This window comes from Pseudoalteromonas sp. CF6-2 (assembly GCF_021729425.1).
Taxonomy (GTDB): Bacteria; Pseudomonadota; Gammaproteobacteria; order Enterobacterales; family Alteromonadaceae; genus Pseudoalteromonas; species Pseudoalteromonas arabiensis.
In genome coordinates, this window is record NZ_CP091443.1 from 576,713 (window position 1) to 807,398 (window position 230,686).

At 40.7% G+C, this 230,686-nt stretch carries 195 protein-coding genes and 2 pseudogenes (1 of these 197 only partly in view); 92 read left to right on the top strand and 105 right to left on the bottom strand.

Annotation, left to right across the window (positions count from 1 at the left end):
- Positions 1 to 29, bottom strand: partial view of a TonB-dependent receptor gene (locus tag L3Q70_RS19265; RefSeq protein ID WP_237115370.1) — the beginning only. The gene continues 2,023 nt to the left of window position 1, outside the view; the window shows 29 of its 2,052 coding nt (coding positions 1-29); it begins with the start codon at positions 27 to 29; the stop codon falls past the left edge of the window.
- A gap of 403 nt (positions 30 to 432) precedes the next feature.
- Between L3Q70_RS19265 and L3Q70_RS19270 the strand changes: the two genes are divergently transcribed.
- The 7 genes from L3Q70_RS19270 to L3Q70_RS19300 all read left to right on the top strand — a co-directional run bounded on the left by L3Q70_RS19270 (position 433) and on the right by L3Q70_RS19300 (position 7,970).
- The gene (locus L3Q70_RS19270) at positions 433 to 723 is read left to right on the top strand and encodes a hypothetical protein (RefSeq protein ID WP_237115371.1); all 291 of its coding nucleotides are present in this window, start codon (positions 433 to 435) and stop codon (positions 721 to 723) included.
- Positions 720 to 2,291: a PepSY-associated TM helix domain-containing protein gene (locus tag L3Q70_RS19275; RefSeq protein ID WP_237115372.1), complete on the top strand. Its 1,572-nt coding sequence runs from the start codon at positions 720 to 722 to the stop codon at positions 2,289 to 2,291. The genes L3Q70_RS19270 and L3Q70_RS19275 overlap by 4 nt, the downstream gene beginning before the upstream one ends.
- A 148-nt stretch (positions 2,292 to 2,439) precedes the next feature.
- Positions 2,440 to 3,303, top strand: a complete 864-nt coding sequence (locus L3Q70_RS19280; RefSeq protein ID WP_237115373.1) for a DMT family transporter — start codon at positions 2,440 to 2,442, stop codon at positions 3,301 to 3,303.
- Between the two features lie 170 nt (positions 3,304 to 3,473).
- Positions 3,474 to 5,813 (top strand): TonB-dependent receptor, encoded by a 2,340-nt coding sequence (locus L3Q70_RS19285; protein ID WP_237115374.1) that lies wholly within the window; start codon positions 3,474 to 3,476, stop codon positions 5,811 to 5,813.
- 44 nt (positions 5,814 to 5,857) lie between these two features.
- Positions 5,858 to 6,145 carry a hypothetical protein gene (locus L3Q70_RS19290; RefSeq protein ID WP_237115375.1) on the top strand — a complete coding sequence of 96 codons (288 nt, stop codon included), beginning with the start codon at positions 5,858 to 5,860 and terminating at the stop codon, positions 6,143 to 6,145.
- Positions 6,142 to 7,749 carry a PepSY-associated TM helix domain-containing protein gene (locus L3Q70_RS19295; protein WP_237115376.1) on the top strand — a complete coding sequence of 536 codons (1,608 nt, stop codon included), beginning with the start codon at positions 6,142 to 6,144 and terminating at the stop codon, positions 7,747 to 7,749. The genes L3Q70_RS19290 and L3Q70_RS19295 overlap by 4 nt, the downstream gene beginning before the upstream one ends.
- Positions 7,746 to 7,970, top strand: coding sequence for a hypothetical protein (locus tag L3Q70_RS19300; RefSeq protein WP_237115377.1), 225 nt, complete (start codon positions 7,746 to 7,748; stop codon positions 7,968 to 7,970). Before L3Q70_RS19295 ends, L3Q70_RS19300 begins: the two co-directional genes overlap by 4 nt.
- Positions 7,971 to 8,084: 114 nt before the next feature.
- Here the strand turns inward: L3Q70_RS19300 and L3Q70_RS19305 are convergent, their stop codons facing one another.
- The gene (locus L3Q70_RS19305) at positions 8,085 to 10,061 is read right to left on the bottom strand and encodes a ligand-gated channel protein (RefSeq protein ID WP_062567585.1); all 1,977 of its coding nucleotides are present in this window, start codon (positions 10,059 to 10,061) and stop codon (positions 8,085 to 8,087) included.
- A 119-nt stretch (positions 10,062 to 10,180) separates the two neighbouring features.
- Here L3Q70_RS19305 and L3Q70_RS19310 point away from each other — a divergent pair, with 119 nt between their 5' ends.
- Positions 10,181 to 11,086 (top strand): LysR family transcriptional regulator, encoded by a 906-nt coding sequence (locus L3Q70_RS19310; RefSeq protein ID WP_062567586.1) that lies wholly within the window; start codon positions 10,181 to 10,183, stop codon positions 11,084 to 11,086.
- Positions 11,087 to 11,102: 16 nt separating this feature from the next.
- Here L3Q70_RS19310 and L3Q70_RS19315 read toward each other — a convergent pair whose 3' ends face one another.
- Both L3Q70_RS19315 and L3Q70_RS19320 read right to left on the bottom strand, forming a co-directional pair.
- Positions 11,103 to 11,720, bottom strand: a complete 618-nt coding sequence (locus L3Q70_RS19315) for a LysE family translocator (RefSeq protein ID WP_237115712.1) — start codon at positions 11,718 to 11,720, stop codon at positions 11,103 to 11,105.
- Between the two features lie 105 nt (positions 11,721 to 11,825).
- Entirely contained in the window at positions 11,826 to 12,584 is a 759-nt protein-coding gene (locus tag L3Q70_RS19320; RefSeq protein WP_237115378.1) for an SDR family oxidoreductase, read from the bottom strand.
- 110 nt (positions 12,585 to 12,694) lie between these two features.
- On the opposite strand from L3Q70_RS19320, the gene L3Q70_RS19325 reads away from it, so the two are divergent.
- Positions 12,695 to 13,603: a LysR family transcriptional regulator gene (locus L3Q70_RS19325; RefSeq protein ID WP_237115379.1), complete on the top strand. Its 909-nt coding sequence runs from the start codon at positions 12,695 to 12,697 to the stop codon at positions 13,601 to 13,603.
- On the opposite strand, the gene L3Q70_RS19330 is transcribed toward L3Q70_RS19325, so the two are convergent.
- The 3 genes from L3Q70_RS19330 to L3Q70_RS19340 form a co-directional block, all read right to left on the bottom strand.
- Complete coding sequence (locus L3Q70_RS19330) at positions 13,577 to 13,873, bottom strand: hypothetical protein (RefSeq protein WP_237115380.1); 297 nt, start codon at positions 13,871 to 13,873, stop codon at positions 13,577 to 13,579. The two genes, L3Q70_RS19325 and L3Q70_RS19330, sit on opposite strands and share 27 nt — an antisense overlap.
- Positions 13,874 to 14,001: 128 nt before the next feature.
- Entirely contained in the window at positions 14,002 to 14,463 is a 462-nt protein-coding gene (locus L3Q70_RS19335; RefSeq protein ID WP_237115381.1) for a nuclear transport factor 2 family protein, read from the bottom strand.
- A 274-nt stretch (positions 14,464 to 14,737) separates the two neighbouring features.
- Positions 14,738 to 17,191 carry a prolyl oligopeptidase family serine peptidase gene (locus tag L3Q70_RS19340; RefSeq protein WP_237115382.1) on the bottom strand — a complete coding sequence of 818 codons (2,454 nt, stop codon included), beginning with the start codon at positions 17,189 to 17,191 and terminating at the stop codon, positions 14,738 to 14,740.
- 152 nt (positions 17,192 to 17,343) lie between these two features.
- Between L3Q70_RS19340 and L3Q70_RS19345 the strand changes: the two genes are divergently transcribed.
- From L3Q70_RS19345 to L3Q70_RS19375, 7 genes are all read left to right on the top strand, one after another.
- Positions 17,344 to 18,351: a LacI family DNA-binding transcriptional regulator gene (locus L3Q70_RS19345; RefSeq protein WP_237115383.1), complete on the top strand. Its 1,008-nt coding sequence runs from the start codon at positions 17,344 to 17,346 to the stop codon at positions 18,349 to 18,351.
- Positions 18,348 to 19,568: a glycosyltransferase gene (locus L3Q70_RS19350; protein WP_237115384.1), complete on the top strand. Its 1,221-nt coding sequence runs from the start codon at positions 18,348 to 18,350 to the stop codon at positions 19,566 to 19,568. The genes L3Q70_RS19345 and L3Q70_RS19350 overlap by 4 nt, the downstream gene beginning before the upstream one ends.
- Positions 19,569 to 19,717: 149 nt before the next feature.
- Positions 19,718 to 20,944, top strand: a complete 1,227-nt coding sequence (locus tag L3Q70_RS19355; protein ID WP_083515266.1) for a threonine/serine exporter family protein — start codon at positions 19,718 to 19,720, stop codon at positions 20,942 to 20,944.
- A gap of 221 nt (positions 20,945 to 21,165) precedes the next feature.
- Positions 21,166 to 21,789: a LysE family translocator gene (locus tag L3Q70_RS19360; protein ID WP_237115385.1), complete on the top strand. Its 624-nt coding sequence runs from the start codon at positions 21,166 to 21,168 to the stop codon at positions 21,787 to 21,789.
- 24 nt (positions 21,790 to 21,813) lie between these two features.
- Positions 21,814 to 22,206, top strand: a complete 393-nt coding sequence (locus tag L3Q70_RS19365; protein WP_062567594.1) for a hypothetical protein — start codon at positions 21,814 to 21,816, stop codon at positions 22,204 to 22,206.
- Between the two features lie 208 nt (positions 22,207 to 22,414).
- Positions 22,415 to 23,833, top strand: a complete 1,419-nt coding sequence (locus L3Q70_RS19370; protein ID WP_237115386.1) for a serine hydrolase domain-containing protein — start codon at positions 22,415 to 22,417, stop codon at positions 23,831 to 23,833.
- A gap of 353 nt (positions 23,834 to 24,186) precedes the next feature.
- Positions 24,187 to 24,486, top strand: coding sequence for a hypothetical protein (locus L3Q70_RS19375; RefSeq protein WP_062567596.1), 300 nt, complete (start codon positions 24,187 to 24,189; stop codon positions 24,484 to 24,486).
- Between the two features lie 138 nt (positions 24,487 to 24,624).
- Here L3Q70_RS19375 and L3Q70_RS19380 read toward each other — a convergent pair.
- A pseudogene (locus tag L3Q70_RS19380) lies at positions 24,625 to 24,823 on the bottom strand (IS256 family transposase); the annotation flags it as partial.
- Between the two features lie 74 nt (positions 24,824 to 24,897).
- Here L3Q70_RS19380 and L3Q70_RS19385 point away from each other — a divergent pair.
- The 4 genes from L3Q70_RS19385 (at position 24,898) to L3Q70_RS19400 (ending at position 31,755) form a co-directional block, all read left to right on the top strand.
- Positions 24,898 to 25,701 (top strand): helix-turn-helix transcriptional regulator, encoded by an 804-nt coding sequence (locus L3Q70_RS19385; RefSeq protein ID WP_237115387.1) that lies wholly within the window; start codon positions 24,898 to 24,900, stop codon positions 25,699 to 25,701.
- 87 nt (positions 25,702 to 25,788) lie between these two features.
- Positions 25,789 to 27,048 (top strand): tyrosine--tRNA ligase, encoded by a 1,260-nt coding sequence (gene tyrS, locus L3Q70_RS19390; protein WP_237115388.1) that lies wholly within the window; start codon positions 25,789 to 25,791, stop codon positions 27,046 to 27,048.
- Between the two features lie 535 nt (positions 27,049 to 27,583).
- The gene (locus L3Q70_RS19395) at positions 27,584 to 30,145 is read left to right on the top strand and encodes a TonB-dependent receptor (protein ID WP_237115389.1); all 2,562 of its coding nucleotides are present in this window, start codon (positions 27,584 to 27,586) and stop codon (positions 30,143 to 30,145) included.
- A 194-nt stretch (positions 30,146 to 30,339) separates the two neighbouring features.
- Positions 30,340 to 31,755: a TonB family protein gene (locus L3Q70_RS19400; protein WP_237115390.1), complete on the top strand. Its 1,416-nt coding sequence runs from the start codon at positions 30,340 to 30,342 to the stop codon at positions 31,753 to 31,755.
- Here the strand turns inward: L3Q70_RS19400 and L3Q70_RS19405 are convergent.
- Positions 31,748 to 33,865 (bottom strand): winged helix-turn-helix domain-containing protein, encoded by a 2,118-nt coding sequence (locus L3Q70_RS19405; RefSeq protein WP_237115391.1) that lies wholly within the window; start codon positions 33,863 to 33,865, stop codon positions 31,748 to 31,750. The two genes, L3Q70_RS19400 and L3Q70_RS19405, sit on opposite strands and share 8 nt — an antisense overlap.
- Before the next feature lie 155 nt (positions 33,866 to 34,020).
- On the opposite strand from L3Q70_RS19405, the gene L3Q70_RS19410 reads away from it, so the two are divergent.
- From L3Q70_RS19410 to L3Q70_RS19430, 5 genes are all read left to right on the top strand, one after another.
- The gene (locus L3Q70_RS19410) at positions 34,021 to 36,642 is read left to right on the top strand and encodes a TonB-dependent receptor (RefSeq protein WP_237115392.1); all 2,622 of its coding nucleotides are present in this window, start codon (positions 34,021 to 34,023) and stop codon (positions 36,640 to 36,642) included.
- A 71-nt stretch (positions 36,643 to 36,713) separates the two neighbouring features.
- The gene (locus tag L3Q70_RS19415; protein WP_237115393.1) at positions 36,714 to 38,762 is read left to right on the top strand and encodes a S9 family peptidase; all 2,049 of its coding nucleotides are present in this window, start codon (positions 36,714 to 36,716) and stop codon (positions 38,760 to 38,762) included.
- Positions 38,763 to 38,878: 116 nt separating this feature from the next.
- A complete protein-coding gene (locus L3Q70_RS19420) occupies positions 38,879 to 39,112 on the top strand; it encodes a multiheme c-type cytochrome (protein WP_062567602.1) in 234 nt (77 codons plus the stop codon).
- A gap of 254 nt (positions 39,113 to 39,366) precedes the next feature.
- Positions 39,367 to 39,825, top strand: coding sequence for a hypothetical protein (locus tag L3Q70_RS19425; RefSeq protein ID WP_237115394.1), 459 nt, complete (start codon positions 39,367 to 39,369; stop codon positions 39,823 to 39,825).
- A 422-nt stretch (positions 39,826 to 40,247) separates the two neighbouring features.
- A complete protein-coding gene (locus tag L3Q70_RS19430; protein WP_062567604.1) occupies positions 40,248 to 40,721 on the top strand; it encodes a hypothetical protein in 474 nt (157 codons plus the stop codon).
- A 408-nt stretch (positions 40,722 to 41,129) separates the two neighbouring features.
- Here the strand turns inward: L3Q70_RS19430 and L3Q70_RS19435 are convergent, their stop codons facing one another.
- Positions 41,130 to 41,540, bottom strand: coding sequence for a hypothetical protein (locus L3Q70_RS19435; RefSeq protein ID WP_062567605.1), 411 nt, complete (start codon positions 41,538 to 41,540; stop codon positions 41,130 to 41,132).
- A 175-nt stretch (positions 41,541 to 41,715) separates the two neighbouring features.
- Between L3Q70_RS19435 and L3Q70_RS19440 the strand changes: the two genes are divergently transcribed.
- Genes L3Q70_RS19440 through L3Q70_RS19475 form a run of 8 tightly spaced genes read left to right on the top strand, consistent with a single transcriptional unit; the run spans position 41,716 to position 52,005 of the window.
- Positions 41,716 to 44,025, top strand: coding sequence for a TonB-dependent receptor (locus L3Q70_RS19440; protein ID WP_237115713.1), 2,310 nt, complete (start codon positions 41,716 to 41,718; stop codon positions 44,023 to 44,025).
- Between the two features lie 12 nt (positions 44,026 to 44,037).
- Positions 44,038 to 46,191 carry a bifunctional TVP38/TMEM64 family protein/FAD-dependent oxidoreductase gene (locus L3Q70_RS19445; protein ID WP_237115395.1) on the top strand — a complete coding sequence of 718 codons (2,154 nt, stop codon included), beginning with the start codon at positions 44,038 to 44,040 and terminating at the stop codon, positions 46,189 to 46,191.
- A 46-nt stretch (positions 46,192 to 46,237) separates the two neighbouring features.
- Positions 46,238 to 47,017 (top strand): DUF547 domain-containing protein, encoded by a 780-nt coding sequence (locus L3Q70_RS19450; RefSeq protein ID WP_237115714.1) that lies wholly within the window; start codon positions 46,238 to 46,240, stop codon positions 47,015 to 47,017.
- The gene (locus tag L3Q70_RS19455) at positions 47,004 to 48,248 is read left to right on the top strand and encodes an ABC transporter substrate-binding protein (protein WP_237115396.1); all 1,245 of its coding nucleotides are present in this window, start codon (positions 47,004 to 47,006) and stop codon (positions 48,246 to 48,248) included. Before L3Q70_RS19450 ends, L3Q70_RS19455 begins: the two co-directional genes overlap by 14 nt.
- On the top strand, positions 48,241 to 49,953 hold the full coding sequence (locus tag L3Q70_RS19460) for an ABC transporter permease subunit (RefSeq protein WP_237115397.1): 1,713 nt from the start codon (positions 48,241 to 48,243) through the stop codon (positions 49,951 to 49,953). The genes L3Q70_RS19455 and L3Q70_RS19460 overlap by 8 nt, the downstream gene beginning before the upstream one ends.
- Position 49,954: 1 nt before the next feature.
- The gene (locus tag L3Q70_RS19465; RefSeq protein WP_062567610.1) at positions 49,955 to 50,605 is read left to right on the top strand and encodes an ATP-binding cassette domain-containing protein; all 651 of its coding nucleotides are present in this window, start codon (positions 49,955 to 49,957) and stop codon (positions 50,603 to 50,605) included.
- A complete protein-coding gene (locus L3Q70_RS19470; protein ID WP_237115398.1) occupies positions 50,598 to 51,230 on the top strand; it encodes a CDP-alcohol phosphatidyltransferase family protein in 633 nt (210 codons plus the stop codon). Before L3Q70_RS19465 ends, L3Q70_RS19470 begins: the two co-directional genes overlap by 8 nt.
- Complete coding sequence (locus tag L3Q70_RS19475; RefSeq protein ID WP_237115399.1) at positions 51,220 to 52,005, top strand: sterol desaturase family protein; 786 nt, start codon at positions 51,220 to 51,222, stop codon at positions 52,003 to 52,005. Before L3Q70_RS19470 ends, L3Q70_RS19475 begins: the two co-directional genes overlap by 11 nt.
- 62 nt (positions 52,006 to 52,067) lie before the next feature.
- On the opposite strand, the gene L3Q70_RS19480 is transcribed toward L3Q70_RS19475, so the two are convergent.
- Positions 52,068 to 53,588: an aldehyde dehydrogenase family protein gene (locus L3Q70_RS19480; protein ID WP_062567613.1), complete on the bottom strand. Its 1,521-nt coding sequence runs from the start codon at positions 53,586 to 53,588 to the stop codon at positions 52,068 to 52,070.
- A 172-nt stretch (positions 53,589 to 53,760) separates the two neighbouring features.
- On the opposite strand from L3Q70_RS19480, the gene L3Q70_RS19485 reads away from it, so the two are divergent.
- Positions 53,761 to 54,657, top strand: coding sequence for an AraC family transcriptional regulator (locus tag L3Q70_RS19485; protein ID WP_157066171.1), 897 nt, complete (start codon positions 53,761 to 53,763; stop codon positions 54,655 to 54,657).
- Here the strand turns inward: L3Q70_RS19485 and L3Q70_RS19490 are convergent.
- Entirely contained in the window at positions 54,654 to 55,316 is a 663-nt protein-coding gene (locus L3Q70_RS19490) for a YoaK family protein (protein WP_062567615.1), read from the bottom strand. The genes L3Q70_RS19485 and L3Q70_RS19490 overlap by 4 nt on opposite strands.
- 129 nt (positions 55,317 to 55,445) lie before the next feature.
- On the opposite strand from L3Q70_RS19490, the gene L3Q70_RS19495 reads away from it, so the two are divergent.
- A complete protein-coding gene (locus tag L3Q70_RS19495) occupies positions 55,446 to 56,477 on the top strand; it encodes a LacI family DNA-binding transcriptional regulator (RefSeq protein WP_237115400.1) in 1,032 nt (343 codons plus the stop codon).
- On the opposite strand, the gene gtfA is transcribed toward L3Q70_RS19495, so the two are convergent.
- Positions 56,474 to 57,946, bottom strand: a complete 1,473-nt coding sequence (gene gtfA / locus L3Q70_RS19500) for a sucrose phosphorylase (protein WP_237115401.1) — start codon at positions 57,944 to 57,946, stop codon at positions 56,474 to 56,476. The genes L3Q70_RS19495 and gtfA overlap by 4 nt on opposite strands.
- 138 nt (positions 57,947 to 58,084) lie before the next feature.
- Between gtfA and L3Q70_RS19505 the strand changes: the two genes are divergently transcribed.
- The 3 genes from L3Q70_RS19505 to L3Q70_RS19515 all read left to right on the top strand — a co-directional run bounded on the left by L3Q70_RS19505 (position 58,085) and on the right by L3Q70_RS19515 (position 63,128).
- Positions 58,085 to 59,305 (top strand): MFS transporter, encoded by a 1,221-nt coding sequence (locus tag L3Q70_RS19505; protein ID WP_062567618.1) that lies wholly within the window; start codon positions 58,085 to 58,087, stop codon positions 59,303 to 59,305.
- 152 nt (positions 59,306 to 59,457) lie between these two features.
- Positions 59,458 to 61,857 carry a TonB-dependent receptor gene (locus L3Q70_RS19510; RefSeq protein ID WP_237115402.1) on the top strand — a complete coding sequence of 800 codons (2,400 nt, stop codon included), beginning with the start codon at positions 59,458 to 59,460 and terminating at the stop codon, positions 61,855 to 61,857.
- Between the two features lie 185 nt (positions 61,858 to 62,042).
- Positions 62,043 to 63,128 carry a methyl-accepting chemotaxis protein gene (locus L3Q70_RS19515; protein WP_062567620.1) on the top strand — a complete coding sequence of 362 codons (1,086 nt, stop codon included), beginning with the start codon at positions 62,043 to 62,045 and terminating at the stop codon, positions 63,126 to 63,128.
- A 96-nt stretch (positions 63,129 to 63,224) separates the two neighbouring features.
- On the opposite strand, the gene L3Q70_RS19520 is transcribed toward L3Q70_RS19515, so the two are convergent.
- The gene (locus L3Q70_RS19520; RefSeq protein WP_237115403.1) at positions 63,225 to 64,436 is read right to left on the bottom strand and encodes a sugar efflux transporter; all 1,212 of its coding nucleotides are present in this window, start codon (positions 64,434 to 64,436) and stop codon (positions 63,225 to 63,227) included.
- A 136-nt stretch (positions 64,437 to 64,572) separates the two neighbouring features.
- Positions 64,573 to 67,071: a S8 family serine peptidase gene (locus L3Q70_RS19525; RefSeq protein WP_237115404.1), complete on the bottom strand. Its 2,499-nt coding sequence runs from the start codon at positions 67,069 to 67,071 to the stop codon at positions 64,573 to 64,575.
- Between the two features lie 544 nt (positions 67,072 to 67,615).
- Between L3Q70_RS19525 and L3Q70_RS19530 the strand changes: the two genes are divergently transcribed.
- From L3Q70_RS19530 to L3Q70_RS19545, 4 genes are read left to right on the top strand one after another with little or no spacing between them, the layout of a single operon-like run.
- Positions 67,616 to 69,130, top strand: coding sequence for a curlin (locus L3Q70_RS19530; RefSeq protein WP_237115405.1), 1,515 nt, complete (start codon positions 67,616 to 67,618; stop codon positions 69,128 to 69,130).
- 35 nt (positions 69,131 to 69,165) lie between these two features.
- Positions 69,166 to 69,558, top strand: a complete 393-nt coding sequence (locus L3Q70_RS19535; RefSeq protein ID WP_062567623.1) for a curli production assembly/transport protein CsgE — start codon at positions 69,166 to 69,168, stop codon at positions 69,556 to 69,558.
- Between the two features lies 1 nt (position 69,559).
- Positions 69,560 to 69,973, top strand: a complete 414-nt coding sequence (locus L3Q70_RS19540; protein WP_237115406.1) for a curli assembly protein CsgF — start codon at positions 69,560 to 69,562, stop codon at positions 69,971 to 69,973.
- Positions 69,973 to 70,746 (top strand): CsgG/HfaB family protein, encoded by a 774-nt coding sequence (locus tag L3Q70_RS19545; protein ID WP_062567625.1) that lies wholly within the window; start codon positions 69,973 to 69,975, stop codon positions 70,744 to 70,746. Before L3Q70_RS19540 ends, L3Q70_RS19545 begins: the two co-directional genes overlap by 1 nt.
- Positions 70,747 to 70,816: 70 nt before the next feature.
- On the opposite strand, the gene L3Q70_RS19550 is transcribed toward L3Q70_RS19545, so the two are convergent.
- The 4 genes from L3Q70_RS19550 to L3Q70_RS19565 all read right to left on the bottom strand — a co-directional run bounded on the left by L3Q70_RS19550 (position 70,817) and on the right by L3Q70_RS19565 (position 76,188).
- Positions 70,817 to 71,509, bottom strand: coding sequence for a response regulator transcription factor (locus tag L3Q70_RS19550; protein WP_062567626.1), 693 nt, complete (start codon positions 71,507 to 71,509; stop codon positions 70,817 to 70,819).
- A 198-nt stretch (positions 71,510 to 71,707) separates the two neighbouring features.
- Entirely contained in the window at positions 71,708 to 74,848 is a 3,141-nt protein-coding gene (locus L3Q70_RS19555; RefSeq protein WP_237115407.1) for a M1 family aminopeptidase, read from the bottom strand.
- Entirely contained in the window at positions 74,835 to 75,710 is an 876-nt protein-coding gene (locus L3Q70_RS19560) for an ABC transporter ATP-binding protein (RefSeq protein WP_237115408.1), read from the bottom strand. The genes L3Q70_RS19555 and L3Q70_RS19560 overlap by 14 nt, the downstream gene beginning before the upstream one ends.
- Before the next feature lie 283 nt (positions 75,711 to 75,993).
- Positions 75,994 to 76,188 carry a hypothetical protein gene (locus tag L3Q70_RS19565; protein WP_237115409.1) on the bottom strand — a complete coding sequence of 65 codons (195 nt, stop codon included), beginning with the start codon at positions 76,186 to 76,188 and terminating at the stop codon, positions 75,994 to 75,996.
- Between the two features lie 248 nt (positions 76,189 to 76,436).
- Here L3Q70_RS19565 and L3Q70_RS19570 point away from each other — a divergent pair, with 248 nt between their 5' ends.
- Together L3Q70_RS19570 and L3Q70_RS19575 are read left to right on the top strand one after the other, a co-directional pair.
- On the top strand, positions 76,437 to 77,495 hold the full coding sequence (locus L3Q70_RS19570; RefSeq protein WP_237115410.1) for a histidine kinase: 1,059 nt from the start codon (positions 76,437 to 76,439) through the stop codon (positions 77,493 to 77,495).
- Positions 77,492 to 78,166, top strand: coding sequence for a response regulator transcription factor (locus tag L3Q70_RS19575; protein ID WP_237115411.1), 675 nt, complete (start codon positions 77,492 to 77,494; stop codon positions 78,164 to 78,166). The genes L3Q70_RS19570 and L3Q70_RS19575 overlap by 4 nt, the downstream gene beginning before the upstream one ends.
- Here the strand turns inward: L3Q70_RS19575 and L3Q70_RS19580 are convergent.
- The 3 genes from L3Q70_RS19580 to L3Q70_RS19590 are packed head-to-tail and all read right to left on the bottom strand — an operon-like array spanning position 78,163 to position 79,799.
- The gene (locus tag L3Q70_RS19580; RefSeq protein WP_237115412.1) at positions 78,163 to 78,762 is read right to left on the bottom strand and encodes a GDSL-type esterase/lipase family protein; all 600 of its coding nucleotides are present in this window, start codon (positions 78,760 to 78,762) and stop codon (positions 78,163 to 78,165) included. The genes L3Q70_RS19575 and L3Q70_RS19580 overlap by 4 nt on opposite strands.
- Positions 78,762 to 79,286, bottom strand: coding sequence for a DsrE family protein (locus L3Q70_RS19585; protein ID WP_237115413.1), 525 nt, complete (start codon positions 79,284 to 79,286; stop codon positions 78,762 to 78,764). Before L3Q70_RS19585 ends, L3Q70_RS19580 begins: the two co-directional genes overlap by 1 nt.
- 48 nt (positions 79,287 to 79,334) lie before the next feature.
- Positions 79,335 to 79,799, bottom strand: a complete 465-nt coding sequence (locus L3Q70_RS19590; RefSeq protein WP_237115414.1) for an NAD(P)H-dependent oxidoreductase — start codon at positions 79,797 to 79,799, stop codon at positions 79,335 to 79,337.
- A gap of 77 nt (positions 79,800 to 79,876) precedes the next feature.
- Between L3Q70_RS19590 and soxR the strand changes: the two genes are divergently transcribed.
- Complete coding sequence (gene soxR / locus L3Q70_RS19595; protein WP_237115415.1) at positions 79,877 to 80,338, top strand: redox-sensitive transcriptional activator SoxR; 462 nt, start codon at positions 79,877 to 79,879, stop codon at positions 80,336 to 80,338.
- A gap of 73 nt (positions 80,339 to 80,411) precedes the next feature.
- A complete protein-coding gene (locus tag L3Q70_RS19600) occupies positions 80,412 to 81,017 on the top strand; it encodes a hypothetical protein (RefSeq protein ID WP_062567635.1) in 606 nt (201 codons plus the stop codon).
- Positions 81,018 to 81,052: 35 nt separating this feature from the next.
- On the opposite strand, the gene L3Q70_RS19605 is transcribed toward L3Q70_RS19600, so the two are convergent.
- The 37 genes and pseudogenes from L3Q70_RS19605 to tagH form a co-directional block, all read right to left on the bottom strand.
- Positions 81,053 to 82,219, bottom strand: coding sequence for a lipase family protein (locus L3Q70_RS19605; protein ID WP_062567636.1), 1,167 nt, complete (start codon positions 82,217 to 82,219; stop codon positions 81,053 to 81,055).
- 27 nt (positions 82,220 to 82,246) lie between these two features.
- Positions 82,247 to 82,765 (bottom strand): DUF6795 domain-containing protein, encoded by a 519-nt coding sequence (locus tag L3Q70_RS19610; protein ID WP_062567637.1) that lies wholly within the window; start codon positions 82,763 to 82,765, stop codon positions 82,247 to 82,249.
- Positions 82,766 to 82,781: 16 nt separating this feature from the next.
- Complete coding sequence (locus L3Q70_RS19615) at positions 82,782 to 83,294, bottom strand: DUF6795 domain-containing protein (protein WP_237115416.1); 513 nt, start codon at positions 83,292 to 83,294, stop codon at positions 82,782 to 82,784.
- Positions 83,295 to 83,503: 209 nt separating this feature from the next.
- Complete coding sequence (locus L3Q70_RS19620) at positions 83,504 to 84,295, bottom strand: hypothetical protein (protein ID WP_237115417.1); 792 nt, start codon at positions 84,293 to 84,295, stop codon at positions 83,504 to 83,506.
- A gap of 52 nt (positions 84,296 to 84,347) precedes the next feature.
- A complete protein-coding gene (locus tag L3Q70_RS19625) occupies positions 84,348 to 84,614 on the bottom strand; it encodes a hypothetical protein (protein WP_062567639.1) in 267 nt (88 codons plus the stop codon).
- A 25-nt stretch (positions 84,615 to 84,639) separates the two neighbouring features.
- Complete coding sequence (locus L3Q70_RS19630; RefSeq protein ID WP_237115418.1) at positions 84,640 to 85,215, bottom strand: hypothetical protein; 576 nt, start codon at positions 85,213 to 85,215, stop codon at positions 84,640 to 84,642.
- Between the two features lies 1 nt (position 85,216).
- Positions 85,217 to 85,975, bottom strand: coding sequence for a hypothetical protein (locus tag L3Q70_RS19635; protein ID WP_237115419.1), 759 nt, complete (start codon positions 85,973 to 85,975; stop codon positions 85,217 to 85,219).
- Positions 85,976 to 86,022: 47 nt separating this feature from the next.
- Positions 86,023 to 86,466 (bottom strand): hypothetical protein, encoded by a 444-nt coding sequence (locus L3Q70_RS19640; RefSeq protein ID WP_237115420.1) that lies wholly within the window; start codon positions 86,464 to 86,466, stop codon positions 86,023 to 86,025.
- A complete protein-coding gene (locus tag L3Q70_RS19645) occupies positions 86,466 to 87,284 on the bottom strand; it encodes a TIGR02594 family protein (RefSeq protein ID WP_237115421.1) in 819 nt (272 codons plus the stop codon). Before L3Q70_RS19645 ends, L3Q70_RS19640 begins: the two co-directional genes overlap by 1 nt.
- A 124-nt stretch (positions 87,285 to 87,408) precedes the next feature.
- On the bottom strand, positions 87,409 to 88,092 hold the full coding sequence (locus tag L3Q70_RS19650; protein WP_237115422.1) for a GAD-like domain-containing protein: 684 nt from the start codon (positions 88,090 to 88,092) through the stop codon (positions 87,409 to 87,411).
- The gene (locus L3Q70_RS20390) at positions 88,093 to 89,274 is read right to left on the bottom strand and encodes a polymorphic toxin type 15 domain-containing protein (RefSeq protein ID WP_276574959.1); all 1,182 of its coding nucleotides are present in this window, start codon (positions 89,272 to 89,274) and stop codon (positions 88,093 to 88,095) included.
- A gap of 132 nt (positions 89,275 to 89,406) precedes the next feature.
- Positions 89,407 to 89,538, bottom strand: a pseudogene (locus L3Q70_RS20395) (hypothetical protein); the annotation flags it as partial.
- 214 nt (positions 89,539 to 89,752) lie between these two features.
- Entirely contained in the window at positions 89,753 to 90,253 is a 501-nt protein-coding gene (locus tag L3Q70_RS19665) for a hypothetical protein (protein WP_062567644.1), read from the bottom strand.
- A 113-nt stretch (positions 90,254 to 90,366) separates the two neighbouring features.
- Positions 90,367 to 90,759, bottom strand: coding sequence for a hypothetical protein (locus tag L3Q70_RS19670; RefSeq protein WP_062567645.1), 393 nt, complete (start codon positions 90,757 to 90,759; stop codon positions 90,367 to 90,369).
- Positions 90,756 to 95,456 carry an RHS repeat-associated core domain-containing protein gene (locus tag L3Q70_RS19675; protein WP_237115423.1) on the bottom strand — a complete coding sequence of 1,567 codons (4,701 nt, stop codon included), beginning with the start codon at positions 95,454 to 95,456 and terminating at the stop codon, positions 90,756 to 90,758. Before L3Q70_RS19675 ends, L3Q70_RS19670 begins: the two co-directional genes overlap by 4 nt.
- Positions 95,456 to 96,301, bottom strand: a complete 846-nt coding sequence (locus tag L3Q70_RS19680; protein WP_237115424.1) for a hypothetical protein — start codon at positions 96,299 to 96,301, stop codon at positions 95,456 to 95,458. Before L3Q70_RS19680 ends, L3Q70_RS19675 begins: the two co-directional genes overlap by 1 nt.
- Positions 96,298 to 97,314, bottom strand: coding sequence for a hypothetical protein (locus L3Q70_RS19685; protein WP_237115425.1), 1,017 nt, complete (start codon positions 97,312 to 97,314; stop codon positions 96,298 to 96,300). Before L3Q70_RS19685 ends, L3Q70_RS19680 begins: the two co-directional genes overlap by 4 nt.
- A gap of 2 nt (positions 97,315 to 97,316) precedes the next feature.
- Positions 97,317 to 97,607 (bottom strand): PAAR domain-containing protein, encoded by a 291-nt coding sequence (locus L3Q70_RS19690; RefSeq protein ID WP_062567648.1) that lies wholly within the window; start codon positions 97,605 to 97,607, stop codon positions 97,317 to 97,319.
- Between the two features lie 25 nt (positions 97,608 to 97,632).
- Positions 97,633 to 97,989, bottom strand: a complete 357-nt coding sequence (locus L3Q70_RS19695; protein ID WP_062567649.1) for a hypothetical protein — start codon at positions 97,987 to 97,989, stop codon at positions 97,633 to 97,635.
- A 3-nt stretch (positions 97,990 to 97,992) separates the two neighbouring features.
- Complete coding sequence (gene tssI / locus L3Q70_RS19700) at positions 97,993 to 99,846, bottom strand: type VI secretion system tip protein TssI/VgrG (RefSeq protein WP_130151803.1); 1,854 nt, start codon at positions 99,844 to 99,846, stop codon at positions 97,993 to 97,995.
- A gap of 71 nt (positions 99,847 to 99,917) precedes the next feature.
- A complete protein-coding gene (locus L3Q70_RS19705; RefSeq protein ID WP_062567651.1) occupies positions 99,918 to 100,397 on the bottom strand; it encodes a type VI secretion system tube protein Hcp in 480 nt (159 codons plus the stop codon).
- Positions 100,398 to 100,623: 226 nt separating this feature from the next.
- A complete protein-coding gene (tssH, locus tag L3Q70_RS19710) occupies positions 100,624 to 103,227 on the bottom strand; it encodes a type VI secretion system ATPase TssH (RefSeq protein WP_062567652.1) in 2,604 nt (867 codons plus the stop codon).
- Positions 103,228 to 103,246: 19 nt separating this feature from the next.
- Positions 103,247 to 104,227: a type VI secretion system baseplate subunit TssG gene (gene tssG, locus L3Q70_RS19715; protein WP_062567653.1), complete on the bottom strand. Its 981-nt coding sequence runs from the start codon at positions 104,225 to 104,227 to the stop codon at positions 103,247 to 103,249.
- Positions 104,224 to 106,050, bottom strand: a complete 1,827-nt coding sequence (gene tssF / locus L3Q70_RS19720) for a type VI secretion system baseplate subunit TssF (RefSeq protein WP_237115426.1) — start codon at positions 106,048 to 106,050, stop codon at positions 104,224 to 104,226. Before tssF ends, tssG begins: the two co-directional genes overlap by 4 nt.
- Positions 106,047 to 106,532, bottom strand: a complete 486-nt coding sequence (gene tssE / locus L3Q70_RS19725) for a type VI secretion system baseplate subunit TssE (RefSeq protein WP_062567655.1) — start codon at positions 106,530 to 106,532, stop codon at positions 106,047 to 106,049. Before tssE ends, tssF begins: the two co-directional genes overlap by 4 nt.
- A 17-nt stretch (positions 106,533 to 106,549) precedes the next feature.
- The gene (locus L3Q70_RS19730; RefSeq protein WP_062567656.1) at positions 106,550 to 107,317 is read right to left on the bottom strand and encodes a type VI secretion system accessory protein TagJ; all 768 of its coding nucleotides are present in this window, start codon (positions 107,315 to 107,317) and stop codon (positions 106,550 to 106,552) included.
- Positions 107,318 to 107,319: 2 nt separating this feature from the next.
- The gene (tssC, locus tag L3Q70_RS19735) at positions 107,320 to 108,846 is read right to left on the bottom strand and encodes a type VI secretion system contractile sheath large subunit (RefSeq protein WP_062567657.1); all 1,527 of its coding nucleotides are present in this window, start codon (positions 108,844 to 108,846) and stop codon (positions 107,320 to 107,322) included.
- A gap of 28 nt (positions 108,847 to 108,874) precedes the next feature.
- The gene (gene tssC, locus L3Q70_RS19740; RefSeq protein WP_062567658.1) at positions 108,875 to 110,368 is read right to left on the bottom strand and encodes a type VI secretion system contractile sheath large subunit; all 1,494 of its coding nucleotides are present in this window, start codon (positions 110,366 to 110,368) and stop codon (positions 108,875 to 108,877) included.
- A complete protein-coding gene (gene tssB / locus L3Q70_RS19745; protein WP_062567659.1) occupies positions 110,365 to 110,868 on the bottom strand; it encodes a type VI secretion system contractile sheath small subunit in 504 nt (167 codons plus the stop codon). Before tssB ends, tssC (L3Q70_RS19740) begins: the two co-directional genes overlap by 4 nt.
- 12 nt (positions 110,869 to 110,880) lie before the next feature.
- The gene (tssA, locus tag L3Q70_RS19750) at positions 110,881 to 112,017 is read right to left on the bottom strand and encodes a type VI secretion system protein TssA (RefSeq protein ID WP_237115427.1); all 1,137 of its coding nucleotides are present in this window, start codon (positions 112,015 to 112,017) and stop codon (positions 110,881 to 110,883) included.
- Between the two features lie 152 nt (positions 112,018 to 112,169).
- On the bottom strand, positions 112,170 to 112,961 hold the full coding sequence (locus L3Q70_RS19755; RefSeq protein WP_237115428.1) for a Stp1/IreP family PP2C-type Ser/Thr phosphatase: 792 nt from the start codon (positions 112,959 to 112,961) through the stop codon (positions 112,170 to 112,172).
- Positions 112,954 to 113,682, bottom strand: coding sequence for a type VI secretion system-associated protein TagF (gene tagF / locus L3Q70_RS19760; protein WP_237115429.1), 729 nt, complete (start codon positions 113,680 to 113,682; stop codon positions 112,954 to 112,956). Before tagF ends, L3Q70_RS19755 begins: the two co-directional genes overlap by 8 nt.
- Entirely contained in the window at positions 113,664 to 117,164 is a 3,501-nt protein-coding gene (tssM, locus tag L3Q70_RS19765; RefSeq protein ID WP_062567662.1) for a type VI secretion system membrane subunit TssM, read from the bottom strand. Before tssM ends, tagF begins: the two co-directional genes overlap by 19 nt.
- Positions 117,165 to 117,174: 10 nt before the next feature.
- Entirely contained in the window at positions 117,175 to 118,455 is a 1,281-nt protein-coding gene (gene tssL / locus L3Q70_RS19770) for a type VI secretion system protein TssL, long form (protein WP_062567663.1), read from the bottom strand.
- Between the two features lie 15 nt (positions 118,456 to 118,470).
- Positions 118,471 to 119,799, bottom strand: a complete 1,329-nt coding sequence (tssK, locus tag L3Q70_RS19775) for a type VI secretion system baseplate subunit TssK (protein WP_062567664.1) — start codon at positions 119,797 to 119,799, stop codon at positions 118,471 to 118,473.
- A gap of 15 nt (positions 119,800 to 119,814) precedes the next feature.
- Complete coding sequence (gene tssJ, locus L3Q70_RS19780; RefSeq protein WP_062567665.1) at positions 119,815 to 120,270, bottom strand: type VI secretion system lipoprotein TssJ; 456 nt, start codon at positions 120,268 to 120,270, stop codon at positions 119,815 to 119,817.
- Positions 120,271 to 120,287: 17 nt separating this feature from the next.
- Positions 120,288 to 121,577: a type VI secretion system-associated FHA domain protein TagH gene (tagH, locus tag L3Q70_RS19785; protein ID WP_237115430.1), complete on the bottom strand. Its 1,290-nt coding sequence runs from the start codon at positions 121,575 to 121,577 to the stop codon at positions 120,288 to 120,290.
- Positions 121,578 to 121,844: 267 nt separating this feature from the next.
- On the opposite strand from tagH, the gene L3Q70_RS19790 reads away from it, so the two are divergent.
- A complete protein-coding gene (locus L3Q70_RS19790; protein WP_062567667.1) occupies positions 121,845 to 123,806 on the top strand; it encodes a serine/threonine-protein kinase in 1,962 nt (653 codons plus the stop codon).
- 129 nt (positions 123,807 to 123,935) lie between these two features.
- On the top strand, positions 123,936 to 124,286 hold the full coding sequence (locus L3Q70_RS19795) for a PEGA domain-containing protein (RefSeq protein ID WP_237115431.1): 351 nt from the start codon (positions 123,936 to 123,938) through the stop codon (positions 124,284 to 124,286).
- Positions 124,287 to 124,345: 59 nt separating this feature from the next.
- Here the strand turns inward: L3Q70_RS19795 and L3Q70_RS19800 are convergent, their stop codons facing one another.
- Positions 124,346 to 124,705 carry a DUF1294 domain-containing protein gene (locus tag L3Q70_RS19800; RefSeq protein ID WP_237115432.1) on the bottom strand — a complete coding sequence of 120 codons (360 nt, stop codon included), beginning with the start codon at positions 124,703 to 124,705 and terminating at the stop codon, positions 124,346 to 124,348.
- Between the two features lie 49 nt (positions 124,706 to 124,754).
- On the opposite strand from L3Q70_RS19800, the gene L3Q70_RS19805 reads away from it, so the two are divergent.
- Entirely contained in the window at positions 124,755 to 125,279 is a 525-nt protein-coding gene (locus L3Q70_RS19805; RefSeq protein ID WP_062567669.1) for a hypothetical protein, read from the top strand.
- 55 nt (positions 125,280 to 125,334) lie between these two features.
- On the opposite strand, the gene L3Q70_RS19810 is transcribed toward L3Q70_RS19805, so the two are convergent.
- Positions 125,335 to 125,877, bottom strand: coding sequence for a carboxymuconolactone decarboxylase family protein (locus tag L3Q70_RS19810; protein ID WP_237115433.1), 543 nt, complete (start codon positions 125,875 to 125,877; stop codon positions 125,335 to 125,337).
- Positions 125,878 to 125,978: 101 nt separating this feature from the next.
- On the opposite strand from L3Q70_RS19810, the gene L3Q70_RS19815 reads away from it, so the two are divergent.
- A complete protein-coding gene (locus L3Q70_RS19815; RefSeq protein WP_237115434.1) occupies positions 125,979 to 126,560 on the top strand; it encodes a TetR/AcrR family transcriptional regulator in 582 nt (193 codons plus the stop codon).
- 41 nt (positions 126,561 to 126,601) lie between these two features.
- Here L3Q70_RS19815 and L3Q70_RS19820 read toward each other — a convergent pair whose 3' ends face one another.
- The 3 genes from L3Q70_RS19820 to L3Q70_RS20400 all read right to left on the bottom strand — a co-directional run bounded on the left by L3Q70_RS19820 (position 126,602) and on the right by L3Q70_RS20400 (position 130,686).
- Positions 126,602 to 128,101 (bottom strand): DUF3360 family protein, encoded by a 1,500-nt coding sequence (locus tag L3Q70_RS19820; protein WP_130151820.1) that lies wholly within the window; start codon positions 128,099 to 128,101, stop codon positions 126,602 to 126,604.
- 251 nt (positions 128,102 to 128,352) lie between these two features.
- A complete protein-coding gene (locus L3Q70_RS19825; RefSeq protein WP_237115435.1) occupies positions 128,353 to 128,535 on the bottom strand; it encodes a hypothetical protein in 183 nt (60 codons plus the stop codon).
- A 27-nt stretch (positions 128,536 to 128,562) separates the two neighbouring features.
- On the bottom strand, positions 128,563 to 130,686 hold the full coding sequence (locus L3Q70_RS20400; protein ID WP_062567673.1) for a methyl-accepting chemotaxis protein: 2,124 nt from the start codon (positions 130,684 to 130,686) through the stop codon (positions 128,563 to 128,565).
- Positions 130,687 to 130,960: 274 nt separating this feature from the next.
- Between L3Q70_RS20400 and L3Q70_RS19840 the strand changes: the two genes are divergently transcribed.
- Positions 130,961 to 132,694 (top strand): GMC family oxidoreductase, encoded by a 1,734-nt coding sequence (locus tag L3Q70_RS19840; protein ID WP_237115436.1) that lies wholly within the window; start codon positions 130,961 to 130,963, stop codon positions 132,692 to 132,694.
- Between the two features lie 27 nt (positions 132,695 to 132,721).
- Here the strand turns inward: L3Q70_RS19840 and L3Q70_RS19845 are convergent, their stop codons facing one another.
- Complete coding sequence (locus L3Q70_RS19845; RefSeq protein WP_237115437.1) at positions 132,722 to 133,150, bottom strand: organic hydroperoxide resistance protein; 429 nt, start codon at positions 133,148 to 133,150, stop codon at positions 132,722 to 132,724.
- 123 nt (positions 133,151 to 133,273) lie between these two features.
- On the opposite strand from L3Q70_RS19845, the gene L3Q70_RS19850 reads away from it, so the two are divergent.
- The 7 genes from L3Q70_RS19850 to L3Q70_RS19880 all read left to right on the top strand — a co-directional run bounded on the left by L3Q70_RS19850 (position 133,274) and on the right by L3Q70_RS19880 (position 140,390).
- A complete protein-coding gene (locus tag L3Q70_RS19850; protein WP_237115438.1) occupies positions 133,274 to 133,705 on the top strand; it encodes a MarR family transcriptional regulator in 432 nt (143 codons plus the stop codon).
- Positions 133,706 to 133,798: 93 nt separating this feature from the next.
- Positions 133,799 to 134,812 carry a zinc-binding alcohol dehydrogenase family protein gene (locus L3Q70_RS19855; protein WP_237115439.1) on the top strand — a complete coding sequence of 338 codons (1,014 nt, stop codon included), beginning with the start codon at positions 133,799 to 133,801 and terminating at the stop codon, positions 134,810 to 134,812.
- 552 nt (positions 134,813 to 135,364) lie between these two features.
- Positions 135,365 to 135,595: a helix-turn-helix domain-containing protein gene (locus tag L3Q70_RS19860; RefSeq protein ID WP_062567678.1), complete on the top strand. Its 231-nt coding sequence runs from the start codon at positions 135,365 to 135,367 to the stop codon at positions 135,593 to 135,595.
- 48 nt (positions 135,596 to 135,643) lie between these two features.
- A complete protein-coding gene (astB, locus tag L3Q70_RS19865) occupies positions 135,644 to 136,987 on the top strand; it encodes an N-succinylarginine dihydrolase (protein ID WP_237115440.1) in 1,344 nt (447 codons plus the stop codon).
- 3 nt (positions 136,988 to 136,990) lie between these two features.
- Positions 136,991 to 137,500 (top strand): GNAT family N-acetyltransferase, encoded by a 510-nt coding sequence (locus L3Q70_RS19870; protein WP_062567680.1) that lies wholly within the window; start codon positions 136,991 to 136,993, stop codon positions 137,498 to 137,500.
- A gap of 94 nt (positions 137,501 to 137,594) precedes the next feature.
- Positions 137,595 to 139,283 (top strand): methyl-accepting chemotaxis protein, encoded by a 1,689-nt coding sequence (locus L3Q70_RS19875; protein ID WP_062567681.1) that lies wholly within the window; start codon positions 137,595 to 137,597, stop codon positions 139,281 to 139,283.
- A 108-nt stretch (positions 139,284 to 139,391) separates the two neighbouring features.
- Positions 139,392 to 140,390, top strand: a complete 999-nt coding sequence (locus L3Q70_RS19880) for a DUF4382 domain-containing protein (RefSeq protein WP_062567682.1) — start codon at positions 139,392 to 139,394, stop codon at positions 140,388 to 140,390.
- 35 nt (positions 140,391 to 140,425) lie between these two features.
- Here L3Q70_RS19880 and L3Q70_RS19885 read toward each other — a convergent pair whose 3' ends face one another.
- From L3Q70_RS19885 to L3Q70_RS19920, 8 genes are all read right to left on the bottom strand, one after another.
- Positions 140,426 to 141,037: a MarC family protein gene (locus tag L3Q70_RS19885; protein ID WP_062567683.1), complete on the bottom strand. Its 612-nt coding sequence runs from the start codon at positions 141,035 to 141,037 to the stop codon at positions 140,426 to 140,428.
- 60 nt (positions 141,038 to 141,097) lie between these two features.
- Positions 141,098 to 143,416 carry a family 20 glycosylhydrolase gene (locus tag L3Q70_RS19890; protein ID WP_237115441.1) on the bottom strand — a complete coding sequence of 773 codons (2,319 nt, stop codon included), beginning with the start codon at positions 143,414 to 143,416 and terminating at the stop codon, positions 141,098 to 141,100.
- A 3-nt stretch (positions 143,417 to 143,419) separates the two neighbouring features.
- Positions 143,420 to 144,340, bottom strand: a complete 921-nt coding sequence (locus tag L3Q70_RS19895) for a sugar kinase (protein ID WP_062567685.1) — start codon at positions 144,338 to 144,340, stop codon at positions 143,420 to 143,422.
- Entirely contained in the window at positions 144,333 to 145,781 is a 1,449-nt protein-coding gene (locus tag L3Q70_RS19900) for a sodium:solute symporter family protein (RefSeq protein ID WP_237115442.1), read from the bottom strand. Before L3Q70_RS19900 ends, L3Q70_RS19895 begins: the two co-directional genes overlap by 8 nt.
- 122 nt (positions 145,782 to 145,903) lie before the next feature.
- Complete coding sequence (locus L3Q70_RS19905) at positions 145,904 to 146,287, bottom strand: RidA family protein (RefSeq protein ID WP_062567687.1); 384 nt, start codon at positions 146,285 to 146,287, stop codon at positions 145,904 to 145,906.
- Position 146,288: 1 nt separating this feature from the next.
- Positions 146,289 to 147,749: a D-aminoacylase gene (locus L3Q70_RS19910; protein ID WP_209438165.1), complete on the bottom strand. Its 1,461-nt coding sequence runs from the start codon at positions 147,747 to 147,749 to the stop codon at positions 146,289 to 146,291.
- Entirely contained in the window at positions 147,749 to 148,600 is an 852-nt protein-coding gene (locus L3Q70_RS19915; RefSeq protein WP_062567688.1) for a MurR/RpiR family transcriptional regulator, read from the bottom strand. Before L3Q70_RS19915 ends, L3Q70_RS19910 begins: the two co-directional genes overlap by 1 nt.
- Positions 148,601 to 148,611: 11 nt before the next feature.
- The gene (locus L3Q70_RS19920) at positions 148,612 to 149,859 is read right to left on the bottom strand and encodes an amino acid deaminase (RefSeq protein ID WP_237115443.1); all 1,248 of its coding nucleotides are present in this window, start codon (positions 149,857 to 149,859) and stop codon (positions 148,612 to 148,614) included.
- 200 nt (positions 149,860 to 150,059) lie between these two features.
- Here L3Q70_RS19920 and L3Q70_RS19925 point away from each other — a divergent pair, with 200 nt between their 5' ends.
- On the top strand, positions 150,060 to 152,999 hold the full coding sequence (locus L3Q70_RS19925) for a TonB-dependent receptor (protein WP_237115444.1): 2,940 nt from the start codon (positions 150,060 to 150,062) through the stop codon (positions 152,997 to 152,999).
- Positions 153,000 to 153,195: 196 nt separating this feature from the next.
- Positions 153,196 to 154,791: a carboxylesterase family protein gene (locus tag L3Q70_RS19930; RefSeq protein ID WP_237115445.1), complete on the top strand. Its 1,596-nt coding sequence runs from the start codon at positions 153,196 to 153,198 to the stop codon at positions 154,789 to 154,791.
- A 40-nt stretch (positions 154,792 to 154,831) separates the two neighbouring features.
- Here L3Q70_RS19930 and L3Q70_RS19935 read toward each other — a convergent pair whose 3' ends face one another.
- From L3Q70_RS19935 to L3Q70_RS19945, 3 genes are all read right to left on the bottom strand, one after another.
- Positions 154,832 to 155,551, bottom strand: coding sequence for a Sir2 family NAD-dependent protein deacetylase (locus L3Q70_RS19935; RefSeq protein ID WP_062567692.1), 720 nt, complete (start codon positions 155,549 to 155,551; stop codon positions 154,832 to 154,834).
- Positions 155,548 to 156,570: a kelch repeat-containing protein gene (locus L3Q70_RS19940; protein ID WP_237115446.1), complete on the bottom strand. Its 1,023-nt coding sequence runs from the start codon at positions 156,568 to 156,570 to the stop codon at positions 155,548 to 155,550. Before L3Q70_RS19940 ends, L3Q70_RS19935 begins: the two co-directional genes overlap by 4 nt.
- Positions 156,571 to 156,638: 68 nt before the next feature.
- Positions 156,639 to 157,268 (bottom strand): NAD(P)-dependent oxidoreductase, encoded by a 630-nt coding sequence (locus L3Q70_RS19945; RefSeq protein WP_237115447.1) that lies wholly within the window; start codon positions 157,266 to 157,268, stop codon positions 156,639 to 156,641.
- Between the two features lie 102 nt (positions 157,269 to 157,370).
- Between L3Q70_RS19945 and L3Q70_RS19950 the strand changes: the two genes are divergently transcribed.
- The gene (locus L3Q70_RS19950) at positions 157,371 to 158,255 is read left to right on the top strand and encodes a LysR family transcriptional regulator (RefSeq protein ID WP_237115448.1); all 885 of its coding nucleotides are present in this window, start codon (positions 157,371 to 157,373) and stop codon (positions 158,253 to 158,255) included.
- Positions 158,256 to 158,300: 45 nt separating this feature from the next.
- On the top strand, positions 158,301 to 158,552 hold the full coding sequence (locus L3Q70_RS19955) for a TIGR03643 family protein (RefSeq protein ID WP_062567696.1): 252 nt from the start codon (positions 158,301 to 158,303) through the stop codon (positions 158,550 to 158,552).
- Between the two features lie 2 nt (positions 158,553 to 158,554).
- Here L3Q70_RS19955 and L3Q70_RS19960 read toward each other — a convergent pair whose 3' ends face one another.
- The 3 genes from L3Q70_RS19960 to L3Q70_RS19970 form a co-directional block, all read right to left on the bottom strand.
- Entirely contained in the window at positions 158,555 to 159,871 is a 1,317-nt protein-coding gene (locus L3Q70_RS19960; RefSeq protein ID WP_062567697.1) for a PAS domain-containing methyl-accepting chemotaxis protein, read from the bottom strand.
- 197 nt (positions 159,872 to 160,068) lie between these two features.
- On the bottom strand, positions 160,069 to 161,388 hold the full coding sequence (locus tag L3Q70_RS19965; protein ID WP_237115449.1) for a methyl-accepting chemotaxis protein: 1,320 nt from the start codon (positions 161,386 to 161,388) through the stop codon (positions 160,069 to 160,071).
- A 100-nt stretch (positions 161,389 to 161,488) separates the two neighbouring features.
- Positions 161,489 to 161,743 carry a YfhL family 4Fe-4S dicluster ferredoxin gene (locus tag L3Q70_RS19970; RefSeq protein WP_062567699.1) on the bottom strand — a complete coding sequence of 85 codons (255 nt, stop codon included), beginning with the start codon at positions 161,741 to 161,743 and terminating at the stop codon, positions 161,489 to 161,491.
- Positions 161,744 to 162,335: 592 nt separating this feature from the next.
- On the opposite strand from L3Q70_RS19970, the gene L3Q70_RS19975 reads away from it, so the two are divergent.
- Positions 162,336 to 162,872: a hypothetical protein gene (locus tag L3Q70_RS19975; protein ID WP_062567700.1), complete on the top strand. Its 537-nt coding sequence runs from the start codon at positions 162,336 to 162,338 to the stop codon at positions 162,870 to 162,872.
- Positions 162,873 to 163,176: 304 nt separating this feature from the next.
- Here the strand turns inward: L3Q70_RS19975 and L3Q70_RS20360 are convergent, their stop codons facing one another.
- The 4 genes from L3Q70_RS20360 to yegQ all read right to left on the bottom strand — a co-directional run bounded on the left by L3Q70_RS20360 (position 163,177) and on the right by yegQ (position 168,747).
- The gene (locus L3Q70_RS20360; protein WP_062567701.1) at positions 163,177 to 163,419 is read right to left on the bottom strand and encodes a S41 family peptidase; all 243 of its coding nucleotides are present in this window, start codon (positions 163,417 to 163,419) and stop codon (positions 163,177 to 163,179) included.
- Entirely contained in the window at positions 163,419 to 163,640 is a 222-nt protein-coding gene (locus L3Q70_RS20365; RefSeq protein WP_062567702.1) for a S41 family peptidase, read from the bottom strand. Before L3Q70_RS20365 ends, L3Q70_RS20360 begins: the two co-directional genes overlap by 1 nt.
- Before the next feature lie 288 nt (positions 163,641 to 163,928).
- The gene (locus tag L3Q70_RS19985) at positions 163,929 to 167,240 is read right to left on the bottom strand and encodes an EAL domain-containing protein (RefSeq protein ID WP_237115450.1); all 3,312 of its coding nucleotides are present in this window, start codon (positions 167,238 to 167,240) and stop codon (positions 163,929 to 163,931) included.
- A gap of 121 nt (positions 167,241 to 167,361) precedes the next feature.
- Positions 167,362 to 168,747 (bottom strand): tRNA 5-hydroxyuridine modification protein YegQ, encoded by a 1,386-nt coding sequence (gene yegQ, locus L3Q70_RS19990; RefSeq protein WP_062567704.1) that lies wholly within the window; start codon positions 168,745 to 168,747, stop codon positions 167,362 to 167,364.
- Between the two features lie 475 nt (positions 168,748 to 169,222).
- Here yegQ and ndk point away from each other — a divergent pair, with 475 nt between their 5' ends.
- The 10 genes from ndk to L3Q70_RS20040 all read left to right on the top strand — a co-directional run bounded on the left by ndk (position 169,223) and on the right by L3Q70_RS20040 (position 180,017).
- On the top strand, positions 169,223 to 169,654 hold the full coding sequence (gene ndk, locus L3Q70_RS19995; protein WP_036972405.1) for a nucleoside-diphosphate kinase: 432 nt from the start codon (positions 169,223 to 169,225) through the stop codon (positions 169,652 to 169,654).
- 175 nt (positions 169,655 to 169,829) lie between these two features.
- Positions 169,830 to 170,960, top strand: coding sequence for a bifunctional tRNA (adenosine(37)-C2)-methyltransferase TrmG/ribosomal RNA large subunit methyltransferase RlmN (locus L3Q70_RS20000; protein WP_062567705.1), 1,131 nt, complete (start codon positions 169,830 to 169,832; stop codon positions 170,958 to 170,960).
- Positions 170,961 to 171,074: 114 nt separating this feature from the next.
- Positions 171,075 to 172,733, top strand: a complete 1,659-nt coding sequence (gene pilW / locus L3Q70_RS20005) for a type IV pilus biogenesis/stability protein PilW (protein WP_062567706.1) — start codon at positions 171,075 to 171,077, stop codon at positions 172,731 to 172,733.
- Complete coding sequence (locus L3Q70_RS20010; protein WP_062567707.1) at positions 172,730 to 173,608, top strand: RodZ domain-containing protein; 879 nt, start codon at positions 172,730 to 172,732, stop codon at positions 173,606 to 173,608. Before pilW ends, L3Q70_RS20010 begins: the two co-directional genes overlap by 4 nt.
- Before the next feature lie 5 nt (positions 173,609 to 173,613).
- Complete coding sequence (ispG, locus tag L3Q70_RS20015) at positions 173,614 to 174,732, top strand: flavodoxin-dependent (E)-4-hydroxy-3-methylbut-2-enyl-diphosphate synthase (RefSeq protein WP_062567708.1); 1,119 nt, start codon at positions 173,614 to 173,616, stop codon at positions 174,730 to 174,732.
- 133 nt (positions 174,733 to 174,865) lie between these two features.
- Complete coding sequence (hisS, locus tag L3Q70_RS20020; RefSeq protein ID WP_062567709.1) at positions 174,866 to 176,140, top strand: histidine--tRNA ligase; 1,275 nt, start codon at positions 174,866 to 174,868, stop codon at positions 176,138 to 176,140.
- A gap of 24 nt (positions 176,141 to 176,164) precedes the next feature.
- Complete coding sequence (locus tag L3Q70_RS20025; RefSeq protein ID WP_062567710.1) at positions 176,165 to 176,785, top strand: tetratricopeptide repeat protein; 621 nt, start codon at positions 176,165 to 176,167, stop codon at positions 176,783 to 176,785.
- A gap of 9 nt (positions 176,786 to 176,794) precedes the next feature.
- Positions 176,795 to 177,973 (top strand): outer membrane protein assembly factor BamB, encoded by a 1,179-nt coding sequence (gene bamB / locus L3Q70_RS20030; protein ID WP_062567711.1) that lies wholly within the window; start codon positions 176,795 to 176,797, stop codon positions 177,971 to 177,973.
- A 75-nt stretch (positions 177,974 to 178,048) separates the two neighbouring features.
- The gene (gene der, locus L3Q70_RS20035) at positions 178,049 to 179,518 is read left to right on the top strand and encodes a ribosome biogenesis GTPase Der (protein ID WP_062567712.1); all 1,470 of its coding nucleotides are present in this window, start codon (positions 178,049 to 178,051) and stop codon (positions 179,516 to 179,518) included.
- 118 nt (positions 179,519 to 179,636) lie between these two features.
- Positions 179,637 to 180,017, top strand: a complete 381-nt coding sequence (locus L3Q70_RS20040) for a glyoxalase (protein WP_237115451.1) — start codon at positions 179,637 to 179,639, stop codon at positions 180,015 to 180,017.
- A 93-nt stretch (positions 180,018 to 180,110) separates the two neighbouring features.
- On the opposite strand, the gene L3Q70_RS20045 is transcribed toward L3Q70_RS20040, so the two are convergent.
- Together L3Q70_RS20045 and L3Q70_RS20050 are read right to left on the bottom strand one after the other, a co-directional pair.
- The gene (locus L3Q70_RS20045) at positions 180,111 to 180,626 is read right to left on the bottom strand and encodes a zf-TFIIB domain-containing protein (RefSeq protein ID WP_062567714.1); all 516 of its coding nucleotides are present in this window, start codon (positions 180,624 to 180,626) and stop codon (positions 180,111 to 180,113) included.
- A gap of 20 nt (positions 180,627 to 180,646) precedes the next feature.
- Complete coding sequence (locus L3Q70_RS20050) at positions 180,647 to 181,234, bottom strand: DUF4202 domain-containing protein (RefSeq protein ID WP_062567715.1); 588 nt, start codon at positions 181,232 to 181,234, stop codon at positions 180,647 to 180,649.
- A gap of 278 nt (positions 181,235 to 181,512) precedes the next feature.
- Here L3Q70_RS20050 and L3Q70_RS20055 point away from each other — a divergent pair, with 278 nt between their 5' ends.
- Positions 181,513 to 183,921, top strand: coding sequence for a bifunctional diguanylate cyclase/phosphodiesterase (locus L3Q70_RS20055; RefSeq protein ID WP_062567716.1), 2,409 nt, complete (start codon positions 181,513 to 181,515; stop codon positions 183,919 to 183,921).
- Here the strand turns inward: L3Q70_RS20055 and L3Q70_RS20060 are convergent.
- Positions 183,896 to 184,360: a thioredoxin domain-containing protein gene (locus tag L3Q70_RS20060; RefSeq protein ID WP_062567717.1), complete on the bottom strand. Its 465-nt coding sequence runs from the start codon at positions 184,358 to 184,360 to the stop codon at positions 183,896 to 183,898. The two genes, L3Q70_RS20055 and L3Q70_RS20060, sit on opposite strands and share 26 nt — an antisense overlap.
- Positions 184,361 to 184,512: 152 nt before the next feature.
- Here L3Q70_RS20060 and L3Q70_RS20065 point away from each other — a divergent pair, with 152 nt between their 5' ends.
- On the top strand, positions 184,513 to 184,848 hold the full coding sequence (locus L3Q70_RS20065) for a zinc ribbon domain-containing protein YjdM (RefSeq protein ID WP_062567718.1): 336 nt from the start codon (positions 184,513 to 184,515) through the stop codon (positions 184,846 to 184,848).
- Between the two features lie 410 nt (positions 184,849 to 185,258).
- Here the strand turns inward: L3Q70_RS20065 and arsJ are convergent, their stop codons facing one another.
- From arsJ to L3Q70_RS20080, 3 genes are all read right to left on the bottom strand, one after another.
- Positions 185,259 to 186,467 carry an organoarsenical effux MFS transporter ArsJ gene (arsJ, locus tag L3Q70_RS20070; protein WP_062567719.1) on the bottom strand — a complete coding sequence of 403 codons (1,209 nt, stop codon included), beginning with the start codon at positions 186,465 to 186,467 and terminating at the stop codon, positions 185,259 to 185,261.
- A gap of 5 nt (positions 186,468 to 186,472) precedes the next feature.
- A complete protein-coding gene (locus tag L3Q70_RS20075; protein ID WP_062567720.1) occupies positions 186,473 to 187,483 on the bottom strand; it encodes an ArsJ-associated glyceraldehyde-3-phosphate dehydrogenase in 1,011 nt (336 codons plus the stop codon).
- Between the two features lie 76 nt (positions 187,484 to 187,559).
- The gene (locus L3Q70_RS20080) at positions 187,560 to 188,324 is read right to left on the bottom strand and encodes a metalloregulator ArsR/SmtB family transcription factor (protein ID WP_062567721.1); all 765 of its coding nucleotides are present in this window, start codon (positions 188,322 to 188,324) and stop codon (positions 187,560 to 187,562) included.
- A gap of 175 nt (positions 188,325 to 188,499) precedes the next feature.
- Here L3Q70_RS20080 and L3Q70_RS20085 point away from each other — a divergent pair, with 175 nt between their 5' ends.
- A complete protein-coding gene (locus tag L3Q70_RS20085) occupies positions 188,500 to 189,642 on the top strand; it encodes a PepSY-associated TM helix domain-containing protein (RefSeq protein ID WP_237115452.1) in 1,143 nt (380 codons plus the stop codon).
- A 25-nt stretch (positions 189,643 to 189,667) separates the two neighbouring features.
- Here the strand turns inward: L3Q70_RS20085 and L3Q70_RS20090 are convergent, their stop codons facing one another.
- A complete protein-coding gene (locus L3Q70_RS20090) occupies positions 189,668 to 190,477 on the bottom strand; it encodes a sulfite exporter TauE/SafE family protein (RefSeq protein ID WP_062567723.1) in 810 nt (269 codons plus the stop codon).
- Between the two features lie 372 nt (positions 190,478 to 190,849).
- Here L3Q70_RS20090 and L3Q70_RS20095 point away from each other — a divergent pair, with 372 nt between their 5' ends.
- The 4 genes from L3Q70_RS20095 to L3Q70_RS20110 all read left to right on the top strand — a co-directional run bounded on the left by L3Q70_RS20095 (position 190,850) and on the right by L3Q70_RS20110 (position 194,143).
- Complete coding sequence (locus tag L3Q70_RS20095; protein ID WP_237115453.1) at positions 190,850 to 191,827, top strand: DUF1852 domain-containing protein; 978 nt, start codon at positions 190,850 to 190,852, stop codon at positions 191,825 to 191,827.
- An 11-nt stretch (positions 191,828 to 191,838) separates the two neighbouring features.
- Complete coding sequence (locus L3Q70_RS20100) at positions 191,839 to 192,867, top strand: methionine synthase (protein WP_062568154.1); 1,029 nt, start codon at positions 191,839 to 191,841, stop codon at positions 192,865 to 192,867.
- 280 nt (positions 192,868 to 193,147) lie between these two features.
- On the top strand, positions 193,148 to 193,657 hold the full coding sequence (locus tag L3Q70_RS20105; protein WP_237115454.1) for a M23 family metallopeptidase: 510 nt from the start codon (positions 193,148 to 193,150) through the stop codon (positions 193,655 to 193,657).
- A 150-nt stretch (positions 193,658 to 193,807) separates the two neighbouring features.
- Positions 193,808 to 194,143: a hypothetical protein gene (locus tag L3Q70_RS20110; RefSeq protein WP_237115455.1), complete on the top strand. Its 336-nt coding sequence runs from the start codon at positions 193,808 to 193,810 to the stop codon at positions 194,141 to 194,143.
- A 324-nt stretch (positions 194,144 to 194,467) separates the two neighbouring features.
- Here L3Q70_RS20110 and L3Q70_RS20115 read toward each other — a convergent pair whose 3' ends face one another.
- The gene (locus L3Q70_RS20115; protein WP_237115456.1) at positions 194,468 to 197,422 is read right to left on the bottom strand and encodes a beta-propeller fold lactonase family protein; all 2,955 of its coding nucleotides are present in this window, start codon (positions 197,420 to 197,422) and stop codon (positions 194,468 to 194,470) included.
- 562 nt (positions 197,423 to 197,984) lie between these two features.
- Here L3Q70_RS20115 and L3Q70_RS20120 point away from each other — a divergent pair.
- Positions 197,985 to 198,464 carry a hypothetical protein gene (locus L3Q70_RS20120; protein WP_237115457.1) on the top strand — a complete coding sequence of 160 codons (480 nt, stop codon included), beginning with the start codon at positions 197,985 to 197,987 and terminating at the stop codon, positions 198,462 to 198,464.
- Here the strand turns inward: L3Q70_RS20120 and L3Q70_RS20125 are convergent.
- A complete protein-coding gene (locus L3Q70_RS20125; protein WP_237115458.1) occupies positions 198,461 to 199,666 on the bottom strand; it encodes an anhydro-N-acetylmuramic acid kinase in 1,206 nt (401 codons plus the stop codon). The two genes, L3Q70_RS20120 and L3Q70_RS20125, sit on opposite strands and share 4 nt — an antisense overlap.
- Before the next feature lie 260 nt (positions 199,667 to 199,926).
- Here L3Q70_RS20125 and L3Q70_RS20130 point away from each other — a divergent pair, with 260 nt between their 5' ends.
- The 3 genes from L3Q70_RS20130 to L3Q70_RS20140 all read left to right on the top strand — a co-directional run bounded on the left by L3Q70_RS20130 (position 199,927) and on the right by L3Q70_RS20140 (position 204,047).
- Entirely contained in the window at positions 199,927 to 202,662 is a 2,736-nt protein-coding gene (locus L3Q70_RS20130) for a TonB-dependent receptor (protein WP_237115459.1), read from the top strand.
- A 166-nt stretch (positions 202,663 to 202,828) separates the two neighbouring features.
- Positions 202,829 to 203,824 (top strand): hypothetical protein, encoded by a 996-nt coding sequence (locus tag L3Q70_RS20135; protein WP_237115460.1) that lies wholly within the window; start codon positions 202,829 to 202,831, stop codon positions 203,822 to 203,824.
- Entirely contained in the window at positions 203,814 to 204,047 is a 234-nt protein-coding gene (locus L3Q70_RS20140; RefSeq protein WP_237115461.1) for a helix-hairpin-helix domain-containing protein, read from the top strand. The genes L3Q70_RS20135 and L3Q70_RS20140 overlap by 11 nt, the downstream gene beginning before the upstream one ends.
- Here the strand turns inward: L3Q70_RS20140 and L3Q70_RS20145 are convergent.
- Positions 204,044 to 204,886: an SMP-30/gluconolactonase/LRE family protein gene (locus L3Q70_RS20145; protein ID WP_237115462.1), complete on the bottom strand. Its 843-nt coding sequence runs from the start codon at positions 204,884 to 204,886 to the stop codon at positions 204,044 to 204,046. The two genes, L3Q70_RS20140 and L3Q70_RS20145, sit on opposite strands and share 4 nt — an antisense overlap.
- 10 nt (positions 204,887 to 204,896) lie before the next feature.
- Positions 204,897 to 205,316: a hypothetical protein gene (locus L3Q70_RS20150; RefSeq protein ID WP_062567735.1), complete on the bottom strand. Its 420-nt coding sequence runs from the start codon at positions 205,314 to 205,316 to the stop codon at positions 204,897 to 204,899.
- Between the two features lie 186 nt (positions 205,317 to 205,502).
- Between L3Q70_RS20150 and L3Q70_RS20155 the strand changes: the two genes are divergently transcribed.
- Both L3Q70_RS20155 and L3Q70_RS20160 read left to right on the top strand, forming a co-directional pair.
- Positions 205,503 to 206,534 carry an NADP-dependent oxidoreductase gene (locus L3Q70_RS20155; protein ID WP_237115463.1) on the top strand — a complete coding sequence of 344 codons (1,032 nt, stop codon included), beginning with the start codon at positions 205,503 to 205,505 and terminating at the stop codon, positions 206,532 to 206,534.
- A gap of 58 nt (positions 206,535 to 206,592) precedes the next feature.
- Positions 206,593 to 207,210, top strand: a complete 618-nt coding sequence (locus L3Q70_RS20160; RefSeq protein ID WP_237115464.1) for a glutathione S-transferase — start codon at positions 206,593 to 206,595, stop codon at positions 207,208 to 207,210.
- Between the two features lie 73 nt (positions 207,211 to 207,283).
- On the opposite strand, the gene L3Q70_RS20165 is transcribed toward L3Q70_RS20160, so the two are convergent.
- The 3 genes from L3Q70_RS20165 to L3Q70_RS20175 all read right to left on the bottom strand — a co-directional run bounded on the left by L3Q70_RS20165 (position 207,284) and on the right by L3Q70_RS20175 (position 210,244).
- Positions 207,284 to 208,186, bottom strand: coding sequence for a diguanylate cyclase (locus tag L3Q70_RS20165; RefSeq protein ID WP_237115718.1), 903 nt, complete (start codon positions 208,184 to 208,186; stop codon positions 207,284 to 207,286).
- Between the two features lie 95 nt (positions 208,187 to 208,281).
- Positions 208,282 to 208,950 (bottom strand): response regulator transcription factor, encoded by a 669-nt coding sequence (locus tag L3Q70_RS20170; RefSeq protein WP_237115465.1) that lies wholly within the window; start codon positions 208,948 to 208,950, stop codon positions 208,282 to 208,284.
- Positions 208,943 to 210,244, bottom strand: coding sequence for a DUF4118 domain-containing protein (locus L3Q70_RS20175; RefSeq protein ID WP_237115466.1), 1,302 nt, complete (start codon positions 210,242 to 210,244; stop codon positions 208,943 to 208,945). Before L3Q70_RS20175 ends, L3Q70_RS20170 begins: the two co-directional genes overlap by 8 nt.
- Before the next feature lie 180 nt (positions 210,245 to 210,424).
- Here L3Q70_RS20175 and L3Q70_RS20180 point away from each other — a divergent pair, with 180 nt between their 5' ends.
- Both L3Q70_RS20180 and L3Q70_RS20185 read left to right on the top strand, forming a co-directional pair.
- On the top strand, positions 210,425 to 211,084 hold the full coding sequence (locus tag L3Q70_RS20180) for a TrkA family potassium uptake protein (protein WP_054553462.1): 660 nt from the start codon (positions 210,425 to 210,427) through the stop codon (positions 211,082 to 211,084).
- The gene (locus tag L3Q70_RS20185; RefSeq protein WP_062567740.1) at positions 211,081 to 212,448 is read left to right on the top strand and encodes a TrkH family potassium uptake protein; all 1,368 of its coding nucleotides are present in this window, start codon (positions 211,081 to 211,083) and stop codon (positions 212,446 to 212,448) included. The genes L3Q70_RS20180 and L3Q70_RS20185 overlap by 4 nt, the downstream gene beginning before the upstream one ends.
- Positions 212,449 to 212,499: 51 nt before the next feature.
- On the opposite strand, the gene L3Q70_RS20190 is transcribed toward L3Q70_RS20185, so the two are convergent.
- Positions 212,500 to 214,434, bottom strand: coding sequence for a RecQ family ATP-dependent DNA helicase (locus L3Q70_RS20190; RefSeq protein ID WP_237115467.1), 1,935 nt, complete (start codon positions 214,432 to 214,434; stop codon positions 212,500 to 212,502).
- Positions 214,435 to 214,693: 259 nt separating this feature from the next.
- Between L3Q70_RS20190 and L3Q70_RS20195 the strand changes: the two genes are divergently transcribed.
- The 3 genes from L3Q70_RS20195 to L3Q70_RS20205 all read left to right on the top strand — a co-directional run bounded on the left by L3Q70_RS20195 (position 214,694) and on the right by L3Q70_RS20205 (position 218,331).
- A complete protein-coding gene (locus L3Q70_RS20195; RefSeq protein ID WP_237115468.1) occupies positions 214,694 to 215,998 on the top strand; it encodes an NAD(P)/FAD-dependent oxidoreductase in 1,305 nt (434 codons plus the stop codon).
- Between the two features lie 88 nt (positions 215,999 to 216,086).
- The gene (locus L3Q70_RS20200) at positions 216,087 to 216,653 is read left to right on the top strand and encodes a manganese efflux pump MntP family protein (RefSeq protein WP_237115469.1); all 567 of its coding nucleotides are present in this window, start codon (positions 216,087 to 216,089) and stop codon (positions 216,651 to 216,653) included.
- Between the two features lie 172 nt (positions 216,654 to 216,825).
- Positions 216,826 to 218,331, top strand: a complete 1,506-nt coding sequence (locus L3Q70_RS20205) for a DUF2235 domain-containing protein (protein ID WP_237115470.1) — start codon at positions 216,826 to 216,828, stop codon at positions 218,329 to 218,331.
- On the opposite strand, the gene L3Q70_RS20210 is transcribed toward L3Q70_RS20205, so the two are convergent.
- The 5 genes from L3Q70_RS20210 to L3Q70_RS20230 all read right to left on the bottom strand — a co-directional run bounded on the left by L3Q70_RS20210 (position 218,315) and on the right by L3Q70_RS20230 (position 227,433).
- Positions 218,315 to 219,082 (bottom strand): transporter substrate-binding domain-containing protein, encoded by a 768-nt coding sequence (locus tag L3Q70_RS20210; protein ID WP_237115471.1) that lies wholly within the window; start codon positions 219,080 to 219,082, stop codon positions 218,315 to 218,317. The two genes, L3Q70_RS20205 and L3Q70_RS20210, sit on opposite strands and share 17 nt — an antisense overlap.
- Before the next feature lie 161 nt (positions 219,083 to 219,243).
- Positions 219,244 to 221,874 carry a glycosyl hydrolase family 18 protein gene (locus L3Q70_RS20215; protein ID WP_062567744.1) on the bottom strand — a complete coding sequence of 877 codons (2,631 nt, stop codon included), beginning with the start codon at positions 221,872 to 221,874 and terminating at the stop codon, positions 219,244 to 219,246.
- A gap of 64 nt (positions 221,875 to 221,938) precedes the next feature.
- Positions 221,939 to 223,537 (bottom strand): lytic polysaccharide monooxygenase, encoded by a 1,599-nt coding sequence (locus L3Q70_RS20220; RefSeq protein WP_237115472.1) that lies wholly within the window; start codon positions 223,535 to 223,537, stop codon positions 221,939 to 221,941.
- A 54-nt stretch (positions 223,538 to 223,591) separates the two neighbouring features.
- Positions 223,592 to 226,759: a glycosyl hydrolase family 18 protein gene (locus L3Q70_RS20225; protein ID WP_237115473.1), complete on the bottom strand. Its 3,168-nt coding sequence runs from the start codon at positions 226,757 to 226,759 to the stop codon at positions 223,592 to 223,594.
- A gap of 485 nt (positions 226,760 to 227,244) precedes the next feature.
- Positions 227,245 to 227,433, bottom strand: a complete 189-nt coding sequence (locus tag L3Q70_RS20230; protein ID WP_062567747.1) for a ribosome alternative rescue factor ArfA — start codon at positions 227,431 to 227,433, stop codon at positions 227,245 to 227,247.
- Between the two features lie 225 nt (positions 227,434 to 227,658).
- On the opposite strand from L3Q70_RS20230, the gene L3Q70_RS20235 reads away from it, so the two are divergent.
- Positions 227,659 to 229,527 carry a cation:proton antiporter gene (locus L3Q70_RS20235; protein WP_237115474.1) on the top strand — a complete coding sequence of 623 codons (1,869 nt, stop codon included), beginning with the start codon at positions 227,659 to 227,661 and terminating at the stop codon, positions 229,525 to 229,527.
- Between the two features lie 25 nt (positions 229,528 to 229,552).
- Here L3Q70_RS20235 and L3Q70_RS20240 read toward each other — a convergent pair whose 3' ends face one another.
- Both L3Q70_RS20240 and L3Q70_RS20245 read right to left on the bottom strand, forming a co-directional pair.
- Positions 229,553 to 230,026 carry an RES family NAD+ phosphorylase gene (locus L3Q70_RS20240; RefSeq protein WP_062567749.1) on the bottom strand — a complete coding sequence of 158 codons (474 nt, stop codon included), beginning with the start codon at positions 230,024 to 230,026 and terminating at the stop codon, positions 229,553 to 229,555.
- The gene (locus L3Q70_RS20245; RefSeq protein ID WP_062567750.1) at positions 230,026 to 230,460 is read right to left on the bottom strand and encodes an antitoxin Xre/MbcA/ParS toxin-binding domain-containing protein; all 435 of its coding nucleotides are present in this window, start codon (positions 230,458 to 230,460) and stop codon (positions 230,026 to 230,028) included. The genes L3Q70_RS20240 and L3Q70_RS20245 overlap by 1 nt, the downstream gene beginning before the upstream one ends.
- Positions 230,461 to 230,686: the final 226 nt, after the last annotated feature.

Sequence of the window (230,686 nt, forward strand, 5' to 3'; positions counted from 1 at the left end):
AGTGAGTTTAATTTAAATGCAGTGGCCAATTTTCTTTCCCCAAAAAGAGATTATTAGTATTTATGAATGTTTGAGCTAATAGAAAAGCGCGAAAAATCTAGCACAACAATAACGCTATTGCAATTGAGTTTGATTATCATTTAGAATTAGCAAAAATAACTACAACTAACTATCTATGTTTTTTACTTTATCAACCTTACTGCTTTCGCTCGCGGTGGGGATATTTTATTGCTCTCGAAAGCAGCAACGCTTGTTAGTAAAACCTTTGAATAAACGTGTTCGAGGGGTCGCTGTGAGCTTAGTAATCACCGCTACTATTTTAACCTCTCAACAGTTTTCAAACACCGCAACTGTGTTTCTAGTCATTTTTACACTGATGATGATGTTAATGCTGATCCCACTTCTAAGCTTGTTCTATAAAAAGGATAATTCATGACTCGCCCTCAAAAATATCAGCCAACATGGTTAGGTAAGACCTTCGCAGGCGCACTACTAGGATTAGCGCTTGCTTTTATACTTATCGCTTTTTTTGTGTGGTATGGTCCAGGCGGAATTGATGCACGCGATAAAGTACAGTTCAACATGTGGATGATTCCCCCCTTGTGGTTATCTATTTTTAGTTTCACTTACTTATTTAATTCTGCAAAACAGGCATGGCTACTTTTAGGTGGGTTAACTGTACTGCTTTACACAGGCTTTTTTATGCTTAGAGGTGGGCTATGAAAGTAAGGTCTGATATTTTACGTACCTATCAAGGCGTACATACTTGGACAGGGATCATCGCCGGTTTAGTGCTATTTATTGGCTTTTATGCAGGCAGCTTAACCATGTTCAAGCATGAAATCCAACAATGGGCAGCACCTCTTCAAGCTTCTAAAGTTACGGTTGAGAACTATGATTACCAACCTTTAGTTGATGCTGCAATAGCTGAAAAGCCAGTGCAGCTGGCAAAAGGATTTAGCCTCGATTTACATACTGAGAATGCGCCTCTTTCTTGGTATGTAAAAGGTGGCCCACGGGGTATGCACCTAGATAATGAGTTACAAACAGCTTATTTAAGCGCAAAGGGACAACTCACAATAGAACAACAAACAGAAAACAAACTCGCTGATTTAGTGGACTATTTACATCGCACTGCAGGCATTGCAGGCGAAATTGGTCATGAACAGTCAGGAGTTTATGTGTTAGGTATCGCTTCTGTCTTGTACTTTTTGGCGCTTGTCTCTGGTGTAATTATTTTACTGCCTACCTTAGTGAAAACATTTTTTGCCCTTCGTAAAGAAAAAGGCCCTAGCCGCTTTTGGCTCGATAGTCATAATCTAATCGGCATTGCCAGCTTACCTTTTCATTTAGTGATTGCATTTACTGTTGTAGTGTTTGCTTTTCACGACTTTATTTATGGTGGTCTTGCTCAATTTTATGGCGATAAACCTTTATTTGAACGCACTCCCCCAGCAGCACAAAGCTATCATATTAAAGATTTACCACGTATAAATGAGCAAATTTTAGCTGCTAAAAACTATGCACCAGGCTATACACCGATTCATGTCCGCTACAGTAACCTAAATTCAGCCACTCCATCCGCTGTATTTATGATGAGTAATAAACAAGCCGTCGTGCGCGGCCCAGTAACTGATTACTTGTTTATGAATCCGTATACTTTGGAAGTGGTAAACTCAAGCTACCCGCAAGGTGATGAAAGTATTTGGGGCAATATGGTCGCCAGTATATTTTCTTTACACTTTGGCACCTACGGTGGTGAATGGGGGCGCTGGGGCTACTTTATTATGGGCCTACTGGGCGCATTTTTATTCTATTCTGGTAATTTACTATGGATTGATAAACGTTTTAAAAAAGACCCGACTAAACGCAGTACTTTATTCATGGCAAAGCTTACAATTGGTGTGTGTTTAGGCTCGATGCTTGCTGTGGTAAGTACCTTGATCACCGCCAAATGGCTACCCAGCATTGTTGCGAATACTAATTACGGCACATTAATATGTTATTACGCAGTATTTTTTGTATTTGTTGGATTCACCTTTGTAAAAGGCACAAGCAGAGCAAGTGCTATGGGCTTATATTTACTTGCAGCCTTATGCGCAATCATGGTTATTTCTAGTTTTGTGATATTGCTGACAACCCATAATGGTTTTGCTTTGTATTCAAGTTATTTAGTGGATGCTGTCGCCATGATATTCAGCGTTATTTTCTTTGCACTTGCTAAGCGAAACCAGCGCAAAGCAGAGCCTGACAGGATCATGCCTAGCTTCAATAAACTTAGTCAAGCTTAAGCTAGCACTTTGCTAGGGTAGTAAAGGAGTTTACTACCCTATTCACACTACTAATAACTGAATTCATTTAACGAAAAACATTTCTTAAAACTAAAAACATCAGTAGAATCGCGGCAAATTCAAGCTTAAAACTCTCATAAGGACAGTGATGCCGCGCACTATACCACCGTTTCTAATTGCTGTTATTTGCGTTCTTCTAGCCATGGTTACGATTCAATCAGGCGCTTCTGTTGCTAAGCAATTATTCCCTTTGATTGGCCCTGAAGGCACAACCGCTTTACGCCTTGGTTTTTCTGCCGCCATTTTATGTTTAATTTTTAAACCTTGGCGTGCCTTTCCTCCTGTTGGCCAAAGGATGCCTGTTATTGTTTACGGGCTGAGCTTAGGCGGTATGAATATTCTTTTTTATTACGCTATAGAGCGTATTCCTTTGGGTATTGGTGTCGCGCTGGAGTTTACCGGTCCACTAGCAGTTGCCCTACTCTCATCACGCAAAAAACGCGACCTTTTCTGGGTTGCCTGTGCGATTGCTGGCATTATTTTGTTACTACCCGATATGAAAGGCGAAGACAGTTTAGATCCTGTAGGTGTTATATTGGCATTAGCTGCCGGTGCTTGTTGGGCGTTTTATATTTTGTTTGGCAAAAAGACCGGTAACCAAGGCTCTGGCGGTATGACTGTAGCAATGGGTATGAGTGTTGCTGCTATTGTGTTAGTCCCCTATGGTGCAGCGTCACAAGGTATGGCCTTATTAAGCTGGGAAGTTCTGCCATTAGGTATTTTAGTTGCCGTTATGTCGAGCGCACTGCCCTATACCCTTGAGATGGTAGCACTAAGAAATATGCCAGCCCAAGGCTTTAGTATTATGATGAGTTTAGAACCTGCCATAGCGGCACTCGCCGGATTTATAATCTTAAGTGAATTTTTAAGTATATGGCAATGGCTTGCTATTTTACTTGTAATAACAGCATCAGTGGGCAGTTCAATGTCTCACAGTGACACTAAGAATTAACTTTACTCATAAGTAAATTATTGAAAAAAGACGCTCAAGAGCGTCTTTTTTGTTCATATTAATCACTCCTTTTAAAATCTTTTAGTTTTTACTCTATTTAACAATTGTTAATAATAAGTCTCATTGATACAATGATAACCATTCTTATTACAGTGTAAATGGAACCTACAATGCTTATTCTAAGAAAAACAAAGTTAGCTGCCGCTATAACAAGTTTTTTAAGTGTCTCACTTCTTTCCCATACCGCGCTTGCTGATGAAGCTGATATTGAAAAAATTGTCGTTAAAGGCCAAAAAATAGATCGTACATTACAAGAAACCCCAGCAAGTGTAGCCGTTATTACAAATCAAACTATAGAACGTGAAAACCTAAACGACTTTTACGACGTGCTTGCTCGCACACCAAATGCCTCAGGCATGGACGGTGCAGGTTTCAATATTCGTGGTATTGACGCATTTAATGTTACTGGCGGTGGGTCTGGTGGCTTAGCAAGTGTGTATGTTGATGGTGCTCCAGTACCTTATCGTATGATGCAACAAGGTGGGTTTTCGACTTGGGATATTAGCCAAGTCGAAATTTTGCGTGGCCCACAATCAACGCTTCAAGGACGTAATTCACTGGCAGGTGCGGTGGTAATGAAAACCCGTGATGCCATGCACGAATACGATTTTAAAGGACGTATTGGTGTTGGCGAATATGGCACACAAGAAGCCGCCGTTGCGTTTGGTGGGAGCCTTATCGAGGACGAACTAGCATTTCGTGTTAGTGGCGAAAAACGCGACTTTGATGGTTACAACACAAATGTAGCAACAGGTGAAGAGTCTGACTTTGATAACAACGAATTTTACCGTGCAAAACTACGCTATACCCCTTCAGCATTGCCCGAATTCGAAGCCCAATTAAGCTTTATGCACGGTGAAAATGAAAAAGGGATTGATTGGGTCATGGTCGAAAGTGGTCACGAGGACTTCCCTATTAACGATATTTATGACGACCGTTATGTATACCTCGACTCACCGACGTATGAATGGGTTGATACCGATTTATATATCTTAAATCTCGACTATGACATTAATGATCAATGGTCATTTTCATCAATCACCACTTATTCTGACGCCAAGTATGCTTATGAGTGGGATGGTGATGCCAGTATGAATCCGCCACAATCAACCCTAACAGATGTGCGAACAGATGAAACAAGCACACAAGAATTTCGACTAACCTACGACGGCGACAAACTTTCGGGATTAATCGGCTTTTATTACTCTGATCTTGATGTATTTGATAGTAGTGGTGGTGAGCGCGGTATTACATTCGCGGATTTAGGTGTGCGTTCGCTCTTAACAGCGCCCACTGAATTTGGAGGTCTAGGTCTACCAGATGCATTAGCGTCGCAAGTCTTACAGTTTTACGCTGGCGCAGATCCTGTCTTTATAGGTCAAAATTCTGATTACATTCAAAAAGTAAAAACAAAAGCTTTATTCGCCGATTTTACCTATGAAATTAACGAGCAATGGGATGTTTTTGCTGGTCTTCGCTACGATAAAGAAGAACAAGCCAACGGAACTATTGCTGATATTTACATCACAGAGCAAACCCAAAACGCTTTACCTAAGCCTGAAGATTTTGCGAGTAACCCAACGCTTGCGCAACTCATTGCAGGTATTAATCAGCAGCTTTTTGCAATGGCCGATGGCGCATCAGGGGATGAACCTGTAGAAGATGCTGATTTTGACTCATGGCTACCAAAACTGGGCGCAACATACCGCTTCAATCAAGATGTTTCTACGAGCTTCACAGTACAAAAAGGCTATCGCTCGGGCGGTGTTGGTACCAACGTAGCAAAAGCGACGCCATTCACTTTTAATCCTGAGTATACATGGAACTACGAATTAGCATTTCGCTCTGTTTGGCTTGATGAAAAGCTGGTAATCAACGCCAATGCGTTTTACTTAGATTGGACAGATCAACAAATTGCTGTGTTTTTATCTGGCAATCAATACGACAGAGAAACTCGCAATGTTGGTAAATCACATGTGCAAGGCTTTGAAACAGAAATTAGTTATGAGTTAACAAATAATCTTAACCTTTACGGCGGGTTAGGTTATTCAAAAACTAAAATTGATGAATTTATCACTGACGTGAATGGTTCAGACGAAGATTATCAAGGCCGTCCTTTTGCAGGGGCACCAGAGTGGACTGCACTTTTTGGTTTAGATTACTTTAATGAACAGGGTTTCGTTGCAAATATCAATGCAAGCTATACAGGAAGTTCACAACGTTTATCTATCCCAAAAGAAACAAGTGATGGCAGCGTTATCGATCCACGAAATGACGCTTATTGGTTAGTCAATACACGTGTTGGCTACCAATGGGATAACTACGGCATTTATGCACTTATAGAAAACTTACTTGATGAGAAGTCTGTGCTTTTAAAACCAGCAGGGCTTGGTAATCAAACTCTTACTTCACCTAGAACAGCGAGTCTTCGTTTCGAAGTAAGTTTTTAATTAAATGCGGCGGCTACGGCCGCCTTTTTCTTTGGGGCACAATAATGACAAAAAACCACACATTTACTGCAACCAAGTTCCGCCATTTTATGGCCTGCTTACTCGCACTACTCACAGCAATTGTAATGATCCCTGGGATGACAACCTACCTCCCTTTTGCACTTGAAGAGCAGATCCTTATTCCTATTATGCTGTTTCCGCTAATTTGGGCAGGGTTATTTATTTACGCTTATATGGCTATTAAAGCTTGGCACCCTTTTCTATTAATGCTGCTCATATTACTCAGCCATGGTGCTTTAAGCTATTTTGCTGTCTCAGGGGGGCAAGCATGAAATCGATCACGTTAAAAAAGCTATTTTTACTCCATAGTTGGGTAGGAATTATTACCGCTATTTTATTATTTATTGTTTGCTTTACTGGTGCGTTGGCTGTGTTAAGCCGCCCAGAATTAAAGATTTGGGCAAACCCTGAGCTGCATCAACTCAGTACACTTCCTAGCGAAAAAATTACAGAAATAATTAATACATACCATAAAACCGTACCAAAAGGGTTTGGTGAAAATATTCATGTGTATTTACCAACGGGGCACAATACACATTTACTGACCGTATTGTTTGAATCACACCATGGCGATGAAAACTACAGTGAAGCCGCTGCCTATGCTTATCAGTTTGATCCACGAAATTATCAACTAGTTAATGAATATTATGGAACGACGAGTTACTTTTATGAACACAGAAAAACTGATGCTCCATCATTTATCGGGCATTTTCACGCTGACCTGCACTTAGGTAGACCTATTGGCCTAATTTTAACCGGATTTCTAGGATTAACATTACTTGTTTCTACAGTGACTGGTTTATTTATACATAGACAATTCTTTAAAGAGCTATTCACGTTCAGACGCAAAAAGCCGCTTGATGTCATTATTAACGATGGCCATAAAATTATGGGGATTTGGGGCAGCTTATTTCATGTAATCATCGGTTTTACAGGTGCTTTTTTAGGTCTAGCAACTGTTATTTTGCTGCCCGCTGCGGCTTTTGTTAGTTTTGGTGGTGATCAAGATAAGTTAATAGAAAAGTTCACCGCCATACCAGAACCTGTCATAAGTGAGCAATTTCAAGCCACCGATATCAATACCATTTTGCACGATGCACAAACTCGTTATCCAAAAGCTAAAATCGTCGATTTAACAATCATGGCGCACAACGATGCAAATGCAGAAGTCTACATGCGACTAATTGGTGGTGAGCAAGTGGCTTCACAACTGTTGAAGTACCATGGTTCAGGCGAATTTGTGAAGTCGATGAGTCGTTTTGGCGATATACCAGGCACATCGATAAAGGTATTAGAGCTGCTATTCCCATTGCATTTTGGCAATTTTGCAGGGCTATTTGTAAAACTCATCTGGGTATTCTTGGGACTTACAACGGCACTTTTACCCTTGTCAGGCATGATGATGTGGTTATCTAAACGCAGTAGAGGTAATAACCCAACATTAAGCCAACAAGCCTACCAACGCTGGAACAGAATTATTATTGGTACTTGTGGTGGCCTTGTAACCGCTTGCGCAATCCTATTTCCTACTCAAGTAATACTGAATAACTTCGTTGACAGCGCATTACACAATAATTACTTTGCACCACTGTTCTTTTATAGCTGGGTAGCTTGGTGTTTAATTGCCTTTATACCACTAAACTACTATCGTTTTTTACAGCTGACACTACTCACTATAGGCCTAGCATGTTGTGCAATTTTGCCATTAAATTTATTGTTTTCGTCAAGCCATGCATTCACTGCAAATAACCTTTTAATTAGCGTTGTCGATATCAGCTTTTTTGTTATTGGCAGTGTAGTCATTTACTGTGCAATAAGTAAGTTATCGGCTCGACTAACCACTAAAAAAATGGCTAAACAGGGAGTTGTTGTATGAATGTTATTTATTTGCTGATTGCGATGATGCTACTTATCACTAGTAGCTTATTACTTAGAAATACAAAAAAGTCTCACAGTTACATTGCGCTTTGTCTGTTTGTGGGTGCAAATATCCCGCTCATAATACTTTATGGTGCTATTGGTGGTATTTTTATTTCTATTGCAAGTTTTCTCGTTATAGGCCTGTTTACCGCACTTATTATGGGGAAGGCACAATAGCTCAATTTATGCTTGTCTGATTAGGTAAGTTATTCAGCATCGACAATAAAAAGCCAACCATCAAAAAGCCTGGTGGTTGGCATCTTTATAACTTTAGTGCCTAGTTACTAACAATTAAAAACTAAACCCAAGTGATACCCAATAACGGCGACCATCTTCAACATAGCCGTATTCATCTTCAGTGATTTCTTTATCAAACAGATTATAAACACCAAAACCTAACTTAATGCTGCGGCTTAAATCATAGTTACCGCCAATATCAGCCAAGGTGTAATCTGGTGCTATTAGGCTGCTTTGTGATGGCCCTGTTGTTGGCTGGCTTTCTTCACCACGGTAATGAACGCGTAACCACGTGCCTAGCTTATCAACCGGACGCCAATTAACAGAGGTTTGGACAATATGCTTAGGTAATTGGTTAAGTGGACTGCCTTTATATTCACCGGTTTTTTGCTCTGAATCTGTGTAAGTGTAATTTGCACTTACATCAAGCTCACTGGTAATATCGTAAGATACAGATAACTCAAAACCTTGCGTAACGGCTTCATCCACATTGACATAGGTTGTTGGCATCGAACCAAACTGGTTTGGTCCATCGGTACACTGTGTTAATGGGCATGAAATACGGGTAATTTTGTCATCAAATTCGTTGTAGAAGATGGTGCTCGAAAGAGTTAAATCACGATTTGCATCATAATAAATACCCATTTCATAGTTTACTGACTTTTCAGGGTTCAAATCAGGGTTACCGTAAATGTTACCGCCACGGCTCACTTGCCCCCAAGCTGCGGTAGATTGACGAATATTCGGCGCTCTAAAGCCTGTTGAAATACCCCCTTTAAGTGTTATCGCTTTTGATGCAGTGTATACACCATATAATCGAGGGCTAAAGTGGCCTGCAAAATTACCATCATGATCGTAACGAAGCCCTGTTGTTAGCTTGAAACGCGTGGTCGCACTCCATTCATCTTCAGCAAACACCGACCATTGCTCATTCTCCACATGGGTTAAATCACTAATGCGGTTACTGGTGTAATCGTCCAGCTCTTCTTTCAAGTAAGAAGCACCCAATGCGGCGTTATGATTGGTAAAAGGTAAAGTCCAGCTTGTTTGTGCATCCGTATTTTCAACGTACATTTCGCGAGACGTATTATCGAATTTATCGTACTTTAGGTAACTGCGTGATGAGCCAAAATCATAAAAGCCATTATGACTCAATGAATAGGTCTCTTGCTCATATTCAGTTGTTGATGATTCAGGGCAACCATTGCGCCCACAACTTTCGCCCTCAGCCAACGGCGCAACCGTTTTACCCAATGTTTCATCAAGCTTTTGTCGTGCGCCGCCTATCTCAAGCATCACTTCGTGACTATCTGATGGGGTTAAAATGAACTTCGCTTTTAAGTTACTTTGCTCTTTACCACGAAAACCGGCTTCGAAATCGTCTTCGTCACGCTTTGAAAATTGACCTGATAACTGCATCCCTAATAACTCAGGAATTAAGCCACCCGCAGTAAAGAAGCTGCCTTGATTGATATTACCCGACTCACTTGACTCTTGAATGGTGCTGTCTAAACGCAGTTCGCCATACCATTTTTCTGGTGTTTTGCGGGTAATAATATTGATAACCCCACCAATTGCATCTGAGCCATATAAAGATGACATAGGGCCGCGAATAACTTCGATGCGTTCAATTGCCGAAATAGGTGGAGTCCACGCCCCTTCAACGCCTGGACCATCACTGTTTGGACGTGTTTCACGTGATGTTTGACGCTGACCATCAATTAAAATTAAGGTGTATTGGTTTGCCATACCACGCAGGCTAATGTCCTTTCGGTCCCCGCCGCCTGTTACAACAACACCGGGCACGTCAGTCATGGCATCTGTTAAGTCACGATAAAAGCGTTTTTCTAGTTGTTCACGATCAATCACACTAATACTCGCAGGCGCTTCTTTAAGCATTTGCTCATAGCCAGATGCTGATACCACGATGACTTCCATATCTTGTTTTTTATCATCTGCATTTGCGTAGCTAGACAATCCAGCTAACACTGCTGCGCTAAGTGGTAAAAGCGTAGAAACGACCCTCGACATAATAATACTCCGTGACATCTGTTTTATAAATGATAATAATTAGCGTTTGCGATATTAATGAGAAGTCCCTATTTCTACAATTTACGATTTCTTAAAACTGAATTAAGAAGGCCTGAACAATGAACTCAAAACTAGTTAAAACATTACGAGTATTTTCTCGAACAGTTGAAACAGGCAATATGAGCAGTGCCGCAACAGAGCTGGCAATGACCACCTCTGCGGTAAGCCAACACATCAAACATTTAGAACAAGAGGTTGGGTTAAGTTTATTTAATCGAAGCCCAAGAGAATTGACCCTAACAGAAGCTGGGCATGTGTATTATCAAAGCTGTTTGAAAATGCTCACGCTGGCAGAACATGCCAGTAGTCAATTGCAAAATTTGCAAAGAAATCCAAGTGGGGAGCTAAAACTGGTTGCGCCGGTTGGTTTTGGTAGTGGTTTATTGAGCGAGCCATTAAAACAGCTAATCCATCAGTTTGATGATTTAAGCATTCAGCTTGTTTTAACAGATGAACCTGTCGATATGATCAAATCTGGTGCTGATTTGGCCATTGCAATCGGCCCTTTAACCGACTCTAATTTAGTGGCTCGTAAACTCGCAACATGGCCACTTAAATTATGCGCCCATAAAGATCACCCGCTCAGCAAACTTCAGCACGCAACATGGAATGATCTTGAATGCCATGCCAGAGTTGCCCATATCAGCGCAGACAGCAATGCATTCAATGCACTTACCCTTGACAGTAAACCATTACCTAAGGCAAAAATTATCGTCAATAATATGCAAGGCCTTACAAAGCTAGTATGTGATGGCGTGGGTTATGGTGTACTGCCTGAGCCTGAAGTGAGAAGTTTATTAAAAAGCAAAGAGCTTATAGAAATTGCTCCTGAGTGGTCTTTACCTGACTACACGGTGTACGCCGTTACACCCGCTAGAGATAGCCTTGCAGCGAAAACAAAAACAGCAATCGAGACACTAAAACAATGCTTTAATCTCGTAACCAACGATAAAGAACTCATTTAATTAGAAAAGTGTATGGTTAGCCCAAAGCTAACCATACACCAACAGCCATCATCAAAGCACCGGCAATACGGTTCAACCACTTAACGTTATCGCCTTTATCTAAAAACACCCGCAAGCTCTTACCACCCGTGGCATAAATAAGCATGCAAATAAATTCACTAAGCATAATAATACTCAGCAAAATAGCTAACTGAGGCGCAACGGCGGCATCAACATTAATGAAAGGAGGTAAGAGTGAGATCATAAATGCCCACCCCTTAGGATTCGCTATCGCAGTAATAAATCCTTGCGAGAATAATTGGCTACGCGCTATTTTCTGCTCAGCCTCGTTGCCAAGTTTAAAGCTTGTTTTTGCGCGCCATATATTGATGCCAAGGTAAATAAGGTAGGCCCCTCCTAAGTATTTTAAAACAGCAAATAACTCAGGGTAGTTAAGCATTATACTGGCAACCCCAATCACTGCAGCAATAGCAACCACTGCAACACCAAGCACTTCGCCTGCCATCATCCAAAGAGTACGTCTAACGCCTACACTCATACCGAGTGTCATGGCAAGTGTCATACACATTCCCGGCGTAATAGAAACAAAGAAAAAGGTCGGAATAAAAACCGCGAGTACTGCCAAATCGAGCATAAATGCAATCACATGTTCGTTGCTTAAAAAGAGAAAGCGATTAAATCACATTCATTTCAATAAGCAAACAAACACGCGATCACTGACATCACACTAGTTTGAGGATTATAAAAACATGCCACCCGATGCTTCAATACGCTGTCCGGTGACCCAACGATTTTCATCGCCGAGTAACTGCGCAATCATAGGACCGATATCATCCGCTTGACCAACTCGCCCCATAGCGGTAAATGAACTCACTAATTGCGCAACATCTTCATTATCACGCACAACACCACCCCCAAAGTCAGTCGCAATTGCGCCAGGTGCAACGACATTCACTGCAATATTACGCCCTGCGAGTTCTTTTGCCATGTATTTGGTCATGACCTCAACAGCCCCTTTCATGGTGGCGTAAGCTGCCTTACCTTGTAAAGCAAACCGTGTCAGCCCTGAAGATAAGTTAATAATGCGCCCGCCACCGCTTATCATCTCATGCAGTGTTTGCGTTAAGAAAAACACTCCTTTTACATGTACATTCATCAAGTTATCAAATATGGCTTCGCTGGTATCAGCAAATGTACTGTCACTACCATGACCTGCATTATTGATTAAATAATCAAACCGAGATGTTTGCCATTGTGTTTTTAAAATGCTTTCAAGTGATTGTTTAAATTCAGCAAAACCTAAAATATCGCTAACATCAAGTTGCATAGCGACTGCTTTTGCCCCCAGCGCTGCAACTTCCTCTACGACTTGTTGCGCTTCATCTTTATGGCTTCGATAAGTAAACACACAATCAATATTCTTACGTGCCAAACTTAATACCGTATTTTTCCCTAAACCGCGATTACCACCTGTGATCACTGCAATTTTGTTGCTCATCGTTGTTACCTTTTTGCTTTGAAGTAATTTTAAGCAACCAGTATATTTACACTGCAAAACTAGATAAACCATGTAAAATTGAAATAACTGTTCGTAAATAGCAAACAATCATGAATGAACTTAACGCTATGAAAACCTTTGTTCAGGTAGCTGAGCTAAAAAACTTTTCAGCTGCAGCACTTGCACTGAGCATGCCTAAGTCGTCTGTCTCGCAGTTAGTTAAACAACTCGAAGATACCCTAGGTGCTCGGCTCCTAAACCGCACAACAAGGCGGGTTACACTCACCAACGAAGGCACTGTTTTTTATCAGCGATGTAAAGATATGCTTGCTGATATAGACGAACTACAAACTCTATTTCATAAAAATGACGAAGCGTTATCAGGGCGTCTTAGAGTAGATATGCCACAACCAATTAGTCGGCGTTTAGTGTTGCCGAATCTAGAGCATTTTTTATCTGCACACCCACAATTAGAGATTGAACTGAGTAGTTCAGACAGGCGTGTGAACTTAATTGAAGAAGGGTTTGATTGTGTAGTGCGAGTCGGTAATTTAGAAGACTCATCGCTGATCGCTAAAAGAATTGGCCACTGCCCGATGATCAACTGTGTAAGCTCAGGTTATATTAAACAGTATGGCAACATCACTAAACTGGCTGATTTAGCCGAGCACTACATTGTTCGCTATAGTCAAACACTCGGTCAACTTGACCCAGGCTTTGAATACCAAGATACACAAGGTGATTGGCAAATTCTAGCCATGAAATCGCAGCTCACAGTTAACAATACGGATGCCTATAAAGCAGCGTGTCTAGCAGGGCTTGGTCTTATTCAAGTGCCACGCCATGGAGTTATCGATGAGCTTAGCCGAGGTGAGCTTGTGCAAGTTTTACCTGACTATAACTTGCCGCCCATGCCAATTAATATCGTCTACCCGAATCGACGTCACTTACCAAGGCGTACTCGGGTGTTTATTGATTGGTTAAGCGAGCAATTACAACCTGTTATCGAGCAAAAATGATAAGCGTTCATCAGCTTTAGATGGCGCTAACTCAATGATTTTAGGTTTAACTACATTTTCGATTACAAAAGGATCTTCAGCGACAATTTCTTCGATCTCCTGCTTGGAAACACCGACTGCAATAATGCCGCCGCCTGCGTTAGGCTGTAAGCTTCCAGATAACACAAAGATACCTTTATCAAACCCCGACTGAAGCCATTTTTTATGGCCTTCCATAAAATCTTTAGCTTGAGATTTATTATCTGAGAACCTTAGTTGAATTATAAACATTTTTTTATTCCTTTTTACGTATTATTTGAATTCACTTTCAACATGCCAGAACGATTTAAAGCACATAAACATACTAACTTTCATATGATGCTAGTTTGGAAAAACATAATATATTTTGTATATAAACATTACTCATGATACTTGCGAATTACTGCGACTTTATCATCTTCTAGTTCAAGCACTTCCATCATTGTCTGAGAATATTCAATCGGCTGTTTACTTTGTGGGTGAACACCTTTTGCATAATTTTTGTATCGAATCGCAATGGCTGATTTGTTAAAAACAAAGACGTTTAATAACGTCGCTTCATATTCGGTATGTGCTCCCAAATAAAAAGTCATTCCCTTTCTCATCGACTCTTTGCCATCAGGTAATCTAGAATCATCAACAACATAAGGTAAATGGGAATGCCCAATATCGTCTGTTAGTAAAGACAGGTATTTTTCTAACTCAACACTAGATGCATTAGGAGACTGAGTAGCTGTCATAAGCTTGAAATATGTTTGTGCGAATTTTTCCAAATCTAACTCTTTAGAAGCTAAAGAAAAAGAAGAGGTTAATAATAAGGTAAGCAATAAAATATATTTCATTAAAACTCCATTTTTTAAATAAACTTAATATCAAGCCAATGGGCTTTTTCCATATCTAGCTCAATTTAATCTCAATATCTTTAACAACTAATTATTAATAACAGAAAATATTACCTCTATCTACAGCAAATAAATGGCAAATTGATATTTGGCTAATGTAGTAACAAAAACAACTGATTAAATCGATTTCTTTACTTTGAAAGAAACTTTACAACCATAAATACAAAAATCCCCGCTTCGAGGGCGGGGATTTTTAATATAAACATTTAACTAATTACTGAGTGACACTTTCAGCGGCAGCTGGCTCTGCAGGCTCTTCTTCACTTAGTAAGTATTTATCAAGCCATTGCTCTTGCTCCCACAGCACATGCAATAGGCTCTTACGAGCGCGGTAGCCATGAGCCTCATACGGCAGCATCACTAAGCGGGCTTCTTTACCAAGGCCTTTTAATGCCGCGTACATACGCTCGCTTTGCATCGGGAATGTACCTGAGTTTGGATCTTCTTGACCGTGGATCATTAGCATAGGCTCATTGATTTTCTCAGCATGGAAAAACGGTGACATAGCCGCATACACATCTTGGGCTTGCCAAAAATCACGCTCCTCACCTTGGAAACCAAATGGCGTTAAGGTGCGGTTATAAGCACCACTGCGTGCAATACCTGTTTTGAATAAATCACTATGTGCTAATAAGTTTGCCACCATGAAAGCACCATAAGAGTGACCAGCAATGGCAATGTTATCTTTATCTGCGATGCCCCTTTCAACTAACACATCAACCGCAGCTTTAGCACTTGCCACCAGCTGTTTACGAAATAAATCATTCGGCTCTTTGCCATCAACACCCACAATTGGCATTTTCGGGTCGTCAAATACCGCAATCCCTTTTGCAAGGTAAGGCATTGGCCCCCAATAACCAATATAGGTAAATTGATAAGGAGACTCGCGTACCTGTGAAGCAACCGCTTTATCTTTATATTCAAGCGGATAAGCCCACATTAATACAGGTAATGTGCCTTGGGTTTTATCATAGCCTGGTGGCAGGTATAAAGTACCGCTTAGCTCAACACCATCATCACGCTGATAACGAATAAGCTCTTTTGTTACCCCTTTAAACTCAGGGTAAGGATGCTCAAACGTCGTTAGTTGTGTCAGCGTATCGTCGCCTAAATCACGGATAAAAAAGTTAGGTTGCTCGGTTTTAGATTCTCTAATGGTAATGAGTCGCTCACCTTCATCATCCAGCATCGCACGAATACGTTCATAATAAGGTGCAGCCGATTGCCAAATACGCGTTTTTGAGTTCGTTTTTACATCATAGCGATCTAAAAATGGGATATTACCCTGTTCAGATGCCCCATTACCACGTAAGAAAATATAACGCCCGCCAACGACTTTGATAACACTTACACCGAGATCGTTTCGCTCATAAATGGGTTTACCTGGATCTTTATACGCATCGTTATAGCTGCGCTCTGAAAATAACACGCGATTTCGGTCGGCATTGCGCGGCTGAATAACGTATGTGCGCAACTGCCTATCACTAAAGCGCCATTCAGATAACAGTGCAACATTGTTATTGCCCCACTCTATTGAATCAAAGCGACGTTCAACTTTAGCAAATAATTTTGGGTCTCGTTTAAACGGTGCACGCAAGCTATAAAGATAGTCATGATGAGGCACGTCTGTTTTCATATCGCCACCATCTTGCGCCTGTGCCCAAATAACTTCCGCACCTTGATCTGCACGCCACTGAAACTCACGAGGACCGGTACGAACACTGTCATAACCTTGTGGGATGTTGTCTGCTAGCGGCTGTTTAGCAAGCTCAGCTAAGGTATACCCTCGCATGCCCCATATTTGCCATGTGGCTGCAAACCGGCTGTAAGGAACTTGATATGAGAATGGCTCATCAATCATGCCTACTAAAATATTGGTTGAATCAGGTGAGACTGAAAATGATTTAATTAAGCCTGGCTGGCCAATCGGCTGTGCCTGGCCGCTAAGCGGAATATAGGTAAGTTGGCTTTGTCCATAAAACTTAAATTGCGCCTCATCAAATGGGCTACTAAGTAAATTTTGATACGTACGCGCAGGGGCTTTTTCACCGCTACTTTGTTGGATAACAGGTACAACCCCCGTAGTGTCATTCGAAAGGCGTGCTTTGCCTAAATTAACGGCTGCATTAGCAAGCAAAGCGCTGCTATCAGGTAGCCAACTGTAGGGCGAACGAGTAAGCACTGAGTTTAAAGCCGTGTCACTTAACTGCCTTGCTTGTTTAGTACTGACATTATAAACCCATAAGTTTGCAGCGGACGCTTGTTCTACAACGAACGCTAAATACTGACTATCGCTAGACCAACTTGGCGCGCGAATAATGCCTTGAGGTAATCCTGTTACCTCTATTTCGCTGCCTGTTTCAACATGCTTTAGAACAATGTTTGTAAATTTTGTTCGCTCTCGAGAACGTGAGAAATTAGCAGGGTTAAGTTTTATACCCGCTAACTTAAGCTCCTCTTTTGACAGGTCTTGTAATGTTTCAATGCGTTTCCTATCGAATAACGCCAACCACTGACCATCATTTGATAGGTAGCTACTGGGCGCTAACTTGGCATCAACAACAGCCGCAAGAGCTGGTGACGGGGTTTGGTATCCTTCGTTGGCAAAACTTGAAGTACTCACGGATACGCCAATAACTAGCGCAAAAAGCAATTTAAATGCTTTCATATCGGTTCCTTTTTCGTTTTTATTCTCGATAATCTAGACAGTTTAGGGCAATTCATAAAGAGTTTCGACTCTTTTAGCTGCCAATCAGTGACTTAAACCTGAAAATTACGCTAAAATAAGCGTACTCTTTTCACTACTTCTCGCTAAATATAATGATTAAAAAAACAGGCAAAGTCACGATTTGGGATGTTGCTAAAGAAGCTCAAGTATCCAAATCTACCGTGTCTTTAGTCCTAACAAACAGTGATAAGGTCAGTAAAAAAAGTAAGGATAAAGTACTTAGCGCAATTGAAAAGCTGGGGTATGTATACAATCGTGATGCAGCGGCACTGAGAAGTAAACGCTCAAACTTGGTTGCCCTTGTCATTAATGACTTAACGAACCCCTATTCTGCGCAACTGGCAGTGGGCCTTGAAAAGCATATTTTAGCTTTAGGTATGTTGCCTATGTTGGTTAACATTGCTGAGGATGTTGAAAGGCAAAAACAGGTTGTAAAAACATTAAAAGAATACAATGTCGCTGCCTTTATAATGTGTCCGGCTCCAGGCACTGAGCAAAGCTGGCAAGATGAGCTAATAGAAAGCGGGTTTCCTGTTATTAATATTATGCGTGAAATCCCATTTTCGGCAGCCCCTTGTATTCTGCCGGATAATAAAAAAGGCACGCATGTAGCCACCTCCCATATTCTGTCACAGGGTATTGATGACATTGCTTTTTTAGGTGGAACTAGTGAAATATCTGATTACCATGAACGATTAAGCGGCTTTTTATCGGCTTTAAAACAATTTAACATTCATGATAAAAAATGCGTCATTGAAGCCCCCACCAATCGCCAAGGTGGACGCGAAGCATTCGATAAATTGATTACGCAAGCACCCAGTACGCAAGCAATTATTTGTTTTAATGACGTGATCGCATACGGCGTTATTGAAGCTATGCGCCAACATGGCCTTGAGCCTGGAAAAGACATCAAGGTCGTTGGCTTTGACGATCTTGAAGACTCACGCTTGATGCTGCCTTCTTTATCAACCATTGCTATCAATGCCGATGAAATAGGCAAAAGAACCTGCCAAGTACTCAACGAATTGCTCAATCAGTCGACTCCCCCTGTTCGAACCTTGGTGGACATCAACCTACAAATAAGAGACTCAAGTAAATGAAAAAAGTGTTAGTGATCGGCTATGTGTGGCCTGAGCCAAATTCCTCAGCAGCCGGCACACATATGATGTCGTTATTGCGGGCTTTTCGCAGTGAAGGTTGGCAGGTTGAATTTGCAAGCCCTGCACAAAAAACAGAACACATGGTCGACCTCAGTGATGATGGCATTAGTACACAGGTTATTGCACTAAATTGCTCAAGTTTTGATGACTATGTGCAATCTTATAATCCCGATATTGTGATGTTTGACCGTTTTATGATGGAAGAACAATTTGGCTGGCGTATTGATAAATACTGCCCTAACGCTCTGAAAATTCTCGACACTGAAGACCTTCAATGTTTAAGAAACGCCCGCCACGAAGCACATAAAGCAGGGCGCGAATTTACCACAGCAGATTTACACAGCGATATTGCAAAACGTGAGATTGCCGCCATCTTGCGCTCTGACATTAGTTTGATCATTTCACACTTTGAAATCCAGTTACTGAATGACGTATTCAACGTTGATGCAGCCTTGCTCCATCACCTCCCCTTTTTAGTTGATTTAACAACATTGCCCCTGACCACTAAATCATTCAGTGAGCGCAAACATTTTATGACGATAGGTAATTTTCGTCATGCGCCAAATTGGGATGCTGTTTTGTACTTACAACAGATTTGGCCGCTTATTCGAAAACAATTGCCTGATGCCGAATTACATATTTACGGCTCTTATCCACCACCCAAAGCAACGGCACTTAATAATCCAAAAACAGGCTTTTTAATTAAAGGCTGGGCTGAAGATGCCTATAAAGTAATGGAAGAGGCTAAAGTGTGCTTATCGCCACTACGTTTTGGGGCTGGGATCAAAGGTAAATTACTTGAAGCGATGATTATGCAAACACCGAGTGTCACCACCCCAATTGGCAGTGAAGGTATGCACAAAGATGAACCTTGGCCGGGTGCCCTATGCGAAAGTACCGAGCAGTTTGCCGACGCAGCGGTTGCACTTTACAAAAGCGAAGCGCAATTTACTCAAGCCCAACAACATGGTCAGCAGTTACTGCAAAAATATTATGATAAATCAAAGCTTCAAACTCAATTAATCGCTAAAATAAAGGCTGTGAGTGAATCTCTTATTAGCCATAGGCAAGCAAATTTCACGGGGCAAATGCTGAAACATCACACTATGCGTTCAACACAATATATGGCGCAATGGATTGAGGCAAAAAATAAGTAAATTCCTCTTAAATATTACTAGACATAGTGGCGTTTGCCGCTAAAATCGCGCTGGAAAATTTAACCGATATTGTCTTTAGCAATGACTATATCTTATTGAAATTTGGTCTATCCTTAACTGAACAATTTAACCTTTGGTTCAAAACACCTTTGAAAAACGCAACGTTTACTGAAAAACGAAAATTTATCGTTAAGCTGGGTAAAATGCTCCATAAATATGGCACACCTGCTTACCGACTTGAAGCACACCTAATGGAAGTTGCTACATACCTTGGGCTCAAGTCTTCCTTTGTTATGTCGCCCACATCCGTTACTTTTGTGATCTGGACAGACGGCCACGAAGAAGAATACACCCATGTTGCACGTGTAGATCCTGGCGATCACGATTTAGGCTCGCTGGCTGATACCGATGACTTAGTAAACAAAATGCTCAATGGCGAGTTAACATTACAAGAGGTTGATAAACAGCTCGACATTATTTACACCATGCCTAACCCGTACAACAAATTTACCACAGGTGTCGCGTTTGCAACCTCTGGCGGTGCATTTGCAATGTTAATGGGCACCAGCTGGAATGATGTATTTTGGTCAGCATTACTCACGCTCATTGTTTATTTATTTGTACTTTGGTCAACACGTTCTAAACGTGTCGCTCATATGCTCGAACCATTAGTTGCAATCGTTTCAGCAATTTTAGCCTGTGCAATTAGTGTCTATCTTGATGCCGAAATAAACATACGCTTAGTGGTGCTTTCTGCCATTATTGTGTTTATACCTGGGCTTGCCCTTGCCCTTGGGCTCGCTGAACTTGCAGCAAGACACTTAGTATCTGGCACTGCAAGGGTGATGGACTCCTTTATGCTGTTATTTAAGCTTTATTTTGGTGCTTTTATAGGGATTGGAATTGGCTTTGCCCTCTTTGGACAAACAGACTTTATACAACCTGAGCCATTACCCAAGTGGACAGCTTGGCTGGCTATTTTTATGCTGTGTAGCAGCCTAATTGTCATTTTTAGAACTAAAATTAAACATGCCGTTTGGTCTATTGCCTCTGGCTTCATTGCTTATGGAACCAGTATCGGCTCGGCAATGTACCTAGATTACACATTAGGTACTTTTGTGGGTGCACTTGCTGTGGGTGTGTTTAGTAATTTATTTAACCGTGTAGCAAATGCGCCTGCTTCTATTGTTGCTATGCAAGGCTTAATTGTATTGGTTCCGGGCAGTAAAACTTATATTGGTCTTAACTCATTAATTGAGGGTCAAGATTTCGTATATGCTGATCACATAGGTCAACAAACCTTTTTGATCTTCATGTCGCTCGTGGCAGGCCTTATATTCGCAAACGTTGCGTTGCCACCGAAAAAGAGCTTGTAACACTATTGAGCCCTGGGTTCCCTAGGGCTTTTTGCCAAAAACAACTCATCAATATCAATACGAATAAAGGTTAAAAATTCTTTCCCCCAATCGAGTGCTTCTTTACATTAGTCCATATTACTAGTTTACAAAAGCAGCATTCAATGAAAGTATAAATAAAGTACACATCGTCTTTAAAGATATAGTTATTTGCTTTATTTGCCATGTAACAAGGAGGTTTCATGTTCCCAATCGAGGTTTTTGTAACTTATACACTTGCTTGCTTATTGCTCGTTATCTCTCCTGGGCCAGATAATTTACTCGCGATTGGACGAGGATTAAGTCAAGGTCGAATGGCGGCGGTTATGTCGGGAGTGTCTTCTGGTGCGGGTATTTTATTTCATGTTATTGCCGCTACTTTTGGCCTGACGCTGTTAATTCAAACCTCTGAAGTCGCATTTTATGCCGTAAAACTAGTTGGTGCCGCTTACCTAATTTGGTTAGGTGTAAAAGTGCTACGTACGAAAAACCTCTTTTCATTAGAGCCTGCTAAGAAGCAATCTCTAACAACTATCTTTTCTACCGGCTTTCTTTCAGCTGCATTAAACCCCAAACCTGGGATCTTTGTTCTGGCATTTGTACCCCAGTTTGTGAACCCTAACTTGGGTTCAGTAACGATTCAAATGATTGGTTATGGAGTTTGGTTTGCGATATTAACAGCAATTGGCTTTAGCCTGATGGGTGTTTTTTCATCGCAACTCTTTAAATGGTTGAAAGATAAACCCAAGCTAGTCTCAGGGCTAAATATTGGGGCTGGGGTCACGTTTGTTTCTTCAGGGCTCGCTGTCGCATTTATGAAACAGTGATAAACAATTGGTAAGGAGTTAAAAATGAAATGTCCTGAGGATGGTCAACCATTAAAAGCTGATGAAGCTGAAGCGCATACGGGTTATGGATGTGCATCATGCAAAGGAGCCTGGCTACCCAAAAGTTACGTTCAATCCATTAAATTCACTAAAGAATTTGATCCAAAAGATTTTTTTAGTGCATTATCAATCTCTAAAAGCCAAACGAGCAACAACCAATGTCCCATGAATTGTGGCGCTTTACGTTCAACGAATAATCTTAGCTACTGCCCTTCTTGTCTAGGCGTTTGGTTCAAGCATAAAGCACTTAGAAAGATGCTTAACAACTACCAAACAAAAAGAGATAACGCAAACTCCGCCGATACGCCAATTATGGCTGAAGGTATTTTTTCTTTACTTGGGGCACTGTTTAAATAGCAGCATAGTATGCAGTAAGTTCGCGTAGATAGATTTTTAAAAAGCATCAATAAATCATTAATTTAGCATCTCCATATTATTGGTAATAACTAGCAGTTTTTGCACTTAATGAACGCCAAAATTAGTTCTTGCCGCATAAAAGTAGTGGACGAAGATAAAACAACTAACACTATCTCCACTCTGTCTTTTCATCAGCAAAGGAATTTCAATGAAAACGTTTTTATTAATCATAACCACATTACTTTATTCTCTCCCCTCATTAGCGAATAAAGCGTTAGCTCCCACATTCATCAACGTATTTAATGAAGGCCCGCGCCTTGAGGTCATTGATTATGTTTCTAATAATATGTCTGAAAATGTAATAGAAAGGTTTGGTATTGATGCGCATGTAGGCGACTTTCTAAACTCCCAAAATACCTATGGCAAGCTCAAGCTAATAAAGGTTTTACCACCCGAAGGTAACAATGAAATAGTCGAAGTTATATCCAGCAACAATAAGCTAAAATATAACCTAATTATCAATAAAGAAGAGAACCCTCCTCATAAATTTAATTATTTCACATTACAAGACCCTGAATCGCAGGAAATACCTAAACAGCCGATTTCTAAGCAAGAACTAAAAAAAGCACTGTCTAGCTTTATAAATAACCTAGCTGCTAAAGATGCTTTTTCAGGCTCTGTCTTAGTCGCTAAAGGTCGTGACATCATTTATCAAGACGCTGTTGGCTATGCAAATCGAACATGGAATGAAAAAAATAAAATAGATACACGATTTGCCTTAGGCTCAATCAACAAAATGTTCACTGCAATTGCGGCATTACAGCTAATCGAGCAAGGGAAATTAAAATTTGAAGATAAGCTAATCCAGTATGTTGATAAGAGCTGGCTACCCAAAGAACACGCTGATTTGATCACTATCAGGCAGCTCATGACACATACATCAGGATTAGGAAACTTTTTTAACGACGAATTTAATCAAAGTAATAAAGAAATATACAGAGATCTAGCTGCATACAAGCCACTCATATCAAAGAGCGAACTGCTATTCAAGCCAGGTACACGAAACCGCTATAGTAACTCGGGAATGTTAATGCTTGGCTTAGTTATCGAAAAAGTCTCTGGTGAAAGTTATTACGAATATGTTCAAAAAAATATTTACAATAAAGCAAATATGCCTAATTCAGGAAGTTTCGAGCTTGATTCGGTAACAAATAACTTAGCATCTGGTTATTTAAAAAGATCGTATAGCGACCACTGGGTAGACAGCCGTTACACCAGAGCGGTTAAAGGCAGCCCCGCAGGTGGCGGTTTTTCTACTCTCGAAGATTTACATAACTTTTCTCTGGCTCTAACCGAGTTTAAATTACTCAGTAAAGCTTTTACCGAAGACGCTTACTCTGAGAAGACACAATATAACTCTGCTTTTTGGTATGGCTATGGTTTTTCTGTAAGTGGCGAGCCTAACAATCGTAAAGTAGGACACGGCGGTGCCTATTTAGGGGTTGATGCGCGTTTAGATATTCATCTTGATAGTGGATTCATTGTCGTCATACTAGCAAACCAATCAGATGTGGTCGCCCCAGTGAGAAGAAAAATTGACGAGTTAATCAACCGTTATAATCTATAAGCCCAAACGATACATTTAACTGAAACGACTAAAGGAAGACTTGGATATTGCAAAATTAGAAGCTATCTTAATTTTTATTCTGGATTAGCTGTTTACACAGTAAAAATAAATCGAACACTTCGCTTGTGACGATAGCTCATTTACATTTGAGATAGAAAAACAATTTTAGTCATATCCTTACTGCTACAAGCTTGCAATCAGGATGTATTAATAAAATTACTGAACATTACACTGAGCCCAAGGAAGTTAAGTTTGTTGTAAAACATTTTCATCATCTAGCAAACTTGGAAACAACGCCTAACAAGTTAAGCAGTAATAATTTAGTAAGCTGAAGAATTCAGAGAGGTAAAATAATGAGTAAAGCAAAACTTCCTGTAGCCTGGATTGAGAATCAGCCCCCTATTCAGCCAGGATTATATTTTGTAGCTGTTAGGTATGAAACTGGGTTTGGTTCTTATGATTATATGGATTGGGATGGCGAGAAATGGGAAAAAGATAAATCTATAAAAGTTGTTGGTTGGGTTGCCTTGTGTGACTTTTTAAAATTAATTGATGCTGGTTGGCCTTTAAGTGATGATCAAGATTCAGAATTAAAAGACTCGCTTAAAAAATATAAAGCTAACGACGATAAAGGTTTTGTCGAATTTAAGTAAGCTTTACTCATATTATCAATATATAATACCAAATGCTTGGCTAAGTATTCATTTTTCGCCAAATATAGCCAAGCACTTTCTGCAAATTTAGTGGATATTAAGTTGAGGGGGTTCAAAATTCTGTATCAGCTTAAATTGCTAAATATCTAGCACAGCATCTAACCTACCTTCGAAGTGGATGGCTAATTGAAAAATGTAAGATTCCAGCTATGGATTGGCATTGTCCACTCCTTTGAAGCGTTCAATATGTCCACATACATAATTTCATCAAACTATTTTCATTGGGAAATGCGCCCTTTGTTTTAGTGAGCTTTCTAAATTGGCGATGCACAGCCTCATAACACCAGTCACTTTTAAAAATACTCCTCCCTGCGTTATGATGTACCGAGCGCATTATTACCTCTTAATCTCATGATAGAAAAAACATTTAATTCGTTACTCGCCGCTTCCATTTCGGCAATTAATTCAGCCACGTTTACGCCTAAGTTAGTGGCTTTTATCAATCATATTGTAAATTTTGATTGTGCTGTTATAACGGGTTTAAGAGGTAATAAACATCCTATTTATTTGTATGACTCAATTAAAGAGTCACGTGAGCTACTTTTTGAGCGCTACTTAACGGCATCGTTTCGTGATGATCCCTTTTATCAGATGATTTTAAGCAACAAAAAACAAGGGGTTCATTCTTTAAAGGATATCATTAACAATAAAGCTAAAATCACCTCAACCGATTACTCACTTTTTTACTTACAAACAGGTTGGCAAGATGAGCTTTGCCTCGTTATTGAGATAGAGCCTGATCGCTGGGTCATTATTTACTTAGGTAAAACCAAAAAAGACCATGTATTTACTCGTGAAGATATAAACACATTAAAGTCACACTTCTGTCTAATTCAGTCACTATGTCAGCAACATTGGCTACAAGCAGAATTTCTTCTCGCTGAATCTTTATTGCAACCTGCGCTTCACACTGAGAAAAAACGCGAATTAATTAAGCGTGCTCTATTCACTTTTGGTCAGCACTTACTTACAAAACGTGAAAAACAAATCGTAACCTTAATTATTCAAGGCCTTGATAGCCAAGAAATAGCAACCCAGCTTGGTGTATCTGAAGGCACTGTTAAAAACCACCGAAAACGCATCTATGCAAAGTTACACGTGGCTTCATTAAGTGAACTTTTCCAACTTTTCTTAAACCACCTCATTACGCAATAAAGCTAAAACTGTCCCTTTTGAGATATACAAATCGCTGTTGTCTATTCGTACTCTGTCAATCTGATAGTAAAAATGAAGACAAGACAGATGACACTTATTCAACAATTAAATGATCGCGGGCTAATTGCTCAAGCCAGTAATCTCGAACAGATGCAGCAGCAACTCAATGATGCACCTCAAACTGTGTACTGTGGTTTCGACCCAACAGCGGGAAGCCTTCACATTGGTCATTTAGTACCACTTATTATGCTTAAGCGCTTTCAAGACGCGGGTCATCAAGCAATTGCGCTTATAGGTGGCGCTACAGGTATGATTGGCGATCCGAGCTTCAAAGCTAATGAGCGCAACTTAAATAGCGAGCAGATAGTCACTGACTGGGTTAAGGCATTAACAAGCCAAATTCAAAATTTATTATCACCTCATTTAGATAAACCCTTACTAACGGTTAACAATGCTGATTGGATAAAGGAAATAGATGTCATCACTTTTTTCCGTGATGTAGGCAAGCACTTTTCTGTCAATAATATGATTAACCGCGAGTCAGTAAAACAACGTCTGCACCGCGCTCAGCAAGGTATTTCGTTTACTGAATTTAGTTATTCTTTGCTACAGGCTTACGACTACGCACAGCTAAATCGTCAGTATGGTTGTAGTATACAAATTGGTGGTAACGATCAATGGGGTAATATTGTCAGTGGCATTGATCTTACTCGCAGGCAAAATAGCGCTCAAGTCTTTGGCTTAACCTTGCCGTTAATTACAAAATCAGATGGCACTAAATTTGGAAAAACAGAAGGAGGCGCGATTTGGCTTGATGCAACAAAAACGTCTCCTTATGCTTTTTACCAATTTTGGTTATCAACAAGCGATGCTGATGTTTACACGCTTTTGCGTTATTACACCTTTTTAAGCTGTGAAGACATTAATGCAATTGAACAACGAGACAAAGCAAGTACAGCTAAACCTGAAGCACAGCTGATCCTCGCAGCAGAAATGACACGCTTTGTTCATGGTGAAAAAGGACTTAAAAGTGCACAGCGCATAACACACGCTTTATTTACAGGTCATGTTCAGCAGTTGAGTTTAAGTGAGCTAAAACAATTAGAACTCGATGGTATGCCTTGCATAGCAAGTGCAACGCAAAACGTGTTAGCGTTATTAGTAGAGGCAGGCTTAGCTAAATCAAAGCGTATTGCACGGGAGCTAATAGACAGTAACGCCATTAGTGTCAATGGCAATAAAGTAACCTCAGATAATCAAGAGCTTGATTTTGGGTTATTTGATCACTATTGGCTAATCCAACGTGGTAAAAAACACTTTTGCTTAATTAAGCGACAAGGTGCCTAGTAGCCTTCACTAAAATGCGGATAAACGTGCCTAAAGCACATTTGTTCGCATCGCCACAGCGCTGTTATTTTTCAAACTACCTGCACATGTTTACTCACAAGCGCCACATTCATAAAGAACTGTTAATAATTGCGAGTTCAAATAGCGAACATTTGCACACTTTTTCCTCTATAAGTTATGAATCGTGTGCTTATTTTTACCTTAAAATTAATAAGTAAATTTAACTTATTAAAGAAACGAAACTTTTTAAAAATTAAAAACACCGTAAATTCAATAAAATAAAACTAAAATACCATTTAATTTAATCTATTTTTAACATTTCACAACTTTTCATTCAGATTCAAGACTCCCTTGCATTTAAAAGCGTTTAATAGCCTCTCAAACTTAAAATGACAGCGCTGCCTAAAAGCAGAGCAAGAAAAATAAGCAACCATTAAGTTGCGTTAGTTTGACAACAATTCAGTGTTATGTGCATTCACATAAGTACAAACACAAATGATAAGACAACAGTTCGAATTCAAGGGGATCGACGACAATGTTAAGCTTGAACAAAAATAAATTAAGTTTAGCTATCAGCTTGTCAATGGTGGGTGCGGGTATCAGTTTACCTGTATTTGCTAATGAGGCAGATAAAGCTACCACCGATGAAGTAGAAGTTATTCAAGTCCGCGGTATTCGCGGCAGCGTTGTAAAATCACTCAATACAAAACGCTATGCAAACTCAATTGTAGATGCCGTTACATCAGAAGATATTGGTAAGTTTCCTGATCAAAATGTTGCCGAATCGCTACAACGTATAACGGGTGTATCAATGAGTCGTGCGTTTGGTGAAGGTGAGCGTATTAGTATTCGTGGTACCTCAGAAAACCAAAACCGTACTTTATTAAATGGCCAAGCGGTTGGCTCTGCAGATTGGTGGGTCGATTCATCAGCAAGCAGGGGCTTTAACTATACGATGCTTCCTTCTGAAATAGTATCTGGTCTTGAAGTCTATAAATCACCTGAAGCCGACATTGATGAAGGTTCAATCGGTGGTACAGTAATTGTTAGAACACGCAAACCTCTCGATCTCGAAGCAAATAAAATAGCAGGCTCAGTGCTGATGCAACACAGCGAGGTTTCTGGCGAAACAGACCCACAACTTGCAGGCCTTTACAGCTGGAAAAATGACAACGAAACATTTGGTGCACTTGTCTCTGTTTTTAAACAAAAACGTAATCTTCGTCGCGATGGTATTGAAGCATGGAGTTGGACACACCGTGATGTAACCCTAGAAGATGGCTCTGTTATTGAAGATGTGTACACACCTGGTGGTGGTGGTTCAGCCATGTTCACCCAAGAAAGAATCAGAACAGGTTTCAATTTAACACTTCAATACCGCCCAACAGACGATATTGATATTACCTTCAATGCACTTGATTCAACCATGAAGGCCAATAATGCCAACCAAAACTTCCTTTGGTTACCTGGCTATGGTGGTTCACAATACACGTCTTTAGATGTTGTTGATCATGACAAAGTGGGTCGCTTCGCCCAAGCTGGTACCTTTGGTTTATCTGAAACTGGAAATAATGTTCTTGATGAAACAAAAGTTCGTAATTCAGAGCTAAAAACCAATTCATACGATATTAAACTGGTTCATGAAGGCGAAATGTGGAAATCGTCTTACCACATTGGTGTAACAGAAGGTTCAGGAGGAACTCAAACAGACCGAAGCGTTGGCTGGGAAGGTAACACTGTACATAGTTACAACGCGGCAAACACTGAAAGTATTGAAACAAGTTACGCCAACGATCCTGCCGATGGTAATTTATGGAATTTAGGCTTTTTACGTTACGACTCAAATGATGCACTCGATAAAGAATACTATGCGCAAACAGATTTTGAGCGTGCAATTGATGTTGCAGTATTCAGTAAAATTAAGTTCGGTGTTAAATACCGTGATCACAAGCGTGAAAATGTTCGCTTGCAGTCACAAACTCGCACAGATCTAAACTGGAGCCTAGCCGACTATTCAAACCCTGCACCAAGCGATTTCTTATCGGATATTGGATCAAGCGGTACATTGCGTGATTATGCCATGACGGATCTTGGAAAAGTACGCCGTGATGGTGATGCCCTCGATTGGCAATATAACCTATTGTTCGATAGTAACTTTGCAATAGAAGAAAACATCTTCGCAGGTTATGTGAAAGCAGATATCGATGTTGAAGGTATGCGTGGTAATGTGGGTGTGCGTTTAGTTGAAACCAAACAAACCACAGGTGCTTATGTAGGGCCTGCTGATGCTAAAGTGTGGCAAGAAGAAGAAACCAGTTACTTTGATATTCTTCCAAGCTTAAACTTAGCAATTGACTTAAATGACGACATGTTACTTCGTATTGGCGCTGCACGTGTTATGACGCGCCCAGACTACGCCGCGATGACGAATGCCACAACCTATAACACAGAAACTCGTGTAGGTACGGGTGGTAACTCAAATATCGACCCATACCGTGCAACACAATTTGATGTTGGCTACGAGTGGTATTTCGCTGATGCAGGCATTTTTTCAGCCGCTCTGTTCTATAAAGATTTACAGTCTACTTTAGGCAATAACACTCAAACCGAAATATTTGACGGTGTGGAAATTGAAATAAGCCGTCCGATTAATGGTCCGTCAGGCACATTAAAGGGAATAGAGCTTGGTTTCCAAACAGAAATAACCGAAGGGTTTGGGGTCGCGGCTAACTACACATTTGTGGATGGAGAATCAAAAGACTTAGAAGGCAACGATGTGCTTATTCCTGGTATTTCTGAGCATACGTATAACATCAGCACTTACTACGAAACTGAACGTTTTGGCGGTCGAATTTCTTATAACTTCCGTACTGGTTACGACACAGGTCGTGCATGGCCTGGTTATCAAGATGATTACGGCCAAGTTGATGCCACTTTTAACTTTAATATCACTGAAAACATCACCGCTGTTTTCGAAGCAACCAACCTAACAGATGAGCATACCTTCAGCTATCAAGAGGAAGGCGTTAAGCAAGCACTTACAGGCGTATATGCTGACGGGCGTCGCTTTTCTGCTGGGGTTCGTTTCAATTTCTAGTCGACACACTTGCTAACACAGGTATCCGACTATCGCCATGGATGGTGAGCCTCAATGCCCTGAGGTCTTTGAGCGGTGGACTTTGTTCACCGCTTTTTTATTGATTAAATAGCATGTGTTGTTCTAGCAATCATGGCTAAAACAAGTACAATCAACGACTAAAGAGCTTTTAAGAATCTTAAAATAAATTACCAGTGTCGCTCATAACCACTCACCCAAAAGATGCAAAACGTGCAACTCGAACCATGCAACTATTTGCATGGCTGGTCACTTATGCTCTTTTATCTTGTAGTGTAAAAGCCGATCTTCTCGATGCCACCTTAGCTTATCATCAAGGCGATTATAACAAAGCTCAGCAGCAGTTTTACGAGCTTGCTCAGTTAGGTAATGTAGATGCGATATATAATATTGGTGTTATGTATTTACATGGTCAAGGCCGTGAGAAAAACCCAGCCAAAGCCTATGCGTGGTTTAATTTAGCCGCAGATTTTGGCCTAGAAGAAGCACGCGATACTGCAAGGCTTATCGCCAAACAAAGTGAACAACAACACCAAGCATTTGAAGATGCATACGCAGCCTTGTTAACGAATATTAGTTATGAAAAGTATGATCAAGAACTGCGCCCAGAACTAACTGCAGAGCCTGTGCATGAACAAAGTGTGTATCGTAGCTATACCGTTGAACCAACCTACCCCGAACACGCCTACAACAATGGTTTAGAGGGTTGGGTTTGGTTAGAGTTTGATATTGATAAAAACGGCGCTGTTGGCGATATTACACTCGTAGACTCTTACCCTAAAAATACGTTTGACAAGCCTCTCATAAATGCCGTCAAACGTTGGCAATATAACGCGCCTAACGAGATAGAGCACGCATATTATAATCGCTCTTTGCTTTATCACTTTACAACCTTCAAAGGTGAGCAATACCAGCAAAGTTTTCAGCGTCAGCAAAAAAGTTACCAAAGTGAAATAAGTGAACTAATAGATGCAGCCGAACAAGGCAATGCGCTAGTTCAATACTATATTGCTAATTGGTTAAGCTCTGATAAGTACAATGCGAGTAAGTTATTGAAATATCATTGGCAAAAAGACACCGCCAGTAGTGAGTTATTACTTGCCTCAGCTCGCAATGGTTACGCTAATTCTCAATACCGAATAGGCGCTAATTTGCTGCGCGGTGATTATGGTCGAGTAGACAGACAAAAAGGCTTAAATTGGGTTTTATTAGCCGCGCAAAATGGTTTTGCTAATGCTCAATATCGCCTTGGTCGTGAGTTATTAAACAAACAGTATGTTGATTATGCGCCTAACAAAGCACGAAAATGGTTAATTGCGGCAGCCGCACAAGGCCACTTTAGAGCTAAGCGCGATTTAGCAGCACTTCTTTTTGAATTAAACGAACCCGCCGCTAATATTCAACAGGCATTAGATGATGCATTAAAACTAGATAAAAGCCATCCACAACTATTGTTGCTACAGGCCAAACTCCAACAACAACAAAAACAAATCGAACAAGCTAAGTTCTCTGCACAAGCTGCGCTTAATGAAGCACGCGACAGAAACTGGAGTACTCAAGCCATTTCAGCCTTTTTAACGGTACTTAATTAACCACTTGATGTAACAAAATATCAGTTTCAATACCATCAACCTGACTAAACACCAATTGTGCTCCATCCACAGAGCTACTCATTGTCAAACTAACTCCTATGTCTAACCCATAAGCACCTAGCTTTTTAATAAATATATTTTCTTGAGAAGCAATAACATAACAATACAAAGATAACTGATGGCCTTCACGAAGAATATAATACATCCCTCCGTCAAATAACGCCGGCTTATATAAACTAAGTGATGGCAACAGTTGTGATAAGGGAATATGTTGTTCTAAAGCTGCTGACAGATAAACACGCAATGTGTGCTCATAGTTAATGTAAGACGGATTCAATTGCCACAGAGGCTGAGCTGGCGATAACCTTCGGGGTGTCACATTATTTGCCTTTAATGAGTTACTGCTCAGTTGCAAATCATACTGCCAATCTTGCCATTCACCCTGCTGCGATTTTGCTTGATAAAAAATAGTTTGGCTATCATCAGACCAACGAACCGCATTCAATTGCTCAAAGCCTGAAATAACGGGGACCAATCGGCGTGAAAAAGAATTTATTAAATACACATTTTGTCTTTCATCTAGCAACAATAATGTATCGCCATTAGGCGAAAATTGCAGGTATTTTGGCGTAATATGGCTGGGTAATTGAGCCACTCGATTGGCTCCTTTTCGGCGTTGATGTTTAATCCAAATCTCTGCTTGAGAATACCGAGTAACACCGGGGCGCTGTACAGAAATAAATGCAACCTGCTCACCATTGCTTGATACGGTAGGCATGAAGTCCATACGGGTTGAAGAGGCAAGCTGAGTGGTTTTATCGACACTTATTCCGTCACTGTCTTTATGTAAACTGAGTTGATAGGCATTTATTTGCGCTAACCCCTCTGCATGGGCAACGTCGCCATTAACAGGGTTTACATCTAAACTGGCAATAAACCCCATAGGTTTATGTAATGAGTGTTTTTCCCCTTGCAATGTGCTGCGCATCAGTTCATCTTCCACTGACCAAATGTGTTTTGCAAACGCGCCATAGATGGGCTGTTGTTTATACTGCTGACGACTAATAATGCGCTGCTCACTCAGGTTATACAAATTCACTTCGCTTAGTGTGTACCAAATGCCCTGCTTTTCAACAATCAGCATTTTTCCTTCGGCACTTATATCAAACGCGAGAGGTTTAAACTCCCCTATCAAGGTTGTATCTTGCACTCTAACTTTATCACCCAAACTCAGCGTGTATTTCATCAAACGGGGCTGGTTGTCGTGCCAAACAATACCAAAAAGTGCATCTGGCTTATACCACTTGAGCCGTGTGGGAGCGCTACTGGGCTGGCACTGTGTTAAGGTATACTCTGGGCTCAAACGCCATGTTTCAATCGCGTTATTAACGCCTATTATGCGAATATCACAGCGTAACGGATCATAACGATAATATGCCAACCACTGACCATCCGGTGACCATACCGGTGCTTCTTCGGAATAACCTGAGCTTTTAATATTATGAACTGTTTGGCTTTGTTGATCGAATACAGCTAAGTCAAACTGATTTTGTAATTCGTTTGACTGACTAAAGGCTAAATATCGCCCATCTGGGGAGTAACGTAAAAAAGCCTCAGTGCCTGGTGCAGATGTTACGCGAGCACGGTAATTAAACTCTGTCGGTTTGCCCTTTGCCGTGAATAAATACTGTAAAAATAAAGTGCTAATTACACCTACAACAATACCTGTGACGCCAAACAACGCCATCTTTTTTGGCGAATGTTGACGAGCCTTATCAAACAGTGTTGGCGGTTCACTCACATTGGCAATGAGCTGATAGCCGATGCGAGGAATCGTTCTAATAATTTGCGGTGGAGACTTATTGTCATGAAGGCTTTTTCGAAGTTGAGTGACCAATTGACTAACCGAGTTATCACTGACGATCACATCTCCCCATAGCGCATCCATAATCTGTTCTCGTGAAACAGCTTCGCCCTGTTTTTTTAATAACAAAGACAACAAGGCTAATTGCCTAGACTCTACATCAACCCATTCGTTCTGTATTTTTATTTTCAGGCTCACAAAGTCAACGATGACATCGTTAAGCATTACTTTTTGTTGGGTTGACATCGACATTTGTTCAATTGTTACACAGGTTAATCTATGGTTAAATTAATCGAGAAAGCGTAAAATATAAATAAGGTACAGACAACAAGCAACAAACTCTTGATTTTATTATCATGAGGCAACTTGAAGAACACATTAACCGCTTTATTGGATTTGGCATGGCTTTAATAACGCTCAATTTTATTAACATTTTTACCTATATTGGTTTTATTTTACTTGTATTTAGTTCAACGTACAGCGTTGCTCAAACAAGTGATAAAGAAAAGAACGCTTTAGAAACCATTCAAATTAGGGGTTTTCATGACAGCGCTGTCAAGTCACTCCATAATAAACGAAATAGCCAATCAATTATAGATACTATTAGCGCACAAGATATCGGTAAATTTCCTGATAAAAATGTCGCAGAGGCACTCCAACGTGTGACCGGTATTTCATTATCACGTATTCAAGGTGAAGGTGAGCGAGTGGGTGTTAGAGGAACAACGCCAGAGCAAAACCGTACTTATTTAAATGGTCAATCAATTGCATCAGCCGATTGGTGGATTTCATCGCAACCCAACAGGGGGTTTAACTATACCTTATTGCCCGCTGATTTAGTTGCCTCACTCGAAGTCTATAAAACACCACAAGCGGACCATGATGAAGGCTCATTAGGGGGAGCGGTTAACATAAAAACCATGCGCCCTCTGACAACACCGAATAAGCACTTTGTGATAAATACTCAACTGCAGTATAACGACCTATCAGGTGAGTTTGATCCACAACTAGCGAGTTTCTATAACTGGAAAAATAGTACACAGAGTACTGGCTTACTACTTACTTTTAGTCGCAATGAGCGCTCATTACGTCGTGATGGCCTAGAGTCGTGGGGGTGGCACGAACAAAACTACACCTTGAATGATGATAACAGCCTCTCCCCTGTAGACAGGCTAGCCGATATAAATCGAGTTTGGACGCCTGGCGGTGGTGGGTCGGCGCTCTTTAAGCAACGTCGAATTCTTACCACTGCAACATTTGCTTTTGAGCACCAACTTAATTTTGATTGGAATATTCAACTAAATGGCTTGTATTCAGTGCTTGATGCCGACAATAGTAACCAGAACTTTTTATGGCAACCAAGTAGCGTTTTTGCCAGAGGAGGTCGTATTCATGACGCTGAAATCATTAACAATACATTGGCTTTTGCTCGTTATAGCAAAGTCACTGATATAAATAGACCTTATAGCACTGCAATGGAAGCTATTTGGCGAAAATCACAAATCGACACAAGCAGTATACAGTTGGTCGCATCGCAACAGGCTGATTTGTGGCATAATACTTATCAATTAGGCTTTACTCATGGCGGTGGAGGCTCAAAGCAAGACTATACCTCTCAATTCTCAGCGAATACGGCGTTTAGTGTCGACACACGGCAACAACAAAATATCATTGCTAATTATGCCATTTCACCCCTTGATGCCGCACAATGGCAACTCACCGAGGCCAGAAACGACAGTCAAGATTCCACTGATCAAGAGCTTTATATACAAACTGACTTTGAACGTGCCGTTGATCATTCAATTATTTCTTCTATAAAATTTGGCGTAAAATATCGCGATCATCAACGTGACTTTATTCGCTTACGCTCAATTAATGGCTCATACGATCAACTAACAGAGCAACTTGCTTGGACACTTGCTGATTTTCCTGCTGCTATACCACATGATTTTTTAACCGGTATTGGTAATCAGCACACTTTAAAAAACTATAGCTATGTTGATATCAACTTACTTGCAAAGCAATTTAATACACTTAATTTTGTACAGCAGGAAGAAAAAGCCAGTCGTTTTGATATACAAGAAAGAACGACTGCGGGCTATGTTAAGCTCAATTTAAATGGCGATACATACAACGCAAACCTTGGGCTACGAGTTGTTAATACTCGCCAAGATAGCGCTGCTTATGCTCGCATCGCATCGCCTATTGAGCTTCCGGACAGCTACCAATGGCAAACCCACTATAAAAATTACACAGACTTACTGCCCAGTATAAACCTCAACATTGATATTACCGATGATGTGATTTCTCGCTTTAGTGTAGCCAGAGTCATGTCTCGCCCGCAATATAATCACTTAATGCCTTCTACCAACTACAATGTCACCCAAGCACAAGGCCAAGGCGGTAACCCTGATTTAGACCCTTACAGAGCCAATCAATTTGATGCGAGCCTTGAATGGTACTTTGCTGATGCAGGGTTATTGTCTGCTGCTTTATTTAATAAAGATGTTGAGTCATTTATTGAATTTAACCGTGGTGTTGAAGTGCATGAAAACATTGCTATGACAATAGACAGACCAATCAATGGCAGTGGTGGTACGATTCGTGGTTTTGAACTCGGTTATCAACAAGAACTATTTTATGGTTTCGGGTTAATTGCAAATTATACCTTTGTTGATGGCGAAAGAAGTAAACGTAATAATGCCAGCCTTAACGCCATTCCTGGTACTTCAAAACATACTATAAACTTAACTAGCTACTACGAAAACGAACGCTTTAGTGGCCGTTTAGCATATAATTATCGCACTGACTTTGCGACTGGCGTGGGTGAAACCATCATGGAAAACTTCGGGCAGTTGGACGGTAATTTAACCATAAAACTAAACAAACAATTCGATATTATTGTTGATGCAATAAACCTTAGCAACGAAACAACCTACACATATGAACGTAATCAGTATGCTCCTACGGGCATCTATAAGAATGGCCGACGGTTTTATTTAGGTATTCGTTACAGCCACTGATCGCATTTGTTACTAATGCGATTCCACACTGCTATAATCACCGCAGAACATAACAAGCGAAGGGAACTACTATGCTAAAAACTGCTTTAGCCTTAGCCGTTGGTCTTTCAAGTACACTTGCTACTGCCAACGACACAATTACAATTGACGACATTCCAACAATACAATCAGTTATCCAAACAAGCGTAAGCCCTGATGGTGACTCGGTTGCGTTTACCCGCTCAGTGCCACGTACACTGTACAAAGATGAAAATGGTCGTAATTACAGCGAACTTTACATTGTTGATGACGAAGGCGTTGAGCGTCCGTACGTTACAGGTAACGTTAACATCGGTAGCATTCAATGGTCTAAAGATAGCAAAACCATTTATTTTCTTGCTAAATTAAACGATGAAAAATTCACTTCACTGTATCAAATACCCGTTGACGGTGGTCAAGCTCAAAAAGTAATGTCTTTAAAAGACACATCAATATCAAGTTACGAGCTAAGCCCTGACAATCAAAAAGTTGCTATTTTAGCACTCCCTGCCAAAGATAAGTCTGAAAAAGAGCTAAAGAAATTAGGCTTTATGGCAGAAGTATATGAGCTTGGTCTTGATAATAAACAGCTTTTCATTGTTAGTCTGGCAAAAACAGACACGCCATTAAAGCCAACGGCATTAAACGTTAGTGATTATGTTAGTGATATGAATTGGTCAGCTAACGGTGAAAAACTACTTGTTAAAACTCAACCAACTGCTCTTATTGATGACAAATACACCAAGTCAATGTGGCGTTTATATGATGTTGCAAATGACCAAGTAACCTTATCTTTTAAAACCGAAGGTAAGTTAGGCGATGCTGAGTTATCTGCTGATGGTAAATATATCGCGATTTTAGGTGCTGAGGATAAGCATGATCCAGCTACTGGCCGCTTATTTATTGCTGATACAAAAACGGCTGAAATCACAGAGTGGCTACCAAACTTTATGGGCCATATCGTTGATTTTGAATGGTCTCATAAACGCAATACATTAAACTTCATCGCCAATGTTGGTACAGAAAGCTTTGTTGCAAGTATTAAAACGGGCAGTAAAAAATATAAAAAAATCATTGAAGAAGGTCGCTTTATTGCCAGCAACTTAAGTGTGTCTGATTCAGATAAAACCTTAACTGTACGCGCGAATACAGCAAAACATCCAAATGAAGTGTTTATTATCCGTGGTAATAAAGCAACCCGTTTAACTGATTCTAACCCTTGGTTAAATGATAAACGCTTTGCCAAACAAGAGACTATCTCACTTAAAGCACGTGATGGTGTCGATATAGAAGGTATATTGGTTTACCCTCTTGATTATAAAGAAGGTACCCGATACCCACTTATTATGTCTGTCCATGGTGGGCCTGAAAGCCATGATAAAAATGGTTGGGTAACCAATTATTCTCGCCCAGGCCAAATGGGAGCCGCGCGTGGTTATGCGGTTTTCTATCCTAACTACCGTGGTTCAACAGGTAAGGGGGTTGATTACTCAAAACTAGGCCAAAACGACTATGCAGGCAAAGAATTTGACGATTTGGTCGATTTTAAAAATCACCTTGTAGAAATGGGACTTGTTGATACAAAACGTGTTGGTATCACAGGTGGCTCATACGGTGGTTATGCCTCAGCGTGGGGGGCAACAAAGCTGACTGAACACTTTGCAGCAAGTGTGATGTTTGTGGGTGTATCTAACCAACTTTCAAAATTTGGCACAACAGATATTTCTAATGAAATGAATCTGGTTCACGCACGCTCATATCCTTGGGATAAATGGCAATGGTATTTAGAGCGCAGCCCTATTTACTGGGCGGGCCAATCTAAAACACCACTGCTTATCATGCATGGTAAAGAGGATCCACGTGTACACCCTGCTCAATCAATGGAACTTTACCGTTACATGAAAGTACAAGGCAAAGATGTACGCTTAGTCTACTACCCAGGTGAAGGGCATGGTAACCGTAAGGTTGCCGCTCAGTACGATTACAGCCTCCGTCTAATGCGTTGGATGGACAACTACTTAATACAGGGCAATAAAAACATGCCTGAATTTGAGATTGACCATGCAGCTAAACTAAAGGCCGCAAAAGATACAGATAAATAATCTAAACGCCTTGCTTTAAAAGCAAGGCGTTTTTCTTTTTGTCATTGGCTTTACTTACACTCTAAAACTAATATAACTGATTAAAAGTGTGGGCAAAAAGTAAAAGGAGTTATTGAATGGTGCGTGTAGTATGCTTTTTTATTGGATTGACTATATTCAATTTACAGGCCGAACCAGAGTGCGCAAACTGCCACCAAAGCCAAGTACAAGATTGGCAGTCTTCGCACCATTTTCATGCAACGGAAAAAGCCACTGCCACGACTGTGCTCGGTAATTTCAACGACCAAACCCTCGAATACGAAGGCCAGCAAGCGCGTCTCTACACAGTAAAATGTACAATGCCGACGTAACCTGTATACAAAGCCAACATTATCAGAACAGGAATGCGTTATCTTATCGATGAATATTTTGGCATAGCTATCTGCGCATGGCCCTGAGCAAAATGCAATTTATATACAAGCGGGTTCAAGATGGTAATGAAAACCCTTTGCTCATGACTCAAACCATCTCAATTTAGAGTATAAATATTGACCTTGTTGAATTCGCTGCTATTATCAAATACTAATAATTATTAACTAATATCAAAGGCTCAGGGATTGAACTAATGCACAGCATAGCCTCAACTAAATATTATCCATACGCAGATTTTAAGCCCCACGGCCTTGTTGAGTTTTATCAACGTCAAAATACACTTTTTACAACCGCAGTCGGCCCATTCAATGAAGAGATTATTGATGCCTTGTCATTTACTCAACACACTTATATTGAAAAAATCATCGCAGAGCATGGTGACTGGTGTGAATTAGTTGAGTTTGAAAACTCGTGCATGGCAACGCCTAGTGCCCTTGAAAAACTAATGATGTATTTAGCTGATTTAAAACGCCAGAATAGTGCACCGAAGAAAACAGCCTTTATCATAAAAGAGGGGCTTGAAGGTGGAAACCTGCTGAGTAATACATACTGCAATTTATATAAAAAAACGGGTATGACTATGCAGATATTTAAATCTAAAACAGCTGCGCTGAACTGGTTATCAAGCGAGACAACCACTGCAATAGCTTAGTTATTTAGCACATGTTTTTCTTCATCACGCAAAGTTAATACTTCCACTCCTCATGCATCACGGCTAGTATGCTCTCGCTGGGCAGAAAGTTTTTTACTTCTCGTAGCAACTATCCAGCCACTCAGCTTTAATTTAACTATTTCTCACTTTACAAAACACTTCGTGCAGCTCATCACTCATTTTTAAAGTGCCTTCAATGCGGGCAAAATACTCATGCACAAATCACATATGACAAGATCCAAAAAGAAAAGTAAGAACTTTTCATTACTTACAGGTTGAAATAGTAAGTTTAACTCAGGCTTTTCTCTATAAGTTAAAAAAATTCATCTATCAGGTTTATTTTAATCGTTTGTCGATTTAGAGGGATTACTCTAAAGTTAACTCATCAGCAAACGATGCTGCGATTAACGAGGAAACTAATCATGGTTAAACCACTTTTAAAACGACTTGCTCTTAGCTCATTACTAACATGTTCAGCTTTTGCAATCGCTGAGCAAAGTGACTATAAACTGATGGTAATTAACGACTCAGATTCATCGCAAGCAATTATGCAAGGCCAATACGACGCGGTGTTAAATAGCACAGCGCAAGCAACTGATTTAAATAGTCAATATGAACTTGCATTCAATCGTTGCGCAGCAAGCGTGAAATCTAAAAATTTCAGCCACGCGGAATCTTTGTGTACCGAAGCTATCAAGCTTCTAAATAAAAGCGAAGTACGCGGCTATAAACGTCGAGAGCTTACATCATTCGCTTTAAGTAACCGTGGTATAGCACGCATTATGTCGAAAAACGACACAGCTGCACTATCAGATTTTTATGAAGCGGTAAAAATGTCGGGTAATGATTTAGTTAATCACAACCTCAACCGCGCTAAGAAAAACTTAGCACTTTAATCAAATTGTTGTCACAAAAAGCCTAGTTTGTGTGTTCTCTTGGCTTTTTTATATCCGAAGTCATTGCATACGCGGTGACTCAACCATATTGTTGTCGAAAGCTTAGTTTGTGTGTTCTCTAAGCTTTTTTATTCCGAGTCATTGCACACGCAGTGACTCAACCACATTGTTGTCGAAAGCTTAGCTTGTGTGTTCTCTAAGCTTTTTTATTCCGAGTCACTGCATAAGCGGTGACTCAATCATATTGTTGTCAAAAGGCCCAGCTTGTGTGTTCGCTGGGCTTTTTTATTTCTAGCGCATTTAAATTTTATTAATAAAAGTTTTCATTAAAAATCATTAATATGAAAATAAGAAAAATGAACTTACCCTATTTAATTAGGTTAAGAGCATTTAAACTAGTTTATAAAATCACACTACATACTTCACATCTTCATCACGCATTAAATATAAAGTAAAACAGGCTGCCCACATTGGCCATGCAGCAAAGAAAAGTAAATTATTAAATCCATCTATATATTGAGCATACGAAGAAAGTGTGGATGCGCCGTGTAATAAAAAGATTAAACCGTAAGTGATTTTTTTCTTAAACCCCACTACAAAAGCAAACACTAAAATTATTTGCAAACTTCCTAGAATATAAGCAACTGTATCTGTTGAGCCGCTCAATCCATAGAAGTGTTCAAACACAATTGCACTGTGACTTGGATTTACAAATTTATCCAAACTCCACATTAACATAACCACAAATACGCCCAAACGTAATGATAAAAGCGACCATTGCAAGCGATTTTGTGTATCCGATGTAGTTGATTGAATCATTATTTTTTCCTTTGAACTATTCACGCTTAAAAACAACAAGACCGAAAATAAAAAGAAACATTACAAAAATAAAATAAAAATGCTTTGAAAGTATTTTTTCCGGCTGTTGGTCTCATTCATCGTCAATAAATTATTTAATCGCAGAGAGAACATTTTGAAATACGCATTTTTAGCGCTGAGTATTTGTGCAAGCTTTGTATCACTTGCTACCGAGAATAATGAGATTGAGGTTATTCAAATATCAGGCGAGCAATTAAAAAATACCCAAATTTCACCTAAAGATACGCCTATAAATGGACCTTTTGGCGATGATCTTTTTCTGCAAGATATTGCACGAAGTGTAACGCCAATCACCAGAGAAATGATCGAACAACTCAATATTACCACCCTGCAAGATATTTTATCTATTACACCTAATAGCTATTCAGCGAGCGGATTTGGTAATCCGAGCTTACCAACTTTAAGGGGGCAGTTAGGTGAACTATTTCAAGATGGCGTCCGCCGACAAGCAGGTAATAATGGTTTTGGCATTCCAATATCCTTCAATGCGATTGAGCAAATAGATGTAGTAAAAGGTGCACCACCCGTCTTATTTGGTAGTAGTCAACGAAATGGGGGCTTTGTAAACCTGAGCTCAAAAAAGGCAAATACTGAACAATCTCAAGGCAAACTAGTGCTTTCGGCTGGTCGCTGGGATCACTACTCGGCACAACTCGATTACACAGCGCCGATAGTAGAAGGTAAAAGTGGCTTCAGAGTAAGTGCTGAACATATTGATAATGGTAGTTTTTATGATTTTTCAGGTTATAAGAGCGATAGTTTATTTGCAGCTGTGCGCTTCTTGCCTGACGCACAAAGTAGTTTAGATATAAATTTCGAGCTTTATCAAGTTGAATTTACAGATAACGCAGGTATCAATCGCCCTACTCAAGCGCTTATTGATGATGGACTTTATATTACTGGTCAAGGTATACAACCCAATGGCAGTACTATTGCAGGAGCGGGGGCTATTATTTCACCCACAGGGCAAGTCCGTATACCGCGAAACCGAGTTTTAACAGACCCCGATAATATCAATGAAGCCACGACCTATTTACTTCACAGTATCTATAAACGTGAACTAAATGATAAAACGACGCTTAAAAATACAACTTATTTTCAGCACCTGCAACGTGAGGAAATCGCTCAAAATAGCTTTGTAGAGATCATTGATGGTGCTGACACAGCCCAAAACCGCACTGAGTTAAGCTACCAATGGAATGATAGTCAAAGCTCTATTTTTGCGTTTGATGTTCGCTTTAATAAAGTAAAAGGGTTCAGCCAATTTACCACAGAAGCAGATTTACCCATTGATTTAACAGGCCCGATTGAAAACCGCCGTATCCCGCTCACAACAGAGCAAAAAGCAAGATTAGTTGAATTAAAGCCAGGTGTATTTGTATCTCCAGGAGCCCAATACGATTTAGATAACGATGGTGTTGGAGATTTTTCACTCTCTGATACAACCGATTCGACCAGTTGGCAAACGGGGCTTGCTTTTGTGCATGACAGTCAATGGACTGAAAAATTGCGCACAAGTTTAGGCTATCGCCTTGACTATTATGATGTAGAAGCTCGGGATCCCATTGCACCACAAGGTCAAGTTGCAGCGCGCGATAATATTTATGAAACCCTGCATGCAGGGCAAATTAGTGTTAACTATAAACTCACTGCAGAATTAACCTCCTATATTACAGGGAACTATAACGAAGCGACCTCCAATAGCATGGCTGGCGGCAATGTTTTAGGAAGTGATAACCAAATTAGCGCACAAAATTTTGCAACCGATAACACCCTTGCTGAAATAGGTTTAAAATTTTCACCCACTGACAGCCCTTGGTATGTCGATGCGGCTTTATTTAATCAACGCCGTAGCCTCAGAAATCGTGATGGAAGTAACACGGGTATTCGTACAAAAGGCTTTGAAACGCAGGTGTTTTATGATGCTGGGCAATACTGGTTTAATGCCGGTTACAGCTATATAGATGCCCGCTACGATAATTCAGCAAGTAGCCAAGACTCAAACCAAGTCGCTGATGCATTTGATAATTCTCGTCCTGATATTATTAATGGTACAGGTATTGGGGCACCTAATTTCGCGTCTTTTCCGCCATCAACTAGGCGGGTGCAAGGTATTCCCGAACAATCATTTAGCTTTAACAGTGGTTTTTCTATCACTCCTCAATGGGATATTGGCTTAGGCGGTATATACACCAAAAGCTATCCGCTTGATTTTTTAGCAACCGTGCGTATTCGCGATCAATACACTTTGAATGTGAATACACGATATGCCTTCAGCGAGCAAACGTCTTTACGTTTAGATATCACAAATGTGACTAATCAAGATAACTGGCGTCCTGTTTTTGAAGGCGGTTACTTTGGCTCAACGTTAGTTTTTCCTGAGCTTCCTATTCATGCCAAATTGACCTTTCAACATACCTTTTAAGTAGGGCTACTCATGTTAAAGAAAATAATCTTACTCGTCGGCGTCTTGGTTGCCGTTACTGCATTTTTCTATTTCGATTTACATCAGTTATTAACACTGAATGGCTTAAAAGGTTCGATGGATCAATTTAGTCAGTGGCGTGAACAATCACCACTATTAGTGATAGGCGCTTTTTTTTTACTTTATGTTGTCGTTACTGCACTGTCACTGCCAGGTGCAACAATTTTAACGCTGGCAGCGGGTGCGTTATTCGGCCTCATTGAAGGTCTACTTATCGCTTCATTTGCTTCAACTGTGGGTGCAACAATCGCATTTTTGGTTTCTCGTTATTTACTGCGTGACGCAATAAAATTGCGTTTCCCAGAGCGCCTTACAGCCATAGATGCTGGTGTTAAAAAAGAAGGTAGCTTTTATTTATTTACGCTACGTCTTGTACCTATTTTCCCTTTCTTCCTCATTAACCTTTTAATGGGTGTAACGGCGATTAAAGCCTGGACTTTCTTTTGGGTAAGTCAGCTAGGCATGTTGGCAGGCACGTTTGTCTTTGTAAACGCGGGTACACAACTCGCGCAGATAGAAAGCTTATCTGGAATCTTATCGTTTAACTTAATTTTGTCTTTTACTCTATTAGGTGTTTTTCCTTTTATAGCCAAAGCGTTATTAAATACCATCAAAAAGCGCAGAATCTATAAGAACTTTTCAAAACCAAAACAATTTGATCGCAACATGATTGTCATAGGTGCCGGTGCCGGCGGATTAGTGACCAGTTATATTGCTGCGGCCGTAAAAGCAAAGGTGACATTAATTGAAGCGGGTGAAATGGGTGGCGACTGCTTAAACTACGGATGTGTGCCCAGTAAAGCGATTATAAAAAGTGCCAAAGTTGTTGAACAATTTCAACAAGCTGACAAGTATGGCTTAGAAAAAAGCAGTGCAACCTTTTCATTCAAAAAGGTGATGGCTCGAGTACACCAAGTTATTGCCGATATTGCTCCTCACGACAGTGTTGAAAGATACACTAAACTGGGCGTTGAAGTAATTAAAGGTTATGGCAAATTAATTGATCCATGGACGGTTGAAATTGCTTCAAGCACAGGTGGTACACAAACTCTTAGTGCACGAACAATTGTGATTGCTACGGGTGCTCGTCCGTTTGTTCCACCTTTACCAGGCTTGGAAGAGGCAGGTTATGTCACCAGTGATACGCTTTGGAGTAAATTTGCTCAGTTAGATGAGCCGCCCAAAAAGCTCGTTGTTTTAGGCGGTGGGCCAATTGGTTCAGAGCTTGCGCAGAGCTTCGCTCGACTTGGTTCGCAGGTCACACAAGTAGAAATGGCTGAGCGGATCATGATAAAAGAAGATTTAGAAGTCTCTGAATTTGCTACTCAAGCACTGAAAAGCAGTGGCGTTAATGTATTAACCAACCACCAAGCACTTCGTTGCGAAGTTCGTAACAACAAAAAATACTTGGTTGTTCAGCATCAAGAGAAAGAGTTCGACATTGAGTACGATGAGTTACTATGCGCTGTGGGTCGAAGTGCTCGCTTAACAGGTTACGGCCTTGAAGAGTTAGGCATTGAAACCAACCGCACTATTCAAACCAATGACTATCTCGAGACCCTTTACCCTAATATTTTTGCCGCGGGTGATATTGTTGGTCCATATCAGTTTACCCATGTTGCTGCGCATCAAGGTTGGTATGCCGCGGTTAATGGTTTATTTGGCCACTTTAAAAAGTTCAAGGTCGATTATCGTGTTATCCCTTGGACGACATTTATCGACCCTGAAGTCGCCCGTGTTGGGCTCAATGAACAAGATGCAATTTCACAAAATCTAGACTACGAAGTAACTCGTTTTGAGTTTGCAGAGTTAGACCGTGCCATCACAGAAAGCGCAACGAATGGTTTCATCAAAGTACTTACACCTAAAGGTAAAGATAAAATTCTAGGCGTCACTATTGTTTCTGCGCATGCGGGTGACTTAATTGCTGAATTTGTCCTCGCTATGAAACATGGTCTAGGCCTGAATAAGATACTTGGCACTATTCACAGCTACCCAACGTGGGCTGAAGGAAATAAATATATCGCAGGCGAATGGAAACGTGCCCACGCACCCGAAAAAGTACTCAACTTACTTGAAAAGTATCACACTTGGCGAAGAGGTTAATATGCTGAAATTTATACGCTTTATTGGTTTTTTAATTTTACTTACTATGATTAATAGTGCCACAGCGAAGGACAGCCCTGCACAACAAGACGCATCATTACACTCTCCTTGGCAAGCGCTCCTTATCAAGCATGTCGTTGCAATTAATGACGCAACGAGTACGCAAGTTGATTATGCGGGATTTAAGGCTGATCAATCTCAATTGCGCAGCTACTTAAGTGCGCTTTCCCAAGTAAGCCAAGCAGAATTTAATGCATGGCCAAAGTCCAAACAGCTGGCCTTTTTAATCAATGCTTATAATGCCTGGACCATTGAGCTTATTTTAACTCGGTATCCAAAAATTGATTCCATAAAAGAGCTTGGCAGCTTTTTTAGCTCTCCTTGGAGTAAAGAGTTTATCCCTTTGTTAGGTGAAACACGCAGCTTAGATAACATAGAGCATACTTTAATCAGGGGGAGTGATACGTTTAAAGAACCACGCATACACTTTGCTGTAAATTGTGCCAGCATCGGCTGCCCTGCTCTGCGTAGTGAAGCCTATATCGCTACTCACTTAGATGCACAACTAGAAGAGCAAACAACACGCTTTTTAGCAGACACAACGCGCAACTATATAAAAGAAGATAAACTTCACTTATCGTCTATTTTTAAATGGTACAAAGAAGACTTTGAGCAAGAGTTTAGGGGTGCCCACTCGCTGAGTGAATTTATATTGCTTTACTCAGACGCATTAAATTTAACAAATAATCAGATAGCTAAAATAAAAGCAAACAAGGTGGCTATTAAGTTTTTAGATTACGATTGGGCACTTAATGATACTCAGTGATTTCCCTACATTAATTCGTTTTTTATTGTTTTTGGCAAGCATGGTTTATTCGGTTTTAAGCCATGCTCAAAGCTGGCAAAAAACAGTAAATGAAGGGGTAAATAACCCTGTTTACTTTCATGCTTGGGGTGGTGATGCACAGATTAATAGCTACATTCAGTGGCTTGGTGAGCAGGTTAAACAGCAGTACAACATTGACTTAGTTCACATTAAACTTGCAGACACCAGTGAAGCGGTAAGCCGAGTGCTTGCAGAAAAGTCAGCCGGTAACCACACGCAAGGTAAAGTAGATCTTATATGGATTAATGGTGCTAATTTTGCTGCTATGAGTAAACACGGGTTATTAAAAGCAGATTGGGCAACTAAACTTCCCAATTTCTACTTAACAAATCCGGCAAAAAATCCTGCTGTGACTCACGATTTTGGATTACCTACGCAAGGTATGGAATCACCTTGGGGGCAAGCCTCACTAACGTTCTATTATGATAGTAAAACCGTTATTCATCCCCCTAAAAACCTAAAACAGCTTTTAGACTGGAGTACAAAAAATAAAGGTCGCTTTACGTATTCGAAACCACCGGACTTTATCGGGATGAGTTTTTTAAAATATGCGCTTATTAACTTAACAGCGACAGAGCAACGCAGCTTACTTTATCAACCTGCCACTGAAAAAAGTGCAGCACAGTTATTGCCCGCTTTATGGCAATACTTAGACGAATTACACCCAACCTTATGGCGAAAAGGTACTTTTTTTGTACAAAACAGCGCAGCATTAAAGCGTTTGGTAAGCGATATGGAGCTTAGCTTATCACTCACATTTTCAGCCGCAGAAATACCAGCCGCTGTTGAACGATATGATTTACCCCTCGCGACTAGAAGTTACGCAATGCATGACGGCAGCTTAAGTAACATACACTTTGTTGCTATTGCGTATAACGCAAGCCACAGCGAAAGCGCAAAATTAGTCGCCAATTTTATGTTAAGTGTGAAAGCACAAGCCCAAAAACAACAACCCGCTAACTGGGGAGACAACACGGTGCTTGATTTGTCTTTGCTCTCGCAAGATCAAGTAGCACTTTTCAATCAACAAGCCCTCCACACAAGTAGCTTAGCTACAAACAATCAAAGTCCAGCATTAGCTGAGCCACATCCAAGTTGGAGCACATTAATAAACCAACAATGGCAATTACGCTATGGCTCTTATAAACGCGGTACAGTAAGTAATGATTAAAACTCATGACACATTCACGCGCTTAATTAAGCTTAGCCCAACACTCTTGGTCGCCTTATTAGTTATACCTGTTATAGGGGGATTAATCGGTGTGTTATTACCTGCTTTTGGTTACCTTCCAGCTTTGGGCATGAAAGAATTCTCTTTGCAGGGTTTTAATGCCTTGATACAAACTGATGGTTTTAGTCATATGGTATTTCTCAGTGCCAGCAGCGCACTGATTAGTACATTATTGGCACTTACAATGACCATATTGATTCTCGCTTGCTTTTTTAACAGCCCATGGTTGAAGCGCATTCAACGCTTATTAGGCCCTATTTTAGTTATACCTCATGCCGCAGCGGCTATTGCGATTAGCTTTTTAATCACCCCTTCGGGTTTTATTTCACGGCTATTTTCTCCTTGGTTAACTGGTTGGGAATTACCGCCAGACTGGCTACTCCCTCATGATATATTGGGGGTAAGCATGATTTTGGGGCTTACGCTAAAAGAGCTCCCCTTTTTATTGTTGATGGCCTTAGCTGCATTTGCTCAAGCTGATTTAGGTGCAAAGTTGCGCGCTCAACATAAAGTTGCCATGAGCTTTGGCTACTGCCCTATGACTGCATTTTTTAAAGTAGTACTGCCTAATTTATACACTTATATTCGCCTTCCTGTTTTGGCTGTGTTGGCCTATGCCAGTGCCAGTGTTGAGATCCCATTAATTTTAGGTCCTAATGCACCGCCAACTCTCTCTGTTGCTATCATTAACTGGTTTAACGACATTGATTTAACGCTACGTATTAAAGCCTCGGCTGGCGCAATTGCGCAACTTATGCTCACCGCCACTTTACTAATAACTTGGTGGCTGTTAGAAATAATAGTGAAGCGCGTGTTTTATTTTTATGTGACTAACAGAAAGCGTGACTATGCAGGTAATGCGATTATGCACCTAACTCGCATCGTGACGGTTATGTTAGTCGCGAGTATTTTATTATCTTTACTTGGCTTAGTGCTTTGGTCATTTGCTGGGTTTTGGCGCTTCCCTGCATTTTTGCCTGATCAACTTGTATTAATCCACTGGCAAAATGCGCTAACAAATATACAGCCTGCACTGTTAAATTCGTTATACATTGGCTTTGCTGCCAGTGCGATTGCGATCATTCTTGTACTCGTAACATTAGAAGCTGAGCAACAACGTGCCTACGCACTATCTCACCTCAGCAGCTTTATAATTTATCTCCCTTTACTTGTTCCTAGCGTTGCATTTTTATTTGGTTTAGTTTGGTTGCAGGAGCAAATAAGCAGTCATCATGCCTATATAAACGTTATCTTTAGCCATCTACTATTTGTACTTCCTTATGTTTTTTTGTCACTGGCAAGTAGCTACAGATGCTTTGACTCCCGCTTTTCAATTTTGGCAGCAAGTCTGGGAAAACCTCCGGCTAAGGTATTCTGGCAAGTAAAATTACCCATGCTAGTTACCCCAATATGCATCGCCTTTGCATTGGGCTTAGCAATTAGTTTTAGTCAGTATTTACCAACGCTACTCAATGGCGCTGGGCAAATAAATACAATTACTACAGAAGCTGTGGTGCTTGCCAGTGGCGCAAGTCGGCGTACCAGCTCAGTGTACGCACTCATACAAATGTTACTACCAGCTCTAGCATTTGTTCTTGCTTGGCTTACTCCTAAGCTGGTCTATAAATATCAAAACAAGGCTTAATATGTATTCCTCATTAGATATTAAAGAACTCACAATTTGGCGTAATAAAACAGCACTGCTGTCACTTAATGAATCTATTCAAGGTGGTGAGATCCTAAGCATTATGGGGCCATCAGGGAGTGGAAAGTCCACCTTGCTTAATTGGCTAACAGGTATGCTACCACCAACGTTTACTGCCCACGGTAATCTCTACTTAAACCAACAAAATATTACCCATACTCCCTGTCATTTGCGTCACATTGGCTTACTCTATCAAGACCCATTACTCTTTCCTCATTTGTCTGTTGAGGGCAATATTGCATTTGCTATGCCTAAGTTAAGCAAAAAGAAAGACCTTGAAAACGTGAGTCTTGCCTTAGAAAAAGTTGGCTTAGGCGGGTTAGAAAAACGCTCTCCAGCAAGCTTATCTGGCGGACAACAAGCTCGTGTGGCACTCCTGCGTGTTTTATTAAGTAAACCAAAAGCCATCCTTCTTGATGAACCCTTCAGTAAACTAGATAGTGAGCTTCGCCAAGAAGTTCGTGACATTGTTTTTAAACAAATCAGAGCACATCAATTACCCGCTATCATGGTCACGCATGATCACAGTGATGCCATAGCTGCCAGAGGAAATATTATTAACTTAGCAACTTTGGAAAAACGCTATGCTTGATAGATACATTACACCCGTCATAAAACCGCTACTAATGCCGATTGTTACGCAATTGGATAAACGAGGCGTAACGGCTGATCAACTCACTTTAACTGGATTCATTCTAGGCCTACTTGCCGTTCCTTTTATTGCCTTTAAATTATGGAATTTGGCACTCGCTGCTATCATTTTAAACCGTATATTTGATGGTTTGGATGGCGCACTGGCCCGATATAGCAATACCAGCTCAAGTTCTGGTGGTTTTTTAGATATTACTCTCGACTTTTTATTTTACGCCGCGATCCCTTTCGGTTTTATCTTGGCTGACCCACAACAAAATGCGATTGCTGGCGCAATTTTACTAGTGAGTTTTATTGGCACAGGATCAAGCTTTCTTGCCTTTGCAGTTGCTGCTGAGAAGTTTCAGCTAGAGAAGCCTCAATTCAAAAATAAAAGCTTTTACTATCTAAATGGGTTAACCGAAGGGAGTGAAACCATCGCTTTGTTTATAGCATTGTGTTTATGGCCTAGCAGCTTTCCTTTGTTAGCGAGCCTATTTGCTGTTGCATGCACCATCACTATCATCACGCGCATCTATGGTGGTTACTTCACCCTAAAGCAACAAGAGCTAAACAATGACGAATGAACTATATTGGCGAGTCGGCTGCTTTCTCAGCATATTAATCATCATGATGTTACTTGAATGGAAAAAACCTGCAAGATTATCGCCTATTACAGCAAGGTATCGCTGGTTTGGTAATTTTTCATTGGTCATTGTATCTTCTATCATTGCACGTTTAGTGGTGCCGGTGAGTCTTACTACCCTCGCTGATTTTAATCACCAGCAAGCGCTAGGGTTATTTAACTATTTAGAGCTGTCACTGTGGGTAAGCATTCCACTAAGTTTATTAATACTAGATATGCTGATTTACTGGCAGCATCGTTTATTTCATCAAGTCCCATTACTTTGGCGGCTCCATAAAGTGCATCATGCTGATTGCCACGTTGATGCCAGTACGGGATTACGCTTTCATCCAATAGAAATTGCCCTAAGTATTCTTTTTAAACTCATCGCTATAACAGTGCTTGGTGTTCCAGCGGTTGCCGTACTTATCTTTGAAGTTGCGCTCAATGGTTTTGCGCTATTCAATCATGCAAATATCTGTTTATCTGAAAAGCTAGAAAAAGCCCTGCGCCTATTTATTATTACCCAGAAACTGCATCGCATTCACCATAGTACACACATCCATGAAACCAACAGTAATTACGGATTTAGCCTAGTTTGGTGGGATAAGTTATTTTTAAGTTATCGAAACGTGGCAATAAAAGGCGATGATTTACAAGACATTGGCCTGAGCCAATATAAAGCCACTAAGCAGAATACATCTTTAGCCACACTCCTAAGCATGCCGTTCAAATAACTCATTAAAAACGCCACTACTGAGTGGCGTTTGGTTAGCTTCGACAACAATAAGCAAGGGATTTAAAAGAAGCCTAACGGGTTTTCGCTGTAACTAACTAATAGATTTTTCGTTTGTTGGTAATGATCAAGGGCAAGTTTATGTGTTTCGCGACCAATACCTGACTTTTTATAACCACCGAATGCAGCATGAGCTGGATACATGTGGTAGCAGTTTGTCCAAACACGACCGGCTTCAATCTTACGACCAAAATGATAAGCACGGTTCATGTTCCGGCTCCATACACCGGCGCCTAAACCAAACTCTGAGCTATTAGCCAGCGCTAAGGCTTCATCTTCATCTTTAAACGTCGACATTGAAATGACAGGACCAAAAATTTCTTCTTGGAATACACGCATATCGTTAGTGCCTTTTAATAGCGTTGGTTGAATGTAATAGCCACCATTAAACTCATCCGACAGTTGTTCTACTTCACCACCAGCTAGCACTTCGGCCCCTTCTTTTTTACCGATTTCAATGTAACTTAAAATTTTATCAAATTGAGCTTGCGATGCTTGTGCGCCCACCATGGTTTCGGTATCAAGTGGGTTACCACGCTTAATTTGTAAAGTACGGGCAAGTACGCGCTCTATAAACTGCTCATAAATATCCTCTTGAATAAATAAACGCGATGGACACGTACACACTTCACCTTGGTTAAAGTACGCAAGTACCGCTCCTTCAACCGCTTTACTTAAGAACTCATCATCTTTTTCCATCACATCGTTAAAGAAAATATTTGGCGATTTACCACCTAATTCTACAGTTGATGGAATAATATTATCAGCAGCACACTTTAAGATATGCGACCCCACAGGCGTTGAACCTGTAAAGGCAATTTTTGCAATACGTGGACTTGTTGCAAGTGCTTCACCTGCCTCTTTACCATACCCGTTTACTATATTTAGTACACCCGCAGGTAATAAATCGCCGATCACTTCGAGCAACACTAAAATTGACGCGGGCGTTTGCTCAGCTGGTTTTAAAACCACACAATTCCCCGCTGCAAGGGCTGGAGCAAGCTTCCACGCAGCCATTAACAATGGAAAGTTCCAAGGAATAATTTGCCCCACTACACCCAGTGGTTCGTGAAAATGATACGCCACTGTGGTTTCATCTATTTCACCAATTGATCCCTCTTGTGCACGGATACAGCCTGCAAAATAACGAAAGTGATCAGCCGCTAATGGCACATCTGCGGCGAGTGTTTCACGTATTGCTTTACCGTTGTCCCAGGTTTCTGCCACTGCAAGCATCTCTAAATTTTGTTCAATTCGGTCGGCTATTTTTAATAAGATATTGCTACGTTCTGTGACGGATGTTGTTCCCCATGCGACTTTTGCATCATGGGCTTTATCAAGCGCCAAATCGATATCTTCTTTTGATGAACGAGGTATTTTACAAAATACCTTGCCGTTCACTGGGCTAATATTTTCAAAGTATTGACCCTTTACTGGAGCGACCCATTGGCCACCAATATAATTTTCGTACTGGGCTTTAAAATTGACTTTAGCGCCTTCGCTACCGGGATTTGTATAAATCATAATGTGTTCTCTCTTCAAATTGTTGTATTTTATTTAAGCGGCGAGTTATTGTTTGTATAACCGCTAACTATTTACGTTAGCCCAGTTACACAAAAGGCACTTGATTCTCAGTCCAGACTTTTTGACTATCTGTCCATAAATAAGGAATAGTGAGGCAACAATGAATACATCAATCACCCATAGTCACTTAGACAAAAAACGCCAACGTATTGATGTACTTATTGAAAATAAAATAAGCTTTGCTGGTAAGCATGCTGAATTAAGTATTTACGATACCTATTTAGATGCGCAGAAAGTGGCACTGCATTCCACTGAGTTATTATTCTGTGGCATGATCAGTGGTAAAAAAATCATGCATGTTGCCGACAGTGATTATCACAAAGAATTTCTACCTAACCAGTCGTTTGTACTTGCCCCAGAGCAAGGGGTATTAATTGATTTCCCCAATGCTTCACTCAATCAACCAACAACCTGTTTAGCAATTGAAATTAGTACAGATAAAATAAGCCAAGTCGTTGATAATCTAAATTTTAATCAGCAAATTACACAGGATGATTTTTTTCAGTATCAAGCTAAACTGGTGCATGCACAGCATAACCAACAAACCCAACAACTGCTTGAGCGAATGATCACCCTGTTTAGTGAAAATGAGCAGCACAGAGATTACTTAATTGATTTATCGCTTAATGAGCTAATAACCCGCCTTCTACAGCAACAAAGCCGAGATTTAATGATAGCAAGCTGCAAACAGGGTAAGCTTGCAACCCCTCTGAGCCATGTAATTAGCTACTTAGAACAGCACCTTGCTGAGAATATCGATATCGACGTGTTATGTAAGATTGCCTGCATGAGTCGCAGTAAGTTTTATCAGCAATTTAAATTGGCATTTGGTGTAACGCCAGCACTTTGGCAACAACAACTGCGCTTAAAAAAAGCCTATAAACTGCTGGAAAAAGGTGAGGCGATAAGCCAAGTATGTTATCAACTAGGCTTTAATAACCCCAGCCATTTTAGTCGTATTTTTAAACAAGCTTTTGGCGCAACACCAAAGAGTATCGCTAATCATTAAGTTGCGCTTCGATGGCTATAAACGCGATAGGTCAAGGCGAGTAAAATACAAATAGCACTTGGTACATAAAGTGCCGCAAAGCTCAATTTTGCAAATAACCATGCCCCTGCTAAGCCACCCAAAATAAAGCCTAATATAATAAGGCCGAAAAGTTTAGCCTTACGTTTATCAAGGGTTTCACCACGTAAAACCCGACCAAACATGATACCTAAATCAGTAAAGATACCTGTCACATGGGTGGTACGAACAATTGCGCCACTGTAAGTTGTTGCCAAGGCGTTTTGTAACCCACATGCCGCAGAGGCTAAAAAGTGCCCGTAGCCAGAGCCATTAAACAGTAACCAAAGTGCCCCCAATAAAAGCCCTGCCTCAATCAATAATGCCGTGTCGTAATGACGACCTAGTTTAAGTGCTGAGCTATGCAGTAAAAACCCAGCAATACCTGATCCGACTAAAAATGACAGTAATACGCCGAATAAATGAAAAGCATCAAGGCTGTTGCCTTGCATAAGATCTGCACCAAGCAAGGTGGCAGTCCCCGATAAATGCGATACAGCTTGATGCTCAAAACTAAGTAAACCAACTGCATTTACGCAACCTGCCACCAATGCCAAAATAAATGCGCCAATCTCAACCCATTTTGGTAACTTAGAAATCACTCGCTATTCGCCTTTTTCTCACACTCGAACTCATTCTCTTATGGTACGCCTAATTTAATGACTAAAAACACTTTTTTTCGACTCTTTATATGGTAATTTACCATTAAGTGAATCGATTAAGAACCGACAATGACAAAGCCAAAAAGTTGGACGCTGAAAAGTATTGCCAAAGAGTTAGGCGTTTCAAATGCCACCGTATCAAATGCGTTTAACCGCCCTGATCAATTATCGAAAGCACGCCGCGAAGAGATTTTGGCGGCCTGTAAAAAGCTCGGCTATTTTGGTCCTAACAAGGCGGCGCAATCATTACGCCGAGGCACCTTTAATATTGTTGCTTTAGTATTGCCAGACAGTGTTGAATATATGGTGTCAGATCCGGTTGCAAGCAGCTTTATGCGCGGTGTATCGGCGGTACTCGAAAAAAATGGCATTAATCTTTTATTATTTTCAGGTAACAACGATAACCTCAATAGCGTGGTTGATTTTGTTGATGGCTTTATTTGCTATGGTCGACCACGTAATAAGCAACTTGTTGAACAATTAAAACAGGTTGCTAAACATGTGGTGACGGTTGATTTTAATATCGGTCGCGATGCCTCAGTAAACGTAAACAACCAACAAGCCAGTTTCGATATTGCCAAGCATGCACTACAAAAAAATGATGATCGGGTGGCTATTTTAGGCCTGCGTTTACTCGATAACGACGTATTATGCCGTGTATACGAGCATCATGAATTTGAAGCGGGTCAGTCTATTGCTCACCAGAGGCTGCGTGGTTATCTCCAAGCGATTAACGATGCAGGCATCACCCTTGGCGATGATAGAACATGGAACATTCCAGAAAGTAGCGAGCGCTTTGCCAGTATTGCCGCCAAAGAAGCGCTAAGCAGCACACCAAGACCAAACGTGTTGTTGTGCATGAGTGATTTAATCGCCCTTGCCGCGATGCGCGAAGCATTAAAAATGGGCTTATCAATTCCTGAAGACATCAGAATTGTTGGCTTTGACGGTATAGATGAAGGACAACGATTTGTGCCAAAGCTCACGACAGTCCACCAAAACAGTGAAGAAAAAGGCCGCATTGCAGCGACCTTGTTTTTATCGAAAGAGCAGCAAACAGCCGAAATCGACTATCAACTGCAATTGGGTCAGAGCAGTTAAACTAAATAGTCAGCCAAATCGTTGATGCTTTGCTCGCCCTCTCGGTGATCGACAATGAGCACTTCACGGCTAGCAAAGTCAACTTTTAACTCGATGGAGCTGGTATCATCATGCCAGCTTAAACGACACACACTGCCTTCACCTTTCGCAATGAACTCACCGTTAAACGCTGGGTGCTCATTACGTAATTGAATCAACTTTATCAAACCTTTCACCACAGGTTTAGTAAGTGCAGCATCAATGTCTTGTGCATTTAAGTAAGGACGATTGATATCACGACCTACATTGGTGCGAGCCAGTAATTCCATATCGTTCTCACATGCAAACAGACCGCCATAATAAACTTGTGGGATACCTGGCGCGAAAAACTGAATCGCACGCGCTAATAGGTAATCAAAGTCATCTGCGCCCAAGGCATTGTAATATGTACAGTTTACTTGGTATAAATCAACATTACTTGCTGCTGCGCCGGTTGCTAGGCGGCTTTGCCCTTCACTCTTTTCATGAATAGTTTCGACCAAATTATCAATTTGCGCTGCATTTAATAAACCCGGTTTATCACCCATCGGGCCTGCGTCAATGATGCCAATACCATCATGAGTATCAAGTACCGTTAAACAGTTACGCGGCGAAATTGTTAGCCAGTTCAATAAAGCTTGCGCATCATTACTGAACAAACTATGCAAAATAAGTGGCGGTAAGGCAAAGTCATATACCATATTTACACGCTTTGCGACTTCAACCTGAGTTTGAAAATGGCTATGAATCTCCGCAATGGTTTCCATACCCGCTTCATTCGCTTGCGCGGAAAGCGTGTTCAAGTATTCAAAGGTTTCATCCAGCATAAAGCAGTTCGTGCCTGCTTCTTTAATCGCATAGCCCGCCGCATCTAAACGAATAATGTTGACATTATTATCAGCAAATTTTCCAAGCACCGTATTTAGATACTCGATACCCGCCGTTGATTTCACATTAATATCAATTTGGTTATCGGTAAATGTGGTCCAAAAATCATAGGTTTGGCCATCACCACACGCAATAGGTGTAAAACAACTACCTGGACGCGGACGATAAATTGCTTGTTGCTCAGCCTCAGACATGCCATTTGGGAATACATCGTCTTTGGTTAAAAATAAATCCCAAAATTCAGATTGCTTACCTTTTGCGAGTACATCTTTAAATTGGAAAGACTGTGCTGAAACATGGTTAACAATCAAGTCAGCCATTAAGTCATAGTTGGCACCAAGCACGTTAATATCGTTCCAGCCACCAAGGCGCGAGTCTACTTCACTATGATCAATAGGATCAAAGCCAGCATCACTGCCATCAATCGGATTATAAAATGGCAACAAATGTACACCTGCAAACACATTGTTAAGTGGGCCATTTAATAAATTACTTAATTCATCAATACCTTGACCAGTAATACGGTCTGCATAGGTGATTAATTGCACTTTATTGTTGATCATAATTGTTAATACCAAGTTGAAACTTAATCGATTAAGATATATCTTTAACCACGACAGCAAATTATTCAAGCAGTTTTTATCGTTTTTATACACTAATATACATAGTAAAGGTGCAGACCTTTCGGTGGGGATACAACAATGAATAGAACACACGATCCTTTGCAAACCATTAGATGGCTGACATACATGATGTTTTTTATGTTTGCTATGACCTCTGATGCGGTTGGTATGATCATTCCTGAGCTTATCAATGAATTTAACTTAAGCATGACCCAAGCTAGCGCTTTTCATTATGCACCTATGGCACTCATTGCGTTTAGCGGCCTATTTTTAGGCTTTTTGGCCGATAGTCTTGGCCGCAAACAAACCATAATGCTAGGACTAGGCTTATTTACGATTAGTTGTTTTCTGTTTGCCATTAGCAGCAGCTTTAGCATATTTGTGGTACTACTTAGCTGTATTGGTCTTGCTATCGGTTTGTTTAAAACAGGCGCCTTGGCGTTACTAGGTGATATTTCTAAAAACAATTTAGAACATACAAAAACCATGAACTTGGTAGAAGGTTTCTTTGGTATTGGTGCCATTGTTGGCCCTGCACTGGTAAGCTTTTTAATCACCCAGCAGGTAAGCTGGACTTACCTCTACGTTATCGCCGGCGTTTTGTGCTTAATTTTGACCCTAATCGCTTGGCGTGCAGATTACCCGACACCTAAAAAACTTGAAGAACACGCTAAACCTGCGTCATTTGCAACCACAATGAGCATGATGAAAAACCCTTACGCACTTGGCTTTTCATTAGCGATTGCCCTTTATGTTGCAACTGAAGTAGCAATTTACGTATGGATGCCGACTTTACTTGGCGATTACAACGGCCCGTGGCAATTACTAGCGACGTATGCACTGACCTTATTTTTTATTTTACGCGCGGCAGGGCGTTTCTTAGCGGTATGGCTTCTAAATCATTTAAGCTGGCAAGCGGCAATGCTGTATTTAAGCTTGGGAATTGCGCTATGTTATTTAGGGTTAATTTTTGGTGGTGTTGACTGGGCAGTATTCTTATTACCTCTATCTGGGCTATTCATGTCGATGATCTATCCAACTTTAAATTCAAAAGGTATTTCTTGCTTTGCAGTGCAGCAGCACGGTGCAGTAGCTGGGGTTATTTTGTTTTTTACCGCCCTCTCGGCCGCAGCAGGCCCCTTATTAATGGGTGTGATCAGTGATTACTTTGGCCATATTCGTTACGGTTTTTACCTCGCAACTGGCTTCGCATGTTTACTGTTTTTAGCCATGCTCTATAACTACTTACGTAACCCTGCTGAGCAAGCGTTAGCGCAGCACAGTGCGCTAAGCCACTAAATAAAAATCGTTAGAAATCAATTATCGGACATAAATCGTACAAGTTTTTTACTAAAAAAACTTGCACTATGTAAAATCATTGTTATCTTTACTTAATCGATTAAGATACAAATTTAGACAACAAACCATCTGGGATTGAAACGAGGCACATTATGACAACACACAAACATGCCCTTTACACTTTAAGCGCGCTTGCACTAGCAGTAAGTCAAAATTTACACGCCGAAGAGCAAGCACAACCGGAGGCCAAAAAAAGCGGCCTTGAAACGATTGTTGTAACAGGTGTACCGCGTCGTACAACTATTATGGCATCAAGTTCGTCGGTTAGTAGTGTTACGTTAGCTGAAATTGAAGTATCAACACCACGCTCTACCGCAGAAGCATTCAGAACTATTCCAGGTGTTCGTTCAGAATCAACAGGTGGTGAAGGTAACGCCAATATCGCAGTACGCGGTTTACCGGTCGCATCCGGTGGTGCTAAATTCCTGCAACTACAAGAAGACGGCCTACCAGTGATGCAGTTTGGCGATATTGCCTTTGGTAACGCTGATATCTTTATGCGGTTAGACTCAACTGTACAAAGTGTTGAATCAATCCGTGGTGGCTCAGCATCGACAGCAGCAAGCGATGCCCCTGGCGGTATCATCAACTTTATTTCGAAAACCGGTGAGAACGAATCAGGCAGTGTCTCAACCACTGTTGGTCTTGACTATGACTCGATTCGTACTGACTTTGAGTATGGTACTTATTTGAGTGACAGCGTGCGTTATCACATTGGTGGCTTTGTACGCCAAGGTGAAGGCCCGCGTGAAACCGGTTATACATCTAATAAAGGCGGTCAAATTAAGGCAAACCTGACGAAAGAATTTGATACAGGTTATGTACGTGTTTACTTTAAACACCTCGATGATAAAAGTGTAGGTTATCTACCTATGCCTATGTATTCAAATGGTGACTCAATCCCAGGTTTTGATGCGCAATCAGATACGCCGCATTCAGCACTTTTCACACAAACTCTGCGTTTAAATGGTGATAATCAAATCAGCACGGGTGATATGACAGACGGTATGAACCCAGTTGTTACCTCAGTAGGTTTTGAAGCGGCCTTTGATTTAGACAACGACTGGCGCATCGAAAACCGCTTTAGAACATCATCAGTGAGCGGTAACTTTATTTCTCTTATTCCAGCTGAAGTTGCATCTGCAAGCTCTATTGCATCTAGTATTGCTGGAGATGGTGCATCACTTGTTTATGCAAATGGCGGCTCAGCAGGTCAAACTTATGGCAATGACGATTTAGCAATGCGCATTCACACATTCGATGTAACACTAAACGACATGGGTTCAATTGTTAATGACCTTAAGTTAACTAAGTCGTTTTCTGATGATACCAGTGTTACGTTTGGTTACTTTGCATCTAGCCAATCAATCGATATGTCGTGGCTTTGGAACTCGTATGTGATGGAGCTAAAAGGCGACAACGCAGCATTACTTGATGTTTTTGCAGCTAATGGTGATAGTTATTCTGATAATGGCTTGTATGCTTATGGTACTCCATACTGGGGTAATTGCTGTCAACGTAACTACGATACAGAGTACGAAACACGTGCACCTTACATTAACTTAGCCACTAAGTTTGGCGATTTAAGCATTGATGCAAGTGCTCGCTATGATTCAGGTGAAGCCCGTGGTACCTACGCAGGTGCCGTAACATCGACTATTGATATGAACGGCGACGGTACAATCTCAATTCCTGAGCAAAGTGTTGTTGGTATTGATAACGCAAATCCAAGCATTGTTAACTATGACTGGCACTACAGCTCGTACTCAATTGGTGCGAACTACCAAATTGACCCAAGTTTTGCGACATTCGCCCGCTTGAGTAAAGGTGGCCGTGCAAATGCAGACCGCTTACTATTCGGTAAAGTAGAAGCTGACGGTTCGGTTGCCAAAGCGGATGCAATTGATGAAGTAAATCAATACGAAATCGGTGTGAAAAAACGTTTTGATTCGCTATCAGTATTTGCTACAGCATTCTACGCAGAAACGGAAGAACAAAACTTCGAAGCCACATCGCAAAAGTTCTTTGACCGCGAGTATGAAGCAAAAGGTATCGAGGTTGAATCAACTTACTATGTAGGCGACTGGGATTTCCGTGGTAACTTTACTTGGACAGATGCTGAGATCGCCAAAGATGTGTTATCGCCAGAATTAGTCGGTAATACACCACGTCGTCAAGCTGACCTTATTTACTCTCTAATGGCCACTTACAACTTTGATAAAGGTGCAGCAGGCCTAAGCTTGATTGGTACAACAGATGCCTACGCACAAGATAATAACGACCTTAAGTTCGATGGCTATACACAAGTGAATGGCTTTATAAGTTACAACCTGTCTGAGAACTTAAGCCTATCGCTTAACGTGAACAACCTGTTTGACACTGTAGGTATCACAGAAGCGGAAGAAGGCTCGGTACCCAATAACGACATTATCCGTGCCCGTACTATTAACGGCCGTACAACGTCGCTTACTTTAAAATATTCTTTCTTTTAACTCTCCTCCCTCGTTTTAGCCCAGTATTTACTGGGCTTTTTCGCTTTAATAACCAGCTTTTTCACTTCTCTTAATCAAATACTCTTAATTACTCTCTTTCTAACAAAAACATTGATAATAAGTTAATACTTTGATCTATAATCAACTTGTGTAAGAAGTATCAACCATATGAATTAGGAACATACATGTTTGTCTCTAGCAAAAGCCACTCTTTACTCCAAGATCAATACAACGCGCTATTAGCTGAAGTTGAGGCACTTAAAGCCGACAATCACGTATTACGTGACGAAAACGAACGCTTAGAAGCAAAATTACATCATCAAGCTGATGATGCAGACCAATTGTTCCTAGCCAATTTATTAAATAGTTCGATTGAATGTATCACGCAAATTGAGGGTGTACGCCAAACTGTACTCGACTCATACCTTGTTATCGAAGAAGAAAGCCAAGTAACTTTACAAATAAGCCAACTCTTGAATGACTCAAATAATGCCCTGCAACATATTGTGAGTGAAATGGCGAATATGGCGAGCAAAATGGGTAGTATGACCAGTAACATTACCGGCCTATCTGATATGGCGGATAGCATCAATACCTTTGTATCAACCATTTCTAAGATTTCTGATCAAACCAACTTACTCGCGCTTAACGCTGCGATTGAAGCTGCCCGTGCGGGTGAGGCTGGTCGTGGGTTTAGCGTTGTTGCCGACGAAGTGCGTACGCTTGCAACCAACACCAATAAATCAGCACAAGAAGTGTCTGATCTAGTAAAGGAGATCATCAACAAAACCAGCGAAACAGTGACCTCGGTTGAAGATATCCAGCAAAACAACACTCAACTTTCAACAAGTTTTGATACGCTAAACAATGACTATGGTTCAATCATGAGCCACTGTGATTCAATGAAAGAAACGATTATTAATGCAGCCATACGCTCATTTGTGCAAACCGTAAAACTAGATCACATTGTTTGGAAAGGTGAAGTCTATGCGGTTGCTAATGGCACAAGTAACAAGTCGATTGATGACTTTTCAGACCATACTATGTGCCGATTAGGCAAATGGTATAATTCAGAGCAATCAAATGGCTTCAAACAACATAACGCATTTCGTCAATTAGAAGAGCCACATCGTGAAGTTCATCGCAATGGTGTTGAGGCATTAGTCATGCTGCAAACTGGCAATAAAGACGCAGCGATTAATCACATTAATAAGATGGAAGCAGCCAGTGAACATGTGATGAATTTACTTGATCAACTCGCTAATGGCTAATGGGTCGTTACTCATAATTAAACCCCCCAGTAATTGGAATGTCCAACTATTTGGGGTCACTTCACAGATACTCGGTCTTTTATCTATTTAAGCTAATTACTCAACTAGGCCTTCTTGTCGCACTGGCATAACAGCTCCGTGTTGTTCTTGTCGTTTTACATAGCTAAACAACAGCAAACACCCTAGTGCCAAGCTTGCAGCTAGCATAGAACCAAGGGTTGCGAATCTAAAACTATAAAACTGTGCAATAACCCCTGTTGCCCCTGCCCCACACATAACACCAAGTTTAATTGCGTTGGTATAAAACGCAGAGGTGAACCCTATCCGCTCTGGGAGCTGATCTTGTAATACGGTTAAGCCAATGCCCGCAAAAATACCGTAAAACAGCCCATTTAAAACTTGCAACGCGATTAAATGCCATACTTGAGTGGCAAAAAACACCCCTAAATAAAATACAATGGCACAACAAAATGCGAGGGCAAGCATCGAGACTTTACTGTATTTTTTAGCAAGCCTTGCTCCATACAGCATGATAGGAATTTCTAACAGTGCCACTACACCCATAAACAGCCCGGGCGTATGTTCAGCAAATCCTAGTTCAGTAATGCTATAAAGTGGCAAGGCAGATGAATACATAATATTGCCCGTTGAACCAAGCGTAATGGCGAATCCCAACAACCAAAATGATAAACTCGCTGCGGCTGCTGGCTCTGAGCTGTGCTGTGACTTTTTCGCGCTGTAGTCAGGAATAAACTTACATGCAAAAATAAGTGCAACCAATGCACACGCTGCAGCAAAGTAAAACGAGCGGCTAAATTCGCCTCCCGCAGCTAACAAATAACCAAGCGGCGGACCGCCCACCCAAGCAAAGGAAATAGCAGCACGTAAACGGGAATTAAAGCTGGTAATGTCGATGTTCTGTTGACGCCCTGCCCATTGTCTTGCCACTGTCATCATTTGCGAAATTGCCGCATTGCCCATCGCGAGAAACAACACGCCTGCGAGCAGGACTTGCCAAAATGCAGTAGCATTCGCAAAGGCCACTAACGCGCACACCATACCTGATACAGCCACCATAAATAACTTACGCGCACTGGTGCCATTATCAGCCATGCCACCCAGCCACTGACTGATAACTAAACCCGTAATAGTGACCGCCACCATATAAACACCCAAATAAACGGGCGGTGTTTGCAGCCCTTCTACAATGAATAGGCTCATCAACGGGTTAACGAATGCTCCCATTAACCCGGTTAGCATACTTAGCAGAATAAAAATTACACCATGCTGTTTCAGCAATGCTTTCACGACAACCCCACAACAATATGACACGTGAATAGATATAAAGGGCGCAAATTATACACCGTTTTAGCGAAAACTTCATTTTGTAATACAAATTAAAAAGCCCAGCGTATAAGCTGGGCTTTTTCAAAGTGGAATTCTATTAGTCGAACGATACCGCTACAGGGTTAGAGCAAACGGTTTCAGTTACACATACCTTGTACTCATAACTTGGTAACTCAGCATTACGCTCTACATCACGGTAGAAGCCGCGATCCGCTACTGTTTCAAGTAGTTCTCCGTTACGGTAGATGCTTACTTGATCAGCAACTGTTTGCCAGCTTAAATCAACACGCATAGTACCTAAACGCGTTTTACTTGAGCGTTTAAGCGATAACTCAATTTCAACATCAGATACGACGACTGTTTGCGTAAACGTATCTGTTTGGCCTTCGCTATCTGTTGCTGTTAGCGTCACTTCATAGCTACCCGCTTCGACATAAGTATGTAGTGGATTTGCATCTGTCGATGATGCACCGTCACCAAAATCCCACGCCCAAGAAACAATATCATTATTGCTATCTGTGCTTGTATTGGTGAACGTTACATTTAAACCGGATGCTTCAAATGCAAAACCTGCTTGTGGTGGCTGCGGGCTTACCTCACCAATGGCGCTGAAAGTAAGTGACCAGCTGTTTAATGTACCTGTATCAGCAGCCAGTACATCTTTGACATTAAGTACCCAATCACCGGTTGCAACTTCGCCATTAAAGTTAGCCAGCGAATAGCTTTGTACTAAGTCATCTGCGCCACCTCCTGATTGGCTGTGAAGCGTGGCTGTTGTTCCTTGTGGCGAAGTTAACGTAACGATCAAATCACCAATGTAAGTATGAGCAATATCAATACTTGCATCCGTTGAGAATACTGTCAGCTCGTCAGCAACAGTTATTATTGAATCAATACCTGTGTCATCGTTATCTGGAATAGTCAAAGGTGTTTCATTTGAGTAAGTAAAATCATTTAAGCCAACAGGATTAACAAATAGTGACACAGTGCTTTGTTTTGCTAGTTCACCTGACGTTGCATCAACAACAAAACTATAGCTACCCCAAGCCGTTTCCTCTTGTGTGGGAACTGTTAATGTAACTACATCACCCGGCACAGCTTCAGTTTGCGATAGCGTTGCACCGTCTAAATCAGCTTGAAGCGCTAGGTTAACAACGCCCTCCCACTCGGCAATTGAGCCAATTTCAAAGGTATAGGTTGCAGTTTCACCTGCGGTGATTTGTTGCGAACCTGGCGAAACCGAAATTCTGAAGCTTGGCGTCGGATCAGCTTGTTCAAGCGCTTGATGCACATTTAAACGATTACCCGATACCGTTTTACCTTGCAATGCTTCATTTTGATCACCACTATTCATTAACAGTTGTTTTAGCTCGAGCGCTGTTAAATCGGGGTTGATTGATAACACCAGTGCCGCAGCACCTGCAACATGCGGTGTGGCCATTGAAGTACCAGAATAGCTTGCATAACCATTGCCAGGTACCGTTGATAAAATTGCACTACCTGGTGCACCTAAATCAACACTGGTTAAACCCCATTGTGAAAAGCTCGACATATTGTCTCTGCTATCAGTACTGGCAACGGATAACACACTCTCGTGCTCGTAGTTTGACGGGTAATGCGGGTTTTGATCGTTATCTACTGCATCATTACCTGCCGCTGCAACAAATAAAATATCTGCTTGCTCACTTGCAGTGATCGCATCTGCCAATGCTTGGCTAAAGCCACCACCGCCCCAACTGTTATTTAAAACACGTACATTGACGCCTTGGTTTTTAAGATCAACCATATAGTCGATACATTTTATCGCATCAGACGTTGAGCCTGTACCATCTGCACTTAAAAATTTACAACCTACAATTGATGCTTCTTGGTTTACACCGACGACACCTGTACTATTATTACCCGATGCACCAATAGTACCTGATACATGCGTACCATGACCCTGATCATCCATAGGGTCACCAGCATCAGTGATTGCATTAATACCATGTACGTCATCGATGTAACCATTACCATCGTTATCAATACCATCACCTGGAATTTCACCTGGGTTGATCCACATATTGTCCGCTAAATCTTCATGGCTGTAATCAACACCAGTATCAATTACACCAACAACAACATCACGGCTCCCTGTTGAAATATTCCACGCTTCAACAGCATCAATATCAGCATCTTCTATACCACCGGTTTGACCTTCATTATGCAAACCCCATAATTGAGAGAAATCAGGATCATTCGGCACATTAGCTATCGACACACGATAGTCAGGTTCGGCATATTCAATTGCAGCATGGCTTTGTAGACGCTTGATAGCTTCTTTGCTGCTCATACCAACAATTTTAAATTTAGCTAAACGACCAGATAAAATTGCAGAGTAATTATCATCAACACCATCTTTGTTAACATCACTAATCGTCGCTTTCACTAGGTTGCGAGCATTTTCTCGCATCGCGACAGACGTACCAGCTTTATACATGACCAAAACTGAGTCTTCACTTGCACCGACTACGGTCGCTTTTGCTGGAGTGCTAATTTGCGCAGTACCTAAACATGGTAATAAAGCTAGGCTGAGTACAGATAATTTAGTTTTCATATTTTCTATCCATAATTAGTTAGGCTGACCGAGAGGTAGGCTCGACCAACAAAGCTCATTACTTCTGAATGAATATCACATGGCATATTTTATAAATGGCAAATCACAATCAACTGGCAAGAAAAATACCTATCGAAATAAAAGATCCATACTTTTAAATGGGAAAAAATGATAGAAAAAAGTGAAATGCAGCACTTTTTAACCGGTTCCAAATTCAGGAACCTCAAACACAATAACTAGCACTTTTTAACCAACCGATAAGCAGAAATTAAACAATAAATTAACAAATCAGACTTAAGCCATTGAAAATAAATAATATTAAAAACAGCAAAAAATGATGATTTTTTATTCCTAAAAATCGGCCTAGAGTAATTACTTGTTAATCTAAAATTCAGATTATCAACGAGTAGTAAATACGTTTCATACACTTCTGAACGTCACAAACGGAATATCACGCACTTAATCCGGCAAGGCATGCCGGTACATAGTTCTAAGTCAAAAATTGATTAGAACTTTGATTAATAATAACTGAAAGGAAATAATCATGAAGTTAAAAAAATCTCTACTCACATGCGCAATCACCTTCGCTTTGGGCTCAAGCTTTACTGCATCCGCGAATATTGATGATAAAGCTCAATCCAGCTCAGAGCTTGCTACGCAAGTAGCTGTACAAAGCACGACCAGCTCAGTCTCGATTGATCAAACATCGACATCGGGAGTCGGTAATTCACATGTTGTTATACAACAAGGTACTGGTCAAACTACTGAAACAGTGAGTGTTGGTGATGGCAACTTACTTGAAGTTACTCAAACACAAACTAGTAACTTATCACTCGTAAATGCAACGGGTAATTTTAATACTATAACCCACAATCAAAACGGCACACTCAATGGTGCTTTATCCGAAGTTACTGGTACAGACAATACAATTGATGTGGCACAGCAAGGTGCTGGCTTCTTTGGCATTAATAATGAAGCAATTAATATCATCGAAGGTGACGCAAATACTATTGAAGTCAATCAAGGTGATGGTGGTCATTGGTTATATAACTTCAATATGCAAGGTAACGACAACACAATTAGTGCATCGCAGGTAGGTTTATTAAATGAAGCGACATTCAATGTAGTTCAAGGTGATGATAATACACTTGAGGTAGCACAAGACGGTGTATTCAATGCATTTACTTCGGATGAAATCGTTGGAAACAGTAATGAAATTATTATTGATCAAACCGGTTCTTTCAACAGCGCTATACTCACCTCATTGCGTGGAGATGCCAATGAAGTAGAGTTTGAACAAGATGGCGATTCAAATAGTGTTGTTATTGCTGAAATCACTGGCAATGATAATGAAATTAACGCTGATCAAGAAGGTAATAGTAATAGCTTTGAGTCTGCTGTAATGATGGGTGATGGAAACGCTCTTTTAGTTAATCAAGCACAGGATAATAATACCGTCACACTTGATGCCATTGGCAATGATAATGAACTAACAGCATTTCAAAATGGTAACGGCAATGACGCTTACCTAGGTGCCGTTGGTGACGAAAATGAATTTACCAGCAATCAAATTGGTGATGCTAACAGCGCACATATCGCAAACTTTAATGGTAGTGATAATGACGTTGATATTAGCCAGGCTGGTAATGAAAACACTGTACTTGTGCAGTCGTCATACCCTGACACTTCTCTCACTTCAAATAACAACGAAATTACCGTTAACCAAGAAGGTAGCTTAAATGAAGCCGCTCTTACATTTGCAAGCGTTCTTGATAGTAACAGTAACCAAGTTTCATTTGCGCAAAGTGGTGAGTTGAATGCCATAGATCTCATTATGGAAGGTAGCGGCCATTCTGTTGATATTAGTCAGACTGGCTCTGAAAACTTTGTAGTAGGTGTTGATCAAGGTGCTTTTTTAATTGGTGGCGAGAATAACTCATTTGTTGTTGTGCAAGAAGGTAATGCGAACCTTGTCGAGGGCTCAATTATTGGTTCTAACAACGCAGTTATGATCACCCAAATTGGTGATGGCAATATCGCAACTGTCACTCAAGAATAAACTTTTAGGAGGGAGCTCGGCTCCCTCATTCAATTATGAAAACACAACTTTTAACCCGTATTTATTGCATTTTTTTAGCTTTCACTTGTTTTACAAGCCAAGCTAAAGAGCTAGAGATTGATGGCCTTGTGCTCGACAGGAGCATAAGCCGTTTTGGGCACCAATTTTATTTTGAATTTGCGAACCTCTGGCGCGATCTTCCTTCTACGGCTGGCTTTAATATCGAAATAAAAGAAACGGTATTACCACGAGCAGGCACACGACTCGTACTAAGAATGAATAATCAAATCGTGTATGTCACTTATCTAGGCCGTCGCCTTGAACCTTTGGATGAGCGTGTAAAACAAGCAATGTACAGTGTTATGGACGCGATGGCGCGCAGTCAGATGCAACAATCATCACCGGATATGGCAAAAAATGGATGGTAAAATGAAATATATCATTACCCTAATAATAATTTTCAACTTACAAACTAGCTGGGCGACCGAACTCGTTTATACCCCAATTAACCCCAGTTTTGGCGGAAGCCCGCTCAATGGCAATATGTTATTAAGTAAAGCACAATCACAGAATAAGCATAAAGCCCCCATTATTGAGCAAAATTATGCAGATAAATTTCAAGATTCACTTGAGCGTACTTATCTAAACCGTATGGTGAGAGAAATCACCGATATGGCATTTGGTGAAGAAGTAGATGACAGCATTTTCAATGGCGACTCGTCATTTATCACCGGAGACTATGAAATACAAATTATCACCAGTACCACCGATACCATCACTGTTAGAATAACAAGCATACTAGATGGCACTGTGACGGTTATTGAAGTACCGAGGTTTGAATGATGATTAAGGTAATTTTAAGTGCGATACTATTGATACTTACTGGCTGTTCATCAATTGGTAACCTTGTTCCACCAAGCAAGGAGTTAGCCGAGACATTAGAACCAACTGAAACATTTCAAGCCCTTCAAGCACTGCCTAATCCTATGGGCAGTATTCCTGTTTCTGTTTATTCATTTAGAGATCAAACGGGTCAATATAAACCGCAAGCCAATGTGAGTTCATTCTCAACCGCCGTCACGCAGGGTGCTAACTCAATTCTGGTACAAGCTTTACATGAATCTGATTGGTTTATTCCTGTGGAGCGTGAAGGTTTACAAAATATCTTAACTGAACGGAAGATAATCCGTGCTGCACAAGCAGAAAATAAGGATTTACCAGATCTCCCCCCTCTTACAACTGCAAAAATAATTCTTGAAGGAGGAATTATTAGCTACGATACCAATATTAAAACGGGCGGTATCGGTATGGAATATTTTGGTATTGGTGCATCAGAGCTATACAGAGAGGATGCGATTTCAATCTATTTGCGCGCTGTTGATGTACGAACAGGACAGGTATTACTCTCAGTCGCCACCAGCAAAAAAGTACTTAGCCAAGAAATGCGCGCAGGCTTTTTTCGCTATGTGAGTTATAAACGACTTGCCGAAGCAGAAGCAGGCTATACAGACAATGAACCCATGAGTATTTGTGTTACTCAGGCTATCGAGAAAGCCCTTAGTGACTTAATTCTAAAAGGCATCAATAAAGGTATTTGGTCAGCTAAAACGGTGTAAGCTAAATAATGGTGCTGATTATCAGCACCATTATTTATACAACGGCTTATAAAACCCAAGCGATGTCTTACTATCTTTGCAAAGATAAACTCACAGCCATATAGTTTTGTGCCCAATTAGCAAGTTCAACTCGATTACGCGACGCTGTTTTTTTGAATGCACTATAGAGATGGGTTTTTACAGTATGGTCACTAATATTCAAACTTTCAGCAATATCACGATTACTTGCTCCTTGTGCTAGCAAATGAATAACAGATTTTTCGCGTTTAGTAAGTGAGTTTAGCTCTATTGCTGTTCCAGCGGTCTCATTATTTGTATTAAATTGGTTTCGAGAAATAGCTGACCACATATAGTTAAACACAGTGGAAATGCTCTTTGAACTAAAAAGTAGCTCGCCATTAAGCACTTTCATCAGCCCAGCAAAAATATCTTCTGGCGATTGCTCAGCAAAAAAGACACCTTTAATACCATTAAGCAGTAAATTCTTTTCACACACAGAGTTAACTTCAGCATTGAAAATAACCACAGTGTGTTTTTTGGCAAGTTGAACTAACTCAGCTGGAAGCAAGTCGAGCCAATAAGACCCTGCACTATCAATAAGATAAAGATCAAACTCCTCTCGCATTGACTCTAATGGCAGCCGCGAATCAATTTTAACGCGCACGAAGAACGCATCTAACATTTTAATTAAATATTGATAATTATGACTGCGATTTTGTGACGTTGCTTGGGCTTTTAGGAATACAGAAGTTGGCTGAATCATTTTATTTCTTCCTTGAAATATTTTCTACACAATACCTAAATAAGACACAAGCATCAACATAAAAATAAACATATGGCAACATAATTATTAAAAAAACTCATCCTTTAGGGTTTGTTAAAACCAACCAAATAAACGATGATTCATTAACCAGCAAAGACTCTCCCTTAGTAACATTAAAAGTTTCTTGTGCTAATTTGTTTAAATTTCTAAAAACAACTCTTTAATTAATACTCTATCGCTATTTTTAGCATGGGTTTGCAAAGCACGTATGAAATCCATAGAAGTTGCTGGCCGGTTAGGGTATGCATATTCTCTCCAAACAGACTTAAGTGCTTTTATAATGACTTCATCGCCCACTTTTTCTCTGAGTCTTGCAAAAACAATCGTTGCTTTAGAATATTGATCATAATTTTTTGTTGAGTTTACAAGTGCTTGTTTAGCTAAAGTGTCAACCCTTAAAGCTTGCTTATATCGCCTAGTTTCGTAGTCAACAAGTGCATTCATCGCTGCTTTTCCATAGCGTTTTTCTACCATGACCAACTCTATGTACTTCGCCATCGACTCAACTAAAAAGGCGCTGTCATCAGGAACGCTGTTACCTATATCGTGACCAAACCACTGATGAGCCGTTTCATGAACTGCGCGCCGATAGCGCTGATCAAAACCAGCATCAAAACTAGGGAATGCCCTAAACCCCACATTATTTTCAATAAGTATAATCTCAGGTAAAGCATAACCCGTTCCACCAAACTTGGGCGCGGCAACCATGCTCAATGTCTTTGCTTTATAAGCAACAATATTATTTTTAAACCAAGTCAGTGTATCTTTCATCGCCTGTAAATTAACGGCTATTGAATCGGCTGGTTCCGTAAGCGTTTTTCGATTTGCATATATTTGTAGTTTTACCTCACCTAGTTGCTCGCTTATCGGTGAGCTTGGAAGCGTAAGCCATGCAGGTAGATTATTAAATGCCGAATCGGTTTTAAACTTAAAAACTTCGCGATTATCTTCGCGTTGATGGGCTATTCGAGTGCCCTGCGTCACAACATAGTAGCCTGATGCGGTTGATACCGTACTCGACATAGTTATGCGATCATACCTTGATGGTCGATTTTCCTTAACAGCAAGCAGCTCTGAAGGTAAGGAACTTGTCCTAGCGAACAAACCATGCTTTTCCCTAAGGTGCTTGTCTATTAGTTCGTAATTAACCTGATACCCAATCGTTGGCAACACAGGAACAGCACGAATATAACTAAACTCAGGAGTAATAATTTGATGCCCCACTGCGGGCCAAAGCTTTGCTTGGTGAATTTCAAACTGCGTGGTGAGTATTTTTATTTCACCGGGTTTTATAGCATCCTCAAACTCATACACCGCTTGATTTAATGATGGGTAAAAAGCAGCTTTCCTTGCACCAGTTATTTTTATGTCTGCCCATTTATAAAAGCCTGCGCGACCAACTAGGATACGTTTTATAGCAGTAGAATGAGGGTTGGTTAGAGTATATTTAAGTTCAAATTGTGCAAACTGTTTGTCAGGATAAAAGTCTATATTAGCATCAATATGACTAATGATTGGTTGCTCTTTATATTTCCAATTCACAAATGTGCTTTCATAGTTGGCTTTAAATGCTTCACGTTTATGTGAGTTAGTTAACGGCTTTTCTGCCACTAAATTAAAATGCAACTGCGCAAATAAATAAACAGACAAAAAGACTGGCAGCGCTAACCATGTGTCTTTCACTTTTACGGCCCGTCTTCCAAGCCCAGCCCCACGATGATTATAAAGCTGGCTTATGACAACAAAACTGAGTACCGCGACAATCCACACGCTCATATATGGCCAATAACTGTTTAAACTAGCTCTGTATCCCCAAAACTCGCTAGGTGCTTGTAATGGTGTCCAAGCTAAGCTCCAAAAAGTATGTGTGAGACCAAAGGAAGTCATTACTGGCGTAAACTTGAGTATTAAGATAACAATAACAACTAAGCCAGCGACTAAAGGCGAACGGCAAATATTGAAAATGCACACGCTCACCCAAGCAACTAATGTAAGTGTTAACAGCATTAGAGCGAGTATATAAATATGCTGACTAGCATGGTACTCACTGCCAGCAAACCACTCAGCAAAAGAAGCTCCCAAAAAGCTCATCACAGAAAAAACAATTGCTAAAGTCGCCACCGTGAATAATTGGCTGTGTAAAAGCGTTGCCGTTTTTACTGGCGATGCAGCAATCAGTTCAGCCATATGAAACCGTTTTGCCGCACAACTAACCTGCCAACTCCAAAGGACAAGTAATAAACAGCCAATGAGCAAATGCATATCAAACGCATAATGATTAATTGCATCGATACTCGTAGGGCTAACCACACTCATTGCTTCTGCATATTCAAAAGAAGACGCAACACTGTTAAATACAATGACTGACCACAATACTAAAGTCAGTTGTGTTATAGGGAGCTTGAGTACATTTAAAATTGAAACTTTATAAAGTGTTAAAAATATGAAGCAATTATGCCCTTTTGGGGCAATACCCTTGTATAGCACTTTTAAATTTAAGACTGGCTCTGAGGCCTTTGTACCTTGTTTAATATTTTTCTTAGTGGTGCGAACTGCCACAATATAGATAACAATTGTAAGTGTTACTACCATCAACCGATTTATTACAAGCGCCCAATATTGAGGCTCTACGAAGCCCGCAATAATCGTGGAGTAAGCAAAAGGATCAAGCCAAATAGATGCCTGATATAAAGACTCACTTATAATACCACTACCTGCCAAAATGGGATTGCCGGTAATACTTGCGAAAAACAAATAACCAACCCATATGGCACCCAGAATAGTGTAAGTTACCAATGTACTTTGAAACCGCTTACAAACCCAAAAAGCCAAAACCACTAAAAAGCTGCAATTTGGAATAAGTAGCAAAAAACTATTTAACAATAGAGAGTTAACAGCTTCCCAATCCAAGCCTTGCACTCTTAACTGCCAATACCAAACTATCAAAGATCCAATAAAAGAAATCATGATAAGACATAATAGTAAACTCGCTACACGAAACAGCTCTCTGTATTTTGACGTAATCGGGGTGACACCTATAAGCTCATCCATGTTGTGTAGTTGATCCCGTAAAAAAATAGCGGGGGCAAGTATTCCCACTAGCACGGCAAGCTGCATCATGTGTATTGATATTAAGTGTAAAGAAAATTGCTTAAGGGTATCTCCCTCTGCAATAGCCAAACCGGAAGATAACGTAAATGCAAAAAGTGGCGCAAACACACAACATAACCAAACAATAGGTTGAGTAAAAAGGTACTTTAATTCATTACGAAGTCGCATTTTTAGCCCCTTGCGATTTCAACTCATAAAAATATTTATCTTGTAGCGTCGCCGTTGCAGCGATTGCCTCAGGTTCTGGGCATTGAGGGGCGTAAACACGAAATATTGGCTTACCATAACGATAACTTTTGCTCAACACTAGGGAGCCTGCGGGTAGCTCTGATGGTAAGCGTTTCAATAACCAAACATTACCTGCCAGTTGATGCACTAGTTCATCAACATTGCCACTTTGAATGAGTTTGCCTTGATTGATCATTGCGACAAAGCGGCACTGATTTTCTATATCTTCAACAATATGGGTAGATAATAAAACTAAACGCTCTTTGCTAATTGAAACTAATAAGTTATTAAGGCTCTCACGCTCAGCAGGATCAAGGCCTGCGGTTGGCTCATCTAAAATAATGAGTTTAGGATTACCCAGTAAGGCTTGTGCAATTCCGAAACGCTGCTTCATACCACCAGAAAATTTACTTACTTTTTTGTTTGCAAACCCTGTTAAATTTAAAAGTGACAGTAATTCATTAATTTGTCGCTTTCGTTGCTCTGAATTAAGGCCTTTCAATATGGCAATATGCTCTAACAAAGCATGACAACTCATTGCAGGATAAACACCAAACTGCTGTGGTAAATAGCCAAGCTGCTTACGCAATTCATCTGGGGACTCTAAAATATTTAAACCATCAAAATTAATATGACCTGTGTCTACATTTTGTAAGCAGGCTAATGTTCGCATTAAGCTTGATTTTCCTGCTCCATTTGGCCCAAGTAAACCCACCATTCCTTTGGGCAAATGGATTGTTATGTCATTTAATGCATGTGTGCCATCTGCATATTTCTTATTAATATTTGTGAGTGTAAGCATAGGTACATCCTTAATTAACGAATCGTTACATTAAGTGACTGTAACCAAGTCGGTAAGGGAATTATGATCAAACTATAAAAGCACAGGATAAAAGTAAGTATTTAGCGTTCATCAGTAAAAATAGTACGTTCATCATTACATTCGTGCATCAACAAAGAAAATCATTAATCTTACATAGGTATATAAGGGCATGAAATAGAATGACTTTAACTATGCTCATAGGTCATCATGTATTAAGCTGGTGTGTTAGGTTGTAAAAATAAAATGGAGTGGCGTTTGCGGGCTATTTTTTCTCTTCTATCAGGCAATTCAAATAACAAATATTTGGTTGCTTTGCTGCCAGTATTTGCAGCCATTTTGCTTGAAGGTCATACACGCTACCTGTCGTTAAGGCTTGACTCCCCTGCTTTATATTTAAAAATAAATCTGCAACTGTTATTGGAATGCCTGCCCTTTTTAATTGCCCATCTTTTAACATTCAAGGGAACATATAAAAGCCCAACCTTGGTGTGGCTTACAGGCTTCACTCTGTATCCGCTCAGCATATATACACTTGCTCTAGTTTCTTCAACTTACGCTCAATGGCAATACTTAAGCGTACAATGTTGGATTTTGTGCTCGTTAGCCAGCTTACTTTGGCTGGTTTCACAGCGTAATAAGACCAATAAAAACAGCTTAATTGCTAGGTGGTTTATCTCTTTTATATCATTAGATAACGTGGTGCTGATGATACTGATTTGCTGGGCTTTTTTGTTCGCAGGTATACTTAATAGTCATCAAGACCCTTTATTAAATCAACCATTCGAACTAATTTTTGATGTTGGCAAATTCTTTTCAGAGCTTAATCAGTTTTTATTTTACTTTCTTCAACTTGGCGTTTATGCCGTTATCATATACAGCTTATATTTAATAAATCGCTACGTGCTTATTCGTCATTTATTAGCAAACTACGGTGTCTTCACTTTTGTGGCCTCATGTCTCATTTTTATGGCTACACTAACCCCGTTACTTATCGAACTGGTGCTAACATTACCTATTAATGATTTACCACAAGATATTGCGAATCTAACACCCAGTGGTAACCAAAATATTTTTGCTAAATATAATTATCAGTTTATGTTTTTCTTTCTGATCATTACTACACCTATCATCCTTGCTTTTGAAAGACAGCAACAGCAAAGTAAATTAAATGAAATAGCAAAACAGCAAACCAAAACCGAATTAAAACTTCTTCAACAACAAGTTAACCCACATTTTTTATTTAACACCCTAAATAATTTATATGCACTCACGCTCACAAAATCAGAGCATGCGCCACAGTTGGTTATGCATTTAGCAGATTTATTAAGATACACTGTCTATGAAGGACAAAAGCCAGTGGTTTTATTAGAAAAAGAATTGGCATACCTAAAAAGCTTTATAGAGCTACAAAAAATTAGAAGCGCAAACAAATACTTATTTAACCTAACCTGGCCTGATATAGTCGACGATCTTCATATAGCGCCTTTATTACTGATTATAATCGTCGAAAATGCCATTAAACACGGTGTAGAACCTGCATCGGACTCAACAAAAGTAACTCTCGCAATTACTATAAATGACACTGTGCTAACACTCTTTTGTGAAAACTCTATAAGTACCCAAACTGAAAAAAGCCACCCAGGCATGGGGCTCTGTAACCTGCAAAAAAGACTAGAATTGTTATACCCAAATAAACATACCTTAACGGCTAAAAAACACGCGACACATTGGCAGACAACCCTAACTTTGGAGTTATCAAAATGATAAGAGCAATCATCGTTGACGATGAACCCCTAGCCCATCAAGTGATTGAACATCACCTACAGGCACATTCTGATATTAAGATTACAGCTCAATATGTTAGCGCAAAAGATGCCCTCTATGGGTTAGCTAAATCCGCTGTAGATTTAGTGTTTTTAGATATACATATGCCAGAGCTAACAGGAATCGAGTTATTAAAAACTCTGGCACACCCTCCCCAAGTCGTCATTGTAAGCGCGTACCAAGAATACGCCATAACAGGGTTTGAATTGAATGTGACAGATTACTTACTCAAACCCGTGTCTGCGCCAAGGCTTGAACAGGCTCTCAATAAGGTGCGTGAGCGTTTAGTTAAACCAAATATAACTGAGCCTAATAACATTACGCTTAAAGTCGATAGAGAAAAACGAAAGTTTAACTTAGATTCTATTGAATATATTGAGGCATATGGCAACTATGTGAAGGTGCATCAAGCTGAGCAAGTAACACTTGCGAGCACAACACTAAAACAGCTTAGTGAGCAGCTACTCCCTTCATTTACCCAAATTCATAAATCATTTTTAGTAAACAAACAAAAGGTGATAGCTGTCAACAGTGAATTTGTTGAACTAAATACAGGTAAAACCCTGAAAATAGGTAAATCTTTTAAAGATCTTTCGCAAACTCTACTTTAAAGGTATTCAAATAAATAGTCGGCAAGTAACTTATGCTCTTGGGCTTGCCAATGCACGCCCTCTGTTTGGCAAGGAACAAGGAGAGCATAACCGTTTATAAAGTGACACTCATGGCGTTCTGTGACTAATTTATACTCAACTGTTAATTGCTTCGCTTTTTTGGCAGCGCCCGCATAGATAGACTGATAAGCCCCAACCTCATAAACCGCAGATGGACTCAGCACCACTATTTTAGGCATCTCTCGATGCAGATAATGATTTTCGATGTCGACTATTAACGTATCCAGTGCTTTGGCAATATCATCGGCTGCTAATCCAAAACGACGCTTTAAATCATTTGTACCTAGCTGAATAATGATGACATCAACATGATACGCTCTAAGATATGGCTCTAAGTACTTAACCCCTAATTTATCACCACTAAATGGTGGCTCATCAGCTATCGTACGATTTGGTAGTCCAGCTTCAATAACCAAATGCCCTGCACCGAGCTTGTCTGCAAGCAAACATGGCCAACGTGTATGTTCGTCAAAGCGCTTACCATCTAACGGTGAAATCCCATAGGTATTAGAATCACCAAAACAAAGAATATTCATTAAAATGGATTCAGGGTATAGCCCTGCTGCTGTAGTTGTGCGTGCGCTGTCATGGCAGATAATGCCATTTGCACACCAGGTATCAGTTGCTCTTGCTTAACTTGCATATGTGTTGCCGACTGACCACATACATAAACAACGGTGTTGTGCGCGAGTAATTGTGAGATCAATTGTTGGTTTTTATTATCGCTATTAAAACGTTGCTTATAAGCACCCGTTTTGAGTACATCCACACTTGCACTGCCATGCACAACCAAAGCAAGTTGAATGTTTTCTGGTTTCACACCATGAGCAATGTGCATATTAATAAAACGTGCTAGCGAGTTAATACTGTTATTTTGCTTACCTTTCTCTGCAGCATTGGCCACATCAAAGGCAATTTTAAACCTTGTTTGCTCATCAATAGCCGTATGATTTGGCACAGTATAATAAAAACCAAATCCTTTAATCGCGGGCTCTTTTTGCTCTGCATGACTTAAACTTGCTACCAATGCGAGAGATAAACCCAACAATGTTAATTTCATAAATAACCCTGTTGTTTTTTATCTCTAGCCTAACCTTTTTTTCTGATTTTAACTAGCCTCAATATGCTGATGCGCTTTAAAGGTCATGCCTAAATAATTAAAGGTATTTTTAAACATATCTATAAACGCACTTGGCGCGTTAACCGAACCTGCATTTGATAGCAGTGAGAACTGTTTTTCACGAAGCGTTCTAAGCTTAGGTCTGAGAATTTCATCGTCCATATAATCAGTAATACGGTCTAAAAAAGCTTTAAATTGTGGTGTTGTGTTATACCAATAAACAGGAGAGGCTATCACCCAATGTTGATAGCTTAATAGAGCTTCAAAAACGGCATAAAAGTCATCATTTTTATACTGTTTATCGTAGCGATAAGCTGAAATAATGTAATCATCAAGGCAGACGATATCTCCTCCATATTGCTTTTTATAATCATTAACTTGTAAGCTCGTATTTCCTTGTTTTCTTGCACTTGAATAGATGATTACTGTATTCTCAATCGGTTTTTGTTGCATTATTATTGCTCCTTTTTTTATGATGTGCGCAGCGTAAAACCTCAAGCTAACTTTAGGTCAACACTTTGGAGCAAATTATGTCAGGATCAGAAAAAAAACTCGTTGATGCAAACCTATCGGTTGGCTTTGTGGCTAAGCGCAGTGGCGTTAAAGTCTCAACGCTGCATTTTTATGAAACAAAAGGCTTAATCCGTAGTTGGCGTAATAATGGCAATCAGCGTCGTTATAAGCCTGACGTACTGCGCCGTATCGCCGTGATAAAGGCAGCACAGGCCATGGGCATTACCCTAGAAGCTATAAAGCACACGCTAAGTACTCTACCTGAGCAACGCACACCAACGAAACAAGACTGGGCAGAACTTTCAAAACGCTGGCAAACTCAATTAGATGAAAAAATTCACTATATGCAACGACTCAGAGATCGAGTCAACGGCTGTATTGGCTGTGGCTGTTTATCTATGGCTAAGTGCCCTATTTATAATAAAGAAGATCATTTAGGTGAAGAACACTCGGGTGCCGTACTTTTAGAAAGAGATTAGCTTTGTTATCTAGTGACTCAACTTTCTTTATATATTACAATGCTTTAATAGCATAAATGAAAGGAATCTAATCATGGATAACAGTAATAAAAACCCACCGAAGATCAGCAATGCCCTTAAAACAGTGGATAACAAAGAGCTAAAAAGTACCGGCTTTTGGCTCAATCAAGTTTTTTTAGTGCTATCAACTGTTTTTGGTGTTTATCTCGCAGCGCAAAGTGGTTTAGAACAAGCGCTAAAGTTTGATACTTTTAGCAAGATGGAAGATAACTATTATCTTCGTACTTCTTTGTACGACGAAGTGAAGGATAATGCAGATAATCTTAGTAAGTTTGCGGCCTTATTGGCTAAAAGCCCCCCTAAGTCTGAGCTTGAATATAATAAGCCAACAATCGAAAAGTATATTTGGCAAACAATGCAATATTCGCCCACAACATTAGAAACACCGAGCGAGTTTCTAACTCAAGTGCGTCGCTTTTACAGTAAGAGTCAATTTATTATAGATGCCGCAATAAACCGAAAAATGTCAGCCAAATATGCATCTGAAGAGCTGAAAAAAGCAGTAGCGATAATTGAAAATCAAACCTTGCCGAACCTACAAAGCAGTGCAGCATTACTTAAAACTGAGCTAAGTAAAAACGGGATCGATATCGGCACGTTAAAAGGGAATAACAACTAATAAAAAAGGGCATGCACTGCATGCCCTCAAATATTTTAGTCTAGGCCGTTTAAACCATCTCTTGCAGCTTGATATAAAGCGCCCAGCGTCGAGTCGAATGCCCATTTAATCACACTGTATGTTAGCTCCACTGCCTTACCAATCACTTTCCCAGCAAAAACCAGCATATGACCAATTAAGCCCAAAGTCTGAGATGCAAATGAAGCAGACGCTTTAGCAATCTTATCTAATGTGCGAGCCAACATATCGTAAAAAGTTAAACCCGTACCAATTGCCGCTTGTGCCGCCACAGCACTGTAATAACCCGCATCTTTTAATAAAGTGACTAACGCAGCTCCTAATTTATCGGCCCAATGGGCATTAAATGATGCTTGGTTTCTATCTTCAAAGTTGAGTCTTACCGGTGTGTTAAGGTAATGGTTTGCTTTAACAGTTAAGTTATTCCAATCACTACTATTGGCAGTATTTACGTAACCTGGGTTTCCGCTAAGCTTATGTGCCGCACCTTTAAGACCTTGGCCGCTGTCTAGGCGTATTTCTTGACCGTTATAAGGTGCATGAGAAAATGGCCATAACGGTACTTTTGTTACCGGATCAGCGCCATGCGTACATCGGTAAATGTGATCTATTCTTGAAGTGGCCGATCTTGAGAAGTCTTCTAAACCCACCCTTGGCGAACCAAATGTATAAAGTTTTACCGGTAACGAGTATTCTGCTTTAATCCAATCGGCAGCCAGCGTTGCTAAAGCGCCCCCTAAGCTGTGGCCAACTAAATGAACACCCGCTGTAATTTTATCTCTTACATTCGCTGCCATAAACTCTTGAAGAGCTGGCTTCATTGTATAAAACGTTTTATTAAAACCAGCATGAACCATGCTGCCGTTAGCGCCACCACTTAAACCGAAATGTGCATCAGTTAGGCCGTCTCTCAGTGAAGCAGTCCCACGAATGGTAATAACTGAATGCCCTTGGAATGCATTTTTACCATGTGCAACCAGACCAAAGCCTGTGCTTAAGCCAAATAGGTGAGAGAAAAAGCCGCCTGAAACGCCCTGTATAGACTTACTATTGATAGAGAAATCAAACTGGTCTCGCAAAGACGCATGCAACAGCCCATTTAAAAGTTTTGTATTTTTTAATTCTTTAGCATCATAGGCAAGTGACGCTAATTGAACTGCTTGAGTAGGTGTTAACGTATTCATTTTAAATCCCTTTATTGGTTTTAAACGTTAGAGCTTACAAGTGGTAAAAACAGCAAATGTATGCTGCTTATCTTCTTTAGCCGCTATATCATATGTTTGTGGTTCATGTGCGATATCACACACCAAATCATTCAAGTACTCGGTGAGTGTATCTTTGTGCTCATAAGGAAATACTCTAACAGCCCAAATAGTTACTTCCTCTGCATTTTCATCTAATGTGTAAATATGTTGAATAACAGATTCATTGTCGAACATGTTTGATGGCTTTGATGTTTTGATCACTTTTTCAGGAAAAGAAAAACGGCCATCAGTACCCGTTGTTACTTCATCAATATAATCATCGCCATAATTTAGTTTACGAAATACCTTTTTACCAGCAACAGGCTGCTCTTCGTATAGCAAACGACCTTCAACCGGCGCTGATAGTTCAAACTCTTCCTTACTAAAAAAACCAAACATATTTGCAAAAACCTGTGTTGTAGTAAATAAAATTAGCAAAGCCACTGCTGCAATAAGCATTGGCAATTTAAATCGCTCTATTAACAATATAATCTCCTTAAAATCACAACTCACAAGCGCCATAGATTGTAAAATAATGATCTAATGCTTCTTTAATAGGCACATCATAGGTGTGTGGTTTCTTAGCAACATCACACCGTAACCCGTTAAGAAGCTCCCTTAGCGTTTCACTATTTTCATAAATTGAAATACCCGCATACCACAGTACAATGCCTTCGGGTGTGCCATTTTCAAGGTACACATGCTGAATTAGTGCATCATTATCAAATATATTTGATTTCTTCGAGGTGTGAATTCGCTTTTCATCAAAGGCGAAAAAGCCGTCATCATTTGTTATTGTTTCATCTATGTACTCGTCGCCATAGGTGAGTGAACGAATAACTTTTGTATTTACAACGGGCACCCCGTTATCTAATAAAACACCCTTAATAGGAGCCGATAACAAAAAATCATCTTTATTAAACAAACCAAAAATATTTGCAAAAGCGTGTGAGCCAGTAAATAACGCCATAATAGTCACGATTACCCCCAACAATGAACACTTTAACCGCGACAACAGCAAAACTCCTTTTTTAGCATTCAGATAAAAAATAGGCTCTGTAATTAAGCTACTTTAAACGTGAAATAAGAATCTATAATGACTTAAATACGATTTAAGCGCTAAACACACTAGTACAGCTAAAAAATATAATTATTTATTCTAATAAGGTACAAGTCGGATAACAAGCAAATTGCGCAAAAAAGATACTGCAAATTCACTTAAACTTAATTAAAAAACAGCTCATAAATAACTTTGCATATCACACTAAAGCCTATTCCCATCATGAGTATATACCCAAAAAAAAGCCCAATAGCCCCTGCTGATGGATCCTTTTTTACATCAATTTTTAAACACAAGGAGCAAAAAACAATAAAGATAATAAAGTTAGCAATAATCCCAACAATATAGGCTTCTCCAGCTAACGGGGCGATCCCCGCCAGCGCTGCACCCAGCGTAATAAGCAGGCCGGAAGGTGCTTTTTTAAATGAACTATGATGTTCAATAACCTTTATCACAAGCGTTATAATCATGAGGACTAAAAAGTACAATGTAGGCCATAATGCGTTATATAAATAATCTACACTGAATAGCTGACTCACTGAAAAAACGCTTTCATCGTTTGCAGGGGGGATAGCAGTCTGTGCGGCCTCTGCGGGGTCATCCATAAAAAAGTACGCAATTGCCATAGCAATTAATTTTATAATCCCGAAAAAGATAAAGCCTGCAATCGTAAAGCTGATCGCATCATCCTTTGTGACAGGTTTTTTGGCTTTACTTGCCAAAATTACAGCGAGTAATAACCCCAATACCCAGACCCCACCTAGGTAAAGTAGCGCCTCAAAAAACTGGCTAAAATAGAAAACAGATACCCCAGGGGTGACAAACAAAAATAGAGCATCATCATTTTTGACCGGTGTATCTGTCATAGGGTGAAATTCTGGCTGTTTAAACAGAGCCAAATAAACAAACAACGGCTGTAAAACCACCATTAACATACATGTATTAATTAATGTCACACATCATCCTTGAAACTAAGTTTTTGCTAGCAATAGCCTGCCTAAACTCCTGTTAAAGATTAATCTTTTGAAAGTAGGTTTTTAATTTTAACAACCCAGATTCAAGCTCAAACTGTTGTATTTTAGGGTTTTTAAACTTAAACCCATTGGAAATATGCGTATTAATCATAGCAGCCATGCCTTCAAAGCCTAAAGGCGCACTCGCGACTAAATCAGTCAGCAAAGGCTCAATTAGTGGCTGATGCTCTTCAATTAAATCAGGCTTGTTGTAAACATCGTTTACAAGCTGTGTGAGAGTTTGTTGGTGTTGTTGTTCCATAATTGTCTCTATAACTCCATGTTATTTAATTTTTTATGTTGTTTTGTTCAGCAAGTGCAAGTAACTCCGCGGCACGCTCTTTGTGATAGTTAATCAACGTGTTTTCATATACATACTGAGCATGTTCACCCATTGCAGCCCAGTTCTGCTGGGCCTTATACAAATATGCTAATTCCAAATGTGCAGCGGTTATTAAAGAGTTCGGCCGCTCGATATCTAATGTGATAAGCTCTTTATAAAGTGACATGGCATAATTTATATCTTGCTCCACAAACGTACCTGTCCTATATAACCATGCAAGTATTGAGTATGCTTTGGGTTCTTTTTTTTCCATTCTTTTTTTGGCTTCAGCAATTAAACGAGAGCCATCACCAATATGCATACTTAATGTTACTAAAGAATTCCAGTATCCCATCTCAATCGCTTTCTCACACCAAAGCTCTAGTTTTTCAGGTGCATTAATCAAACTTTTGTGGCATTGCTCTGCGGCTACTTCTCCCGTTAAGTCTGGATCATTAATATCTATTGAATTATCCCATCTTGGGCCTGCGGCATATAGGAGGGGCGAAAATACACACAGTAAAAAAAGAATTCTAAACATATTACTTCTCAAGCAACTTTTTTTCGGGAAGATGTACTGTATAAGAAGAAAAAGGAGAAGGTATGAAAGATCCCTTTCTTGAAAAGTAAACTTTTCTCAAAGATTTATCAGCATTAGACTGGCCTTCACAAACCCCATTATTAAAGCACGTTACTCCACCAATATACTCTATAAGACTAATGCTACTTACATTTAAACCTAGCATTATTGAATCGATACCAATATGTTTATTACCTGCGTTAAATGCGTGATATCGATGCATAAAAGCAACAATACGGGTACTTTGAGTTCGTTTTAATTCGGCATTAAAAATATTCGCCCACATTTGATTTCTTTGAATATGAGAATCCATACAGGTACTGTTGTCTGCTTGCTCCCAGTTACAGCGTCCATCGATTTCATCCATCATTTCAGTTGACATATCTAATGGAACAATCTTCATCCCTAATGAGTTGGCCGCTCTCACTAATTCACTGTAACCAGTACTCGCAGCATCATTCCAGTTCCAGTCTTCTTGGAAATGTTTTTTTATAGCATCAAAACCCTTTCCAGTTCGCTGATAGAACTCTATTTTATCTTTAATGTATAAAGGCAACATTTCCATTGCAAAGTGGGTAAAACCTGCAGTTTTTAGCTGTTTAAGTGCCTTAATTGCCTCATATTTATACGATAGAGGATTGTGACTAGACTCTGCAATTATCACCAAGCGGGCATTTCCTGCCATTGTTTTATAGTTAACATCCGTGTTTATTTTACTCATATATTCCCTATCCATTTTATTAAAGCTCTTCAGTAAGCTCTTAGGTATTATTTACACCAACCAATACTGTCGCTTATTGTGGCTACCTCTTTTTTATGTTCAGTCAGCCAAGACTCGATAGCTAATGACGATTTAAATTCAGACCCTGTACCTGGCCAGTAAAAATTTCCACTTTCATCAACACAAAGTGCTATATAGACAGGCTCTGAATTAAAAATAACATCTTCTCCAGCCTCAACATACATATCATAGTTTAAGCTCTTGATAGGTTTGCCTTTGTAAGTAGAGAGTACATCCGCATAATAAACATGCTTTTCCGAATTATCACCTTCTTGAAAAGCCTCTACTTTAGTGATTTTAACTTTAGCAAGAAACTGAACATTTTCTGATGCTACTTTGAACCCATTTAGCTCTAAGCTTTCAGTAACGTTAGCTAATACAGGCTTAGTTAAAGCCAAAAAAGCGAATACAATGATAAATATTTTTTTCATTAGGCCTCACTTCCTGCGACTGATGCATTTTGTGTATAAATAGGCAAACTCGCTGACAATGAATCAAAGCTAGTCGGAACTACAAAGTCATCCCATACATCCTTTTTATACTTTGCTACATTAACACTGTTACTTTGATTGCCACCCAACATATATAAATAATTACCATCAACACTTTGACCTACTACAAACGCAACATGACCCCCACCCTTTCTAGATTTTATACCTATAGCGCCGTAAACTGGTTTACTAATAGGTTTGCCAAAGTTGATCCACTCTTTAGCTCTGAAAGCATTTTTTACCGGGTCCATGTTATTTTGCTGCATAACCCAAGCAACAAACGAGCCGCACCAAGCATTTTGCCCACCACTATCATCAGTACCCCAAAACTTTGATGCCTTGAAATACTCTAAGATACGCGGATTTGCTTTTTTGCCAGCGACTTCTGTCTCTCCAACTTCAGCATAAGCTGTTTTCATCCAAAATGCAGTTGTCACTGGCATAACTGGAGGCGTTTTAACTTTACTTAGCAAAGCCAAACCCGCTAGTTTCTCGTTGATCTTTTTGTGGGTTCGGCCATTTGGGTCTATTTTTCCATCTGGACGCACCATACCTAGAACTTTGCTTTGAAACTGTTTAATTGCGGCAACAGTTTTAGAGTTTTCTGGGCGAGAACCTAAACGTCCGTCCACTGCTAATGCGTTTGTTGGTGAGATAAGTTTTAGTAATTTATTTAAAGCGGTTTGTACTGTTTTTACATCGAGTGGGGTATTAACACCACCTAGTCCAACAGATTGGGTTATTCTTATTGCTGACATGTGAAGGTCCTTTTCATGTATTTATTTTCAAAGCCATTTCATATTAACGTTCGACGAAATGGCTTATTTAGTACCTAGGGATACTCAATTGATTATTAATTAAAGTAGTTAACCGCCTGAAGCATTAATTCTTATGTAGTTCATTAGACATAGAGACAATATCTGCCATTATGCGTTTCTCGCCCAATTCAGCCAGAAAGTTCAAATGCTCAATCGCCTTTACTTTCTGCAAATTTTCAAGCTTATTTACACCACCAAGAGCCAACGCGGGAACAAACGCATACATTTCATCAGCTTCTAAGGGGCCAAGCTTCTTAAGTGCTTGTTCAAACAAAGGCTTTTCGTCAACACCTTTTTGATCAAATGACTCTTTACTTTGAACTGCAAAAAATAAGTCAATTGAACGTTCCTCCCCTCGCTCCTTTAATTTTTCAGAGTAATCTGTTGGGAAAATCATGCCAAAGTTTGAATTAACATCTATACTCTGACCTGATGTCTTCCCCCAAACAATTAAATCTCCAAAGGCACCGCGGCCAATAACATAATATTTATCTAACCCGTTTTTTTCACGTTCAGCGAATTCGGTGCCCTCAAGCCATGTTTGTAAAATATCATGGTAATCCTGTGGGTTAACAATCCAAAAAATGCCATCACCCCAGCCACAAAAACCATACTCTTGCCAGTATTCAAGCAAACGTTCAGGAAGTTTGCCTTTAAAAAATTCAAGCGTTTCATTGCTTGGCATTGTCGCTTTTATCGCGGGACCAAATCCCGCATAATTGTAAAAGTTATCAAAAAACTTATTCATTTATTTACACCTATGTAAATCTACATTCATCTTAGCATCTGGTCCTATCTCTTCGAGTGCTTTTTGAGCCTGAGCATCCATTTTTGCGACACGGCTTCCATCTAATTTATTGCCTGCAGTATCTCTACCATTATTCTTCCACTGTGAACCAATTGACTTATTGACACTTGCATCGCCTAAGTCCACTACACTATCATAACCGCCAGCTATCATATCAGGGTTGTGAAGAGCATTAAGGGTTTTCATGTCTACTTCAGCTAACTCTTTAGCCTTGTGAGCAGCTTCATCACCAAAAAACTCTCCACTAGCAATCAGTTCATCCTTATATTTATTTATCAATTTAAATCGGAACTTTTCTCGTGCCTCTTGTTGAGCAGCCCCCGTGCCTTGACGGCCAATTTTTTTGTATGCCTCACGATTATCTAAGTACTCTTTAACTGTCATGTCGTTAATACCATCTTGCTGGCCTTTCAATTGACGATCATACTCAGCATCTGTACCTTTTTTATTCTTTTTGAAACAAGCAACTTTATGTAAGTCCATTTCTCTAGCTGCTTTTTTAGCTGCCTGAGTCACCGTTGTTTGTGCCGCATCTGCGACATCATCTAACTTTTTAACCGCAGGCTCGAGTGCTTTGTCAGCTACTCTCCCAGGTATAAGTGCAATACCCGCTGTTGCAACCCCAGCGGCTGTGACGCCTGTTTCTACCATTTGGGTTATTGCCTCAGCAGCATCTGCAAACCCTTCTACGAACCACTCTACGGGCACAATTGCAACTGGGGTTATTGCATCAGCCATAGGGTCGTTATGATCATACGCAGGCACTTCAATTGTTTTAGTTTCCTTACAACTCAACCCAAACGGATCCACCCAATTCACTGGGTTTGGCGCATATTGGTAATGATTAATACCACCTACTAAACCAATCGGGTCTTGGTTTATAAAACGTTGTTGTTTTGGGCTATAGTAACGGTAGCGGTTGTAGTGAAGACCACTTTCCTCATCAAAATACTGCCCTTGAAAACGTATTGGCTGAGTGAAGGTGTTTTCTTTATTAAAGTCAGTATCGGCTTCTGGCTCTTCATAGCCATACACATCCGCGTGGTTTTGCCATACCACTTCTGCGTTTTTATTAGTTACAAAACGTGGGGTGTTGAGCTGGTCTAGGTGGTAGTAATACACCTCACCTTGTTTAATCAATGCGACTGGGTGAAATTGATTGGGTAGGTTGATGTACCACGTATATTCACCGTGCTGGTATTCGCCAATTAATTGGTCGTTGTCCCAAATGTAATCAATCTTGCCATGCTCGGTATGCTTGGCGATGCGTCGACCCAGTGGGTCGTAGTCGTAATGCGTGAGCGTACCATTGTTGTTAAAGCTGCTTAATTGGTTGAACGCATTGTATTCACGGTGTGTTTTAATACCTTTACCGGTTTCACGAATTTGGTTGCCACATTCATCGTAATGAAAGTCGCTGTAGCCAAAGTGTGTTGGACAAAAATATCAACACGGTTTGAGCAAAACTGCCCAAACCTTTAAAACATCCATGTTGTTAAAGAGCGTTGTTGTTAGTATATAAATTTATAATTGCTGTCTATGTAATGCTAGGTGTTCTCGAAGTCAGGATTTAATCCCTTTGGATTTTATAGAATATTTATCACTCATTTGAATCATCGAAGTCAACCTCAGTGCCAAATGGCACCATTATGGCTTTCTCAACCATATGCTCTACTTTCTCATCATTTAACCTAGATAGGGAGTAAAATAGTTTTTGATTGACATACTTTGGTGTAGAGCCTTCATTTTTATCAAATGCTAAAAATGGATTACTATCGCATATTTCCGATGCTTTAAAATTGTGTAAAGTATTAATGTATGACTTAAGATCTTTAAAACTGTAAAGCTCTTTTAAAGAAGCAAGATCATCGTACTCCTCTTGATTCTCAGGAAAGTCGAACAAAAATACACCTTGAGCAGGTAAGGAATATTGTTGACAACAAAGTTCACAGTACCAAACCAAGTTATAATGATCAGCACTAAAACCAATAATGTATGGTTTCGGAGTTATTTCACTCTTTTTATTAATAGAATCGTTTAAATGGCTACACACTTTTTCACTTGAATTAAAAGCAAAATTTAATTTTTTATCAGATTTCATGCGCTGCCCCCAAATTTGGAAAGTTTCATCCTAAAAAACCTTACAAGGCTTAAGTAAAACAATATGTGTTTATTCTGCAAATTGAAGCTCGTTCCTACAATATTGTATTAAAATCAATCAAACTTAGGACGGAGTTTCTCTCGCATTTCGAACATATTACTAGGTGTAATGGCCCACCGTTTTGGATCATCAAATTCGAAATCAATTTTGAAGCGCTTTGTTTCTTTTTCCATTTGAAATAATAGTTGATTAAACTTTTCACCGCATTGCAAATAAATATCTTCTCTTAATTGTTCTAAAGTATTATCTAATAGCAATTGTTCATCTTCAATTGAAGCTATAGCAGGTCTAACCTTTTCACCATCGTATAAAAAACCTGAATTAGATATGTGCCCTTCTCCGAACTCAAAAATAAACACAAACTCTGTCCAAGGATTTTCCACAACTTTCTTACAACGCAAAAATAATCCAGCAATCTCGATTAATGTTTCATCTTTAATATTCATAAAATTCCTTTAAACTTCTCAATATCTTTCTTTGCAACCCGCCCAAAAGTCTCACCGCTCTGGTTATTAAACTTGTGTCGTTTTTCATAAACCACATCACCAGTTTTTGAGTCACATACCTCGTACTCACTAATTACATCAGTAGGCCGAACAGCTCCAGAAGGCTCAAGCGAAACCTTTAGCTTGACTTCAAATCCAGCTTCGGTCCAATCTGCCCACTCATTTTCCATCGACTTATAACTACCTCGATTGAAGTTAGAGTTCTGTGGGAATAAGTTCTTCGTTCCTTGATCACTCATAAAGCGATGGCCAACTAAATGACCGCCATCATCATCAGCTAGCCTATCTTCACCTCCAGCTTCACTTTGTGCTTTTTTCTCTTCATGTGAGCGTTTACCATGATAAGTAGATTTCAACGTTGCCTCAACTGAAATAGGCCTACCTTTACTATCAATTTTCCAAGTTGCTTTATTATCCTTAAACTCTTCCACAACTTCTGAAATATCTTCTTCACCTATCTTCCCATTCATCATATCACGTGTAAATTTACGGACTGATTTATCTCGAATAGAAGAGTTTTTAGGTGTACCTTCTATCCCACCAGCCTCCAACACGTCGAAAACGTGCGTTAAGCAACTTTGAGTAGCAGCATCATATAGAGGTGTTTGTAAATTATCAGGATCACCATCGGCTGCATCTAGGGCTATTTCACTATTGAGCATTAGCTGCCTCTGTAAATCAATCGCAGCTATCGCATCTGGCAACTTTATTGTAGCTTTTTCTATCAATTTACCTGCAAAGTCATCCTCTTCATCGTAGCTATCAATAAGGGTTCTACTACTAATACCATTATCATCAGTTCCACCCAGTTGATGTGTCTTAGTCACTTCAAGTTTAGTTTTTACCTGAATGGCAAAATGAGTATCTTTACCCCTGCCTATTCTAAGGACGGTGGCAATACCTTCCTTACAACTCAATCCAAACGGATCCACCCAATTAACTGGGTTCGGCGCATATTGGTAATGATTAATACCTCCCACTAAACCAATCGGGTCTTGGTTTATAAAGCGCTGCTGTTTTGGGCTATAATAACGGTAGCGGTTGTAGTGAAGACCACTTTCCTCATCAAAATACTGCCCTTGAAAACGTATTGGCTGAGTGAAGCTGTTTTTAATAGATGCCTCAGGCTCTTCATAGCCATACACATCCGCGTGGTTTTGCCATACAACTTCTGCGTTGTTGTTGGTTACAAAACGTGGGGTGTTGAGCTGGTCTAAGTGGTAGTAATACACCTCACCCTGTTTAATCAGTGCAACTGGGTGAAATTGATTGGGTAGGTTGATGTACCAGGTATATTCGCCGTGTTGGTATTCGCCAATTAGCTGGTCGTTATCCCAAATGTAATCAATCTTGCCATGCTCGGTATGCTTGGCAATGCGTCGACCCAATGGGTCGTAGTCGTAATGAGTGAGCGTACCATTGTTATTAAAGCTGCTTAATTGGTTGAACGCATTGTATTCACGGTGTGTTTTAATACCTTTACCGGTTTCACGTATTTGGTTACCACATTCATCGTAATGAAAGTCGCTGTCGCCAAAGTGTGTTAAGCGGTCGGCCTCGGTTGTGCTTTGAATTACAGTATCATCAGTTAAGTTACTATCTGATGCTGCAATCGAATCGCTGTATTCACTGTGAATAACATCATTTGTATACGCTGAATCGTTATTTTCAACGTGATTAATTGCATCGCTGGTATCAGCTTGCTGGTCGGTTAATTCGCCATTTTTTAGTTTTGATTGGCTAACAGGGTTACCAAAGCTGTCCCACTGGTATTGGGTAGTCGTATCAACCTCAGCGCTTGCTAGGTTTTGCTTAATTAACTGGCCAAGGCTGTTGTATTCAAAATTAATGTTATGACTACTAACCCCTTCTTCTTTACGCGCAATCAACTGGTTTACACTGTCGTAATTGTACGTACAGGTATCGAATAGTGCTTGCGCAGGATGGGTTAACTGCTGCTGTGTTAAGCGGTTGAATACATCAAACTGTTGAGTAAGGGTGACCTCATTACCAAAGTGCTGTGTTTGAATGTTATTTTGGCTGTCGTAACCAAGTTCAACCAGTTTTGTTAAATCGCCACTGGCCTGTTTTACTTGAATTGCACTAAGCTGACCAAATTCATTGTAGTGATAATCAAGCGTTGTTGAGTCTGGCAGAGCGAGAGACTGCCTTCTCCCATAGTCATCATAGGTGTATGCAAGTTTATGTGTTTGATGTTGATTATGAATTTGCTCAACATCGATTAATCGACCACCTTTATCAAACGCTTGTTTTATCGTCGACTGCGCATTATGAGCGCGAGCTATTTTGCCTTCTGCCGTGTAGGTGTAATGGTTAGCGTTATTAATGATTTGTTTGCCTGTGGCAAGGCTTGCGTGCTGCGAAATTATGCGGCCTAGTTTGTCACGCTTAATTTTTACATGGCGTTTATCGCTTTGTGTTACTGACACTAAGCGATTACAAGCATCATACTTGTATTGTTGTATCGTGCCATCAAAACCCGTTACCTGAGTTGGGTTTTCGTTTGCATCGTAGTTTATACGGTATACATGGCCGTCACTGCGCTCAATAGCCGTTAAGTTGCGCTCTTTATCATAAGTTAAATGCAGTGCGCTGCCGTCGGGTTGAATAACACAATGCGGCTGGCTTAGCCCTTCAAAGTGTTGCTCTGTGGTATCGCCGTTGCTGTTTTGTGAGCTAACTAACCTACCCGCTTCATCGTATGTGAAGTATTGCTGTTGTTTATTTTCTGGATCATTTTGAGCAAACGCGGTGGTTTGCACAAGTTGCCCCTGCTCATTGTATTTATACTGAGTAAGCAGCCCTGCTTGGTTTATTGTTGCATTAATGCGGCCTAAGTTATCGTAGCTATAACGAATAAGCTCATTATTATGCTGCTTAGCAAGTAACTCACCATGTTCGTTCCACGTATATTTTAAAACATGGCCGTTAGGCGTGATGTGTTGCGTTAAATTACCTTGTTGATCGTAGCTATAAAGCGCAATTCGACCATCTGCTAGGGTTTCGCTTTGCAGTAATCCAGAGGCACTGTACTTACGTTGGATCTTGTCGCCATTTGGCAAGATAGTTAACACTTGTTGGCCGAGTTGGTTATAGCCAAACTGAGTACGAGTACCATCAGGTTGAGTAACAGAGGCAAGCTGACCATACTCTGTATAGGCATATTGAGTTTGATTGCCCAAGGGGTCTGTTTGTGTCAGCTTTTGTCCAAGCGCATTGTATCCGTAGGTTGTGGTGTGACCGTTGGCATCCGTATGCTCAATCAATTTACCTTGTTCGTTATGAACAAAATGCTCTTGATTACCGCGAGAGTCGATACTGGTTGTTTTATTCCCTTGATACTCAAACTCATAGCAATAGGTATTGTCATCACCCCATTGTTTTATACATTTGGCATCGTAACCGTATGAATCCCATTCAAAATGATGACTAAAACCGCTTGCTCTGGTCCGCTTTATTAATAAATGCGCAGCATTGTACTCATAGCGCTCTTGCTCACCATGTTGGTTTGTTGCAGCAACTAAATTTTGCTGTTCATCGTATTCATAACGTGCCAGAGGCTGATCAATCAGAACAAGCTTATTGTGTTCATTTGTTCTATAGGCATGAACTGCTTTTAGCAGTCCTTGTTTATTATATTTTAAAACGCAACCACGTGCTTTATTCACCTCTATGCGCTCTAAGCGCTCTTGAGAGTCATAATAAAAACGTGTGCTCTGGCCTTTTTCGTTAATGATCTTTTCAAGTAACCACGCAGACTCACTAGGCATAAACGTTAAATGATGGTCATTCGGTGTTACCAACACTTGTTTGCCGTTTGTTTTGTAATGTAAGGCAAGGTTACTGCTCAGCTGGTAGCTAGACTGGCCTGGTTTTACTTTTTCAAATCGATGAGTCGCACCATGTTCATCATGGTACTCTAACCAGTAAGTGCCTTTTTTCTTCGGGCCAACTTTTGGGGGTGGTAAGTAATGCTCTGTTAATTTCACCATGTAATCATGGCGCCACCCATTACCGAGCAGTGAGCGTTGATTACACTTTGATGAGCGATACAAACGTCGCCAATTAAGTGGCTTATTCGCAGCGAGCGTAAAATCCACTAACGGCAGTATTTCCTCACCCGTCAACATTGAAACAGGGTCTGAACGACATTCTTGCTCTGTAATCGGGGTTTCACTGGCAGTGGCATTGCTTGCCCCCCCGCTATTACTTGCAGGTGCTTGCGTTGCTTTTTTACCGCTACTTGAGCTGCTTTTTGATTGTGATTTTTTGGCTTGCGATGAACGAGTATTATCGCTCACTTGAATAACTGTTTTCGCTTTTTGTCGGTAACAGCTCACTGCGCCTGAGGTAAGCGCACTCACTAAGGCTGTGGCGGTTTCACGCGCAGATGCCTGCCTTGGACAATGAATACCCGCAGCTTGTAGTAGTTGAATGAGATCTAAACGTTTCGATGCATCACCACTTAATGCCGTGCCTAACTCAGCAACGTACTTGTACGCACTATCCGGCGTGCTCGTCGAAACAGGCTCAAAGCCACTGGGGGCTTTTTGCTTAGCTAACACCACACAAATTGGGTAGCTTATTCCTTGTAAAACAACTGCTCTGCTATCCATTAGTTGCACACTTCCTTACTTGTCCATAAGTATGACGCGACGGCTTGGTACTTGTTACTTTCTTGAGTTATCACTAACGCCTGAGACAAACTGTCATTGTAAAATGGGCTATTTGTCAGCGTTGCAAGGTTGATAATCCCTTCTAATGCACCTAGTTTTCCTAATTTATAATTAGGTAATTGAAAAATCGTCTGTTCATTAATTTTGTTACTTAACACTGGTAAATAATTTAACCAGTCATCACTTTCTACGCCATTTCCTGGGGCGAAAATTATATCTATTGGCTGCTCATTAAGCGATAAAACACGCTTTAGCTCCCCTTGAATAGGGTTATGCTTAGCAAGGTCTATCGAAGCAACCATCTCTGCTGATTGTAACACCCATCCAGTATTTATAAACTCGATATTAGCCGTGCTTGCAGCAACACCTAAATAATCAAATTGTTCGCGCTTATTTGCTTTAAAAACACCATCAATGGCGATCACTGTTACATTTTCAAGGCTGCTCTGTTGAGCCAGCATAAGTGCTGAATGTATACCATGGCAACCTTCAAAAAACAGGTGCTCTAAGGGCGTGCCAAAGCATTGCTGTAAGCTCGTTGCAAAAAGTGTTTTTAGTTCACCTTGAAACGGCAACGCAGGCAAAAGCCACATTACAGTACCATTTTGCGCGAAATCCGTTTTAAAAACAGACTTAGCTTTCATGATGCAGTCATACACAAACGCATCAGTTGAATGCCAAGGAACTACACAGCCTTCACTAGAACCACCTTCTAATAGTAATTCTTCAGGACTGAGCTTATACGGCGTTTCAAACTGGTCGATGTTAATTTTAAATGCACTCAATTAACACTCTCTTGATAGTTTTTACTATCCAACTTAAGTGCATTTAAAATTGCTAATACTTGCCAGCTTTGTTGATCAACACCTTGCTGTTTTACTTTATCAATCGGTTGATTTAATGCATAGCCATATACTAAAGTTTTGCCAGCATAATATGACTCGTGCTCAGGCCAATGCTGGTTAAACTGCTGTTGAAAATCAACGATCGCTTGTGCATCTGTTTGTGCTTGCACCTGAGTTTCATAGGCCACTAAATTATCTAATTCAGCCCCCAAACAACGCTTTATACCATTAATAAGTGGCTCTGCATCCTCAACATCCGATAACAACGACACAACTAACGGAACATATTTAGGCATGCCTGTATGCAACATCACTTGTAACGCCTCTTCTCGAGACAGTGCTTGGCTTGCAAAGTTGCATACATGATTCACGCGTTGTTGATCCAGCAATAATAAATAAGCAGACATTAACGGTGAATTAATTAAATTTAGCTCAGCAAAATCGTTCGTGGTTTTAAACAACGCCTTTGTTGTTGGTAATTCTATAGCGGCTTGTTTAAATGCTTTAAATAACTCAGCATGCTGAGCAGACTGACTAAAGTAAATCGGCTTAAGTGCATCAAATGTCTGCGCATAAGCCGTTTCTGTTCGACCACGATAAATTGCTAACTTTTCAACGAGTAGCTGTTTAACTGGCAGCTCTTTTTCGTCATTTTCATTTAACTGCGCTACGCACTCATGAGTTAACTTTTTAGGCGACATTAATAACGTGACCAAGCATGCTTCAGCCAATGTGCTAGCTAATACTTCGCCAGTGTTCAACTCTCGAAGTGCTTGCAATAACTGCGCGGCTGACAATGTAACTTGCAGAATCTCAGAATCATAAGCATGAAGTTTTAATATGAGTTGCTGACGAGCTTGCATCAAATAGTCAACAGAATAGAAAGGATTCTGTTGTGCACTGTGTAGTTGATTTAAAGTATTTGAATGCGCTTTTAGCAACATAGCAAGCATGATTAACCGCCGATCAACACGGTTGGATTACCAACGATAATTTTGCCGCCATGAGACGTTCCGTCTCCCATTCTAGCTGCTGGCTTTCCGTTTATTTTAACGGTAGATGATCCGCTATTGATGCTATCAGGAGGGCCAACACAAATCAGCATATCGCCTTTTCTTGCTGCTGGCATACTACCAATTAATACATTTGATGAACCCGCCACAATTGGGCCACCAACGTGAGGAACTTGTGCAGTTACTTTAGGACAAAGGTGCATATGACCAATTGTTGAAGCGGGTTTACCCATAACCTATTCCTTGTTTTCACATCCATTAATCGTACAGAGGGATAACTTGTAACTTATTAACACTTACAAGCTTCGCCAGCTCTTCTACGATATCATCATAAGATAAGTCGTTTATGATTGAGCTAGTCTGTGTCGCATATTGATATACATAAGAAAGCACATTACTACTGTTCAAATTAGGATGAAGGTTATAAAAAAATTGCTCAGCAAAATAACCATCATGGCCTTTAAAGTAATCAATTGGCAGACTCAAAAAAGGATCATCCGGACGGTTTACCGATAAACACACTAAATGCGGTAAACCATAGCGACAATACACGGTAAAGCCGCTGCTAGCAGCTCCATGAACAGCACCTGTTTGAAAAGTTGTAATCAGTTCCATAGCTTAATTCAGCTTAATCATGCCGGCAGAGAGTGTAATTGCACTGCCATCTACTTTTACATTACTGCCTTTGATATCAATATTTGTGCCTTCAATGGCAATATTACCACTGCTGCTCATCGTTATTTTTGCTGAGCCCGTTTTAATAACAATTTCTTTTCCAGCTTCAATGTTAAGTGTTTTACCCACTTTTAAAGTGTCATTATCGCCAATATCAACCGTACGATTTACTTTTATTTTAGCGTCATCGTTGTTGCCAACTTCTAGAAAACGATCGTTATCAATTTTTTCTTTTTGATCGTTCTTTACATACAATTGTTTGTCTTTTTCTGCTTGCATGTAAACTAATTCGCTGCCTTTTTTATCTTCAAAACGCAGCTCATTAAAGTTATCGGCCCCACCTTCTTTTGTAGAGCGAGTTTTTATACCACTTTGTGTTTTTTCAGCAGGTAAAGCATACGGAGGCATTAGATCGGCGTTATAAACCGCGCCGCTAATTATCGGTTGGTCAGGGTCACCATTTATAAAGTCGACCAACACCTCTTGTCCAACGCGAGGGAAAAAGAATGCGCCCCATTTTTTACCGGCCCAATTTTGAGCAACCCTAATCCAACACGAGCTTTGAGAATCTTTTTTACCTTCACGGTCCCAATCAAATTGCACTTTTACACGACCATACTGGTCGATCATAATTTCATCGGCACTGTCACCCGTCACGATGGCCGTTTGTACACCGTTTATAACAGGTTTATTTTTAATATGGGCTGCACGGTAAGGCACATCTTTTGGAACACACTCAAAGTGATTAGAAAAAACCTCTTCAGTTTGAGATTGTTGTCCGCCAGATTGGTTTGGCACCGTGATCGCGGTTAGCAATGAGGTAATTGCAAATGTTTTGCCCTCTAGGCGCGGATCTTCGTGCTTTTTAAAACTGAACAGTTTACCAACAGAAAAAGATCGGCAGTCACTTCGACCACTACTTAATTTCATATTTCGCTGGAGTGACTCTAGCTGCAGTGCCGCTAAATTTGCAGCACGAGGATGCGTTTCTGCTTCGCCTGTGTATTCAAATACTTCGGCAACCGACTGAGTGGGTAAATCAGCTTTAGCGTGATCACCATCTGGGTATCTTGGCGGTTGCTTAAAATCATAACCAATTCGTTTGTAGCTGCCTGGTGCTAAACTTAAGCCACCTTGCCATTTATTGACATGAGACTCGCTTAAATGGCCAGAGCTAAACACAACTTTAGCCTCCGCGCACTCTTCATAGGCAGTGATATCATCCGCAAGAACCAAAGTATGATTACTTTTACTGTGTTCGAAGAAGTAAAAAATCCCTTCTTGTTGTAGTAATCGCTGAATAAAGTCAAAGTCAGATTCTTGATATTGAACACAATATTCATACTTAGGGTACGTTTTAGTGGTGTTATCTTTGAATGCAACATTATGCTGACCAAATAAATCAGCAAAAATATCTTGAATGGTTTTCTTTTGAAAAATACGGCTGTTCTTTCTGTTACGCATTGACGCTGCGTAAGGAACAATCGTTGCGTGATAATCAATATAGTTCTTTTGTTCGTCAACATCAGCCGTGCGGCTTCCGTTAGATACCAACTGGCTAACAATACCATGAAAGTATCGCTCACCTGCACCGTCGGCATTTCGAACTTTTATGGAAACAGGCTTACCAACAAGATCTTCATGTGCGATTTGCGTCCCAATAGTGAACATATTCACTGACATCACAAACAAATCTGACATCGATTCTTGTGCGACAAGTCGAGTCAAATACAGTGCGTCTTTGCCTGCTGGGGTGTTTATCTGAATTACATTTTTATCTTGTGTTGCTTTTTGCATTCCTTGCTTCCTATTCCTACAGATCAAAAAAGCTCTGAGTAAAACTCAGAGCTAGTCGGTTTTGCAAAAAATTACATTTGCTGACCTTTAACGCCACTGTAACCATAAACAAGTGGTGCAGTGATGTTGTTTTTATCATCAGTAGGCGTCACTGTCATCATCATTTCAGTGTAGCTGATAGTGATAGTTTCAATTGGGCGATCGTTTTGAACTGATACAGAGTAGCTAGAAATCATTGCATCTGTTAATTCGATTTTCATGATTTCTTCAACTTTATCACCTTGTTTAGTGATATGGAAAACAGCCGGTAAGCCTTTACCAATAGTTGCTTCTTTGAATAAGTCCGGAGACGCTTTATCTTGAAGTTTAGTGATAGTTACATCGCCTAAACGAGTTGAGCTAGACTCACGGTCCATTGCTGTACCAGTGTGAGCTGAAATTTCACGACTTACATTCCAATCTAGTGATAAAACCGTGATTAAGTCTTTGAAAGACTCAGCTGTAGTTTCACCTTTAATTGAACCGTATTTTAAATATGTATTTGCTTGCATATGATAATGCTCCTTTTTAATTTATAAATTTTATCCATTAAACTGGATTATTTACTTTTGGTTACCCAAAATTCCTTTGAAATCACTATCTTTAACTGCGCAACGAAAGGGTCTTCTCAATCCTTTCCCTAGACGAAGACAATGTCTCAATGTTCCATCAATTAATGAAGACGGAGAAATTATAATCCGACTCAAAAAAAGAAACAAGAAAACTTATGATTAATAATTAACTTACTTTAAAATCAAAGTGACCATCATTAATAAATAATGATATCTCATTTAACTGCTCACCTGAAACTATGTTATCAAGTAGTCTCTTCGATAAAAGTGGCAATACATTATTTTGCAACAATGTATGTATATTCCTAGCACCCGAACCAGAGTCATTGCAATTACTAACTATATAATCAATAACGCAATCAGAGTATACAAGCTCAGAATTATAATTATTCTTAACTCGCTTACATATTTTATTCAACTGTAGTCTTGCTATATCTGCAAGAGTACTCTTACTTAATGGAATGTAAGGAATAACATTTATGCGGCCAAGAAACGCTGCTTTAAACACATCTAACAAATCATTTTGTAATGCTTTTTGCAGACCGGCAATGCTTGGTGCAGTCTCCTCATCCTCAAATAAGCTCATTGTGGTGTCGGTACCCACGTTAGAAGTCATGATGATGATGGTATTTTTGAAGTCGATATCTCTACCTTCACCATCCTTTATCGTACCTTTATCAAATACTTGATAGAAAATATCGTGAACACCTGGGTGTGCTTTTTCTATTTCATCTAACAAAATTACGCTATAAGGTTTACGACGAATAGCTTCTGTTAGTACACCGCCCTCACCGTAACCAACATAACCAGGAGGAGAGCCAAGTAACAGCGACACTTTATGCTCTTCTTTATACTCAGACATATTAATGATGGTGATATTTTCTTCACTACCATACACTTCGTTCGCTAAAGAAAGCGCAGTTTCTGTTTTACCTACCCCGCTTGGGCCTGCCAACATAAAGATACCATTAGGACGGCTTTCATCGGCTAAATGTGCTTTCGATGTTTGCACAACTTTCGCAATCAGATCGAGTGCATGGTCTTGGCCTACAACACGTTGTTTCATAGTATCAGCAAGTTTTAAAACACTGATAACTTCATCTTCATGCATTTTACCTACAGGAATACCAGTCCAATCAGAAATAACTTGGGCAATTAATTCATCATCGACTTGCCAATGCACCATATTCGAATCAAATTGTGCAAGGTTCTCTTTATACTGCTGCAGTTTCTGAATTTCCTCAGCGTTGTCATTGTCATCATCGTTAAGCGCAGTAAGTACTTCTTTTACGTCTTTAATTAATGACATTTCACTCTCAAATTGCGCTTTTAGAGGTTCAAGCTGCTGAGAGATTTGTTCACTTTTTTCGTTAAGTGTTGCAAGTATCTCGCTGTGATCAAGGCCTGTACGCTGTTCACGGCTTAACATAGCAATTTGAGATTTAATTTCTGACTGCTCGTTTTCTAGCTTTTCAATCGAGTTAGGTTTAGATGCTTGGCTCATAGCAACGCGCGCGCATGCAGTATCAAGTAATCCAACCGCTTTATCTGGCAGTTGTCTGCCAATGATATAGCGATGAGATAAGTTAACAGCGCTTTCTAATGCTTGCTCAGAAATAAATACATTATGGTGTTTTTCCATCACTGGCACTAAGCCGCGTAACATAGCAATGGCTTTTTCTGGTGTTGGTTCTTCCACTTTAACGACTTGGAAACGTCTTGCTAATGCAGCATCTTTTTCGAAAAACTTCTTATACTCAGCCCATGTTGTTGCAGCAATCGTTCTTAACTCACCACGCGCTAATGCAGGCTTTAATAAATTTGCCGCATCATTTTGACCCGCTTGGCCACCGCTGCCGATCATGGTGTGTGCTTCATCGATGAAAAGGATGACTGGGTAAGGGGCATTTTTAATTTCTGAAATAAGTGACTTTAAGCGATTTTCAAACTCACCTTTCATACCTGCGCCAGCTTGTAATAGTGCAAGATCTAAAGTATGGATTTTTACATTTTTTAATACTTCAGGAACACTTCCTTGCGCTATACGCAGTGCTAAACCTTCAACTACCGCAGTTTTACCTACCCCTGCTTCGCCCGTTAAAATTGGGTTGTTTTGTCTGCGGCGGGTAAGAATATCGACCATTTGGCGGATTTCAAAATCGCGGCCTAAGATAGGATCAATTTTGCCAGCTTTAGCTTGCGCCGTTAAATCAACTGTAAACTGATCGAGATTAGGTGTTTTCGATGACACATTTACCGGCGCATCTTGTTGTGTCTGTGAAGCAGGGTTTACCTCATTCGACTTAGTAACAAGTTCTGGCCAAGCATGTAAAAGTTGCCCTGCATCAATTTTATTGAACTCTTTACTACAACGGCTGACAACGCTTGCTAACGTATCGTCTTTCACTAGCGTATAAATAATGTAGGCACTGCGTATTTGTGTGTCTGTAAACTCAATGCTTGTACTTAGCCAAGTTTGTTTCAATAAGCTTGTTACATGAATTGATAAACTAGGTGATGAGTTACACCCTGTTTTATGCGATTCAAGTGACTTATTTAAGTCGTGCTTAAGTTTGTCTTCATCAATATCGTAAGCACTTAAAATGAGTCTAAGGTCATCAACTTGCTGTTCAAGCAATGCTAAAATCCAATGCTCTAGTTCAACAGTAAAATGGCTGCGGCTATTACAAATAGCAACAGCTAGCTCAAGACTTTTTTTACATTCAGGACTTAGCTTTTCAACTAGTTTATTTAGTGTCATGGTAGACATAATATTTCCTTGTATTTATTTATCCTTTAAACGACAACTCAGTGACGTTTCCCTTACGAACACCACTTTGCGGTAAAAGAAAGCTATTACAGCCTAATTGAAAACGCTCTTCTTTTAGTTGTGTTGCATCTAATTCATAAAAATTCGACTTAATAACCAGCTCATGTTGAACTTGATTACCGAGAAAATCTTTCGTTATTTTGTGTGCCAGATCGTATAAATCTCTGCGCGGTAAAAGACGCGTTGTTTGCTTTGCATCTTTTGGTTTAACAATCACTTTTACTTTTGTAGAAATATCCCATACTTGCTTTCCTGCCATCGCATCAACACCTAAACGCGCATGCTTTGCATTAAAACCCGTACTGGTTATTTGTGTTTGTTCGCTTTGTTTTAATGGTTGCCACTGGCCAACAAACTGCGCAATCTCAACATCACAATCGAGATAGAAAGCGAGAATATTTCGCAAATCAGCAGCATTACGTGCTCTTCGGCTAAATAAGCCACCAAAATACAACTGGTGCGGGGCACGACCGCCGCTTAGCAAAGATAAGATCTTTGTATGTTGATCATGCTCTTTATTGGCAAAGTTAAGTGTGGGCTTATACTTCTTCCAAGCACGATAATATAAAGAGACTAAGCGATGATTAAACATGTCATAGAAATCACGCATGGTTGTATCTTTAAAGCGCAACCTTTGCATCACCAGCTCACTATAAAAATGAGGCAACGCACCAGAGCATCCCGTCATTCCCATAAATGAGACTTCCATATTAAATTTTGTGGCGCCTTCGTATGTTCCTGATGATTTTAGGTTTGTGATCGCATTGCCGGCAAAACCAAATTTTTGAGTGGCCGAAAAACGAATAAGTTCTAGTTTAGGGTGACTGTCATAGCCAACCTTACGATACTGCTGCGCAGATTCTTGTAACTGTGATTCAATAATGAATACGGCTTTATAAAAATCAGTTTGAGTTGCACTGTGCAGTAACTTATCAATCATAGTAAAACCCCAGAACCAACCCGAGCAGGCCATTGATGGTAAACTCGATCTTGCTCTTTGAGTTTTAAACTCAAACGGGTGAAGCTATTAATTGAAGCAAATTGTGAGAAAAAACAATCTAAAACAGATGCAAAAAAGAATACACCACTGCCCGAGAAGTCATCATTTGCAAAGGTAATTTCGATATCTGTGCCAGATGCAAACGCCACTCGACCATTTTGCACTACACGCGCCGTTGCTGGCTCAATCTTTACATTGTAGATATTATCGATCATGCCTTTTGATTGTGGCGTTGCTTTGAAATCATATAATCGAAGTGTTTCTTTCAACTTATCGACTGCGTTTTCACCGCTAAATGAATCAATGGTAAGGTGATTAATTAACTGCCAACGCGTGCTACTTCCTAATACCGGTCTGACTGCGTGAGTAGGTGCCACTAAACACCTAATTTTTTTAATTACATCGCCCCGTTTTGGCATAGACAAACCAAGTTCATCATCACCAAACGGTAAGCTTGCTGGCAGATTTCGGTTACTGCATTGAGCGCGCACGGTTAACACACTATTGCCTTCACTCAGCTCTTGGGCGCTATTTTCAAAGCCACCATTAACTAAAGATAAATAGGTTTCTGTCCCCGCCTCTGCATAGCCGCCAGCCCATAAAGCGGTTTCACGGCGTGTATGCCAAAATAGATCTTTATGTTCTTGATATTTAGGGTGTGTTTGCCCATAAAAAGGCGTAACGATTTGTTTATTACCTTTATGGTCAAATGCCACGACTTCTTCAATGCTTATGATTTCAGATATTTCAGAATCGATATAACGTGGTGCAAGCTTGTACTCGTACTCACTTAGCTCAGGTCTGATCGGCTCAATTTCTTGTTCAAACATATTAATAATGGGTGTGCATCCCAATAAGAACATGTCTTTATCAACCTGTTTTTCTAACTCTGTAGATTCTGTATCTAAATAGAAATACAAGGTCGTTGTGTTTGAATCACGCGGCAACACATGGCGAATATTTTGTAATTCGAAAAATTTAAACTTTTCAGGAAAGATAAAGTGTTCAACCAATAACCTAAAGCCAGATGAAGAGCGAAATGAATAAGGCACTACAGCCTCATCGTGCTCAAAACCAACAGGCTTTAAATGCTCATTTGACAGATAGTGAACACCTTCATCGCCATTATCAACGGCAATACCAATACAGTGTTTAAATAATAATTCGTACACTTTTAACGAAAAATGCCACTGCCCGTGTATAAATACTTTTAGATTATTAAGCTCAGTCTCATGCAGCGGTACTCCTTCGTACTCACCTGTGAGCTGTACTTTGAAAATGGCTTTTGCAGGCTCATTCCAAGTTGGTTTTGGTGCAATAAACGGACTATTATCAAATTGAGCCGCCGTGATTTCAACTGGCCAAAGGTTGGTGTCAAAGCAGCTTTTAAACTTACACTGCTTCATGTTTTCAACATTAGTCTCGACTTCACTTCCTCTCGGTATGACGATACCGGTTGTCGATAAGTTTTCTGACTCAAGCTTAATAACAGACAATGAAGGGATAGGTGCTTGGTAATCGGGATAGAGCTGACCTAATAGTGCATCTGTAAGTTCAGGAAAACTATCATCAAGCTTTTGTCTGATGTTGGCTGTCAAAAACGCAAATGATTCAATCAACCTTGAAACATGAGGATCTTCAATCGTTTCATCACTGAGCTTTAGTCTTCCAGCAACCTTTGGGTACTTCTCAGCAAAGTCTTTACCTAAGTGGCGAACATACGCCAACTCACGGTTGTAATATTTTAATAATTCATCATTCATAGTGAAGACTCGAAAATTTTCATGCCAAGGCTAACCGGCTCAACCTCAGAGTTAAAACTAATAAACTCAGGCTCAGGATCGGCATATAACAATGCATTTATTCTTAGGTTTAAAACACGATTAATTGGCAACTCTTCGTCAACTAACACTTCAACTTCAATGAAACGCGGCTCAAATCGTAAAATGGCATCGCGTACTTTTTCGCACAACACGAGTCGCCCTTCATGAGAGCTCACAGACATACTCGAAAAGTCGGGGAGCCCATAAGATAAGCAAGATGTCGCAAGCTCAGTATACTGACTAGGCCATGTATGCCATTGAATACGAGCATTAAGCAAAGCTTCCATATCTCGTCGCACTGAATTTTTTAACTGAGATAAACTAATTCCATCCGTTCTTTGTGGCGACTCCTGAATTTCAGGTTCATCGTCAATTAAACGGTCTAGAATCGAAGCTTTAAGTGACTGTTTGCTTTCAATCATGATTATGCGAACACTGCTTAAGCGATGAAACGACCAAGGTCAGAAATAAGAATAGCTTCATCATTTGCATAAAACATTTTCATTCCTTTACCTTGAATCAAGTTTTCACTTAATTCTTGCCATTCAGTCACTTGCCCTAGCTTCTCAAGCTCCGTTTCAGAGTACGGGTAAACGAGAGGGATATGAGCTGTACCACTTGGGCCATTCTTGATGATAACTTCAGCGCGCAACCAAATTTGTTCAACAATTGAATCAACAGGTTCGAACTCAAGCTTTTCAATTTCATCAAAGCGAGCTAAATAAAACTCACCGTTCGTTCCAAGTATCTCTAAATACGGATTAATCGAATCATCTAGGTCACGGATGGCAGCTTGTTGATCTTCAACCGTGTTAGTACGAAGCTGCTCAACTTGCGCTGCAATTTCAGTTGCTTTATCAATATCATTAGCTAGTAAGTTGATATGCATTTCAAGAAAAGCTTCATCTAGCTCATTCGCATCATGAAATAACTTGGGTGCAGCTTTACCCGCGTAAAAGTCTTGTCTTGCTTGCTCTGCTCTAATCAGGTGTCTTAAATTAACAGCGCCTACAGCAAATTCTGGTGACTTGGTGACCATAAAATCAAGCTGTTTATCTGCCTTTTCTAATTCACCATTGACACATAACAATTCCGTGTAAGCACTTCTGATGTCAAAATTAAGCGGATCATCTTTTAATTTTTCAGCACAATACTCAAGTGCTTCTGTTAATTTTCCGTTTCTGATGAGTGCATGGATCTCTCTCATTTTTATTCCTTTATTTGGTGGTGAGGACTGAGCTCAGTCACTAATTTGATACTCGATATCATTTGATCAAGTTGAAAATGCGGCTGTAGTTGCAAAACTGAAAAATAATGCCCTGGCCTCGATTTATTTTCGGTCACTCTCACTTTTGCATTCGCAAGTGGGTATTTACTACGAATATGCTCAGACGCGGAGTCAGACGCCGTAGTGTAATTATTGACCCACGATTGCAACCCTTGCTCACATGCTTGTGCTGTGCTGTACGAGCCAACACGGTCACGGGCAAGTAATTTTAAATAATGGGCAAACCGTGACACACATAAAATATATTGCAGCATGGATGACAGGCGCGCATTGACAGTTGAAACTTCACTGTCGTAGTACTTAGCCTGTTGTACCGAAGCATTACTATAAAAAACTAAGTGTTCAGTATTTGTCACAGATGATGCAGGGATAAAACCTAACTCAGAGAATTGTTTTTCTAATTTACTCGTTACAATTAAATCCAGCGGTGGTTTCGCTTCTTTTCTGTAAACATCTGTCGAATAATAGTTTTTCGTAAGGCCGGTGACGATGCCTTTGGAAACCTTACCAGGCTCAATACCACGAATTTGACCAAACCAACCACTTTCAGAGTAAGCACGCACAAGCGTTAATACAAACTGATAAGCTGCATTGCCCCAAAGCATTTCGGTTTCTGGGCTGGTTATTCGTTCTTGATAAGCAAAATCTTGGTTGCGAGTGCCATCATTTTTATAAGGGGCACGCGCCAGCACATGGGGTAAAACAAGGCCTACAAAGCGTGAATCTTCCATCTGCCGAAAGCTTCGCCATTTAACATATTCAACTTGTTCGAATTGATTATATAAGTCGAAGTAATAACCAAGATCAGCAAAACTATCGGCACCGAATAAGTTTGCCGAAGCTGAACTTATAAACGGTGAAAAAGAGGCAGCGGCTACTTTAGATATTTCTTTTAACGTATCTATGTCGTTATAAATCGTCCCTTTTGTATACCCATTGGTAATTTCATAATCACCAATAAGCACACCAAATGGCTCTCCACCTGGACGGTCAAATTCATTTTGATAAATAAGTTGAAAGAAACTACTTTGATCAAAGTCGATTGCTTTATTTACATCACGAGATAGCGTAATCCAATCGCAATTAAGTACACGCAACTTCACTTTTTTTTCTTTGTCGTGAAGTTCGGTTTGTCCTACTAACCACCACAAATTACGCCAACTTGCTTCTAAGCGTTGTAATTGTGGGTGATGTAAAATGTGATCCAATTGCTTAGATATAAGTGCGTCTATTTTGACAATGGTATGTTGTAAATACGAACCAACTGATTCTTTGTTCCATATTAATGGTGAATCTGATGAGCCTTCAAGCCATAGCAACAGTGCCTTATAGGTGTCTTTCTCGTTGAGAAAACGTTCCAATAAAGCACTATTATCACAAATATTAGATGCTGTATTGTGATTCAATACAGCATCTGATTCTATGAATGAAAACTCTTCGGAGTTCATTTTGCATCATCCTTAATGCACATAGGTATTAGCCAATCTCAGGGATCTTCGCTACTAATCTTAGTGACGACGTTAGCTCTTCCATTTGCAACCATGGACGTAACCACGCAACAGCGTTGTACGCACCAGGTTGACCTGGTATTTCTTTTACAGACACTTTTGCATCCGCTAATGGGTAACGTGCACGGATATCTTGACCACCACCCTCAGTCGCATTCACGTATGACAGGATCCAACGGTTTAACCAAGACTCAACGTCTTCTGCTTCCATGAAGCTACCAATTTTATCGCGTGCCATTACTTTTAAGTAATGAGCAAAACGAGATGTTGCCATCAAGTAGGGTAGACGTGCTGAAATTGCAGCATTTGCTGTTGCATCTGGCGTTGAGTAAACTTGTGGCTTCTGACAAGACTGGCCACCAAAGAATACCGCATAATCAGTATTCTTATAATGACAAAGCGGTAAGAAACCAAGTTTGCTTAGCTCTGCTTCACGACGGTCAGTAATACCGATTTCAGTTGGACATTTAAGATCCGGATCACCATCATCGCTTGTGAAAATATGGGTTGGTAAGCCTTCAACTTTACCACCACCTTCCGCTCCGCGGATAGCTGTACAGAAGCCATACTGAGAGAAAGCTTTTGTCATGTTAGTCGCCATTGCGTATGCCGCATTACTCCAACAGTAATCACCATTATCAGTATTCACAGAGCGACCATCAATCGGATCAACAGTGAACTCTTCAAAGTTAAACTCTTCTACTGGCTTAGACGCCGCACCGTAAGGTAAACGAGATAAGAAGCGTGGCATAGTAAGCGATACAAAGCGAGAATCATCGCTGTCTCTGAACGAGCGCCATTTAGTGTATTCAAGTGACTCAAATACTTTTTCTAGATCTCTAGGTTTTGTTAGCTCTTCCCAGCTGTCAAAACCGAATAAAGAAGGTGATGACGCAGAAATAAACGGACAGAAACCTGCTGCTGCAACATTAGACATTAAGCTTAATGTTTCTACATCTTCTGGGTGATTTGTGAATTCAAAGTCACCAACAATCGTGCCGTAAGGTTCACCACCTGGTGTACCAAACTCTGATTCATAAATCTTTTTAAATGTCTGGCTTTGGTCAAACTCAACCGCTTTACTTAAATCTTTATGAAGTTCTTTTTTCTTCATGTTAAGCACGCGTATTTTAAGCGTTGAGCTGGTCTCTGAGTTCATCACTAAGTGACTTAGACCACGCCATGAACCTTCAAGCTTTTGGAAGTCTTCGTGGTGCATAATGACGCTGAGCTGTTTTGATATTTTTTGATCAATCAGCTGAATGGCTTCATTAAACGTCACTGTCATGTTTTTATTCCATTGCACAGTGCCCTTCAATGCTTCTTCAGTTAGCGTACGTAATAACTCTTCAGCTCTGCTTGCATCAGTTTGTTTTGTTGCGCCAATCGCTTGCGTTAATAACGACGCCGACTCAGTTGTTGCTGTATTTTCTACATCTTGTGCTAACGTTTCGGTGCTCATTTTTCAGACTCCTCAACTTTTAATTCCTTCGCAATAGAGTCAAGACTCGCCGTGTTGCTCAGTACTTCTTCTAACACATTCTCTAACTCTTCAGAGCGGTCAATCTTTGTCATTAAGTCACGTAACTTGTTGCGTGTTTCCATTAGGTTACGTAATGGTTCAACTTGGTTAACAACAGCCGCAGGCTCAAAGTCATCAATCGTTTTAAAGTTCAGATCAACACTGAATTGTGAGCCATCATCCGTTAAAGTGTTGTCTACATTTAACTGCAGCGAAGGGCTCATTTTCTTTAAAACATCATTGAAATTGTCACGGTCAATTTGAATAAATCGTCTGTCTTTTAATGGCTTTAATACTTCTTTATTGTGGCCAGAAAAATCACCCATTACACCAACAACAAAAGGGAGTTCTTTTTTTACAACTGCGCCTTCAGTTTCTACATCATAGGTAATGTGGACTCGTGGTTTACGAACACGTTTTAATTTGTCGTGGATACTCATTCAAAACTCCTTTTACTCGGTTTCTGTTTCGCTAACTTTGATGCCAGACAGCTTAAAGTATCCAGTCCTAGCATCACTATCGGTTATTAATTCATTTAATAGCTCTGGTAACGACAATTCGCTCCATCGAATAACTTGCTCAATGGTATAAGACATAGGTGAATGTGGTTCTGTCTTTCTAAAATAGAGAGCTATTTCTTGTAATTTTTTAATTGCGCCTTCGCGGCTGGTGATTGCACCATTATCACTTTTGCTAGTGCTCACTGAAGACGACTCTTGAGACTCATCTTCCTCAGCAATATCTTGTTGTTCTTCTAAAACTTGCTGTTCAAGCGCAGACAGTTTATCTGCACCAAGATGAAGTACAGCATTTAAACATTGTTCAAGCGCTTGTTTAATATAAGAAGTTGGCTGTGATTGGTTTGTTGCTTTATCAAGTGATGCACTCAGTTGTAAAAACTCTGTCAGCGCATTTTCAATGCCATTCTTTAAATCAACAAAATACTCAACGGGCGTTTCTTGGGCGCCTTTTTCGATGACATCAAAATCAATAGCACCTTGCGCTATTTTCTTTTCACGTTTTTCATCACTTAACCTAGAGGTGTCATAAGCTTGTTGATATTCCCAGAAAGTAAAAGGTTCATAGTTATGGCTTTCTGTCAGAGGAATACTTTTAATAGGGATAATTAGCGCACCTTCACTGGCAACACCATTTAAACCTATTAATGCAGAGACTTTATCTGATATCTCGTCGTCTTCATCCAGTAATGGGTATAATTCGTCGAAATGATTTTCGATAAGCTCATGCGCGGCACGAAAAGCAAAGGCTAAGCCTTTGAAACCGTGCACTCTACACATTGCTTCAATAAACCAAGCTAAGTATTCAATATCTTTACTTTCGGTTTTTAACGCATTGCTACATTGGTCAAGTAATGGCAACCAATCACGTGCTATAGATGCAATTCCTTCATCATCAACAAGCGCTAAGCGCTCAGCCGCACGCAACTGATTTCTTAAATCTTTCAGAGAATAATACGTTGATGTTGGAGACACATCTGAGCGAGGTTCAATACCCGCAAAATGATCTTCTGAGATGGGGGCTATATATTCTTCAAGTGTGAACATTCCATTGCCTTTATTACCTTCCATTTTACACCTAAAAAAGAAACGATATGGTATATTACATTTCTTATTTAAGATTACAAGAGAACATCGCTCTTATAAATACACAATTTCAATTATAACAACCAAAATAAATAATAAAACCATATTTATGATGGAGTTAATAAAAATAACAAAACTTACTTTCTTGACAACATCGGGATAGTCAAATCATCAAGCGTTAACTTTTGATTAGCACAAGAGTTAACCCCTTCATTCTTCACTAAAATAAATGTCACATTATCTTTTGCGCCACGCACAAGCGAAGAGTGAATTAGTGCCATGCCAGAATCAATAATATTTTTTGGTTCTAACGCCAGACTTATCTCTGAGTCGTTCAGTTCTCCAGTTAAGCCATCCGAACAGAGCAAAAAGATGTCTTCGCTGCGCAAATCACCTTCTTTAAAATCAACATCAACTTCGTCTTGCACACCTACAGCACGCGTTATCACATTCGCTAGAGGGTGATGCCTTGCTTCTGCTTCAGATAAAACACCTTCATCGATAAGGTCATTGACTTGACTGTGGTCCCGAGAGACTTGTAATAAGCCACCGTTACGGTATAGATAAATGCGACTATCCCCCACCCACAGTACATAGTATTTGTCATCCTTCAACAGCAAAACGGTGACCGTGCTCCCTGCGGTTTTATTCGATAGGTAGTCAGTGCTGTACTCAAACAACTTTTGGTTTGCTTTTTTTATCGCGTTAATAAGGATGACTGTTGATATGGAAGAAGCAGGTAATGACTCTACTTCATTTTTAATCACATCAACAACCATTTGGCTTGCAAAATCACCAGCCTCATGGCCGCCCATACCATCAGCGACAACCCAAATATTAAACTTATTTAGCTCAACATAAGCATCTTCGTTTAACTGCCTTACTGCACCTCGATGAGACACCGCATAACTTGTATAATTTTTATTCACGCTCTCTTACCTGAGTATAATTCCACTCCCAATGCTGCCATCGGCCATCTAGCATTGCTGCAACCTGATTAACAGGCGGTAATCCAGCAGTAATAAATACCACTGGTTTGATGTTTATCGAACCATGTGTCCACCAAACACTGTAATCGCCATACTTACTTGAGAGTAAGCTATGTAAAACGTCCTCTAATGATTCGTCGCCAAGCTCAACCCCTTGAAACTCAAAAGCTATCGCTGATTTGTTTTCATCTGGTGAAGTATGCTTACTAAAACGTTTTTTAGTCACAGGCGTATTTTGCAATGTACCCAGCACTTTTTTACGCCACACGCTTAAGTCAACGCTCTCTTCAAGAACAGATAGCACTGCATCCTCGTACTCCAATGAAAGCAAGTTTGAATGTAAAGCCTTCATTGGTAACTGCTGCGTGTCTATCACGACGGTAAACGGGTAATGCCTGCCAACGGCATCAACACTTGGCAGTAATGTGCCTACTTTTCTATCCTCAGTGACGACATTTTCACATAATGCAAAATGCCACACAGGGCTGGTCAAGTATCGCTCCTGCCACTGTGAACCGAGCTGCTCTTTGCTTACAGCAATAGCAGCTTGTAACCAATGTTCCCAATGCTCACTAAATTGCTGACAAATGCCATCTTGGACAAAATCACCTAGAAAAGGGACCTTACCCAAGTAGCCTAACTTTAAAGCCTGGTCGGACATGAAAAACTCTCTATACTTGCGTTCCAGAATGGATGTCTAATCGATTTTGGCAGTAACTCAACTGTCGCATTATTTCCTTGCAATGAAAATTGCAGCTGTAAATCCTTTTCTGTCTGTGCTCTTTTCGCCTGTAAGTCATCTAACATGCGATACAAAGACCATTCACCCTCGTAGCTGGCATTGATAGTGCGTCCTCCATATGGTGGAGTAAACACAATACGCGTTTTATTTTGAGCGACATCACCAGGCCAAACGATGCTTTTAACTTTAGGTGGACCATGACGATAAATCATTGATTGACCATCTATCTCAAGCATGAAACTGGAAACTGTTTGATCTAACTTTAATGGTTTTAAACCAAACTCAATGCGCGGTGTTTTGCTGTTACCATCAAAAAATACTTCGCGAATTTTGGCGGCTTTTTCAAACATTTCTAATGCTGACTTGCTTACACCGATATTCTTTTCGAATCGCCAAGGGCTCTTACTGGTGTCGACACTTGGTGCGATATAAGTATTAAAAAAGCTATCGATTGTGCCATCTGGACCAAAAAAGTCTGAGAAATCTTTAAGATTTACCTCTTTAGATGAAGTCGAAACAAACGGATAACGACCCACAATTGCATCGTTGTACTCACGTAAAACAGTACTTTTCCATATTTCATTCAAATGACGATTTGCACTGCTTCTGGTGATATTTGATGTATCTTGACTGATATTCAATAACCAATTGTTCGCAGGATAAGGTAACCCTTTACTCTGGAACTCTAATTGACTAAGGAACTCAGGCTTACTCTTACCACTTAATTGATTTTTTACAGATGATTTTAGTAACCCGCCTCTATCAAGTTGATTTAAGTAAATATTTAACTCTCTTAAACTTGCTTGAATTTGCTCAAGTTGCTGCTCATCAATTTCTAAAATATCACTAAAGGCTTCTTCAACCTGATAACCCGGAAGCTTTATATCAAACTGTGGTGCTTCATTTGGCAAATAACGCTTAAGTCTATTAGCCTTAGTATGCATTGCAACTTCAGCGGCATTCGCCGCAACCTTACCGGCTGCCTTTTGATTTTCTGAAATAGGTAGCTTAGTTAAACGCACATTCTTTTGTACGGTGGTAATAATATTTTTTATTGGAGTTTCTGGACCCGCCAACACATCAGTAACTCTGACGCCTTCATTAGGTGAGTTAAACTCATTTAGCGAAAGTTCATTAATAAACGAGCGCCAATAATAGATGTAATCTTGGAAATATTTCTGTTCAAGCTTTTTCTCTATATCTGCTTTCGAAATATCATAGGTCCCTGACGCTTCTTCACCATACACCCAGCTACTTGCCATCAAGTTACCCAACATCTTACTTTTCTCAACATTGAAGATGCCATGATAGCCATTATAAGTATAAAGACCTGGGATACTTTTCATGATTGAGTCTGAGTTTTGGAAGCTAAACTGTTTCGCACTTTCATAGCTGATAATGTCAGTTAATTTGAAAGGCGGAATGCTGCTGTCGATAAAGTCAGCTTGCAACCTTTGATAAGCACGCTCTGCAATAGGTAACTTAGTTAGCTCCGCTCGTGCTAATCGCACAGCTTGATGATCAATTTCTGATTCAGAGAAACCATGCTCTAACAATGCTTTTGTATGCTCAAATAATTCAGCACGTGTTTGGAAATTAACATCGCCTGGTAAGTTTCTCTCGTAATATGCACTAAACCAAGCAAGCACATCTTCATTATTGTAATGCTCAGGTTCAAAGAACATTAAATAACAACGTAAGGTTTCGTAGAGATAACTTAAATAATCAGCCTGCTCTGTCATCTCAGAGGTCAGCGCATTTAATAAGTAAGGCTCTAAGTATGTTTTTAATGAACGTATATATGCTTTTTGCGAAGCCTCCGTGAGAGGTTCTACTTTGCTAAAGCCATAAGCTTCAAAATCATCGGCTTCTAACTGATTAACCGGGAAATTTTTAAGCATATTAAAGCGCTGATTTAGCACAATTAAGTTCGCTTTATCGACCGTATTTTGATCAAGAGCTTGATACTCACTGAGCGCATTATCGGTTTTGCTGATAAGCTCATTGTTCCACGAAAAGCTCACATACCAAGAAATACTCAAGCCTAATAAAACAACACTCGTTACGGCTAAGCAAGATATACGTAGCCACTTGTTCTGCTTTTCATGGTGTTTGTTAGTGCTTGCTAAGTTTTGCTCAGGAAAAATGACTTTTTCTAATAAGCGTTTAATAAAGAAGCTTCTTGTCTGATTAATATAATCTTTCTTTACCGTACTTTGCTCGTTTAACAGGTTTGAAGGCACGCCTTCTTGAGTCGAACTTGTTAAATAAACACCGCGGAATATTGGCAGGCTCTCGTATGCATTAGGTGTGAAAATTTCTTTTAAGAATGAATAACCGACATTTTGTAAAACACGAAGCTGTTTAGGAAACTCAAAGATCTTCGATCTATTCGTTAGATCATGTTCATTGATCAAACGTCGATTAAGTAATGTTGTTAAATTAGAGATAAGCGCGTGAAACTCTTTATTAAATGCATCCATTTGATTGTCAGAGTTAGCATCAAGCTCGAAAGTAACACCCCAAACTTGCTCACACTCTTCATCGCTGAGTTCACAAAAGAACTCTCTAAACCCTTCAATTAAGTCAACTTTTGATAAAATAACATACACGGGGAATGTCATTCCAAGTTGACTTTGTAGCTCTTGTAAGCGCTGTTTAATGGCGCGTGCGTGTAAGTTTCTCTCTGTTTTTGTTTGGTTCATTAATTCAGAGATGCCCATACTAATCACCACACCATTAATAGGTCTTTTCGGGCGGTACTTTCTTAATAAGCCTAAAAATCCTTGCCATGCTTTCGCATCATGTAGAGCATGACTATTTTGTGTTGTATAGCGCCCTGCAGTGTCAATAATCACGGCTTTATTGGTGAACCACCAGTCACAGTTTCGCGTTCCGCCCACACCATGCACTAAATCAGTGCCAAGCTTATCTTTTAACGGAAAATCAAGACCTGAGTTATTGATGATATTTGTTTTACCAGCACCAGGAGGGCCAATCATGATATACCAAGGCAATTGGTAGATGTTTCGCCCGTTGAATAACTTAGCATTCTTAAGTAATTCAATTGCCTCAACCATACGTGCTTTTAATGTTTTGATCTCCTCTTGGATTTCATCGCCAGCACCTTCATCAACCTCAATTAGTTCTTCGGCCATGCTTTCGTTGCGTTTATTTTGCTTTCTTAGATGCAATAGCTTGGTTAAGGTATAAATTAATAAAATAGCAAGTATCAGAATCGCGCGTGCCGCAACACTTGCCAAAGGAGTGTAATCAGCAATAGAGATCAATGGACCGCCAAACCAGATCAACAAGAAGAGCGCTATAAAGCCAATTACAATCATAACTTTACGAGAGGTAAGCGCGTACATAGCACGCTTGCACTTTTGAATAAAACTCATTGCAACTCCATTAAAAAAGTAAGTCGATTTCAATTCTGCGATTCAATGCTTTCTGATTTGAATCGGCATTACTCACCAAGGGCTCCGCAGAACCTCTTCCTTCTGGCCATAACCTACCCATTAAGCCTGTATTTTTGGCCATAGAGTTTGCAACTTGCGTTGCTCTTGCTAATGACAGGTGCCAATTTGAGGGGTACTGGTTGGTACTTATTGGACTGTCATCAGTGTGACCTGTTATTAAAATTTTACCTTTTGTGCCCTCAAGGCTCAGCGCAAGCTTTTCTAATATTGGTTGGAATGAAGGACGTAACGACGCTTCACCAACATTAAAGAGGCTTTCGTTATTAATGGTAATTCTAATTCGATCCGATTGACGCTCAATACTAACTACACCACGTTGTATTTCGGTGTGCATTAACTGTGTTAGTAGATCAAGCTGTGTATTTTTAGTGTCTTCGGTTTGTGAAGATGAAATAGGGTGTACTAAATTTAAATTATCCGTAGTCGTTGCCACTTTTTCATTTAAACGCATATTAAAAAATAAATACACGGCCAATGTGAGTAGGGTTAAAACAGATACAACGACCCAAAGTGGGATCTGGTTTCTTAACTCCATACCGGCTGCAACACGGCTCTTCCAAGACGGTGTTAGGTATTTACTTTGAGGTCCATCTAGTTGATTTAAAATGTGATATACGCGATTTCGATAATCATCTATCTTACTATCGCCGCCAGTATCAACCCGATACTTACCTTTAAAGCCTAAATTTAGACAGTGGTACTGTAATTCTAAAAATTCTTTGTTTGCTTCAGGGTGTAGCAAGGCATCATCTAGCAGAGTGAAAAAGTATTCTCCGCCAAACGTCTCTTTATGGAATGTTGATAGTAAGCTTTCTTCCGCCCACTCCAGTGAGCTCCACTTAGCATTTAACGCAGCTTCATCCAATGCAGCACACAAACAATAGCGGGCATTATTTATCACTGACAAATCGATAGATTTGGCACGCAAAGTACTTTCAAAACGTTTAATCGACTCAATGGCTCGGTGCTTCAAGGCCGCTAAATTTTCAACTTCCGAAGATTGGTTGATGAAAATCACTAAAGAAAAGCAGTCATTAGCGGCTTCAAGTAAACCATTTTTGAATATTGAAATATTATTTAAAGGCGCACTTCCACTTTCAGATTGACTCAGTGATACGACTGTTTTATCTGAATGCGATTTTGAAGTATTTGCATCCTCCATGCCTCGACTCAAACGGCCTGGACGTGGTTTAATTATTGTTTCATCCATTGAAACTTCCCTCTGTTAGCTTCTAATAGCCCATAAAACCAAGTTAAGATCCGGATAGTTACCGGACAAGTGAATTGCAATCCCACCGCTTGATTTTAGCTTATTCCAGTGTTCACTTTGTTTGTTAAGCTCAAAGTAATGATAACCCGCATGATATGGAACCTGACGCGGTGCTGTTGGCAGACTGTTAATCGATATCCCTGGTATTTGGTTATTAACCAAGTCACGAATTGTCTCCACACTACCTATCTTAATTTGTGAAGGTAGTAATTTACGTAATTCTTCATGCGGCACGCTGGCTTTAACTGCAAGCACAAACTGAGACGAATCAAGAATACTTTTATCTTTTAAGGCACCAAAAGAAATACCAAACTTGCTTTGTTCAAGCTTAATTTCGGTTGCAGTTTGTTCAATAACTTGACTCAGAGATTGATACAAGAAGCTTACAACCTCTGAAAAGACGAACTGTAAATTTGCATGATCATACTTAGGTAAGACGGGCACACGCTTATTGGCTGCACTGAATGTTGCAAGTTCGCCAGCCATCTCAATTAAGCGCGTGTAAAATGCTCTTGGATGAACGTGAGAATGATTTAATAAGCTTTCAAAAACAGCGTCGTATTTGTTAAGTGTTTGAAGCATGATGAAGTCAGCCACAGACGCACTGCCAGCATACCCTTGACATAATCTTCCAGAGATACTTTCAGCGCGCTGTTTTATCAAACTGCCAATCTCTCTTACAAGACCAATTAACGGTTTACAATGAGTAATTTGCAAGCAGGGTGGAACGTATTTAGGGTCAAGCTTAATCGCCCCCTCGTTCGTTACTTCACTAATACGCGCAACGGGCAATGTTACGTAACCTGCTGTATCATCAGACATTAACATTAGTTTGCTATGAAGCTGTGCCACCTGAATAACTTCTTGCGCTTGAGAACCTAAGTTATCATCACTAATCGATAAATCGGCAATTCGATATCGCGTAACTAGCTCATCTTCTTCAGTCGCTAAATTTATACCACTGCTTTTCAACGCTGGAACAGCTAAACATACAATTTCATTGTAGGTATTTTTTGGTACAACAAGCGGAGCAGGCAACTGCTCATTACTTGGCATGTTAATTGGACACAAATCAGAGGTAACAGCCGTTAGACTGTCAATAGCAAACTGCCCTGTTACCAATAAACCGGTATCAATATCGATATCAACAACGCCCCACGAGTCAGCAACATTCGCTTCTATAATTTTCCTAATCGTGCTGAAGGTATGCTTGTCTGCTTGCTGGAAATGTTGGGGCCTTAAAAACATGCCCTCAGTCCATGCGACCCGCGTGTAATCACTCATTTTAATTCCTTTTAATCATCTCATGTAAGTCGCTAGCGACTCTACATTCACATCGATATCGTCGTAACCTGTTGGATCTACTTCAATAACTGAACGCCAGCGTGCTTTTTCAATATCTCTATACGCCAACACAACGCCAATGAATCGCGTGTTCCTATTTAAGCTCATTTTATACTCAAGCTTAGATCCTGGCTGTAACTCTAACTCATCTTTCTTTAGGAGATCTGGTCCTAAAATTTCTTCTGGTGTATCGTAAAGACTGAAAAAGTCTTGCGTATCAAAAATAGTTCGCGAACTAAGTTCAAACACTTTTAAAACTACAGGAGAAGGACGTCCTGAAATATCAGGGTTAACGTCAGCGGCAACATTAATATTTAGATCAGTTGACGGTGGCACAAATTTATTAACCGTTGAGCAGCCAACTAAAAAAACTAATAGAGCTCCAGCAAAAGTAAGTTTGGACTTTAACATGCTTTTATTCCCTTATATCACGCTTTACTGTGATTATTGTACGCTCGCAAAAATTCTTCAGATAATGCTAATACACCTTTTGTTTCAACATCTTCAATAATTTCAGCGTGTAATTTTTGATATATATCCCAACTCGATGAGTCAGAATAAGTTGGTAAGTAATTTAAAATACTCTCTTTGTTACGCACTTGCTGCTTGATGCCATCAGGAGATAATTGCTCTAATGCACCAGAAAGCGCGCCGGTGGCACCTGCTAACAGCCCTTTTTCATGGGCTTTGGTGTCGATAAAACTCTCTTGAACCGCTTTATTTGCCTGTAAGTAGCTTGAACTTTTACGAATAAATAAGTTTTGAATAGCATCATCAAGCGTGGCAGAGAACTTCAAAGGGTTATTTTGTTCAACCTGAAATGTCGTGTGGTTCAACTTGAGTTGATTTTTTAGTAAAGAACGTTGGCGAATTAAATCCATAGAGCCGACTAAAAAATGTCTCAAGCTCTCGCCCATTTGTGCCCAAACACGTTCATCGTTTAATTCATTCGCAAGTTCATCATTCACTCCCAAGCCTTCTAAAAAAGCAGCAACTAAAGGCGAATCACCATTGCCCGTAACCGGTTTAGGTGCTTTAGCAGGTTGAGTAGCGCTATGCTGAGCTGGCTTTTGTTGAACTTGCACAGGCGGTTCAGCAACAGGTGGACTAGCCAAATGTTGGCTACTTTCACTTACTACTTCGTTACTTGAACCCATAAACGCTATTTCATCCCAGTCTTCAGGGATTGGTTGGCTTAATGAGCTACTGTTAACTGGCTCTGAAATAGGTGCTTGCGGTTGCTGGAAAGAAGGCGCTATCATCGCTTCGTCCATGCCACCAGCAAATTCATTGCTTAGCGAAGAATTCGCCATGTCATTATTCTGGTTATAGTTCTCTACTGACGGACTGGGCTGACTAAAAGCAGCAGCAGATTGATGTGAGCTTTGCTTTTGAAGCTGATTAGACAACTTAGCTTCAATTTGAAAATCACCAATGGATAGTACATCACCATCCGATAGCAAATGTTTATTTTCCTTACCCAGCGGTGAAACAGAATAGTTAATAAATAAACCATTCGTAGAGTAATCATAAACGTAGAAGCCATCTGCTTCTTTGACAACTTTACCGTGTTGACCAGAGATGACCTTTTCAGGGTCAGGTAAATGCCAATCACATTGATCAGAGCGGCCAAAAGTTAATTCCTGTTCTACTGTTTTTGTAGCCTCAATCTCAGGTGAAAGTCTATGATAGCTGGTAACATTTAAAACCACTTCCATTTGATTGTTAGTCCCATAAATCTAAACATTCTAATAGAATAAAATACTTCGTTAACCAAAGTCAACGCTGTCTAATATACAAAAAACCAATTTAATTATTTCATAAAACTAAACAATAGGCGTTCTATCTAATAAAAATAACTCAAAAATAGTTAAACAACATAGTTCCTTGTTTATTTATACTAGCTGAATGATTGCTTATTATTTTGTTTTTTGTAAAATACACACCAATCAAACAGGAATGTTGATTTCAAAAAAGGAATTTAAATGACGACCGATAACGATAAAACACGCATTGCTTCAATTGAAACTAAAGGCAAAAGCCACAATTCAAATAAACTTCATCTTATTGGTAAGAAGTTAGCCCAGCGATACCTAATTGAAGAGTTAATAGGCGAAGGCGGTATGGGCCACATATATCGTGCCCGCGACATTCACCTAGAAACAAGCACCCATCAAGATAACTTTGTAGCAATTAAAGTTTTACATGAGGAGCTGTGTGATTCTGAGGAAGCCATTTCGCTTCTAAAAGATGAAACAGTCAAAACTCGTTCTTTATCTCATCCAAATATTGTAAAAGTATTCTCTGCATCTTCAGATGAATCGCATCACTTTGTTGTTATGGAGTGGGTTGAAGGTGAAACATTAGAACAGCTTATAAAAAGAAATAAACCTAATGGCCTCACTCAAAAGCGTGCCAAACCTATTCTAAAACAGCTTATTGATGCATTGTCATACGCACATGCAAAAGGGATCATTCACAATGATCTTAAACCGTCTAACGTCATGTTTGATTCTCAAGGCAATCTAAAAATTTTAGATTTTGGTATTGCAAAAACACATAGCCATGAAGATCTATATGCAGCACCTAGCCTAAATGATGACAAACCAACCAGTACTGGTTATACCCCGACCTATGCAAGTCCTGCACAGCTAAATGGTAAAGAAGCTACCAAGAAAGACGATATTTTCTCTTTGGGCTGTATTGCGTACGAACTTTTAACCAGCAAACATCCTTATAACAGAAAAGCCGCTAACACGGTTAGCAAAGACACCACGGTTAAAAAACCAAGCAACTGCTCAGTCTTTCTCTGGTCAAAATTAAAAAGATGCTTACAGCTTGATGAAGCTAAAAGAGCTGAAGCTTTAACTGAACTTAATAATGAGCTAACTAACAGCAGAGTTCCTTTACTTGCGCATGTTGCATGTTATTTCATTATTATTGCGGGTAGCTTTTTCTACATCAACTCGGTTCAAGAGCAGCAAACAACATTGGATGCTAATTTCAAGAACTCAGTTGCTAAAGTTGAACAGCTAGAAGCATGGATGACTTGGGGCGGCGATGAGTTGCCTCAACGATTAGATGAAATACCTCCACAATATAATGTTTTAAAAGAAGGTCTTTTAAAAGTTCATCAAAACAAAATAGTTGGTAGGTTTGAGCAACGAGTCGACAACTTAGCTCGCACGTCACTTAATACAAAAGACTATGACAAAGCGATAGACATTTATAATGAGGCACGGGTGTATTACCCAGATTCACAATTATTAGCTAGCAAGCTTGATAGCCTACTAACAGAAAGACAGTCTATTATCTCAGATTTAAGCTACCGCTTAGATGTGCTGCTTGCCCAAGCTAGATATGATGAAGGTGGCGAAAACAGTATTGAAAACTTGATGAAGCAGCTTTCAATTATTGACCAAAGTTACCAGTATAAGCCAAGCGAAGAGTACGAGAATGTTTATAAATTAGCGGTAATGGATGCGATTGAAAACGATGACTTCGCAATGCAAAAAACACTGTTAAATGTTGGTGAGCTCGCATTTAAAAATGCTGACAATCTTCAACCTCTGCTGATTGCACTTAGGAAGAAAGAGTCAGCAATGACTGCACTTATTAGCTACAACAATAAAGTAAGCAACGGTCAATCAGCAAGTTACCCTTCTGAAGATGCGCTTATTTTTTATCATGAAAAACTAGAAGGCTTCAAAACTCGTTTAGCTGAAATAGAAGACTATAAAGAGCTAATGGAGTTCGATGAAGCATTTTCTAAACAAGCTGAGATTTTCCCAGACACATTTGAGCCTATTTTATTAATTAAAGATGAAATTGCGAGCAAGTATATTTCTATGGCAAGTCAACTAATGAAGCGCAAAATGTATAGAACCGCGGAAAAATTAGTCGAACGAAGTGAAGTAATAAGAAAAAGTTTAGAAAATACAATTTAGTGCTATTTATAAATTAGCCAAACGTCAAGGAAGACTCAATTTGCACATCTCACGTGCTGGTTTTCCTTGTTGTTACATTTAATTTTAGTCTATGCAGTCAACGTCAATACAACAGAATATGGAGTAGTTATGAAAAAGTTAAGTACGTTATGTGTCATGTTATTTTTAACAGGTTGTTCGACAACCTCTACCGAAGTTGCTCCTAAACCCGAGCCTGTAGTAGAGCCAGCGGCGACAGCCATTGTAGCAGAAGAGACAGCAACCTCTTTAACTGTTATCACAACACCTGACGATGCGCGTGTGCGTATTATGAATATTAAGCCTGTTTACCAAGACGGTATTGAGCTTGATGAAGGTAAATATGATATTGAGGTAAGCAAACCTGGCTTCTTAACTTATCGTAAATGGGTCGAAGTAAATAAAAAGACTGTATTAACTGTTGAGCTTGATAGCGTCCCAGCAACTGAATCAGCACAATAACGTATCGTTACTTTTTAACAACCACAAAGGAAAGCTTAGCTTTCCTTTTTTATGCTCCACTACATATATTGCAAATAACACAACAATGATAAAGCACATCCATTTGCAATAATTGTAAGCCAAAGCACAAAGATAAAACGGCGCTTTTTAGATTTATGCCTTAACCATTGCTGAGCAACTAATGAGCCTGGCCAACCGCCGAAAACACCTAAAATATGTAAGGTACGTTCAGGGACTCTAATCACATTCTCACCATGTTCAGCTGCTAAACGTTTATCCCAGCCATACACCAAAAAGGTTATCAGACTTACTACCGAGTAAATACCAGCAATCAAGTAAGATAGATTTAGCTGCCAAGATGCAACCCATAAAAATAGTAAAAAACAAACAGCAAAAAATGTTAGAGCTTTCTTAATCAAAGAATTATCACCTATACTAGACAAAATTATAACTAAACGAGGCATTATTATGGCACATCTAAAATCGCTTTTACTATCAATGTGCTTGTGTACTTTTTCGGTATTGTCGGCAGAGCCGCAGCTATCAGAACATTTGCAAGTTTTTAAACCTTATTTAGGCACATGGCAAGCTGACTTTGATGTTGCACAAGGTAAGCCAGCTGTTCAGGATGTAAGTACTTGGCAACGCGCACTCAACGGCATGGCAATAAAAACCATTCATTCAATAAATGAAGGTGAATATGGCGGCGAGTCGATGATTTTTTGGGATAATAACAAGCAGTCTCTGGTATTTTATTATTTCACGACCGCAGGGTTTTACACAAAAGGAACGATGAACGTCCTCAGTCCTACTCAATTTGTTGCTTACGAGAATGTGACTGGCAGTCAAGAAGGTATCACGAAAGTAAAATCGACCAGTGAGTATAAAGATAACAGCTTTATTGTTTCAACGTCATACTTAAAGAAAGGGCAATGGACAAAACCTGAAAAGCGTATCTATACCCGAAGTAATAAAGAGGTGAAGTTTAAATAATCACTCAGTTTGAGCACGGTCTAAGCGAGTAAACCTAAACCGTGCTCAGTAAACGCTATTTTGCAAACTTTTTAAAAGGTTCATCAATCTCAGTGTTAGCAAGATGATTAGTATAGTTACTCATCACTTTTTGCGATAAGCCTAATACAATTTCTAATAACTGCTGATTCGAATAACCTGCATCAAAAAAAGCGTCTAGTTGCTGTTTATCAATAACCCCTCGATTCCGCGTCATCGCTAATGTAGTACCACGAAGGATCTCGAGCTTAGCACTCGCTAAAGGGGTTTTATTAACAAGCGCATCCACAATTGCTTGATCAACTTTCATACTTGCCGCTATTGCACTATGTGCTGGCACACAATAGTGACAATCATGTTCTACATTAATCGTCTGCCATACAACCGTTAGTTCCTCAGCCGTGAATGATGTTTTTTGGAATAGCTCATGCAACACTTGATATCCCTCAAGTAATGTTGGTGCTTCAGCCATTACAGCATGCAAGTTAGGGATCATCCCAAACGCAGACACTGAATTATCTAGAAGTGATTTTGCCGCTTCTGGAGCCGTATCTTTAGTATGTAACGTAAAGTTTGACATGTGTTCTCCTAAGTCTTTTTTAAGTGATGGATGCATAGCCTAGTTGTTTTTGAGCACTCGCTCAAGTTAAAATTGAACAAGTGCTCAAATTGGTGTTAAAAATGGTAAATAAAGTTAAGTTCGACCGAGAAAAGGTAATAAAAAAGGCGGGGATTCTATTTTGGCAAAAAGGCTTTTCGGCCACCTCAACGCGGGATTTACAAACGACCGTTGATATGCGCCCTGGGAGTATTTATGCCGCCTTTGGCTCAAAAGAAGGTCTATATAGTGAAGCGCTTAAAAACTACGCTGAACAACTTAAGACATTACTCGCCACACACTTATCAAGTAGTGCTAGCATACTTGAAGGGTTGCACTCTTTTGTTCAAGCTGTATTGGAAGATTCAGAACCCGGTTGTGAAATATGTATGTTAATTAAAGCGAATGCTGAATTTGACTACTCACAGCCACTACTGAAAAACTTAACGAATGATCTACTGCAACAGTTTGAATGTTACCTAACAGATATTTTTGACACTGCACAAAAACAAAATGAACTAGCAACTAACCATGCACCGCTAGAATATGCGCGTTTGTTTCAAATCCAATTTACAGGTCTAAGAAGCTACATGCATAGGTCCCAATCAAACACTATAAGCAATGAGCTAGTAGAGATGATGTTTAAACTAATTAAAGATTTTTAACTAAGCAAGTTAGGGCAAGACACTCAGCTTGCCCTTAAAAATTAATGTCTAAAGTCAGCCATTAACGCTGGAATACCAGGTAGCATACCCACAATAGCCATCACACCAGTTAAAATAACGAACATCACCAGTGGAATAATCCAACGGCTCATTGGGGTTAACTCAGAGCTACGTTCTTTACAGCCAATCAAACCCAAGTTATCTAATAACATAGTCAGTGACCAACCAAACGCAGGATTCACTAAGGCAGAAGAAAACACCACAATTGCTGCTGACTGGGTAGTTTTGCCTTCTCGCGTCATTTCCATACCTGCTTCAAGTAATGGAATAAACACCCCGACAATCAGTGCCACACATAATACCGGTTGCCAAATGGCTAAATCCATTGGGTAGCCCCAAATACCTGCAATGATACAAAATAAAGCCGTCAACACCGCACCGGCTGGTATCGGTCGCTTCGCGATGGCTGCTGGCACAATGTAAGTTCCCCATGACGAGGTAAAGTTTGAACCACCTAACAACGAACCAAAGGTCTGACGAATTGAGGCGCTAAACATTGTATCATCTATGTTCATTTGAACCTTTTCAGTGCGCTCAGGGTAACTAATTTTTTGAAACACTTGATGCCCCAAAAAGTCAGGAGACCACATCGCAACCGCAAGCACCGCGAATGGCAATACCACTACAAAGCTCTCAAGTGTTGGTAAGCCAAGCATCCAGCCGGTGTTTTCACCCCACCAATACATCGGGTTCATATTAGGCAATCCAGGAGCTGTTTTAAACTCAAACGGCGCGCCCAGTAAAAAGGCGATTAAACCACCCAACAAACAACTTAACGGTACGGCTAACCAACGCTTTTTGTAATGCTCAAGCAGTGCATACAAAACAATAGTCGATAAGATCACAATAAAGGCAATGTGAGTCATATCGATGCCCTCAGCCCATGCAAACAGCTTTTTAACCTGTGAAATTGTACCGATAAAGCCAAGGTAAAGCAGTAATCCCCCACACACACCACGGCTTGTTAAGCCCGCCAGTAAACTGCCTCCTTTACTGAGTGCGAGCAATAAACCAAATGCCCCGATCAGTAATCCAAACGCCATAGGATGACCACCCGCAGCAACCACTATAGGTATTAAAGGGATCAGCGGCCCATGCGTACCAGCCAAGTTTGCTGTAGGTAAAAAGAATCCTGAAAACAATAAGATAAATATAGAAACAATTAATAGCTCATAACGAACATTTTCTAAAATAAATGCTTCGCCAAGGCCAAGCGGGGCTGCAAATGTGGCAGCAATTGCACCCACCATCACCACTTTACCAATCGTGCCTGCCATCGCGGGGATTGAATCTTCTAACTCAAAACGATAATCCCGAAAGGGTAAGTTTGGTCGCCAACGCTTAGGTTGCATGATTTGCAGTTCATTCTCGAGGTATTCATCGCGGCTTGAAAATTCGCTGCTAGGTTTGTGGAGTGCTTTATAGCTTTGCTGGTCTAGCTCAGCAGGCGCAGTTGATGCTTGATGCTGCGTCTTATTCATGACTTCTCCTACTACTTAATCTTGAAAATTGTGTGAGTCTTTATTCTGCATTTAGGGTAAAGCAGCGAGGTACAAAACACGATTAAGCAAAAGGTAGGGTATGAATTTGTAAAAAAGGCAGTTTTAAAATATAGAACATTAAGAAAGAAAAGTTAAACTCATGAAATCAAAAAACTTTTTAATATCTAGTTTATAAAAAGGCAGGCAAACAATAAGTAACTGCTTACTTTTTAAGCATATTAACTATTAGTCTAATAAATTGTATGAATAGCAAACAAGATAGATAACAGTCGAGAAATGGGGTGCAAGATACGAACATCTAGCAGCGATTTCACATCGCGTTTGTCCCATATTTCACTCATTGCATCTTGTTGTTGTTCACTTATGACGCGGTATAAAACCGCTGCTACATGCAGGCGTAAGACAAGTTTCACGCCTGCATTTAATACCTAATTTAACACCTATTTGGTTTTCAACTTATTCAATTCATCATCTTGCTGTGCAACGAGTGCATTAAGCGTTTGACTACCATCTCCAGCTTGTGTTGATAGCTCGGCTAATTGCGATGCGGCATCTGAAATTAAGGTAAGATTACGATTTATCTCTTCCGTAACTGAGCTTTGCTCTTCTGCTGCCGTTGCTATATGGGTAATTTGTTGTGTAATTTCATCAACTTTTACCACAACTTCATGCAGCGCATCAAAAGCGACCGAGGTTTCATCCACCGCAGTTTGAGCTCTCACAACCCCTTGCTCAATAACTTTAGAGGCATTGCCCACTTCAAGCTGCAAGCTGTCGATAAGACCACTGATATCATCCGTTGAAGCGCGTGTTTTAGACGCAAGCGCCCTCACTTCATCGGCAACCACAGCAAAACCACGGCCTTGCTCCCCTGCCCTTGCCGCTTCAATTGCTGCATTAAGCGCAAGCAAGTTAGTTTGCTCTGCAATTGTTCTGATCACGTCTAGAATTTGTGTAATATCGTTACTTCGCGCCGCTACTTTCTCAACGGCTTGATTAGCTTCTTTTATCTCGCTCGACATTGTTTTAACTTGTGTCACCGCAGACGATAAGCTTGACTCACTGCTGACCACTAACCCGTTAATTTCATCAGCTTGTTGAGCTGACTGCTCTGAAGCTCTCGCTACTTCCAGTGCAGTCGCACTCATCTCATTCATTGCAGTTACTACGCTCTCAATTTCTTGGAACTGAGCTTGAACATTGTGTTTGGTATCAACGGCAACACTGGTGGCAAGCTCTGCCTGTTGCTTTGTTTGAGTTGATACGTTTTTTAGCTCGCTAATCAGTGTTCGTAGTTTGGCAAGAAACGCATTAAAACCTGTAGCCAAAGCAATAAGCTCTTCGTGGGTCTCAACATGCAAAGTCTGCGTTAAGTCACCTTCAGCACTGGCAAGATTATCGACCCGTTGCTGAATTTGTTGCAATGGTGCAACAATCGTTCGTATTACCAGCAGCATAATCAAAAATGCGGCACCAGCAATGATTAGTCCTGTAACCAGTATTAAACCGCCTAACGTATTTGCATTTTCACTCATCGTATTAGCAAGAGCTTGCGGACCTTCAAGAGCAAGCTCTGCCGGCACCTCTATTAATAAATTCCACTGTGTGTTTGCAAGCTTAATGGTGATTGGATAATTAACTAAATACTCTGCGCCCACCTTAAAAATACCACTTTGCTTTTTTAACTTATTGTAGTTTTCAAGCATATTTTTTGGCACCGCTTCTTTAAGAGGTCTGCCAAGTTTATCTTTGTAATGACTACTGCCAACGACTAAATCAAGCGAGCTTAATAAAGTAACCCGGGCTTTGCCGTTATAAAGCTCTTTTGACAACTTTTCTGTCATTTTTTGGAAAACAGGAAGGGTTAAATCAACACCTGCAACGCCTATAAACTTTTCACCTCTAAGAATTGGAACTGTCAGAGAGGTCATCATTTCTGAATACCCAGGCGAAATTTCATAAAGATACGGCTCCATAATGCAAGGGACTTTCGTGTCTTTCACACACAGGTACCATTCAGCTTCTCGTTGACCAAATTCATTGAGTGTGTCTACGTATTTTTCTTTAACATCTTCAACAACTTGCTGTTCAATAGTACCATCACGATTACGGGTAAAATAAATTTCAAGCGTCCCCGCCCCTGCAACTGAGTGATCATAACCGCTGATAAAATTTGCATCGCGGTTATCAAACCCATTGCGCTCAAATTGAGTATAAATAGACGACAGTAAGGTGTTTTTTTCAAGCAATGAGCGGTTTAACTCCACAACAGCTTCACGCGTTAGCGTACTCGCGGCTTTTTCATCACCCAACATCGCAGCATAAGAGTATGGCACACGATACGCTTCATTAATAAACCCAGCAACTTGCTCACCATAGGCTGCTGCATTAGAGGCAAGTTTATCTTCAACCTCAGCAACAATCAGCTTTTCAGATTGCGCAGATAGCTGTTGGTTACTGCTTGATAACTGCCACCATAAAACACTCGATAGAACAAACACAGTAATAAAAATACTGCCAACGGTAAGCCATAATAATTTCTTTGCTAATGCTAACTGCCGCATTGATTTTTCCCATTTTTATTGTTGGTTTGCTAATAGTTTAGACCATTTGCATGACAACAGAGAGACGAATAGAAAAAAAGTGTGAATTTAAGGCTCATAACCCCATCTAAACGAATTAACTGTAACTGCTTTGCTATGTTGGCTGCCAACACTCCTTATTACAATTAATCAGCTGTATTTAGGTGGTTATTTAACTTTTTCAAATTACGTTCTATCTTTATCCTGAAATCTTTTTAAATAAGCTCATAATAATAAACACCTACAGGTGACAATAATGCAGCAACACACATTTGATTTTGATCAAATTATCATAGGCTCTGGATTTGGCGGTTCTGTCAGTGCGCTACGTCTAAACGAGAAAGGTAACCGAGTTTTAGTACTCGAAAAAGGCCTGCGCCGCGAAGATAAAGCGTTTCCAAAGACCAACCTAGATATAAAAAATTATATGTGGCAGCCTGAAATTGGTCTAAGAGGCTGCATTCAACTTTCACTTACCAGCAAAGTGACTGTGCTGCATGGCGTAGGTGTCGGCGGTGGCTCACAAATTTATGCTAATGTGCACCTTATTCCTGATGATGAGGTCTTTCAATCTCCAGCGTGGACGCGGATAAAGCCAGACTGGAAAGAAAGCCTAATGCCCTACTATGGTCTTGCACAGCGAATGCTAGGCAGCGCCAAAAATACCTACACTAATGTTGCGGATGACACGCTTAAAGATATTGCTAAGCAGATGGGTCAAGGTGACTCATTCAAAACCGTGAACACTGGGGTGCTTTTTGCAAAACCTGGCGAAGCCTATAACAAAGAGCTACCAGACCCTTACTTTAATGGCGATGGTCCAAGGCGAAATACCTGTCATTACTGTGGTAGCTGTATGACAGGTTGTCGCCATAATGCCAAAAATACCCTCATGAAAAACTACCTGTATTTTGCCGAGCGCAATGGCGTAGAGATAAGAGCTAGCTCTGAAGTAATAAAAATCACCCCGCTCAATGCAGATGGCAGCGCCGGATACAAAATTAAGATTAAAGATACCAGCCATCGCAATAGCCATATTTATACGCTAACAACACGAGGCGTTGTGCTAAGTGCTGGGGTGATGGGCACTGTTCCTTTGCTTTTAAAAATGCGCGATAAAGATAAAACACTACCCAACATTTCGCCATGGCTTGGTCAGCAAATTCGCACTAATTCTGAAACACTTACCACAGTGAACAACACCACTAAAAAAGTTGATGACGGTGTTGCGATCAGCTCATTTATTTCGGCCGATAAAGACACCAACATCGAAATTTGTCGGTTTCGAGAAGGTGCTGATGGCACGTGGCTTTATTTACCTTACGTTCCCATGGTGACAGGAAAAGGCCTCAAGCGTATTGCTAAGTTTTTAGTTAATACACTTCGCCATCCAATAAAAACGGCCAAAGTATTACGCTCAAAAGGCAAAGCCCGCAGCTCAATTGTATTTTTAGTGATGCAAAAATCAGAGGCGTTTATTCACCTTGAATGGCGACGTAAATGGTATCGCTTATTTAAAAACGGCATTACTGCCGTGCAAAAAGAAAATGACACGCCGCTTAGCGTTAGCTTTCCAAAAGCAGAAGAAGCAACCAAACTTTACGCCGAAAAACTCGGTGGTGTACCAGGTTCAGCCTTAACTGAAGTGCTCTTTGGTGTCCCGATGACGGCGCATATAATGAGTGGCGTTGCCATGGGTACTGATGCTTCTAACGGCGTCGTTGATAGCTCTGGTGAAGTCTTTGGGTATCAAAACCTACGTGTTATCGACGGCTCAATCATACCAGGTAATTTAGGGGTAAACCCATCATTAACCATTACCGCATTGTCTGAGTACGCGATGAGCCAAATACCCGTATTCGATGAAACAAGAGCAAGTAAGATTAAGCCAATAGAATTTAGTAAACCACGTGAAGGCCTAGTATCAGCGCTTACTGGTTCAGGTGATTTAGCAAAATCGATTGCTGAAAAACAAAAAAGCCGTGCATAAAGCACGGCCTATTTTGATAAATAGCAATTAGATCACTGAGAGTTCTACAGCAATGTTACCACGCGTTGCGTTTGAGTATGGGCATACTTCGTGCGCTTTATTAACAAGTGTAAGAGCGGTGTCTTTATCAAGATCACCCACCGATACCGCAAGCTTAACAGCAATACCAAAACCACCCTCGATAGGACCAATTGATACTTCAGAGTTAATGTGAGTATCTGCTGGTAATTTAATTTTTGCTTGGCCAGCCACTAATTTTAATGCGCCGATGAAACACGCTGCGTAACCTGCTGCAAATAACTGCTCAGGGTTAGTACCTTGACCATCATCACCACCTAGCCCTTTTGGTGTTGATAGTGCCACATCTAAACGACCATCATCTGATTTTGCTGTGCCTTCACGACCACCTGTTGCTGTTGCTTTAGCTGTGTATGCGATGCTTTGTAGTTCTTTCATGATTACTCTCCTAATTGAGTGAAAATATATTTTGCATGCAAAATATATTAGATCAGCTTTTTCGGGATTGCAAATACTTTGTGTGCAAATTAAAATACTCGTATTGAATTTTGAGGATCGAGTATGAAATACCCACAACTAAAATTAGATAACCAGCTATGCCACCGCTTATATATGGCATCGAATGGGATTGCCCGTGCGTATCGAGATTCTCTCAATCAATTAGATTTAACCTACCCGCAGTACGTAGTAATGATGGCGCTGTGGGAAAAAGATCAGATCAGCATTGCTGAATTACTTGAAAAAACTGCTATTGATGGCGGTGCGATGACGCAAATTTTGAAAAAAATGAGCGATAAAGCATTGTTATCGATCACCAAAGATAGCCAAGATAAACGCAAACGACTCGTGCAGCTCGAAGCCAAAGGCAAGGCGATGCAAGATCAAGCTGCCAATATACCGTCGCAAATTCGTTGTCGCTTCCCAAGCGTGAGCGAACCACAAGCGTTGCAACTGATTGAGTTACTCGATTTAGTAAATAGTGACCTTAATTAACAAAAATTATTTGAAAGTGAATTTGGATTACACCGCTTTTTAATAAAACTAGATGCGCTATAGTGTTCAAAACTCATCAATACGGACACCATCATGAAAGCATTTGGATACACTACAGCAACCCCAACGTTATCAGACTCTTCATTACAAGCGATTGAATTACCTGATCCTGTTGCCACAGGTCACGACATTCTTGTAGCCGTAGAAGCAATTTCAGTAAACCCTGTTGATACTAAAATTCGCGCTAACGTGTCACCAGATTGTGGCTACAAGGTTATTGGCTGGGATGCCGTGGGGACGGTTAAAGCTGTTGGCGACAAAGTTTCGTTATTTAATGTCGGTGACCGTGTGTTTTATGCTGGCGACTTAACGCGCCAAGGTAGCAATGCTGAGCTGCAACTTGTTGATGAGCGCATTGTCGGTCTTGCACCAACAAGCCTTAGTAATAGTGAAGCAGCCGCCCTGCCATTAACCAGTATTACAGCGTGGGAGTTACTGTTTGACCGCTTACAGATTGAAAAGTGTAAGAATAATAAGCCAGCTTCAGTATTAGTGATAGGTGCCGCCGGTGGCGTGGGCTCAATTTTAGTGCAACTTGCCAAACAGCTTACCAATTTAACCGTTGTTGGTACCGCCGCTCGAGAAGAAAGCGCCAACTGGCTTAAAGATTTAGGCGTTGATCATGTGCTTGATCATAGCAAAAACCTTAATCAGCAACGCCTTGCAGCCGACCTGAATGAATTTGATTACGTAGTGAGCTTAACGCACACCGACCAACACCTTGATAGCATTATGGAAGTGATCAAACCACAAGGTAAATTAGCACTGATCGACGACCCTGCAAGCTTTGATATTTTAAAGTTAAAGCGTAAAAGTATTTCCCTGCATTGGGAGTTTATGTATACCCGCTCAATGTTCCAAACCGATGATATGATTGCCCAGCATCAGCTTCTTTCAGAGCTCGCGACCCTAGTGGATAACGGTACAATCAAAACAACATTGGGTGAGCATTTAGGTAAGATAAACGTAGCAAACCTTATTAAAGCCCATGGGATATTAGAGTCTCACAAGGCTCGTGGAAAGCTTGTATTAGAAGGGTTTGAGTAACAAGCATGTAGGTGGCGCAAGCATCTAGCGGCGATTTCACATCGCGTTTTGCCCTCGTTTCTTCCCTACCGCACCCAGGACGACCTCTAGGCGTCACGCTTGCTTGGCGCGCGAAACAAGTTTCACGCCTACGTCCAGGGGTTTTACCTTTGTGTGGTAGTTAATAATTCATGACTAAAGTCATTCCTAGGAGGCGCGAGTATGTAGCAGCGATTTCACATCGCGTTTTATTCTCATTCATTAACGATAACAGGATAGGTCTTTCATACACGCATCATTAAAGTGCACAGAATAAAACTTATTTCCCTATTTTAGTGCTTGGAAAAATTACTTATAACAACAAAAATCACAACATATTGATTTAAAACAAATTTAAATCATAAAACAGTTTGGCACAGATCTTCCAATAGTGAATATGAACAGGCACTAACAAGGAGACTAACGTGACTCACTTCTTTCACACTCTTTATCTACTTTGGCGATTAGACATCAGCACATGGCATATTCATGAGGCTCACGATCCGCATAATGTTGCTGATTTGGAGCGTCGCTATGTTAAATAATGATCCGACTTTTATCGAAGCATTACAAAAGGTTTCTGTACATCAACTTACAATCACCGAGGCAGCAGAACAATACGACATCCCTAAAAGAGCTATTTACAAAGCAGTAAGGCAGCAACAGACCAAGCTAAACAAGCAAAAGGCATATTTAATTGCCACTCAGAAGCGTCTTAAGCAAAACCTACGTAATGTAGAAATGGAGTTAGCTAGCTTCAGCTAAATAACTTCTGTATGGTTAAAATACACGCACAACAATGACGGATTAAGTATGCACGCAGTAGAAGTAAACTTTGATGGCTTAGTGGGGCCTACCCATAATTACGCGGGATTATCGTATGGCAATGTTGCTTCGCTAAGTCACGCCTCTTCGCATTCAAACCCAAAAGAGGCAGTGCTACAAGGCCTTGAAAAAATGAAGGCGATGCACGAATTAGGGCTAGAACAAGGTATTTTTGCACCTCATGCTCGCCCCGACATTAACGTGCTAAAACGCTTAGGTTTTACAGGCACTGATAGCCAAATTATTGAAAAAGCATTTAAAGCCGACCCAGTTTTGCTACGTGCTTGCTACAGTGCATCGGCCATGTGGACAGCCAATGCTGGCACTATCTCGCCTTCAGTCGATACCCTTGATGGCAAAGTGCATTTTACAGCTGCAAACTTAAATAATAAGTTTCATCGTTCGTTAGAGCCAGTAACAACATCTGCGTTGTTAAAAGCCATGTTTAACGATGAGCGTTACTTTAGCCATCACCCACACTTGCCTGATCAGGGCTTTTTTGGTGATGAAGGTGCTGCAAACCATAATCGATTATGCGACAGCCATGCAGATACAGGGCTTGAGATTTTTGTGTATGGGGCCAGTAGCTTTAATAGCGCCCTACCAAAACCCGTTAAATTTCCTGCAAGACAGTCACTTGAAGCATCACAAGCCATTGCCCGCTTACATCAACTAAAGCCTGAAAATCAGTTATTTATTCAACAAAACCCTGATGTGATAGACCAAGGCGTGTTTCATAACGACGTGATTGCAGTAGCCAATGGCAATGTACTTTTATGCCATGAACAAGCCTTTTTGAATCAGCCTGAAACGCTAAAACAAATTAAACACGCCTACCTTGGTAACAAGCCGCTGCATATTATTGAAGTGCCGACCAATAAAGTAAGCATTACAGATGCCGTAGGTAGCTATTTATTTAATAGTCAATTAATTACCTTAAGTGATAACAGCATGATGCTGGTTGCACCTAAAGAGTGTGAGCGCAATCAAGCCGTTCACGATTACATTCAAGAAATGATTGTGGCAAATAACCCAGTTCAACAAGTGCGCTTTTTTGACTTGCGCCAAAGTATGCAAAATGGCGGTGGCCCTGCTTGTTTGCGCCTACGTGTTGCGCTCAATACTGATGAATTGGCAGCAGTCAATCCGGGAGTAAGATTCAGTGAAGAAAAGTATAACCAATTAGTAAGTTGGGCAAATAAGCATTACCGTGACTCTTTAAGTAGTGACGACTTTGCCGATCCATTGCTTTTAACCGAAAGCTATCAGGCACTTGATGAGCTAACCAGCTTACTTAACTTAGGCTCTGTTTATCCATTCCAACAAGAATAAATAATGAAAATTAAAGCAGTACATTCTATTAAAGGTGTGTCTAAATCACTTAACGCATTGCTGATTGATAGCGTCGCCAATGGCGCATCAATTGGCTTTATAGCCCCGTTATCATTACAGTCGGCACATGACTATTGGCAAGCAGTCGATGCCGATTTAGCCACTCCCTATCGTCGTTTATACCTTGCTTTCGATGGTGAAGATGTAATTGGCTCTGTGCAACTTTCTTTATGCGCTAAGGCGAATGGCAGCCATCGAGGTGAGGTTGAAAAGCTGATGGTACATAGTGATTACCAAGGCAAAGGAATTGCAAAAAAACTTATGAATAGCCTTGAAACAGATGCACAGGTGTTAGGTCTAGCTTTGCTTGTTCTAGACACACGACTTGGCGATACTGCATCACATCTATATCGAAAACTAAGCTACATAGAAGCAGGCACAATTCCTGGGTTTGCTAAAAGTTCAACAGGGGAGTTTGATGCGACTGTGTATTTTTACAAACAGGTCGTTTAATTTAGCCAATTCAGGTGAATATAGCCATAAAGTCGACTTATAAAATTTTATAAACCCACTACACTAGTTGTAAGAATTATATAAGGAGAAATTAATGGCGCTATCAATTCAGCAAAGGGTACTGCTTCTTGCCCTTCTTCCACCTTTACTCATTGCGATTATGCTCACTATTTATAACTATGTGCAGTCAAAAAATAGTGGTGCTCAAACAGTGGAAAGCTTCGCTTCACAAATGAAAAATGATCGCAAAGCAGAAGTGAGTAATTACCAAAAAATTGCCATGAGCTCTATCTCTCACTTAGTAGCGCAGGATAACGGTACAAATACTCAACAATTACAGGCTCAGGCTAAAGATATTCTTAGAAACTTACGCTTTGATGACGCAGGCGATACTGGGTATGTGTTTGTGTATGATCTGCAAGGTGTCAGTGTTGCCCATGGTGTAAACGCATCATTAGAAGGCAAAAACTTATATGACTTTAAAGATCCCAATGGGGTTTATTTAATTCGAGAGCTCATTTCATCAGCCAAAGAAGGGGGTGGCTTTGTCGAGTATGCATGGAAAAATACCCAAGGTGTTGTTAGTCCTAAACTTGGCTACGCCGCACTCATCCCAAAATGGAACTGGGTGCTAGGTACCGGATTTTGGATAAGTGGCCTTGAGCAACAAGTTGCCAGCACAGAAACAAGAGTTAATGACGCGATTGATAATGCATTTGTAAATACCATTATCGCCTCTATTCTTGCTGTTGCTGTAACAGCCGCAATTGCCGTTGTAGTATCTCGCAGTATCACAAGTCCTTTACATACAACTGTACTTGCCATGAATGATATATCTCAGGGTGATGGTGACCTCACTCGACGACTCATGGAAAAAAGAACTGATGAGCTTGGCCAGCTTGGGAGTTCATTCAATCGCTTTGCCGATGATGTTGGCAAAATGGTCATCGATATCCGCCAATCATCACAATCAATGAATCACGCCTCACTCAAGCTCAATGAGCTACTTGCTAATATGCATACGGGTATTAATCGTCAACATGAAGAAAGTGAGCAAGTTGCAACCGCTATAAACGAAATGTCAGCGGCGTCAATGGAAGTTGCACGGAGCGCACAAGAAGCATCGACCGCGGCTGAACATGCCGACCATCTGGTAAAACAAGCTAATAATCAGCTTCTTATTGCCATAAAAGTGATCAACGGACTTGCTAAACAAGTCGACGAAGGGGCGAATGCGGTTGACCAGCTCAATCAACAATCAAGTCAAATAGGCAGTGTGCTTGATGTAATCAGAAATATTGCTGAGCAAACAAATCTATTAGCACTCAATGCAGCGATTGAATCAGCACGCGCAGGCGAAGCTGGTCGTGGCTTTGCAGTAGTAGCTGATGAAGTTCGTACGCTCGCAAAACGCACCCAAGACAGTACCCATGAAATTGAAAGCATGATTGAACAAGTTCAGCAAGGTACAACAACGGTTACAAGTATAATGCAGGCAATTAAGAGTGGTAGCGCAACCAGTGTTTCTGAAGCAAGTGAAGTAGAAAAAGCTTTAAATGAAGTGTTGCACTCGGTTAACACGATTACATCACAAAATGCACAGATAGCCACCGCAGCTGAAGAGCAAACATCGGTCTCTGAAGCGATAAACCAAAACATGACAACTATTGTTGAAATTGCAAATAAGACGGCTAGTGATACTGATGTAGCGACCTCTTATATGCACGAGCTTACTGATACAGCTACGCAATTGGAGCAGAACGTTAGCCGTTATAAGGCTTAGGTTAGGTCGCACTTTTCAGCTAAAAAGTTATTTTTCTTAAGTTCAAGTTGCATTAAGTTTAATTCATTACACTTAATGCAACATTTAGAACACAAAAAGGGATCAATCATGAACTTCAAAACAACTTTATTAAGCAGCGCCATTTTATTTGCACTTGTAGGTTGTGGCTCAGATAGCGACGATAACGACACGCCAGATCCAACACCACAAACAGCTCAGTTCACACTAGGTGTATCGGATGCGCCTGTAACAGGTTTAAAAGCGGTTAACGTTGTCTTTGATTCAATCACACTGAGAAGCCAAGGCGGTGAAGAGTTTACATTTGAGACTCGTGAAGACAGTGATGACACACTACCAGAGATGGTTAACTTACTCGATTACACTGGCGATGATGTTTTCTCACTACTTGATGATGAAGAAGTACCCGCTGGCGACTATCAATGGATACGTGCTGATGTAATCAATGGTGACAGCAATAACCTAACGATGACTTCACATGTTGTATATGAAGATGACAGCATCGCGCCACTGGTTGTAAAACGCAAAGGCAACGATGGTGTAGGCGAAATCCAGCTAGATGGTTTTACACTTAACCAAGCTGGTAACGATTTTGTAATGGAATTTGATCTTAAAAAGTCATTGGTTGATCCACAAAATAGTGACGAGATTTTCTTGAAACCTCGTGGCGTACGCTTAGAAAACCTTGCTGAATCTGAAGATATTGAAGGTACAGTAAGCGACGTATTAATCGCTAACTGCGAAACAGATAATATCGATATCGCTCTTGAAGATGGCTCGTTTGGCCATGCTGTTTACCTATACAGCAGTGACGTAGAAGTCCCAATGGATAACTACGAAGTCAATGAAGATGAGACCCCTGCTGATGCCCCGCTTGCAACAGCTGATGTGGTATTCGATAGTGATGACAATCAATTTGAGTTTGAGCTTGCATTCGTACAACCTGGTGATTATCAATTAGCATACACATGTGCAGCACATATTGATGATGCAGAAGCGCAAGACGAGGCTTTCACTCTTTATCAGGTTAAACCTGTAACAGTCACTTCTGGCGACGACTTAGAGGTTTCATTCACTGTATCTGAATAATATCACAGCTTGCAAAATAAGCCCGCTATGCGGGCTTAATTACTTGCTATCCACTTAGCTACACCCAATGCTTCCATTACAAATTCAACAGACAAAGCGGCCAAAATCAACCCCATAATACGTGTTAGAATTGACGCACCGCCAGTGCCTATTAATTTTAAAATGCGACCACTGAGTAATAACAACACAAGCGTTATTAACAACACCCCTAGCATATTTAGAGCCGTTATAACTTGCTCTTTTATGGTGTATATATGGTTATCCGTTATTAAGATAACTGCCAATATTGCTCCAGGTGAAGCCGTTGCTGGGATAGCTAAAGGAAAAACGGAAATATCATGTTGCGGTTCAATATCCCCCTGTGAAGAATCATCAGCAAATATCATTTGCAGGCCAAATAAAAATAAAATGATGCCACCAGCAACCTGAAATGATAACAAGCTAATGCCCATTGCACTCAATAGTAACTGACCAATAACTATGGCGCCTATAAGTACAATGGCTGCATATCCCACCGTTTTAAAGGCTGTTTTGCGCCGCTTTTTAGCAGGTAATTTTGCCGTTAGAGCAGCAAACAGTGCCATCGTGCCTATTGGGTCAATTGTGGCCCAAATAACTAAAAAATCATGCAGTACTTTATCTAACATACACACCTTAACATTTAAAAGCTGTGCTCTTAGATTAGCAATAAAACATGGGGATAAATATCAAAAGTGACTCTTTTTCATACTTTCGCAATGGTTGCTTGCTTCTTTGTAATGATTCAATGAAGCGATAACATGAGCAATAGTGCCATTATTATTCGCAATAGGTTGAACATCACTCGTGTTAAAAGATGCCTCTATTTGCTTGTAAACCTGCTGCCACTCAGGGATTGATTCAATAACCTTTTGCTGGTCGGTTATAAATTCTTTCCAACGGTTGACTTGGAACTGCAACGTTTCTTTTAGCTCTGTGGCGCATTGCTGTCGAAAGTCTTCAACTTGATAATTAAACGCACGTAGCTGCAAACTTTCAACAGGGAGTACATCAACAAGCTTATCAAGTGGCGCATCATGGTGATATTCATTTCGCAAATAGGCTAAATGGTGCAAAGTATAATAATGTGCAGGCTCAATAAACGTGCTAAATGTTAGTAGTGCATTGATATTAGCCTGATTGGCATTATCAGCTAACACGTTTTCAAGACGAGAAATAAATTGCGCCTTATGTTTACTACCATGTTGTATAGCAAATTCATCCATAATCGCTAAACGGCGATACATATCTCGCTCATCGGTCATACTCTTGGGTGACCAAAAACGCTCAGCAATAGCATAAACGCGTGGCCAAAGGCGTGTATCTATGGTATCTGTCGTGACTAGCTCCGCCCATATTGTCGCCTCACCGCCCAATACTTCGCCTGACTTTTTCACCTGCTGCGTATCGTGTAATGTTTGATTAAGCACTTGAATACTGGGTTTCTCATCAGGTTTAGTCTGTAAGTCATACGGGGTATTGCCAACAAATGCTGGTAAGTTACTCACTTTGTTAGTCGCAACAACCAGCATCGTAGGCCCCATCCATGTATCAATTAATACTTCGAACCCTGCTGCTCGTTGTTTCACATTTCTTGTTATAAACGCCCCTTTGCCTGTTATCGTAACTAAAGCGGCAAGCTCTGAATCGGCAGTTGTAAATACACTTATGTCGCCGGTAACAGCACTGCCCTTAAGGCGTGTTAGAGTAAACTGTGCGCTGCTTAAAATGTTGCTTGCGGTTAATGAGTCACGCTTTATAGGCTCAGGGTGATTACGATAATGGTAATTTGTCCATTGTGGCTGATCGATGTAAAAACCACTGGATAATAAACCATCAAAGCCCGCCTTTTGAATGGCAGCAAGAGAATGATGACCTCGCCAAGACTGCACTAATGTTTGCTTAGGTAGTGTTGGATGTAATACTTCATCCCAACCAATCATTTTACGATTATATTTAGCTAAGATTTTAGCAACACGTTGATTAAAATAAGCATGTAATGCGTGGCTATCTGGTAAGTCATGCTCAGCCATAAACGCTTGTATTTTTTTATTTTCTTGCCAGTCACGCGCATCCACTTCGTCACCACCGATGTGTAAATAAGCGTCGGGAAATAACTCCGTTAGCTCTTTTACAACGTCCTCTACAAATGTATACACTTTCGGGTTACTAGGGTCTAATAAGGGTCTAAATACCCCCCAATGGCGCTCTATCGACGTAGGGGTTGTCCCACTACCGAGCTCAGGGTAAGCAAGCACAATACTGCTCGCGTGCCCTGGCACATCAAACTCCGGCACCACTCGAATACCTAACTGTGCGGCATAGCTAACCACGTCTTTAATCTGCTGCTGTGTGTAATAAAGCCCATCCGAAGCATGTTGATGTAATTTAGGGTAACTTTTAAGCGCTATACGCCAGCCTTGATCATCTGTGAGGTGCCAATGAAATACATTCATTTTTGCTAAAGCAAGCCCTCTAAGGGTACGCTTTACATCTGCAATTGGTAAAAAGTGTCTAACGCTATCAAATAGTAGTCCTCGCCACGGGTACGCTGGCGTATCATCAATTTTGATCGCACTCAGTAAGTAAGGCTGCTTTGTTGAAAACACTAACTGCGACAAGGTGCTAAATCCTCGGAGCATACCAAACTGAGTCGCGCTCTTGAGTAAAATACCTTGCGAACTAATACTCAACTGGTAACTTTCATCCACACCTAAAGTAGGGACTGCAGGTAGCCAGTTATCAACGTCGATAACCAGCTGTGCTTTATTTTTTTCTACCCAATTGACCTTTGCAAACTGCTGAATAAACGCAGCGTGCTCAAATAACCCTTCACTAGGGTCTCGGTATTTCTCAGCTATATAGACAGTTAAGTTTTCTTGATCTAATTGAAACTTGCCTTCAAGCTCTGTGATATTTGCAGGCATCGGCATTAAAGGTAATGATTTAGCATGCGCGACACTTAGTATCCAAAGACTACAAAATACAACGCGTAAAATAAATGACATGGTTTAACCCTCACTATGCTCTAATTGAATGTTGGTTGCGACTATCGCCCCTTTAGCAACGATAACTTGACTCGCCAATTGCTGAGCAATCTCTACGGCGTATGTAATGGATCCCGTCGGTAAAAATGCAGCTAAAAAGCCAGCACTAAAAGCATCTCCCGCTGATGTTGTATCTATAACCTGTGTTACAGGCGTCACAGGAAAGCGTTGCAATGTTCCATGCTCAAGCACCAGTGTATCTGCCAGTCCTTGCTTTATCACAACAAGGTCAGATGAACATTGTTGATAAAACGCGACTAACTGCTGCTCTGTGCATTCACCAAACACCCCATAATGATCATCATCGGTAACAAACAAATAATCAGCAAGCTGGAATGCTTTTTTAAAGTACCCAGCAGCATCGTCTGATTGCCAAAGTACAGACCGATAATTACTATCGAAAATCACTTTGCCGCCTGCCGTTTTAAAGGAATGCAATGCATCTAATAATAATTGTCGGCTTGGTGTATCTAAAATAGCTATACTAATCGCTGAGAAATAACAATGACTCATATTTCCTTCGCGCAAGGCATTAACGAACCTGTGCTGTGTATCTAAATAAAAATACTGCTTGGCAGCGCTGTCATCACGTTCATAACTAAAATTACGCTCTCCTTTTGCATCGGTTGTTATACCGTAGCTACCAAGGGTTTTATTCGCTGCTATTTGCAAGTAGTCAAGCGACAAGCCCTGCTTCTGCCAAAGGCAACGTGCAACGTCACTTACTTCATCACTACCCAGCGCCGTTACAAAGTTTACCTTCGTATTTTTTAATTGTAAGCGCTTAAAATACACCGCAGTATTATAAACATCGCCACCAAATCGAATGCTGTTATCACCGTCAAGCTCTTGCATTGCTTCGCCAAAAAAGGCCACATTAATCATGATGCATCGCCTCTCTTTGCTTATTTAAAATTGCTAATGCTTGTTCGCTACTGCAGCGCTGTTTTGGGGTAAGTAAGGTCACAATAATACAAAGCAGCATTGATGCAGATGTTGCTGGAATAATGGGGTTACTCCAATAAGCTTGCCAACTTGGCGTTAAAATTACCGCCATTGACACAATAAATGACACTAATAATGCCGTCATAGCGCCCTGCCAATTAAATCGGGGCCAAAAATGCCCAAGCAGTACACAAACACACAACCCCGACATCAATGTCGCAATCATATTGGTGATGTAACCAATGACATCGTTAGTAAGTAACGCCAAAAGTAAAGCCGTGCCAATTGTTAGCACTAAACCTATGCGTGATAGCAAAACGACCTCACTGGCATGTGGCATCCGTTTAAATACCAGCATATAGATATCACGAATCAATACACTTACCGCCGCAATGGCATCGGAACTGGCACTTGAAATAGTGGCTGAGAGTCCAGCAATTATTACCAACGCCGCCAAGCCAAAAGGAAGAAGCTCAAAGGCCATATAAGGAAATGAAAAGGCACTATTTTCAAGGGTTGGGTTGAGCTTGTATGCAGCCATACCTATTATGGCAGGTACAATTGCAAACAGCAGATATAAACCGCCAGATAAATAAAATGACTGACGAATACTGCGAACATGCTTGCCAGAATATATCCGTTGGCGAAATGACGGTGCAACGAGTACGCCAACCAAGACTGCAAAAAACAACGAAATACCATGTACAACACCTATTTTATCGAGTGATAAAAAGCTTTGATTCAGTACAGGTTGTGCTTCGTTGATCATCATCAAACCATCCGCTTGATAGAGCGCAACACCCGCCATCAAGAAAAACCCTATAAACAATACTAGAGCTTGAATAGAGTCTGTCCACACAACGGCAACATAGCCACCTATTACCACATAAATACTAAACCCAAGAGCAATGAACAATTTAGCACTCAGTGGTGATAATCCCGTTAACCAAGCCAAATACATTCCGCCGCCTAGAATATGGGCACCAAGCCAGCCAATACTGGCTACAAAAATGAATATAGCGATAGTATTTTTAACAAGCGGATCAGCCCCAACATAAAAAGAAACCTCTTCGCTCATGGTCATAAATTCATGCTTTCTGACAGGTGCAAATAGCTTTGCTAGCAGCAAGATGCCGCATGCTCCACCAAGCCCATAAATCATCCCTGCCCAGCCATTGTTATAAGCAAAGCCAACTGCCCCCATTGAGGAGCCCGTGCCAACCATAGTCGCAACGGTTGTACCCAAGGTTAAAATAAAAGGAAGATTTCGTCCGCCTAGTAAAAAGTCGTCACCGGTTTTGCTATTACGACTTACCCACCAGCCAAACCAGATCATAAAAATCAGGTAGCCTAAAAAGGCCATTAGTAATTGCCACTTCATACAACATCCTGCTTCACCTCAGCCAAATTATTATCATTGCTTTATGCTTATTAGATGGCTTTGGTGCTTATAATTATTTTTATGTATGAGTTCAACAGCCTAAGCTGTCGAACTTTTTTAATTTATGGGGCTTTATAACACGTCACATCGACTTCAACTTTGCAGTCAACAACAAGGTCTGCGACGGCACAAATTCGAGCAGGCGGGTGCTCACCAAAAAACTCTTTAAACACCTTATTAAATGATTGAAAGTAACGCGCATCCGTTAAAATCACTTTGACATGCGCAACATGTTCAAGGCCATAACCCGCTTCATCCATAATATCGATGCAGTTTTGAATCGCTAAACGAGACTGATCGATAATGCCACCTTCAACCACTTCACCGTCTTTCATTGGCGTTTGCCCAGACACCATCAACCAGCCCCCAGCTTCGATGGCTCGTGCAAAAGGTAAATGCTGACCACCGGTGCCTGTACCGCCCTCTGTTCCTATACGTTTAATCATATTACTCTCCAGTTGAAGTTAAAAACTTGCCCGAATATGCAGGCATTACTTGGTCATCAATAAAGGTTGGTTGACCATTGGTCCATACTCTGTGAATACCTGATGCTGGTAATTCAGAGTCAATAAATGTGGCGTTATCGCAAATGGCATCGCTGTCAAAAAGCACCAAATCAGCAAACTTTCCTACGCTAATCTCACCACGGTCAGTTAAACCGTAATTACGAGCACTGAGTCCTGTCATCTTATGTATTGCTGTTGCGAGTGAGAAAATGCCCTCATCACGTGCGTACTTACCTAATACACGAGGAAACGATCCCCATAAACGAGGATGCGGATGGGGATCACACGGCAGACCATCGGAGCCAATCATGGTTTTTTCAAAGGCTAGAATCATTGCCACATCTTGCTCATCAAGCCCATGATAAACAGCACCAGCCGGTTGCAGCTTTTTAGCACTTTCAAGTAACGACAGCTGCCATGTATCTGCAATATCTTGCAGCGAACGCTCCGCCATTTCGGGGTGAGGATCTGACCACGTTATAAAAATTTCGAAGTCGCTGGTCACTTGTTTTAAGTCCAAAGTGCTTGAACTGGCTGCATAAGGGTAAGCATCGCAACTGCAACGAGAGTGCGAACCTTGGTTTGAAAACCGATTAATCAGCTCTGGCGCACGTCCCCAGTTATTTTTACCAGCGCATTTCAAATGCGAAATAATAACTTTTATATCAAAAGCTTGCTCCATCGCAAACGCTTCATCCATCGCCTCAATGACAGCGTCAAACTCAGTACGCAAATGAGTTGTATAGATAGCGTCATGGGCTTTTAAAACAGGGCCAAAGGCTTGAACTTCATCACTGGGTGCCTGATTCGCATTTTTATAAGCAAGCCCCGTACTCAAGCCAATCGCGCCAGCTGCAAGAGCAGCATCAAGCTCTTTACACATATGCTTAATCTCTGCATCATTTGCACCTCGCAAAAGATCATCCATGACATTATTACGCAATGTAGTATGGCCTACTAAAGCCGCTACATTCACATTTGCAGGTCTTGCTTGCAAAGCGTGAATATAATCAGCCATGGTGGCAAATTTAAATTCACTAAGTGCCCCCAATAAGTTCATCGGATCTGGGGCTGCTTCATTTAGCACAGCAGGGGCTGCACTGATCCCACAATTTCCAGTAATGACCGTTGTGACACCTTGGCTGATCTTCGCAGCCATACTAGGATTGCGCAGTACTTCCAAGTCATCATGGGTATGTACATCAATAAAACCAGGCGCTAAGCATAACCCTTTTGCATCTATAACTTGTTTAGCAGGCAATTCGTTGAGCTTGCCAATTGCTATTATGCGATCATCGCTTATCGCTACATCAGTGATTGAGGCTTCATTACCTTGGCCATCAAATACCTTCGCGCCTAGAATCAATGTATCCACAGGCGGTGAGTCTTTGCTGTGCATCATTAATCTCCTAGTGGGGCGCGATCAGGTCCTTGGCGATATTCATCTAACTCGTGTTTAATACGACGTAATTTTTCGCGTGATTTTTTCTGCGTTAAAATGGCCACTTCACTTGCTAGTACATCGACTGCGGCTAACATGGCATAACGCGCTGTACTCGGTGTGAAAATATAGTCAGATTCATTTGTTTTTATTGGTAAATGAATGGAGGCAGTGTTAGCAAGTTCACTCTCTGGGCAAATAGCAATCACTTTTGCTCCATAATCTTTCGCGATATTCGCTGCATCAATTAAGTCTTTGGTATAGCCTGTTAGTGATAACACCACCACAACATCACTCACATCGACACTTGCTGCTGTCATGCGCATCATTACAGGGTCACTGTAAGCATTGCTTAAAATATCAAGCCTGAATAATCGGTTGTGGCACTCTTGCGCAACCACTGAGCTTCCTCCACCCACACCAAAAATTAAACTATGGCGACTATTTGCAATGTAATGAGCTGCTTGCTCAACATCCGTTTGATTAATTAGCCCTGCATTGACATCCAAAATGTCATGAATGGCCTGATAAATTGCCGGTATATCTTCACGCTGAGTGTTATTTTCAGTGATAAAACGCTCACCAACCGCTAAAGATTGCGCTAACTGCAACTTCATATCACGGACATTATTACAACCAAGCGCTTTCGCTAGACGCGTAATTGATGCATGACTCACGTTTGCTTTGTCAGCCAAATCACTAATGCTTGCCGAGGCTGCAAATTGCAAATCAGCTAAAATTAACTGAGCAACAGCTTGTTCTGATTGGCGTAGATGACCCAAGCGCTCTTTTATTCTTGAAACTATATCCAAACGTCTTTCTCCTAAAAATAAGTCTCGACGACATCAACCACATTGTAGTTATCGTCTATTACGTTGATGTAGCGCCACTTATCGAATGTTAAGCACGGATGAGAGGTAGCAAAGGCTACAATGTCGCCAACACGAAGTGTGGTATCATTGGGTACTTTCATCATGGCATGCTGGTCCATCATTTTTTCTATTTTCCAGTTGCTATTTGCAGCGCTTATTTGCCCTTGTTGATCAACATGAAGTGTTGGGATTGGAAACCCTGCATCAAACGCTGTATCTCGTTTACCAAAACCTATTATGGCCCTTCCTGGCTCGGGCATTGACTGCACATACGCCCAAATTTCTAAGCAAGATGTCAGCTCACTCCCCAAAGAGCATGCCAATTCATTGCGCGCTAATATTTGCTGTTGAGCTTGCTCATAAATTCCCTGATCATGAGTGACATAACAACCAGGTCGCAACACGGCTAGCATATTCTCGGTTAAATTATCTGGATGAAATGCCTCACACACTAAATCGTAGTAAGCCGACCCACCAGCGGTGATCATCACTTGCTTAGTATCAAACGCATTATCGGCGATAAGCTGTTTGCAGGTCGCAACCGCATACTCAAGAAATTGACTCACGGCAAGGGGATCGCCCAGCACACCTTCATAAACCTCTATACCCGCTAGAGCTAATGAATCGAATTTTGCTATTTCTGCGATCAACTCTGCCAATAATTGACTGTTAACCACACCACAGCGGCCATCAGGAACGCCAAGCTCAATCAGTACATGAATGGTGTGCTGAGTATTAGCAAAGTACTCACCAAGCATGCGTACGTTATCAAGGTTATCGACCAAGCAATAAAATACAATCTCATTGCTACTGAGCAAGTCATCAAGCTGTTGATAATTTGCCCGACCAATCAATTGATTTGCCATCAAAACTCGCTCAGCGCCACTCTTTACTGCTGCAACAGCTTGAGCTGTGGTTGCCACAGTAATTGCATATGCTCCAGCCGCTAATTGTTTTTTAAAGATGGCAGGTGTCATGGTTGTTTTACCATGCGGAGCAAATAACACATGGCTTTGGTTGGTATAGTCAGCCATCCAGCTAATGTTATTCAATAGGCGTGATTCATACAGACACAAACATGGCAAACTGACATCTTGCTGTGCAATGTTCCACCCTGATTTGTGAAGCTGCTGAACATTACCGAGTCCTTTATTGGCTCGGCTTACGGTTTCCAAGTTTGCAACGCTTAATTTTTTCATTCAAAAACTCTTCATGTAAATCAGCTGGTTAATTACTTTTCATTAAAAACCATACAAAAAATGTGACTTATTTAATGTAATGGGTATTGCAATTTTGTTAAATCTAATGTTAATTAATAACACAGCAACAGTCAATACGTGTTACAAATTAACAGATGATAATAATTAACTTTAAAAATACAGGATGAGGAACGTTTAAAATGAAAACTAAAACCCGTCACCAACATACACTCTCGCCAAGCATAACGGCTAAGGCTGTGGCAGCTGTCATTTGTGGGCTAAGTGGCCTAAATACAGTAGCCGCACAGCAAAGTGATTTGACAAACGATGAAATAGAAACCATCGAGGTACGTGGTATTGCAGCCAGTAACAAGCAAGATATTAATAACAAACGCTTTAGTACTGGTGTGATGGATTCAATCACCGCAGAAGATATTGGTAAATTACCCGATGTGACCATTGCAGATACTCTACAACGTATACCCGGTATTCAAATTCGTCGCTCAGCAGGCGAAGGCTCAACGATTAATGTTCGTGGTATGCCGCAAGTGACAACGCTGTTAAATGGCGAACAATTTTTAAGTGCAGGCTCAATTACAACACTTCAACCTGACTTCACTGACGTACCTGCTGCGCTTTTATCGGGTATTGATGTACTCAAGTCTCCGCAAGCCGATATTCTCGCTGGTGGTATTTCAGGCACATTAGATCTAAAAACTCGCCGCCCATTCAACTTAGAACAAGGCACGACTTTTTCATTTACAGGCGAAGCGACACGCGGCAGCTTATCAGAAGAAACCGATCCTAAATTAGTGGCATTTGCGGGCTATAACAATGACAAATTTGGTATTATTTTCACTGCCGCTTATGATGAAAGTACACTTGCTAACTACCGTAATGGCACGATTTTAACCTCCAACGAGATTCAAAATGAAACCTCACGAGATTTCAATGGTGATGGAGACTTAAACGACAGTTACTACAGCCAACGTTTTTATGGCGTAATGCACCGAGAAACCGAACGAGATCGCCTCGGCTTAAACACCACTGTGCAATATCAGTTGTCTGATTCACTGACTTTTACCGGTGATATTTTCTATACCGACATGGATGATGCGGATCGCAAGCAAGGGATGATGGTCGATAATGCCCGCGGCGAAATTTGGGCTTATTCAGATAACTTTATACCACGCCTCGACAACGACCGTGGTGGGCAAATTTACACTGTTAACAACGCCACATTAGAAGCACGACGTGTCAGTGCTTATTCAGAAAGCTTAACCAATGATCGTGAATCAACTAACGCAAGCTTACTCTTTGAATACCAAGGAGATGGCCCTCTTTCAGGTGAGTTCAGATACATACATGGTAGTGCCGAGCGCGGTCATACCGAAAATGTAGCGCATGGTTATTTAACCTCTGGCGCACAACATGGCCTACTTAGGAACGACGGCACAGGTGCAACACCGGTTAACCCAAATGGTGTTGGCCCAGATCCTGTCATGGTTGATTTCTCTCGTACTGGCGAGTACATCACCCTAGGTTTTGAGGAAGGCTTTGGCAGCGATATCAATCAATATAACCTAGTATCAACTTACTCAGAAAATAACTTCGAAGAAGAAGCAACGCTTGATGTTGCTAGACTTGATGGCCGTTATGAATTTTCAACAGACCACCTCACTAACGTCGATTTTGGATTACGGGCATCAAAACGCGATGTCGAGCGGGAAACGTATATTTTAGTGGCACCATTTACATCTGGTGATATTACCGCTGATGTCATGTGGAAAGACTCTGGGGCCTCTTTAGGCGATACCAATGGCGATGGTGAAAACAGCGTTGCGGGTGGTGATTTAACGATTGGTCATCCCAACTATTTTAGTGATTTACCAGACGGCTGGGTAAACCAAATAAATGACTTTGGACCAGGTGGTGTAGGACAAGGGTTTTATCTTATCGATCCGAAGGTAATGGATGACCCTATGGCATTCCAAAATGCTATTTACCCAGGCAATAAACGACTGGCTAACCCATCACGCACTTACAAAGTAAAAGAGCAAACCCAATCAGCTTACTTTAAATTTAATTTTGCAGGTGAGTTGGCTGAGATGAGTTACACCGCAAATATTGGTGCGCAATACATCAAAACAGAACTCGACATGTTACAAAACCAACTCGGTTCAGCACGTCCATGTTCATTATGTACCGCCAGTGAAAAAACAGGTGAAAAATGGTTAAGTCGTGATTATTCAGACTTCTTACCATCAATGAACTTTAATTTAAACCTCACTGAAGATTTCATTCTACGTGCTGGTTACGGCAAAACAATGACAACGCTGGACATTGGTAAACTTGCAGGCGGCATCAGTGTTGGTCGTACTCGTGCTGGTGATATCCTCGCAGCTGAACTCGGTGTGAGCCCAGACTTACTCGTTGCGGTACAAGGCACGCAAAATGGTAATCCAGACTTAGAGCCTTGGCGCGCAACTAACTATAACTTATCTGCCGAGTGGTATTTTAATGAAAGTGGCTTATTAAGTATTTCTGCTTTCTTAATGGATATAGAATCATTTGTCGAAAGTGGCACTGTAATGCTAGGTCTGCCAGACATTGACGGCGTAATTCGTCGCGAAGTACCTGTAACGACCGAGATTAATGGCGAAGGTGGTGAAATCAAAGGCTTTGAAGTTACCTATCAACAAGCATTCGACTTCTTACCAGAACCTTTTGATGGTTTAGGTACATCTCTAAACTTTACCTATGCCCCAAGTGACAGCGCTAACGTCGATGTTTACGGTAAGAGCTTACCAATTCAAGACAACTCTGAAAAATCAGCTAATGCTGTTTTATGGTATGAAAAAGGCCCATTACAACTTCGCTTAGCTGCAAACTATCGTAGTGATCGTCTCGATAGCTTAAGCTCCGCTATGGGCGAAGGCGTGGTGCCATTTTGGACTAAAAGTACACTGTATTATGACATGTATGCTGGTTATGAATTTGCAGAAGACACGAGCATTTATACGTCAATCAGCAATTTAACCAAAGAAAAAGAAGATATATACGCCCAGTGGTCAGATAATGTGATCACTCAAAATATCTTTGAGCGTCGTATTACGCTAGGTATTCGTACACGCTTTTAAGCGTTAACTAAATTTGGCTCACTTCTGCCCAAGTGATAAAAGACTCACTTAGTCTTTTTAATGAACAACGCGCCGCGTGGTTTAGCCAAATACAAAACCAGTACAGACTCCCCCTTGGTTCTGTACTGGTTTTCTCGTTGTTACTGTATGAATATGTTAATATTATAAGCCTAACCAGTTCTACCTAGGCTATGTGATGACATCTCGTTTTTTTAACTCTATGCTGTGTGCTTCTGTATTACTATGCTCAGCTCTTTTTTTACAAGGCTGCCAAGAGCAACCTAAAAGTAACAATATCAAAGTCGATGGTGGATTAATCCAAGGACAGCAACAAGGTCGCGTAATAACTTATAAAGGCATTCCTTATGCAGCTCCCCCTGTCGGTGATTTACGCTGGCGAGCACCGCAGCCTGTGCCAAAATGGCAAGATGTGAAAGTGCTTAGCAATTACGCCCCTGACTGTATGCAAAAACCATTTGCTGGCGATGCTGCACCGCTTACAACAACGCCATCGGAAGACTGCCTTTATTTAAATGTATTTAAACCCACTAAACACAGCGATACTCCTTACCCTGTTGTAGTATGGATACACGGTGGTGGCTTTGTAAATGGTGGCGCATCTCCCGCTGTTTACTCAGGCGAAAGCTTTGCTAAACAAGGCGTTATTTTTGTTAGCTTTAATTATCGATTAGGCCGATTTGGCTTTTTTGCCCACCCTGCTCTTACTCGTTTTGAAAACGATGCACTGGGCAACTACGCATTAATGGATCAAATTGCCGCCCTTGAGTGGGTAAAACAAAATATCGCTCAATTTGGTGGTGATGCTTCTAAAGTGACACTTATGGGTGAATCTGCTGGTGGCGCATCGGTGCATGCAATGATGCAAACCCCTGCTGCCAATGGCTTATTCCAACAAGCGATTATTATGTCAGCCGGCGGACGAGAGCTATTTAAGCAGTTGCCGCTTAAGAGTGATGACAACACTGTATTAAGTGCCGAAAAAACTGGCGAAAACTTTGCCAAGCAACACACCATTTTAGGCAGTGATGAAAATGCCCTTGCGGCGCTACGTGAGTTACCTGCACAAGACGTGGTTGATAACCTCAATCTGAGCACATTAAACCGACAAAATAATGATCAGTCTACTTACGTTGGCGGGCCAATTATTGATGGCACAATCATCAATTCGGCCACTGAAGCGCGCTTGAGTAAAGGCACATTTAGCCATGTTGCAACCATGGTTGGCACCACAGATATGGATTTAGGCTTTGCTAATTTTGCTTCAAAAGAGTCACTGTTCGCAAGCTTTGCTCCGCACAGTACACAAGCAAAAATGACTTACGATGCAAATGGCAAAACACCATTACCTTTACTCAATTACCAAGTAGGTCAAGATGCTTTAATGCAAGAGCCAGCAAGGTTCGTTGCAAAACGTGTGACAGATATGGGTAATGATGCCTTTTTATATCGTTTTGGTTATGTTGCACAAACCTTAGATAAACCTGGTGCAGAGCACGCCAGCGAAATCCCGTACTTTTTTAATACTGTGGCAGCTAAATATGGGCATGTCACCACCGAGCAAGATAAGCAAGCCGCTAAAATAATGCACCGTTATGTGACTAATTTTATTAAATTAGGCACACCAAATGGCCCAGGTTTACCAACATGGCAAGCATATAAAAATGATGAATCTTTTATACTGCAAATGAGCAAGTCTGGGACTGCAGAATTTTTACCTGATCCCTTACAAGCGCGCTTAAACATCACAGCAACAAAAGCTGAACAGCAGTAATATAAAATAAATAAGACGCTTAATATAAGCGCCTTATTTTTTACCCTTGCTGCTGCACATACTCAAGCGCAGTCATCTTGTGGTAGGTTACATTAGGATGAAATACGTGAGTAGGATCGGGGTCAACCACGTCAATTGGTGTGCCTTGGCTGCGTGCAATATCAAGTGCCATTTGCGTAATATTGACGCTAAACGAGGTGCCGATAAAGACGATTTTATCGGCATCGAGCATGCGCTGTTGCGCCTCAGAAATTCGATAAAGTTCAGTGTAGTATTCATCAAATAACAATACGTAAGGCTTAAACGATTCGTTAAGCTTGGGGCTTTCATTACTGATATTGAACACCTCAAGCAATGAGTTGTGTAGATTGTCTTCGTTGACCTTATCCCACGGTGCGTTAAACGCCATTGCATCGTCACCTTGGTGGTGAAACAGTGTCATTTGATCTAAGCGACCATGAATAGCAATAAAATCGGTGTTACCTGCTTTGCCATCAAGACCATCTATATTTTGCGTAATGAGATTTTTATCACTCAACCAATGATGTACCTCATTGGGACCGTGATGCCGATATGTTGCAAAACGATGATAGTACCAAGCTAAAAACTCGCGGGGATTGTTTTCGTACATAGCACGGGTTGCCATTTCCATCGGCGTGTAATTTTTGCTACCAATGGTCCAAAAGCCATCTTCGCCACGAAAGGTCGGTATACCGCTAGCGGCACTCACTCCCGCCCCAGTAATATAGAGTGTATTCATAAAGAAAGGGCCACCTTGTAACCAAGTACATCGGCTGTCACTTGTTGATTATTGTCCATACCACCAAGACGATACAAACTTCCTTGGTGCTCTAATAAACCTCGATGATCCATGCTCGCAGTATCGGCTTTTGGCATCACTTGCCACGTGTTTTTATTAACATCAAAGCGCCAAACATGATCACTCGCTGGCGCTGGTTTACCGTCGTATCCCATGCTATTGTAGTTATATGGGTTATCGGAGCCGCCGATCATATAAATGTCGCCATTAAAACTGGTTGCAGCCATACGGTAATGGGCCACACCTGTTGGATGTGGCACGGTACGCCAATCTATTTTTAATGGGTTATTTGCATCAATCGTGCCTTTTAAACACTGTGCAACCGCAGCAAAAGAACGACGCTTATCTGCGTTCGCCCGTGTTTTTACACCATCACACACCAAAATTGTGCTACCACTAATTGCCGCCGCTTGGCCAAACACCGGTTGACCTAAAAAGGGCGAAGCCTGTTGCCAAGTATCTGTTTGCGTATCATACACTTGTACAAGGTTAACATTGCCATCGTTATGCCAACCACTGACTAAATAGATATAACGCTGCTTATATGAAAGCGCCACACTGTCATCCACCGGCACAGGCATATTGGCAAGCTGCGTATATGAATTAGAGCGCACATCATAGCGATATACATCGGGTGTAGAGATTTCTTGATGATCAGCGCTAACGGTATAGCCACCAAATACATAGGCATGTTTACCAACGCCCACTGCGGTACTCGCTAAACGACCAGTAAGGGGCAATGTACTTGGCACCGCTTTAGCCGCTTGCCACGCGTTATCGCCCACTTTGAGTACCCATACTTTATTGTGAACATCATTGTGTGCTTTGCCTGCCCCCAAGCCCATAAAGCTTAAAAAGTAGGCATGTTCATCAATAACAACTTTGGCTACAGCGTTGTTGGCAACGGGCTCAGGTAAGGCGGGTATGGTTGCAAGTGCAACAGAAAATAGCAGGCTCATAAAATAAATAGATAACTTAACACATCGCTTAAGAATACCACTTTATGAGCCTGAAGAAAGGCTCGTTATTAGTAAGCAATACTAATGCGTTGATTTAAATGTGCTGCCGACTGTGCTTCATCAAGCATTGCTTTTGCATAATCGGTGACTGATATTTTGCTTTCGCCGTTTGCATCAGTAAAAAAGCTATCGCCACCGACACGGTATGGACCTTCTGACTCACCAGGGTAAATAACCGCAGCGGGTGACACAAATGTCCATGGTGTATCTGTTGTTGATGCTCTAAATACATCAAGTGCCTCACCTTGAGCAATAGCTTCTGCTTTGTATTCAGCAGGAAAATCAGGGCTTGATACCAGTGTTACACCGGGTGCCACTTCTAAGCTACCAGCACCGCCCACCCATAAAATGCGTGTGCCAGTACCTGCAAGCGCGTTTAGTAATTGCTTTGCTGTGTTTGCCACAATTTCATGGTTACCTAAAGCACGCCCCCCAATTGCAGCAATAACAACATCGCTCCCCGCTGCTGCGCTTGCGATATCATCGTTTGTTAAATCAAATTCAGTCACAGTAACGTTATCTTGGGTTACTTTACCTGCGTCTCTAACTAATGCATTTACTTGATGACCACGTGCGATTGCTTCTGAAGTAATGTGACTGCCAATCCAACCAGTTGCGCCAATAACTGCTAATTTCATGAGGAATGCTCCGTTGTTTGTTTCAATGATTGCAGTTTACTTGTTCACTAATTACTGATAAACACACTATATAGATACACATTGTTTCAGTTGAAGATACCAATGGACAAACTCAATTCAATTACTAGCTTTGTCGAAGTTGCCCGTACAGGCAGCTTTACTCAAGCTGCTGAGCATTTAGGTTTAAGCCGGTTACAAGTGTCTAGGCATATTCAAGATATTGAAAAGTGGCTAAATTTAAGGTTATTTCATCGCACAACACGAAAAGTAAGTTTAACTGTTCAAGGCGAAGAAGCCCTTAACTACTGCCAGCAAATACTAACTCAAGTGTCTGATTTACAAAGCCGTGCACACAGCCATAACAATGAATTGGTGGGGACTATTCGCGTTGCCTCCCCTATTGGGCTTGGCCAACATAAACTGTTTGATGCCATTGAAGTGTTTACCAAACGCCATCCACAGACGCGATTTGAGCTGTTACTTTCAGATAGTTTATCGCAGCTTGTTGATGACCGCGTTGATATCGCTTTGCGTTACATCCATCAGCCAGATGAAGGACTCATTGCCCGCAAGCTAATGTATATCGCAACCGCTGTGTGTGCATCACACGATTATTTAGCTGCAAACCCACCAATTAATGAACCGAGTGACTTAACTGCACACAATTGCCTTATTCATAACAAACACAACATTTGGCAATTTCAACGCGGTGACAACACACAAAAAGTCACTGTTAAGGGCAACATTGTTGCCAACGATATGGGCGTACTTCTAAAAGCAGCAAAACAAGGCATGGGGGTGGCTCACCTACCTTGTGACCTTGCTAATGACTATTTGGCATCGGGAGAGCTTGTTAAAGTACTACCAGAGCACAAAACAACTGGCTCTTACTTATGGGCGGTGTATTTATCACGTAACTTCCAACAAAATGTAGTGAGAGCGTTCATCGACTTTTTAGCACAGAACTGGCAACAGGATATCTTATAATCTAAATCTGCTGCAGATACGTATAAGCCACAAAAAGGAGTCGTAATGCAGCATTTAGATCATGAAATATCTCGTATTATAGAAATGGCGTGGGAAGACAGAACCCCATTCGAAGCGATAAACCGACAGTTTGGCTTAAATGAAAAAAGCGTTATCGCGTTAATGCGTGAGCAATTAACAAACTCAAGTTTTAAACTTTGGCGAAAACGCGTATCTGGGAGGCAAAGTAAACATATCAAACTTCGCCACCCTGATATTCTACGTGGTTATTGCAAAACTCAATATAAGCACAGGTAACATTATTTAAGTTGGTCAGCAAACTGACCAACAGCATCCACCACTTTTTGCGCGCCGTTTTGAATGTCACTCATCACTTTTCCAGATTCAGTTGCAAGGCTGTAACCTTGCTCAGCTTTACTTTTTCCTTGCTCAATTACCTCTACCGTATTTTGCGTCAGCGCTCTGTTTTGCTGTACAACATCAACTATTTCAACAGTCGCTTTCGAGGTACGCGAAGCTAACTGTCTTACTTCGTCGGCAACAACCGCAAAGCCCCTGCCTTGCTCACCCGCCCTTGCAGCCTCTATTGCTGCATTAAGCGCAAGTAAATTAGTTTGATCTGCGATACTGCTAATGCTTTGTACAATATTAGCTATATGCTGAGATTGCTTATCAAGTGCAGCTATTTCCGTTGCTGCTTGCTCCATTTTTTTTGCAAGTTCATCCATAACATTCACCATATCGCCTAACACCTCAGCCCCCTGATGAGCAATTTGGTCAGTTTCTGTCGAGGTACTATAGGCAATCTCAGCAGCTTGAGAGACTGCCATTTCACGATTAACTTGCTCTGTAATGACTGTTGCAAATTTTACGATTTTATAAAGCTCCCCTTGCTCACAAAAAACGGGGTTATAGCTTGCCTCAAGCCAAACAGGTTCACCATATTTATTAATTCGTTTAAAGCGAGACGCAATAAACTCGCCCTTTTGAAGCTTTTTCCAAAAATCGGCGTAGTCTGCTGAGTTTGCCTCCTCGGGCTCGCAAAATATACTGTGATGCTTTCCCACTATTTCTTGTTTTGCGTAGCCCACACCTTGTAAAAACTGTTCATTCGCAGTAATTACATGGCCAGATAAGTCAAACTCAATCACTGCCATTGAGCGATGAATCGCTTTTACTAAATCTTGGTTTTCTCTTGACGTTTCTATAGTTCGGGTAAGTGCACTGGCATGCAAAGTGAACTGCTGGAACTGCTGCTGTCTATTGATAACCGGATGCAAAATAACCCGTAACCACGCCTGTTCATTATGGGCATTTACAAGCTGTACAGCCCCCACCCATGCTTCTTTATCATCAAGCGCTTTTTTAAAGCTCTGGTAATGACGGGTCGTTCTTGCCAGTTCAGGCACTAAACTAAGAAGTGATTTGCCTATCAGTTGATTTTTCTCATAACCTAGTTCAACGGTTGCTTGCTCATTCAGTGACAAGATATGTGCATTTTTATCTAGTTCTAAAGTAAGCATTTTACTATCGAGCGTATTTTTTACTTGTGAAACAGTAAACAACTCATCGTCTAATTCAGTAACTTTATTCTTTAATGATTGACTAAAAAACATGGGACTCTTCACGTTAAGGTAAGAAAAAAATACACCTTGGTCTGATGTATAGGCGCGCACATAGCAAAATAGTATATGCATGCTTACTTTAACGTATTTGTTACAGTAAAGTCCCTATTTTTGCGATAATAGGAAAATTCTTAAGACGAAATAAGAATTAACTTAACAATTTGAATATAAATGAGAAAAACACATCTTTAACTTGTTAGTTGATTAGCAAACTGCCCAACGGCATCGACAACCTCCTGCGCTCCTTGCTGAATATCTTCCATGACTTTTCCTGATTCATTCGCTAATACTTGCCCCTGTTCAGCCTTAACTTTACCTTGCTCTATCACTCGCACGGTATTTTGCGTAAGAGACTGATTGTCTTTTACGACATCAACAATTTCTTCTGTTGCTTTAGACGTACGAGACGCCAATTGCCTCACTTCATCAGCTACAACAGCAAAGCCACGCCCTTGCTCTCCGGCACGAGCAGCTTCAATCGCGGCATTTAACGCCAATAAATTGGTTTGTTCAGCAATACTACTAATACTTTGCACAATATTGGCTATTTGTTGTGATTGCTTATCAAGCGCTGCGATTTCCTGTGCGGCCTGCTCCATTTGCTGCGCAAGCTCATCCATCACAGCCATAGTGCTTTGTAAAACGTGTGCACCTTGTTTGGCGAGCTTGTCTGTTTCTGTTGAGGTGCCATAAGCAATTTCTGCTGCTTGAGAAATAGCATGCTCACGGTTCACTTGATCAGTAATGACAGTGGCAAACTTCATTACCTTATACAACTCACCAAAATCATTCGTAATAGGGTTATAAGACGCTTCAAGCCATACGTCATTGCCATAGCGGTCCACTCGTTTAAAACGCTCAGCAATAAATTCCCCCCGTCTGAGGCGCTGCCAAAATGCTTCATATTCTGCGGAGTTAGCGACCTCGGGGTCACAAAACATACTGTGATGTTTACCTACAATATCGTCTTTTTTATAACCCATAGCCGCTAAGAAAGGCTCATTTGCATTAAGCACAACCCCTTCTAGATCAAACTCAATAACGGCCATTGAACGGTAGATAGCATTAATAACATCCCGTTGCTCGCGAGAGCTGGCAATGGCATCAGTTAACACAGTGCCATAAATCGCAAAATAATCCAGCTCACCTCCTGCGGTATGAACTGGGTGAGCAATTAAACGTAACCATTCGAGCTTGCCATCGAATCGAGCTATTTGTAGATGACCGACGCCATGCTCTTGACAGTCAATTGCGCGTTTTAACGCTATAAATTGATCACTACTTTTAGATTGAGGTGTAACTATGTTTTCAAAAGGAGAGTTGATTAGCTGCTCAAGAGAGAAGCCTAATTCATCTAGAAAGTTTTGGTTAATATAAGCCATATCCCCATCAGCATTAAGCCTAAGAACCAACATTTCTTCATCAATGCCTGCTGTTAGATCTTTAAGCGGGTAGAGCTCTGCTTTTAATGCTGCAATTTCAGCTTCTAAAGACTTACCAAACCACATAACACACCTTAATTAATAACGTATTGTTGTTCCTAGAATTGTAGAACAATTAACGCAAGGTGCTACTTTAAAACCATTAAAAAGAATGAGTGTACAATGACTAAGACGTTTGAGAAGTGAGTTTGACGTACTTATCAGCAAGTTCATCAAGTGATTCTCGATGATTTGGATCAGGTTTAATGCAATCAATAGGGCAAACACTCACGCAAGTCGGATTATCGTAATGGCCAACACACTCAGTGCATTTGTTAGGATCGATTTGATAAATCTTCGCGCCCATATAAATAGCCTCATTCGGACACTCAGGATCGCACATATCACAGTTAATACATTTGTTATTGATGAGTAATGCCATGACACACCTTTAAGCACGAAAATGAGTATTGCCATTAAAATCCACATTATGGATTTCGGACGCGACGAAATTGCAGCCGCGTAATATAGATTGCAACGAATGAAATTTCCTTGATCTAGATCAACCTTAGAAGTACCAAGAATTTTCTTCGACCGATGTTATAGAAATACCGCGTCAGCGATTATTTACCGAGCTTAATTGTTTGATGAGGGAGTTGGGAAGTTTATAGTAGCTAAACAAATTTTTAGTGACTGCAACATTTATTAGGAGGTAACTCGTTTCTGTCCCAAAATAAGTCAGGGTAAATGCTCTAACGACTGCTTTGTGCGTGTAAAAATATAGTTGCTTATCTAGCCAAACTTAGGTGTAATGGAAGCATAATAATGACTGAGTAACGCAGGGATAGCTTAGCGTTGGCTTGATATCGCTTAGGCCAGAAAAAACAAATTCCCATAGCATAAACAACACCAACTCTGACACACCGAGCAGGTAGCGGCTCAGTCCAACAAGCTACACTACAACACAAACTGCGTGTCGCATAAATACTAAAATGTTAGTTTTTTTAAATATATCGGTAAAAATAAGGTAAACTATGAAGCATGATGTTTGGGTTTTAGTATTGGCTCCTGGTGATAAAGATTACTCAGATTTTTGTTTTGATACGGGTATTATCGGTACTGGTTGGGCTAGCGTAGATGGTTACCACCATGTATTAGCAAAAAGCGAACAGGAAATTGGACAAGGCTATGATCTCGCATACTCTGGTGAGGATTGGGCGGATAATGACAATCGCAATAAAGCAATTTATGCGTTAAATAAAATAGCAAATGAAATAAAAACTGGTGATAAAGTCCTAATCCGAAAAGGCAATAAAAAACTTTTAGCAGTTGGTGAAGTTACTGGGGATTATAAGTTCAAGAAAAATTGGGTTGGCAGAGATCTTAGTCATATCCGTGATGTTCGATATACAGCCATCGCAAGAGAACAAAATCTATTCGACATAATGGTTAAACACCTAGGTAAGCAATTTTCTATGGGGCATACTATTTACTACTTTGGAGAAATCGATCACAGCGTATGGGGTGGTTTTGTAGAAGGTTGTCGTGATAAATTGATGGAAACGCTATAAACCTAACAAGCAATTTAAGAGTGATTCCCAAGGCTTGGCACTTTTCATTCCATCGTTGGGTTTTGCGTTTAAGGTGGTATGGTTCGGTTTCGGGGTAGCGTTGCTCACACCTTAATTGGGCGTCACCGAATAAATACTCAAACTCATTTCTGTCCAAAAATGAGTTGTTTACCTGTTTACTCATCCCAATAAATTAGAATACATTGAGAAGCGACTCAATGTATTCTAATGATAAGCGCTAGCCTTGAGAGAGAAGCCATTCTACAGCTGCGTCAAAACCTTTATCAGTTCCATTTACGCGATCTTACAGGTTAAAAAATGACGTTTGAATCATCGGTGGGATACCTGTTTGCTCGTATAACACGCGCTGATTTGATAATTGTTTCATGTTAGAAAGCCCAAAGATAAAACCATTCGGTAACGATTTAATTAAACTACCCGATAACATTCCTTGCGTTGCCTCTCCTATTAATGTCACTTTTTCTGATGTACTAAGCATCAAAGTTGCAAGCTCAGCAGCAGAAGCCGTTGTGTTACTTATCAGCACTACAACGGGTTACCATAATTGTGTGCTGCGGGTGTGAGTGTTACAAACTGCTCAGGGGCAAACTGATTTCCGTAACGAGTACTTTTAATGTAGCCCGTTTGTGGGCTGGCAATAAAATACTCAGCGAGTACTTTTGCCAAATAAGTATAGCCGCCACCGTTAAATCTAAAATCAATAATCACACCATCTGTTAATTCGAAATCAGCGATAACTTGCTTCATTGTACTGTGCAGTAAAGCAAGTGCTTAAGGGTGCTTATTCCCTTCGGTATAGTCGTTAAAACTATCAATAAACAGATAACCTAACTTTTCGTGCGTCCCCCAAATAATGTGGTCATTAGCTGCAAATGATAAAGTGTCTGAAGATAAATTACTTAAAATAGCAGCCTGAATGAGGTCTTCACTCTCTTAGATGTACTGTGCTAAGACTGCCTATGAATAGCCACTTTATCGCCGTCTGAGATAAAAGTATATCCATTTAGCAAGGGCTTAATTGCCGCAGATATAATTTCAAGTAACACTGCTTGAAGATTGAATAAATCGATAAAGCGCATCGAGCGGAAGTGGTTTACTAAAATAATAACCTTGTACTTGTGAACACGCGAGTTCCTTAAGTATTTTCACCTGCTGCAGGGTCTCGACCCCTTCGGCAATTGACTCCATATTTAACGCGCTGGCTAAATCAATCATGGCTTTAACGATTGCTTTGTCTGCATCGCTGGGGTTTTCTAAATCATCAATAAACGATTTATCTATTTTGAGCTTATCGAGTGAAAAGTCTTTTAAATAATTCATCGACGAATAGCCTGTGCCAAAATCATCAATCGACATTTTAAAGCCGGCCTCACGTAATTTAGAAATGGTGTTTAATGCAAATTTGGGATTACCAATGGCAATGGTCTCGGTCAACTCAAGCTCGATACATTCAGGGTTAACGGAATGTGTTTGTAAAACCGCAATTAAATCACTAAGCAAATGCTTTTTAATGAATTTAGTCGCCGATAAGTTAATCGCAAACGTCAGTTTTGGCATATCACTTTCTTGCCATTGACGAACAGTTTTAACGGCATTTTCAAATACCCAGTCATCAATTTCACTGATGCGCCCGCAACTTTCAGCAATAGGAATAAATTCGGCGGGTGATACATCACCCAGTATTTCTGAGTGCCAACGAAGTAACACTTCTGTGGCAACGGTTATACCCGTTGCAAGTTCGATCTGTGGCTGAAATACCAACGAAAACTCATTATGTTCAATCGCATAATTAAGCGCATTTATAATCTGTAGCTGTCGCAGTCCAGACTTATTCATCTCCTCAGCGTAAAATAGCGTATTATTACGACCTAGCTTTTTAACTTCGAACATTGCTGACTCGGCCATTTGCAATAACGGCTCAAACTCTTTGCCATCAATAGGATATAAAGCAATACCAATAGAGGCCGTAACAACAATTAACTCATCATTGACCAATAACGGCTCGCTTATCACCCTTAATAATTCTTGTGTGCTTTTATTTATGGCGCCTGTTGATGTATAGGGAGTAATAAACGCAAAACGATCGCTTTGTAAACGCGCCACCATTATATGCTCCCCTAAAAAGCTACGAATTCTGGCACTTAACTTTTGCAAAACAAGGTTACAATGAGCTATCCCCATTGCTTTGTTTAGTATTTTAAAGTTATCTAAACCAATCAATATGAACGCAGCTTTCGAATCTTCGTGTGGCTTGGCAATTCCTTCAAATTCCATTTTTAATCTGTCTTGATTTGCCAGTCCAGTTAGTTGGTCAAAATAGGAAAGTTGATGAATGCGTGTTTCACTCTCAACTTCTTTAGTCATATCGTGTTGAAATGATATGTAATTGCTCACCTTGCCTTGTTTATCTAAAATTGGGTAAATTGTTGTTTGCTCAACAAGGGTTTTGCCATGCTTCGTCATATTAACTAACGCCCCTACCCAAGCTTGTTTATTTTTGAGTTGCTGCCACATTTCTTCATAAACAGAAGATTCTGTTAGCCCTGCACTTATTGTTTGAGGGCTTTGTCCTATTAGCTCATCGTAGTCATACTGGCACATGTCTAAATAAGCACGGTTCATATACTCAATTTTGGCATCTGTATTGGTAAACATAATGGGGTGTGGGTTTTGCTCAACCGCTTGTGACAGAATATGCATGCGTTTATTTAGGTTTATTTTATTAAACCACTGCCAAACAGACTCAGCCCATACTGTAAGCATGTTTTTGTCATGCACTGTGAACACTTTTTCGATATGTTGCAAAATGATAGCCATATGACATTTTCCATAGCGAAGAATTGGCACAACTAATAAAGAATTTGAATCACTCGGTAAACCAAATTCTTTTGCTTGTTTACGATTAACAATAACCGCTTCACCAACGGCTACTTTTGCTTGTAATTTTTCGGTACACACGGCAAATGTAGAACCATGTTCAGCTCTATAGGTAAGTTGCTTTTGTTCATTACAGATAAACAGCGCAGCACCATCACAGTTTGTTATCGCACGTGCATGCTCGACGGCATAATTTAGCAATACATCTTGGTCATCTTGAAAAGAGATTTCGGTCAAATGTAACAGACCTCGATTAAACTTACTCTGTTGTATCAGTGCAGCTACGCGGCCAACTTTTTCAGATACATCGCGAGCATTCACTAAATAGGTAGGGCCATTATTATCATATTCAAATAATGTAATAGAAAACTCAAAATGAATCACACGTCCGTTAAATGCAATAGGTAATGGATTCAACAAACACACCCCCGAACGTTTTGACTCTTTTAAACCTTTTATAAACTCTTGCGCATCTGAATCTGAAAATAACTCTAAGATGCTCTTCCCTACTATACTTTTAATGAAGATATGATTATCAGAATTATCACTAAAAACCTCACGAAATGTGCCATTTTCTTCAAGCTCGAATACTGAATCGGGTAATGCAGTCAGCGTTGCTGATAATTGCTTAGTTGAGTTTTCAAGTGCCGCATAGGGCTTAATAACGGTTTCTACAAAGAGAATTTTATAGAGTAAGAAATAAGTTAACCCTTTATAAACGTGACCAAAAAAGTTAAAGATATTGGTCGTGTGTGAGGTGTCATTAAATACTACAAAACATGTTTCGCTCAAAATAGCGATTACGCATACAAGGGTTCTGTCTGCTATGTTCAAATTTGCTCTAGGCTTGCTTAACTGAGAGGCGAACATAAAAGCTGCACTGGTATAAAGGACTAATACACTCAGCTCTATGATAAATTTTACGTGGCTTGCCCCTTTTCCTTGAATGTATATAGCTGATAACCATGGGGGCGAATAGAACATTATACTAGCAATACAGAAACTGAAGAACAGTAATGAAATTAATAATATATTGGCATTAAGAGGCTTATATTTAAACCAGATCCCCATCGCGATAATTAGAAATGCTGCGGCATTAAAAAGTCGTGCAATTAACCAAAAATTCAGCACTAAACTCATTTGCTCTTCACTTTCATGCATATTGTCATAAGCTAAAAAGTGCAAGGAGTCGAAAATAGCAACACACAACATTGTGCATGCAAGCAACAGCAACTGATAATTTTTAGTAAAATGCCAAGTATTCCAACCAATGGCAAAAATCAAAAACGAGATGACAACCGAAAACAGCTCTACGCTGGTGTGCATAGCAACATAAAACGTTATTTCAGCAATTAAACCAAACCACTCTAATAGCAATACAACGGCAATCAAAACAATACCCGCAACAATATATGGCAGCGTGTGTAAAAGCTCTCGATGATGGGATTTATGGACTAAAAATTTCACCATAACTTTTAATTAAATTTGTTAGTTGCCTTATAAAAAGGATAGTAAAAATAATTATTAGAGACAGTGAAATAGCAAAAAAGGTGAATAAAATGCGCTAAGTATGACCTAACGCATCTTGTTGTTAAGCTTTATTGAATGGGTTACGGGTATCTTGGTCGGCATCAAGGTTACGCATCAAAATAGCGTGGTCTAAGTCGATGTCTTCTGGCAAAGGAATTTTTACAATATGACCCGAGCCTTTTGCATCACTGATAGCCTCGCCTTTTTTATTTTCCATGAACTCAAGGTTAAAATTAATATTGCCTTTTGGCGTCATTAGTTCAAGTGAATGACCAGTACAGAATTTATTTTTCACATCAATTTCAACTAAGCCATTACTGTTGCGACCTAATACTTCACCAACAAACTGCTGCTTATCAGATACCGAATGACCGTACTCATAATTTTGATAGTCTTGGTGCGCATGGCGCTTTAAAAACCCTTCGGTATAACCGCGGTGTGCTAAGTTTTCGAGGGTTTTAAATAAGTTCGCATCAAATGGACGGCCTGCAACCGCATCATCAATCGCTTTACGGTACACTTGCGCAGTACGTGCAACATAATAGAAAGACTTAGTACGGCCTTCAATTTTTAAACTATGCACGCCCATTTTAGTAAGCTGATCAACATATTGAACTGCACGTAGGTCTTTTGAGTTCATAATGTAAGTACCATGCTCGTCTTCAAAAGCAGGCATGTATTCACCTGGTCGGCCTTGCTCTTCCAGCATAAATACTTCGTTACTGGGTGCGCCATCTCCCAGTGTTGGGATCACCGCTTTAGGGTCGATTTTATGTACCATTTCACCGGTTTCATTCTCGGTGCCTGGTTTTACATCGTAATTCCAACGACATGCATTGGTACACGTTCCTTGGTTTGGATCCCGTTTATTAATATAACCCGATAACAAACAACGACCAGAATATGCCATACAGAGCGCACCATGAACAAACACTTCAAGTTCTGTATTCGGGCATAGCTGGCGAATTTCAGCGATTTCTTCAAGCGATAATTCGCGCGATAAAATGACTCGTTCAATACCTTGCTTTGCCCAAAAGTTAACTGTGGCATAGTTCACCGCATTAGCCTGCACAGATAAGTGAATTGGCATATCAGGCCATTTTTCACGAACCAGCATAATAAGCCCAGGATCAGACATAATTAGCGCATCAGGTTGCATAGCAATAACAGGCTCAATATCGCGTAAGTAGGATTTTACCTTGGCATTGTGAGGAGCAATGTTCGACACCACATACAATTTTTTATTTTGTGCGTGCGCTTCATTGATACCTATTTGTAGATTATCTAGGTCAAACTCATTGTTACGAACACGAAGGCTATAACGAGGCTGACCTGCATAAACAGCATCTGCACCATAGGCGAAGGCATAACGCATATTCTTTAAACTACCCGCAGGTGATAACAACTCAGGCGTAAAAGGACGAGGGGTCAAAATAGGTGACGACATGAAAGCTCCACACATCGAACCGAGTACAAGTCGGTTGCATGAATTAATAGAATAATTGAGCGCGGGAGTATAATAATCTGCCTATTTTTTTTATTGATCTAGATCATAATTGGCGATAACTCAGCAAGGTTGCAATGAGTCTATAAAAGACGACTGACTGTAAGATCCGCTTTTTTGTTCAAACTCAACTAAGTGCCCAAGATAATTGATTTTTGAGTTTACAATATGCACAAATAGAAAAGCCGCTACATGTGTACTTTCCCCTCAATAGTAATGTAAATTCCTAAGTTAAAATTAGCCCACAAACCGCGCTGAATCATCAAATAAAAACTGACCAGCAATAATCCCTCAGGTAAGGTCATGAAAATGACATGGATGCACTATTTAATAAAATTAGGAATTTTAACGTAAAGCGCGTATAATTCGCGGCCGTTAATATTTAACCTTTTAAATTTAAAATTATTGGAGCATAAAGATGGCTTTAGAGCGTACTTTTTCAATCGTAAAACCTGATGCAGTTGCTAAAAACCACATCGGTGCTATCTACAACCGTTTCGAAACTGCGGGTCTTAAAATCGTTGCAGCTAAAATGGTTCACCTTTCAAAAGAAAAAGCTGAAGGTTTCTACGCTGAGCACAGCGAGCGTCCTTTCTTCGGTGCTTTAGTTGAGTTCATGACATCTGGTCCAGTAATGGTTACTGTTCTTGAAGGTGAGAACGCAGTTCTTAAAAACCGTGAAATCATGGGTGCTACTAACCCTGCTGAAGCACTAGCTGGTACATTACGTGCTGACTACGCAGACAGCATCGACGAAAACGCTGTTCACGGTTCAGACGCTGTTGAATCAGCTGCACGTGAAATCGCATACTTCTTCGCTGACGAAGAAATCTGCCCACGTACTCGTTAATTTCGAGTTCACAGCTAAGTCTGTGATGCAGAAGAAAAAGGGCTTTCGGGCCCTTTTTTAGTCATTAGCTAAGCCTGTTATAAATCTGTTTAGCTAATGACTAAAGCGATTAAATAATATACAATCGCGCACCCAAATTATTAATACCATCACCGTCACTGATTGAGGTTGTTTCATGGCCACTGAAAAAAAGATTAACTTATTAGATTTAAACCGAGATGCAATGCGCGAGCTATTTGTATCGTTCGGTGAAAAGCCATTTCGTGGCGATCAGGTGATGAAATGGATTTATCATTTTGGTGTAGACAATTTTGACGACATGACGAACGTCAACAAAAAGCTGAAAGAGAAGCTTAAAGCTGAGTGTGAAATTGTCGCTCCTGAGATCTCAGTTAAACAAGTAGCAAGTGATGGCACCATCAAATATGCTCTTTTGCTACAAGGCGGCCAAGAAGTTGAAGCTGTGTGGATCCCAGAAAAAGATCGTGCAACTTTATGTGTTTCATCACAAGTTGGTTGTGCGCTTGAATGTACATTCTGCTCAACAGCACAACAAGGCTTCAACCGTAACTTAGCGGTGTCTGAAATCATTGGTCAAGTTTGGCGTGTCGCCAAAGACATCGGTTTAGATGGCGACAGTACTAAACGCCCTGTAACTAACGTTGTAATGATGGGCATGGGTGAGCCATTGCTTAATCTTAAAAACGTTGTGCCAGCGATGGAGCTGATGATGGATGATTGGGGTTTTGGCCTGTCAAAACGCCGTGTAACATTAAGTACATCAGGTGTGGTGCCTGCGCTTGATTTATTAAAAGAGAAGATCGACGTCGCACTCGCTATTTCACTCCATGCGCCAAACAATGAGCTGCGTGATGTACTTGTACCAATTAATAAAAAGTACCCAATTGAAGAGTTTTTAGCGGCGTGTCGTCGTTATATTGATGGCTCTAAAGCAAACAAAGACGTGACAATTGAGTACGTCATGCTGCAAGGTGTCAACGACAGCACAGATCAAGCCCATGAACTAGTTAAAACACTCAAAGGCACACCATCGAAAGTAAACCTGATTCCATTTAACCCATTCCCAGGTAATGAATATGGCCGTTCGAGCAATAGCCGCATAGACCGTTTCTCTAAAGTATTACAAGCTGCAGGTATTACCTGTATTGTTCGTCGTACTCGCGGTGATGACATTGATGCAGCATGTGGTCAGTTAGTAGGTGATGTTGTTGACCGCACCAAACGCCTAGCGAAAAAGAAAATGCGTGAAGACAATGCAATTTCGGTGAACATTCACCAAGCATAAACACGAAAATAAAAGATAAGCCTTTGTAGCAAGCCTGTTATTTTTAAAATAATAGATGCAACACAAAGGCTTTTCGGTAAGATAGGCATACGGAATCAAACAAGAGATTAGGTAATGCGATCTTTACTTGCCATAACTGTTAGTACTTTAGCATTAACAGGATGTGTCACAGAAAACAGCTATAACGGCAGTAACAAACCGGTTGTAGAGAACAAAATCAACAACACAGGTGCGGCACGCACACGTATAGCACTTGCTCTACAGTATTTAAAAACTGGCAATAACTCGCAAGCAAAATATAACCTAGAACGTGCTGCTGATTTTGCTCCTGAGCTCCCTGAAGTTCATTACTCTCTTGCTTATTATTATCAACAGGTTGATGAACCTGAACTTGCAGACAAAGCTTATCAACAAGCATTACGCATTGACCCTAATGATCCTAATACATTAAATAACTATGGTGTGTTTTTGTGCGGTATTGGTGAATATGACCGCGCAGCCGAAGAACTGCTTAAAGCTATTTCAATTCCGAGCTACATCCGAGTAGCAGAAAGTTATGAAAACTTAGCCTTGTGTGCTATTGAATTTGATGACTTTGAAAATGCAGAAAAATACTTAAAATCGGCCCTGAGTCATAGTTCACAACGCCCTTCTTCGCTGATCAGCCTTGCTGGTTTATATTATGCAAAAAGCGACTTGCATAAGGCACAAGAGGTCGTCGAAAAATATGAAGCGACCGGCAGAGTGACACCACGCGCGCTCATGCTAAGTTATTTAATTCAGCAACGCATGGGACATATAGAAAAAGCCCAAACCACCGCAGGGATTATTTTACAAACGTACCCAGGTTCAACTGAGGCCAAAGCAATTTCATCGGAGCAACTAAAACGCACTGAATTTGAAATTTTGCGCGAAAAGTATCGTCAATCACAGCTCAAAGAGCTACAGGTCTCAAACAACACCTTTGCTGTCAGTAAAGATCAACCCAAAATACGCATTGTGAAGAAAAAAGCACCGCCAAAAACTTCGCAACCACAAGTGATAGCAGCAAAAGTAGCAGCACCAGCAGCGCAACCATCAGCTGTAAAAGCTGAAAGTGCGGTTGTTCAAAATACGCCAACCGATAATTCAGTAAACCAAAAAACAACAATAGAAGAGCCAACTGAAGTAACAACTTCACCTAGCACGACAGTAGCAGCTCCCGTTGCAACACAGAGTGACGATATTACTATTGTCTCGTTTGGTGCGCCAAAAAAACCTGCCACCAAGCAGCAAACAACAGCGCAATCTCAAGCGAAAAGTAATGACGCGAGCACGGTTGTTTTTTACGAAGCAGAAAAAGATGAAAGCGTGTTTAGTGCAAACTCAAAAGAGACTCAAAACACCACCCAAACGCACTTTAGTGTAACGAACGAGCATACAAACTTACCGATGCTGAACCCAAGTGTACCTGCGCTGAATATCCCTTATCATATTATTCAAAACGGCGAAAACCTGTTTAGCATTTCGGTGCGATACAATGTTAAACTACAGAAAATTTTGCAGTGGAATGGCTTAAAGGAATCGGATCGTGTGCAAAACGGCACAAAAATCTATTTAAATGATCCGCACATTTATCACAACATAAATACCGGTGATACCCTTTTTGGCATTGCCACTGAGCACAGCGTGTTGATCGATCAATTAATGCGCTGGAACAAATTAAGTCCAGATGTTGCCCTCGAACCTGGACATAGACTCTTATTGGTAGACCCTGACTCATACGCATTATGAATGAAGAAAAAAATACAGAACAACCGCAAGAAACGCTCGGCCAAGTACTAAAACAGCACCGCGAAAAAGCGGGAATGAGCCTTGAGCAGCTTGCAGGTGCATTGAAATTATCAGTGTTACAATTACAACGTTTAGAAAATGACGAGCACACACTTCTTGGCCCTGCTACTTTTGTAAAAGGCTATGTAAAAAGCTATTGCCGAGAGCTAAAACTAGACTGCCAAGAGATTCTCACTCTCTTACCAGAACATGTTGAACCAACTAAAAAGTCCAACATGCAAAGCTTTTCTCGTCGCACAGAAAAAGAAGCGCACGACAGTCGATTAATGCTATTCAGCTATTTTATTTTAGCAATAGTCATTGGCTCATCCGTATTTTGGTGGTGGCAAAATAGCGCACCAAACTTAGAAGAGCCAGTGAATGCAGCCATGCCAAATCAGCTTGAAAAAAATGAGCCTGCGAGGCCGACTGAAGAGACGACAGCAGCTGTTCAGAATACAGAGCAAACAACTGGTTTATCTGAGCCGCAAAACACATCGTTAGATGAAACACCTGCGACACAAACTGTGGAACCGTCAAAACCTACGGTGTCTACCGCAATTGAAAAAACGAAAAAAAATGACCCTGAACATAGCACCATTGTAATGAACTTCAATGAAGATAGCTGGGTCGAAATACATGACGGCAATGGCGATCGTGTAGCCTTTGGTGTAAAAAAGGCAGGCTATGTGATGACAGTAACTGGCGCACAGCCTTTTAATATTGTGTTAGGCAAGCATCAAGTTGTTGATATTACTTTCCAAGGTGAAGCTATCGACACCTCGCACTTTGCCAAAAATCGATTAGCTAAATTTACTTTACCGTTATCAGAGTAACCACAATGTTTTCAGAATCTCCCATTAAACGCAGAAAATCGAAACGTATCAATGTAGGTAACGTTCCGATTGGTGACGGCGCCCCGATTGCTGTTCAGTCAATGACAAATACTGATACGCTTGATGTTGATGCCACTGTGGCGCAAATCCAAGCTATTCAAGATGCAGGCGCCGATATTGTTCGTGTTTCAGTCCCAACGATGGATGCTGCTGAAGCGTTTAAAAGCATTAAAGAGCAAGTGACTATTCCACTTGTGACGGATATTCATTTTGACTACCGAATTGCGCTAAAAGTAGCACAATATGGCGCTGACTGTTTACGTATCAATCCTGGTAATATTGGTAGCGAAGAGCGTATTCGTGCTGTCGTTGATTCTGCGCGCGAGCATAATATTCCAATTCGTATTGGTGTAAATGGCGGCTCATTAGAGCGTGACTTACAAGAAAAGTACGGTGAACCAACACCAGAAGCCTTGCTTGAATCAGCAATGCGTCATGTTGAAATTCTACAACGTTTAGACTTTGATCAATTTAAAGTGTCGGTTAAAGCATCTGATGTATTTTTAGCTGTGGGTGCGTATCGATTACTTGCGAAAGAAATTGACCAACCGTTGCACCTAGGTATCACTGAAGCAGGCGGTATGCGTTCTGGCTCTGTTAAGTCAGCCGTTGGTTTAGGAATGCTACTTGCCGAAGGCATTGGTGATACATTACGCGTTTCCCTTGCTGCAGATCCCGTGCAAGAAATTAAAGTGGGTTTTGATATTTTAAAATCACTGCGCATTCGCTCACGCGGCATTAACTTCATTGCCTGCCCTAGCTGCTCACGCCAAGAGTTTGATGTGGTAAGTACCATGAACCAGCTCGAAGAACGTTTAGAAGACGTTGTTGAACCCATGTCAGTGTCAGTTATTGGCTGTGTGGTAAATGGCCCAGGCGAAGCACTTGTTAGCGATATTGGTCTTGCAGGCGCAAATCGCCGTTCAGGTTTATACATCAACGGTGAGCGTCAAAAAGCACGTATCGATAACGACAACATTGTTGAGCAACTTGAAGGGTATGTGCGTGACTTTATCGCTAAAAAAGAAAAAGAAACGCCAATCGACATCAAAATAGTAGAATAATTAGCATATAGTCGGCAAACCCTTGGGTTTGCCGTTTACCTTTACCGTCCAAACGGTATAATAACGGGTCAATTTTTCAGTTTTCTTGATGCGCAGAACATTTTTGCGCAAGTACAGTATTTAGGATTTATCAGTGGCAAAACAAATTCAGGCAGTGCGTGGTATGAACGATTGTCTGCCAGGCGATACGCAAATTTGGCAGAAAGTAGAAGACATTTTACGTGAAACAGTTTCATCGTTTGGTTATCAAGAAATTCGTTTTCCTATTGTTGAGTCGACCGATCTTTTTAAGCGTTCAATCGGTGAAGTAACCGATATCGTTGAAAAGGAAATGTACACCTTTGCTGACCGAAATGGTGATAACCTAACTCTTCGCCCTGAAGGGACTGCGGTATGTGTGCGTGCAGGTAATCAAAATGGTTTACTGTACAACCAAGAACAACGTTTATGGTACATGGGCCCGATGTTTCGTCACGAGCGTCCACAAAAAGGCCGTTACCGTCAATTCCACCAATTTGGCTTAGAAACATTCGGCATCGCCACTGCTGATATCGATGCAGAAGTTATTTTGCTAACAGCTCAATTATGGAAAGAATTTGGTATCAGCGAGCACGTTCGTCTTGAGCTTAACTCACTAGGTTCTAACGAAGCGCGTGCTGAATACCGTGATGCACTTGTAGCTTACTTAGAGCAACACGTCGATGTGCTCGATGAAGACTCAAAGCGTCGTATGCACACTAACCCATTACGCGTTCTAGATAGTAAAAACCCTGATGTACAAGCTATTTTAACAGATGCTCCTAAGCTATCTGAGCACTTAGACGCTGAATCAAAAGAACATTTTGAAAATTTATGTGAACGTTTAGACGCCGCAGGCGTCGAATACACGGTAAATGAAAAGCTCGTGCGCGGCCTTGACTACTACAACCGCACCGTTTTTGAGTGGGTGACAGATAGCCTAGGCGCACAAGGAACGGTTTGTGCCGGTGGCCGTTATGATGGCCTAGTTGAACAACTTGGTGGTAAAGCCACGCCAGCGGTTGGTTTTGCAATGGGTCTTGAGCGCTTAGTACTGTTACTTCAAGCGTTAGAATCCGTTGGTGACATTCGCCGTAGTGCTGATGTATATTTGGCAGCCATGGGCGATAAAGCCAGTATTCAAGCACCGCTTATTGCCGCTCAATTACGTAAAGATGTTGCGGGCTTACGTGTGATGGTGCACGCTGGCGGCGGCAACTTTAAAAAGCAATTAAAACGCGCAGATAAGAGCGATGCATTAGTCGCGGTAATTATCGGCGAAGATGAATTAGAACAAGGCGTTGTGACTATTAAGTACTTACGAGAGCGTAAAGAACAAGTCACCCTAAAATTAGAAGAAGCGAAGACGCTACTTGCTGCGCTTATATAAGCCCAGTGAGCAACAGAGGTAAGCATGGATATTTATTCAACAGAAGAACAACAAGCAGAAGCGATTAAACGCTTTTTCCGTGAAAATGGTGTCGCACTAGCTATTGGTATTGTTGCTGGTTTAGGTGGTTTATACGGTTGGAAAGCGTATAACCAAAACCAAATCACAACAGCTGAAACAGCATCAGACTCTTTCACTAAACTTGTTGATAGCGGCGCAGTGTTAGACAAAGCAGATACGTTTATCAATGAGAATAGCGAATCAAGTTACAGTACTCTAACAGCATTTGTTGCAGCAAAAGAAGCAGTAGAAAAAAATGATCTTGATGCAGCAAGCGAAAAGCTTAACTGGATCATCACGAATGAGAAAAACCCTGAGTTAAAAGCAACGGCTGCAACACGTCTTGCACGTGTTCATATTGCCCAAAAACAATATGACCAAGCGCTGGCTACTTTAAACTCGCAGTTACCTGAATCATTTGCAGCAACTGTCGCTGAACTTAAAGGTGATATTTTTTCTGCGCAAGGTGATAAGGCTCAGGCACGTACACAGTATCAAGCAGCTGCTGACAAAGGGGGTCTTGAGAATAACCCTTTATTACAAATTAAACTTGATGACTTAGCACAAACTAGCCCAGCGGCGTAAGGGGTTAAGATGAAGAAGTTAACAGCGGCTACACTTGCTCTGTGTATTGCAACCCTAACAGGGTGTTCGTCAAGTGATGACGAAGAAGAATTAGTGCTGCCAGAAATCGTTAATCAATTTGAAACAGACATCATTTGGCAAGAATCAATCGGTGATGGTGTAGAGCATTACTTTTCTCGCCTGACACCTGCAGTGCATAATGATGTTGTGTATGTAGCGAACCGTGAAGGTGAAGTTGAAGCCCTATCGCTTGAAAATGGCGATACACTATGGCAAACAGACGTACGTGAAAACCCAGCATTTTGGCCATGGGAAAGTACAGAAAGCGCGAAGCTTTCTGGCGGTATTTTACAAGCATACGGCAAAATTTTTGTTGGCTCTGAGCACGGCTACTTAACCGCGCTTGATCGCGAAACAGGTGAAATTGCCTGGCGTAAAACCATGCCTGGTGAAGTACTGTCTAAACCAGCCGCCGGTGATGGTCTGGTGTTCGTTAACTTAGGCTCAGGTAAACTATTAGCTGTTCACCCAGATACCGGTGAAGAGCGTTGGCGCTTTGAACAAGAAGTACCCCCTCTTACGTTACGCGGGCAAAGCTCTCCAACCGTTGCAAATGGTGGCGTTCTACTTGGCCTTGAAACGGGCCGATTAAGCGTGCTTATTTCAGAAAATGGCTACTCTGCATGGAGTGCTGAAATTGCAACGCCAAAAGGGGCTTCTGAATTCGAGCGTCTTGTTGATGTTGATACACAAGCATTAATTAGTGGCCCATATGCTTACGCTATCGCCTATAATGGTAACTTAGCAGCTGTTGATATTCGTTCTGGTAATGTTGTCTGGAAACGAGAGTACAGCAGCTATCGTGACTTATCTATGGATAGCCAACACATTTACGTTGTCGATAGCGATGGCGTAATTTATGCTTTAGATAAATCATCAGGCATTGAACGTTGGAGTCAGCCAGCACTGCGCGGTTGGTACCTTACAGGACCAACCATTGCAGGGAATTATATAGCCCTTGGCGACCAAGAAGGTAACCTACATTGGCTAAATAAAGAAACAGGTGAGCTTGTTTCTCGTGAAGACTTTGACAGCTCAGGTTTCTTCGTTGAGCCTGTTGTTGCTGGTGACAAATTAATTTTATACACCCGAGATGGTGAAGTTAGCGCGGTCAAAATTCCAGACTAACTTATTAATATTACTTGTACTTTTTATAAGGCTTCGCTTAGCGAAGCCTTTTGTTGTTTTTTTAAGAGGTAGTTTATGCTTCCCGTGATCGCTCTTGTTGGGCGACCCAATGTGGGCAAATCCACATTATTTAACCGTTTAACACGTACTCGTGACGCCCTCGTTGCCGACTTTCCTGGCTTAACACGAGATAGAAAATATGGCCAAGCTGATTACGATGGCTATGAATTTATCGTGGTAGACACGGGCGGTATCGACGGCTCAGAACATGGTATCGAAACTGAAATGGCTGAGCAGTCGCTACTTGCGATTGAAGAGGCTGATATCGTCTTATTTTTAGTTGATGCCCGCGCGGGTATGACTGCCGCAGACCAAGCAATTGCTAATCACTTGCGTAAACAGCAAAAAAAATGCTTTGTTGTTGCCAATAAGGTAGATGGTATTGATGCAGACTCCTACTGTGCAGAGTTTTTCCAATTAAGCTTAGGTGATATTCATCATATTGCGGCGGCTCACGGCCGTGGCATCACACAACTACTTGAAACAACTCTACAACCTGTGATCGCTGAACTGGCAGGTGAAACAGAAGAGCTTGAAGAAAGCGATGACGAACTCGTTGATCTTTACAGTGAAGATGAAGAAGGCGAAGACAATGCGCAAGCCTTTGCCGATAAGCCTGTAAAGCTCGCTATTATTGGTCGTCCTAACGTAGGTAAGTCAACACTAACAAACCGTATCTTGGGTGAAGAACGTGTTATTGTTTACGATATGCCAGGTACAACACGCGACTCTATCTACATTCCGATGACCCGTAACGATAAAGAGTACATCTTAATCGATACCGCCGGTGTTCGTAAGCGCAAGAAAGTAAGCGATGTAGTTGAAAAGTTCTCAGTGATCAAAACCCTTAAAGCAATTGAAGATGCTAACGTTGTATTGTTAGTAGTTGATGCGCGCGAAGGTATTTCTGATCAAGACTTAAGCTTACTTGGCTTTGCTCTTAATGCGGGCCGCTCGTTGGTTGTTGCGGTAAACAAATGGGATGGCCTTGACGATTACGTGAAAGAGCGTATTAAATCAGAACTTGACCGCCGTTTAGGTTTTATTGACTTCGCTCGTTTACACTTTATATCTGCGCTACATGGTACCGGTGTTGGTCACTTGTTTGAGTCAGTGGACGAAGCGTATGAGTCAGCAACTAAGCGTATCAGCACAGCGATGCTACGTCGTATCATGGATATGGCACAAGCAGACCACCAGCCGCCACTCGTTCGTGGTCGTCGTGTTAAACTTAAGTATGCACATGCCGGTGGTTATAACCCGCCACGTATCGTTATTCATGGTAACCAAGTGCATGACTTACCAGACAGCTACAAGCGCTACCTAATGAATTACTATCGTAAAGCATTAGGTATTATGGGCACGCCAATCAAAATTGAATTCAGAGAAGGCGATAACCCATACGCAGGCCGTACCAATAAAGTAACGCTATCGCAAAAACGTAAAATACGTGCCTTTGCAAAAGAAAACCGTAATAAATCTTAACGACGGTATCTATTAAGATGAAAACCTTGTAATTAACACTTACAAGGTTTTTTTATCTCTGCAAAATCGTAAAAAGTATGCTTTATTTAAAGAATCAATAATCACTTTGAGTGTACAAATGGAGTTTATAAGTCAGGTTATTTACGTCGATAACGTAGAAGAAGTACTCGACTTTTACTATCAAGCATTTGCTTTAAATACCAATCATATCAGTGATGATGCAGAGTATGGCGAGCTCGTAACGGGCACTGTAAAACTAGCATTTGCCACTCACCCATATGCCCAATCTTATTTTAAACAAGGCTACATTCGCGCCCATCCAAAGCAACCTGCGCTTGGCTTTGAGCTACGTTTTAGTTGTAAGAACTTAGTTGAAAGCTACGATAAAGCGGTGCTCGCAGGGGCAGAGCCTTTATGCCCACCAACCAAAAAAGATGCTCAACACTATGCCTATGTTCGCGCAATCGAGGGCACCCTCATTTGTCTAGTAGAGATTTAAATTACCATTTTTAAGTAATTAATTACGCTTAAAAACCCCTGCTCTTTGAACAATGAATTTCCTAAAGTTTAACTACCGAGGTTATACAAGTAATCACTCATTCAACAAAGACAAATACGCAAGCTCTGCGAGCTTTTGTAGGTTCGAGTTTTCATCGGCAGCAGACTTTTCTACATGAATATGATGACGCCGTTTTGGGATTTTAACTTGAATAAAGCCATTGTTATTTGCCATGTCGATGCGCAGCATTTCACGCTCTTTTGGGGTTAGGTGATTCTCATGAATTTTTTCAAGTTCCCCATTATCTAGCCAAATTGCAGCGCAGTTCGGACACTCATCAATTTCAACCACTCTAAGCGGGGTAAAAAAGCGCCGCATCATGACAACATAAGGACACTTAGGACAATGAATCCGCTTTTTTAAATCTATTGACTCAGGTGGCAGTGTTTGTAAATGAGCCACCAGCACTTGTGCGGGCTTTAACCTTGGGTCGCTGAAATGAAAGATTTGTCGATTATCAAAAAACACACCGCCAGTTGGGGATAAATAAACCTTAATATCACCAATAGTTGTTTCTTCAAGCGCTACTTTTGTTCGCGGGCAATACATTTTACATCCTTGTTTTACAATTAATTTAGCGCTTTTGTAATTAGCGGTTTAAGCGGCTCAGGTAAGCTGATGTTACCAGCGAGTACAAATTCATGTGCTTCGTTTGACATTTTTTGCCATGTTTTACGAATAATGCCCAGCCATTTTTGCTCATCGTAATCAGGCTTGCTACTTGCAAAATCAAGCATGTAATGTTCAATAAACACAAGACTTGCGATATCTTCAATGAGTTGGCTGTCGGGATTACGTTTTATATTCTTTTTAGCGACTGCCGCATAGACACGCTCGCATTCATCTGACGAATAGCCTGCCTGTTGCATTAACGTTGTAACACGTTCAGCATGAAAATCATATAAAGCAGTACGCCATTGATAGTAGCCTTGTTTTCCTAATGGAAAGTCACTTCGAGGAGAGCGCCAACGTTCAATGTGTTGTCCGTGAGCTGCGATACACATCAATTCATCTGCCGATGGATTAAAACGCTGCAACATCTCACTCATACGCGTAGCGTACAGGCTCTCTTTGCCATAGGGTTTCCCATCTACAGTCACTTTATTAGGGTCTGCAGCATTCGCTTTATCTATGGCTTTAATAACACTTTGGTACATTGCTTTTACACTTCTAAATTTCAAGTTACTGTTTCTCGGTACAAATATTTGTACTTTTAACAGCAATAACGCCCTATTTTATGTCTACTAACTAGACAATAAAACAACCCTAAACTAGTATTTTTAAGAACCTGCTCAATACTTAAATTGCATTATTAATCGGGAATACGAACTCTTTGCGAAATAATAACAAATCTTCACTAAGTGTGATCTCTTTCATTCTGACTTTTTGCTTATTTTCGATTATTGCGTTTAAAGTTTATCTCGATAGACAAACAATGCATCATATTGAACAAGAGTCTGTTCTTGATAGTTATACAAACTATTTAAAAACAAACCTAGAAACAGCCTTGCTCGGTCCTTATTTAATTAGAGATGCGATGCGTGATGCCAGCTACACAAAGACACAGTTTGAAACGCTCGCCAAGCATATTCTAAAACATAGTGACGGTAGTCAAACCATCCAACTCGCCCCAAATGGCGTTATTACTTACAGTTATCCGCTTGTTACACACGAAGGAGTCATTAACAGTGATTTGTTTGCTGTCCCTTCAATAAGACCCTCACTAGAAAAAGCAATTCAAACAGAGCAAATGCAGCTTGATGGCCCAAAGCAACTTTCTCAAGGGGGGGCTGGATTAGTTGCCCGCTTACCTATATTCAACAAAGGCTCTTTCTGGGGATTCAGCATTGTAGTGCTTCGCTTTCCTGAGTTTATTAATAAAATAAAATTAAAACATGTATCCCACTCCCATATTATCGAGGTGTGGCAAAACAACGATGGTAACTATATTCCTTTATTAGGAGAGCATGCGTTTAATAATACTAAATGGGAAACACGTTCACTACCTGTCAAAAATCAATTATGGATTGTAGGGATAAAAGATGAATTTGCGTATCGTGCGTATGCTGAGATAGGCATTTTAACATTCATTGTTTTAGCTTTTTCGTCTTTAATTAGTTACTTAATTAGCATCACTTTGCGCCTGCGCGAACATGAAAAAAACTTAGAGTCATTGCTAACAAAGCGAACCAATGAGCTTTCTGAGCAAGCATTAGCCTTAAAACAGGCCCAAACACTGAGTGGTGTAGGCAGTTGGCACATTTCGCCTTACAGTGAATCGAGACACCTTTCTGCACAAGCGACTAAATTATTTAAAACGAAGTCACCTAAGCAGCCAATTCAACAAGTATGTGACCAAATCGATAGTGCCTATAAAAATGCATTTCTTAATTTTATAAACGCAAAACCAGCCAGCCCCAGTGAGCTTGAGTACACAATAAAAATCAATGGTGAACAACGCTGGTTTCATGAGTATGCTGAGTGGAATAACAAAACAAAAACCTTGGTGGGAACAGTAGAAGATATTAGTGCTGAAAAGCAAAAACAGCATGAACTATATCAACAAGCTCATTTTGATCCCATAACGGGATTAGCAAACCGCCACTACAGCGAAAAATATATCACCAGCCTATGCTCTAAAAACCAATATAACTCGGGTTTAACTCTAATTTGCCTAGAAATTAAAGGCTACAGGCAAATTGAAGACATGTACGGATATAAGGCGTCAAATGAACTACAAAAAGCCTTAGCCAATCGCTTAATTGAGTTTGCAGAGCAACACCAAGCATTCTGCTCTCATATTAAACTAGGCTGCTTTATGCTCTTGCTAAAAGAGGGAATTTTTGACGAAGAACTTGCAACTCTCATCGATGAACTACAACACCGTGTCGCGGGGCTGATTGAAACAGCAGGTACAGCTCATTTTTATCATTTTTATGTTGGCATAGGCTATCCGCACTTACAGAATTTAGATGCAGCAGAGCAAATTAACACAACATTAATTGCCATGAATGAATGCCACCGACAGAAAAAAGCCTACACCATTTACAGTCAGTCTCTTAAAGACAAACTAATCGCACAAAGTGATTTAGAAAGTGACTTAAGGCATGCACTTTCAACCGATAAACAACTTAGTATGGTGTATCAACCTATTGTAAATACAAAAGATGGAAAACTGATAGGCTGCGAGGCACTTATTCGCTGGCAACATCCTGTACGAGGTTTTGTATCCCCACAGGAGTTTATCGCCATTGCTGAGCAATCTGAGCTAATTAACCTCCTTTCGCGCTGGATTGTCGCAAGAGTCGCAAAAGATTGCCATAGCCTTGTGGCGAACAATATCCATGTAAAAATGTCGATCAACTTATCACGTAAACAATTTTCAGATGCGCACCTTGTTAATCGACTAACAAGTGAAAAAGCGCAGCTGTTTCCTGCTACACAAAAAATTAATTTAGAAATTACCGAATCAGCGCTATTTCAAAATACGCAGTATGCTATTAGTTTAATGCATGAACTCAAGGCCGTTGGATTTGACTTATCACTTGATGACTTTGGCACTGGCTACTCATCACTCGCTTCGATTCAGCAATTCCCATTAGATAATGTAAAAATAGACCGCGCCTTTATTTGTAACTGCGTTGAAAACCCACGCGATGGTTTATTTTTACAGACCATGAGTGACTTAGCCCATCAACTAAATCTGACTATCACCGCTGAAGGGGTTGAGAGTTCAGAGCAGTGGGAGCTGGTCAGCGATAAACGCATTGATTATGTGCAAGGGTATTTAATATCAATGCCTTTACCGATTGAGGAGTTTATAAAATTTGACCCTGTATTGTGAGATCAGCAGCAATACTTTGCTTTGGTTTCTCAATCATACGCACAAGCTCTTTTTCGTCATCGCTGACAATGATGGTAGGCGTATAACGCACATCGTATTGCTTAGCCAGACCATTGGGATCGCGTTTATCATAGCCTACCGCCACTAAACGCAGCGAATCTAACTGTACCTTTGCAGCATTGAGTAATTTTAAAAAGCGCGGTACTTCTCGTTTTGAGTCATGACACCAAGTGCCCAAAAATACCAATACTTGCTTCCCTTGCAGTGCTTTAATTTTTACAAGCTCTTCTTTGCTTGGCGAAAAGCTCTCATACTCTTTATTAAATGCAGGGTAATCTTTAAGTAACTCATCGGTGGTAATGTCTCCTCGGTGAGGAGCATCCGTTGCATAAGCCATACATGAAAATAACACTAACAAAGCAGCTAAAAATCGTATCATTATTATATTTCCCTTTCATAAAGCTGTATCACATTAACTTAGACAAAACTCATCAATTTAATAAAAATCAACGCTCATAAATGAGCAAACAATCGAATCCTTTTGCCAAAACGGTTAAACTACAAAGAATCAAATGATTAAGAGTGAAGTGTATGTCTTATCCTCCCTGTCCACAATGTAATTCGGAATATGTTTATCCGGAACAAAATAATCTTATCTGCCCAGAGTGCGCCCATGAGTGGAATCCTGATACGGTCAATGAAGATGACATTATCAATGTAAAAGACGCTAACGGCACGCTGTTGGCTGATGGCGACAAAGTAACCGTTGCAAAAGACTTAAAAATCAAAGGCAGTTCACAAGTCATTAAAATCGGCACCAAAGCGTTAATCCGCCGAGTGCTTGATAAAAAAGATCACGAACTCGACTGTAAAGTTGATGGTGTCGGTGAAATGATGGTGACAGCTAAGTTCGTTAAAAAAGCATAATTTGTAGCTCACTTTAATGGCAAAAATCGCGCCACGATATTAAATCGAGACGCATTATTGAACTCAGTTAATAAATAAGCTGTTGGCAGGGTTTATTTTCAAAAGAGCGATTAAAATCTGAGATTTCTGTCGCTCTTTGATAATTTTAAGGCTCTAAGCAGTGCTAATTTGAGACACTCTCAAATAAATCTTGAATGTGTTTGGACATCGAATCTAACTAAGTTGTATCCCCCTCTTTTCAGGCATGCCCATTTTCTTTGCGAAAGCTGACATAACACCTCACATAACTTCATAAAAAGTTACTTTACTACTTATAGATATTAATAATTTTTATTCAAGTGCTTCAATGCCTTCATTCATATATTATGATGGACAACAATAAATAGGTGAGCAGCTTACTTTGCATGAAACTAAATTTGTTTTGGTAATTTAGTTGAAATAAATACGGTAAAAACAATAAACACCAGTGAGATAGCCAAGCACGCTGCCAAGCCATATAGCTGAAAAACTAAACCAGACAGCACTGTACCAACCAAGCGCCCCACAGCATTAGCCATGTAATAAAACCCGACATCGAGTGATACGCCATCGGCATCGGCCATGCTAACAATTAAGTAACTGTGCAAAGATGAGTTAATCGCGAATAACACACCAAATAACATCAACCCGCCTATGAGCATAGGTTTTACAGCCCACTCAAAGCCAATAGCAAGGGCAATCGCTAAAGTCACTAAAGCAAGCCATGATGCCCACTTAACTGTTTCTGCACTCGGTGATGTTTGCTTATTAAGCTTAATGATTTTAGGAGCAAAAGATTGCACTATCCCATAACCAATTACCCAAGTAGCTAGAAAAGCGCCCACAGTCCAGTGCTCCCAGCCAAAGGCTTGCGATAAAAACACCGGAAGTGCAACAACAAACCAAACATCACGCGCACCAAACAAGAACAACCTTGCTGCTGACAAAATGTTGATTGAACTGCTTTTTGAAAATACCTCGTTAAACTTAGGTTTGTTTTTGGCTTTGCCTAAATCATTTTTAAGTGCATAAAGACTGAAACACCACACCACCAGCAAAGTGGCAGCCATCGCGAGCATTGCGCCTTTAAACGACATTAATGTGAGAAGTAAGCCACCTAAAAAGAAACCCACACCTTTTAATGCATTTTTAGAGCCCGTTAGTATCGCCACCCATTTAAACAAGGTGCCTTCTTGGCCACTGGCAACCAGCATTTTAATTGAGCTTTTAGCACTCATTTTATTGAGATCTTTTGCAATGCCCGACAGAGCCTGCGCTAACATCACATAGGCAACGCTCAACCAGTCAGGGGGGACTGCCAGCATGAACAACGCCGCCACCTGTATGGCAAGGCCAATATTCATAGTTTTGTTTAAACCAAGCCTTGCGCCTAAATAGCCACCTACTAAGTTAGTAACAACACCAAAAATCTCATAAAACAAAAACAACATGGCAATACTCAAAGGCGAGTAGCCAAGCGCATGAAAATGCAATACCACCAACATCCTCAATGCGCCATCTGTTAGCGTAAATGCCCAGTAATTCCCAGTGACAATTAAGTACTGCTTTATATCAGCGGGAAGATTAGCCAAACGCGTCATTGGTTTTAACCTTTTAATGATAACGCAACTTTACGGGCAAGTTCGGCAGTGCGGTTTGCATAACCCCATTCGTTATCGTACCAAACATACAGCTTAACTTGTGTCTCGTTCACAACCATAGTTGATAACGCATCAACAATGCTTGAGCGTGGATCTGTTTTGTAATCGATAGAAACAAGTGGCTTTTCTTCATAGCCTAAAATGCCTTTTAGCTCACCCTCTGCGGCTTCTTGCATCCATTGGTTAATTTGCTCAGCGGTAGTCGGCTTTTCAACTTCAAACACACAGTCTGTGATTGATGCATTCGCTAAAGGCACACGAACCGCGTGGCCGTTTAATTTGCCTTTAAGTTCAGGGAAAATATGTGTAATCGCTGTTGCAGAGCCTGTTGTAGTTGGAATTAAGCTCATGCCACATGCGCGAGCACGGCGTAAATCTTTATGCGGCGCATCTAAGATAGTTTGCGTATTAGTGATATCGTGAATGGTCGTCATTGAACCATGTTTGATGCCAATTTTTTCTTGCAGTACTTTAACCACAGGCGCTAAACAGTTGGTAGTGCATGATGCCGCAGTCACAATATCGTGCTGCTGTACATCGTATAAATCATCGTTTACACCCATTACAACGTTTAACACGCCGTCTTCTTTTACAGGCGCAGTGACAACAACTTTTTTCACACCTTGTTCAAGGTAGGCTTGCAGTAACTCGTTTTTTTTCATCACGCCCGAGGCTTCAATAACGATATCGCAGCCAGACCAATCAGTGTCTGCAATTGCTTTATTTTGTGTGACATTAATTTCGTGACCATCGATAATCACTGCGTTATCGTTACTTTCAACCTCATGAGGCCAAATACCGTGTACCGAATCATATTTTAGTAAGTGAGCCAGTGTTGCTGCATCACCCGCAGGGTCATTAATTTGCACAAACTCAACGTCGTCCCATGCAAACGCTGCTCTTAGCGATAAACGACCCATACGGCCAAAACCATTAATGCCTACTTTAATTGCCATTATTAAGCTCCTACTTTTTGAAAATTGTCTAACTTGTTTACCGAGTTTGCCGACAGTTAACAGCAAACCGCTTTGTTTAATTACAACAGCGAGCAACACGGGTTGGGCGATCATCTCCCATCGCATTTAGCCTTGCTAACTCGTTCTCTATAAAATTCGGTTCGTTTACTACGGTCGAGGTAATTGTTTGTTTCATCCACATAGGTAGAGTCGGGTTTAAAGAGTAAAACACCCACTGCTGGTGTTTTCTATCCGACAAAATGCCCTGCTTTTTCAGCTGCGCTAAATGCCTTGAAACCTTTGGTTGGCTTTGCTCATTAAGTGCCGTCATTAATTCACACACGCAAACCTCTTGCTCAACGGCGATAAGTAATAAGCTTTTTAAACGAATATCATCTGCAAGCGCTTTATAAAATGTGGTTGGCGAAATAGAGACGGGCTTTTCTTTGTTATGGGATTGTACAAACTGTTTAATTCGCTCATTGATCTCTTGCAAGGTTTTTTCAAAAGCGTGAGGTTCGGAGCGAGATTTAGGATCTGCAAAGTCCCACGCAAGGCAATGGCTGCCATCGACGCGATTGGCGCATTCTTTTGTAGCGTCATCACATAAGGTAATGACGTAATCAAAATGCAGATTAGTTACATCGTTTAAGTGCTTTGAGTGTAAGTTATCGGTTTTTAAACCAAAATGCTCAATCGCCGCAAGCGTACGAGGGTCTACCGCATAAGGTTCTGTACCTGCACTAAACACTTCAAACTCACCTTTACCATGATGTTTAAGTAATGCCTCAGCCATAATTGAACGAGCTGAATTTTCTATACATAAAAAGAGAACTTTCATGGTCACTCCATAACAATTTATTTATATAATAATTTTGTTATATAAATAAAGCAAACCTTGTCTGACCTTATTTGAGAGCGACTGTGACATTTTGTCGCATTGCCCAGCGCAATTAATTTATGAAATAATATTTCTTGGCATATTGAATAAAGCCAGTAATTATAAGGGGTTCTCAATGCTCAACTGGCGAAAACTGCACCGCCGTATACACAAATGGCTTGGCCTGAGCCTTGGGTTATTATTTTGTGTTATCGCACTAACAGGTTCGTTATTAGTATTTTACGACGAGCTTGATCAAAGCTTAAACATCTCCCATTCCAAGTTGCAGAGCAACGCTTCGCCTAATTTTAGTAACGCACTGAATACCCTGCGCAAACAATATCCTGATAAACTAGGTAGTTGGCGTTTTGAAGTAACGGCAAATGCAGAGCTAATTCCCGCTCGATATTACAATCCACCGGAAACACAGCATCTCGAATTTGCGCCGTTAATGGTATGGCTCTCACGTGATGGCAATACAATTCTACGTCACGATTATTGGGGTCAATATTTAATGACGTGGCTGTATAACCTGCACTTCACTTTACTACTAGGTAACACGGGAACTTGGCTTTTAGGCTACGCAGGTTTAGCTATTTTATACCTGTTATTCAGTGGCTTATTTGCATGGTGGCCAAAACGAGGGCAATGGCAAAGACAAATTAAATTTAAAAAACGCCCATCGCCTATCGGCAGGCTTTACGATTGGCATAAATTGCTTGGGCTGATTTTTATAATACCCTTAGTCATTTTGTCAGTTACTGGCGTAATGTTAGCACTCCCTAAAGAGTCAACGGCAATTTTAATAAAAATAACAGGGCCAATAGACACAGCGGAGGCTCCTGTAAATCCTTATGGTACTGATGCAGATAACACTATCATTGAACCCAATACAGCATTGAGTTTAGCACTAAATACTTTACCTAACTCAAGAGGTGCATGGATAGAAACACCCGCAACAAACGGCAACCCGTTTTATTATCGAGTTAGAGTGCAAACAAAGGGTGACCCATCGCGCCGTTTTCCGCACAGCTATGTCTATATTGACGGCCATACAGGTGAAATTTCAGAGGTATTCGATTACCAGAAACAAGGCACCAGCACTACTATTTTAAATTGGCTTCATCCTATACATGATGGTAGTTTTCTTAATTTAACTGGACGTATAACTTGGCTTTTCAGCGGCTTAGCTGTAGGTGTGTTATTTATACTTGGCGCTATGCGCTGGTTTATTCGTAATCAACACAAAGGTAAAAAAGCCCAAGTTAATATATTTTAAGGGCTCACTTTACCGTTTTCAGTTATCACCGAGTAAGCATGTTCACAGCCATAATAACCAACAATCCTGCAAAGATTTTTTTAATAGTAGATACTGGCAAGTGATGCGTCGCTTTTGCCCCTAACGGCGCGGTAAACCACGAAGTACAGACAATCCCAAACAAGGCAGGTAAATAAACAAAACCAGCAAAGCCCTCTTTTAACGTAAAGTACTGACTGCCCGAACTGATGTAACCCACTGAGCCAAACAGGGCAATCACAATACCGCACGCCGAGGCGCAGCCAATAGCTTTTTTCATATCGACCGAGAAAAACGTGAGTAGCGGTACCAACACGGCACCACCACCAATGCCTATCATGGCAGATAAACCGCCTGTGATTGTTGTATAAAACGTTAAAAGCCCTTTATTTGGTAATGCGCGAGCTGTTTGGGCATCATTTTTACTGCCAAAAATCATTTTTAATGCAATAAGCACCACACTTACCGCAAACACAATTCGTACTACATTTTGCGGTAATAACGCTGCTAAGAAACCACTTATCAGTGCGCCTAATGCAACTCCTGTCATAACCCAAGGCGCAAGCTGCCAAGGCACATTGCCATTTTTATGGTGAGCAATGGCTGATGATGTTGAAGTAAACAGGATTGAAGCGAGCGATGTAGCAATAGCCACCAGCACAACTTGCTCTGCTGGCAACACCTGAAAATGCAGCAGTATCATACTTAATATCGGCACGATCACTAAGCCACCACCGATCCCCAAGAGCCCTGCCAAAAAGCCAACACCACTGCCGAGTATCGCACAAGCTAGTATTAACACGATTAATTCATTCATTTTACTTGTCTTTGTTATTAGTTAGGGAGCCGAGTATAACAACTTAAAGCAGCACAAATGACTATGAAGACAATGATAAGGGGTGAATATTACTCACGTTTTATATGAAAAAATCACAACACCAATAAAAACATCTAGCCATCTAGACATTCAAAGTTATTTTTCCAGATATTATCCTCTCTTTGCCACTCGATAAACTAATCACCTCATTCAGGTATGAATCAAATTCATGTTTTACCTGAAATAAAAACGTTTTTCTTCATGATGCGGGGCACGTATAAATAGATACCCAAGCCACCTCAAGGTTAATGACCTAGCTATTAAAGGAAGGTGAGCAGCAATCATTTATCTCAGGACATTAGGTACATTGCCATGAAACATAATTTCTCATTTACAATTAAGAGTATTCGCTTTGACGAAAATTACCAACCGTCAAACAGCACCCGTATTACCACTAACTTCGCTAACCTAGCACGTGGCGAAAGTCGCCAGCAGAACTTACGTAATGCATTAAAAATGATAGATAACCGTTTCAATGCACTGGCAAATTGGGATAATCCACAAGGCAACCGCTATTCTGTTGAGCTTGAAATTATCTCTGTTGATTTAGATATTGCAGGTAGTGGTGAAGCGTTTCCTTCAATTGAAGTTTTAAAGACCAATATCATTGACCATAAAACCAATGAACGTATTGAGGGAATTGTTGGTAACAACTTCTCATCGTATGTCCGTGATTATGATTTTAGTGTGCTATTACTTGATCACAATAAAAGCAGAGAAGAATTTAGTATTCCAGATAACTTTGGCGATCTACACGGTAAGTTATTTAAATACTTTATTGATTCAGAAATTTATAAACAGCACTTCAAGAAGCCTCCGGTTATTTGCCTAAGCGTTTCTGACAATAAAACATATCACCGGACTGAAAATCACCACCCTGTTTTAGGTGTCGAGTATCAACCTAATGAATCGTCACTCACAGAACAGTATTTCAAAAAGATGGGCTTACAAGTTCGTTACTTTATGCCACCAAACAGCGTTGCACCTTTGGCGTTCTATTTCTTTGGTGACTTATTGAATGATTACACTAATTTAGAGCTAATCAGCACAATCAGTACCATGGAAACATTTCAAAAGATTTACCGACCAGAGATCTATAACGCAAACGCCGTAGCGGGTAGCAAGTATCAACCAAATTTACGAAATGCCGATCACTCTATCACACAGATAGTTTATGACCGCGAAGAACGCAGCCAACTTGCCATTGCTCAAGGCAAGTTTACTGAACAGCACTTTATTAAGCCTTATCAATCAGTTTTGGAACAGTGGTCGGCTAACTACGCGATTTAATGAGAGTTAACATGAAAAAATTATTACCAACATCGACAGCGGGCAGCTTACCAAAACCTTCTTGGCTCGCTGAACCCGAAACTCTATGGTCGCCATGGAAGTTACAAGGCGCAGAGCTTATTGATGGCAAACAAGATGCGCTACGTGTAGCCCTGCAAGAGCAACAACAGGCTGGCGTTGATATTGTCAGCGACGGTGAGCAAACACGCCAACACTTTGTAACCACCTTTATTGAACATTTGAATGGTGTTGACTTTGAAAACCGTAAAACAGTTACTATTCGCAATCGCTACGAGGCAAGTGTACCAAGCGTCATTGGGCCGGTATCACGCAGTAAGTCGGTGTTTGTTGAAGACGCTAAATTTTTACGTTCACAAACCAAACAGCCAATAAAGTGGGCATTGCCAGGCCCTATGACAATGATAGACACCTTGTATGACGCCCACTATCAAAGCCGAGAAAAGCTGGCTTGGGAATTTGCCAAAATTCTCAATCAAGAAGCCAAAGAGCTCGAAGCCGCTGGCGTTGATATTATTCAATTTGATGAGCCTGCGTTTAATGTATTTTTTGATGATGTAAATGACTGGGGCATTAAGTGTCTAGAAAGAGCAATCGAAGGCTTAAAATGCGAAACAGCCGTACACATTTGCTACGGCTATGGCATCAAAGCAAACACAGATTGGAAACAAACGCTTGGGAGTGAATGGCGTCAATACGAAGAAGTGTTTCCAAAACTACAAAAATCGAATATCGATATTATTTCGCTGGAGTGTCACAACTCTCGCGTACCTATTGAACTGCTTGAACTTATTCGCGGTAAAAAAGTAATGGTTGGTGCAATTGATGTAGCAACCACTGATATTGAAACACCCGATGAAGTGGCCGCAACGTTGCGCGAAGCTCTCAAATATGTAGATGCTGACAAACTCTACCCCTGTACCAACTGCGGTATGGCACCGCTTTCAAGAGATATAGCTAGAGCTAAACTAAGCGCACTTAGTCAAGGTGCTGAAATCGTAAGAGCTGAATTAGGCGCGTAGTTAATAAGCTCGCTCCCCACGTTATTCTTAAATCTACACATTAACCTATTCATTAAAAGTGCTTCACCATACCTTGAAGCACTTTCTTCCCTTTTACGGCTCACGCTTTAAACTAAAGATAAAAATTCACTCTAAAGTACATAAAATTCCCCCTCATTATGAATCAGAGTGTTCCAAACAACAGGTGGCGTTGTTTTGTATTGTTTTTTTGTATTGTTTTTTAGACTATTAATGAGTTTAATGGGTCAGCTTTAATTAAAAATATGTCATGGATAAGACAATGAAATACATAAAATATAGTTTCCTTACTTTAGGCTTGATAATCTTAATTGGCATGTTGATACCAGAAAAAATCATTATTCCTGTTAAAGGAGCGACACCGAGTGATTGGAACCATGAAACTTTTTGGTTCGAACCTTGGGGCTCTTCTGTTGTACATAAAGGTATAGATATATTTGGCGAGAAGGGAACCCCCGTTTCAGCTGCAAGCTCTGGCATAGTTGTTTTTTCAGGTCATCTCAACAAGGGTGGTAAAGCAATTGCTATTTTAGGGCCTAAGTGGCGTATTCATTACTTTTCTCACCTAGATAGCCTTTCAGTCGCGAGTGGGAGCCTTGTTAAAATAGGTGATACCATCGGCACATTAGGTAATTCTGGCAACGCAATTGGTAAACCGTCACACGTTCACTATTCAATTTTATCTCTGCTACCACTGCCTTGGTTAATGACAAATGAAACCCAAGGATGGAAGAAGATGTTCTATCTAAACCCTCATGAAAAACTACTGTAAAGAACTTAATTAATTACTCCCTCTACTATTTCATTACCCCTCATTCAGAGAGGGTTAACTAAAAATCTGCAAAATAGCGTTGGCTAGATTTATTATTCTTTGCTAGATTTTAGTTGTACCCAATGGACGGGCATATATTGAGGGATTAATATGAATGAGTTCGATATTTTCATTAAAAATATAGTCATGGATTACATTCGAGACCATGGTACTTGCAGTGATATTTGTGAAGAAAATGAACAGCTAACCTTCTATGTTGACATAGAAAACCCTGATAACGTCGTCTCACATCAGCAGTTTAAAGTCACCTACCCTATAACTTACTCAATTCAGTCAGCTATTAAACATGAAGTTGATCTACTGAGGTATTTAGACTCCGGCGAAATAAGAACATCGTTTACAACCGATATCGTCGAAGTACTTAAGTCGGAACTCGAGTCGTTCATGTACAGCAATAAACCTAAAGGTGAATACCAGATTTATTGAGATGCAATAAGTCTACTCACGGTTTTCATGGCACGTAGTAAATACGCATAAAAACTTTTATTAAGGACCGTACTACTCTTCCCCCGAAACTTTAGCGCAGCGAACTCCACTCATCGGGAGTATCTTTATTGGATTAGTTTCATCCCCCATTGAGAAATTAAGAAAACATATCGCAGGTTTTTTTGCATCCTTTAATTAACCTAAATACAAACCTAATATTAAAATACACATATCACCGCACTACGCCACCTTGTATAACGAAGAACTACAAGGCGACTGTACCAGAGAACGGTTACAGCGCCTTATTAAGTATAACGAACTCAATCAATTACGAAATTTGAAGTTTCTGACCAACCCAAAAGCATTAATAAACCTAAGAATTAGGATTATAATTCCAAGCAGCGTCAGTTCAAAAAAAACGCCTCCACTTTTAGTTGTCGTGTCATTATCAATCTCGGGGGTAGGCTTTATAACATTAATAGTGAAAGCGACTTCGATATCATTTACTCCATCGAATACTTTTAAAGTAAATTCTGCCTTAACATCTGAAGCTGACGGGGTACCTTTTAAGATACTTTCAGAAAAGTTTAGCCAAGAGGGTAATGCTCCTTTGATTTCATAAGTCAAAGTATCGTTATCAATATCTTCGAACAGCTCATCAAAATTAACGTTGATTTCTTCATCTATATTAACGTTATACGATGTCTCTGAGCCTATGAAATAGGGCTTAGTATTTATCACCTCTATACCCACTTCTGTGATTATTCTATCTACCCCATCTGAAACTTTTATCCCAAAAGTTGTGCCCACATCAGTTGAACCTGGTGTACCTTCAATAAATGAAGCTTCTAAGTTCATCCAGTCTGGAGTATTTCCAACTATTTCAAACATCAACAGGTCATCATCGAAATCAGAGAAAACATCATCAAAATCAATTAATTGATACTCACCAACGCGTATACTAAAGTTTAGGTCATCTACATTTAGCTTTGGAGGGGTGTTTTTTCTAAACACACTAAAATTACTATTAAAGGAATCTACGCTCAGAATATATTTACCATCATGAAAAGTGTTGACCAGAATTGGCTCGCCTAACTTTTTCAATTCAGTTCCTTTAAGCTCTATTTCTTCTAACATTAACAACTCTTTGGTAGTGTCATTAATACCCAAGGTTATGAAGGAATCTCCATGATTCTTAGTTAAATAGATACGCCCAATAGTAGAATCAAGAACTATCTCTAATTCTCCCTGTAACCACTCATATAATTGCTCGTTAGTACTGTATTTATGGATTTGCGATATTATGTTGGATTCAGTGTTTAGCTCAGCAACAATTATCCCTGAGTCAATCACTAATGATGAATCATCACGAGTTTCATAAGGAAAATATAATGTATTACCATACAGCCCTACAGAGGCAGTGGTTATTCTACTATTAGAAACACCAAAAAGTTCGTTCTCCATCAATTGTTTTAAGATCAGTTTTCCTGATGATTGGTCAATTGAAAACAGCGCTAAATCAGAACTATTTGAATAGACAAGTAGGTGCTCATTATCGGGCATAATCTTTGTGTACACAGCACCATCGAATTCAGCAATTCCTTCTAAATTGCCATAGCGATTATTCTGAACTCTATCAATCAGTGTTAAGTTACCGGTAGTTGAATCTCGCAAAAATACTGTCAACAACCATTTACTATTCGAGTGGGAAGCAAAAACATACTTACCATCAGCGCTAATTACAAATGAAGTAGCCTCATCAAAATCATTTACCCAGTCATTGTCTTTGTCGAAAGTTTTAGTCAGGGCTACTTTACCGGTGATATTTGAGCGTTCAAATAAATGAATCTTTGCGTCCATCCCACTTTCAGGTAAGTAAATGTGCTTCCCATCAGGACTTAGAATAAGGCTAGTATCAAATTGTCTTGATTCAAAATCGTGTGGTGAATTATTCTGTAAAAATTTTAGTGACTCAGATTGCTCTGAGAATTCAAACACTGAAATACCTGAGAGTCTATCAGTGACATATAAAAACCTGTTGTCATCACTAGCAATTATATCTTTAGGGCTGGCAATTCCCCTATCGCCATTCTCTGCATTCGTAACAGTTTGATACGACAGCTTTCCATTTACTTGATTTCTTGTAAAAGCTAACAATACGCCACTCAAATATGATGGTACATAAGCATGCTCACCTGAAGAGGTGAATTCTATATCCATCGGGCCATGCATTAGTTCAATATCAGTACCATTAAAAATTGCATCAACCTGCGTTAAAATGCCAGACACATCGTTGATAGCAAATTGAATAATGCCATTATGTTCAAAGGAACCAGAGTTACCATCTTCCCCTACTACGACATAGAGCATATTATTATTAATTTCAATTTTACGAGGGGCAACCATGGTATGTTTTAAAGCCTCTATTTCGATATATTGCTTTAATTGCAACTCACCAGTCCCTAAGTTATTTTGAAAAACGTGCAGGCCTGAACTTGAAGCAAGATAAACATCGTTATTGCCCTCATTAACGGCTATTTCCCAACTTGACACCAGAGTGCCCAATGCATCGTTAGTAAAACCATTTTCGGACCATAAAAATGAAATATCACCACTAGACTCATTAAAGCTAAATACCGCAATCCCTGAAGGTCCAGCGATATAGAAAGAGTTACTATTTGGTGAGAATTTTAGATCCCGAACTTCATAGCCAAAAGAAACGTCAGGCTCTATTTCGTATAAATTAACAAATTCAAGCCTTCCTGTATCCGCTTCTCTTTTAAATACAGATAGGGTGAGGTCGCCACCGCTTACCAATATGTATTTGCCATCATTGCTTTCAGCCAAAACTGTAGTACCGGAAATATTAGTCTCAGGAAAGTCAACAGCTCTAATATTTTGGACTTCACTTAGCATACCTGTTTCACTATCTCGGCTAAGCACGGATAGCTTGTCGCCATCCTCTTCTAGCGCATAAACATTTTTTTGGTCACTACTTAACAATAGTGCGTAAACTCTAAGAAGAGAAAACGAATTAGGTACAGATTGGACTGCGCTGAGAGTGCCGTTTGTTAGATCCCTTTTAAATACAACAAGATCGTTTTCACTGCTTCCACTAGAAAAGCCAGCTACATAAACGAATTGACCATCCTCACTAACTGCTACATCAATTGCTTTATCAATTTTTCCATCTGTTTTTGTCGTAATGTGATTAAGACTTTTTGAGCTAGTATTGAAAGATAGAATTATAAAAATGAAAAAAAACACCCTTATAAACATTAAATTTTCCTTTTTTGATTTACTACTTGTTATAAATAAATTGATTTTTATTTCATAACGCCTACCTAATACGTAATATTTGGCATAGTTTTTTGTATGTTTAGGACAACAATGCATTATCGCAATGAAGATTTTTGAGTTTATGTGGCACACTTTTATGCCGCGTAATCGCCTGTTTAATTGAGACGCTCTACCGGATTTGATAATTATTTATGCTATGCGGTTTTAGAGACTCTGGCTAACTTAGCTAGATTTATAAGCTTAGCTATTATTATTTTAGCTTTCTCTGCACTGTTCTAGATTCACAATGTACCTACTTCAGATAAATAAGCAATTATATTTTGACCACAGCCCTCTCAGAAAAGGGCCCATATTAATATGTCAAGCTAACTTTGTAAGGTCTGCCACTGCCGAAAAACAAACCATTCCAGTTTTGGAACAGAAAGTACAAAGTTGAACAGACACTAAAATAAATAATACGCTTTATGACAATAGTCATAATTTTGTCATTTAACTGATCAATAATTGACGCTAATTTAATCACCCACGTAATGAAGAAGTAATGGACAGTGCCTTGGTGCAACTTTCGTTTGCACTCCCCTCTAGTGACGATCCTATGTGTGCTGCACTTGCGCATACTGTAGAATATGAACAATTGCATTTTATTGCCGATGAGCAAAAGCGTGTCGTTTTTTGCTGCGTGCTACCAGATGATGCCCATCAGGGCGATGTAATCTCTATTAGTGCAACACGTCCTGATGCGCGAGAGTCTGCCTATTTTACTGCCCATACACTTACGCAAAACGATTTAGAGCAGCACGTTATTATGCTTACACTAAATGATGTGACGCATAGCGGCGAGTTTGTATTGCAACTCATGCTACATGGCAAGCATGCCACTTTAAAAGACAGTGCGCAGTTTGATGTGAGCCTTGCTGCTAGCAGCTGTACAGCTGAAAACTTAACTAAGCAGCAAGATAAAGCGCAAAGCTTACGCCATTACATTAGTAGTATTGGCGCTAGCTTCTTGGCTTTTTTTTAGTCAGAAAAGCTAATTTTACCCATGGTAATATCGGGAATCCCCTGCTCGGTATTACCAAATCGCTGTTGCCCACCCGACAAACATTCATTTGCTAAAATAGCAAATAACACCGCCTCTTTGGCATCAGGGTTTATACCTAATTCATCTGTGTTTTTGATAGCTGAAAGTTGTGGGCAGTTGTCTAAAATAACTTTCATTAATAATGGGTTATGCACCCCACCACCACTTGCATACACTGCAACTCGACTAAGGCCGTCACTACATTGAGTTATTGCTTTGGCAATCATTAACCCAGAAAAATGCACCAGTGTTGCCATGACATCAAAGTGAGACAAGTGCTCGGTGTTGCTACGTGCTTGGGCCGCTGCTAAATAGCCTAAATTAAACACTTCGGGGCCTGTGGTTTTTGGAAAAGCAAGGCCGAAGAATGCATTATCACAGAGTGCATTTAACAAAAGTTCACTTACCTTTCCTTGGCTTGCGATTGCAGCATCTTTATCATAATGCAGCGGCGCAAAATAGCGCTGAATATATGCATCCATAATAGTATTGCCAGGGCCTATATCTGAGCTAAAAACAGCACGCGCATCGGCTGATTTAGGTAAGTAGGTCAAGTTTGCAATGCCGCCCATATTAAGCAATATGCGGTTTTCGCTGGTGCTTGTGAAATACAAATAGTCGCCATACACCGCAAGGGGTGCACCTTCACCTCCTGCTGCAATGTGTTTTTGTCTAAAATCGCCAATAGTGGTGATTCCTGCAGCAACAGCAAGGTGATCACTATCGCCAATTTGTAATGTTGCATTGCCGTATTCTGGGCGCTTATGCTGACTTTTTGGACAGTGGTAAATCGTTTGTCCATGGCTTGCTATGACATCGACAAGCTCTTTCGCTACATTCCACTTGGCTAGGGTTTTTGCAACCATGTCACCATGTAATTGACCAATCCATGGGTTTAGTAGAGTCACCTCTTCAAGATCACACTCTCGCTTTGCAAACACCCGTTTAACTCGTGACTTATAATCATCGTCGTAGTCAACTGTGGTGAATTTTATAACGTCAACATGGGTATTCATACCCTGTCCTGATACCTCACATAACGCGATATCAAGGCCGTCTAGTGAGGTTCCACTCATCAGACCAACAATTAATTTTTTTTCTTTTTTGGCGCTTAAGTACAGTTTTTCAATATGTTGATGCATAAATAAATCACTTAAAATCAGCTTTTTATATGAAAATAAACAAGCTTGGATGTTGGAATAGTTTATATTTTAAAATAATAGATTCAAAGAATAATTATTGCAAAGATTTTTAAATTGCTTTAAAACTGTACGAGTGAACTCCCCAAAAGGAGAACACGGAACGCATCATAACAAAAAGTATGACTCATTAAATTAACTAAATGGTCTAGGTAATAAGCCAACCAGCGTTGATTTAAATGATAAAACGCTAGGGAATCAACATGAAAGCAAAGACAACATCCACAACGCGCTCGCTTTTACTGCTCTCGCCACTTGCGATCGCAGTAAGTTCAATTATCGGCGTAGCCCATGCTGAAGAAGCAGAACAAGTAAAAAAGCCAGAAGTAATCACTGTAACAGGGTCGCGTATCCAACGTGCAGAGCTTGCCTCTAGCAGCCCTGTCGTCAGTGTTGACGAAGCGCAAATCCATCTCGACCGCGCAGTAAACGTAGAAGATATCACAGCAAAGCTGCCGCAAGCTGCGGCGGGTGCAAACAGTACGGGGGCAACAGTTGGTGACTCATTTGGCTCATCAACTATTGATTTACGCGGCCTAGGTCAAAACCGAACATTGGTACTTATTGACGGTACTCGCGCCGTACCATTTAGTTTTCGTAACTCGGTTGACGTAAATACCATTCCTGCCGGATTAATTAAACGCGTTGATGTATTAACTGGCGGAGCTGCGGCCGTTTACGGTGCCGATGCAGTGGCTGGTGTTGTCAACTTCGTTTTAGATGATGATTTTACTGGTGCGGAGTTTTCAACCAGCTATGAAAGTGCTGATGGCGGTAACGAAAAACTAAATTTCGAGGCGATTTTTGGTGGCGATATTGCTGATGGCCGTGGCCACATTACCGGTTATTTAGGTTACACAGAGCGTAAGGAGTTATTAGCGGGTGAACGTGATTATGCACTTGAAAACTCGACACCTTTAATTAATAGCGGTGGTTACTACACTGACGTAGCTTCTGGCAATAGCCTTGCAATTACCGATGCAGGTGCTGTAACAAATGAACGCCAAACCTCTGATTTTACTCCTCACCGCTACTTAACACAGCCAATGGATCGTTTCTCTGCTGGGTTACTATTTGATGTTGACGTAAGCGACAGTGCAATCGCTTATGGTCGCGCTATGTACTCAAAAGTAACCGTTAATGGTGCGGGAGCGAGTGGTCAAACACCTATTTTTGTTAATGAGCAAGTGACTCTTTCACAAGACAATGCTTATATCCCTGATGAGCTACGTGACCAACTAACATTTGACAGTGAAGGCAATGCCCTTGTTAATGTTGAACGTAATTTAGGTTTGGGTGTTCAACACACCAAAGCAGTGCGTGACTCAATGCAATTCCAATTGGGTTTAAAAGGCGATATTACCGACTACTTACGCTACGATGTATACGGTCAATACGGCAAAACCGATGAAGTGGCGACTATTTACAACAACGCTTACCGTAATGATAACAATGGCAACAGCCGCTTTGCTGCATTGGCAAACTCCGTGGATATTTTTGATCCGAACCATGATTTTAGTGACTTTAGCGATCCCTTGCTTTATACCACCCGCGACCGTACACAAAGTGTGATATCAGCAACCTTATCGGGTGATTCTGGGTTCCTATTTGAGTTACCAGCCGGTGCTATTGATTTTGCAATTGGTTATGAATACCGTAAAGAAACTGGTAAACAAACACCAGGCGATGCTTTTAGAAACGGCACCAGCTTTGCTTCAATCAGCGCGTTCGATATGGATGCAAGCTTTAGTTCTGAAGAGTTCTATGCCGAAATTTTAGTGCCAATTTTAGTTGACCAACCTTTTGCTGAAGAGCTTAGCTTTGAAGGTGCGTACCGTATTTCTGATTATTCAAACACAGAAGCAGAAGACACCTACAAACTAGGTATCAACTGGGCAATTAATAGTGATATTCGTATTCGTGCAAACCGCTTAACAGCATTTAGAGCACCTAACTTAGGTGAATTTGCCAGCCCAATTACAGCACTTTCATTATCGTTATTCGATCAAAACAGTGACCAATTTGTACCTCGTCTCGCTGGGCGCTATAACGGCGATCCTTGCTTATTAGGCACAGGTGATGCAACACAATGTGCTGCCTTTGGCGCACCTGCTGTTGGTACACAGTTCGATTCAAGCACCGCTGAGTATACCTACGGTGGCAACCCGAATATCAAACCAGAACAAGCAGAGTCAGATACACTCGGCGTTGTATACACACCAAGTTATATAGACGGTTTTGATTTGTCCGTTGATTATTACAGTATCCGTGTCACCGATGCTGTAAGCCAAATTCAACCAGGCGCAGCACTACAAAGCTGTTATATTGACGATCCGAATCCGAACAATCCATTGTGTGGTGCGGTACTTCGCGATCCGAATACAGGCTTTATTAGTACAGCGATCGTGAACGACTTTAACCTAGCCGCGATTGAACAAGAGGGTATCGATGTTGCAGCCAACTACGTGATTGATGCGCCAGAGCAAATGGGTGGTCGTTTCAGGTTCTCGTATCAAGGTAACTTTGTTACAAAACAAACTCGCCAAAACAACAGTACAGTGCCAGAAATTGACTGTAAAGGCACTTACGGCAGCGCATGTTCTGGTGACTTTGCGAGTATTTTGCAAGCAGATTACAAACACCGTGCAAGCATTGATTGGCAGTTAGACGATATGAACTTCCAACTTGGCTGGCGCAGAATCGGCGAAGTTGAGTACGCTGTTGACCGCTCAGAAACCATTTCAGCGCAGAACTACTTAGATTTTGCTGCGGCTTGGCAAGTTAATGAGGAACTTGCGGTTAACTTTGGTGTCGATAACTTATTAGACCGTGAACCGCCAACACCTGAGGTAGGCGCAAACCACTTTAACACCGTGAGTGATTACAGTGTGATTGGCCGCTCGGTGGGTGTATCACTGAGATATGCTCCAAGCTTCTAATTAATCCTACTGTTTTAGCTACACAGGATTGATCCCCACAAGCGCACCCTGCCCGGTGCGCTTTTTTTATTTCAAACGAATAGTAACTAACTATATCAACTATAAAAAAGGACAGTGCTTTAATTGTTAGTTATGATATGAGCAATTAAGCAACAGGGAAGATGTTATGCTCAAATCAATAAAGTCAAAAATTCCATTTATTTTCCTAATTAGTATTAGTCTTTTTTGGGGTATTTATTACCAAGGAAGTCATCCACTGAATGACTTTGGAAATGCAAACTTTGAATGGTTATACCTACTTGATTCACTGATAGTATTACCAGTACTTTGCTTAATATTAATTAAAAATAAGAAAGAAGCAGCTTTAAAAGCATTGATGTTGTGTTCACTCGCTATTTTGGTGGGGAGTTACATCATTCCAGAGCAAAACAAATTTTTAATGAATTACTTAGAGCAAGGTCGTTACGGGCTTTTAGCTTTGATTGTAATTTTAGAACTAAGCGCTCTCATTACTGTCTATCTGGCAATAAAATCTGCTTTAAGCCAGAAGACCGATCCCGATATAGCTATTGAACGGCCAATTAACAAGCTTTTCAAACAAAACGCAATTGCAAACTTTTTATGTTTCGAAACACGGATGTGGGCTTTCTTATTTTACGCTAAACACATTAAACCAAGCTATTTCACTGGTGAACTACATTTTAGTTATCATAATAAAGATGGCGCACAAGCTAACTTACTTGGCTTTATTTTTATTATCTTATTAGAGTTGCCCATGATGCATCTCTTTATACATTTTGTATGGTCATCATCAGCAGCAAACATTATCACTGGTTTAACTATATTTAGCCTTTTTTTCTTCATTGCAGAGTACCGAGCGGTTGCGAAGCGTCCTGTGTCTATTAGTAAATCGCAACTCATTATTCGCTATGGGCTATATCCTGCTTACAATATTGCTTTAGCAAATATCAAAACCATTGATTTAAATACCGATTTCATTTCACGCGCTGGCACAATCAAACGTTATAACTACTCTGGCAACCCAAATATTAAAATTAACCTCATTGAACCTATAGGTGATATCGACACTGTTTTTCTAGGACTAGATGCCCCTCATCATTTTATAGACTCAATGAACAAGGAACGAAAACATGCCATTTAACGATAAAGAACGAGATGCTTTATTAGCACTAAAAGGCGTTGGGCCAACGGTTGTAAAACGGTTTGAAGAAATTGGTATTGAATCGTTTGAGGAGTTAGCAGGGTTTGATGCAAACACAATTGCGGAGCGAGTCGCGTCGATGCTGCATTCAACGTGTTGGCAAAATAGCCCGCAAGCGAAAGCGGCAATAACAGCCGCCATTACGCGAGCAAAGCAAGGCTAAAGTTCTATCACTTCGATAGCGCCACGTTTTTGCATAGTCACATACATTTTAGTTTGTGACTCATTAAATGTTAGATTAGTTGGGTGTTGGCCTTTTAGTTTATAAGTTTTTAACACCTTGCCTTTGGGTGATACTTTAAGCACTTTGCCCGCGCCATAACGAGTAATGAAAATTTGACCTTTACTGTTTACTCGCATGCCATCAAGACCATGGTCGTCAAAGCGTATCAGCTCTTGTTTGTTACTGATGTTTAGCTCATCGTCAAGATCATATTGCCAAACCACACGCTGCACACTTTCATTTACGTAAAGTTTAGTATTGTCACCGTTCACAGCCACGCCATTGGTTGTGCCCATATTTTTTTCAAGAAGCTCAGTGCTGCCATCGGTATTAATGCGCCACAACTGGCCTGTACTCTTTGACCAGTTCGGATCACTTGCAAACAATGCCCCACTTTTAGTGATACTAATGTCATTTGGCTGATTCATTTTAGCGTTATGTGCAAACACTTCGACTTGATGAGTATTGGCAGGTACTTTTAAAATATTATGATTTACATAATCAGCAATATAGAGGTTACCTTGTTCATCAAATTGCAAGCCATTACCAACGCTGTCATTTGGTAAACGCACAAATAATGATGACTTACCCATGTTATCAACACGTCCAATAGTACCCTGCTCAGCATAATTCACTGCGTATAAAGTATCGTTGTACATGGTTGGCCCTTCTACACCTTGAGTGAACACGTTATCTTTCACAAAGTCCTGGCTATCAATTGCCAATGCAAGCGGCGTGCATAAAAAGCTAGTCACAGCAATAAGTGTGTGAAGTCTCATAATCGTCCTTTTAATTATCTAAACTGGTGTATACAGCTAAAATTGGATATTCATTTTCACCAAAAGACAGCGTTAACGAACGTTTTTCTCCGTTATCAAGCTTAACACCGCCACTGAAAGAGGATGGGTGTATTCTTGAGCCATCAGCAAACAAAGCCATAATATGATCAGCTTGTAAAATACGCGAGCCTGACGCTTTATTCTCAATGGTGACAACCGCTAAACGCCTGCCACTTTCACTGCTCATCAACACGCTATGAACAATGCTGAATTCACTTTCTTTTGGGTATCGCCTTGCATCATTTTCAAACGCAAATGCACTTCCTGCTGGCAAAGTAGGATCAACCGACAAAGTCCCTGAATTCGCTTGTGCATTGGTTGCAGTAAGCCCCATAACAAGCGCCATTATTATTAAAGAAATACCTTTCATATCAATCCTTTTTGATCAGCTGAATATTTTTTCAGCATACACCGTAATAATACGTGGTGCAAAATGGATTGTTGCTTAACTGCAATTAACATTCCCTACTTGGTAACAATTTAATCATTGATTTCTATTGGCGTGCCCGCACCTCTTTATTACACAGAATTAAAAGCTAAGTCATAGGAGCTAAGCATGTCTGATCTTCAAAACCGTCAATATATTCTCGAGTCACGCCCGAATGGCCCTGCAACGAAAAGTAACGTTGCGTTAAAGACAAACTCAGTATCATCACCTAAACAGGGTGAAGTATTATTAAGAACAATTTATTTATCTCTTGACCCTTATATGCGAGGCCGCATGAGCGATGCGGAGTCTTATGCAGATCCTGTTGAAATTGGCGATGTAATGGTTGGTGCAACCATCTGTCAGGTTGAGCAATCAGCGCATCCCGATTATAAAGTAGGTGAATGGGTATTGGCTTACACAGGCTGGCAAGAATATGCGATTAGTAATACTGAAGGGCTAATGAAACTAGGTGAAAACCCAGACAACCCTTCTTACGCACTCGGAATTTTAGGCATGCCAGGATTTACTGCCTATATGGGATTACTGGATATTGGTGAGCCAAAAGCGGGCGAAACGGTCGTTGTGGCAGCAGCAACGGGGCCAGTTGGTGCAACTGTAGGTCAAATCGCCAAAATTAAAGGCTGTAAGGTTGTCGGTGTAGCAGGCGGTGATGAAAAATGCCAACACGCTGTAGAACACTTAGGCTTTGACGCATGTATTGATCATAAAGCTGACGACTTCGATGAGCAACTAAAAGCCGCTTGTGACCAAGGCATTGATCTTTACTATGAAAATGTCGGTGGTCATGTTCTTGATGCGGTGCTGCCTTTACTCAATACAAAAGCGCGTGTGCCCTTGTGTGGTTTAGTATCACAGTACAATGCAACTGAATTGCCACCTGGGCCTGATCGTTTATCGATGCTGATGGGCTTGATTTTAAGAAAGCGTATTAAAGTACAAGGCTTTATTATTTTTGATGATTACAGGGATCGCTATGACGAGTTTGCAAAAGATATGCAGCAATGGCTAAAAGAAGGGAAAATTCAATACAAAGAGCACCTAGAAGCTGATTTTGAAAATACACTTGATGCCTTTAACGCTATGTTAAACGGTGAAAACTTCGGTAAAACGGTTGTTCAAGTACAAAAGCCACTGTAATACTGATCCATTCAAATTATGTGGGCGTAGTGAAATCACGCCCACAAAAGGATAACTTATGATTAAACTTCATCACTTAAATAAATCGCGTTCAAAGCGTATTATTTGGCTTTTAGAAGAGCTAGGCATTGACTACGACCTTGTTGCTTATCAGCGCAACCCCGAAACGTTTTTAGCCCCTGATGAGCTAAAAGAAATTCACCCACTAGGTAAGGCCCCTGTAATTGAAGATAGTGGCAAAGTTATTACCGAATCGGGTGCCATTACCGATTATTTAATAACAACGTATGGTAAAGGCAAATACATGCCAGAACCACAATCTGATAGCTACGTTAGTTACCAGCAATGGCTTCACTTTGCCGAAAGTTCTGCAATGGTGCCTTTTTTATTAAAGCTCTTTATTACAAAAGATGGTTGTAAAACCAACTTTATAGGTGACTATGCTGATAATGAAATTGGTAAAATACTGAGCTATGTGAATCAACAACTAAAAGGTAAACAGTACTTAGTTGATGATACACTGACTGGGGCTGACTTTATGATGTCATTTGTTGTAGAAAAAGCTGATGAGGCAGGTCTGCTTGCGCACTTCCCTGAAATCAAACGTTATTTAGAGCAGCTAAAAACTCACGAAAGTTATCACACAGCAAACGATTTAGAAACGAAATACGACTGACCTCATGTGCAGTGACAGTTTGTATACTGTCACTTTTTCCCTGTTCAATAAAATAAAGCTCCAAAGCTACCAATCAAGCTTCACACACTCGATTGCGGCCAGACCTTTTAGCTTGATACATGGCTTGATCGGCCCTTTCGATTGCTGTTTCGATATCATCATTAGCATTTACTAACGAAACACCAAATGAGCCTGTTACATTAATGTGTTTATCATTATCAATTTCGATTTTTAAAGCAGCAACCCCAGCTCTTAATCGCTCAGAAAATGACTTGGCACCTTCAAGCTCGGTTTGGGGTAAACAGACTAAAAACTCTTCGCCGCCATAACGATACAATTGGTCGTACTCTCTTAGATGAGATTTAATGCATTTAACAAGCGCGATTAACACCTTATCGCCCGCAGCATGGCCAAACTCGTCGTTCACTTGCTTAAAGTGATCAAGGTCGATCATTATCAGCGCGCAGCTAAGCAATTTACGTTTGCAAAGCTCATGCTCTTTTTGCAGGTTTTCTTCTAAATTCGTTCGATTCAACGCTCCCGTTAAAGGGTCTCGGGTGTGCAGCAATTCAGAGAACTCATCAATAAGGGTCTCAAATAATTCATGTAGCCTATCTAAATCGGCATGAAACTGATCCAATAGATTGACAGTAATAGCAGACTTAGTTTCTTTTAACGATAACAGGACCTTGGCACCTTGATGCATTTTTTGGTGTGCACAAGCGATTTCTGAAAAATAAGAATGAAGGTTTAGGGTCTGCTCGGGAAGCTTATTAAACCATTGCCCAAAGCGACAGAGGTTATGAGCATTATCGCTTAAGTCTTGTTCATTTGCGGGAGTATCTGCAATTAAGCATCTTAACAAATTTTTATACCATGATTGATGCCAATCAATAGCCTGCTCAATTTCTGCAATCACGTCTTCAAGCTGGGTATTCGACAGTGAACTAATGCCTTGCCCAGTATTTTGATGCATAGCCAATGAAAAGACTTCCACTTTATTATTTTATTTACTAAAACAGTACCTAAGGTCTGTGACAAACACAACTTAAAGCGTTGTTAAGCGATAATTTATTCAACCAACCGATAACCCACCGCGGGCTCAGTTAAGATATGCTTCGGGCTCGCTGCATTTTGTTCGAGCTTTTGCCGTAATTGACCAATGTGTACACGTACATATTCAGGGCGATTAATATACTGCTCACCCCACACCTCAGATAAAATAGCGTTATGTGTTAGCACCTTGTCTTTTTGCTGAAATAACAACAGCAATATAGCGTACTCTTTTTTAGTTAGTTTAACTTCTTCAGCGCCTTTACGGACCACGTGCTTATGTGGGTCGATGTGAATATCGCCGCATTGCAGAGTTAGGCTTGGTGTTGTTTGTGCGCGCAATAGCACCCGAATACGCGCTAATAATTCGTTTGCACTGAATGGTTTGGTCAGATAATCGTTAGCGCCATTATCAAGCGCGGTGACTTTTTCTGTTTCGCCATCGCGTGCAGAAAGTACTAATACAGGGAGCAGACTCCACTGCCTAAACTCCACCAGCCAATCTTGCCCATCCATATCAAGTAAACCTAAATCAAGTAGCACTAAATCAAACTGTTGTTGGCTTAAAAGTGCAAATGCATCAAGCCCTTTAGCGCACACACTGACTTCATGATTGCTGGCTTTTAGCAGTGTTTTTAAAAAACTTTGCAGAGGCGCAGAGTCCTCTAAAACCAAAATATTAGCCACGGCTGTTACTCCAAGTTAATATAGCTGTCGCCTGCTTTGTTTGCTCATTGAGAGTTAATTCAAAGCGCCCTTGATGACACTTAGCAACCACATCACAGATCACACTCCCTAAACCGACTCCTTCATATTGACTCGCCTCATGCTTATTAGCAAAAGGATTGGTTAACACAATTCGGTACTCACTATCTGTTTCAATAAATTGCATGCTTGCTGTGCCATTACCATAGCGCGCTGCGTTCTCGAGCATATTGGCAAAGGCAATTTCAAGTAAGGTTTCATCACCAAAGCAGAGACTCTTTGGCTGAGCCTCAATCTTCAATTTAAAGCATTGTAATTGCTGCTGGCGACGTGATTTTGCTTCGCTAACAAGAGTCAAAATAGGCAGCTTTTGCCAGTTGATATTCTCAGCTAATTTATTAACTTTACTGAGCTCCATGACTTTATCAAAGTGCTGATTAAGAATTTTACTTTGCTCATAAATATTAGCTGCTTGCTCTTTGATAACCTCTGAGCTTAGTTGAATATCATCATCAGCCAACATGCTCGATGCGCCCATTATAGTTGCTAATGGCGTACGCAAGTCATGGGATAAACTACGCAATAAGGTGTTTTTTGACCTTTCTAGCTCCGCCTGTACTTTGATCGCCGCGGATTGCTCACGCAATAAGGTTTTTTCTTGAACCTGATATAGTAAAGAGCATGCTGTATTCGCCAAAGCAAGTTGCTCAGCATTAAGCGCTTTAGCAAATGCAATACCGCCAAATTCAACTTGTTGTTCGTTTAAATAAATAAACTGCCCAGAGCCTGTTAGCTGCCAGTCACACGCAACCTTTAAGTGCGCAGCCATGGTCGTTAAAAACAGCTGCTTTTGCTCCTCAAGGCTATCGAGATCATTGAGCTTTTTAGCTAGTTCATACAACAAACGACTATTACTTGCATGGGCTTGCACATCGCGAACCTTAGTATTGAGCTCACCGGCTAGGTGGCTTATTACTAAACCCACAATCAGCATCACCAAAAAGGTAACCACATATTCAATATTTTCGATATGAAAAGTAAAATACGGCACCACATAAAACCAGTCAGTGCAGGCAACACTCACTAAGGTGGTAAGCGCAGCCACACGACGATTACTTCGCACCGCAACCCAAGTCACCCAAAGCAGCTGTAACATCACAATATCAGTGGTTGTAAACAGTTCTCGAAACGGAAAAATCGTGAGTACCACCACAAGTGGCATCAACACACTTAAAAATGCGGCTTTTAAATACTGTATTTTGAATACTGACTGCATGATCTTTTCACTTATTGTTTGTCCCTATTAGATTAAAGGGTTTTCAATTTTGTCACTATAAAGTTTTTATAAAGTTTTTTTATCTCGGCATAAAATCTTTATAAAGCTTCTGCCATTTCTAAAGACTTCTTCTTTTTTGCCATTAGCATTAAGTGTGAACCCACAATAGCGAGAAAAACAATGGCTCAGTTTGCAGTAATCGGATTAGGACGTTTTGGCGTAACCGCCTGTTTAGAACTTTCAAAACAAGGGCACACGGTATGTGCCGCAGATATTAGTGAAAGCACAGTTAACCACTATGCCGACCAGCTCAGTTTTACTGTGGTGGTTGATGCCAGCGATGAAACACAATTAGCGCGGCTCGATTTACCCAGTTGCCAAGCGGTATTAGTCGCCATAGGCGAGAATATTGAAGCCAGTATTTTATGTGTATTGCACTTAAAAAACTTAGGCGTAAAACAAATTTGGGTAAAAGCCTGTACCAAAAGCCATCATCAAATTCTGAGTAAACTGGGTGTTGACCGCATCATTCACCCTGAAGAGGAAATGGGCGTAAGAGTTGCACAAGCGCTTAACTACCCAATGGTTAATCAATATTTCCCGCTTAACCAGTCCACCTTTATTGTTGAGCTGGGCATAGATCTACAACTTTCAGGTCGCAAAATTGGCTGGCTACTCAAAGAGCGTAATAGCGATATTAAACCGCTCACACTGCGCCGTGATGATTATTTCAATACTGAGCTGACTAATGACACCGAGCTGCGCCACGGCGATAGTCTGGTGCTACTTGGCTCTAAAACTTATTTAACTAAACTAGCAAAACGGTTTCGTGCATTATGATTAACTGGCAAGCCAACGTTTATCCTAAACAATTTAGCGGTGTAAAGTGTCGCAAGCGGCAAAAAATTAACCCGCCATTAGTGCTCACTATCGGCTTTATTGTACTAATCATGCTGGGTACGAGTTTACTCATGCTCCCTGTCGCCAGCACCCAACCGATTAGCTGGCTTGACGCACTATTTACAGCAACCTCTGCGGTTACAGTTACAGGGCTGGTGGTAATAGATACGGGTACTGCACTGACAGTATTTGGACAAAGCATAGTGATGCTGCTGATTCAAATTGGCGGTATTGGCTTTATGACAGTGGCAGTGATTTCAATATTAAGTTTAGGAAAAACCCTCGGTTTACAACAGCGCTTATTGGCCAGTCGCGCTTTTGACACTAACGATTTAACCTCGGTGATCAAGGTCGCTAAATACGTTTTAGTCTATTCATTAATTATTGAATCCGTGGCGTTTTTCTTATTATTTATCAGTTGGTTTGATGATTATGGCTTAGTAAAAAGTGCTTACCACAGTTTGTTTTATACGATTTCTGCGTTTAATAATGCTGGCTTTGCCTTAAGTGGCGATAGCTTATCTGCGTTCAAAGGGGATGTGACCGTAAACTTAGTAATCACAGGCTTATTTATTATCGGTGGTTTAGGGTTTACAGTACTAATTGATATTTACAAACAAAAACGTTGGTCATCACTATCAACCAATACACGCCTAGTATTAATTGCGACTTTAGTGATCAATAGTACCGCATTTTTACTCATCTTTTTATTTGAACACGCAAACCCCGCGACATTAGCGCCGCTATCAACGTTAGAGCAAATACTGACCGCATGGTTTCAAGCAGTGACACCTCGTACCGCAGGGTTTAATACTTTACCGATTGATGCCTTAAGCCAAGATTCTACGCTACTAACCATGCTGCTTATGGTGATTGGCGGTGGCTCAGTTAGTACGGCTAGTGGTATAAAACTAGGAACCTTTGTGATCTTAATTTTAGCGATGCGCAGTTATTTAAAACAGCAAACAACAGTCACGGTTTTTAACCGCCAGTTGAGCGACAAACTCGTGATCAAGGCATTAAGTGTCATGATACTGTACTTATTTATCGCCTTTATTAGTATTATGGTTATTACCAAGCTTGAACAAGGCTCGTTACTGGATATCACCTTTGAGGCGATTTCAGCACTCAGTACTGTTGGCCTTTCGCGGGGTATTACGGGTGATTTAAGCGCACCTAGTCAGCTCATTATCATACTGCTGATGTTGATAGGTCGAGTTGGCCCACTCACGTTTGCATATTGTTTTGCAAGACAAAGTAGCCAACCTTTGACCTACCCTACTACCAGTATTCAAATTGGCTAAGTTTACAGTTATGACACTTTTTAGTGTCATAACTGAATACCTAAAACCCTGCTACAACTGCTGTAGCAAGGCTTTAATGTCACTGTATCGTTGCTGTTCGCAAAGGCCAAAGCCTGATAGCTGCCTAACTTTATTACGAGTAAATAAAGGTACACTCATGCCCGCTAAAAAGCGGCACTGTGTGTCAACGCTGACATCACTAAACCCTTTATTTGCTAGGTGCTGTTTAAGCTCAGCAACTTTACTGGCAATCACATTTTGCTCAGGCATTTGATGCACTAATGAATAACTAAGTTTTACCTGCTGGCCTCTACACACTGAGCAATGGCCACATTGCTGGGGTGCATGTTGGTCATCAAAATAGCGGGCTAAGTTGTAACTTAAGCAGCTATCTAACTCAAAAAAGCGCACTAAAGTGGCGATACGCTTAATTTCGGCCTGTTCTTTTTCGATAAAGTATTGATGAAGTTGCTGTGCTAAATCAGCATGGTTAATAACCGCATTATTCACTTCATACACTTGCGTAATACGTTTAGTTTCAAGAGCGATATGACCCTTTTCGGCCAAATAATCAAGCGCAGCAACCACACGTTTTCTGTCAACTTGAGTGGCACGGGTTAGCGCATCAAAATTTAATGTGCCCCAAATTTTCTTAAACTCAGTGTGTTTAAATACCTGTTGTAAAAACGCTTGGCGATCAGCATCAAACTGGCTAAGCAGCGCATTTTGATCCGTTAAAAACTTATATTTAAAGTCAGCGTAATAGGCATATAAAGGTGTAATAGCCCCTTGCATTTCTAACTGCACCAGTAAGGTTTTTAACGCTAAAGCACGAATATTACTGTCGCTCGAAAGGCTGTACTCTTGCATTTCCCACTGGTTATTAGTTTGCTCGTTACGAATGTTATTAATGACATACTCAATCCCACTTTGCTCTGGCGTGTCGGCATAAACAAAGTTTTCAACGGTATTTAAGCCATCTAAGTTTGCTAGGGTAAAACAGTTTGATGGCGCACCATCTCGCCCTGCGCGGCCAATCTCTTGGCTATAATTCTCAATCGATTTTGGCAAATCATAGTGGATCACAAAACGAATATCAGACTTATCAACACCCATCCCAAAAGCAATGGTTGCCACGACAACATTGATTTTACCCGCCATAAAATCATCTTGAATTTGCCAGCGTTTATCATCCTCAAGGCCTGCATGATAAGCCACCGCATTAAATCCGGCTCCCCTCAAGCCTTCGGCTACTTGCTCGGCGGTATGCTGTAAGGTGACATAAACAATCCCAGCCCCTTGTTGGCTGGCTATAATACTTGCTAATTGCTGAGGCTTTTCTTGGCTTGCGACACTAAGCACTGATAAATCGAGATTACTTCGGTAAAAGCCAGTTTGCACTACACATTCAAGGGCAATGGCAAAGCGCTCACACATATCGCGCTTTACTTTTTTGGTAGCGGTAGCGGTGAGTAACAATACCAGCGGAATATTAAGATCTTCACGATAGCGCGGCAGCTTTAAGTAGTCTGGCCTAAAGTTGTGGCCCCATTCAGATATACAGTGCGCTTCATCAACCACCAGCATTGAAATAGGCACTTGTTTAATAAATTCACGAAAGCGCTCATTCTTAAAGCGCTCCACTGAGACCATTAAAATTTTCACCTTCCCTGCGCGCACATCACTCATTACCGTATGGCTTTGCTCAGAGGTTTGGCTTGAATCTAGGCTTGCCGCATAGATGCCTTTACTGTTTAAAAAGCTAATTTGATCTTTCATCAGTGCCAATAATGGCGACACTACTAAGGTCAAATTAGGTAAATGCATCGCTGTTAATTGATAACACAACGACTTTCCCGAGCCAGTTGGGAAGATAGCCAACGATGATTGCTGGTTTAATAACTGCTCAATGGTTTGTTGCTGACCTAAGCGAAATTCATTAAAGCCAAAGTACTGATTTAGCGATGCATGTAGTGACGTAGTCATCCTGATCCCTTCGTTCATTTCCTTTATTCTGAAATGATAGGTGTTTAAAAAACTGATGCACCATACTATCGCGTTTCCTGTTATCGCCCAAGCACCTAAATAGGATAAAAAGCGCCACATTGTTCTTAACTTTTGCTGACAAAACAAGCAAAAAGGCGCACAATAGAGCCGTTGCCGTGGGGTATTGATGGATGGATTTGCAATACCTAAGCGCTTTTTCTAAAGAGTGTTTAGGTATTATACTTTTGAGGGCAACGTAATGATTAACCAACCTCCTAAAATCGTGATTATCGGTGGTGGCGCTGGTGGCTTAGAGCTAGCAACACAATTAGGACACAAACTCGGAAAAAAACGCCAAGCAGAGATACTTTTAATCGATAAAAACCGCAGCCATATTTGGAAGCCGTTACTTCATGAAGTAGCGACGGGGTCGATTGATGCCGATTTAGACGGCGTTGTATACTCAGCTCATGGAGCAAAACACCATTATAATTTTCAACTCGGCAGCTTTTGCCACTTAGATCAAAGCAATAAAACCATTACCCTAAGCGAGTTAAAAGACGAGCTTGGCCATCGCATTTTACCTGAGCGCCAAGTCAGCTATGACTACCTCGTACTTGCCATAGGCAGTGTCAGCAACGACTTTAATACCCCAGGGGTCAACAAGCACTGTTTTTACCTTGACTCAAACCAACAAGCTGAACGCTTTCAGCACGCTCTACTCGATAACTTCACCCGTTTACATCAAGATGACGACCAACAGCATTCGTTAACTATTGCCATAGTGGGTGGTGGTGCAACGGGGGTTGAACTGTCGGCAGAGCTTTATCATGTGTCAGACATGCTAAAAATGTATGGCCTTAATAAAATGACCGCCAAACGCTTACACATTGATTTAATTGAAGCGGGGCCGCGAATTTTGCCCGCTTTACCCGAGCGCATTGCAAACTCGGCTAAACGCGAGCTGGTTAAATTAGGGGTGACAGTACGCGAAGGTACCCAAGTAAAAGAGGCCACAGAGAACAGCTTTATCACCAAACACGATGAACATATCAACGCCGATATTATGGTTTGGGCCGCGGGTGTAAAAGCCCCTGATTTCATTAAAGACATTGGTATTTTTGAACTCACTCGCAATAACCAAATTAAGGTGAACCAATATCTACAAAGTAGTGTTAACGACAACATTTTTGTGATTGGTGATTGCTGTGCATTTACCCAAGAAGATGGCACACAAGTGCCACCAAGAGCACAATCAGCTCATCAAATGGCACAATGTGTTGAAAAAAACCTCATTGCCACACTTAAAAACCAGCCACTGAGTGCCTTTACCTACAGTGACCATGGTTCTTTAGTCAACTTGTCACGCTACAGCACGGTCGGTAGCTTAATGGGTAACTTAACCAGTAATAGCTTTTTCATTGAAGGAAAAATTGCGCGCTTTATGTATATTTCGCTCTACCGTATGCATCAACGTGCGATTCACGGCAGCGCTAAAACCTTTGCATTGTGGATCAGTGAAAAAGTGCTGCGGGTGGTAAGGCCTAAGATGAAGCTTCACTAAACCAAATAGGCACTATTGAGCCGTAAAATTAACCTATCGGTTTACGGCTCATAAGCGTATAATGCGCTCTTTTTGTGGGGCGCAAAAATTGAATATTATTACTCTGAGCGTTTTATCGCTTGCAATGTCTACCGATGCTTTTGCGGCTTCTATCACCAAAGGCAGTACACTTAAAAACCCGCGTATTCTCAGTGCAATCAAGCTTGGTTTATTGTTTGGCTGTATTGAAGCTATAGCGCCGATTATTGGTTGGCTTATCGGTAGTGCCGGTGCTGACTACGTGGAAGCGTTTGATCATTGGATTGCGTTTGTACTACTCGTTGGTCTTGGCGTTCACATGTTGCTTGAAAGCCGTAAAGAGGATGACGAAGAGGAACTAGCCCCCAATACCAAGCGCTCTTTTATTGCGACATTACTAACGGCTGTTGGTACCAGCATAGACGCGATGACAGTTGGTATTAGCCTTGCTTTCATGAAAGTAAACATTTACTTAGCGGCAGCAATGATAGGTCTTGCGACGACCATCATGGTGACAATTGGCTCACTACTTGGCAATGTAATGAGTGGCTGGGTTGGCAAAAAAGCCGAAGCCATTGGCGGTATAGCACTTATCTTAATTGGTTGTGGCATCCTTTACAGTCATACTCACGCTTAATTAAATCGCTCTTCAAAATAAGCTTTGGGCATAAGTTTTAAATCCTCTTGCCCAAGCTCATTAAAGCACACCAAAAACTAAAACCAATAAAAAATAACCATCGCGCATAATTTGTCTTCAAATTTTAACAAATGCCTTGTATGTTATGACAAACCACTAAAGGAATGACGCTATGACCCCCAAAACGCTGATTTTCAACTTTGATGGCACTGGCAGCGAACCTCGTGATGCAGAGCAATTTAGTGCAGCGCATTTTAAAGAAGATGCCAGTATCTCTAACATACTTAAACTTCACTTATTATTTGGCGGCGCACTAAATAATGAGCCAGAAACCCCATTTCCTGATCAAATTAGTTTTTATTATCAAGGTATAGGCACCCAAGGCAGTCGTTTTAAACGCCTTTTCAATCAAGCTTTAGCCCCTAGAGGGGATGATGTTGCCAGTATTTTAAATCGCGCCATTAATGACTTTAAAAGCTATTACACTGTTGGCGATAAAGTACTACTCACTGGGTTTAGTCGTGGCGCAGCGTTAGCACGGCGTTTTGCTAAATGCCTTGAACCACTTATTAGTGATGATGTTTACTTGTGTGTATTTGATACTGTGGCATCGATAGGGTTTTCTAAAGTCACAAAAGAAACCCGTGGTGCTGAGCATGTGATTTTTGAAAACTATACTTTAGCAACAAATATTAAAGCCGCCCTTCACTGTGTTGCACTTGATGAAAAACGCAGAGCTTTTGAACCAACGCTTATTAATAAAGCGCCCCATGTTGAAGAAATTTGGTTCGCTGGTGCCCATTCCGATGTAGGCGGTGGTTACTATCGTGATGGTTTAGCCGACATTTGCCTACGATATGCGATTGAGTGGCTAATTGAACAAACAGTTGCGCTAAACCTTTTAACCAGCGCAGACATCAACTACAACACGTTACTTCCACAAGCGCATCGAAACTTAATTGCACAAGACGATGTCACCGTTACGCCCGACCCACTAGCACTCAGTCATCAACAAAACTATTTTTGGTTCAATCCGTTATTCAAACTCGTTGATCGTGAATGCTGTGTACTTATTGAAAACGAACAAAGCGACCATCCGCCAACTATTCACCATACTGTCGCACATAGAATCAACCGCTTAACAAGCTATCGTCCTGAGTCACTTAAAAGCCTAACCTATAACGTACTTTATAACGATGGCAACCTGCTAAAATTTAAGGGGTTATGCCAACATATTGCGCTTGATAAGCAAAATATGACTGTGCTTAGTATTGGCCAAAGCAAGGATGTTTTAGTGTATGGTTCTGAAAAATACAATCACACGGGTGTTATGTTAGAGCAAGGTGGCACCTATCGTTTTACGCCTTACCCTGATCAAATTTGGTATGACGACGGTATTAGTTGCGGCCCAGGCGGCTGGCATCGCGATAATATACAGCTGGGCGTGAAAGAAATTCCAATGGCATTACTCGAGCCATTTAGACGTTTAGCGCACGCACAATGGTTTGCACTCATTGGCGCGATTGATAACAACGATGATCACCTTTTCGAAATCGCAGAAGGTGCCGATATCCGTATAGCAAAATCAGGTGAATTTTGCCCATTTGCAAACGACCTTGATCGCTTTTATGGGGCAAATGCAGGGCGCATAAAGCTGCGTGTTACTCGTCTTGGCTAAAGCTTCTAACATGCTCAGCTATCAAACCTTTGATGCTTTGTTGGTGTGTGATGATGGTATTGTTTATTCTAGTACGCTCAGGCTCTGTTAAGGTTGTTTTACTAAGCATAAACGACACCCAATTATCGTTAATAATATAATCATGAAGCGCAATTCCTTTTAACTTAAGCGACCCTATGAGATAAAGACCGGCAAGCTCATCATCTATAAAAAAATCGACTCTATTAGCTTGTAGCATTCCTAAACGTTGTTGCAATTTAGGCACCGCCATAATTTGATTTTTAAACATTTTTATTCGGCTAAGCGCTGTAAACTCTTCACCGTAGTAGCTACCACTGTTGATTAAAATAACCTGACCTTTAAGTAATAATCCTTTTAGACTAAGTGCCGCATATTCTTTTTTGGGATACCAAAATAACCGCATCACCTCTTTTCTATAAGGCTCTGAAAAGTAGCTAAAACGAGCACGTTCCTCACTAAAACTTGCGGCGGGAAGTAGGTCTACTTTACCTGACCGCAGTTCAGCAAAGCCACGCTTTGAAGACGGGAGTGAAACAAATTGTGTGCAAAACCCAGATTTACTTAATACAAACTCAGTGATCTGGATATCAATACCAGAAAACGTTTTATCACGAATAAGTACATAAGGTGCCCATTGCTGAGATATTCCAACCTTTAACGTGCGTTCACAACCAAACGCTTTTGTAAAAAGCAAAATCGAACAAAGCAGAATACACACTTTTAACTTCATCAATATACTTATCAGCGGCTATAGTTAATCATTATCAAAGTATGGTTGATAGTAAGTAAAAGGCCAAAATAAACGTCAAAGCATGAAAAAAGCAGCCTTACGGCTGCTTTAGAGGGAAATCACATTATCATGAAACGCATTCCAATGTGGCTAAAAAACACTTAAAGTGCTTTCCATACATCAGCGCTGCCTGGCTCATCTCCTTGAGTCCACCACTTCGCTTCGTATTGAGTACCTTGGTGAGTCACTTGGTCGCCGCTGTTGTAAGTACCTGCTGCTTGCCAAATAACACCACCATTTGCATCTGTAGGCTGTGAACTTGCTTCCCATACGCCACCTAGATCTGGACGATCACCTTGTGTCCACCATTTAGCAGTATATAAAACACCGTTGTACATCACAGTATCACCACCCACATAAATGGCAGTTTCATCCCATGTTGTATTACCAGGAGGGTTAGTCGTACCTGAGTCTGTCACTGTCACGTTGAAGCTGACTGATGTAGCTGCTTGACCATCGCTTACCTCAACCGATACAGGGTAGGTTGTATCCGCAGTAACACTGGCCGCTTGCAAACTCACATTTGCACCGGAACCCACTAACGTCAGGCCGGCAGGTACAGTCCAATTATAAGTAAGGGCATCATTATCTGCATCTGTTGCAGAAACTGAGACGGCTACGCTTGCCTCTTCGGCAACTGTTTTGTCAGTAATAGCTGCAACAACAGGCGCTGAGTTCCCACCAGTACCAGGCGCAACGACATTGACTGTCACGTTACGGCTTACACTTGCTTTGCCATCAGTGACTGTTACTGTTGCAATGTATCGCGTGTCAACAGTGACCGATGGTGCTGTAATAGCAAGTGTATTTGTATTTGCTCCTGATACAGTAAGTGCATTATCGGCAGTCCAGCTAAAGCTTAGAGGGTCGTTATCAGCATCTGTTGCTGATGCACTGATTGAGACAGTTTCACCCGCATTCACTGTCACCGAGCCTGACACAGAGACAACGGGTGCTTTGTTAGTCGGCTCAGTAACGGTGCCACCTAAACCTTCATGCATTGCATTAAGAATATCACCGTTATCCGCATCGATTTCCCATGCAAATAAACCACCTAGGTTATGTTGGTTAACATAGTTACCTTTTGCGATAACTGACGCAGGGCTATCATATGTGATGAGTTTACCGGTAGAACGATTCCAAACATACGCGCCTTTTGCTTGTTCATCATAACCAACTTCAAAGCCGTTTATACCCGTACCCGATGCACCAATCATGTGTGCTTTAATGCCTTTATAATCGATTACACCATCTTCCCACACACCTTGTGCGTTACTGCCTTTTAATGGACCCGATCCTGTTGCTGTCATTGGATTACCATCAATGGTTGTGCCCGCAGGGTAAACACCTTCCCAACCACGGCCATACATTGCTGTACCAACAACAATTTTCTTCGATGGAACATTTTGCGCAAGCAGTAATTGAATTGCGTTATCGGTTGTGTAAGCAGGGCCTTTATAAGGAACACCACCAGCATCTACACCCGTACCATCACACTGACCAGGGCGGAAATGCGTACCACAATAAAGTGCTGTTTGGTGACCTGTTACACCACTCCACGCGCCATAGAAGTCATACGTCATGGCAAAGATGTAATCCATGTACTGGCTCGCGGCTTGATAATCAACATCTTCAATTTTATCGTAGCCAGCACCAATTGCAGAAGTAAGCTCATATTGACGGCCAGTTTCAGCTTCTAGCTCATCAAGCATGATGCGAAGCTCTTGCATCAATGCAACATATGCAGGACCATCAGCGACAGGGTCACCTAGATTAGGGTTTGCGCCGTCACCACCTGGGAATTCCCAGTCGATATCAACACCATCGTAGAATTTCCACGTTTTTAAGAACTCTTTCATCGAGGCGACGAAGGTGTCACGATTTGCCTTGTTAGTGAAATACGCGAATGGGTCTGATAACGTCCAGCCACCCACTGATGGTAAGATTTTTAAATCAGGGTAACGCTGTTTTAGTGCCATTAGCTGTGAATATGTACCACGGATTGGATCATTAGCATCAACACCCGGTAGTGCTTTTTGAACAGCTGCCCATGGATCATGAATAACCACTTCAAAATCCTGCGAACCAGCACAAGCGGTATTTAACGCATTTTTAGGCCCACCGGTCAGTGAATCATTCGGACCACAAATTGGAATAAAGCCATATAAAATGTGCGTTAAGTTTTGGGCAGGAATATTCGTTACATCGAAATCACGACCGTAAATGCCCCACTCAACAAAGTAAGCACCAGTGACTAACCCTTGCTTTGTACCAATATTTTTATTGTTTGGATCATAATCCATAGGCAATGGCGCTAAATGTGCACCGTCGGTATCAGCAATAACAATTGGTTTGCCTTCACTGCGCGCGCAAGTCGTGCCGCCTTCACAAAGCTCGACATACATAGTATGGCGACCTGCTTTATTATAAGGAAAACTAATTACACCACTTTTAGTACCCGCTGCAAGCGTACCTTCGTTTACAAGCATATTGTCAAAATACACTTTATAACTGTCGCCACCATCACCACTCCATGCATTCCACTGTACATTAATGGTCACTTGTTCAACACGATTGACAAGGCTTTTATATGAGCCTGTCCCTTCTAAGTTCACCTCAACAAATGAGTATTCTTGTGGCTCCCAATTAAGAACAGGGGTTGAAGGAGCAGCACTTGCTGCACTTGCGAATAATGCAACACCAATGGCTGCGCTTAGTTGTTTTATATTCATGATTCTCTCTTTATCTATTTTTATTAAGCTTTACGCTGTATTGAAAAGTTTGAACTACAAAACTTTAGATTTCTGTCCATACTTGGCTTTCACTCGGTACATCACCTTGAGTCCACCATTGTGCGCGATAGCGCTTTCCTTGATAGATTACTTCAGCACTGCCCTGATAGGCTTTGCCACTCGTCCATTGTTCAGATGCTGTACCCGCTTCAAGCTGCCATGCATCACTGCTGTCAGGCTGTGCACCTTGGTTCCACCATTTGGCACTGTATATGCCACCGCCAAAACTGACTTGATCGCCCGTGTTATATTGGCGCATGCTGTCCCACGCAGGTACGCTTGGTTCGGTAGGTGTTGTATTGGTATCTAGCACATTCACAACAAAACGTGTTTGAGTGGTTAATTCACCGTCTGATACCGACGCTGTCACTGTGTAGCTAGTATCGGCATTAACCTCTGGCGCGACGATGGTGATATCAGCTCCAGTACCTGTAAAACTCAGCGGTGCAGGTACATTCCAGCTATACGTTAATGTGCTTTGTTGATCATCAAAGGCATGCAAATGCACTTTCGTACTGCTATTTTCATTAACTTGTAAATCATCGGGTTGATGAACAATGGGGGCTGTGTTTTCAGGTGCAGCTTGTACACTTAATGCAAAGCTGTAGCTTGCATTAGTTGCAAACACCTGATTTGTTAGTACATCGTTGGCATTAAAGGCAATACTGCCATCACTACTTTGAACACCCACTTGCAATAGGTGACTGTAATTAAGGTTGAGTAACTCAGCAAAGGCTTGCTGCCAATTCGCTTGATTGTCGCTGGTTATTTGCATTTGTTGAGTCACTAACTCTTGCCCTGCTTCATCAAACAAACGCGCAGAAACATTGCCACCGACAACAGCATCTTGCCCTTGGCGAACAAAGTAACTGAGTGCAGACCAGTTTGTTGAATCTGTTGGCCCAGCGTCAGTAACAATAGTAATATCGCTACAGTTATAAAAACCTTCACCACCGGCATCCTCACGCTGCCAACGTGTATACAAGATTGCATCACCGCTGCGACCAGCAGGAATTGAGACACTCATTTCGTAATAACGATCATTGTTTGCATCAATAACAAAATCGAGGTTGCCGTATTCAGCAACTAGCTCTAAGTCATTCCAAGTTAAAACTTGCGTTGCCCCATCAAAGCCTGGCTTTGTTAAGTAAAACTCCCAGAAGCTAGGGTTATGTGGTGTACTTGCTAAAAAGCGAACTAAAATATCGCCATTCGCATTCGGAATAACATCACTGCGTTGCCAATGCGGCGAAGGCAAATCCATACCTCGTTTTGCACTATCTCCTGCGGCACATAATGCCCCATCGGGCACACTTTGTTTTACCGCGGCAATGTTGGTGTAATCAGCGGTATTCGCCGAAAACTCAATATCTTGTACAAACTGTACATGCCCTGATTCAACAAATGCTGCTCGACAAGCTAGATTTGGAATACCACTGCCATCATCAGGCCACCAATAACCGCCATCAGCATTACAAATCGCCTGACGTGCTTTAGGACTTTCTAAAAATCCGTGGGCATTTACATGGCTTGATGCAAAGCCAAGCAACATGGTGCTTGCCAGTGCCGATAAAGACAATGCCTTCGATTTAATAATTTTCATTGTTGTGTTCTCGCTGTAGAAACGCGGAGCAATCTCCTTGCTCCGCTTATTGAGTTAAAGTGTGCAACTCACTGTCCAGTCAGCTGTTGTGCCTGGCTCTGCGCTTGTCCACCACTTTGCTTCGTAAACCACATTGTTGTGATTCATAAGATCGCCGCCTAGAGCATGAGTTGGGTTACCTGCCCAATCCGTTTGCGGCCAGTTTGGATACACAGGGATACTTGTTACATCAACACCTTCACATGTCGCACCATTTCCATTTGTGTTACCGCCTGTGTCAGTGCCTGAATTTGGCGTGCCAGGAACGGCATCTGGTAGCATTGGATACTCATATTTGAACGCGTATGTTTTACCGCCCTTTTCAATCGTGAAGTTACTTGGGCCAGTAATTGGCATGTAATACATCACTTGGGCATTTACGGTTTGGCCTGTATTGAAGGCTTTTTCGATACCGCCCCACTCATTTGTAAGCGTGATAGAAAAACGATGGAACTCATTTTCATAGCCACCAATGTTATTACCAGCCGCATTCGAGCCATTCACATCCACAGCCATACCCAGTTTTTCTTGAGCATTCCAATTTGATTTGAAAATAGCTGATGTTGATACAGGTACATCAAAACTGATTTTCGCACCGCTTAAATCAATATTTGAATTGTTTGTGAATGAGAATGTAGGCGAAATTGGGTAGTTATCATCACCAATTGGGAAGTCTTTCACTGTAAAGCTGACATCAACCGCTTCACTCGGAACAGTGAAATTAACGTTACCTTGATGCGTGTCATACGCAACACCACTTTGATTAAACTTATTGTAAGCAAGTGTCGTTAGGCTTGAACCCATGAAGTACTCACCTTTTGCTGAGTCATAATCAAAGTCACCAGCAAGCTCCCAGAACATGATGCCACCAAGGCCGTTGTTGATAACGTAATCAACTTTGGTTGCCATTGATTGCTCATCTTCAATTGATAAGAATACTTTTTTATCTGCATTCCATAACCATGGAGCCACAGCCACATTGTCGTAATGACGTGTATAAGTGCCTGTTAATACATCATTTGGATCTGTACTTGGTGTTAAACCATAGATTTCAAGATAAGACGGGTTGATACCGTTTTCTAAATTTTTAGCATGCCACAGTGGGTTTGAGCCAGCAGGCATTTCTTCACCAGCGTCATTTTTATCATGCCACAGGTTATCGATACCTAATGCACCGTTACCACATTTGTTCTTCTCACCAACACCGGTTCCTTTAGCACATTTAGATTGGTCAGGTAGTGCAGCTTGTCCCCATAATCCATTTGTACCGCCAGATACATCTTTGAAACCACGGGTATAATACGGAATACCAATGTTGATACGACCCGCAGATACTGCACCGCGGAAATAACGCACAGCCCAATCTGTATTTAAGTAACCAATACCTTCAAATTCTGCCGTTGTATACACACCCCATTGCGCAAGCTCTGAATCAAGGCCTGTATCAAACAATGCAGCATTGTGACCCACGTGTGAGTTCCATGCACCGTGTAAGTCGTAAGACATAATGTTCACATAATCTAGGTACTTAACACTTTGGAAAGTTTCCATACCACGTAACAAGTAGCCTGAAGATGGAGAAGCAATTGTTAGTAAGTAATGCTTACCCGCTTTTTGACCAGCAATATCAAGCTCTTCACGAAGTTTTTCCATAAGAACACGGTACGATGCATTTAGACCCGCACGGCGTGCATTCGAAATTGGGAAATCATCCGGATGACCCGAGTCATTCATTGATGAAGGGTATTCATAATCAATATCAACACCATCAAATCCATATTTTTCGATGAACTCAACGGCACTTTTCGCGAAAGCGTTAATACCAGCTTGGTTTATTGAACCATCAGCATTCGTTGTCATGGTGTAAAAACCACCACTATTAACACGTGTACCATCAGCACCAAAGTAACCACCAGTTTCGGCCCAACCACCAACAGAAATCAGTGTTTTTACATCTGGGTGTTGTTTTTTAAACTTGTTGAGAAGATTGAAGTGACCTGAGTAACTAAAGCTTGGATCCATCTCTGCACCCGACACACCAGGCCAAGTCATATTAGTGGCAGGGTTACCAGGTGCATTAGGGTCGCCAATTGATACCTTATTGTTAGCATCAACATGAGCAAATGCATAGTTGATGTGCGTGATCTTATCCCATGGAATATCGTTCACTAAGTAACTAGGTTGACCATTTGCACCATTCCGCCAGCTTGTGAAGTAGCCAATAACACGGCGTGGGTGATCTGCGCCCATTTTTTCACGACCATTTGCATCATACACAGTACAATACGGCGTATTTACGCCTGGAGTTTGATATAAGCCTTGTGGTTTACAATCTGCACCAGGTGGGGTTGCTTCAACAACATTAACAACTTTAGTTGCTGTGCCAGTCGCACCTTCGTTATCTGTCACCGTTAACATGAAAGTAACTTGACCTAAAGCGGTAGCCTGCCATGTATAGCTTGAAGATGTAGTATTAGCTTGGTGAACAGCGGTGCCATTTTCAGACAAACTAAGTCCTGTTACTTGACCATCACTGTCGGAGCCAGATAGTGCAAACACAAGCTCTGAGCCAACGGTAATTTCATTGGGTACAGCACTAAATTCAATGCTGGCTGTGGGTGCTTGATTTGTTGGGTCCACAACACCCGACACACTCACCGTGTTAGCGACAGCAGTCGATGCTAAACCTAAATCGTCCGTTGCAACGGCACTTATAACATGGCTGCCAGCAACCGCTTGCCAGTTAGTTGAATACGGTGGTGCACTCACAACGGCAACCGAAACATTATCAACAAAAAACTCAACACTGGCGACACTGCCATCAACATCGCTCGCCTGCGCATCAATGACAACGCTGTCACCGCTATTAAATAAAGAACCATCAGCAGGTGTTAAGCTAGTGACTAGAGGAGCTTGGTTATCAGTGACAACGCTGTCACAAGCTCCCAAAAAACGCCACTCTTGATCCGTGCCAGAATTCTCCACGGGGTTTGACTGTGTCCACCACTTGGCTTCATAGGCATTATTATTAGCCTGAACTTGGCTACCGCCAACGTGCGTTTGTCCTTGTTGCCATACTTCTAGATTACTGCAATCAACTGCAGCTTGTGCTGTAAAGCCATATAATCCAAGTGACATTGCACTTAGCTTAAAGGCATTTTTTATAAATTGATGTGAGCTCATTCGCTCCCTCCGCCCAAGGTTGTTATAACATTTATTTTACATTTCCAACTTAAAAGTAACACAAAAAATAAATGGGTCAACCTTAAAATTACCGATAAAAGGTAAAAATCAAATCCTTTTGGGCGTAAAATGCTTAGTTACAAACCAAAAAGAATGAATCCATTTACTCTTAATGAAACCGAGAGAGGATTCTACAACTAAAAAGTGAACACAAAGTTAACAACCAATTAACCTTGCTAACGATGATTAACACAGGGTTTTTGAATTAAATGGAGAGAGAAACGGGCTAAAACGGCAAATAAAATACGTTTCTTATTTGGGTATATAACTAATAATCTAGTTTTTAGAAAAAAATGTATAAAAAATTGTGTGTTTTTTGTTCTCCACTATTCACTTTTCAGTTTAAGAAGCAAATTCAAGGCATAAAAAAAGCAAACTTGTCAGTTTGCTTTTCTGTAAAAATCCTATTTGATCACAACTAAAATCTAAGCAGCGATTAAATAGGACTCTCGCCCTGCATGTTTTGCCTTACGTTGGTAAGCGCCTTTACCTTTTTTAGCTTTTTCTACCTTTGATTTAAATAATTTTGAAGTGACCAATGCCGCATAGACATTGTCATTAATAACACCGCGACCAGTATCAACTTGGCTTTGGTTATGTTTCTTTTTGCTCATTTATTGCTCCTATTTAAAGTGCCGCGATTATATACACGGTTTAATGCTACGCAAGTGGTTTTTAAAAAATTTTCTGTTTTATTCACTGCTTTAACGAACTTGAGGATGATTTTTTATTTTTCAACCCATTTAGTGTTTTCTTGCTTTTCCTATTGGCAATACTTTTTAAAACAACCATAGTTACTAAATGTGCTAATACATTGTTTATCATAAAAAAGGTCTAAAATGGCAGATATCCTCCTAATCGCCTTCATTTTTCTAATAGCAGGTATTGTTGCAGTACCCATTGCCACTAAGTTAGGTTTAGGTTCAGTGCTTGGCTATCTCCTTGCAGGTATCGCTATTAGCCCGCTGCTCAATGCGCTGAATGTCGATGTCATTGCAATTCAACACTTTGCTGAGTTTGGAGTTGTGATGATGTTATTTATCGTCGGCCTTGAATTAGAACCCAAAATATTATGGTCAATGCGTAAGCAACTAATAGGTCTTGGTGGTGGGCAAGTTATTATAACCAGTGCGGCTTTAGCTACAGTCGCTATTTTGCTCGGACACACTTGGCAAACGGCTGTCACAATTGGCTTAATCTTATCTTTATCGTCCACCGCCATTGTATTACAGACCCTCTCAGAGCGAGGACTATTAAAGTCAGATGGTGGGCAAGCTTCATTTAGCGTATTACTCACACAAGATATTGCTGTGATCCCTATGCTGGCTTTTATTCCTTTACTGGCTTTACCCGAGCTATCTCAAGGTATAAGTAGTGCGGCTCAAAATTCTCACAGTGGACTTAGCCTTGTTGCAGATCTTGAAAGTTGGCAGGCAGCATTTGTAACGCTAGGGATGATTGCCTTGGTCATTTTTGGTGGAAATTATCTAACAGCGCCTCTTTTTCGCTTTGTCGCGCTGGCTAGACTTCGGGAATTATTCACCGCTACGGCGTTACTTTTTGTAATCGGCATCGCGTTAATGATGTCTTTAGTCGGGTTATCTGCTGCATTAGGCACATTTTTAGCGGGTGTTGTGCTTGCCAACTCTCCTTATAAACATGAGCTTGAGAGTAATATTGAGCCATTTAAAGGCTTATTATTAGGACTGTTTTTTATCACCGTTGGTGCTGGAATAAACTTTCAGCTACTCACTGATAATTTCATGGTGACGGTGTTGTTAACATTCGCCCTTGTTATCACAAAAACGCTCGTGCTGTTTTTACTCGGCCGATTATTTGGCTTAAAAGGCGCAGCATCTTGGCTACTAGCTCTTGGACTTGCGCAAGCGGGGGAATTTGGCTTTGTCCTTTTAGCCTATAGTGTGGCAAATAATGTGCTCGATTCGAGCGTTGCTGATCAGCTACTTTTAACTGTCACACTATCAATGCTGATTTCGCCTGCTTTGTTCATTATTTATCAACGTGTTATTGCACCAAGGTATATTACAGAGCAAGGCAGTAGAGAAGAAAGTTTCCCTGACGATAGCCATGTGATCATTGCAGGATCAGGCCGCATGGGTGGCCTTGTCGATCGTATTTTACAAGCTGGTGGCTATAAAACGACCGTGATTGACTATAATTATAAGCAGCTTGATGCACTCGAGCGGGTTGGAATTCGTAATTTTTTTGGTGATGCAACGCGTCCTGATTTACTTAATGCGGCTGGAATTGAAAATGCAAATTTGCTCATCGTTGCCTTAGATGATGCCGAACAAATAACTAAACTGGTACGTTATGCTATGCATAACTACCCACATTTACATGTTGTTGCGCGCGCAGTAGACCGCCATCATGTTTACGATTTATGGGCCTATGGTTGTCGGGATATCATTCGCGAAACGTTTGACAGCACGATGAGAATGGGGCGTTCAGCTTTTGAAGCTCTCGGTATTGAGCGAGGAAAAGCCCAAGAAATGGTCGATATATTCACTGAGTTTGATAAGGAAATGCTACGTCAAGCCGCTGATGCCTACGAAATTGGCGTTCCGTTTGAGAAAAATCAAGCCTACATTGATTGTATAAATAAGCTATTTGATGAAAAAGAGCCGCAAATTAAGCAACAAATGCGTGAGATTTGCGAGCGTGTTGCCACATCAGAAAATAAATAGATCACATCAACTACTTTGAGTAACCTCAAAGTTTAGCGGCTAGCCGATTAGGGTAAAGAAAATTCTGACAATCGATGCTTTGAATACGACTGATATCTTTATGTAGTGGGTTTATTAAAAAGTTATATTCGTCTGGACATAAACTGGAGGGAACTTGAAGCACTGCTGCCTCCATCGAAGTAAGCCAATTAGAGCCTAAGGCCTGAGTATCAGTAATATAAGGGTGATCATCCCATGCTTTTGGCAGCTCGGAAGCAACTAACCTAATAACTTTTAGGTCGTCAGGTATTTGAATCGTTGTGATACTCAGGTTTTTACTTAAAATATCCGTTGTGTCATTCACTAAACGTTCAAGCATTGCCAGTGATCGTGAGCTGGCGGTATACACAATTGGCTTACCAACAAAATGCCACCGTCCCTGCGCATACAAGCCACCTAATCCAGATAGCGCGTTCGTTAGGTCGTTATGTACTTTAGGTGCGATCCGATAACAAATCATTAAGCAGTAAACCCATACTCAAGCCCTAAAATAACACGCTTAATCAGCGCTCGACCGCGAATGGTATGAATCACCGATTTCGGCTCTTGATTAGCAAACTGAATGTTAGGAGTACTAAGCCATTCATTCCAACGTTTAACATCACCAAAGTAAGCTATACCTTGTGAAGAAATACGTGCAACCTCTAAGGCGTTTTCACTTAGCTTAGCATTAAGACGTTTTCTGTCTTTGCTATAACGCTCAAGAGTACGCGTCGTTGTGCCTATTGACGTCGCTAGAATATTAGCATCCCAATTTAGCTCTTTACCAAGAGATTTAATAGCACTGACTGTCACCCCCTGCGTGGCAACATTGATTTCATCTATTGTATTAGAGTGAACGGTCACTCTGCCATCGGTAACAACACCTAGGTAATCTGTTTCAATCACATTCATATTTCACCTCGCCGAAAATCGACATCTGTCATTCATTATAGTGACACCTGTCGCTTTTTACAATTATCATTGTGCAACCATTCTTATATTACTTTGGCTAATAATGCATCGTGCGACTTTTAGTTTTGGTGGGGGTTTATCACAGAGCTTTTAGATCTGTTTAGTTTTAGGAATGAAAATAGCGCCAAGTGGCGCTATTTTAAGTTTTAAAATTGCAGCTTGATTG

What these genes read in the sequence shown, in the direction of transcription:
- L3Q70_RS19805 (WP_062567669.1), top strand. Translation starts at nt 124,755, where the DNA reads ATGGCACATCTAAAATCGCTTTTACTATCAATGTGCTTGTGTACTTTT.
- tssI (WP_130151803.1), bottom strand. Translation starts at nt 99,846, where the DNA reads ATGCAAAAAGCAACACAAGATAAAAATGTAATTCAGATAAACACCCCA.
- L3Q70_RS19845 (WP_237115437.1), bottom strand. Translation starts at nt 133,150, where the DNA reads ATGAAAGAACTACAAAGCATCGCATACACAGCTAAAGCAACAGCAACA.
- L3Q70_RS19640 (WP_237115420.1), bottom strand. Translation starts at nt 86,466, where the DNA reads ATGAAAAAAATATTTATCATTGTATTCGCTTTTTTGGCTTTAACTAAG.
- L3Q70_RS19895 (WP_062567685.1), bottom strand. Translation starts at nt 144,340, where the DNA reads ATGATTAATGTGGCCTTTTTTGGCGAAGCAATGCAAGAGCTTGACGGT.
- L3Q70_RS20155 (WP_237115463.1), top strand. Translation starts at nt 205,503, where the DNA reads ATGTCTGATCTTCAAAACCGTCAATATATTCTCGAGTCACGCCCGAAT.
- L3Q70_RS19335 (WP_237115381.1), bottom strand. Translation starts at nt 14,463, where the DNA reads ATGAAATATATTTTATTGCTTACCTTATTATTAACCTCTTCTTTTTCT.
- L3Q70_RS19550 (WP_062567626.1), bottom strand. Translation starts at nt 71,509, where the DNA reads ATGATTCAGCCAACTTCTGTATTCCTAAAAGCCCAAGCAACGTCACAA.
- L3Q70_RS19425 (WP_237115394.1), top strand. Translation starts at nt 39,367, where the DNA reads ATGCACAGCATAGCCTCAACTAAATATTATCCATACGCAGATTTTAAG.
- L3Q70_RS19795 (WP_237115431.1), top strand. Translation starts at nt 123,936, where the DNA reads ATGAAAAAGTTAAGTACGTTATGTGTCATGTTATTTTTAACAGGTTGT.
- tssE (WP_062567655.1), bottom strand. Translation starts at nt 106,532, where the DNA reads ATGATTGAAAGCAAACAGTCACTTAAAGCTTCGATTCTAGACCGTTTA.
- L3Q70_RS19885 (WP_062567683.1), bottom strand. Translation starts at nt 141,037, where the DNA reads ATGTTAGATAAAGTACTGCATGATTTTTTAGTTATTTGGGCCACAATT.
- L3Q70_RS19625 (WP_062567639.1), bottom strand. Translation starts at nt 84,614, where the DNA reads ATGGAACAACAACACCAACAAACTCTCACACAGCTTGTAAACGATGTT.
- L3Q70_RS20045 (WP_062567714.1), bottom strand. Translation starts at nt 180,626, where the DNA reads ATGTATTGCCCGCGAACAAAAGTAGCGCTTGAAGAAACAACTATTGGT.
- L3Q70_RS19965 (WP_237115449.1), bottom strand. Translation starts at nt 161,388, where the DNA reads ATGTGGTTTGGTAAGTCTTTAGAAGCTGAAATTGCAGCATTAAAAGCA.
- L3Q70_RS19730 (WP_062567656.1), bottom strand. Translation starts at nt 107,317, where the DNA reads ATGAGAGAGATCCATGCACTCATCAGAAACGGAAAATTAACAGAAGCA.
- L3Q70_RS19565 (WP_237115409.1), bottom strand. Translation starts at nt 76,188, where the DNA reads ATGTTAAAAGATGGGCAATTAAAAAGGGCAGGCATTCCAATAACAGTT.
- L3Q70_RS19295 (WP_237115376.1), top strand. Translation starts at nt 6,142, where the DNA reads ATGAAATCGATCACGTTAAAAAAGCTATTTTTACTCCATAGTTGGGTA.
- L3Q70_RS19665 (WP_062567644.1), bottom strand. Translation starts at nt 90,253, where the DNA reads ATGAAATCTGATAAAAAATTAAATTTTGCTTTTAATTCAAGTGAAAAA.
- L3Q70_RS20115 (WP_237115456.1), bottom strand. Translation starts at nt 197,422, where the DNA reads ATGTTTATAAGGGTGTTTTTTTTCATTTTTATAATTCTATCTTTCAAT.
- L3Q70_RS19985 (WP_237115450.1), bottom strand. Translation starts at nt 167,240, where the DNA reads ATGGTGAAATTTTTAGTCCATAAATCCCATCATCGAGAGCTTTTACAC.
- L3Q70_RS19635 (WP_237115419.1), bottom strand. Translation starts at nt 85,975, where the DNA reads ATGAGTAAAATAAACACGGATGTTAACTATAAAACAATGGCAGGAAAT.
- L3Q70_RS20055 (WP_062567716.1), top strand. Translation starts at nt 181,513, where the DNA reads ATGCATCATATTGAACAAGAGTCTGTTCTTGATAGTTATACAAACTAT.
- L3Q70_RS20135 (WP_237115460.1), top strand. Translation starts at nt 202,829, where the DNA reads ATGCTCAAATCAATAAAGTCAAAAATTCCATTTATTTTCCTAATTAGT.
- L3Q70_RS20075 (WP_062567720.1), bottom strand. Translation starts at nt 187,483, where the DNA reads ATGGCAATTAAAGTAGGCATTAATGGTTTTGGCCGTATGGGTCGTTTA.
- tssB (WP_062567659.1), bottom strand. Translation starts at nt 110,868, where the DNA reads ATGAGTATCCACGACAAATTAAAACGTGTTCGTAAACCACGAGTCCAC.
- L3Q70_RS19705 (WP_062567651.1), bottom strand. Translation starts at nt 100,397, where the DNA reads ATGCAAGCAAATACATATTTAAAATACGGTTCAATTAAAGGTGAAACT.
- tssC (WP_062567657.1), bottom strand. Translation starts at nt 108,846, where the DNA reads ATGAACTCCGAAGAGTTTTCATTCATAGAATCAGATGCTGTATTGAAT.
- soxR (WP_237115415.1), top strand. Translation starts at nt 79,877, where the DNA reads ATGTCAGGATCAGAAAAAAAACTCGTTGATGCAAACCTATCGGTTGGC.
- L3Q70_RS19270 (WP_237115371.1), top strand. Translation starts at nt 433, where the DNA reads ATGACTCGCCCTCAAAAATATCAGCCAACATGGTTAGGTAAGACCTTC.
- L3Q70_RS20245 (WP_062567750.1), bottom strand. Translation starts at nt 230,460, where the DNA reads ATGAATGTGATTGAAACAGATTACCTAGGTGTTGTTACCGATGGCAGA.
- L3Q70_RS19940 (WP_237115446.1), bottom strand. Translation starts at nt 156,570, where the DNA reads ATGAGCCTGCTATTTTCTGTTGCACTTGCAACCATACCCGCCTTACCT.
- pilW (WP_062567706.1), top strand. Translation starts at nt 171,075, where the DNA reads ATGCGATCTTTACTTGCCATAACTGTTAGTACTTTAGCATTAACAGGA.
- L3Q70_RS20205 (WP_237115470.1), top strand. Translation starts at nt 216,826, where the DNA reads ATGACCCCCAAAACGCTGATTTTCAACTTTGATGGCACTGGCAGCGAA.
- L3Q70_RS19945 (WP_237115447.1), bottom strand. Translation starts at nt 157,268, where the DNA reads ATGAAATTAGCAGTTATTGGCGCAACTGGTTGGATTGGCAGTCACATT.
- L3Q70_RS20110 (WP_237115455.1), top strand. Translation starts at nt 193,808, where the DNA reads ATGAATGAGTTCGATATTTTCATTAAAAATATAGTCATGGATTACATT.
- L3Q70_RS20195 (WP_237115468.1), top strand. Translation starts at nt 214,694, where the DNA reads ATGATTAACCAACCTCCTAAAATCGTGATTATCGGTGGTGGCGCTGGT.
- L3Q70_RS19505 (WP_062567618.1), top strand. Translation starts at nt 58,085, where the DNA reads ATGAATAGAACACACGATCCTTTGCAAACCATTAGATGGCTGACATAC.
- tssL (WP_062567663.1), bottom strand. Translation starts at nt 118,455, where the DNA reads ATGGATGAAACAATAATTAAACCACGTCCAGGCCGTTTGAGTCGAGGC.
- L3Q70_RS19815 (WP_237115434.1), top strand. Translation starts at nt 125,979, where the DNA reads ATGGTAAATAAAGTTAAGTTCGACCGAGAAAAGGTAATAAAAAAGGCG.
- L3Q70_RS20080 (WP_062567721.1), bottom strand. Translation starts at nt 188,324, where the DNA reads ATGAAAGTTCTCTTTTTATGTATAGAAAATTCAGCTCGTTCAATTATG.
- L3Q70_RS19510 (WP_237115402.1), top strand. Translation starts at nt 59,458, where the DNA reads ATGACAACACACAAACATGCCCTTTACACTTTAAGCGCGCTTGCACTA.
- L3Q70_RS19420 (WP_062567602.1), top strand. Translation starts at nt 38,879, where the DNA reads ATGGTGCGTGTAGTATGCTTTTTTATTGGATTGACTATATTCAATTTA.
- L3Q70_RS20120 (WP_237115457.1), top strand. Translation starts at nt 197,985, where the DNA reads ATGGACAGTGCCTTGGTGCAACTTTCGTTTGCACTCCCCTCTAGTGAC.
- L3Q70_RS20165 (WP_237115718.1), bottom strand. Translation starts at nt 208,186, where the DNA reads ATGCATCAAAATACTGGGCAAGGCATTAGTTCACTGTCGAATACCCAG.
- der (WP_062567712.1), top strand. Translation starts at nt 178,049, where the DNA reads ATGCTTCCCGTGATCGCTCTTGTTGGGCGACCCAATGTGGGCAAATCC.
- L3Q70_RS20230 (WP_062567747.1), bottom strand. Translation starts at nt 227,433, where the DNA reads ATGAGCAAAAAGAAACATAACCAAAGCCAAGTTGATACTGGTCGCGGT.
- L3Q70_RS19585 (WP_237115413.1), bottom strand. Translation starts at nt 79,286, where the DNA reads ATGAAATTAACATTGTTGGGTTTATCTCTCGCATTGGTAGCAAGTTTA.
- L3Q70_RS19590 (WP_237115414.1), bottom strand. Translation starts at nt 79,799, where the DNA reads ATGCAACAAAAACCGATTGAGAATACAGTAATCATCTATTCAAGTGCA.
- L3Q70_RS19545 (WP_062567625.1), top strand. Translation starts at nt 69,973, where the DNA reads ATGATTAAGGTAATTTTAAGTGCGATACTATTGATACTTACTGGCTGT.
- L3Q70_RS19430 (WP_062567604.1), top strand. Translation starts at nt 40,248, where the DNA reads ATGGTTAAACCACTTTTAAAACGACTTGCTCTTAGCTCATTACTAACA.
- L3Q70_RS19310 (WP_062567586.1), top strand. Translation starts at nt 10,181, where the DNA reads ATGAACTCAAAACTAGTTAAAACATTACGAGTATTTTCTCGAACAGTT.
- L3Q70_RS19850 (WP_237115438.1), top strand. Translation starts at nt 133,274, where the DNA reads ATGAAATACCCACAACTAAAATTAGATAACCAGCTATGCCACCGCTTA.
- L3Q70_RS20150 (WP_062567735.1), bottom strand. Translation starts at nt 205,316, where the DNA reads ATGAAAGGTATTTCTTTAATAATAATGGCGCTTGTTATGGGGCTTACT.
- L3Q70_RS19350 (WP_237115384.1), top strand. Translation starts at nt 18,348, where the DNA reads ATGAAAAAAGTGTTAGTGATCGGCTATGTGTGGCCTGAGCCAAATTCC.
- L3Q70_RS19315 (WP_237115712.1), bottom strand. Translation starts at nt 11,720, where the DNA reads ATGCTCGATTTGGCAGTACTCGCGGTTTTTATTCCGACCTTTTTCTTT.
- L3Q70_RS19975 (WP_062567700.1), top strand. Translation starts at nt 162,336, where the DNA reads ATGAAGCATGATGTTTGGGTTTTAGTATTGGCTCCTGGTGATAAAGAT.
- L3Q70_RS19345 (WP_237115383.1), top strand. Translation starts at nt 17,344, where the DNA reads ATGATTAAAAAAACAGGCAAAGTCACGATTTGGGATGTTGCTAAAGAA.
- L3Q70_RS20000 (WP_062567705.1), top strand. Translation starts at nt 169,830, where the DNA reads ATGGCCACTGAAAAAAAGATTAACTTATTAGATTTAAACCGAGATGCA.
- L3Q70_RS20095 (WP_237115453.1), top strand. Translation starts at nt 190,850, where the DNA reads ATGAAACATAATTTCTCATTTACAATTAAGAGTATTCGCTTTGACGAA.
- L3Q70_RS19970 (WP_062567699.1), bottom strand. Translation starts at nt 161,743, where the DNA reads ATGGCATTACTCATCAATAACAAATGTATTAACTGTGATATGTGCGAT.
- L3Q70_RS19540 (WP_237115406.1), top strand. Translation starts at nt 69,560, where the DNA reads ATGAAATATATCATTACCCTAATAATAATTTTCAACTTACAAACTAGC.
- L3Q70_RS20190 (WP_237115467.1), bottom strand. Translation starts at nt 214,434, where the DNA reads ATGACTACGTCACTACATGCATCGCTAAATCAGTACTTTGGCTTTAAT.
- L3Q70_RS19905 (WP_062567687.1), bottom strand. Translation starts at nt 146,287, where the DNA reads ATGATTAAACGTATAGGAACAGAGGGCGGTACAGGCACCGGTGGTCAG.
- L3Q70_RS19880 (WP_062567682.1), top strand. Translation starts at nt 139,392, where the DNA reads ATGAACTTCAAAACAACTTTATTAAGCAGCGCCATTTTATTTGCACTT.
- L3Q70_RS20065 (WP_062567718.1), top strand. Translation starts at nt 184,513, where the DNA reads ATGTCTTATCCTCCCTGTCCACAATGTAATTCGGAATATGTTTATCCG.
- L3Q70_RS19300 (WP_237115377.1), top strand. Translation starts at nt 7,746, where the DNA reads ATGAATGTTATTTATTTGCTGATTGCGATGATGCTACTTATCACTAGT.
- tssM (WP_062567662.1), bottom strand. Translation starts at nt 117,164, where the DNA reads ATGAGTTTTATTCAAAAGTGCAAGCGTGCTATGTACGCGCTTACCTCT.
- tssK (WP_062567664.1), bottom strand. Translation starts at nt 119,799, where the DNA reads ATGAGTGATTACACGCGGGTCGCATGGACTGAGGGCATGTTTTTAAGG.
- L3Q70_RS19790 (WP_062567667.1), top strand. Translation starts at nt 121,845, where the DNA reads ATGACGACCGATAACGATAAAACACGCATTGCTTCAATTGAAACTAAA.
- L3Q70_RS20225 (WP_237115473.1), bottom strand. Translation starts at nt 226,759, where the DNA reads ATGAGCTCACATCAATTTATAAAAAATGCCTTTAAGCTAAGTGCAATG.
- L3Q70_RS19690 (WP_062567648.1), bottom strand. Translation starts at nt 97,607, where the DNA reads ATGGGTAAACCCGCTTCAACAATTGGTCATATGCACCTTTGTCCTAAA.
- L3Q70_RS19395 (WP_237115389.1), top strand. Translation starts at nt 27,584, where the DNA reads ATGTTAAGCTTGAACAAAAATAAATTAAGTTTAGCTATCAGCTTGTCA.
- L3Q70_RS19570 (WP_237115410.1), top strand. Translation starts at nt 76,437, where the DNA reads ATGATACTGATTTGCTGGGCTTTTTTGTTCGCAGGTATACTTAATAGT.
- L3Q70_RS19810 (WP_237115433.1), bottom strand. Translation starts at nt 125,877, where the DNA reads ATGTCAAACTTTACGTTACATACTAAAGATACGGCTCCAGAAGCGGCA.
- L3Q70_RS20105 (WP_237115454.1), top strand. Translation starts at nt 193,148, where the DNA reads ATGAAATACATAAAATATAGTTTCCTTACTTTAGGCTTGATAATCTTA.
- L3Q70_RS19605 (WP_062567636.1), bottom strand. Translation starts at nt 82,219, where the DNA reads ATGAATACGTTAACACCTACTCAAGCAGTTCAATTAGCGTCACTTGCC.
- L3Q70_RS19525 (WP_237115404.1), bottom strand. Translation starts at nt 67,071, where the DNA reads ATGAAAACTAAATTATCTGTACTCAGCCTAGCTTTATTACCATGTTTA.
- L3Q70_RS20140 (WP_237115461.1), top strand. Translation starts at nt 203,814, where the DNA reads ATGCCATTTAACGATAAAGAACGAGATGCTTTATTAGCACTAAAAGGC.
- tssJ (WP_062567665.1), bottom strand. Translation starts at nt 120,270, where the DNA reads ATGTTAAAGTCCAAACTTACTTTTGCTGGAGCTCTATTAGTTTTTTTA.
- L3Q70_RS19405 (WP_237115391.1), bottom strand. Translation starts at nt 33,865, where the DNA reads ATGTCAACCCAACAAAAAGTAATGCTTAACGATGTCATCGTTGACTTT.
- L3Q70_RS19960 (WP_062567697.1), bottom strand. Translation starts at nt 159,871, where the DNA reads ATGTTTTTTAGTCAATCATTAAAGAATAAAGTTACTGAATTAGACGAT.
- L3Q70_RS19320 (WP_237115378.1), bottom strand. Translation starts at nt 12,584, where the DNA reads ATGAGCAACAAAATTGCAGTGATCACAGGTGGTAATCGCGGTTTAGGG.
- L3Q70_RS20125 (WP_237115458.1), bottom strand. Translation starts at nt 199,666, where the DNA reads ATGCATCAACATATTGAAAAACTGTACTTAAGCGCCAAAAAAGAAAAA.
- L3Q70_RS19360 (WP_237115385.1), top strand. Translation starts at nt 21,166, where the DNA reads ATGTTCCCAATCGAGGTTTTTGTAACTTATACACTTGCTTGCTTATTG.
- L3Q70_RS20145 (WP_237115462.1), bottom strand. Translation starts at nt 204,886, where the DNA reads ATGAGACTTCACACACTTATTGCTGTGACTAGCTTTTTATGCACGCCG.
- L3Q70_RS19445 (WP_237115395.1), top strand. Translation starts at nt 44,038, where the DNA reads ATGTTAAAGAAAATAATCTTACTCGTCGGCGTCTTGGTTGCCGTTACT.
- ispG (WP_062567708.1), top strand. Translation starts at nt 173,614, where the DNA reads ATGTTTTCAGAATCTCCCATTAAACGCAGAAAATCGAAACGTATCAAT.
- L3Q70_RS19495 (WP_237115400.1), top strand. Translation starts at nt 55,446, where the DNA reads ATGACAAAGCCAAAAAGTTGGACGCTGAAAAGTATTGCCAAAGAGTTA.
- tssC (WP_062567658.1), bottom strand. Translation starts at nt 110,368, where the DNA reads ATGAGCACCGAAACGTTAGCACAAGATGTAGAAAATACAGCAACAACT.
- yegQ (WP_062567704.1), bottom strand. Translation starts at nt 168,747, where the DNA reads ATGTCGTCACCTATTTTGACCCCTCGTCCTTTTACGCCTGAGTTGTTA.
- L3Q70_RS19820 (WP_130151820.1), bottom strand. Translation starts at nt 128,101, where the DNA reads ATGAATAAGACGCAGCATCAAGCATCAACTGCGCCTGCTGAGCTAGAC.
- L3Q70_RS20085 (WP_237115452.1), top strand. Translation starts at nt 188,500, where the DNA reads ATGCTCAACTGGCGAAAACTGCACCGCCGTATACACAAATGGCTTGGC.
- L3Q70_RS20010 (WP_062567707.1), top strand. Translation starts at nt 172,730, where the DNA reads ATGAATGAAGAAAAAAATACAGAACAACCGCAAGAAACGCTCGGCCAA.
- L3Q70_RS19305 (WP_062567585.1), bottom strand. Translation starts at nt 10,061, where the DNA reads ATGTCGAGGGTCGTTTCTACGCTTTTACCACTTAGCGCAGCAGTGTTA.
- L3Q70_RS20185 (WP_062567740.1), top strand. Translation starts at nt 211,081, where the DNA reads ATGATTAACTGGCAAGCCAACGTTTATCCTAAACAATTTAGCGGTGTA.
- L3Q70_RS19560 (WP_237115408.1), bottom strand. Translation starts at nt 75,710, where the DNA reads ATGCTTACACTCACAAATATTAATAAGAAATATGCAGATGGCACACAT.
- L3Q70_RS19470 (WP_237115398.1), top strand. Translation starts at nt 50,598, where the DNA reads ATGCTTGATAGATACATTACACCCGTCATAAAACCGCTACTAATGCCG.
- L3Q70_RS19860 (WP_062567678.1), top strand. Translation starts at nt 135,365, where the DNA reads ATGTTAAATAATGATCCGACTTTTATCGAAGCATTACAAAAGGTTTCT.
- L3Q70_RS19580 (WP_237115412.1), bottom strand. Translation starts at nt 78,762, where the DNA reads ATGAATATTCTTTGTTTTGGTGATTCTAATACCTATGGGATTTCACCG.
- L3Q70_RS19840 (WP_237115436.1), top strand. Translation starts at nt 130,961, where the DNA reads ATGCAGCAACACACATTTGATTTTGATCAAATTATCATAGGCTCTGGA.
- tssG (WP_062567653.1), bottom strand. Translation starts at nt 104,227, where the DNA reads ATGATTGATAAGTTACTGCACAGTGCAACTCAAACTGATTTTTATAAA.
- gtfA (WP_237115401.1), bottom strand. Translation starts at nt 57,946, where the DNA reads ATGATCAACAATAAAGTGCAATTAATCACCTATGCAGACCGTATTACT.
- L3Q70_RS19465 (WP_062567610.1), top strand. Translation starts at nt 49,955, where the DNA reads ATGTATTCCTCATTAGATATTAAAGAACTCACAATTTGGCGTAATAAA.
- L3Q70_RS19375 (WP_062567596.1), top strand. Translation starts at nt 24,187, where the DNA reads ATGAGTAAAGCAAAACTTCCTGTAGCCTGGATTGAGAATCAGCCCCCT.
- tssH (WP_062567652.1), bottom strand. Translation starts at nt 103,227, where the DNA reads ATGTCTACCATGACACTAAATAAACTAGTTGAAAAGCTAAGTCCTGAA.
- L3Q70_RS19475 (WP_237115399.1), top strand. Translation starts at nt 51,220, where the DNA reads ATGACGAATGAACTATATTGGCGAGTCGGCTGCTTTCTCAGCATATTA.
- L3Q70_RS19365 (WP_062567594.1), top strand. Translation starts at nt 21,814, where the DNA reads ATGAAATGTCCTGAGGATGGTCAACCATTAAAAGCTGATGAAGCTGAA.
- L3Q70_RS20175 (WP_237115466.1), bottom strand. Translation starts at nt 210,244, where the DNA reads ATGCAGTCAGTATTCAAAATACAGTATTTAAAAGCCGCATTTTTAAGT.
- L3Q70_RS19950 (WP_237115448.1), top strand. Translation starts at nt 157,371, where the DNA reads ATGGACAAACTCAATTCAATTACTAGCTTTGTCGAAGTTGCCCGTACA.
- L3Q70_RS20180 (WP_054553462.1), top strand. Translation starts at nt 210,425, where the DNA reads ATGGCTCAGTTTGCAGTAATCGGATTAGGACGTTTTGGCGTAACCGCC.
- astB (WP_237115440.1), top strand. Translation starts at nt 135,644, where the DNA reads ATGCACGCAGTAGAAGTAAACTTTGATGGCTTAGTGGGGCCTACCCAT.
- L3Q70_RS19575 (WP_237115411.1), top strand. Translation starts at nt 77,492, where the DNA reads ATGATAAGAGCAATCATCGTTGACGATGAACCCCTAGCCCATCAAGTG.
- L3Q70_RS19330 (WP_237115380.1), bottom strand. Translation starts at nt 13,873, where the DNA reads ATGTTTATAATTCAACTAAGGTTCTCAGATAATAAATCTCAAGCTAAA.
- L3Q70_RS19890 (WP_237115441.1), bottom strand. Translation starts at nt 143,416, where the DNA reads ATGTCATTTATTTTACGCGTTGTATTTTGTAGTCTTTGGATACTAAGT.
- ndk (WP_036972405.1), top strand. Translation starts at nt 169,223, where the DNA reads ATGGCTTTAGAGCGTACTTTTTCAATCGTAAAACCTGATGCAGTTGCT.
- L3Q70_RS19685 (WP_237115425.1), bottom strand. Translation starts at nt 97,314, where the DNA reads ATGCTTGCTATGTTGCTAAAAGCGCATTCAAATACTTTAAATCAACTA.
- L3Q70_RS19855 (WP_237115439.1), top strand. Translation starts at nt 133,799, where the DNA reads ATGAAAGCATTTGGATACACTACAGCAACCCCAACGTTATCAGACTCT.
- L3Q70_RS19920 (WP_237115443.1), bottom strand. Translation starts at nt 149,859, where the DNA reads ATGAAAAAATTAAGCGTTGCAAACTTGGAAACCGTAAGCCGAGCCAAT.
- L3Q70_RS19900 (WP_237115442.1), bottom strand. Translation starts at nt 145,781, where the DNA reads ATGAAGTGGCAATTACTAATGGCCTTTTTAGGCTACCTGATTTTTATG.
- L3Q70_RS19955 (WP_062567696.1), top strand. Translation starts at nt 158,301, where the DNA reads ATGCAGCATTTAGATCATGAAATATCTCGTATTATAGAAATGGCGTGG.
- tagF (WP_237115429.1), bottom strand. Translation starts at nt 113,682, where the DNA reads ATGTCCGACCAGGCTTTAAAGTTAGGCTACTTGGGTAAGGTCCCTTTT.
- L3Q70_RS20235 (WP_237115474.1), top strand. Translation starts at nt 227,659, where the DNA reads ATGGCAGATATCCTCCTAATCGCCTTCATTTTTCTAATAGCAGGTATT.
- L3Q70_RS20240 (WP_062567749.1), bottom strand. Translation starts at nt 230,026, where the DNA reads ATGATTTGTTATCGGATCGCACCTAAAGTACATAACGACCTAACGAAC.
- L3Q70_RS19340 (WP_237115382.1), bottom strand. Translation starts at nt 17,191, where the DNA reads ATGAAAGCATTTAAATTGCTTTTTGCGCTAGTTATTGGCGTATCCGTG.
- L3Q70_RS19285 (WP_237115374.1), top strand. Translation starts at nt 3,474, where the DNA reads ATGCTTATTCTAAGAAAAACAAAGTTAGCTGCCGCTATAACAAGTTTT.
- L3Q70_RS20210 (WP_237115471.1), bottom strand. Translation starts at nt 219,082, where the DNA reads ATGAAGTTAAAAGTGTGTATTCTGCTTTGTTCGATTTTGCTTTTTACA.
- L3Q70_RS19925 (WP_237115444.1), top strand. Translation starts at nt 150,060, where the DNA reads ATGAAAACTAAAACCCGTCACCAACATACACTCTCGCCAAGCATAACG.
- L3Q70_RS19670 (WP_062567645.1), bottom strand. Translation starts at nt 90,759, where the DNA reads ATGAATATTAAAGATGAAACATTAATCGAGATTGCTGGATTATTTTTG.
- L3Q70_RS19870 (WP_062567680.1), top strand. Translation starts at nt 136,991, where the DNA reads ATGAAAATTAAAGCAGTACATTCTATTAAAGGTGTGTCTAAATCACTT.
- L3Q70_RS19645 (WP_237115421.1), bottom strand. Translation starts at nt 87,284, where the DNA reads ATGTCAGCAATAAGAATAACCCAATCTGTTGGACTAGGTGGTGTTAAT.
- tagH (WP_237115430.1), bottom strand. Translation starts at nt 121,577, where the DNA reads ATGGAAGTGGTTTTAAATGTTACCAGCTATCATAGACTTTCACCTGAG.
- L3Q70_RS20100 (WP_062568154.1), top strand. Translation starts at nt 191,839, where the DNA reads ATGAAAAAATTATTACCAACATCGACAGCGGGCAGCTTACCAAAACCT.
- tssF (WP_237115426.1), bottom strand. Translation starts at nt 106,050, where the DNA reads ATGAATGATGAATTATTAAAATATTACAACCGTGAGTTGGCGTATGTT.
- L3Q70_RS19675 (WP_237115423.1), bottom strand. Translation starts at nt 95,456, where the DNA reads ATGGATAGCAGAGCAGTTGTTTTACAAGGAATAAGCTACCCAATTTGT.
- L3Q70_RS19650 (WP_237115422.1), bottom strand. Translation starts at nt 88,092, where the DNA reads ATGAATAAGTTTTTTGATAACTTTTACAATTATGCGGGATTTGGTCCC.
- L3Q70_RS19385 (WP_237115387.1), top strand. Translation starts at nt 24,898, where the DNA reads ATGATAGAAAAAACATTTAATTCGTTACTCGCCGCTTCCATTTCGGCA.
- L3Q70_RS20040 (WP_237115451.1), top strand. Translation starts at nt 179,637, where the DNA reads ATGGAGTTTATAAGTCAGGTTATTTACGTCGATAACGTAGAAGAAGTA.
- L3Q70_RS20400 (WP_062567673.1), bottom strand. Translation starts at nt 130,686, where the DNA reads ATGCGGCAGTTAGCATTAGCAAAGAAATTATTATGGCTTACCGTTGGC.
- L3Q70_RS19935 (WP_062567692.1), bottom strand. Translation starts at nt 155,551, where the DNA reads ATGAATACACTCTATATTACTGGGGCGGGAGTGAGTGCCGCTAGCGGT.
- L3Q70_RS19450 (WP_237115714.1), top strand. Translation starts at nt 46,238, where the DNA reads ATGATTAATAGTGCCACAGCGAAGGACAGCCCTGCACAACAAGACGCA.
- L3Q70_RS19455 (WP_237115396.1), top strand. Translation starts at nt 47,004, where the DNA reads ATGATACTCAGTGATTTCCCTACATTAATTCGTTTTTTATTGTTTTTG.
- L3Q70_RS19555 (WP_237115407.1), bottom strand. Translation starts at nt 74,848, where the DNA reads ATGCGACTTCGTAATGAATTAAAGTACCTTTTTACTCAACCTATTGTT.
- L3Q70_RS19370 (WP_237115386.1), top strand. Translation starts at nt 22,415, where the DNA reads ATGAAAACGTTTTTATTAATCATAACCACATTACTTTATTCTCTCCCC.
- L3Q70_RS20025 (WP_062567710.1), top strand. Translation starts at nt 176,165, where the DNA reads ATGGATATTTATTCAACAGAAGAACAACAAGCAGAAGCGATTAAACGC.
- L3Q70_RS20130 (WP_237115459.1), top strand. Translation starts at nt 199,927, where the DNA reads ATGAAAGCAAAGACAACATCCACAACGCGCTCGCTTTTACTGCTCTCG.
- L3Q70_RS19515 (WP_062567620.1), top strand. Translation starts at nt 62,043, where the DNA reads ATGTTTGTCTCTAGCAAAAGCCACTCTTTACTCCAAGATCAATACAAC.
- L3Q70_RS20090 (WP_062567723.1), bottom strand. Translation starts at nt 190,477, where the DNA reads ATGAATGAATTAATCGTGTTAATACTAGCTTGTGCGATACTCGGCAGT.
- L3Q70_RS19415 (WP_237115393.1), top strand. Translation starts at nt 36,714, where the DNA reads ATGCTAAAAACTGCTTTAGCCTTAGCCGTTGGTCTTTCAAGTACACTT.
- arsJ (WP_062567719.1), bottom strand. Translation starts at nt 186,467, where the DNA reads ATGACGCGTTTGGCTAATCTTCCCGCTGATATAAAGCAGTACTTAATT.
- L3Q70_RS20215 (WP_062567744.1), bottom strand. Translation starts at nt 221,874, where the DNA reads ATGAATATAAAACAACTAAGCGCAGCCATTGGTGTTGCATTATTCGCA.
- L3Q70_RS20220 (WP_237115472.1), bottom strand. Translation starts at nt 223,537, where the DNA reads ATGAAAATTATTAAATCGAAGGCATTGTCTTTATCGGCACTGGCAAGC.
- L3Q70_RS19600 (WP_062567635.1), top strand. Translation starts at nt 80,412, where the DNA reads ATGGATAACAGTAATAAAAACCCACCGAAGATCAGCAATGCCCTTAAA.
- L3Q70_RS19280 (WP_237115373.1), top strand. Translation starts at nt 2,440, where the DNA reads ATGCCGCGCACTATACCACCGTTTCTAATTGCTGTTATTTGCGTTCTT.
- L3Q70_RS19480 (WP_062567613.1), bottom strand. Translation starts at nt 53,588, where the DNA reads ATGATTTATACAAATCCCGGTAGCGAAGGCGCTAAAGTCAATTTTAAA.
- tyrS (WP_237115388.1), top strand. Translation starts at nt 25,789, where the DNA reads ATGACACTTATTCAACAATTAAATGATCGCGGGCTAATTGCTCAAGCC.
- L3Q70_RS19435 (WP_062567605.1), bottom strand. Translation starts at nt 41,540, where the DNA reads ATGATTCAATCAACTACATCGGATACACAAAATCGCTTGCAATGGTCG.
- L3Q70_RS19275 (WP_237115372.1), top strand. Translation starts at nt 720, where the DNA reads ATGAAAGTAAGGTCTGATATTTTACGTACCTATCAAGGCGTACATACT.
- L3Q70_RS20160 (WP_237115464.1), top strand. Translation starts at nt 206,593, where the DNA reads ATGATTAAACTTCATCACTTAAATAAATCGCGTTCAAAGCGTATTATT.
- L3Q70_RS19410 (WP_237115392.1), top strand. Translation starts at nt 34,021, where the DNA reads ATGGCTTTAATAACGCTCAATTTTATTAACATTTTTACCTATATTGGT.
- tssA (WP_237115427.1), bottom strand. Translation starts at nt 112,017, where the DNA reads ATGGAAGGTAATAAAGGCAATGGAATGTTCACACTTGAAGAATATATA.
- L3Q70_RS20050 (WP_062567715.1), bottom strand. Translation starts at nt 181,234, where the DNA reads ATGTACCAAAGTGTTATTAAAGCCATAGATAAAGCGAATGCTGCAGAC.
- L3Q70_RS19460 (WP_237115397.1), top strand. Translation starts at nt 48,241, where the DNA reads ATGATTAAAACTCATGACACATTCACGCGCTTAATTAAGCTTAGCCCA.
- bamB (WP_062567711.1), top strand. Translation starts at nt 176,795, where the DNA reads ATGAAGAAGTTAACAGCGGCTACACTTGCTCTGTGTATTGCAACCCTA.
- L3Q70_RS20060 (WP_062567717.1), bottom strand. Translation starts at nt 184,360, where the DNA reads ATGATACGATTTTTAGCTGCTTTGTTAGTGTTATTTTCATGTATGGCT.
- L3Q70_RS19875 (WP_062567681.1), top strand. Translation starts at nt 137,595, where the DNA reads ATGGCGCTATCAATTCAGCAAAGGGTACTGCTTCTTGCCCTTCTTCCA.
- L3Q70_RS19325 (WP_237115379.1), top strand. Translation starts at nt 12,695, where the DNA reads ATGAATGAACTTAACGCTATGAAAACCTTTGTTCAGGTAGCTGAGCTA.
- L3Q70_RS19535 (WP_062567623.1), top strand. Translation starts at nt 69,166, where the DNA reads ATGAAAACACAACTTTTAACCCGTATTTATTGCATTTTTTTAGCTTTC.
- L3Q70_RS19530 (WP_237115405.1), top strand. Translation starts at nt 67,616, where the DNA reads ATGAAGTTAAAAAAATCTCTACTCACATGCGCAATCACCTTCGCTTTG.
- L3Q70_RS19930 (WP_237115445.1), top strand. Translation starts at nt 153,196, where the DNA reads ATGACATCTCGTTTTTTTAACTCTATGCTGTGTGCTTCTGTATTACTA.
- L3Q70_RS19695 (WP_062567649.1), bottom strand. Translation starts at nt 97,989, where the DNA reads ATGGAACTGATTACAACTTTTCAAACAGGTGCTGTTCATGGAGCTGCT.
- L3Q70_RS19290 (WP_237115375.1), top strand. Translation starts at nt 5,858, where the DNA reads ATGACAAAAAACCACACATTTACTGCAACCAAGTTCCGCCATTTTATG.
- L3Q70_RS20365 (WP_062567702.1), bottom strand. Translation starts at nt 163,640, where the DNA reads ATGAAGCAAGTTATCGCTGATTTCGAATTAACAGATGGTGTGATTATT.
- L3Q70_RS19630 (WP_237115418.1), bottom strand. Translation starts at nt 85,215, where the DNA reads ATGTTTAGAATTCTTTTTTTACTGTGTGTATTTTCGCCCCTCCTATAT.
- L3Q70_RS19910 (WP_209438165.1), bottom strand. Translation starts at nt 147,749, where the DNA reads ATGATGCACAGCAAAGACTCACCGCCTGTGGATACATTGATTCTAGGC.